198 protein-coding genes, 2 tRNA genes, 24 pseudogenes and 1 riboswitch (1 of these 225 running past the window's edge) are annotated in these 228,557 nt (G+C 49.3%); of the genes and pseudogenes, 171 read left to right on the forward strand and 53 right to left on the reverse strand.

The window, feature by feature from the left end:
* On the forward strand, positions 1–77 hold the 3' end of the coding sequence (gene rplT, locus JCM10914_RS07540) for a 50S ribosomal protein L20 (protein ID WP_023959201.1). Its footprint begins 283 nt before the window's first position; 77 of the gene's 360 nt are visible here — the last part of the coding sequence; its start codon lies off the left edge, out of view; its stop codon occupies positions 75–77.
* 129 nt (positions 78–206) lie between these two features.
* Positions 207–556 (forward strand): annotated as a pseudogene (locus JCM10914_RS07545) (hypothetical protein).
* Here JCM10914_RS07545 and JCM10914_RS07550 read toward each other — a convergent pair.
* Positions 557–1,003, reverse strand: a complete 447-nt coding sequence (locus JCM10914_RS07550) for an N-acetyltransferase (RefSeq protein WP_023959205.1) — start codon at positions 1,001–1,003, stop codon at positions 557–559. It lies immediately after the preceding pseudogene.
* A gap of 613 nt (positions 1,004–1,616) precedes the next feature.
* Here JCM10914_RS07550 and ilvB point away from each other — a divergent pair.
* The 4 genes and pseudogenes from ilvB (at position 1,617) to JCM10914_RS07570 (ending at position 6,657) form a co-directional block, all read left to right on the forward strand.
* A pseudogene (ilvB, locus tag JCM10914_RS07555) lies at positions 1,617–3,358 on the forward strand (biosynthetic-type acetolactate synthase large subunit).
* A gap of 1 nt (position 3,359) precedes the next feature.
* On the forward strand, positions 3,360–3,845 hold the full coding sequence (gene ilvN / locus JCM10914_RS07560; protein WP_023959211.1) for an acetolactate synthase small subunit: 486 nt from the start codon (positions 3,360–3,362) through the stop codon (positions 3,843–3,845).
* Between the two features lie 175 nt (positions 3,846–4,020).
* A complete protein-coding gene (gene ilvC, locus JCM10914_RS07565; RefSeq protein ID WP_023959213.1) occupies positions 4,021–5,013 on the forward strand; it encodes a ketol-acid reductoisomerase in 993 nt (330 codons plus the stop codon).
* 105 nt (positions 5,014–5,118) lie between these two features.
* Entirely contained in the window at positions 5,119–6,657 is a 1,539-nt protein-coding gene (locus tag JCM10914_RS07570) for a 2-isopropylmalate synthase (protein WP_023959215.1), read from the forward strand.
* 88 nt (positions 6,658–6,745) lie between these two features.
* On the opposite strand, the gene JCM10914_RS07575 is transcribed toward JCM10914_RS07570, so the two are convergent.
* Entirely contained in the window at positions 6,746–7,726 is a 981-nt protein-coding gene (locus tag JCM10914_RS07575) for an aldo/keto reductase (RefSeq protein ID WP_023959217.1), read from the reverse strand.
* A gap of 140 nt (positions 7,727–7,866) precedes the next feature.
* Between JCM10914_RS07575 and JCM10914_RS07580 the strand changes: the two genes are divergently transcribed.
* From JCM10914_RS07580 to JCM10914_RS07660, 17 genes and pseudogenes are all read left to right on the forward strand, one after another.
* Positions 7,867–8,610: a hypothetical protein gene (locus tag JCM10914_RS07580; protein WP_036717336.1), complete on the forward strand. Its 744-nt coding sequence runs from the start codon at positions 7,867–7,869 to the stop codon at positions 8,608–8,610.
* 110 nt (positions 8,611–8,720) lie between these two features.
* Positions 8,721–9,572 carry a sugar phosphate isomerase/epimerase gene (locus tag JCM10914_RS07585; protein ID WP_023959223.1) on the forward strand — a complete coding sequence of 284 codons (852 nt, stop codon included), beginning with the start codon at positions 8,721–8,723 and terminating at the stop codon, positions 9,570–9,572.
* Between the two features lie 65 nt (positions 9,573–9,637).
* Positions 9,638–10,525: an AraC family transcriptional regulator gene (locus JCM10914_RS07590; RefSeq protein ID WP_023959225.1), complete on the forward strand. Its 888-nt coding sequence runs from the start codon at positions 9,638–9,640 to the stop codon at positions 10,523–10,525.
* Positions 10,526–10,545: 20 nt separating this feature from the next.
* A complete protein-coding gene (locus JCM10914_RS07595; RefSeq protein ID WP_023959227.1) occupies positions 10,546–11,553 on the forward strand; it encodes a zinc-binding alcohol dehydrogenase in 1,008 nt (335 codons plus the stop codon).
* A gap of 35 nt (positions 11,554–11,588) precedes the next feature.
* Positions 11,589–12,428 (forward strand): sugar phosphate isomerase/epimerase, encoded by an 840-nt coding sequence (locus JCM10914_RS07600; RefSeq protein ID WP_023959229.1) that lies wholly within the window; start codon positions 11,589–11,591, stop codon positions 12,426–12,428.
* A gap of 141 nt (positions 12,429–12,569) precedes the next feature.
* Complete coding sequence (gene leuB / locus JCM10914_RS07605) at positions 12,570–13,646, forward strand: 3-isopropylmalate dehydrogenase (RefSeq protein ID WP_023959231.1); 1,077 nt, start codon at positions 12,570–12,572, stop codon at positions 13,644–13,646.
* A 165-nt stretch (positions 13,647–13,811) separates the two neighbouring features.
* Positions 13,812–14,351 (forward strand): peroxiredoxin, encoded by a 540-nt coding sequence (locus tag JCM10914_RS07610; RefSeq protein ID WP_023959233.1) that lies wholly within the window; start codon positions 13,812–13,814, stop codon positions 14,349–14,351.
* A gap of 279 nt (positions 14,352–14,630) precedes the next feature.
* Positions 14,631–15,037, forward strand: a pseudogene (locus tag JCM10914_RS07615) (hypothetical protein).
* A 293-nt stretch (positions 15,038–15,330) separates the two neighbouring features.
* Positions 15,331–16,455, forward strand: a complete 1,125-nt coding sequence (locus JCM10914_RS07620) for an ATP-binding protein (RefSeq protein WP_023959237.1) — start codon at positions 15,331–15,333, stop codon at positions 16,453–16,455.
* A 182-nt stretch (positions 16,456–16,637) separates the two neighbouring features.
* Complete coding sequence (locus tag JCM10914_RS07625) at positions 16,638–17,603, forward strand: aldolase catalytic domain-containing protein (RefSeq protein WP_023959238.1); 966 nt, start codon at positions 16,638–16,640, stop codon at positions 17,601–17,603.
* A 157-nt stretch (positions 17,604–17,760) separates the two neighbouring features.
* Positions 17,761–17,834, forward strand: a tRNA-Pro gene (locus JCM10914_RS07630).
* Positions 17,835–17,911: 77 nt separating this feature from the next.
* Positions 17,912–17,982: transfer RNA gene (locus JCM10914_RS07635), tRNA-Gly, on the forward strand.
* A gap of 923 nt (positions 17,983–18,905) precedes the next feature.
* Positions 18,906–20,780 (forward strand): ribosomal protection-like ABC-F family protein, encoded by a 1,875-nt coding sequence (abc-f, locus tag JCM10914_RS07645; RefSeq protein ID WP_023959239.1) that lies wholly within the window; start codon positions 18,906–18,908, stop codon positions 20,778–20,780.
* Between the two features lie 426 nt (positions 20,781–21,206).
* Complete coding sequence (gene pheS, locus JCM10914_RS07650) at positions 21,207–22,241, forward strand: phenylalanine--tRNA ligase subunit alpha (protein WP_023959241.1); 1,035 nt, start codon at positions 21,207–21,209, stop codon at positions 22,239–22,241.
* A 31-nt stretch (positions 22,242–22,272) separates the two neighbouring features.
* Positions 22,273–24,720: a phenylalanine--tRNA ligase subunit beta gene (gene pheT, locus JCM10914_RS07655; RefSeq protein WP_023959243.1), complete on the forward strand. Its 2,448-nt coding sequence runs from the start codon at positions 22,273–22,275 to the stop codon at positions 24,718–24,720.
* Between the two features lie 258 nt (positions 24,721–24,978).
* The gene (gene zapA / locus JCM10914_RS29860) at positions 24,979–25,179 is read left to right on the forward strand and encodes a cell division protein ZapA (RefSeq protein WP_023959245.1); all 201 of its coding nucleotides are present in this window, start codon (positions 24,979–24,981) and stop codon (positions 25,177–25,179) included.
* Positions 25,180–25,181: 2 nt separating this feature from the next.
* Entirely contained in the window at positions 25,182–26,843 is a 1,662-nt protein-coding gene (locus tag JCM10914_RS07660; RefSeq protein WP_023959247.1) for a hypothetical protein, read from the forward strand.
* An 83-nt stretch (positions 26,844–26,926) separates the two neighbouring features.
* Here the strand turns inward: JCM10914_RS07660 and JCM10914_RS07665 are convergent, their stop codons facing one another.
* Together JCM10914_RS07665 and JCM10914_RS07670 are read right to left on the reverse strand one after the other, a co-directional pair.
* The gene (locus JCM10914_RS07665) at positions 26,927–27,307 is read right to left on the reverse strand and encodes a hypothetical protein (protein ID WP_023959249.1); all 381 of its coding nucleotides are present in this window, start codon (positions 27,305–27,307) and stop codon (positions 26,927–26,929) included.
* A gap of 172 nt (positions 27,308–27,479) precedes the next feature.
* Positions 27,480–27,842 (reverse strand): phage holin family protein, encoded by a 363-nt coding sequence (locus JCM10914_RS07670; RefSeq protein ID WP_023959251.1) that lies wholly within the window; start codon positions 27,840–27,842, stop codon positions 27,480–27,482.
* A 155-nt stretch (positions 27,843–27,997) separates the two neighbouring features.
* Between JCM10914_RS07670 and JCM10914_RS07675 the strand changes: the two genes are divergently transcribed.
* The 4 genes from JCM10914_RS07675 (at position 27,998) to JCM10914_RS07690 (ending at position 32,975) form a co-directional block, all read left to right on the forward strand.
* On the forward strand, positions 27,998–30,367 hold the full coding sequence (locus JCM10914_RS07675) for an endonuclease MutS2 (RefSeq protein WP_023959253.1): 2,370 nt from the start codon (positions 27,998–28,000) through the stop codon (positions 30,365–30,367).
* Positions 30,368–30,493: 126 nt separating this feature from the next.
* Positions 30,494–30,913 carry a DUF350 domain-containing protein gene (locus JCM10914_RS07680; RefSeq protein WP_023959255.1) on the forward strand — a complete coding sequence of 140 codons (420 nt, stop codon included), beginning with the start codon at positions 30,494–30,496 and terminating at the stop codon, positions 30,911–30,913.
* A 128-nt stretch (positions 30,914–31,041) separates the two neighbouring features.
* Positions 31,042–31,596 (forward strand): hypothetical protein, encoded by a 555-nt coding sequence (locus JCM10914_RS07685; protein ID WP_023959257.1) that lies wholly within the window; start codon positions 31,042–31,044, stop codon positions 31,594–31,596.
* A gap of 143 nt (positions 31,597–31,739) precedes the next feature.
* Positions 31,740–32,975, forward strand: a complete 1,236-nt coding sequence (locus JCM10914_RS07690; protein ID WP_023959259.1) for an MFS transporter — start codon at positions 31,740–31,742, stop codon at positions 32,973–32,975.
* A gap of 45 nt (positions 32,976–33,020) precedes the next feature.
* On the opposite strand, the gene JCM10914_RS07695 is transcribed toward JCM10914_RS07690, so the two are convergent.
* Positions 33,021–34,244 carry an FAD-binding oxidoreductase gene (locus JCM10914_RS07695; protein ID WP_023959260.1) on the reverse strand — a complete coding sequence of 408 codons (1,224 nt, stop codon included), beginning with the start codon at positions 34,242–34,244 and terminating at the stop codon, positions 33,021–33,023.
* A 151-nt stretch (positions 34,245–34,395) separates the two neighbouring features.
* Here JCM10914_RS07695 and JCM10914_RS07700 point away from each other — a divergent pair, with 151 nt between their 5' ends.
* The 13 genes and pseudogenes from JCM10914_RS07700 (at position 34,396) to JCM10914_RS07760 (ending at position 44,148) form a co-directional block, all read left to right on the forward strand.
* Entirely contained in the window at positions 34,396–34,641 is a 246-nt protein-coding gene (locus tag JCM10914_RS07700) for a hypothetical protein (protein ID WP_023959261.1), read from the forward strand.
* A 33-nt stretch (positions 34,642–34,674) separates the two neighbouring features.
* Positions 34,675–35,058: a spore coat protein gene (locus tag JCM10914_RS07705; RefSeq protein WP_023959263.1), complete on the forward strand. Its 384-nt coding sequence runs from the start codon at positions 34,675–34,677 to the stop codon at positions 35,056–35,058.
* Positions 35,059–35,223: 165 nt separating this feature from the next.
* Positions 35,224–35,723: pseudogene (locus tag JCM10914_RS07710) on the forward strand (Lrp/AsnC family transcriptional regulator).
* A 14-nt stretch (positions 35,724–35,737) separates the two neighbouring features.
* Positions 35,738–36,943 carry an aminotransferase class I/II-fold pyridoxal phosphate-dependent enzyme gene (locus tag JCM10914_RS07715; protein WP_023959267.1) on the forward strand — a complete coding sequence of 402 codons (1,206 nt, stop codon included), beginning with the start codon at positions 35,738–35,740 and terminating at the stop codon, positions 36,941–36,943.
* A gap of 115 nt (positions 36,944–37,058) precedes the next feature.
* Positions 37,059–37,322 carry an aspartyl-phosphate phosphatase Spo0E family protein gene (locus tag JCM10914_RS07720; RefSeq protein WP_023959269.1) on the forward strand — a complete coding sequence of 88 codons (264 nt, stop codon included), beginning with the start codon at positions 37,059–37,061 and terminating at the stop codon, positions 37,320–37,322.
* A 182-nt stretch (positions 37,323–37,504) separates the two neighbouring features.
* Positions 37,505–38,065 (forward strand): cob(I)yrinic acid a,c-diamide adenosyltransferase, encoded by a 561-nt coding sequence (locus tag JCM10914_RS07725; RefSeq protein ID WP_023959271.1) that lies wholly within the window; start codon positions 37,505–37,507, stop codon positions 38,063–38,065.
* Positions 38,066–38,068: 3 nt separating this feature from the next.
* Positions 38,069–39,019 (forward strand): RluA family pseudouridine synthase, encoded by a 951-nt coding sequence (locus tag JCM10914_RS07730; RefSeq protein ID WP_023959273.1) that lies wholly within the window; start codon positions 38,069–38,071, stop codon positions 39,017–39,019.
* 33 nt (positions 39,020–39,052) lie between these two features.
* On the forward strand, positions 39,053–39,415 hold the full coding sequence (locus tag JCM10914_RS07735) for an arsenate reductase family protein (protein ID WP_023959275.1): 363 nt from the start codon (positions 39,053–39,055) through the stop codon (positions 39,413–39,415).
* A 110-nt stretch (positions 39,416–39,525) separates the two neighbouring features.
* Entirely contained in the window at positions 39,526–40,458 is a 933-nt protein-coding gene (locus JCM10914_RS07740) for a 5'-3' exonuclease H3TH domain-containing protein (protein WP_370570224.1), read from the forward strand.
* A 3-nt stretch (positions 40,459–40,461) separates the two neighbouring features.
* A complete protein-coding gene (gene modA / locus JCM10914_RS07745; protein WP_023959279.1) occupies positions 40,462–41,304 on the forward strand; it encodes a molybdate ABC transporter substrate-binding protein in 843 nt (280 codons plus the stop codon).
* Between the two features lie 5 nt (positions 41,305–41,309).
* Positions 41,310–41,980: pseudogene (gene modB / locus JCM10914_RS07750) on the forward strand (molybdate ABC transporter permease subunit).
* Between the two features lie 88 nt (positions 41,981–42,068).
* Positions 42,069–42,965 carry an ROK family protein gene (locus JCM10914_RS07755; protein ID WP_023959282.1) on the forward strand — a complete coding sequence of 299 codons (897 nt, stop codon included), beginning with the start codon at positions 42,069–42,071 and terminating at the stop codon, positions 42,963–42,965.
* 169 nt (positions 42,966–43,134) lie between these two features.
* Positions 43,135–44,148 carry an HRDC domain-containing protein gene (locus JCM10914_RS07760; protein ID WP_023959283.1) on the forward strand — a complete coding sequence of 338 codons (1,014 nt, stop codon included), beginning with the start codon at positions 43,135–43,137 and terminating at the stop codon, positions 44,146–44,148.
* Between the two features lie 79 nt (positions 44,149–44,227).
* On the opposite strand, the gene corA is transcribed toward JCM10914_RS07760, so the two are convergent.
* On the reverse strand, positions 44,228–45,163 hold the full coding sequence (gene corA, locus JCM10914_RS07765; protein WP_023959285.1) for a magnesium/cobalt transporter CorA: 936 nt from the start codon (positions 45,161–45,163) through the stop codon (positions 44,228–44,230).
* Positions 45,164–45,590: 427 nt separating this feature from the next.
* Positions 45,591–45,720, forward strand: a riboswitch (SAM riboswitch).
* A 132-nt stretch (positions 45,721–45,852) separates the two neighbouring features.
* Between corA and metA the strand changes: the two genes are divergently transcribed.
* From metA to JCM10914_RS07885, 25 genes and pseudogenes are all read left to right on the forward strand, one after another.
* Positions 45,853–46,770 (forward strand): homoserine O-succinyltransferase, encoded by a 918-nt coding sequence (gene metA, locus JCM10914_RS07770; RefSeq protein WP_023959287.1) that lies wholly within the window; start codon positions 45,853–45,855, stop codon positions 46,768–46,770.
* 26 nt (positions 46,771–46,796) lie between these two features.
* Positions 46,797–47,981: a PLP-dependent transferase gene (locus tag JCM10914_RS07775; RefSeq protein ID WP_023959289.1), complete on the forward strand. Its 1,185-nt coding sequence runs from the start codon at positions 46,797–46,799 to the stop codon at positions 47,979–47,981.
* Positions 47,982–47,998: 17 nt separating this feature from the next.
* Positions 47,999–49,180, forward strand: coding sequence for an aminotransferase class V-fold PLP-dependent enzyme (locus JCM10914_RS07780; RefSeq protein ID WP_036717410.1), 1,182 nt, complete (start codon positions 47,999–48,001; stop codon positions 49,178–49,180).
* Positions 49,181–49,320: 140 nt separating this feature from the next.
* Positions 49,321–50,454, forward strand: coding sequence for a cyclic dehypoxanthinyl futalosine synthase (gene mqnC / locus JCM10914_RS07785; RefSeq protein WP_023959292.1), 1,134 nt, complete (start codon positions 49,321–49,323; stop codon positions 50,452–50,454).
* Between the two features lie 171 nt (positions 50,455–50,625).
* The gene (locus JCM10914_RS07790; protein ID WP_023959294.1) at positions 50,626–51,531 is read left to right on the forward strand and encodes a putative sporulation protein YtxC; all 906 of its coding nucleotides are present in this window, start codon (positions 50,626–50,628) and stop codon (positions 51,529–51,531) included.
* Between the two features lie 409 nt (positions 51,532–51,940).
* The gene (gene thrS / locus JCM10914_RS07795) at positions 51,941–53,878 is read left to right on the forward strand and encodes a threonine--tRNA ligase (protein WP_023959296.1); all 1,938 of its coding nucleotides are present in this window, start codon (positions 51,941–51,943) and stop codon (positions 53,876–53,878) included.
* Positions 53,879–53,976: 98 nt separating this feature from the next.
* Complete coding sequence (locus tag JCM10914_RS07800; RefSeq protein ID WP_023959298.1) at positions 53,977–54,720, forward strand: 3D domain-containing protein; 744 nt, start codon at positions 53,977–53,979, stop codon at positions 54,718–54,720.
* Between the two features lie 99 nt (positions 54,721–54,819).
* Positions 54,820–54,954, forward strand: a complete 135-nt coding sequence (locus JCM10914_RS31280) for a hypothetical protein (RefSeq protein WP_269433865.1) — start codon at positions 54,820–54,822, stop codon at positions 54,952–54,954.
* A 261-nt stretch (positions 54,955–55,215) separates the two neighbouring features.
* On the forward strand, positions 55,216–56,304 hold the full coding sequence (gene liaF, locus JCM10914_RS07805; protein ID WP_036717348.1) for a cell wall-active antibiotics response protein LiaF: 1,089 nt from the start codon (positions 55,216–55,218) through the stop codon (positions 56,302–56,304).
* Positions 56,305–56,309: 5 nt separating this feature from the next.
* A complete protein-coding gene (locus JCM10914_RS07810) occupies positions 56,310–57,392 on the forward strand; it encodes a sensor histidine kinase (protein ID WP_023959302.1) in 1,083 nt (360 codons plus the stop codon).
* Between the two features lie 18 nt (positions 57,393–57,410).
* Positions 57,411–58,067 (forward strand): response regulator transcription factor, encoded by a 657-nt coding sequence (locus JCM10914_RS07815; protein ID WP_023959304.1) that lies wholly within the window; start codon positions 57,411–57,413, stop codon positions 58,065–58,067.
* Positions 58,068–58,220: 153 nt separating this feature from the next.
* Positions 58,221–59,858 carry a S1C family serine protease gene (locus JCM10914_RS07820; protein WP_023959306.1) on the forward strand — a complete coding sequence of 546 codons (1,638 nt, stop codon included), beginning with the start codon at positions 58,221–58,223 and terminating at the stop codon, positions 59,856–59,858.
* 135 nt (positions 59,859–59,993) lie between these two features.
* The gene (locus JCM10914_RS07825; RefSeq protein ID WP_023959308.1) at positions 59,994–60,680 is read left to right on the forward strand and encodes a response regulator transcription factor; all 687 of its coding nucleotides are present in this window, start codon (positions 59,994–59,996) and stop codon (positions 60,678–60,680) included.
* Between the two features lies 1 nt (position 60,681).
* Positions 60,682–62,139 (forward strand): cell wall metabolism sensor histidine kinase WalK, encoded by a 1,458-nt coding sequence (locus JCM10914_RS07830; RefSeq protein ID WP_023959310.1) that lies wholly within the window; start codon positions 60,682–60,684, stop codon positions 62,137–62,139.
* A 52-nt stretch (positions 62,140–62,191) separates the two neighbouring features.
* Positions 62,192–63,141 (forward strand): annotated as a pseudogene (locus JCM10914_RS07835) (4-hydroxy-3-methylbut-2-enyl diphosphate reductase).
* Positions 63,142–63,821: 680 nt separating this feature from the next.
* Positions 63,822–64,778, forward strand: a complete 957-nt coding sequence (locus JCM10914_RS07840; RefSeq protein WP_023959314.1) for a sugar ABC transporter permease — start codon at positions 63,822–63,824, stop codon at positions 64,776–64,778.
* Positions 64,779–64,809: 31 nt separating this feature from the next.
* Positions 64,810–65,706 carry a carbohydrate ABC transporter permease gene (locus JCM10914_RS07845; protein WP_036717351.1) on the forward strand — a complete coding sequence of 299 codons (897 nt, stop codon included), beginning with the start codon at positions 64,810–64,812 and terminating at the stop codon, positions 65,704–65,706.
* Between the two features lie 86 nt (positions 65,707–65,792).
* Complete coding sequence (locus tag JCM10914_RS07850; RefSeq protein WP_023959318.1) at positions 65,793–67,469, forward strand: extracellular solute-binding protein; 1,677 nt, start codon at positions 65,793–65,795, stop codon at positions 67,467–67,469.
* Between the two features lie 76 nt (positions 67,470–67,545).
* A complete protein-coding gene (locus tag JCM10914_RS07855) occupies positions 67,546–69,120 on the forward strand; it encodes a response regulator (RefSeq protein ID WP_036717354.1) in 1,575 nt (524 codons plus the stop codon).
* Between the two features lie 37 nt (positions 69,121–69,157).
* Entirely contained in the window at positions 69,158–70,945 is a 1,788-nt protein-coding gene (locus JCM10914_RS07860; protein WP_036717357.1) for a sensor histidine kinase, read from the forward strand.
* A gap of 189 nt (positions 70,946–71,134) precedes the next feature.
* Positions 71,135–72,190 carry a 3-deoxy-7-phosphoheptulonate synthase gene (aroF, locus tag JCM10914_RS07865; protein ID WP_023959323.1) on the forward strand — a complete coding sequence of 352 codons (1,056 nt, stop codon included), beginning with the start codon at positions 71,135–71,137 and terminating at the stop codon, positions 72,188–72,190.
* A 277-nt stretch (positions 72,191–72,467) separates the two neighbouring features.
* Entirely contained in the window at positions 72,468–73,892 is a 1,425-nt protein-coding gene (gene glnA, locus JCM10914_RS07870; RefSeq protein WP_023959326.1) for a type I glutamate--ammonia ligase, read from the forward strand.
* A 172-nt stretch (positions 73,893–74,064) separates the two neighbouring features.
* Positions 74,065–75,151 (forward strand): annotated as a pseudogene (gene serC / locus JCM10914_RS07875) (3-phosphoserine/phosphohydroxythreonine transaminase).
* Positions 75,152–75,282: 131 nt separating this feature from the next.
* Positions 75,283–75,747 (forward strand): tRNA (uridine(34)/cytosine(34)/5-carboxymethylaminomethyluridine(34)-2'-O)-methyltransferase TrmL, encoded by a 465-nt coding sequence (trmL, locus tag JCM10914_RS07880; RefSeq protein ID WP_023959334.1) that lies wholly within the window; start codon positions 75,283–75,285, stop codon positions 75,745–75,747.
* Between the two features lie 196 nt (positions 75,748–75,943).
* Positions 75,944–76,198: an AbrB/MazE/SpoVT family DNA-binding domain-containing protein gene (locus JCM10914_RS07885; RefSeq protein WP_023959336.1), complete on the forward strand. Its 255-nt coding sequence runs from the start codon at positions 75,944–75,946 to the stop codon at positions 76,196–76,198.
* 291 nt (positions 76,199–76,489) lie between these two features.
* Here JCM10914_RS07885 and JCM10914_RS07890 read toward each other — a convergent pair.
* Positions 76,490–77,526, reverse strand: a pseudogene (locus JCM10914_RS07890) (phosphodiester glycosidase family protein).
* 44 nt (positions 77,527–77,570) lie between these two features.
* Entirely contained in the window at positions 77,571–77,984 is a 414-nt protein-coding gene (locus tag JCM10914_RS07895; protein ID WP_023959342.1) for a hypothetical protein, read from the reverse strand.
* 373 nt (positions 77,985–78,357) lie between these two features.
* Between JCM10914_RS07895 and JCM10914_RS07900 the strand changes: the two genes are divergently transcribed.
* Together JCM10914_RS07900 and JCM10914_RS07905 are read left to right on the forward strand one after the other, a co-directional pair.
* Positions 78,358–79,014: a response regulator transcription factor gene (locus JCM10914_RS07900; protein WP_023959343.1), complete on the forward strand. Its 657-nt coding sequence runs from the start codon at positions 78,358–78,360 to the stop codon at positions 79,012–79,014.
* 114 nt (positions 79,015–79,128) lie between these two features.
* Entirely contained in the window at positions 79,129–80,340 is a 1,212-nt protein-coding gene (locus tag JCM10914_RS07905) for a PLP-dependent aminotransferase family protein (RefSeq protein WP_023959344.1), read from the forward strand.
* A gap of 75 nt (positions 80,341–80,415) precedes the next feature.
* Here JCM10914_RS07905 and JCM10914_RS07910 read toward each other — a convergent pair whose 3' ends face one another.
* Positions 80,416–81,186 (reverse strand): DUF2161 family putative PD-(D/E)XK-type phosphodiesterase, encoded by a 771-nt coding sequence (locus JCM10914_RS07910; protein WP_023959346.1) that lies wholly within the window; start codon positions 81,184–81,186, stop codon positions 80,416–80,418.
* A 266-nt stretch (positions 81,187–81,452) separates the two neighbouring features.
* On the opposite strand from JCM10914_RS07910, the pseudogene JCM10914_RS07915 reads away from it, so the two are divergent.
* Positions 81,453–83,345: pseudogene (locus JCM10914_RS07915) on the forward strand (PrkA family serine protein kinase).
* A 206-nt stretch (positions 83,346–83,551) separates the two neighbouring features.
* Positions 83,552–84,610, forward strand: coding sequence for a globin-coupled sensor protein (locus JCM10914_RS07920; protein ID WP_052019676.1), 1,059 nt, complete (start codon positions 83,552–83,554; stop codon positions 84,608–84,610).
* Between the two features lie 88 nt (positions 84,611–84,698).
* Here JCM10914_RS07920 and JCM10914_RS07925 read toward each other — a convergent pair whose 3' ends face one another.
* Positions 84,699–86,090, reverse strand: a complete 1,392-nt coding sequence (locus JCM10914_RS07925) for a SpoVR family protein (protein WP_023959354.1) — start codon at positions 86,088–86,090, stop codon at positions 84,699–84,701.
* Between the two features lie 219 nt (positions 86,091–86,309).
* Between JCM10914_RS07925 and JCM10914_RS07930 the strand changes: the two genes are divergently transcribed.
* Entirely contained in the window at positions 86,310–88,106 is a 1,797-nt protein-coding gene (locus JCM10914_RS07930; protein ID WP_023959356.1) for a S9 family peptidase, read from the forward strand.
* Between the two features lie 57 nt (positions 88,107–88,163).
* On the opposite strand, the gene JCM10914_RS07935 is transcribed toward JCM10914_RS07930, so the two are convergent.
* The gene (locus JCM10914_RS07935) at positions 88,164–89,138 is read right to left on the reverse strand and encodes a cation diffusion facilitator family transporter (protein WP_023959358.1); all 975 of its coding nucleotides are present in this window, start codon (positions 89,136–89,138) and stop codon (positions 88,164–88,166) included.
* Positions 89,139–89,412: 274 nt separating this feature from the next.
* Between JCM10914_RS07935 and JCM10914_RS07940 the strand changes: the two genes are divergently transcribed.
* The 4 genes from JCM10914_RS07940 (at position 89,413) to glpX (ending at position 92,743) form a co-directional block, all read left to right on the forward strand.
* A complete protein-coding gene (locus JCM10914_RS07940) occupies positions 89,413–89,595 on the forward strand; it encodes a GapA-binding peptide SR1P (RefSeq protein ID WP_023959362.1) in 183 nt (60 codons plus the stop codon).
* A gap of 656 nt (positions 89,596–90,251) precedes the next feature.
* On the forward strand, positions 90,252–90,914 hold the full coding sequence (locus tag JCM10914_RS07945; protein ID WP_023959363.1) for a CBS domain-containing protein: 663 nt from the start codon (positions 90,252–90,254) through the stop codon (positions 90,912–90,914).
* A 13-nt stretch (positions 90,915–90,927) separates the two neighbouring features.
* Entirely contained in the window at positions 90,928–91,734 is an 807-nt protein-coding gene (locus JCM10914_RS07950) for a pyruvate, water dikinase regulatory protein (protein WP_023959365.1), read from the forward strand.
* A gap of 31 nt (positions 91,735–91,765) precedes the next feature.
* Positions 91,766–92,743 (forward strand): class II fructose-bisphosphatase, encoded by a 978-nt coding sequence (gene glpX, locus JCM10914_RS07955; RefSeq protein ID WP_023959367.1) that lies wholly within the window; start codon positions 91,766–91,768, stop codon positions 92,741–92,743.
* 79 nt (positions 92,744–92,822) lie between these two features.
* Here the strand turns inward: glpX and JCM10914_RS07960 are convergent, their stop codons facing one another.
* Both JCM10914_RS07960 and JCM10914_RS07965 read right to left on the reverse strand, forming a co-directional pair.
* On the reverse strand, positions 92,823–93,326 hold the full coding sequence (locus JCM10914_RS07960; RefSeq protein WP_036717361.1) for a hypothetical protein: 504 nt from the start codon (positions 93,324–93,326) through the stop codon (positions 92,823–92,825).
* A 234-nt stretch (positions 93,327–93,560) separates the two neighbouring features.
* A complete protein-coding gene (locus tag JCM10914_RS07965; protein WP_023959371.1) occupies positions 93,561–94,421 on the reverse strand; it encodes a DegV family protein in 861 nt (286 codons plus the stop codon).
* Positions 94,422–94,595: 174 nt separating this feature from the next.
* Here JCM10914_RS07965 and JCM10914_RS07970 point away from each other — a divergent pair, with 174 nt between their 5' ends.
* Positions 94,596–95,480 (forward strand): hypothetical protein, encoded by an 885-nt coding sequence (locus JCM10914_RS07970; RefSeq protein ID WP_023959373.1) that lies wholly within the window; start codon positions 94,596–94,598, stop codon positions 95,478–95,480.
* A 93-nt stretch (positions 95,481–95,573) separates the two neighbouring features.
* Here the strand turns inward: JCM10914_RS07970 and JCM10914_RS29865 are convergent, their stop codons facing one another.
* Complete coding sequence (locus JCM10914_RS29865; protein ID WP_023959375.1) at positions 95,574–95,810, reverse strand: hypothetical protein; 237 nt, start codon at positions 95,808–95,810, stop codon at positions 95,574–95,576.
* Positions 95,792–96,481, reverse strand: a complete 690-nt coding sequence (locus JCM10914_RS07975) for a J domain-containing protein (protein ID WP_023959377.1) — start codon at positions 96,479–96,481, stop codon at positions 95,792–95,794. Before JCM10914_RS07975 ends, JCM10914_RS29865 begins: the two co-directional genes overlap by 19 nt.
* Positions 96,482–96,680: 199 nt before the next feature.
* Here JCM10914_RS07975 and JCM10914_RS31285 point away from each other — a divergent pair, with 199 nt between their 5' ends.
* The 3 genes from JCM10914_RS31285 (at position 96,681) to JCM10914_RS07985 (ending at position 98,267) form a co-directional block, all read left to right on the forward strand.
* On the forward strand, positions 96,681–97,001 hold the full coding sequence (locus JCM10914_RS31285; protein WP_023959379.1) for an MBL fold metallo-hydrolase: 321 nt from the start codon (positions 96,681–96,683) through the stop codon (positions 96,999–97,001).
* 59 nt (positions 97,002–97,060) lie between these two features.
* The gene (locus JCM10914_RS31290) at positions 97,061–97,543 is read left to right on the forward strand and encodes an MBL fold metallo-hydrolase (RefSeq protein ID WP_269433870.1); all 483 of its coding nucleotides are present in this window, start codon (positions 97,061–97,063) and stop codon (positions 97,541–97,543) included.
* 121 nt (positions 97,544–97,664) lie between these two features.
* Positions 97,665–98,267, forward strand: coding sequence for a YitT family protein (locus JCM10914_RS07985; RefSeq protein ID WP_023959383.1), 603 nt, complete (start codon positions 97,665–97,667; stop codon positions 98,265–98,267).
* 66 nt (positions 98,268–98,333) lie between these two features.
* On the opposite strand, the gene JCM10914_RS07990 is transcribed toward JCM10914_RS07985, so the two are convergent.
* From JCM10914_RS07990 to JCM10914_RS08000, 3 genes are all read right to left on the reverse strand, one after another.
* On the reverse strand, positions 98,334–98,996 hold the full coding sequence (locus JCM10914_RS07990) for a bifunctional 2-keto-4-hydroxyglutarate aldolase/2-keto-3-deoxy-6-phosphogluconate aldolase (RefSeq protein ID WP_023959385.1): 663 nt from the start codon (positions 98,994–98,996) through the stop codon (positions 98,334–98,336).
* A 76-nt stretch (positions 98,997–99,072) separates the two neighbouring features.
* Positions 99,073–100,035, reverse strand: a complete 963-nt coding sequence (locus tag JCM10914_RS07995; protein ID WP_023959387.1) for a sugar kinase — start codon at positions 100,033–100,035, stop codon at positions 99,073–99,075.
* Between the two features lie 152 nt (positions 100,036–100,187).
* On the reverse strand, positions 100,188–100,394 hold the full coding sequence (locus JCM10914_RS08000; RefSeq protein WP_023959389.1) for a DUF1657 domain-containing protein: 207 nt from the start codon (positions 100,392–100,394) through the stop codon (positions 100,188–100,190).
* Positions 100,395–100,544: 150 nt separating this feature from the next.
* Here JCM10914_RS08000 and JCM10914_RS08005 point away from each other — a divergent pair, with 150 nt between their 5' ends.
* Entirely contained in the window at positions 100,545–101,405 is an 861-nt protein-coding gene (locus JCM10914_RS08005; RefSeq protein ID WP_023959391.1) for a DUF421 domain-containing protein, read from the forward strand.
* Positions 101,406–101,564: 159 nt separating this feature from the next.
* On the opposite strand, the gene JCM10914_RS31715 is transcribed toward JCM10914_RS08005, so the two are convergent.
* On the reverse strand, positions 101,565–101,648 hold the full coding sequence (locus tag JCM10914_RS31715) for a putative holin-like toxin (protein WP_223260591.1): 84 nt from the start codon (positions 101,646–101,648) through the stop codon (positions 101,565–101,567).
* 372 nt (positions 101,649–102,020) lie between these two features.
* On the opposite strand from JCM10914_RS31715, the gene JCM10914_RS08010 reads away from it, so the two are divergent.
* Both JCM10914_RS08010 and JCM10914_RS08015 read left to right on the forward strand, forming a co-directional pair.
* A complete protein-coding gene (locus JCM10914_RS08010) occupies positions 102,021–102,932 on the forward strand; it encodes a TauD/TfdA family dioxygenase (protein WP_023959393.1) in 912 nt (303 codons plus the stop codon).
* A gap of 57 nt (positions 102,933–102,989) precedes the next feature.
* The gene (locus JCM10914_RS08015; RefSeq protein WP_023959394.1) at positions 102,990–103,997 is read left to right on the forward strand and encodes an aliphatic sulfonate ABC transporter substrate-binding protein; all 1,008 of its coding nucleotides are present in this window, start codon (positions 102,990–102,992) and stop codon (positions 103,995–103,997) included.
* 140 nt (positions 103,998–104,137) lie between these two features.
* Here the strand turns inward: JCM10914_RS08015 and JCM10914_RS08020 are convergent, their stop codons facing one another.
* The 5 genes and pseudogenes from JCM10914_RS08020 to JCM10914_RS08040 all read right to left on the reverse strand — a co-directional run bounded on the left by JCM10914_RS08020 (position 104,138) and on the right by JCM10914_RS08040 (position 108,840).
* Positions 104,138–105,232: a GerAB/ArcD/ProY family transporter gene (locus tag JCM10914_RS08020; RefSeq protein ID WP_023959396.1), complete on the reverse strand. Its 1,095-nt coding sequence runs from the start codon at positions 105,230–105,232 to the stop codon at positions 104,138–104,140.
* Positions 105,233–105,262: 30 nt separating this feature from the next.
* The gene (locus JCM10914_RS08025; RefSeq protein WP_023959398.1) at positions 105,263–105,454 is read right to left on the reverse strand and encodes a hypothetical protein; all 192 of its coding nucleotides are present in this window, start codon (positions 105,452–105,454) and stop codon (positions 105,263–105,265) included.
* Positions 105,455–105,473: 19 nt separating this feature from the next.
* On the reverse strand, positions 105,474–106,640 hold the full coding sequence (locus JCM10914_RS08030; protein WP_023959400.1) for a Ger(x)C family spore germination protein: 1,167 nt from the start codon (positions 106,638–106,640) through the stop codon (positions 105,474–105,476).
* A pseudogene (locus JCM10914_RS08035) lies at positions 106,640–108,012 on the reverse strand (spore germination protein). The gene JCM10914_RS08030 and the pseudogene JCM10914_RS08035 overlap by 1 nt, the downstream one beginning before the upstream one ends.
* Before the next feature lie 303 nt (positions 108,013–108,315).
* Entirely contained in the window at positions 108,316–108,840 is a 525-nt protein-coding gene (locus tag JCM10914_RS08040) for a DUF2062 domain-containing protein (protein WP_023959406.1), read from the reverse strand.
* 311 nt (positions 108,841–109,151) lie between these two features.
* On the opposite strand from JCM10914_RS08040, the gene JCM10914_RS08045 reads away from it, so the two are divergent.
* From JCM10914_RS08045 to JCM10914_RS08125, 18 genes and pseudogenes are all read left to right on the forward strand, one after another.
* Positions 109,152–109,526 carry a PadR family transcriptional regulator gene (locus JCM10914_RS08045; protein ID WP_023959408.1) on the forward strand — a complete coding sequence of 125 codons (375 nt, stop codon included), beginning with the start codon at positions 109,152–109,154 and terminating at the stop codon, positions 109,524–109,526.
* Positions 109,504–110,184 carry a permease prefix domain 1-containing protein gene (locus JCM10914_RS08050; RefSeq protein WP_023959410.1) on the forward strand — a complete coding sequence of 227 codons (681 nt, stop codon included), beginning with the start codon at positions 109,504–109,506 and terminating at the stop codon, positions 110,182–110,184. Before JCM10914_RS08045 ends, JCM10914_RS08050 begins: the two co-directional genes overlap by 23 nt.
* The gene (locus tag JCM10914_RS08055) at positions 110,181–110,792 is read left to right on the forward strand and encodes a DUF4825 domain-containing protein (protein ID WP_023959412.1); all 612 of its coding nucleotides are present in this window, start codon (positions 110,181–110,183) and stop codon (positions 110,790–110,792) included. Before JCM10914_RS08050 ends, JCM10914_RS08055 begins: the two co-directional genes overlap by 4 nt.
* Positions 110,793–111,000: 208 nt before the next feature.
* Positions 111,001–111,980, forward strand: a pseudogene (locus JCM10914_RS08060) (aldo/keto reductase).
* Positions 111,981–112,027: 47 nt separating this feature from the next.
* Positions 112,028–113,368, forward strand: coding sequence for an LLM class flavin-dependent oxidoreductase (locus JCM10914_RS08065; RefSeq protein ID WP_023959416.1), 1,341 nt, complete (start codon positions 112,028–112,030; stop codon positions 113,366–113,368).
* A gap of 7 nt (positions 113,369–113,375) precedes the next feature.
* Positions 113,376–114,152 carry an ABC transporter permease gene (locus JCM10914_RS08070; protein ID WP_023959418.1) on the forward strand — a complete coding sequence of 259 codons (777 nt, stop codon included), beginning with the start codon at positions 113,376–113,378 and terminating at the stop codon, positions 114,150–114,152.
* Positions 114,153–114,193: 41 nt separating this feature from the next.
* Positions 114,194–114,934: an ABC transporter substrate-binding protein gene (locus tag JCM10914_RS08075; protein ID WP_023959420.1), complete on the forward strand. Its 741-nt coding sequence runs from the start codon at positions 114,194–114,196 to the stop codon at positions 114,932–114,934.
* A 74-nt stretch (positions 114,935–115,008) separates the two neighbouring features.
* Positions 115,009–115,203, forward strand: a complete 195-nt coding sequence (locus tag JCM10914_RS29875; RefSeq protein ID WP_023959422.1) for a hypothetical protein — start codon at positions 115,009–115,011, stop codon at positions 115,201–115,203.
* Positions 115,204–115,225: 22 nt separating this feature from the next.
* Positions 115,226–115,999, forward strand: coding sequence for an ABC transporter ATP-binding protein (locus tag JCM10914_RS08080; RefSeq protein WP_023959424.1), 774 nt, complete (start codon positions 115,226–115,228; stop codon positions 115,997–115,999).
* 19 nt (positions 116,000–116,018) lie between these two features.
* On the forward strand, positions 116,019–116,864 hold the full coding sequence (locus JCM10914_RS08085) for a sulfurtransferase (RefSeq protein WP_023959426.1): 846 nt from the start codon (positions 116,019–116,021) through the stop codon (positions 116,862–116,864).
* Positions 116,865–116,997: 133 nt separating this feature from the next.
* The gene (locus tag JCM10914_RS08090; protein WP_023959428.1) at positions 116,998–117,837 is read left to right on the forward strand and encodes an AraC family transcriptional regulator; all 840 of its coding nucleotides are present in this window, start codon (positions 116,998–117,000) and stop codon (positions 117,835–117,837) included.
* A gap of 120 nt (positions 117,838–117,957) precedes the next feature.
* Positions 117,958–118,773 carry a glycoside hydrolase family 16 protein gene (locus JCM10914_RS08095; RefSeq protein ID WP_231638557.1) on the forward strand — a complete coding sequence of 272 codons (816 nt, stop codon included), beginning with the start codon at positions 117,958–117,960 and terminating at the stop codon, positions 118,771–118,773.
* A 210-nt stretch (positions 118,774–118,983) separates the two neighbouring features.
* Complete coding sequence (locus JCM10914_RS08100) at positions 118,984–119,862, forward strand: AraC family transcriptional regulator (protein ID WP_023959432.1); 879 nt, start codon at positions 118,984–118,986, stop codon at positions 119,860–119,862.
* A 135-nt stretch (positions 119,863–119,997) separates the two neighbouring features.
* Positions 119,998–120,949, forward strand: a pseudogene (locus tag JCM10914_RS08105) (ABC transporter permease).
* Positions 120,950–120,973: 24 nt separating this feature from the next.
* Entirely contained in the window at positions 120,974–121,867 is an 894-nt protein-coding gene (locus JCM10914_RS08110; RefSeq protein WP_023959438.1) for a carbohydrate ABC transporter permease, read from the forward strand.
* An 82-nt stretch (positions 121,868–121,949) separates the two neighbouring features.
* Positions 121,950–123,617, forward strand: a complete 1,668-nt coding sequence (locus tag JCM10914_RS08115) for an extracellular solute-binding protein (RefSeq protein WP_023959440.1) — start codon at positions 121,950–121,952, stop codon at positions 123,615–123,617.
* Positions 123,618–123,719: 102 nt separating this feature from the next.
* The gene (locus tag JCM10914_RS08120; RefSeq protein WP_023959442.1) at positions 123,720–124,712 is read left to right on the forward strand and encodes an N-acetylglucosamine kinase; all 993 of its coding nucleotides are present in this window, start codon (positions 123,720–123,722) and stop codon (positions 124,710–124,712) included.
* Entirely contained in the window at positions 124,697–125,998 is a 1,302-nt protein-coding gene (locus tag JCM10914_RS08125) for a 6-phospho-beta-glucosidase (protein WP_023959444.1), read from the forward strand. Before JCM10914_RS08120 ends, JCM10914_RS08125 begins: the two co-directional genes overlap by 16 nt.
* 61 nt (positions 125,999–126,059) lie before the next feature.
* Here the strand turns inward: JCM10914_RS08125 and JCM10914_RS08130 are convergent, their stop codons facing one another.
* Both JCM10914_RS08130 and JCM10914_RS08135 read right to left on the reverse strand, forming a co-directional pair.
* A complete protein-coding gene (locus tag JCM10914_RS08130; protein WP_370570225.1) occupies positions 126,060–127,067 on the reverse strand; it encodes a FecCD family ABC transporter permease in 1,008 nt (335 codons plus the stop codon).
* Positions 127,067–128,106: pseudogene (locus tag JCM10914_RS08135) on the reverse strand (FecCD family ABC transporter permease). Before JCM10914_RS08135 ends, JCM10914_RS08130 begins: the two are co-directional and overlap by 1 nt.
* A 154-nt stretch (positions 128,107–128,260) precedes the next feature.
* On the opposite strand from JCM10914_RS08135, the gene JCM10914_RS08140 reads away from it, so the two are divergent.
* Positions 128,261–129,268 carry an iron-hydroxamate ABC transporter substrate-binding protein gene (locus JCM10914_RS08140; protein ID WP_023959450.1) on the forward strand — a complete coding sequence of 336 codons (1,008 nt, stop codon included), beginning with the start codon at positions 128,261–128,263 and terminating at the stop codon, positions 129,266–129,268.
* Positions 129,269–129,420: 152 nt separating this feature from the next.
* On the opposite strand, the gene JCM10914_RS29200 is transcribed toward JCM10914_RS08140, so the two are convergent.
* On the reverse strand, positions 129,421–129,567 hold the full coding sequence (locus tag JCM10914_RS29200; protein ID WP_162834830.1) for a hypothetical protein: 147 nt from the start codon (positions 129,565–129,567) through the stop codon (positions 129,421–129,423).
* A gap of 238 nt (positions 129,568–129,805) precedes the next feature.
* Between JCM10914_RS29200 and JCM10914_RS08145 the strand changes: the two genes are divergently transcribed.
* Positions 129,806–130,570, forward strand: coding sequence for an exodeoxyribonuclease III (locus JCM10914_RS08145; RefSeq protein ID WP_023959452.1), 765 nt, complete (start codon positions 129,806–129,808; stop codon positions 130,568–130,570).
* 183 nt (positions 130,571–130,753) lie between these two features.
* Positions 130,754–131,944 carry an enoyl-ACP reductase FabV gene (fabV, locus tag JCM10914_RS08150; protein WP_023959454.1) on the forward strand — a complete coding sequence of 397 codons (1,191 nt, stop codon included), beginning with the start codon at positions 130,754–130,756 and terminating at the stop codon, positions 131,942–131,944.
* A 43-nt stretch (positions 131,945–131,987) separates the two neighbouring features.
* Here the strand turns inward: fabV and JCM10914_RS08155 are convergent, their stop codons facing one another.
* On the reverse strand, positions 131,988–132,695 hold the full coding sequence (locus JCM10914_RS08155) for a GyrI-like domain-containing protein (RefSeq protein ID WP_023959456.1): 708 nt from the start codon (positions 132,693–132,695) through the stop codon (positions 131,988–131,990).
* 98 nt (positions 132,696–132,793) lie between these two features.
* On the opposite strand from JCM10914_RS08155, the gene JCM10914_RS08160 reads away from it, so the two are divergent.
* The 6 genes from JCM10914_RS08160 (at position 132,794) to JCM10914_RS08185 (ending at position 139,441) form a co-directional block, all read left to right on the forward strand.
* On the forward strand, positions 132,794–133,288 hold the full coding sequence (locus JCM10914_RS08160; RefSeq protein WP_023959458.1) for a GyrI-like domain-containing protein: 495 nt from the start codon (positions 132,794–132,796) through the stop codon (positions 133,286–133,288).
* Positions 133,289–133,483: 195 nt separating this feature from the next.
* Positions 133,484–134,896, forward strand: a complete 1,413-nt coding sequence (locus JCM10914_RS08165) for a sodium/glutamate symporter (RefSeq protein WP_023959460.1) — start codon at positions 133,484–133,486, stop codon at positions 134,894–134,896.
* A 73-nt stretch (positions 134,897–134,969) separates the two neighbouring features.
* Complete coding sequence (locus JCM10914_RS08170; protein ID WP_023959462.1) at positions 134,970–135,776, forward strand: SDR family NAD(P)-dependent oxidoreductase; 807 nt, start codon at positions 134,970–134,972, stop codon at positions 135,774–135,776.
* Positions 135,777–135,916: 140 nt separating this feature from the next.
* Positions 135,917–136,309, forward strand: a complete 393-nt coding sequence (locus JCM10914_RS08175; protein WP_023959464.1) for a VOC family protein — start codon at positions 135,917–135,919, stop codon at positions 136,307–136,309.
* Between the two features lie 162 nt (positions 136,310–136,471).
* Positions 136,472–137,881: an MBOAT family protein gene (locus JCM10914_RS08180; protein ID WP_023959466.1), complete on the forward strand. Its 1,410-nt coding sequence runs from the start codon at positions 136,472–136,474 to the stop codon at positions 137,879–137,881.
* 18 nt (positions 137,882–137,899) lie between these two features.
* Positions 137,900–139,441 (forward strand): stalk domain-containing protein, encoded by a 1,542-nt coding sequence (locus JCM10914_RS08185; RefSeq protein WP_036717372.1) that lies wholly within the window; start codon positions 137,900–137,902, stop codon positions 139,439–139,441.
* 67 nt (positions 139,442–139,508) lie between these two features.
* On the opposite strand, the gene JCM10914_RS08190 is transcribed toward JCM10914_RS08185, so the two are convergent.
* Entirely contained in the window at positions 139,509–140,345 is an 837-nt protein-coding gene (locus tag JCM10914_RS08190) for a YitT family protein (RefSeq protein WP_023959470.1), read from the reverse strand.
* A gap of 467 nt (positions 140,346–140,812) precedes the next feature.
* Here JCM10914_RS08190 and gdhA point away from each other — a divergent pair, with 467 nt between their 5' ends.
* Positions 140,813–142,180 (forward strand): NADP-specific glutamate dehydrogenase, encoded by a 1,368-nt coding sequence (gene gdhA / locus JCM10914_RS08195; RefSeq protein WP_370570226.1) that lies wholly within the window; start codon positions 140,813–140,815, stop codon positions 142,178–142,180.
* A 76-nt stretch (positions 142,181–142,256) separates the two neighbouring features.
* Here gdhA and JCM10914_RS08200 read toward each other — a convergent pair whose 3' ends face one another.
* Both JCM10914_RS08200 and JCM10914_RS08205 read right to left on the reverse strand, forming a co-directional pair.
* Positions 142,257–143,237: a diaminopimelate dehydrogenase gene (locus JCM10914_RS08200; protein WP_023959474.1), complete on the reverse strand. Its 981-nt coding sequence runs from the start codon at positions 143,235–143,237 to the stop codon at positions 142,257–142,259.
* A gap of 215 nt (positions 143,238–143,452) precedes the next feature.
* The gene (locus JCM10914_RS08205; RefSeq protein WP_023959476.1) at positions 143,453–144,781 is read right to left on the reverse strand and encodes a family 43 glycosylhydrolase; all 1,329 of its coding nucleotides are present in this window, start codon (positions 144,779–144,781) and stop codon (positions 143,453–143,455) included.
* Between the two features lie 39 nt (positions 144,782–144,820).
* Here JCM10914_RS08205 and JCM10914_RS28275 point away from each other — a divergent pair, with 39 nt between their 5' ends.
* The 3 genes from JCM10914_RS28275 (at position 144,821) to JCM10914_RS08215 (ending at position 146,252) form a co-directional block, all read left to right on the forward strand.
* A complete protein-coding gene (locus JCM10914_RS28275; protein WP_081739757.1) occupies positions 144,821–145,063 on the forward strand; it encodes a hypothetical protein in 243 nt (80 codons plus the stop codon).
* A 322-nt stretch (positions 145,064–145,385) separates the two neighbouring features.
* Positions 145,386–146,003: a DUF2975 domain-containing protein gene (locus tag JCM10914_RS08210; protein WP_023959478.1), complete on the forward strand. Its 618-nt coding sequence runs from the start codon at positions 145,386–145,388 to the stop codon at positions 146,001–146,003.
* 18 nt (positions 146,004–146,021) lie between these two features.
* Positions 146,022–146,252 (forward strand): helix-turn-helix transcriptional regulator, encoded by a 231-nt coding sequence (locus JCM10914_RS08215; protein ID WP_023959480.1) that lies wholly within the window; start codon positions 146,022–146,024, stop codon positions 146,250–146,252.
* Between the two features lie 314 nt (positions 146,253–146,566).
* Here JCM10914_RS08215 and JCM10914_RS08220 read toward each other — a convergent pair whose 3' ends face one another.
* From JCM10914_RS08220 to JCM10914_RS08235, 4 genes and pseudogenes are all read right to left on the reverse strand, one after another.
* Positions 146,567–147,403, reverse strand: coding sequence for a sulfurtransferase (locus JCM10914_RS08220; RefSeq protein ID WP_023959482.1), 837 nt, complete (start codon positions 147,401–147,403; stop codon positions 146,567–146,569).
* Positions 147,404–147,563: 160 nt separating this feature from the next.
* Complete coding sequence (locus JCM10914_RS08225) at positions 147,564–149,747, reverse strand: acyltransferase family protein (protein WP_023959484.1); 2,184 nt, start codon at positions 149,745–149,747, stop codon at positions 147,564–147,566.
* Positions 149,748–150,107: 360 nt separating this feature from the next.
* Positions 150,108–151,267 (reverse strand): annotated as a pseudogene (gene yhbH / locus JCM10914_RS08230) (sporulation protein YhbH).
* Positions 151,268–151,436: 169 nt separating this feature from the next.
* Positions 151,437–151,865 carry a hypothetical protein gene (locus tag JCM10914_RS08235; protein ID WP_231638558.1) on the reverse strand — a complete coding sequence of 143 codons (429 nt, stop codon included), beginning with the start codon at positions 151,863–151,865 and terminating at the stop codon, positions 151,437–151,439.
* A 173-nt stretch (positions 151,866–152,038) separates the two neighbouring features.
* Between JCM10914_RS08235 and JCM10914_RS08240 the strand changes: the two genes are divergently transcribed.
* Positions 152,039–152,419 carry a DUF423 domain-containing protein gene (locus tag JCM10914_RS08240; RefSeq protein ID WP_036717376.1) on the forward strand — a complete coding sequence of 127 codons (381 nt, stop codon included), beginning with the start codon at positions 152,039–152,041 and terminating at the stop codon, positions 152,417–152,419.
* 69 nt (positions 152,420–152,488) lie between these two features.
* On the opposite strand, the gene JCM10914_RS08245 is transcribed toward JCM10914_RS08240, so the two are convergent.
* A complete protein-coding gene (locus tag JCM10914_RS08245; protein WP_023959493.1) occupies positions 152,489–153,013 on the reverse strand; it encodes a hypothetical protein in 525 nt (174 codons plus the stop codon).
* 233 nt (positions 153,014–153,246) lie between these two features.
* On the opposite strand from JCM10914_RS08245, the gene JCM10914_RS08250 reads away from it, so the two are divergent.
* The 12 genes from JCM10914_RS08250 to JCM10914_RS08305 all read left to right on the forward strand — a co-directional run bounded on the left by JCM10914_RS08250 (position 153,247) and on the right by JCM10914_RS08305 (position 164,165).
* A complete protein-coding gene (locus tag JCM10914_RS08250; RefSeq protein WP_036717379.1) occupies positions 153,247–153,549 on the forward strand; it encodes a YunC family protein in 303 nt (100 codons plus the stop codon).
* A gap of 283 nt (positions 153,550–153,832) precedes the next feature.
* Positions 153,833–154,447: a cysteine hydrolase family protein gene (locus JCM10914_RS08255; RefSeq protein WP_231638559.1), complete on the forward strand. Its 615-nt coding sequence runs from the start codon at positions 153,833–153,835 to the stop codon at positions 154,445–154,447.
* A gap of 52 nt (positions 154,448–154,499) precedes the next feature.
* A complete protein-coding gene (gene atzF / locus JCM10914_RS08260; protein WP_023959499.1) occupies positions 154,500–156,263 on the forward strand; it encodes an allophanate hydrolase in 1,764 nt (587 codons plus the stop codon).
* Positions 156,264–156,578: 315 nt separating this feature from the next.
* A complete protein-coding gene (locus tag JCM10914_RS31295; protein ID WP_023959501.1) occupies positions 156,579–156,785 on the forward strand; it encodes an ATP-binding cassette domain-containing protein in 207 nt (68 codons plus the stop codon).
* On the forward strand, positions 156,785–158,026 hold the full coding sequence (locus JCM10914_RS31300) for an ATP-binding cassette domain-containing protein (protein ID WP_036717381.1): 1,242 nt from the start codon (positions 156,785–156,787) through the stop codon (positions 158,024–158,026). Before JCM10914_RS31295 ends, JCM10914_RS31300 begins: the two co-directional genes overlap by 1 nt.
* Before the next feature lie 85 nt (positions 158,027–158,111).
* Positions 158,112–159,173, forward strand: a complete 1,062-nt coding sequence (locus JCM10914_RS08275; protein ID WP_023959505.1) for an ABC transporter permease — start codon at positions 158,112–158,114, stop codon at positions 159,171–159,173.
* Complete coding sequence (locus JCM10914_RS08280) at positions 159,170–160,081, forward strand: ABC transporter permease (RefSeq protein WP_023959507.1); 912 nt, start codon at positions 159,170–159,172, stop codon at positions 160,079–160,081. The genes JCM10914_RS08275 and JCM10914_RS08280 overlap by 4 nt, the downstream gene beginning before the upstream one ends.
* Positions 160,082–160,168: 87 nt before the next feature.
* A complete protein-coding gene (locus JCM10914_RS08285; RefSeq protein ID WP_023959509.1) occupies positions 160,169–161,338 on the forward strand; it encodes a BMP family ABC transporter substrate-binding protein in 1,170 nt (389 codons plus the stop codon).
* Between the two features lie 16 nt (positions 161,339–161,354).
* The gene (locus JCM10914_RS08290; RefSeq protein ID WP_023959511.1) at positions 161,355–161,777 is read left to right on the forward strand and encodes a cupin domain-containing protein; all 423 of its coding nucleotides are present in this window, start codon (positions 161,355–161,357) and stop codon (positions 161,775–161,777) included.
* A 7-nt stretch (positions 161,778–161,784) separates the two neighbouring features.
* A complete protein-coding gene (locus JCM10914_RS08295) occupies positions 161,785–162,492 on the forward strand; it encodes a cysteine hydrolase family protein (RefSeq protein ID WP_023959513.1) in 708 nt (235 codons plus the stop codon).
* Between the two features lie 39 nt (positions 162,493–162,531).
* Entirely contained in the window at positions 162,532–163,521 is a 990-nt protein-coding gene (locus JCM10914_RS08300; RefSeq protein ID WP_023959515.1) for a PucR family transcriptional regulator ligand-binding domain-containing protein, read from the forward strand.
* Positions 163,522–163,523: 2 nt separating this feature from the next.
* Positions 163,524–164,165: a CdaR family transcriptional regulator gene (locus JCM10914_RS08305; RefSeq protein WP_023959518.1), complete on the forward strand. Its 642-nt coding sequence runs from the start codon at positions 163,524–163,526 to the stop codon at positions 164,163–164,165.
* Positions 164,166–164,251: 86 nt separating this feature from the next.
* Here JCM10914_RS08305 and mtnA read toward each other — a convergent pair.
* Positions 164,252–165,336 (reverse strand): annotated as a pseudogene (gene mtnA, locus JCM10914_RS08310) (S-methyl-5-thioribose-1-phosphate isomerase).
* Positions 165,333–166,556 carry an S-methyl-5-thioribose kinase gene (gene mtnK / locus JCM10914_RS08315; protein ID WP_023959524.1) on the reverse strand — a complete coding sequence of 408 codons (1,224 nt, stop codon included), beginning with the start codon at positions 166,554–166,556 and terminating at the stop codon, positions 165,333–165,335. Before mtnK ends, mtnA begins: the two are co-directional and overlap by 4 nt.
* Positions 166,557–166,862: 306 nt before the next feature.
* On the opposite strand from mtnK, the gene JCM10914_RS08320 reads away from it, so the two are divergent.
* From JCM10914_RS08320 to sufB, 6 genes and pseudogenes are all read left to right on the forward strand, one after another.
* Positions 166,863–167,339 carry a Dps family protein gene (locus JCM10914_RS08320; protein ID WP_023959526.1) on the forward strand — a complete coding sequence of 159 codons (477 nt, stop codon included), beginning with the start codon at positions 166,863–166,865 and terminating at the stop codon, positions 167,337–167,339.
* A 413-nt stretch (positions 167,340–167,752) separates the two neighbouring features.
* A pseudogene (gene sufC / locus JCM10914_RS08325) lies at positions 167,753–168,534 on the forward strand (Fe-S cluster assembly ATPase SufC).
* Positions 168,535–168,556: 22 nt separating this feature from the next.
* Positions 168,557–169,861: a Fe-S cluster assembly protein SufD gene (gene sufD / locus JCM10914_RS08330; RefSeq protein ID WP_023959532.1), complete on the forward strand. Its 1,305-nt coding sequence runs from the start codon at positions 168,557–168,559 to the stop codon at positions 169,859–169,861.
* Complete coding sequence (locus JCM10914_RS08335; RefSeq protein ID WP_023959534.1) at positions 169,858–171,078, forward strand: cysteine desulfurase; 1,221 nt, start codon at positions 169,858–169,860, stop codon at positions 171,076–171,078. Before sufD ends, JCM10914_RS08335 begins: the two co-directional genes overlap by 4 nt.
* Positions 171,068–171,487 (forward strand): Fe-S cluster assembly sulfur transfer protein SufU, encoded by a 420-nt coding sequence (gene sufU / locus JCM10914_RS08340; protein WP_023959536.1) that lies wholly within the window; start codon positions 171,068–171,070, stop codon positions 171,485–171,487. The genes JCM10914_RS08335 and sufU overlap by 11 nt, the downstream gene beginning before the upstream one ends.
* 33 nt (positions 171,488–171,520) lie before the next feature.
* Positions 171,521–172,918 (forward strand): Fe-S cluster assembly protein SufB, encoded by a 1,398-nt coding sequence (gene sufB, locus JCM10914_RS08345; protein WP_023959538.1) that lies wholly within the window; start codon positions 171,521–171,523, stop codon positions 172,916–172,918.
* A gap of 97 nt (positions 172,919–173,015) precedes the next feature.
* Here the strand turns inward: sufB and JCM10914_RS29890 are convergent, their stop codons facing one another.
* Together JCM10914_RS29890 and JCM10914_RS28810 are read right to left on the reverse strand one after the other, a co-directional pair.
* Positions 173,016–173,225: a tyrosine-type recombinase/integrase gene (locus JCM10914_RS29890; protein WP_231638563.1), complete on the reverse strand. Its 210-nt coding sequence runs from the start codon at positions 173,223–173,225 to the stop codon at positions 173,016–173,018.
* Positions 173,226–174,258: 1,033 nt separating this feature from the next.
* A complete protein-coding gene (locus tag JCM10914_RS28810; RefSeq protein WP_052019681.1) occupies positions 174,259–174,471 on the reverse strand; it encodes a hypothetical protein in 213 nt (70 codons plus the stop codon).
* 127 nt (positions 174,472–174,598) lie between these two features.
* On the opposite strand from JCM10914_RS28810, the pseudogene JCM10914_RS29895 reads away from it, so the two are divergent.
* Positions 174,599–174,679, forward strand: a pseudogene (locus JCM10914_RS29895) (transposase); the annotation flags it as partial.
* A 296-nt stretch (positions 174,680–174,975) separates the two neighbouring features.
* Here JCM10914_RS29895 and JCM10914_RS08360 read toward each other — a convergent pair.
* The gene (locus JCM10914_RS08360; protein ID WP_023959542.1) at positions 174,976–175,998 is read right to left on the reverse strand and encodes a hypothetical protein; all 1,023 of its coding nucleotides are present in this window, start codon (positions 175,996–175,998) and stop codon (positions 174,976–174,978) included.
* A 154-nt stretch (positions 175,999–176,152) separates the two neighbouring features.
* Between JCM10914_RS08360 and JCM10914_RS08365 the strand changes: the two genes are divergently transcribed.
* Both JCM10914_RS08365 and JCM10914_RS28815 read left to right on the forward strand, forming a co-directional pair.
* Entirely contained in the window at positions 176,153–176,671 is a 519-nt protein-coding gene (locus JCM10914_RS08365; protein ID WP_036717387.1) for a hypothetical protein, read from the forward strand.
* Positions 176,672–176,855: 184 nt separating this feature from the next.
* A complete protein-coding gene (locus JCM10914_RS28815) occupies positions 176,856–176,975 on the forward strand; it encodes a hypothetical protein (protein ID WP_231638564.1) in 120 nt (39 codons plus the stop codon).
* A gap of 474 nt (positions 176,976–177,449) precedes the next feature.
* Here JCM10914_RS28815 and JCM10914_RS08370 read toward each other — a convergent pair whose 3' ends face one another.
* Both JCM10914_RS08370 and JCM10914_RS08375 read right to left on the reverse strand, forming a co-directional pair.
* Complete coding sequence (locus JCM10914_RS08370; RefSeq protein WP_036717434.1) at positions 177,450–178,496, reverse strand: HD-GYP domain-containing protein; 1,047 nt, start codon at positions 178,494–178,496, stop codon at positions 177,450–177,452.
* 84 nt (positions 178,497–178,580) lie between these two features.
* Entirely contained in the window at positions 178,581–179,315 is a 735-nt protein-coding gene (locus tag JCM10914_RS08375) for a molybdenum cofactor biosynthesis protein MoaE (RefSeq protein ID WP_023959546.1), read from the reverse strand.
* Between the two features lie 111 nt (positions 179,316–179,426).
* Here JCM10914_RS08375 and JCM10914_RS08380 point away from each other — a divergent pair, with 111 nt between their 5' ends.
* The 11 genes and pseudogenes from JCM10914_RS08380 (at position 179,427) to JCM10914_RS08430 (ending at position 191,196) form a co-directional block, all read left to right on the forward strand.
* The gene (locus tag JCM10914_RS08380) at positions 179,427–180,863 is read left to right on the forward strand and encodes a bifunctional UDP-sugar hydrolase/5'-nucleotidase (RefSeq protein ID WP_023959548.1); all 1,437 of its coding nucleotides are present in this window, start codon (positions 179,427–179,429) and stop codon (positions 180,861–180,863) included.
* A 70-nt stretch (positions 180,864–180,933) separates the two neighbouring features.
* On the forward strand, positions 180,934–181,758 hold the full coding sequence (locus JCM10914_RS08385; RefSeq protein WP_023959550.1) for an undecaprenyl-diphosphate phosphatase: 825 nt from the start codon (positions 180,934–180,936) through the stop codon (positions 181,756–181,758).
* Positions 181,759–181,876: 118 nt separating this feature from the next.
* Positions 181,877–182,961: pseudogene (locus JCM10914_RS08390) on the forward strand (HD-GYP domain-containing protein).
* A 163-nt stretch (positions 182,962–183,124) separates the two neighbouring features.
* A complete protein-coding gene (locus JCM10914_RS08395; RefSeq protein WP_370570227.1) occupies positions 183,125–185,257 on the forward strand; it encodes an MMPL family transporter in 2,133 nt (710 codons plus the stop codon).
* Between the two features lie 157 nt (positions 185,258–185,414).
* On the forward strand, positions 185,415–186,554 hold the full coding sequence (gene yfkAB, locus JCM10914_RS08400; RefSeq protein WP_023959558.1) for a radical SAM/CxCxxxxC motif protein YfkAB: 1,140 nt from the start codon (positions 185,415–185,417) through the stop codon (positions 186,552–186,554).
* A gap of 25 nt (positions 186,555–186,579) precedes the next feature.
* The gene (locus tag JCM10914_RS08405; RefSeq protein WP_023959560.1) at positions 186,580–187,902 is read left to right on the forward strand and encodes a hemolysin family protein; all 1,323 of its coding nucleotides are present in this window, start codon (positions 186,580–186,582) and stop codon (positions 187,900–187,902) included.
* Positions 187,903–187,937: 35 nt separating this feature from the next.
* A complete protein-coding gene (gene ytvI, locus JCM10914_RS08410; RefSeq protein ID WP_023959562.1) occupies positions 187,938–188,969 on the forward strand; it encodes a sporulation integral membrane protein YtvI in 1,032 nt (343 codons plus the stop codon).
* A 147-nt stretch (positions 188,970–189,116) separates the two neighbouring features.
* On the forward strand, positions 189,117–189,338 hold the full coding sequence (locus JCM10914_RS08415; RefSeq protein WP_023959564.1) for a spore coat associated protein CotJA: 222 nt from the start codon (positions 189,117–189,119) through the stop codon (positions 189,336–189,338).
* Between the two features lie 6 nt (positions 189,339–189,344).
* The gene (locus JCM10914_RS08420; RefSeq protein WP_023959566.1) at positions 189,345–189,620 is read left to right on the forward strand and encodes a spore coat protein CotJB; all 276 of its coding nucleotides are present in this window, start codon (positions 189,345–189,347) and stop codon (positions 189,618–189,620) included.
* A 97-nt stretch (positions 189,621–189,717) separates the two neighbouring features.
* A complete protein-coding gene (locus tag JCM10914_RS08425; protein WP_023959568.1) occupies positions 189,718–190,287 on the forward strand; it encodes a manganese catalase family protein in 570 nt (189 codons plus the stop codon).
* 213 nt (positions 190,288–190,500) lie between these two features.
* Positions 190,501–191,196: an HAD family hydrolase gene (locus JCM10914_RS08430; protein WP_036717436.1), complete on the forward strand. Its 696-nt coding sequence runs from the start codon at positions 190,501–190,503 to the stop codon at positions 191,194–191,196.
* A gap of 49 nt (positions 191,197–191,245) precedes the next feature.
* Here JCM10914_RS08430 and JCM10914_RS08435 read toward each other — a convergent pair whose 3' ends face one another.
* The 6 genes and pseudogenes from JCM10914_RS08435 to JCM10914_RS08460 all read right to left on the reverse strand — a co-directional run bounded on the left by JCM10914_RS08435 (position 191,246) and on the right by JCM10914_RS08460 (position 197,961).
* A complete protein-coding gene (locus JCM10914_RS08435; RefSeq protein WP_023959572.1) occupies positions 191,246–192,361 on the reverse strand; it encodes a YheC/YheD family protein in 1,116 nt (371 codons plus the stop codon).
* Positions 192,343–192,876: a GNAT family N-acetyltransferase gene (locus JCM10914_RS08440; protein WP_023959573.1), complete on the reverse strand. Its 534-nt coding sequence runs from the start codon at positions 192,874–192,876 to the stop codon at positions 192,343–192,345. The genes JCM10914_RS08435 and JCM10914_RS08440 overlap by 19 nt, the downstream gene beginning before the upstream one ends.
* A 50-nt stretch (positions 192,877–192,926) precedes the next feature.
* Positions 192,927–194,035 (reverse strand): annotated as a pseudogene (locus tag JCM10914_RS08445) (YheC/YheD family protein).
* A pseudogene (locus tag JCM10914_RS08450) lies at positions 194,032–195,404 on the reverse strand (YheC/YheD family protein). The pseudogenes JCM10914_RS08445 and JCM10914_RS08450 overlap by 4 nt, the downstream one beginning before the upstream one ends.
* Positions 195,401–196,536 (reverse strand): annotated as a pseudogene (locus JCM10914_RS08455) (YheC/YheD family protein). The pseudogenes JCM10914_RS08450 and JCM10914_RS08455 overlap by 4 nt, the downstream one beginning before the upstream one ends.
* Positions 196,537–196,548: 12 nt before the next feature.
* The gene (locus JCM10914_RS08460) at positions 196,549–197,961 is read right to left on the reverse strand and encodes a YheC/YheD family protein (protein WP_023959587.1); all 1,413 of its coding nucleotides are present in this window, start codon (positions 197,959–197,961) and stop codon (positions 196,549–196,551) included.
* Positions 197,962–198,088: 127 nt separating this feature from the next.
* Between JCM10914_RS08460 and JCM10914_RS08465 the strand changes: the two genes are divergently transcribed.
* The 4 genes from JCM10914_RS08465 (at position 198,089) to JCM10914_RS08480 (ending at position 201,588) form a co-directional block, all read left to right on the forward strand.
* Positions 198,089–199,264: a DUF445 domain-containing protein gene (locus JCM10914_RS08465; protein ID WP_231638567.1), complete on the forward strand. Its 1,176-nt coding sequence runs from the start codon at positions 198,089–198,091 to the stop codon at positions 199,262–199,264.
* A 76-nt stretch (positions 199,265–199,340) separates the two neighbouring features.
* Entirely contained in the window at positions 199,341–199,691 is a 351-nt protein-coding gene (locus JCM10914_RS08470; protein WP_023959591.1) for a YlbF family regulator, read from the forward strand.
* A 105-nt stretch (positions 199,692–199,796) separates the two neighbouring features.
* Positions 199,797–200,084 (forward strand): hypothetical protein, encoded by a 288-nt coding sequence (locus JCM10914_RS08475; protein WP_023959593.1) that lies wholly within the window; start codon positions 199,797–199,799, stop codon positions 200,082–200,084.
* Positions 200,085–200,253: 169 nt separating this feature from the next.
* Positions 200,254–201,588, forward strand: coding sequence for a DRTGG domain-containing protein (locus tag JCM10914_RS08480; protein WP_023959595.1), 1,335 nt, complete (start codon positions 200,254–200,256; stop codon positions 201,586–201,588).
* Positions 201,589–201,675: 87 nt separating this feature from the next.
* Here the strand turns inward: JCM10914_RS08480 and JCM10914_RS08485 are convergent, their stop codons facing one another.
* The 3 genes from JCM10914_RS08485 to JCM10914_RS08495 form a co-directional block, all read right to left on the reverse strand.
* Positions 201,676–201,987, reverse strand: a complete 312-nt coding sequence (locus JCM10914_RS08485; protein WP_023959597.1) for a YtpI family protein — start codon at positions 201,985–201,987, stop codon at positions 201,676–201,678.
* Positions 201,988–202,051: 64 nt separating this feature from the next.
* Positions 202,052–202,555 carry a hypothetical protein gene (locus JCM10914_RS08490; RefSeq protein WP_023959599.1) on the reverse strand — a complete coding sequence of 168 codons (504 nt, stop codon included), beginning with the start codon at positions 202,553–202,555 and terminating at the stop codon, positions 202,052–202,054.
* A 3-nt stretch (positions 202,556–202,558) separates the two neighbouring features.
* Positions 202,559–202,885 (reverse strand): YtrH family sporulation protein, encoded by a 327-nt coding sequence (locus JCM10914_RS08495; protein ID WP_023959601.1) that lies wholly within the window; start codon positions 202,883–202,885, stop codon positions 202,559–202,561.
* Positions 202,886–203,069: 184 nt separating this feature from the next.
* On the opposite strand from JCM10914_RS08495, the pseudogene JCM10914_RS08500 reads away from it, so the two are divergent.
* From JCM10914_RS08500 to JCM10914_RS08535, 8 genes and pseudogenes are all read left to right on the forward strand, one after another.
* A pseudogene (locus JCM10914_RS08500) lies at positions 203,070–206,843 on the forward strand (DNA polymerase III subunit alpha).
* A gap of 144 nt (positions 206,844–206,987) precedes the next feature.
* Positions 206,988–207,491 carry a phosphatidylglycerophosphatase A gene (locus JCM10914_RS08505; RefSeq protein WP_023959609.1) on the forward strand — a complete coding sequence of 168 codons (504 nt, stop codon included), beginning with the start codon at positions 206,988–206,990 and terminating at the stop codon, positions 207,489–207,491.
* A gap of 146 nt (positions 207,492–207,637) precedes the next feature.
* Entirely contained in the window at positions 207,638–207,826 is a 189-nt protein-coding gene (locus tag JCM10914_RS08510) for a hypothetical protein (RefSeq protein ID WP_023959611.1), read from the forward strand.
* A gap of 95 nt (positions 207,827–207,921) precedes the next feature.
* Positions 207,922–208,815, forward strand: a complete 894-nt coding sequence (accD, locus tag JCM10914_RS08515) for an acetyl-CoA carboxylase, carboxyltransferase subunit beta (protein ID WP_023959613.1) — start codon at positions 207,922–207,924, stop codon at positions 208,813–208,815.
* Positions 208,815–209,870 carry an acetyl-CoA carboxylase carboxyltransferase subunit alpha gene (locus JCM10914_RS08520; RefSeq protein ID WP_023959615.1) on the forward strand — a complete coding sequence of 352 codons (1,056 nt, stop codon included), beginning with the start codon at positions 208,815–208,817 and terminating at the stop codon, positions 209,868–209,870. Before accD ends, JCM10914_RS08520 begins: the two co-directional genes overlap by 1 nt.
* Positions 209,871–209,999: 129 nt before the next feature.
* Complete coding sequence (pyk, locus tag JCM10914_RS08525; RefSeq protein ID WP_023959617.1) at positions 210,000–211,427, forward strand: pyruvate kinase; 1,428 nt, start codon at positions 210,000–210,002, stop codon at positions 211,425–211,427.
* Between the two features lie 108 nt (positions 211,428–211,535).
* Entirely contained in the window at positions 211,536–212,033 is a 498-nt protein-coding gene (locus JCM10914_RS08530) for a thioesterase family protein (protein ID WP_023959619.1), read from the forward strand.
* 17 nt (positions 212,034–212,050) lie between these two features.
* Positions 212,051–212,443, forward strand: a complete 393-nt coding sequence (locus JCM10914_RS08535; RefSeq protein WP_023959621.1) for an FxsA family protein — start codon at positions 212,051–212,053, stop codon at positions 212,441–212,443.
* On the opposite strand, the gene ytvI (JCM10914_RS08540) is transcribed toward JCM10914_RS08535, so the two are convergent.
* On the reverse strand, positions 212,424–213,539 hold the full coding sequence (gene ytvI, locus JCM10914_RS08540) for a sporulation integral membrane protein YtvI (protein WP_023959623.1): 1,116 nt from the start codon (positions 213,537–213,539) through the stop codon (positions 212,424–212,426). The two genes, JCM10914_RS08535 and ytvI (JCM10914_RS08540), sit on opposite strands and share 20 nt — an antisense overlap.
* A gap of 379 nt (positions 213,540–213,918) precedes the next feature.
* On the opposite strand from ytvI (JCM10914_RS08540), the gene citZ reads away from it, so the two are divergent.
* From citZ to JCM10914_RS08610, 14 genes and pseudogenes are all read left to right on the forward strand, one after another.
* On the forward strand, positions 213,919–215,031 hold the full coding sequence (gene citZ, locus JCM10914_RS08545) for a citrate synthase (RefSeq protein WP_023959625.1): 1,113 nt from the start codon (positions 213,919–213,921) through the stop codon (positions 215,029–215,031).
* 146 nt (positions 215,032–215,177) lie between these two features.
* Positions 215,178–216,470 carry an NADP-dependent isocitrate dehydrogenase gene (gene icd / locus JCM10914_RS08550; protein ID WP_023959627.1) on the forward strand — a complete coding sequence of 431 codons (1,293 nt, stop codon included), beginning with the start codon at positions 215,178–215,180 and terminating at the stop codon, positions 216,468–216,470.
* A 13-nt stretch (positions 216,471–216,483) separates the two neighbouring features.
* The gene (mdh, locus tag JCM10914_RS08555) at positions 216,484–217,425 is read left to right on the forward strand and encodes a malate dehydrogenase (protein WP_023959629.1); all 942 of its coding nucleotides are present in this window, start codon (positions 216,484–216,486) and stop codon (positions 217,423–217,425) included.
* A gap of 154 nt (positions 217,426–217,579) precedes the next feature.
* Complete coding sequence (locus JCM10914_RS08560; protein WP_036717392.1) at positions 217,580–218,005, forward strand: hypothetical protein; 426 nt, start codon at positions 217,580–217,582, stop codon at positions 218,003–218,005.
* Between the two features lie 200 nt (positions 218,006–218,205).
* A complete protein-coding gene (locus JCM10914_RS08565) occupies positions 218,206–219,072 on the forward strand; it encodes an SDR family oxidoreductase (protein WP_023959633.1) in 867 nt (288 codons plus the stop codon).
* A gap of 472 nt (positions 219,073–219,544) precedes the next feature.
* Positions 219,545–221,089: a fumarate hydratase gene (locus tag JCM10914_RS08570; RefSeq protein WP_023959635.1), complete on the forward strand. Its 1,545-nt coding sequence runs from the start codon at positions 219,545–219,547 to the stop codon at positions 221,087–221,089.
* Between the two features lie 139 nt (positions 221,090–221,228).
* Positions 221,229–222,200, forward strand: a complete 972-nt coding sequence (locus tag JCM10914_RS08575; protein WP_023959637.1) for a bile acid:sodium symporter family protein — start codon at positions 221,229–221,231, stop codon at positions 222,198–222,200.
* Between the two features lie 24 nt (positions 222,201–222,224).
* Positions 222,225–224,030 (forward strand): two-component system histidine kinase PnpS, encoded by a 1,806-nt coding sequence (gene pnpS, locus JCM10914_RS08580; RefSeq protein ID WP_023959639.1) that lies wholly within the window; start codon positions 222,225–222,227, stop codon positions 224,028–224,030.
* Positions 224,031–224,105: 75 nt separating this feature from the next.
* Positions 224,106–224,834, forward strand: coding sequence for a response regulator transcription factor (locus JCM10914_RS08585; RefSeq protein ID WP_023959641.1), 729 nt, complete (start codon positions 224,106–224,108; stop codon positions 224,832–224,834).
* Between the two features lie 116 nt (positions 224,835–224,950).
* On the forward strand, positions 224,951–225,247 hold the full coding sequence (locus JCM10914_RS29910) for a hypothetical protein (protein WP_023959643.1): 297 nt from the start codon (positions 224,951–224,953) through the stop codon (positions 225,245–225,247).
* The gene (locus tag JCM10914_RS08595; RefSeq protein ID WP_023959645.1) at positions 225,244–226,059 is read left to right on the forward strand and encodes a methyl-accepting chemotaxis protein; all 816 of its coding nucleotides are present in this window, start codon (positions 225,244–225,246) and stop codon (positions 226,057–226,059) included. Before JCM10914_RS29910 ends, JCM10914_RS08595 begins: the two co-directional genes overlap by 4 nt.
* A gap of 123 nt (positions 226,060–226,182) precedes the next feature.
* Positions 226,183–227,190, forward strand: a complete 1,008-nt coding sequence (locus tag JCM10914_RS08600) for a PstS family phosphate ABC transporter substrate-binding protein (protein WP_023959647.1) — start codon at positions 226,183–226,185, stop codon at positions 227,188–227,190.
* A gap of 39 nt (positions 227,191–227,229) precedes the next feature.
* A pseudogene (gene pstC / locus JCM10914_RS08605) lies at positions 227,230–228,160 on the forward strand (phosphate ABC transporter permease subunit PstC).
* Positions 228,161–228,557: pseudogene (locus JCM10914_RS08610) on the forward strand (phosphate ABC transporter, permease protein PstA); the annotation flags it as partial. It abuts the pseudogene before it with no gap.

A 228,557-nucleotide genomic window follows, 5' to 3' on the forward strand; every position in this document is an offset into this window, starting at 1 on the left:
TGGCTGATCTGGCTGTAAATGATCTGAACGCGTTCAACTCTTTGGCAACTGTAGCTAAAGAAAAAGTGAACGCTTAATTATACGCGTAATCGAAGAAACCGCCGATAACCTCGGCGGTTTTTTTTATATGCTTGCGGGCGATAAAACAAGCAAGGCCATACTCCCGGGAATAGACTAAACGGTACATTACCTGAGGAGGGAAACTTATGCACAAGCCTGTCAGCAAGGCGAAAGTGAAATCATATGTGGGCAAAGAGATTGTGGCGTATAAGAAAGACGGAAGCTCCGTAACAGGCAAATTGATCCGTGTCAGTGGCAACCGACTGTATGTGGAGCCGAAGACTAACAAGAAAGTACAGGTTAAGGCGATTCTGCCGCTTGCCCTGTTTGATCTGCTCGCTATAGGTACGGCACCAAACGCATTTGGTGGCGGCTATGGCGGTTACGGGGGCTATCCAGCGGATACCCTGGCGGTTATGGGCCTGGACCTGGCTATGGTTATGGTGGGTTCGGACCTGGTTATGGTCCGGGCTTCGGAGGCGGATTTTTCTGGTGATTAAGGGTTCCATGCCTTCTCTAATTCGTAGCATTGACTTGGTGAAATGATGCGCGTTATGGTATACCCAAGTTTCTGATAAAAAGCAAGTCCGGTCTGGTTACCGATATCAACCATTACCTTAGCACGTCTACATCCGCGTGATACAGCGAAACGTTCGGCATGTTCCATCAAACGAACGCCCCATCGTTTTCGCTGTGCTGTGGATGCAACCGCAAGCATATCAATATATAATAACTCGCCATGCATCATGAAGTGGATAAAGGCGAGAATTCTCTCGTCTTGTGTAGAAGCGACCAGCGTGACGCCGCGCCGAAGGCGAGCCGGAATATCCTTGCGGATCGCATCGATTTCCTTCTTGGTCATATGGGAAAGCGGGACGAGTTGAGATTCAATCAACTGCTGGATCATCGGGTCATCCTGCCCCGGTTTTCGATAGCGGATCACCGTTGTTATACCTCCCTTCACCGCAAATGGGAAATCGCTCACTCCATCATATGTGATAGGGAGTAAGAGGGTGTTTTGAGGCATGCTGATGGGGGAATTATGGTGATTGTGAATGAAAACCTTTCATCGGAAGTAAAATAAATGTGTTGACTTCTGGAATGAATGAATCATATAATGTTCCTAAACATTTTAACGAACATATCCAATCGGCAATGATGAGGACGAAGTTTAAAGGGCTCTTTTGCTCAGAGAGTGGATGGATCAGCTGAAACCACCACCATTACCCCTTTTATACGAGCTCACCTCGGAGCTGTTTCCCTGAAAAGTGCTAGTCTATGACTTTACCGCATTAAGTCGTAACAGCGTCTATTAGGGGAAATCGTATAAGTCCACGTTACGGACTGCAGATATTGAGGCACGTGTGTTATGTGCAGCGTTCTTCATACCTGCTGAGGCTATATGCTGCGAGGCATATGGCAAACATGGGTGGTACCACGGAAGCTAAACCTTTCGTCCCTCACACGGAGATAATCCGGGTGTGGCGACGGAAGGTTTTTTTGTTGCTTGGATGAATGGTGAACCAGAATGGCAATTTTTGAGAGGAGGATGACTGATGAGCGCGCAAACACCAGAAGTGCGGTCTACAGAACAATTACGAGAGAAATGGATGAAGCCCGAAGTGATTACCGGATCGGAAATCTTACTTCGGAGTCTTCTGCTCGAAGGTGTCGAATGCGTCTTCGGATATCCAGGCGGAGCGTCCTGTATATCTACGATGCGATGTATGGTTTTGAGGACTTTAACCATGTGCTTACCCGACATGAGCAAGGCGCCATCCACGCTGCTGACGGATACGCCCGTGCAAGCGGTAAGGTTGGCGTATGTATCGCGACCTCAGGACCTGGGGCGACGAACCTCGTAACGGGCATAGCGACGGCTTATATGGACTCGGTGCCAATGGTTGTAATTACCGGTAACGTTGCGACAACCTTGATCGGTACGGATGCTTTCCAGGAAGCGGACATCACTGGCATCACGATGCCAATCACGAAACACAGTTACTTGGTAAGAGACGTTAAGGACCTGCCGCGTATCATTCACGAGGCTTTCCATATTGCATCAACAGGACGCAAAGGACCGGTATTGATCGATATTCCGAAGGATGTATCGGCAGCCACCTGCTTGTTCCAACCGGAGGATCGGATTCAGCTTCGCGGCTATAATCCGCGAACGGTGCCCAATAAACTTCAACTGGATAAGCTGGCCCGCGCGATCGAGGATGCAGAGCGTCCGATGATTCTTGCAGGGGGCGGCGTCATCTACTCCGGTGCACATGAAGGACTGCTTGAGTTCGTGAATAAGACGGGAATTCCGATTACGACCACTCTGCTTGGTCTCGGCGCTTTCCCAAGCGGGCATGACTTATGGACCGGGATGCCTGGCATGCACGGAACGTACACATCGAACCACGGCATCCAGCAATCCGATTTGCTGATTAACATCGGAGCCAGATTCGATGATCGAGTGACCGGGAAGCTGAACGGATTTGCCCCGCACGCCAAAATTGTGCATATCGATATCGACCCGGCTGAGATTGGCAAGAACGTACCAACCGATATTCCGATTGTGGGCGACGTGAAGACCGTGTTTGAAATGCTGAATCCGATTGCGCCTTATGCAGCAAAAGCAGATGCGTGGAGAGATCAGGTCAGTCGCTGGAAAGAAGAATACCCATTCCGCTACGTGGATTCGGATACGGTGCTGAAGCCGCAATGGGTTATCGAACATTTGAATGAAACGACGAAGGGCGAAGCGATTGTCACTACAGATGTTGGTCAGCATCAGATGTGGGCAGCCCAGTACTATAAGTTCAATCAACCGCGTTCTTGGATCACTTCAGGGGGGCTCGGTACGATGGGCTTCGGATTCCCGTCAGCGATCGGTGCCCAGATGGCTCATCCGGATCGGCTCGTTATTTCGGTTAACGGAGACGGCGGGATGCAGATGTGTTCACAGGAGCTTGCAATATGCGCGATCAACAACATCCCGGTTAAGATCGTCGTAATCAACAACCAGGTGTTAGGCATGGTTCGTCAATGGCAGGAACTGATCTATGATAACCGTTATAGTCACATCGACCTTGCCGGCAGCCCGGATTTCGTGAAGCTTGCCGAAGCCTACGGCGTTAAGGGCCTTCGGGCCACAACGAAAGAGGAGGCTCGGAGCGCATGGGCGGAAGCGATGGAAACGCCTGGTCCGGTGCTCGTTGAGTTCGTCGTTGAGAAAGGCGAGAACGTGTATCCGATGGTGACGCAGGGGTCGACAATCGATCAAATGCTGATGGGGGATGCATAAGATGAGTACAAGACATAGCATTGCCGTACTAGTGAATGACCAGCCGGGTGTCCTGCAGCGCGTATCCGGATTGTTCGGACGTAGAGGGTTCAACATTGAGAGCATTACGGTGGGTCAATCCGAAGAATTCGGGTTGTCCCGGATGGTCATCGTAACGACCGGAGATGACACAACGCTGGAGCAGATTGAGAAGCAACTCTATAAGCTGATTGACGTCATCAAGGTTATCAATCTCAGTTCCAAACCGATGGTTGCAAGGGAGCTTGCACTGATCAAAGTCAAAGCAGAACCGTCGGCAAGACCGGAAATCATGGGGGTTGTTGATACCTTCCGTGCTTCGGTAGTCGATATCGGCACTAACAATATGATGGTGCAGGCCGTAGGCGATACGGTCAAGATCGACGCGATGATCGAGCTGCTTAAGCCTTACGGCATACAAGAGCTGTCCCGTACCGGAGTCACGGCGATGATTCGCGGGAATGCGTAAATTAGCGTTACGATAATTATACAATTTATCTGAAGATCGAAGCTTCACATCATAAGATCAGACGCCTGCAAAGATGAGCGGGTGTTTCAGCGGATCACCTATGCTTAGGTCAAGGGTCGGTTGAAATACCCGCTCATCATGAAGGGTCTTTAAAATTAAAGGAGGACTTATACAAATGGCAGTTACAACTTATTATGAACAAGATGCAGAGCTCAGCGTGTTGCAAGGAAAGACAATCGCGGTAATCGGTTACGGGAGCCAAGGGCATGCCCAAGCGCAAAACTTGCGCGACAGCGGCCTTCAAGTCGTAATCGGGCTTCGTGAAGGTAAATCCTTCGATAAAGCCAAGAATGATGGATTCGAAGTGCTTCCTGTGGCAGAAGCGGTTAGCCGCGCTGACGTTGTGCAAATTCTGATGCCGGATGAGACGCAAGCGTCCGTATACAAGAACGACATCGAGCCTAACCTGAAAAAAGGCGCAGCCCTGATGTTCTCCCACGGATTCAACGTTCATTTTGGCCAGATCGTGGCTCCTAAAGAGAACGATGTTCTCCTCGTAGCACCTAAATCCCCGGGACACATGGTTCGTCGTACTTATGTGGAAGGCTTCGGCGTACCTGGATTGATTGCGATCGAGAAGGATGCGACTGGACAAGCTAAACAAATCGGTCTCGCTTATGCAAGAGGTATCGGCTGTACGCGTGCAGGCGTTATCGAGACAACCTTCCGCGAAGAAACCGAAACTGACTTGTTCGGTGAGCAGGCTGTATTGTGCGGTGGTGTTTCCGAATTGGTGAAAGCTGGATTTGAAACGTTGACAGAAGCTGGATATGCGCCAGAAATGGCATACTTCGAGTGTCTGCATGAACTGAAGCTGATCGTAGACATGATCTATGAAGGCGGACTTGCAAGCATGCGCGATTCGATCAGTAACACTGCTGAATATGGTGACTATGTAACAGGACCTCGTATCGTTACAGAAGACACGAAGAAAGCAATGAAAGCTGTTCTTACAGATATTCAACAAGGTAAATTCGCACGCGACTTTATTCTGGAGAACCAATCCGGCCGTGCATTCCTGACTGCTACTCGCCGCAATGAGTCCGAGCATCCGATCGAAGTTGTGGGTGCAGAACTTCGTGAAATGATGCATTGGATCAAGAAATAGGAATATATAGAATTCATAAGGATATAAGCAGCCGGCGGCAGGGTTAATCAATGAACCTGCCGCCGGATGTTTACGTCAAGCGATAAACTTCAAGGAGGTGCCGACATGCGAAAGATTTATGTCTTTGATACAACGCTTAGGGACGGGGAACAATCACCTGGCGTTAACTTGAACACTCGGGAAAAGGTGGAGATCGCCCTTCAGCTCGAAAAGCTGAAAATCGACCGCATGGAAGCGGGGTTTCCAGCCGCGTCACCGGGTGACCTTGCTGCTGTAAATGCTGTAGCGCGTGCCGTTAAGGACGTAACGGTTATCGGACTCTCCCGTTCGCGCGAGAATGATATTGATGCGGTACGTGAAGCGCTTCAAGGAGCACAGGATCCGTGCATTCACGTATTTCTTGCTACTTCTCCGATCCACCGTCAGTTCAAGCTGCGAATGGAGAAGCAACAGGTGCTTGAAACCGCACAAGCTTCCATCCGCTATGCGAAGAAGTATTTCTCGAAGGTAGAATTCTCCCTGGAGGATGCGGGCCGGACAGAATTGGATTTCATGGCCGAAGTCGTAGCGATGGCGGTGCGGGAAGGCGCAAGCGTGGTTAATATTCCGGATACGGTCGGATATTTGAATCCGTCTGAGTACGGGGCGATCTTCAAATATTTGAAAGAGAGCGTTCCGGATATCGAGAAGGTCCAGCTCAGTGCTCACTGTCACAACGACCTTGGGATGGCAACGGCGAATACGTTGGCTGCGATTCTGGGCGGTGCCGATCAGATCGAGGGAACCATCAATGGGATCGGCGAACGTGCCGGCAACACCGCAATCGAAGAGATTGCGATGGCACTGGAGACGCGTGCTGAATTCTTCGGTGCGAAGACCGGACTCGTCCTTACAGAAATTGCCCGGACCAGCCGTCTTGTGAGCAAACTGACCGGGATGGTCGTTCCTGGGAATAAGGCCATCGTTGGAGCGAACGCATTCGCCCATGAATCCGGTATTCATCAGGATGGCATGCTGAAGGAGAAGACGACTTACGAGATTATGACGCCGGAGTCCATTGGGCTCAAGGAGAGCAAGCTGGTGCTCGGCAAGCACTCCGGTCGTCATGCGTTCCGTGAGAAGCTGCTTGATCTTGGTTATGAATTGAATGAAGAGCAGGTAAATGAGGCGTTCGCCAAGTTCAAAGTGTTGGCAGACAAGAAGAAGGAAGTCTCCGATGAGGACATTCAGGCAATTCTGGAGGAGAAACTCATCGATACGCCTGAAGTATTTAAGTTGGAGACCATCTTTGTTACTTACGGCAATGAAGCAACGCCTACGGCGCGTGTCCGGATTGCCACTGCCGAACAGACGATTGAGGAAGAAGCCGAGGGGAACGGCTCCGTTGATGCGATCTATAACGCGATTGACAAGGTGACGGGCGAGGACGTGACGTTGGCCGATTATTCGATCAAATCGGTAACGCATGGCAAGGATGCTCAAGGCGAAGTGCACGTCGTGCTGTCACAGAACGATGTGGCTGCACAAGGGCGCGGATTGAGCACGGATATCCTGGAGGCGAGCGCGCGAGCTTACGTTGATGCCGTCAATGTGCTGATCGAGAAGCGCAAGACGTTCAGCCGCCGGGAGCGCGCGACACTGTAGTTTTCCTGATTACAATACGTAAATAACAAACGAGGAGCCACTGTGATCAGTGGCTCCTCGCTTGTTATTAATAGGTGGACCGGATATTCTACCAGGCGTAAGCTTGCGGAGCGACGCCGCCGGGACCTGGAAAGATTTCGTCCAGCCGTTTCATGGCGGACTCGTCCAGTTCTACCTCCAGAGCGCGCAGGGAGCTTTCGAACTGCTCCAAGGTGCGCGGCCCGATAATCGGACCGGTCACAGCCGGATTCTGGAGTACCCATGCCAGCGCTACATTGTCCTGAGGCTCGCCAAGCTCTTGACACAGCGCGGCAAACTGCTCCAATTGAGGGCGCAACTGCTCTACGCGCTTGGCATTGCCGCCGCTGCGTGTGCCTTCGATCTGCTTCAACGCATTGCGTCCAAGCAATCCGCCGTCAAGCGGACTCCACGGAATGACGCCGAGTCCAAGCTTCTGCGAGGCAGGCAGCACTTCGAGTTCGGGCAAGCGGCAGGTTAAGCTGTATTTGTGCTGCTCGGACACCAGGCCGAGAAAATGGCGCTGCTGCGCAGCAGCTTGAGCGACCGCGATCTGCCAGCCTGCGAAGTTGCTGGACCCGACATATCCGATTTTCCCTTGATGCACGGCTACCTCGAATGCTCCCCACAGCTCGTCCCACGTAACGGAGAGATCGCTATGATGCATCTGGTACAGTTCGATATGATCCGTCTGTAAGCGAGCGAGCGATGCCTCAAGATGGCGTCGGAGCTTATAACTGGACAAGCCTGCTTCATTGTTGGGGCCATCCAGCGGATCGCTCATGGAACCGTAGAACTTGGTAGCCAGAACGACTTTTTCCCGCCGGCCCCCGCCTTGCTTGAACCACCGGCCGATGATCGTCTCGGTCAGTCCCGAGTTCTCGCCCCAACCGTAAATGTTAGCCGTATCAAAAAAATTAACGCCAGCGTCGAGCGCGGCATCCATAATGCGGAAAGCTTCTTTCTCATCGGTGGCAGGACCGAAGTTCATTGTCCCTAAGCATAAGCGACTTACTTTCATACCGGATTTACCGAGAGCGGTGTATTGCATAATCCATGATCACTCCTTCGTCGTTAGGTATAAGCCTGGATAAATTCAACCCTATTGTAGCTTAGTTGGAAGAAAAATGTAACCAATCGAATGCGAGAAACGTCAATAATATATAAGACTCTTACATCAAGGAGGATTGCATGAAAAAGAGGAACGATCGTCTTAGAATCATGATGATGTTGGCTCTGACAGCTCTTGTTATGATGCTAAATGCATGCTCAGATACGAAACTTGAATCCGCTAGCGCTACGAATGGCGATATTGCAATACCGAAGGCCATACATTTAACTGAAGAGACTAGGCAATTAATTGACAATACCTTCGAGTCCACCAGGAAGATGCAAGAGCAAATCCGGAACCATGCAGAATCTACTTGGCTTATCCATACTGAGGAAGTACAAATTTCACTCGAGGAATATGTGATGGCCAAGAACAATAAAGCGCTTATTTGGGCTTTGAATGAGCTGGAAGAAAAGCCTTCTGACGATGAGCAATTGCAGGAGATGATCGCTGATCGTTTATTGGCCAGTCATGCGAAGCAGTCAGGAATCGAAGTCACTCCAGATGAAGTGCACGAAGCGCTTGATCAACAGAGAACAATGCTACGCGCTGTTGATGTGACAGATCCGAATCATCAGGCGATTCTTTACATCATGGAGCAGCGGCTTCTCATGACAGGCTTAAGCGAGGAAGAATTTTGGAACAGTGAGGAAGTCTATAATAGCTATGAACAGTCGCTTTATATCACCAAGCTATCGCAACAAATCCGCTCGGATGGGAACCTCAAGGGCATGAATAGCTACGATGAGCTTCGAGATCAACTGCTTACCGACTTCATGAACAGTCGCACGATAGAAGTCCCGGATCTAAGTGAGTTCGTCTAAATACGGTGTTTTAGACAAAAAGTCATGGTTTAAGCTAAAGATTTCATCCGGATACAACCCCTATAATCGGGTTATATCCGGATTTTTTATTTTTTGTGGGGGTGAACTGAATGAACGCATTCAGAGGAAAGGTAGCGGTACATGCCATCACATGGGGCGACAACCATCTGCAAGCACTTGAAGACGCTTCCAGACTCGGTTATCGAGCGATAGAGCCTTGGCCTTCCTTTGCACTTCAATATGAACAGAATGTTACACAATTCAAGGAACTGCTGGCGCAGCATCATTTAGAGCTTTCCGGACTATATGGAGGTGTAGTGGGAGACAGCCGGTTTGCCGATTCGTCCAAGCGCCGGGAGATTGTAGATTACAATGAACGGCTGGCCCGATTGCTTGTGCAATGCGGAGCGAATCATCTGGTGCTTGGCCCGGGAGGGCCTCGTCATAAGCCGACCAGTCTGGAGGAGCTAAAGGTGGCCGCCGTTACGATTGCCGAGACGGCGCAGCGAACGCTTGAACTTGGTGTCAAAGCTTGCCTTCATCCGCATTTATGGACAGAAGTGCAGGATGAGAATGAGCTGGATGCCATTATGGAGCTATGTAATTCCGATGCTGTTTTTCTCGCACCGGATACGGCTCAACTGACTGGAGCAGGGATGAACCCCGCCGAGATAATCAGACGTTACAAGGATAGGGTCGCCTATGTGCATTTGAAGGATATGACGAAGGACGGTGCCGTCGCCGAAGATTTTCCGATGCTTGCGGGTAAAGAGGTCCCTGTATTTTGCGAGCTGGGGTTGGGGAAAATCGAATTCGATCCCATTATCGAAGCGTTGAACGATATGGGATACGAGGGCTGGTTAACCGTCGAGATCGACCAGTCGACACATACCCCGTACCGAAGCTTGGAAATATGCCGGGAGTTTGTGGAGCAGAGGCTTCAAATTCAGGTAAGGAAATAGAGTTGTTGGGCTCGATGCGAGAATGGATTATAGTGAAAGTATAATCTAACGGCTTGGAGGAACGAATGATGGAAGCATGGATGAACACCATTTCTCCCTATGTGAGATTCGTCAAAATCGTGAAATCGCCTTCACTATCCGGCGAGTGGATTGATTTTGATCACGTATTTACCTATATCGAGCAAGGAGAAGCTGAATTTATATTAAATGGGGTAAGGTATGCGGCGAGAGAGGGCGATCTTTTTTTGATGCCCCCTATGCTTCCCCATATCATTCGCACGACTTCAGAGGTCCCATTGATTCAATATATTATACACTTTGATCTTTACTACGATGATATGCGAAGCGGCTGGAAGGAAACAGGCCTAATAGATGAGCAGACCAGACAAATCCCGGAAAGGGAGCAAGCGCTGGCTGATGTATTCCCTGTTGCTCATTTACGTACTTCAGACCGGATGGAAGTAAAGAAGAGATTTTTGCTTATGCAAAAAGTGTTTCTCGACGAAATGCAAAACCGCGATCTTCGGACCAAGGCGATTGCAACGGAACTTCTTTATTTTTTCCACAAGGGACAGGTAGACCGCAACGAGCAGGAAGGCAAACTTACCAAAGGATGGGGTGTGTTGGAGAAAGCGATTAGCTATATCCATGCACATTATGCTGATGCAGGCCTGGATAATACCACGATCAGTCAGCATGCCGGTGTCTCGACGAATCATTTATCGTTCTTGTTCAAGGAGCAATTGCAAATCACCATTCAAAAATATGTAACCCATGTGCGGATCGAGCAGGCCAAAGCGAAGATGATGGATGGACATAAAACGATGACGGTCGTCGCGGAAGAAGTTGGCTTTTCCAGCATCCATTTGTTCAGCCGCTCTTTTAAAGCGACGGTTGGCATTACGCCAAGCCAGTTTTTCGCCGCCAACTCGGCAATCCGCAAGGAAGGGTAAAGAGGAGGATCATCATTTCCATGCAGAATAAACAAATCGTATTTACGGCGCCATGGCAGGTTGAGGTTCAGAATACAAGCTTGTCCGTTTCCACCATCGGTGAACATGACGCGTTAGTGAAAAAGATATATACGTTGATCAGCCCAGGAACGGAACTCGCCTGCCTTTCCGGCAATGAGGGATGGTTCGGAATGCCGGGCGTGCCCGGATATGCTGCGGTGAGTGAAATTATCGAAGTTGGCAACGGCGTCACTGAATTTAACGCGGGCGACATCGTATTCCATTACGGCGATCATTCGGCTTATCAAATCGTTTCTACCGAGGGCATGTTTATGAAAGCGCCACAGAATATTCCGCTTTCCTGGGTTCCGTTTACGCGGATGGCAACGGTAGCCTTCACTTCGACACGGATATCGCAAATCGAATTAGGCGATCACGTTGCTGTTACAGGTCTGGGATTGATCGGCAATATGGCTTCGCAGTTGGCTAAGCTTCAGGGTGCCAATGTCTTCGGAATCGATTTGTCCGAGCAGCGGCTGATCATGGCAGAGAAGACGGCGATTAGCGCGGCCTTGCATGCCGGACACGCCAACGTCCGGGAGGAGATTATGAAGCTGACCGGCGGCGAAGGCGTATCGACCTTGATCGAAGCGACGGGGGTGCCGAAAGCGGCCGTTGATAATCTGCCTCTAATCGCCAAGTTCGGAGAACTGATTTTTTTGGGCAGCCCGCGTGGTGAATACCAGACCAATGTTACCGAAATACTCAATTACGTCCATTTGATGAATTATGGCAGCATTACCTTTAAGGGTGCGCATGAATGGCGTTATCCGGTCGAGAAGAACGGATTTGTAAAGCATTCGCTCGTACGTAATTCGCAGATCGTATTTAGATTGATGGCCGAGAACAAGTTGCTCGTTGAACCGCTGATCAGCCATGTTTTGAAGCCGGAGGAAGCGGGTGCCGCTTACGAAGGATTAAGGAATGACAAAGAGCATTACTACGGCGTGTTATTTGATTGGTCCTAATAACATACTTATTACGCAAGGAGGAGACGAATACGATGCTGAGAGGATTAACACGAGCCGGACTAAACATGGTTGGCGACGATAAGCAGTTGCTGGAGCAGGCTTCGAAGAATGGTTTCCAGGCCGTGGAGCTTGATGCTGCAAGCTTGATCGAAGCTGAAGGACTGGAAGCAGCCAAGGAACTGCTGCGTACCCACAAAATGACGATGGGGGCTATCGACCTGGGCTTGGATTGGAGAAACGGCGAAGAAGAGTTTCAGGAAGGGCTTGCTTCGTTGGAGCGTCGTGCTAAGGCGGCAGCTTTGCTCGGCGGGGATGTCTGCTGCACGTATATATTGCCGTCAACGGACAATTCTCCTGCTGTGCTGGCCGTTCGAGCCGTTGGCCGGTTGCGGCAATGCGCTGATATCGTTGGCGCGCATGGTCTGAAGTTGGCCCTTGAATTCGTTGGTCCGCATCATTGGCGGTCGGCTTTCCGCTACCCGTTCATTCATACGTTGGAGGATACGTTGGCGTTCATTGATGCGATTGATAGAAATAACGTCGGCTTATTGCTGGATTCTTATCACTGGCATACAAACGGTTTGACCACAGCGGATCTGGAACGATTGTCGAGCAATCAAATCGCCTATGTTCATCTTAACGATGCCAAGGAAATGCCGATTGAGGAAGTATTGGACCATGACCGCTTGTATCCAGGAGAGGGCGTTATCGATTTGGGCGGCTTTATGCGCAGTCTGCAAAAAATCGACTATACGGGTATCGTTGCGCAGGAAGTTCTGATGCCACAGGACGATCGGGCTCCGCAATCGTCGGAAGAGGCTTTCCTGCGTTCGAAGACAGGCTTCGACCAGGTCTTTGCGCAGCTTCATTAAAAGCACCTCGTCCGCCGCTTATAGGCAAAACAAATCAAGTTCATAGTTTCTATATCTTGGTCAACCATAGGCATTCTATGTTACAAATGTAACTAGATCAATAAAATGACTAGTGCATTTATAAATAAGGAGTGACGTAGGATGGCAGAAACGAAGAAAATCGCCGTAATCGCCGGTGACGGTATCGGACCAGAGGTCGTAGCTGAGGCGGAGAAGATCATTAAACGTACCGAAGAGGTGTTCGGATATTCTTTTACAACGGAGCACGCGCTCTTCGGCGGCATCGCAATCGATGAGAAGGGCACACCGCTTCCGGAGGAAACACTGAGCGTATGTAAGAGTGCCGATGCTGTACTGCTTGGTGCCGTAGGTGGACCGAAATGGGATAACAACTCTAAAGAGCTTCGCCCCGAAACAGGACTGCTCGGCATTCGTAAAGAGCTCGGCCTGTTCTCCAACCTCCGTCCTGCTGTTATCTTCGACTGCTTGAAAGATGCATCCACACTGAAGCCGGAGGTTCTGGAAGGTACAGACTTGATGGTTGTCCGTGAACTGACAGGCGGTATTTACTTTGGCGAGAAGTTTAGACGCGAAGGCGCCTTTGGCGAAGAAGCGGTGGATACATGCGTGTATAACACGGCGGAAGTAGAGCGCATTGTACACCAAGCGTTCGAAATCGCTCAGAAGCGCCGGAAGAAATTGGCCTCGGTGGATAAAGCCAACGTGCTGGAAACTTCCCGTCTGTGGCGTGAAACGGTGAACCGGATTGCACCGGATTATCCGGATGTAGAGCTGGAGCATGTGCTGGTGGACAACTGTGCGATGCAGCTTCTGCGCCGTCCGTCCAGCTTCGACGTAATCGTTACGGAGAACATGTTCGGCGATATCCTCAGCGACGAAGCAGCTATGCTGACAGGTTCGATCGGTATGTTGGCATCGGCGTCGATGGGGCAAGGGGATTTTGGTCTGTATGAGCCAGTGCACGGTTCCGCACCAGACATTGCTGGTCAAGGCCTGGCGAATCCGATCGCAACGATTCTTTCTGTCGCTTTGATGTATCGCCTGACTTTCGGTTATGCCGATGCAGCGGATGCGATTGAGCGTGCCGTAGCAGAGGTCCTGGATGCCGGACATCGTACAGCGGATATTGCAGTCGACAAGAGCCAAGCGCTAAGTACAACACAAATGGGCGATCTGATTGCGGCGGCAATCCGTTAAGAACCGTTCATAGAATATCCTTATTTATAATCATTATAATAAAATAACCGCTATAATCTTGACTTTGAATTCTCTCGATGATAACATTTCTAGTGAATGTTCATAGGAACATATAATTGTAGAAAATACTCATATTTTTTACATATGTTAAGGAGGAATTCAATCATGGCAGAACGTTTGGTTGGTAAACCAGCTCCTGATTTCACAATGGAAACCGTATCGGGAGACGGTAAAGAATTTGGTAAAGTCAGCCTGTCCGACTACCGCGGCAAATGGCTCGTATTCTTCTTTTATCCTCTCGATTTCACTTTTGTATGCCCAACTGAAATCACAGCGCTCAGTGATGCTGCTGATCAGTTCAAGGCACTCGATACTGAGATTCTGGGTGTTAGCGTTGACTCGATCCACAGCCATAAAGCATGGATCAACACTTCGAAAGAAGCTAACGGGCTGGGCGCATTGAACTTCCCACTCGCTTCCGACATCACGAAGCAAGTGGCAAGCGACTATGGCGTTCTGATCGAAGAAGAAGGCATCGCGCTTCGCGGTCTTTACATCATCGATCCAGAAGGCGAATTGAAGTATCAAGTGGTTAACCACAACGATGTAGGCCGTAGTGTTGAAGAGACACTTCGCGTCCTCCAAGCGCTTCAATCCGGTGGATTGTGCCCGATGAACTGGAAGCCAGGCGACAACAACCTGTAAGCCGCTTCTCACAGTAAACTTTGACAACCCTCACGATCTGACACTTTAGTGCAGATCATGAGGGTTTTTTCAACCGATTGATTTGGTTATAAAATGGGAAGACTATTGTTTAGAGAAGCTAACATTAGTTGATATATAGGTAAGGTGTAGGCAATCATCCTTATATAGGAATTAGGAACCAATTTTTTGTAAAACTCTTTTTTCCTTGAAGGAATTAGAGTGGATGAAAGCGAATACAATAGTCAAACAATGGATGAATGGTGGAGGAGGGTGAACGGTATGAGTTTTTGCTGTGGGGCTAGTATGATGGGCACGAAGGTACGTTGAAGCATTATCGGACTCAGGTACATAATGTTCCCCTGCTGACATGTCCAGTATGCCATCGCGTGGAAGTGCATCACCGGGTTGAAAGCGAGTATGAAATATTAGCCGAGTACGCGCATGGTGATGGTGCTTCTCATGTGGATTTTCAAGAGTATGTGATGGAAGATGAGGAAGCCATCTTTGAGAATGTGGTCAACCGTGAATCGGAAGACCCGATGACCGTCGTCCAAAGTCAGATTGATCTATCGCTTGATCTGTTGGTGGTTGCGAAGTGGATGCAAGATGAGAAGTGGCAATTGGAACTGAAAAGACGTCTTGCGGTGATGAGCCAGCGCCGCCTCCGACTTCAGAGACAACCGTAATCAAATACAGTCAGAGCCTCGTGTGATACCATACCCGGGGCTTTTTAGTATTGAATAAGTGGGTAAATAGGATGTGTACCTATTGTGTTTGGCGGCAATGGAAATGACCATTTTAGTAAGGTTTCCATTATTCGACAGGATTTCTGATTGACGTTTGTTTGCCTTGGTGACTATCATGGAAGGAAGCAGATCGTGAGGCTGCTATTGATTCAAGGCGGACAAGCTCGGAGCACTTGTGTGTATCGTGTCGGTTTGGTGAGTTCAACTTTTCAAGAAAAGGGGGAGCCATCTTGTTGAGTCAAATCCGTGAATCTGAGTTGCAGGTTATTCGTTCGTTTCACACCAGCCAGCTTATTAGGAACAAGTACGAGAATATACTGGAGAATCTCGACAGCGGGATTATCCTCTTTGATAGTGACGGTGTATTGGCCTTTGTTAATGTACAGATGGCGAAATTGCTAGGCGTCCCCCGCAAGTCGTTAACCGGCTGCACGCTGACCCAACTCCTTCGTCATCCTCAGCTCTCCAGGTTTAAAAAGAAGAAGATCGTCCGTATTTATCGCGAGACCGTGTTTCATAAGCGAAGATTTCATGAAATCGTGGATGAATTTGGACGATCTTGGCTGATTACGATGACATATGGTGATCAGATGGAAGGCGATTTTTTAATCAGTGTGAAGGATGTATCCGATTTTAAACGTATAGAACAGAGTGCATACCAGAATGACAAACTCGCCATGCTCGGCAAGATTTCGGCATCCATAGCCCATGAGATCCGTAATCCGCTTACATCGATCCGTGGATTCATCCAATTGCTGCGGCCGCACCTTGTTAGTCTGGGTAAAGACGAGTATGCCCGAATCATTCTCACGGAGATCGACCGGGCGAACGACATCATCTACGAGTTTCTCAATTCGTCTAAGCCATCGGCGCCAGAGACGAAGATCGTATCAGTCTCATCTTTACTTAAAGAGGTAGTTCTGCTAACAGAGAGCGAAGCACTCATGAAAGGCTGTCAGATTGATCTTCATACGGATGATACACTGCCCGCTTACATATCGGTGGACGTGAAACAAATCAAGCAAGTCATTCTGAATATTATCAAAAATGCATTAGACGCTATATTCGAGCAACATGATGAAGATATTACCGGTATGATTCATATTTCAGCCAAGGATAACGGTAAGCATATTAGCATTTGCATTGCCGATAACGGAAAAGGAATGGATCAGAATACGCTAAACCATCTGTTCAATCCCTTTTTCACAACCAAAGAGAGTGGAACAGGGCTCGGTCTCTCCGTGAGCTACAGTATAATCAGGAACCATGGAGGTTCGATCGCCGTTGACAGTCAGGTTGGGGCAGGCACGGAATTTGTCATTACCTTCCCGAAGCTTGATCTGCCGAACGATGAATAGACAATTCCTATTCGATATTTCAGCAACTGAACAATAGCTGTTCCTGCGGAATGGCTTTTTCTTTTTGTGCGGATGCCTGAAGGGCTAATCCATAGTCTTCCCAGCGGGAAATATGCTTTACTTTTAAGACTGCCATCAAGTATGATGAAGAGAAAACCAGCTGAGAGGAGTTTAGCTTAGAAATGATTAAGAGTAGTCAGACCAAGATAGTGGACTGTACCATTCGCGATGGCGGATTGGTAAACAACTGGGATTTTAGCGTGGAATTCGTACAAAATTTATATGCAGGCCTAAATGAGGCTGGCGTGGACTATATGGAAATCGGCTATAAGAACTCACCTAAATTGTTGAAAGGCGCGGATCAAGCAGGACCATGGCGCTTTTTGGATGATGATTTCTTGAAGGAAGTCATTCCACTCAAAGGCAAAACGAAGCTCTCGGCGCTCGTGGATATTGGACGGGTAGATGTGGACGATATTTTGCCGCGTGAAGAAAGCTTGCTGGATTTGATCCGTGTGGCTTGCTACATTAAAGATGTCGATAAGGCGCTCGCTCTCGTTCAGACCTTCCATGATCGGGGATATGAGACTACGTTGAACATCATGGCACTCTCGAACGTAATGGAGAATGAGCTGCAGGAAGCGTTTGAGATGATCAAGGACAGTGTTGTGGATGTGGTCTACATTGTGGATTCATACGGAAGTCTGGATCATAAGGATATGGAGTACCTCGTGAATAAATTCAAGACACATCTGCCGGAGAAGCGTCTTGGCGTTCATACACATAACAATATGCAGCTAGCGTTCTCGAATACGCTGATCGCCGCTGACCTTGGCGTGGAATTGCTGGATGCTTCGGTGTACGGAATGGGCCGAGCGGCCGGTAACTGTCCAACCGAGTTGCTGGTTACGCACCTGAAGGGCACGAAATATGAGATTCGTCCGGTTCTGGATATTATTGAGCGCTTTATGATCCCGCTTCGTGAAAAAGAAGAGTGGGGATACATCATGCCTTATATGATCACTGGCAGTCTGGATGAGCATCCACGTTCGGCAATGGCGCTGCGCGCATCCGACGATAAGGACAAAATCGTAGATTTCTACGACAAACTCACAACGCCGGAAGTTACGTTCGATAATAACAAATAAGCGTGATAAGCACATAACCAGCAGTGTCTTCCGTTAGGAGGATGCTGCTGGTTTTAGTTTAGCGGGCTGTATTACGATTTCCAGAAAATAATGGTTGAAATTATATATTCAGCGTGGTATATTTATTTTTGTCTTCAAAAGACGTCATCAATTATAACGGGACGTAGCTCAGCTTGGTAGAGCACCTGGTTTGGGACCAGGGGGTCGCATGTTCAAATCGTGTCGTCCCGATTCGCTTAAGTATTAGAGCCCCGTATAAGTATTCGGCATAAACCCCGAAGCGTAATTTTACTTTCGTGGGTTGATATGCGGGTGTAGTTCAATGGTAGAACTCCAGCCTTCCAAGCTGGTAGCGTGGGTTCGATTCCCATCACCCGCTTTTGATTAAGTAAGACCTGAAACCCTTGGCCCACAAGGGTTTTTTGTTTGTCCTTTTTTGGCACAATACGGACTCCATCATGATCAAGTGGTTATTGAAGGGGCGAACTTCCCGAAATTATGGATTAAGCATTTCCGAACGCTCTCCAGCTTCGCGGCTTATCACCACTCGACTCAAAAAAGGAGAACCTACTAGCTGTGTGCTAACAGGTTCTTCTTCTGGAGTTGTATTAATCTGCTCACATGCTTTATTTCCTCTAACGGCACCCAGACTGGACCATAAACACTCCGCATCTTTAAGCGATCTGTGCAAGCATCCGGTATACCTTGTAATACTGCGCCATCGATAAGGTATATCATCACGCTTTGCTTCTTCTTGATGGCTATCTTTAGTTCTTTATCCCACATATGATTGATCACGCACCCATGACTAAAGTAATAATGTTAGTATATCAAAGGTGGGTAAAATTTACTATATCGATCATTGATTTTCACAGAAATTTATAGACTAACATGGCTTCCATCGTCCGCGTGCTTTTATTTGTGCCATGTTACAATCGTGTAGTCACAGTTAATTGCCTATTTGACAATCGATGATGATCTGCTATACTAACCGTAATTTGATTCTAAAGAATGCGAGGTACCTCGTCCAATGAAGTAAGACACCCTTTTCTCGATACAACTGCATGTGAAGTTGCAGGCGTTTCTCTACGGTAGTAGAGGAGAGATTAGGTGTGTCTGAATAGGGTGACTGGGTGCCTTTTTTGTGTTATAGCAGGCACTCTGTATGGTGGGTCTTTTTTTTTGCTTTACCCGCTATCTGTCCTTTGTTTCCTCAGAGCCATACCGTGATCATCTCCATATCTGCCGCAGGCCGCCGCCTGCGGTTTTTTGATTTTTCTCAAAGAGAGAGGATGAGGCTGTATGACGATGATTCTAAAGGCTACGAATATAAGTATGGAATTGAATGGAAAAACGCTGCTTGATCAGGTACAACTTGAGGTTGCCGAAGGCGAGCGCATTGCCCTCTACGGTCGTAACGGAGCCGGCAAGTCAACCTTATTATCGATTCTGGCGGGAGAGAGGGTTCCGCAAACGGGCAGGGTTGAAGCCATCCTGTCCAGAGATCGCTGGGGCTGGCTGAGACAGCAGGATGAACCGGAGGAATTCTTGATGTGTGCACTCGATGCGGTTCGCAGCCGCAGTCATGCTGCGCTGTGGGAGTTGAAATCACGGATTGCTGGGGCAGAACGACAGATGAATCGGCTTGCCGATGTGAATGAACCGGAGAAGCTCGTAGAACATTATGGCGATCTGTTAGAGCAATATGAGGCTCAGGGTGGTTTCCCGTGGGAAACCGAAGTAGAGAAGGCTATGAAGATGCTTGGCTTGGGCCAAGAAGTGTGGTCGGTCCCTTACAGGGAGCTTAGCGGAGGCCAGAAGACGAAGGTGATGCTGGCTGCGCTGCTCGTATCTTCGCCGAGGTTTCTGCTGCTCGATGAACCGACGAATCATCTGGACAGCGAGAGTCTCGTTTGGCTAGAGCAATGGCTAGTATCAACGTATAAAGGCACGGTGCTGTTCGTGTCACATGACCGGGAATTTATGGATCGTGTAGCAACGACCGTGTGCGAACTGTCGGATGGAGGGCTAACGCGATACCGCGGTGGTTACTCCGATTACCGGAAGGAGAAGGAGCGGGAGCTGCGCGAACAAGAGGCCCTTTACCGCAAGCAGGAACTGGCCCGCAAAGCGCTGGAGGAATCTATTCGAAGATACCAGGAGTGGTTTCATAAAGCCCACAACGCGGCTGGCGACGTAAATGAGGTCAAGATTACGGCGAGTTTCTACAAAGCCAAGGCAAATAAGAATATCTCGAGGTATCATGCCAAAGAAAAAGCGCTGGAGCGGCTTGAGGCGGAGCGTGTGGATAAACCGCGCAGCGGCCCCAGACTGAATATGGAGCTTGAGGGCGACAGCTTCGGTGGTCGGACGCTGATCCATGTGAGGGATATGAGCTTCGGCTTCGACGGCCATATATTATTTCAACAGATGTCATTTTACTTGAATCGCAGGGATCGCTTGGCGGTCAGAGGCCCCAACGGCAGCGGTAAAACTACGCTCCTGAGGCTGTTACTGGGTGAATTACATCCGGAGGAAGGAGAAGTTATACGGAATCCGGCCGTCAAGGTCGGCTACTTCTCACAAGAGCTGGAAGGGCTGGATCCCGGAACGACCCTGCTCGATAGCTTGTTAGTCATTCCAGGCATGACCGAGAGCCGTGCAAGAACACTGCTGGGCTGCTTCCTCTTCCGGCGGGATGATGTGTTTAAGAAGATGGGGCAGCTCAGTATGGGAGAGAAGTGCCGAACCGCTTTCTTGAAATTGTATTTCAGCGGCGCTCATTTGCTCGTGCTGGATGAGCCCTCCAACTATCTGGATATTGATACGCGAGAAGTCATTGAAGAAGTGTTGGCCAGCTTCCCGGGGGCGATTGCACTGGTATCCCATGATCGGTACCTGGTACGCAAAATTGCGAATCGCCTGCTGACGTTACGTCCGCAAAGCGCCCCCATTTGGTTTGAGGGGAGTGTTGATGAGGAGGAGGAACAGGCGTCTCGCGTCGGTGTCATTAAGGGAGATAGTGCAAAGGACAATCGACGGATGGAATTGGAGTACCGTATCCAGGAACTGCTGGGTTTATCCGGTGCTGGCCTAGATGAGGAGACATCCGAAGCCAACTGGCTGGCCGAGATTAGGGAACTTCGGCAAGAATTAGCCCGGCTTCAGTCCAAGTAAGCAGCCCTGGCAAGGGTTAAATCGGAGCCGATTCGGGTAAAATGGGGAAATGAACCTTGCCATATACCGTGAGGTTGCATATAATAGACCCTATATATTTGTATATGTCCAAATGCGTAGATGGAGAAAAGTAGCTAGTACCTCTTAACAGGGATGAGACACCATGGATTGAGAGTGTCTCTTGAGAAACAGGCTGGTGAAGTTCGCTCCGGAGCGGTTCCCTGAACACGGCATCGGCCGGATCAGTAGGGGATAACGGGTCCGATTCGTTACGTCGGTCAAAGTGAGCATAGTAATGGCCTACAGGTCGGTTATAAATGCTAACAAGGGTGGTACCACGGTCTCTTCGTCCCTTTATGGGAGAAGGGGCCTTTTTTGTTTTCTTCAAGATAAGATGTAGTTTACTAAAGGGGTGTGCGAACAGCGATGAAAGAAAAATTGGAAGCACTCAAGCAGGAAGCTTTGGTGCAACTGCAGGCAGTGAACGATCCGCAGCAGTTAAACGACTTACGGGTGAAATACCTTGGTAAAAAAGGAGCCCTGACCGAGATTCTAAGAGGGATGGGCGCGCTTAGCGCCGAAGAGCGTCCTGTCATTGGACAGGTGGCAAATGATGTCCGCGGTGCAATCGAGGAAGTCATTGCCGGTAAACAGGAGGCTTTCTTGCAGCAGGAGACCGAAGAACGTCTGCGTGCCGAGAAAGTGGATGTGACCCTGCCTGGCCGCAAGCTTACACAAGGTGCCGTCCATCCGTTAAGCAAAGTCATTCAGGATATCGAAGATATTTTCATTGGCATGGGTTATCAGGTGGCTGAAGGACCTGAAGTCGAGACGGATTACTTCAATTTCGAAGCGCTGAACTTGCCGAAGAACCATCCGGCACGTGATATGCAGGATTCCTTCTATCTGACAGAAGACCTGTTAATGCGTACACAGACCTCGCCGGTACAAGCGCGCACGATGCTGTCCAGGCAAGGGAAAGTTCCAGTCAAGATTATCTGTCCTGGCCGCGTATTCCGCCGGGATGATGACGATGCAACCCATTCCTTCCAGTTCCATCAGATCGAGGGACTCGTGATCGGCGAGAACATCCGTATGAGCGATCTAAAAGGGACACTGTTGCAATTCGTAAAGGAAATGTTCGGTGAGGATACACAGATTCGTCTGCGTCCGAGTTTCTTCCCTTTTACGGAGCCGAGTGCTGAAGTGGACGTATCTTGTGTACGTTGTGGCGGCAGCGGATGCCGTGTGTGCAAGCAGACAGGCTGGCTCGAAATTTTAGGCTGCGGCATGGTTCATCCGAAAGTGCTTGAAATGGGGGGCTACGATCCGGATCAATACAGCGGCTTCGCCTTCGGCATGGGGGTTGAACGGATTGCGATGCTGAAGCATGGCGTGGACGATATCCGGCACTTCTTCAACAATGACATGACGTTCTTGAAGCAGTTTACGCGGATCTAATTCTAACGATAAAAAGGGAAGTGAACATACAATGAAAGTATCAACGGATTGGTTGTCCGATTATATATCACTGGAAGGCGTAGACTCGGAAACGCTGGCAAGCAAGATTACTTCGGCCGGAATCGAGATCGATGTCATTGAGAAGCGGAATCAGGGGATCAGCAAAGTCGTTGTTGGATACGTCAAGAGTAAAGAGAAGCATCCGGACGCGGATAAGCTGAATGTATGTATCGTGGATGCCGGGCAAGAGGAAGACCTTCAGATCGTCTGCGGAGCCAAGAATGTAGATGCAGGACAGAAGGTGCCGGTGGCTATGGTCGGCGCGAAGCTGCCAGGGGGACTCGATATTAAAAAGGCCAAACTGCGCGGCGTCCTCTCGCAAGGTATGATCTGCTCGGCTAAGGAGCTTGGCATTAATGACAAGCTGCTGCCTAAAGAGCTGCAGGAGGGAATTCTCGTGCTGCCGCAAGGTATTGAAGTCGGGCAGCCGATTCTGGATGTGCTCGGCTTGAACGACGAGGTATTGGAATTTGACCTTACGCCTAATCGTGCAGATTGTCTGAGCATGTTGGGCGCAGCTTATGAAGTGAGCGCCATTCTCGGACGGGAACTTACACTGCCCCATCCCGAGAAAGAATTGATGGAGTCGGCGGATTCAGCCGCCGGCCATGTGTCAGTAACGATTGGTGCTCTGGAGCAATGCAGTCACTATGCCGCACGTTATATTACTGGCGTGAAGATTGCGCCGTCGCCGCTGTGGATGCAGAATCGCTTGATAGCGGCGGGTGTGCGCCCGATTAATAACATCGTTGACATTACGAATTATGTCATGTTGGAATATGGCCAGCCGCTGCATGCATTTGATGCGGATCAGTTGCAGGATGGATCTGTTCACGTGCGTTTGGCCGAAGCCGGAGAGATTATGGTGACGCTGGACGGACAGGAGCGCAAGTTGGAGCCTCATATGTTGGTTATTACGTCAGGCGGGAAGCCTGTAGCATTGGCGGGAGTTATGGGTGGATTGGATTCCGAAGTAACCGAGGGCACGGTGAATATTTTCCTCGAGTCTGCCAAGTTCGATGGCGGAACCGTTCGCAAAACATCCCGTCAGTTGGGACTTCGTTCAGAAGCGAGTTCTCGCTTCGAGAAGGAAGTCGATCCCGCTCGGGTAATTCCTGCACTGAACCGTGCAGCTGCGCTGATAGCGAAGTATGCCAGCGGCACCGTGCATCAAGGGGTTGTCGAAGCTGGCAGCGAGCAGACCGAAGGCCCGGTTATCACATTATCGCTGGAGAAGCTTAACCGTTATCTCGGCACTGAACTGTCTTTACTCGAAGTAAAGACAATTTTCTCCAGACTGCACTTCCAGAGCGGAGACGCGGCTCAAGGTCTGATCGACGTCCAGGTTCCGACCCGCCGCGGTGACATTGTGCTGGATGTGGATTTAATTGAAGAAGTTGCGCGCATGTACGGTTACGATAATATTCCCACAACACCTATCGAGGGACCGACAACGCCAGGGTCACTGACAAAACCGCAAGCGGTTCGCCGTTCCATTCGCCGCTTGCTTACGCACAGCGGTTTCCAGGAAGTGCTGGGGTATTCGTTCATCCATCCGAAGCAGACGGAAATGTTCACGTCGCTCGCTGAGGGCAAGGCCGTTAAGCTTGCAATGCCGATGAGCGAAGATCGTAGCGTATTGCGTACAAGTCTGCTGCCACAGCTGCTTGATATCGCCGTCTATAACGACAATCGCAAGCAGTCGGATTTAGCGTTGTTCGAGATCGGCAATCTGTTCCACACGCAGGAGGAGACCTTGACCAAGCAGCCGCAGGAGCGCCCCGTGCTAGGGTTGCTGTTGTCTGGCCGCAAAGGAATCAAACAATGGAACATCCAGCCGGTGAAGGTCGATTTCTTCGATCTCAAAGGCGCTTTGGAGACGGTTGTGGCTTATCTGGGTGTAGACGCAGATCAAATCACGTATGAGGCGAACAGTCCGGCAGGATTCCATCCGGGACGATCAGCATCGATATATGCCGGGCAAGGGGAAGACAAAAAGCTGCTCGGGGTTATGGGGCAGATTCATCCGAAACAACAGCAAGAGCTGGATCTGGAAGATACCTACGCTGCCGAGGTGTTGCTGGAGCCGCTCTATGACCTGACCAATGAACGGGTGGTTTATCGCGATTTGCCAAGGTTCCCAGGTATGGAGCGTGACCTTGCGCTCGTAGTGAACGAAGAAGTAGAGGCGGGTTCTCTGATCCGGGTAATCCAGGAACATGCCGGCGAACTGCTGCAACAAGTACAGGTATTTGATGTTTTCACTGGAAGCAAGCTGGGCGAAGGCAAGAAGAGTGTCGCCATCTCGCTTACTTACCGTCATCAGGATCGAACTTTGACAGACGAGGAAGTAGCTGGTGTCACGGAAAAAGCGCTGGCTGCCCTTGAGCAAACTTTTGGCGCAGAATTAAGAAAATAGCAGGAATTGTGAAAGCCCGCATCGAATCCATTACATCAGAGATTCGAACGCGGGCTTTTTTGTTCTAATTGAAACTAGGATTTGCATCAAGGTACCCGCAGAGTCCATAATTATAGTGACTATACTGTGTTATCATATACCAATCTTCGGTCCATTCTCGTTCCATTCGTATAAGAAGGTTTTCTTATATATAATGAAGAGAGATGGAACCCTATCAGACATCATAGAACCTACACATAATAGAAGGAGGGCACGACTGTGACTACACCGGACCGTCAAAGCGTTACCGTAGATATCTACGGAACTTCTTATAAACTATTAGGCAGCAGCAGCAACTATACGAGACAGGTAGCCAGCTATGTGGATGATCGGATGCGAAGTATATCCAAGGCTCATGCCCGACTGGATACCCCCCGCATCGCTGTGCTGGCTGCAGTACATATGGCTGAGGAAGCTTGAAGATGCAGCAGTACCAGAGTGAAGCCAAGCAATTATCTTTCGAGCGTAATGAACTGCACACGGAGCTTTCCCGAATTCAGGCAGCTCAAGTTGAGCAACAGGAGAGAAGCCGGCAGCACAGTGAAGAGTTGGAGCGCAAGCTGTCCGAGCAGACGACTCTTGCGGAGAAATATCGGACCGCTCAAGACAATCTCGTAGCCGAAGCTGAGCGTTCCAAGGAACTGCTTCAGAAGGAGTCTGATCGCGTTGCAGAGCTGTTGAAGGACAAACAGCAGCTGGAGTTACAATTGAAGGAGCAGCGCGAACAACTGGAACGAGGTCACAAGCAGACGCTTGAGGAAACGAAGCGGCGTCATGATGGTCAGATCGGACAGCTTACAGGAAACCACAAGCAGGAGCTGGAGAAGCTGATCCAGGGGCATCAGTTATCCATTAAGCAGGCAGAAGAGAAATCCACTGCACACATCAAGCAATTGGAAGAAACGTATAAGAAAGAGATTCAACTGACAGAGCAGCAGCATGTCGAGACAGCTCAGGAACTGGAGAAACAGCTCTCGGATCAGCGAAGCCGGGGCGGACAGCTGCAATCCAAGCTGTCTCAAGCAGAGAAGGAGTTGGCTACCACGCGCACGGACTCGGCGAAGTTGAAGGAGGAGTTACAACTCTCCAAGCAGGCCGGGGAGACGGCGCGCAATGAATTGAAGTCGCTGCGTGCCCAAGCTGAGAGCCTTACGAATGAGCTTCAGACTCGCAAACAGGATTCCGATAAAGCAGAAGAGGAACGGCGCCGCCTGCAGAAGCTCGTAGTGGATGCGAATCAGAATGCACGTAAACAGCAGGAAGAGCTTCAACGCATCGGGACGGAAATGCAATCCTGGCGAAACCTTGCGGATCAGCGTAAGGAGGAGACGGGTGAGCTTGAGATGAGAATTGTTGAGTTGATGGAGGCCAATGAGAGTCTGGAAGACGGACTTAAGACGCTGCAAGATGAGTTCCATGCATTGAAGGATGAGTCTGATCGTGCAGTTGCCGATCGTAAATCTGCACAACAGGAACTGAAGGAGCTACAATTCCGTTATGACGAGTTGGACCGTGCGGGCAAGGAGGCCAACCTGCGCGAAGAGGAAACCGGCAAGTTGTATGCGATGTTGGAAGAAGAATATGATACTGTTTCGACTCAGCTCGACGAGCTAAGAAAGACAGCGGCAAGCAGTGAAGCACATGCACGTGAACTTGAGGAGCGGCTGCAGGATGCCGAAGAGCGCGCAGCTGAATGGAAGGAACAATACCGTGAATGGATAGCCGAGCGGGAACAGATCGCGGCGGAGAGCCAGAAATTGAAGACTGAGCGCGATGAATGGATCCAGCAGCAAAGCACTTTGGAAGAAGAGTTGCAATCGTGGCAGCAACAGATCGCGTCGGCTCAGGAGGCGCGCGAGCAATTGGAGGATGAGAAGCAAGAGGCATCACAGAAGTACGACGAGCTTGGCGAGCAGTATGAACTGGTCATGCACCAGTATCAGTTGTTGCAGGCAGAGCAAGAGCTGAAGGCCGAGCGTTCTGCCCAGCTTGAAGAGGAACACCGCAAGCTCAAGGATGAATATGCGAAGCTTCAGGTGGAATATAACGAGTGGATTGAACTGATTGAGCAGGACCAGCGCTAAATTCTACCGGCGTAATCGACCTGAAAAAACCTCCGGATCCAGAGGAACTCTGTATCCGGAGGTTTTCATGCTAAGTTAACGTATTATTCTTCGATAATGATCTTCGAGATCATCTGACTGTGTCCGGCTCCGCACATGATGGAGCAAGAAACTTCGAATTCCCCTGCCTTGTCGGGGGTAACCACGGTGGTGTTGTTCTTACGGTCCAACTGCAGTCCGAGTGCAGGAATCATGATGCCGTGATTGCCTTTCTCGTTCTCATATGTGATTTGAACAGGTACACCCTTCTTCAGGTGATATTCCGCTTGGTCGAATTCGAAGTCGGTCCCTTTAATGACTAGCTCCGCTTCAGGTGCGACTCCTGTATCGGTAATGCCGGAATTTCCTTGTGGTTCTTCGCCGCCGCAAGCTGCAAGCACGAAGAGGAGCATACAAGAAATAAGTAGCGCCATGCCTTTTCTCACTATAATCTCTCCTGACTATGAATTAGTTGTGAATGTTAAATATTCCATTTCTATCATAGCTCAGTTGAAGCGGATATGCACACGCCTCATTTGAAAAATTAGTGAACATGGGTACTATCTTCCAACATGAACAGACCCTCTGTTGTTAACAACAGAGGGTCTGAATGAGGGGTTAATCTCTGTGGCGACTTTTTCCTGCTTCAAACGGTGTGGAGATCGGAATAAACAGATCGATAATTCCGATGACCAGCGCAGCGAGCAGAGCCCCTAGAATGGATACGCTAACGCCGCCAACGATGAATTGCGCCAGGTAAATGACAAGCGCACTCACAAGGAAGCCGACGATACCGCGTCCGAACGGAGTAACCTTTTTGCCGAATATCCCCTCTATAGCCCAGCCAAACAGTGCTATGACCAGAGCGAGCAGCAAGGCGCTCCCGAATCCGCCGACGGAGAATTGGGGAACAATCCAACCGACAACCATAAGTACAAGCGCTGCAACGATGAATCGAACAACATGCCCGAGGAATTGCATGGAACCTGCCTCCTTCGTGTATAACTGGAATGTTACGCAGAATTTATTATTTCCTCATGACATCAGGTTATGTGTGGAAGGTTTTTGGATTCCATGGTGATTTGGATCGGGTTTCGTTATAATATAGGCATTGATTGAGAGGAGTTGTGAACTTCTTGAACGACAAGATTTTACAAACTTTAGAATACCGGAAAATATTAAATTCATTGGCACAATATACACAAACCTCGATGGGAAAAGAGCAAGCGGAAGAACTGAAGCCGCAAACGGACTTGGAACCTGTCAAGGATCTGCTTGCTGCAACCGATCAGGCTTATACGGTCGACAGATTGAAGGGGAATCCGTCCTTTCGGGGAGTTACGGATATTAACGATGCGCTGAAGCGAGCACGGATTGGCGGCACGCTTAGTCCGCACGAACTTCTCGCTACCTCCAACACCATTAACGGTTCACGTCGAATTAAGCGATTCATCGCTGGCATCCATGAAGAAGAGAAGATCGATATACTTTTCAATCTGAGCGATCTGATATCCGAGCAGAAGCCGCTTGAAGATGCGATCCGCATATGTATCGATGACGCGGCAGAGGTGCTGGATTCGGCCAGTGCGGAGTTGGCCCAGATCAGAAGAGAGCTGCGGGGCGGAGAAGTGCGAATTCGCGAGAAGCTGGAGTCGATGATCAGATCGCAATCGGTGGCCAAAATGCTTCAGGATCAATTGATTACGATCAGAGGAGACCGTTTCGTGATTCCCGTCAAAGCGGAATACCGTTCGTATTTCGGAGGGATTGTGCATGATCAGTCTGGCTCTGGTGCCACGTTGTTTATCGAGCCCGAATCCATCGTAGCCATGAACAACAAGCTAAAGGAGACGCGGATTCGCGAAGAGCGGGAGATTGAAGTGATTCTGCAGAAGCTGACGGCCAAGGTTGGCGAGGAGGCCGATCTGTTATCGATCGATGTAGATTTGGTTGGACAGCTTGACTTTATGTTTGCCAAAGCGCGTCTGGCTCATGTGATGAAGGCCTCGCTGCCTCGCATGAATGACAGAGGATATATCAAACTGCGCAAAGGGCGACATCCGTTGATTCCTGCTGAACAGGTTGTTCCACTGGATGTGGAGCTTGGCAATTCCTACACGTCGATTATCGTAACGGGCCCTAATACAGGCGGTAAGACGGTAACGCTGAAGACGATTGGCTTACTGAATCTGATGGCAATGTCCGGATTATTCGTGCCGGCCGAAGAAGGCAGCCAGATGTGCGTGTTTGATGCGATTTATGCGGATATTGGCGATGAGCAGAGCATTGAACAGAGTTTGAGTACCTTCTCCAGTCATATGACGAACATTATCCGGATCTTGAATCAGATGACACCGAAAAGTCTCGTCTTGCTCGATGAGGTTGGAGCCGGAACGGACCCGGCGGAAGGCTCTGCACTGGCTATAGCGATCTTGGAGCATATTCATCGCATGGGGTGCCGAATGATTGCAACGACGCATTACTCCGAATTGAAGGCTTATGCGTATGAGCGTAAGGGTGTCATTAATGCGAGCATGGAATTTGATGTGAATACACTGAGTCCTACGTATCGATTGCTTGTCGGGGTTCCGGGGCGAAGCAATGCCTTTGCCATTGCGGAACGCTTGGGCTTGCCTGGCTCGATCCTGGAGTTCGCACGGGGCGAAGTGAAGGAAGAAGATCAGCGAGTTGAGCATATGATTGCTTCACTGGAAGAGAATCGACACACCGCTGAAGTAGAACGCGAGAAGGCTGAGCAGGTCCGCAAGGAGATGGAGCAGCTTAGGGAGCGCCATCAGCAAGAGCTGCAGAAGCTCGAAGAGCAGCGAGACAAGTTGGTCGACAAAGCGAAGAGCGATGCGAAGATCATCGTCGACAAAGCGCGAGGCGAGGCCGAAGAGATCATCTCCGATCTTCGCAAGCTCGCACAAGAGGAAGGCGCATCCGTCAAAGAACATAAACTGATTGCAGCCCGGAAGCGTCTGGATGAAGCTGAACCCCAGCAGAGCAGGAAGACGGCAGCTCAGCGGGCGATCAAGCAGCAGCGCAGTATCGAGCCAGGCGATGAGGTACGCGTCTACAGCTTGAACCAGAAAGGGCATGTCGTTGAGATGGCCGGAAGTAAAGAAGCGGTCGTTCAGCTTGGTATTATGAAGATGAAGGTAGGGCTGAATGATCTGGAGTTGGTGTCCAGTCCAGCCGAGTCGACCAAACCATCGCCTAAACAGCATGCTACCGTCCTTAAACGAACTCGTGATGCCAATGTTCGGAATGAGCTCGATTTAAGAGGGGCTAATCTGGAAGAAGCCTTGATTGAGGTTGATCGCTTTCTGGATGAAGCCTTCTTGGGTAACCTGGGTCAGATTTATATCATTCACGGCAAAGGAACCGGCATTCTTCGAACCGGAATCCAGGACTATCTACGGAAGCATAAGCATGTAAAGAGCCACCGGTTAGGTAATTATGGCGAAGGTGGAAACGGCGTGACGATTGCTGAATTGAAATAAACCATGTTCCATTGAATTTTCAGGAACCGTTCCTTCCGTCTTTCGTATAGAATAACAGCATAGGAATTGAATAAGAGGATGCGCCATCGTGGCGTGTCCTCTTCAGACGGGGAGGAACTTATAGTCATGACGGAAGCCATTGATGACTTATTATCGCATCCGGTGGGCTCATTGGCCGGTTATTTCTCAGTTGCGATTCTGGCGCTTATCGTATATTTGTACTGCTTCGAAATGGTTACGAAATATAACTGCTGGGATGAGATTCGCAAAGGAAACGTGGCGGCAGCCATGGTAACTGGCGGTAAAATATTTGGAATATGTAATGTGATGCGCTATAGTATAACAGCCAATACCTCGGTTTTTGGCATGCTTAAATGGTCATTTTTCGGATTCGTTCTGCTGTTAGCGGCCTACTTGCTGCTTGAATTTCTAACGCCGGTGTTCTCGGTCGACGAAGAGATTGGCAAGGATAACCGGGCTGTAGGATTAATCGTATTGCTGATTACCGTATCTTTATCTTATATCATTGGAGCTAGCATTACTTAGACGTCTGCGGGAGGATAAGACAATGAAGTATTTACCGCGCATTTTGTTTGCGGCCGCTTTGATTTTTTTCGTAGCTGGCATTATATTCATGATGTCGCAATAAGAACGCTTGAAAGGAAGGATAACATATGGAGCCAACGGTCTGTCCATGGTGCCAGAGCGAAATCGTATGGGATGAGGAACTTGGTCCAGAAGAGCATTGCCCGCATTGTGCCAACGAACTCAAGGGGTACCGGACATTAAATATCGATCTGAACGATGATGAGGAATACACAGAACATTCGGATGAAGAAGCCTATGAGGCGTCAGAGGAAGAAGAACAAGAGCTTCACAGCATGTGGGGGTCGGATACCGAATCTCTGGCCGCATTGAGAACGGTGGATAAGTACGGTGAGAGCCATGATCTGTATGCGTTTGAACAGACGGTGGAAGCCATTCTCGACGAACAGGACGAGGTGCCGGAATGTCTGCATTGCAGAGAGTACATGCTTCACGCTGGAAGTCAATCCGTGACGGAGCAAGGATTTCATCCGGTTGCGCCGTCATTGTTAAAGACACCCGTACTGAAACCGCCTTTCGAGGTGAACATCTATGTATGCCCTGGATGTTTCCAAGTGCAATATAATCTGGCAGAGAATGATCGCTTGGCGCTAATCAAGAACCTCATTCGACCTCAAGAGTAATTTGAGTATGGAAGCCCAGTACAAAATTTTGAACTGAAGAAGCTGTGATGCACAGCTTCTTTTTTGCATGCATTCATAAGAATGGGAGAACAGGGCAGAATACCGTGGACTTACTAGCTAAAGGGTGAGGGAGGAATCGTGGAATGCGATGGACGAAGGATCCCCAAGCCGTGCTGCTGCTGTCGGTTCATGGTTTATTTCTACTGGCGAGTGCGCTGTCAGGTACATTTCTTAATGTGTATTTATGGAAAAGCCGTCAGGATTACACGATGCTTGGTTGGTTTACGATCGCACAACAGCTAGCACTCGGACTCACGTTCTGGGGTGCTGGCAAATGGGTCAAAGAGTTCAATAAAATGAACGCACTGCGTCTGGGCATAGCGATGTCAGGCATATTCTACTTATGCGTGCTTTGGGCTGGTAAAGAGGCGGTTAATTTTATCTGGCCGCTAGGCGTGCTCTTCGGGATATCGCTCGGTTTGTTCTGGTTGGCCTTTAACGTCGTATATTTCGAAATATCGAACGCATCCAATCGGGATTGGTTCAATGGCTGGCTGGGGCTACTCGGCTCCTTTACGGGCATCGTCGGTCCGTGGGTCGCAGGCTGGGTAATTACGTGGATGCATGGAGATCAAGGATACCGATTTATCTTCACTGTGTCCTTAATCATATTTGGCGTAAGTGTGGTGTTCAGTTTCTTTCTTCAAAAAAGACCGGTGCAACGGGATTATCGCTGGTTGGAAGCCGTAGAACGTATGAAAAAGGACAGTATCTGGAGACATGCTTCACTTGGACTCGTGTTCCAGGGATTAAGAGAAGGCGTATTCTCGTTTTTGATCTCGGTGCTTGTATTCGTGGCCACCGGTCAGGAATCGAAGCTCGGGCAGTTCGCGCTGATTACTTCGGCGGTGTCCCTTGTCAGCTACTGGCTATGCGGAAAATGGTTCAAGCCGAGCTACCGCAAGCGCGGGATGTTCATCGGTGCACTGCTCGTATTCGTCGTCATTCTGCCGCTGTTGTTATCCGTAAACTACGTTACACTACTCATACTTGGGATTGGAACCGCGTTGTTCATACCACTCTATATGATGCCCGCAACTTCCCTTAGTTTCGATCTGATGGGGATCAACGAGGAGAGTGCTAAGCTGCGTGTGGAATTGGTGGTACTTCGTGAACTGAGCTTGACCATAGGCCGTATATCGGGCTTGCTCATCTTCATTCTTGTCTTATCATTTCGGCAGGATTCGTTAACGGTCACGCTATTGCTGCTCCTGCTCGGTATGGCTCCGATTGGATCATGGATATTCATGCGCAGACTGTTTCACGAAGAGCATCGGACAAGCGGGAAGTCCATGAGGAAAGATGCATCATATAAATAGAAGAGGGCGCGTGCTGTTTGCCCGGCAAGCGCCTTCTTATTGGATTTATAGTTCGACCGAGCGTGTCAACGAGAACCAGCTAAGCTCTTCCGGTTCTTTCCCGGTGATGGTTTGTGCCAGCAAGTCGGCTGCGATCATGCTATAGACGGTTCCGTTGCCGCCATACACTTCGATAAAAAAACTGTGCGGATATTCCGGATGCCGACCAATCAGCGGAATGCCGTCTTTGGTGGATGCGAACATGCCTGCCCAACTGCAGGCGATCTTCAGGCGGTCATTAAGGTTTGGAAACAATCGTCTGATCTCTTCAAGCAATTGCTGCCCTCGGACAGCGGCATACTGTTCAGGTCTGCCGGAAGGTGGAAGAGGTTCATCGAGTCCTCCGGCAATAATCCGTTGGTCCGGGGTTGTTCGAAAATAGAGATAGGGTCTGGCCGTTTCCCATAGTAAGGATTTCTCATACCATGAAGACAGATCGGGTACAGGCTCAGTCAGAATGGCATACGTATTCTTCAATATGGCCTGATTGTCAGGCTTCCACTCCTGTGTAAGGTATCCGGTTGCCCAAATGACCTGTTGAGCCAGGACATAGCTGCTGTTATTTGTATACAAGGTAGCATCATCTTTCGTGTAAAGAATATGATCAACCTCACTGTGCTCATAGATGCGCAATCCGTTCAAGCTCGCTTCATGCAGCAATGCATGACCGAAGCGGTAAGGATCGACATCTGCATCACCATAGGTGTAGATGGCGGCCTCTTTAGAGAATGGAAAGGCAGATTTTATTCGTTGTCGATCCCAGTACTCGACCTCAAAGCCTTTTCGTTTCAGCAGATCGTATTCCTGTCTTATCATACCGGCATCGTCAGGAGAACTGGCGTAATACAGGCTCGCTCTCGGAAAAAATGAGGGATCCGTAGAGAGCTCTCCGGCGATAGTGGCCAGTCTTTTCACAGCGGTACGGCACATTTTATAGAAGGTGGTTCCTCTATGGTCATCAAACTGCTTGATCAGCTCGGTTAACGAGTTGTCATTACTAAATTGCAGCAATCCAGTATTGGCAGAGGTGCTGCCTTCACATACGTTCCTTTTTTCCAACAGCACAGTATCAACACCTGATTTGTTCAACACATAAGCCATTAACGCGCCGCTAATGCCGCCACCGATCACAACGACATCACAACGGATCGATTCCGTTAAAGTGGGGTATGAACGGACCGGTTCCGTATTCAGATATTTCCAGGGGGTAATGCCGCCGGTTAATAGCATGACTTATTTTCCTCCTCATCGAGCTATGGGTCATGGATTTATTGTGTGCGTTCAAGATTTGTTTATGATCTTGATTTTTTAAAACATAGTTAGGGCGCGCTTGAGACATACTAGCTATCGTGCAACTTAAATGGAAAGGGGAACGAATGACATGACACCTAACCACCAACTGGAGCCTCTGTCCTCTAAAGAATTGGACTATATCATGGATTGCATCTCGAATGAGACGATGCTGGCGAAGCATTGTGCCGCAACAGCGGCTGCTACCCAGAACCCGGCGATTCAGCAAGCGCTGCTCGGTTTTGTTAACCGTCATGAGCAACACCTGGACATGCTGGTTAACTCCCTGCAAGCTCATAGCAGCGTTGCTCCGACGCAGCTCAGTAACCACGACTAACCCAAGCCTAATATGATGAAGGAGGACTTCGATATGAATACCAACCAAGGTAGTTCTTTCTTGCCGGAGGAGGATCTTCTTGATCCGATTCTGGGTGAACTGAAACGTTCCGTGCGTGAATACACGACCGCTACTACCGAATCGTCTTGTCCCGATATCCGGAAGATGTTCACGGATCTGACAGCCGATACGCTCAAATTGCAGGGCGAATTTTTTACGATGATGAAACAGAATAATATGTACACGATGGGGCCAACTGCGCTGAAGTATGACGTGGATAAACAGCACAAGCAGGCTCAGCAATCCATTCAGAAAGCACACGATACGATCCAGCAGAAGACCAGCGGGATTGGTGCGATGTCTCGCGGGAATATCAACGCCCATGCTTCAAATGTGACACCTACTTCTTATATGTAACCCGCAGCTTCAATCCAACTCAGCATTCAAAACCGAAAGTCACTCCAGGCTCGCTTCTGGACGTGTTTCGGTTTTTTTCTTTTGCACATCCCGTGTGAGTTATTGTAATATTAGTATTAATCTCGATCCCGAGATGACTCAAAAAACATGCTGGAGGATGCGTATATGGAAGAGCTAAGCGAATTAAAACTGAAGGTGCTTAACCTGCTGAAAGAAGATGCGAGAAGATCGCCGGCTCTGCTCTCTACGCTTCTGGGCGTGGATGAGGAAGAAGTGAAGACCTCCATTGCAGAACTGGAGCGCGACCATGTGATCGTCAAGTATGCCACGGTAGTGAATTGGGGCAAGGTGGAGGACGAGAAGGTAACGGCTTTGATCGAAGTCCAAATAACGCCTGAACGCGGTCGGGGTTTTGAAGGAATCGCCGAAAGAATCTATCTGTTTCCCCAAGTGAAATCGGTCTATCTGATGTCAGGGCATATGACTTACTGGTTGAGGTCGAAGGGGCCAACCTCAGAGAAGTAGCCAATTTTGTATCGGAGAAGCTATCTCCGATTGATTCAGTATTGTCAACCAAAACAAACTTTACCTTAAAAAAATATAAACAAGACGGGATTATCTTTGAAGAGCGTCAAGAAGACAATCGTCTCCTGATCTCGCCGTAAAGGAAGCGTGTGCTATGATTGTAAATGAAGAGCAGCTTGCAGAAAAAAACAGAAAATCCATGAGTTCCTATTTGGCGCCTAGAGTCAGGGACATTCAACCATCCGGTATCCGAAAATTTTTCGATCTTGTTAGTGGTAACAAAGATATCATTACGCTTGGCGTAGGAGAACCGGACTTTGTTACGCCATGGCATGTACGTGAAGCCTGCGTCTATTCGCTAGAACGCGGGTTCACAGGCTATACATCGAATGCAGGCATGCCAGAGCTCCGGGAAGCGATCGCAGAATATTTGGATCACAGCTTTCACGTTCGATACAATCCTGCTAGCGAGATCTTGGTAACAGTCGGAGGAAGCGAAGCTATCGATCTGGCTTTGCGCGCCTTGATTGTACCGGGTGATGAAATCCTGATACCGGAACCGTGCTATATTTCATACTCGCCGATCGCGTCCATTGGCGGCGGTGTTCCTGTCGGAATCGAGACAACAGCCGAACATCAATTCAAGTTAACGGCAGAGGCGCTGGAAGCTCAGATTACGCCGAAATCGAAAATTCTAATCTTGTGTTACCCAAGCAATCCGACAGGTGCAACGATGACCTATGAGGATTGGCTGCCGATTGCGGAGCTTGTGGAGAAGCATGACCTGATCGTGATCTCTGACGAAATCTATGCGGAGCTTACATATGAAGGTCAGCACGTGAGTTTTGCCGCGATGCCAGGTATGCTGGATCGAACGATTCTGGTGAGCGGGTTTTCCAAAGCTTTTGCGATGACAGGCTGGCGCATGGGATATGTATGTGCTCACTCCGATCTGATCAGCGCGATGCTCAAGATTCATCAATACACCGTGATGTGTGCGCCGGCAATGGGCCAGGTAGCCGCATTAGAGGCACTGCGCAACGGTATGGGGGAGAAAGACCGAATGGTGGAATCCTACAACCAGCGCAGACGTCTCGTTGTTCAGGGACTGCGTGACATCGGATTGGATTGCCACGAACCACAAGGAGCCTTCTATGCCTTCCCAAGCATTAAACGAACAGGGCTGTCGTCGGATGATTTCGCACAGCGTTTATTGACAGAAGCCAAGGTCGCAGCCGTACCCGGGACCGCTTTTGGGCAGGGGGGAGAAGGATTCATACGTTGTTCTTATGCCACGTCCATCTCACAGCTGAACGAAGCGCTGGAAAGAATGGGCAGATTTGTGGAAAAATTAATGTAAGGATAAAGACTGCTTCTTTTCCTTGAATTAACAAAAAATTTACTTTTATTCGGTGAAAAACATGTTATAATTTTATTTTGGGAGCAGATTTTAACTTTCCAAGGAGGGATCACCAGTGTTTTGTGATTACGAATTGTCAAACTATCGTGGTGACTATGCGGCTGAAGACAACAATCACGGTAAATGGTCAATTGAATCAGCGAAAGCCAACCCTCAAGAGTTAACCTTGGAAGACGAAATTCACATGCTTCGCCGCAAGATGGAACAAATCTTCTTGGAAGAACAATCTTTCACTTCTGAGATCGTCATTGAGATCAGCAGCCTGCTTGATCTGAAGATCAACGAGTACATGAGGGCCAATCCGAAGAAGAAGCTGTAATTTAACGTTATCTTTTTTTGAGTTCATATATGAGACATTCATGGCAGGGCTATCCTTTGAGAACGACTCAAGGGTAGCCCTGCTTGTTATGAGATCGTACTTCTGAAATATGATATAGTGAAACATAATGAGATGTAATACGCTTCATAAAGACGTGAAGCATGCATGGAGGAGGAGATAAGATGAAAGTATACACGCGAACGGGAGATGCGGGTCAGACGTCCATTATCGGGGGACGAGTCTCGAAAGATGATCCGCGAATCGAGGCTTACGGTACGATTGACGAACTAAACAGCTTCGTTGGGCAAGCGGTATATCTGGCTGAACAACAAGAGTGGGAAGCGATGCAGCTGCAGCTAATTCGTATCCAACACGAGCTGTTTGATTGTGGGTCTGATCTTGCGTATGCAAGACCAAGCGACGACAAGCTGAAGGTTCACGCAGAACTGGTAGACAATCTCGAAGCATGGCTGGATGCATGGGAAGAGCATAACCCTGAGCTGCAACGATTTATTTTGCCTGGCGGCAGTGCCCTATCATCAGCGCTGCACGTATGCCGTACGATCTGTCGGCGAGCTGAACGGTTAACGGTTACCTTGGAGCGGAGCATTGAGATTAATCCGGAGGTGCGCCGTTATTTAAACCGCCTGTCCGATTATTTCTTTGTGGCAGCTCGTGCAGCAAATGTGCACGCCGGCGTACCGGACGTAGAGTATGAGCGGAGCGGGAAGGTGTTCCGTTAATTCATGAGTTTGTACTATCCGCCAATTACTTATAATGTAACGACACAAGATGAAGGCATGCTATTAAAGACCGTGCTTCAGAGGAGAATGGGCGTATCGCGCAAACTAATGTCCCGTCTCAAACTGACGGAGCGGGGAATTATGTTGAACGGCACCCGTGTATTCATTAGCGTAAAGGTACATGCCGATGATCGGATCGAACTCCATATGGAACAGGAACGCTCGGATGACATCATGCCGCAGCCAATGGAGCTCTCGATCCTGTACGAAGATGAAGCTTTGCTTGTGCTGAACAAACCGGCTGGAATCGTCGTGCATCCAACACATGGACACTATACGGGCACTCTGGCAAACGGAGTTGTCCATTATTGGAACGAGCAAGGCTGGAATTATCGCTTCAGAGCCGTGCATCGCTTGGACCAGGATACGTCAGGCGTACTGGTTGTGGCGAAGAATCCCTATATCCATCAGCATATTTCGGAGCAGATGATCGCAGGGAGCGTGGACAAAAAATATATCGCTTTTGTGCATGGGCAGCTTGATTGCGCTGAGGGCGATATAACGGGCCCTATTGACAGGGACCCGCTGGAACCGCATCGCCGCATCGTCACTCCTGCCGGATATCCGTCATTAACACGCTACAAGGTTTGCCGCACGTTCCCGCATGCTTCTCTGGTAGAGCTGAAGCTGGAAACCGGCAGAACCCATCAGATTCGAGTCCATATGCTGAGCATCGGTTATCCGCTGATAGGCGACCCGATGTATCATCACCCTGAGCATGAGCAGTCTGAAGCTGATAGGAACTTGAACGAACGCATAGGGAGGCAGGCGTTGCATGCTGCAAGTCTTTCCCTATACCACCCAATGCTAGGAAAGCGGATGACGTTTACCGCTCCTCTCCCTCAGGATCTCTTGACGCTTCAAGCTATACTCGAAGATCAAGGCCTGTCTTAATTTCATAACAACTAGCGAAGGAGACATCCATCTATGCACCAACTGAAAGTGTATCAATATCCAAAATGCGGTACTTGCCGTAATGCAGTGAAGTGGCTTCAGAACGAGGGGTATGAGCTGAGCCTCCAGAATATTTTTGAACAAGCACCGACAACGGACGAGTTAGAAGATCTGATCGCTAAAAGTGGACTGGAACTGAAAAAGTTCTTTAATACGAGCGGAGAAGTCTACAAGGAAATGAATTTGAAGGACAAGCTGGCTGGTCTAACGGATAAGGAAAAAATCGAGCTGTTATCCTCGAATGGCCGCTTGATCAAACGTCCGATTGTAACGGACGGCAGCCAAGTTACGGTTGGATTTAAGGCCGAACAATATCAGGCATCATGGGGAAAGTAACGAACAGCTAATGCTGTGTATTCGTGATTGCAAATATGCACCATGCCATAAGGATATGAGCGCTTGTCCAATCGTCGCGTCGGCTGTGGTATAATGACGAAGTATATTATATGGCGTACGAAGTTTTTAACCAGTTAGGAGCGATTTATAACGTGATACCGAATCAGCAACCATCCTTGCTGCTTGTAGACGGGATGGCTTTATTATTTAGAGCTTATTATGCAACAGCTTCCAGCGGCTACATCCGCCGAACGAAATCCGGCGTGCCGACGAATGCGATTTACGGATTCCTGCGCTACATGTGGGATGCAATTGACAAGTTTCAGCCGACGCATGTAGCCTGCTGCTGGGATATGGGCTCCAAGACCTTCCGCACGGAACAGTTCGCTTCATACAAGGGAAACCGCCCGGAGGCACCGGATGATCTCATCCCGCAATTTTCTCTTGTACGTGATGTAACAGAGTGTCTTGGCATACCGAACCTGGGAGTTGTAGGATATGAAGCGGATGATTGCATTGGAACTTTAGCCAGACGGTTCGGTGAGAATATGAACGTCATGGTTTTGTCCGGTGATCATGATCTACTGCAATTGGTTAGTCCGACAACGTCTGTCATCATTATGAAAAAAGGCCATGGCAACTATATGGTCTATACTCCTGAATCTTTGTATGCAGAGAAAGGACTGCTCCCTCATCAGGTTATTGATGTTAAGGGACTTATGGGAGACACGAGTGATAACTACCCTGGCGTGCGTGGGATCGGGGAGAAGACTGCGATGAAGCTGATTCAGGAATATGAATCCATCGATGGTATTCTGAGCAATCTTGATGCACTTGCGAAGGGAGTTCGAGCCAAGATCGAAGCCGATATGGAAATGCTGCATTTATCGCGCACACTAGCTGCTATCCATTGTGAGGTGCCGATGGATTGCGAATTGGATATATGTGTCCTCTCTGTCGATCACGAGCGTGCGTTAACGAAGCTGGAGGAACTTGAAATGAAGAGCCTCGGGCATCTCTTTGGGCTGGCGGTGAATTCCTGAGTCATGTTTAGTCCATCAACTAGAGGAAGAGGATTTGTAGCCGGTGTATTAGTTGTCATTGTATTTATCTTGTCTGCTTGTGGTGCTGCAGAATCGCCAGCAGATTCTAACGCAACTGAATCCGAGTCCAATCCACAACCGATACAATTGACCATTTCAGCGGCAGCGAGCCTTAAAAGCGCATTAGATGAAGCAGGCGAGCTCTTCGAGACACAGTATCCGCACATTACGCTGCGGTATAATTACGGTGGATCAGGGGCGCTTGCACAGCAGCTTGAGCAAGGGGCACCCGTAGATTTATTCATCTCTGCTGCGAATGCGCCGATGGATCGCCTGATCGACAAAGGGATCGTAGATGCGGACGCGGTTCAATTAATGCTGCGTAATTCCTTGGTCTTGATTGAGTCAGCCGCTAGCAATGATTTAAGCCAACTGCAGGATCTGTTGAAACCGAACGTGCGCATTGTGGCGATTGGTGAAGTGGATACGGTACCAGCAGGCGAATATGCGAAGGAAGCACTTCAGAATGAAGGGCTATGGGAAGAAGTGGAGACAAAGGCGGTATACGGGAAGGATGTGACGCAAGTGCTGGCTTATGTGGAGTCTGGCAATGCGGATGCAGGATTCGTCTATAGCACGGATATTCAGCATTCGACCAAGGTAAGACAGGTGATAACGATTGACCCTGACAAGCATCGACCTATCGAATATCCCGCTGCCGTACCGAATCAAGCCAGTCATCCCGATGAAGCAAGTCGATTTCTGGAGTTCATGAATATGCCGGAAGTGGAGCAAATCTTTAGCCAAGCTGGATTTATCATCGTGGAGGAATCGGGGTCACAGTGAACGGGATGGACATGTTCTGGATGCCCGTCTGGCTCTCTCTTAAAACTTCACTATTAGCCAGCATCCTGGCATTTATACTCGGATCTGCCGCGGAAGGTGGATGTCCAGACGTTCGTTTGCAGGTAAATCGATCGTAGAGACTGTATTGATGCTTCCGCTTGTACTTCCCCCGACGGTTGTCGGTTTCCTGCTGCTAGTTCTTCTAGGCAGGAACAGCTGGATCGGAGCAGCGGTTGAATGGTTGTTTAACAAACCGGTCATATTCAGTTGGGGAGCTGCCGTTATTGCGGCTATCGTCGTGTCCTTTCCGCTGGTATACCAGAGCATGAGGGTCGGCTTCGAATCCATTGACGCGGAGCTTGAGGATTCAGCCCGTTCGGCTGGGGCAGGCGAGTGGCAGGTGTTTCGCTGGATTACGTTCCCACTGGTACGCAGAGCCGCACTTTCAGCGTATATCTTGGCATTTGCGAGGGGGCTTGGCGAATTTGGGGCGACATGGATGGTGGCCGGTAATATTCCCGGCGTAACCCAGACTTTGCCCATTGCTATATACATAGCCGTCGGAAATGGAGATTCGCGCCTGGCATGGGCATGGACCGGGTTCATGATCCTGTTCTCATGGCTGCTGCTAGCGGCTTCCGGCATAGGCAGGAAGAGCGAACAGAAGCGGAAATAAAGAGGCCTGGGGTCTTGTATTGCCTGTTAGAATAAATGATATATTGCAAGAATCTATAGAACAGCATTGTGGAGAGGATGAAAACAGAATGGCTTTACTTGGAGCAATTGAAGCTGGTGGAACCAAATTTGTATGCGGTGTGGGAACAGAGGACGGCACGGTCGTCGAGCGTGTTAGCTTTCCCACGACAACGCCTGAGGAAACGATGGCCCTGGTCTTTGAATTTTTTGCGAGTAAGGAGCTGACAGCGATCGGTGTGGGTTCGTTTGGTCCGATCGATCCTGTGAAAGGCAGTCCTACATATGGTTGTATTACTACGACGCCCAAGCCGCACTGGAGCAATTATAATATCGTAAAGGCGTTGGAAGAGCGGTTCGGTGTTCCTGTCGGGTTCGACACCGATGTGAACGGCGCTGCGCTTGGAGAATATACGTGGGGAGCGGCACAGGGGCTGGATAGCTGCTTGTACATAACGATCGGAACAGGAGTCGGCGCCGGCGCTGTTGTGTCTGGACAACTGATCCACGGCTTGTCTCATCCGGAGATGGGACACATTATAGTACGTCGCCATCCGGATGATTCGTATGAAGGGACATGTCCATATCATGGAGATTGCCTGGAAGGGCTGGCTGCAGGACCTTCGTTAAGTAAACGTTGGGGCGTGCCAGGGATTGAGCTGACACCGGACCATCCGGCATGGGAGATGGAGGCATATTATCTCGCGCAAGCTCTCATGAACTACGTCTTGGTGCTGTCTCCGCAGCGAATCGTTATGGGCGGGGGTGTCATGAAGCAGCAGCATCTGTTCGGACTCATCCAGCAGAAACTCCAGGAACTGCTGGCAGGGTATGTGCCGCATGCTAGTCTGAATGAGGAGATCGGTCAATACATCGTGCCGCCTGGGCTCGGTGACAATGCCGGAATCTGCGGTGCGCTGGCGCTGGCTAAACTTGCCTTGGACGAAACTGACACCGTTCTGGCATAAGATGAATTCGCATCGCGAATCTGCTCTTGATTACATGACCATTTATGGTATTATATAGATAACAGTATAATTTTCGGGAACGGGAAGCACCTTTTCTACGCTGCGGCGGGAAAGGGTGCTTTTTTGGCGTTGTAAAGAATTATGCTGTAATGAATGAGGAGGTAATGGGATGCAAATTGTGTTCATGAATCAGATGAGCCGTACGGATGAGGCGGGCCATCTCTGCTTGGCACAGGTGTGGATCGGTGAAGAGGAAGGAGTATGGCAACTGGGCTGGCGTGATTTGGAGCCGGATGGCGAAGAGTCGGATGATGATTGGTATGAAGGAAATTCATGGAATGAGCTGTTATATGTATACCGTCATCAACTGGCCAGAAAACTCGGGGAAGGCTACCGGCCGATGATCGAGGGAGTCTTTAACGAGCCTGATGAGGGTGGTGCGCGGAATATAAACTCGCAGAAGCTGTATTGTTACAGCGAGTTGTACGGATCTGAGGAGTTATATACGGAACTATGTGCGTGGCGACGTCGAAAGGCCGCTTCAGGCAGAAAGGCACCTTATTTTATAGCAAGCAATCGTGTACTTAGGTTAATTAGCGCATTTATGCCGCTGACCGAGAATGAGCTGCTGCAGCTTCCGGGAATTGGCACAACCAAAGTTTCCGAATATGGCGTGGAGTGGCTGGAGATGACGGCCAAGGCAGAGCGGAAGCAAGGATTTCCTTTGGATTGGGTTTATGAGCAGTTATCCGAGGATGCGTTTCATTCCTGGCTCTACAAGCAGAAGGAACTGCGATACAAGCAGGAGCTGGACCGTTTCCGGATCCGCAGAACGATGTTGCTGGCGATCGCTGAAGGAGCTTCATTATCCGAGCTAGAGCAGCGGACTTCACTATCGAGGCGCGATCTGGTGGAGCAATTGGAAGAATTGGAGAAGGACGGATATGATACCGAGCGTCTTATTCAGTTCGAATTGAGCGAGATGAGCCATCAAGAGCAGGCAGAGATATGGAAGGCATTTGAGGAACTTGGAGATACGTTCTTGAAGCCGGTGCTGCAGCGAGTGTATGGTCAAGAGCGCGAGAATGAAGAAGCTGCGGGAACGGAGACCTTATATGAGCGGCTACGCCTGATTCGGATTCGGTTCAGAAGGGATATCTCGATGAAGGCAAGCGTCAGCTGACAAGTTCTCGTTAACTGGGGGAAATAGCACAAAGGCGCCACCAGTTGTATTCCTGGTAACGCCTTTGTCTGCATAATCATCAAATCCAGTCCTTTTTGCGGAACAGGTAGAACATGAGTAAACCGGCGGACACCATAATGCCGATTACGAAGTAATACGAGTATTTCCAGTGCAACTCCGGCATGTTATCAAAGTTCATTCCATATATACCGGTAATGAGCGTCAACGGAATGAAGATCGTCGTAATGGCGGTAAACACACGCATGATTTCATTCGCGCGATTGGCGATGCTGGACTGGTAAGCTTCTCGAAGGTTACCCATCAAGTCCCGGTACGTCTCGAAAGTCTCGGAGATCTTGACCGCATTCTCATAGATGTCACTAAAGTATTTCTGGAGCTGATCGTCGATCAGCCGCAGGTCTTTTTTGTTCAAAGTATTGATTACTTCTTTCTGTGGTCCAAGCACTTTCTTGAGCCATAGTATTTCACTACGCAGACCGATAATCTCGCTCAGGTGCGTCTTCTTGGTATGAATGAGAATGTCTTCTTCAAGCTTCTCGATTCTCGCTTCAATGCGGTCCCCTACCGTAAAATAATTGTCGGTTACCAAGTCGATCAGAATATAGAGGAAGCGGTCTGGTGTGCTGACCTCATCTTCCCACAACAGCGGTTTTACCGAGCGCAGTTCGTGAATCTTCTGTTTGGTAACCGTAATAATGAAATGACGACCAAGAAATATGTTAAGGGCACGAAGGAAGATTTCTTCGTCATCAAAGCGAATACTGTTCACGACAATAAAATAGTGGTTCTCATATATTTCGATTTTTGGACGCTGCTCCTCTTCACTGAGGCAGTCCTCGACAGCAAGATCGTGAAGCGAGAATAAAGGCTGCAGTTCAGCTAAATCGTCCACGTCGCAATCCAGCCAGTAGAAGCCGCTGGCTGGAGCTGTCAGCGTCATTTCAATGTCATCAATAGGGGTAAATATACCCGAATCAACCAACCGGATTTTCATCTGATATCACTCCTTTTTCGTATAACAAGCCTGACTTAAGAGCAGGCATAAAGATATCAGCGAACCGGTAAACGGGCATGAGTTCAGGGAAGATACACGTTTAATAAAAGTGCATGAAAAATAACGCTCCCCTTTGCCGGTAAGCTGATCTTTATCCTATGCGGCCCAGCATCCTGGGTATCTGTTAACTGGCTCGGGTCACCGTCCATTTTCCATGTCACCTCTTTTTTTCAGGTTGTTGTAGCACTTGTCTAGTATAACGCCGAGGATTGGACCTTTCAAGGCTGAAAACCGGCATCAACTCTGCCATAGCACAGGGTATGGTAACGATGAGCAAAATGTGACGATAGCAAGAAAAGCATCTTGACGAAGCATCCCGGATGATTTAAAGTAAGTATCAATCAAGAAGACAATTAAATACAGCGAAATCTTATCAAGAGCAGGTGGAGGGACTAGCCCTATGAAACCCGGCAACCGGCGGCAACATCGCACGGTGCTAATTCTTGCAGGATATACGCTCGCTTATCATGAGCCGCGTATAGTCTGACAGATGAGAGAGGCGCATGGTGATACGTATATGTCGACCTTTCTCTACTGAGAAGGGTCTTCTTTGCGTTTGCACAGTCTAACGCTCTTTCTCACAGCTGAATGATGTACATTTCATAATTTATTGAAGGAGTGAATCACGAATGCCAATCAAAATTCCAGACGCTTTGCCGGCCAAGGAGGTTCTATCAGGGGAGAATATCTTTGTTATGGATGAGACGCAAGCGTTCCAACAAGATATTCGTCCGCTGCGGATCGCGATCTTGAACTTAATGCCGACGAAGGAGACAACCGAGACTCAATTGTTGCGGTTGATCGGGAACTCGCCGCTCCAGGTCGATGTCGTTCTGCTTCATCCAAGCTCTCACGTGTCGAAGAATACATCGGCAGAGCATCTTAAATCGTTCTATAAAACGTTTGAAGAAGTAAAGAATCGACGCTTTGACGGTATGATTATCACCGGAGCTCCCGTGGAGCAGTTCGAGTTCGAGGATGTGAATTACTGGGAGGAGCTTAAGGAAATATTCGAATGGACCAAGAGCCATGTCACATCAACACTGCATATTTGCTGGGCGTCACAGGCGGGGCTCTATTATCATTATGGTGTACCTAAATATGCCTTGGACCAAAAATGCTTTGGCGTATTCTCCCATACGATTAATGAACCCTGTACCAAGCTGCTGCGCGGTTTTGATGAGATGTTCTTCGTGCCCCATTCCCGCCATACAGAAGTTCGACGTGAAGACATTACGGGAATCGATGATCTAGTTATTCTCTCGGAATCCGAAGAAGCAGGCATCTACTTAGTAGCAACCAAGGACGGCAAACAGATTTTTGCAACTGGACATTCGGAGTATGACTCCGATTCCCTGAAGTGGGAGTATGACCGGGACGCTGCCAAAGGGATGGATATTGATCTGCCGCGTCATTATTATCCGAATGATGATCCGACCCGGAATCCTCCATCCACATGGCGCGCTCATGCCAACTTATTATTTACAAACTGGCTCAATTACTATGTATATCAAGAAACGCCATACGATATTGGTCCACAAATATAGCAAATTTCCGATTGGAGGATATGTACATGGAGAAGGAGCCTTTAAAAATAGAGAGCCGGTTGGCTCAGATTGGATCGGTGCAAGAACCGGTCACGGGTGCAGTCACGTATCCGATTTATCAGGCGACGGCCTATCGCCATCCCAAGCTTGGCCAGAGTACAGGCTTTGATTATATTCGTACGAAGAATCCAACCCGGCAAGTGCTGGAGGATGCGTGCGCACAGCTCGAATCCGGTGACGCCGGATTCGCCTGCAGTTCCGGCATGGCCGCATTGCAAACCATATTTGCGATGTTCGGGCAAGGAGATCATCTCATCGTATCCCTCGACCTTTACGGGGGGACTTACCGATTGTTGGAGCGAATCATGTCCAAGTTTGGTGTTACAGCAACTTATGTCGACACCAATGATCTTGATGCGCTGGAACAATCCAGACAAGCCAACACGAAAGCCCTTTTCATTGAAACACCGACCAATCCGCTTATGATGATTACCGATATTGAAGCTGTCTGTACATGGGCTTCTCATCACGGCTTGATCAGCATCGTCGATAATACACTCCTGACACCGTTCTTCCAAAGACCGCTGGAGCTCGGAGCAGATATCGTGATACATAGTGCCACGAAATATCTAGGTGGGCATAACGATGTGCTGGCAGGAATTATCGTCACGAAAGGCAAAGCGCTGTCCGAAGAGATGGCATTCCTGCATAACTCGATCGGTGCCGTGTTAAGCCCGTCCGATTCGTATCAGCTTATGAGAGGTATGAAGACGCTGGCACTACGCATGGAACGGCATGAGAGCAATGCCACTGCGGTAGCCACCTTTTTGACGACGCATGCGGCGATCGAACAGGTTTATTATCCTGCACTCCCCGATCATCCGGGCCATGAGATTCAGAATCGCCAATCCAGCGGCAATACGGGCATCTTCTCCTTTAAAGTCAAGGATGCGCGTTACGTTGAACCAGTGTTAAGGCATATCCAGTTGATCGCATTCGCGGAGAGTCTTGGTGGTGTCGAATCGTTGATGACGTACCCGGCGGTTCAAACCCATGCTGATATTCCTTTGGAGATTCGGGAAGCAATCGGAGTCGATGATCGTCTCCTTCGGTTCTCGGTGGGCATCGAGCATGCAGGAGATTTGATAGCTGATCTGGATGCAGCACTGAATGCAGCTATGGCTGAAGTAGAGGGAGGTAAACAGCAGTGAGTTTGAAACCAACAACCATCGGCACCCGATCCCAGAAGCAGTCTAACAAGGAACAAGAACCGTTGCGATTTGAGACCAAGCTTCTTCATTTCGGCGGTGAGATTGATCGGGCTACGGGCGCATCAAGCGTTCCGATTTATCAGGCTTCAACGTTTCATCACGATGATGTCTTCAATCCGCCACTGCATGACTATAGCCGTTCCGGTAATCCGACAAGGCAAGCGCTGGAAGACTACATCGCGATACTAGAGGGCGGTGCACGCGGGTTTGCCTACTCTTCCGGCATGGCGGCTATTTCAAGCTCATTCATGTTGCTGTCCGCAGGCGATCACATGATTGTCACGGAGGATGTGTACGGTGGAACCTACCGATTATTAACGAGTATTCTAAACCGGATGGGCATCGAAACCACGTTCGTGGATATGACGGACTTAAATGAAGTAAAAGCGGCATGGAAGCCTAATACGAAGGCGGTTTACATCGAGACTCCTTCCAATCCCACACTGAAAATAACCGATGTTGCTGCAGTGACGGAATGGGCCAAAGAACACGAATTGCTCACGCTGCTGGACAATACGTTCATGACGCCATATTATCAGCGTCCGATTGAATTCGGCGTGGACATCGTCATTCACAGTGCAACGAAATTTCTGGGCGGTCACAGCGATGTGCTTGCCGGCCTTGCAGTGGCCAGAACGCATGAGCTGGGCGAACGGCTGAAGGCGCTGCAGAATGGTTTAGGTACCGTGCTTGGCGTTCAGGATTCCTGGCTGCTGATGCGTGGAATGAAGACGCTGAGCGCTCGGATGGCGCATTCTGAGCAGAGCGCTGCCAAGCTCGCAGCCTGGCTGCAGGGACGTAGCGACATCGAGCGCGTGTACTACCCAGGGCTGCTGAATCATCCCGGGCGTGAGGTGCACGAGAAACAAGCCAGTGGTTATGGCGCCGTTGTCTCCTTCGATGTTGGCTCAGGCGAACGGGCCAAACAAGTATTAAACAAGGTACAGCTTCCGCTTGTTGCAGTAAGTTTGGGTGCCGTGGAGAGCATTCTCTCGTACCCGGCGATGATGTCGCATGCAGCGATGGGGGAGACGGTGCGGCATGAGCGCGGAATCACCGACGGCTTGCTGCGTTTCTCGGTGGGGCTCGAAGATATAGACGATTTGATAGCTGATCTGGATCAGGCTTTACGAGCTTAAATTCAGCAAAATTCCAAATTTTGTATTCGGCATCTTGTCATAGACAGGATGTCGTTTTTGTTGCAAGAATGTGGTAGGATGGGGAAGACGAGGTTTAATTATTTTTTATTTTGTGTGAAGTAAGGGAGGCTACTGCAATTATGAGTGCGGTAAACCGTATATTGGATAAAGCTTTGCGCGGCGAGCGCTTGAACCTGGAAGATACCGTAACGCTGTTCGAGAGTGACGAGATCGAGAAGATTGGACATGCGGCAAACGTCATGACGAAGCGCTTGCATCCAGATCCGATCACAACATTTGTTATTGGCCGGAATATTAACTATACGAATATATGTGATGTCTACTGCCGTTTCTGCGCGTTCTATCGCAGACCAGGATCTTCAGAGGGCTATGTACTGCCAGATGAGACCATCTTCCAGAAAATTCAGGAAACCGAAGATGTGAACGGTACCGAAATATTGATGCAGGGCGGGGTAAATCCAGATCTGCCGTTCACGTATTACACAGACCTCCTGCGTAACATTAAGAAACGTTTCCCTAACATCACGATGCATTCCTTCTCTCCAGCCGAAATTATGAAAATGGTGAAGATTTCCGGGCTTACATTGGAAGAGGTTATGCGTGAGTTGCATACAGCGGGATTGGATTCCTTGCCAGGAGGTGGCGCTGAAATTCTGGACGACCGGATTCGTTCGAAAGTCAGCCGTCTCAAGGGCACATGGCGTCAGTGGATGGATGTAATGCAGACCGCTCATAAAGTTGGCATGAATACGACGGCTACGATGGTTATCGGTCTTGGCGAGACGATGGAGGAACGCGCGCTGCACCTGCATCGCGTACGGGATGCTCAGGATGAATGTATCCAGAACGGATACGATTCCAAAGGCTTCCTCGCGTTTATTCCGTTCACGTTCCAGCCGGACAACACGAACCTGAAACGGGAGCGTGAGACGCCTGAAGCGTACCTGAAGACGGTTGCTATCGGGCGGCTGGCGATTGATAACGTTCCAAACCTTCAATCGTCCTGGGTGACGATGGGGCCTGAAGTAGGCAAGCTCTCGCTCAGCTACGGCTGTAACGATTTTGGCAGCACAATGATGGAAGAGAATGTTGTATCCTCAGCAGGTGCTGTGTATAAGGTGAATATCGAGTCGATTATTCAATTGATTCGCGAGAGCGGCAATATTCCTGCCCAGCGCAACACCCGTTATGATATTCTTCGCGTGTTCGAAGACAACAGTACCATTGAACGTGATTTTGTCATGCAGAACTAATTCAATTATCGATTCAAACCTTGAGGGAATGCAAAGTCCGGCCTGATTCAGGCCTGGCCAGCAGTCCCTTTTTGGTTATTGTTGGACTTGCTTGTTTTTCCATTGCACAGTTTCGTATATCCCCGAGCAGCTCCCCATATACTGAAAGGGGAACTCGAAAGGAGTGATTCCATGGAACTGTTCAGCATTTCTGTCAGTACGCGGACCGAGGATGAGAAAAAGGCGTTTCGCCGAATATTATCAGACAAGCAAAGAGTGCTACATAAACAATGCAAGCAGCTGAAATTTTCATTCAGTGCTTCGGCAGATCGTGTCTATTGGACATGTAGCGGCAAATTGCCGCTGTCGAGCTGGACCATAACCGCTGAAACGCTGCGGCAACTCGTCTCCGAAGCGGTCACTGCTTATATTACGGAAGAAAAAGAGCAGGAGATTGCTACGCGGTTAATGTTCTCTGAATTCGAGTTTGATGATGCGGAAGAAGCACAGCGCATATTGCAATGGTTCCTCACCCTGCTAAGCAAGGAAGAAGGCACCTCCGGTGATTTCTGGCAGAGTCGAAGACGCAAGCTGACCGAAGGGATTTACCAGTGCTTAACGGAAGCTCCCGATCTGAATCTGGATGGTTTCCTGACCTTTCGGCTTCAGGCTTACGAACAGGAACTGCGGGAGATGGCCGAATATGCGGTGGACGAATTCATGCTGGATCAGCAATATGAAGAGTTTGTAAGTTTGCTGAAATATTTTGTGTATTTTCAAGAACCCAAAATGCCTCTGGTCCACGTCATTCACAAAGGCGATGAGGAGTTCCTGTTGCTGGATGGCAATTTGCGTCCGGTGGATCGGCCGAAGGAAGAAGGATTGGTGATGGAACGACTTGATCAAGAGATGGAGATCGAAGATATGGTGGTCAGCACGCTGATTTCCGTCTCCCCTGCCCGCATGATCATTCATACGAGACAGCCGAAATTACCGGTGATTGAGACGTTGACCCACATATTCGACGCTCGTGCCGAAGTGTGCTGCAGTTGTCCGGAATGCAGTGCATTTCTCGGAAGCGGCCGGATGACGACTTGACGTTTCCAAGGAGTCGGGCTTATAATTACTGATAAATTCACGTTCAAGCAAAAGCACTGACCAAAGACATGAATCAACGGGTACGACCGTTCAGAGAGAGGAAACTTCGGCTGCAATTTCCTTCGGTAACGCCATTGATTTACCCCTTTATAGCTGTGTTGTCGAACCCCGTCCCGCCTTCGGAACGGATCAAGTAGGCTACACCGGTCCATGACCGTTATCTCATGCTGATGAAGGATCTTACCGGATGCGATAGACATCCCATGCTGGTGAGATCGAATTAGGGTGGAACCACGGGTATAACACTCGTCCCTTTTCCGGGACGGGTGTTTTTTGCGTTGTTTAGTCGTCCGCAACAAAGTTGGAGTTAGAACACGTGAAGAAATTAGTATTTCAGGAGGAATGCAGGGTGGCAATCAGCATTAAATTACCAGATGGATCACTTCGCGAGTATGAGGCGGGCAGCAGCATCGAGGATGTTGCCGCTTCGATCAGCAGCGGATTGAGAAAGAACGCAGTGGCAGGCAAATTGAATGGTGTCGTTGTGGACTTGGCAACACCGCTTGAGGATGGAGCAGCGATTGAGATTGTGACTCAGGATTCGCCGGAAGGCCTTGAAGTGATGCGTCACAGCACAGCCCATTTGCTTGCCCAAGCGACTAAACGCCTATATGGTGCCAAGGAAGTCAAACTCGGCGTTGGTCCTGTGATTGAGGACGGGTTCTATTATGACATGGATCTTGAGGAGCCTCTGAATCCCGAGGATTTGCAAAAAATCGAAAAAGAGATGGAGCGTATTATCGGCGAGAACCTGCCGATCGTTCGCAAGGAAGTGAGCCGTGCCGAAGCGCTGCGCATATTCGGTGAGTTGGGCGATCCGTATAAGCTGGAGCTGATCAACGCGCTTCCGGAAGATAGCGTCATTACGATTTATGAGCAAGGGGAATTCTTCGATCTTTGTCGTGGCCCTCATGTGCCTTCAACCTCTAAGATTAAAGTCTTTAAGTTAATGAATGTGGCGGGCGCTTACTGGCGCGGTGACAGCAAGAATAAGATGCTGCAGCGTGTATACGGTACGGCTTTTGTGAAAAAAGCACAGCTTGAAGAGCATCTTCACCTGCTCGAAGAAGCAAAGAAGCGGGATCATCGGAAGCTGGGCAAGGAGCTGCAGATGTTCACGTTCTCCCAGCTTGTTGGACAAGGCTTGCCGATCTGGTTGCCTAACGGTGCGAAGCTTCGTCGTACCTTGGAGCGTTATATTGTAGATATGGAAGAGCGTCTCGGTTACCAGCACGTATACACGCCGGTACTCGGAAATGTCGAGCTTTACAAGACATCCGGTCACTGGGAGCACTATCAAGAGGACATGTTCCCTAAGATGGAGATGGACAATGAAGAATTGGTGCTCCGTCCGATGAACTGTCCGCACCATATGATGGTATACAAGAGCGACATGCACAGCTATCGGGATTTGCCGATTCGGATTGCTGAACTGGGCATGCAGCATCGGTACGAAATGTCCGGCGCTTTGACAGGACTGCATCGCGTGCGTGCGATGACCTTGAACGACTCGCATATTTTCTGCCGTCCCGATCAGATTAAGGAAGAGTTTGCACGAGTGATCCAACTGATCATGACGGTCTATAAGGATTTTGGTATTCATGATTACCGTTTCCGCCTGTCCTATCGTGATCCTCAGGATACCGAGAAGTACTTCCAGAACGACGAGATGTGGGAGATGTCCCAGCGCATGCTGCGCGAGGTTGTGGAAAGCCTGGATATGCCATTCTATGAAGCGGAAGGCGAAGCGGCTTTCTATGGACCGAAACTTGACGTACAGATCCGTACCGCACTGGGTAAGGAAGAGACGTTGTCCACCGTTCAGCTCGACTTCCTGCTGCCTGAGCGGTTTGAGTTAGAGTACATCGGAGATGACGGTCAGAAGCACCGTCCTGTTGTTATTCACCGCGGTATTCTCGGCACGATGGAACGCTTCACGGCGTTCTTGCTGGAGAATTTCGCAGGTGCACTGCCGCTGTGGCTGTCTCCTGTACAGGTGAAAGTCATCCCTGTATCGAACGCCTTCGAGGGTTACGCGAAGGAAGTAGCAGAGAAGCTGCAATTCGCTGGCATATCGGTCGAGCCGGATCTGCGCAACGAGAAGCTCGGCTACAAAATTCGCGAAGCACAGCTTGAGAAAATCCCGTACATGTTTATCGTAGGAGAGAATGAAATGAATGCCGGGGCCGTCTCGGTGAGAAAGCGCGGAGAAGGCGACATCGGAGCGCAGCCGCTTGAAGGCATCATTGCACAGCTGCGCGAAGAGATTAACACCCATGTAGTTTAAGCGCCTATCGCCAATACTGTAGCATGATCAGGGCCTCTGCCATGACGTATATTCCATAGAAGAAGTGGGAACCTCGCTAGTAAGGGGGAGGTATTCTCATGAATCAATGGAAAACATGGCAGAGGTTTTTGTGCTGCCTCTTTATTGTAGCGGTGAGCTCACAAGCGATGGTTTATACAGCGGACGCCTACAATATCATACTCAGTGAATCCCATGTGACGACGGATATCAGCCGTAACGAGTATGTGGAGACAATTGAACGCTCGGGCTCCGATTATGTGGAAATGTCGAAGTATTATGCGTTCTCGGTCGTAGGATTTAGTGATATGCACCGCTATCTGAACGTTCCTGATCCAGAGGAACAGGGGAAGCGAAGAGTTTCTTCATCCATGGCCGTATTGGCACCTCGAGATGATCAGGTTCTGAATACCGTCAAAGTAACGGCAACGGGTTATACCGCGGGTTATGAATCAACCGGAAAAAAACCGGGCCATCCGCAATATGGCATCACCTACTCCGGTGTGAAGGTTAAGCGTGATCGCAATACGTTATCAACGATTGCCGCAGATCCAAAGGTTTTTCCACTTGGGAGTATTCTCTATATTCCAGACTATGGTTACGGAATCGTAGCGGATATCGGCTCGGCCATTAAAGGTCAGAAGATCGACTTGTATTTTGCCACCACCAAGCAAGTATTTAAGGAGTGGGGCAAGAAGGATGTGGAAGTTCAAGTCATTAAGACCGGCAGCGGCAAATGTACAGAAGAGATGCTGCAGATGCTGGGAGAAGCCATCGAAACCTATCATTTTCTGCCACCGTCTGTGCTCGATGAATCGATCTAGCTCAGAATAATGCCCCCCTGTTCATCGCATACTATTTTTCGGAGACCCAAGTCTCTGAAGAGGATGATGGTATGGCTGATGGATAGGGAGGTGAATACTGTGGCTAAAAAGAATAAAGTCAATGAGAACTTCAAAACACCAAACGAGAAGTTTAACGCTGAGTTTGCAGAGGAACAAAATGTAGCTGGCGCTAAAAAATCTTCGAAGAAGCAAAATAATAATGCCAATCAGTAAGCAATAGTTGCCACGGAGCTTGATTTCAACCGGAATCAACAACCGTGCCTAATGAAGGGCTTTTTATTGGCACATCACATGTACATCGGCCTTCGCGTTCTCGCGAAGGCCTTTATGTCTTCATAAGGTGATGGTTATCCCCATATTTATCCACCGACTCGGTCTAGAGACGGAGATCATTTTCATTCTGACGCCGCTAACTGCGTCCATCATATATGTTGTACACTGTAGTTAAGATAAAAGACATAGAAAGGCAAGGGGATGAACATGAGTAGAAAAGGATGGAGTCAGTTTAGTACAGGACTGCTGCTTATCGGCATCGGGGCATTGTTTCTTCTCAACCAGCTTGGTGTCATTGACATCAGTATCGGTTATATATTCTCGACCTTTTGGCCGGTAATTCTCATATATTTCGGGCTGCAGAGCTTAATTTATGCCCGAGGAGGAGCATTATGGGGTTCCATTGTCCCGATTGTTATCGGCTCGTATTTCTTGGCGAATAATCTGGGCGTGGTCCATTTCTCTTTCGGTGACTTGATTAAATATGCGATTCCTATTATTTTAATCGGTTTTGGACTGCAGGTCATTCTTAGACCTAAGGACCATACGCCTCCGCCGTCACCGCCAAGTCCAGACGACTTCGGCCCGCAACGTCGTGAAGAAATGAAATTCCCCGAGCCACCGGAAGCGCGTCCGCTCGATTCATCATTCGATGAAGAATTTGAACGGAGATTTGGCAAGGCTGACAAGACCCCTATTGATTCAGAGCCGACATCCGAGCATGACACAGCAGGCCGCAGTCGTGGTTATCGCTGGCAGGAACAAGGGACGGAGCGTCATCGTCAGGAGGGTCGTGATCGCAGCCGCTTCCGAGTCGAGATCGACTTGGATGACGATCATCATAATAATGGGCACAAGCATAACCATGAAGAATACCATGAACATGATAATTACTCCTGGCATGGTCATGACACCGTAAATAAATCTTCATTTATCGGCGATGTTCATATGGGCAAAGATTATTTCCAATTGAAGCCGACCAATATTTCGCAATTCATTGGGGACACGGTACTGGATTTAACGAAGGCTCAAATCCCTTACGGGGAGACGAAGATTAACATATCCGCTTTTATCGGCGACGTGAAGGTGTTCGTACCGAATGATACCGATGTGGGAATCCAGGTGAACACGAACTCGTTCATTGGGGATATGAAGGTGTTAGAGGAGAGCCGGAGCGGATTTATGAGCAATGCCGGACTGGAGAGCCCGTATTACAGGGAAGCGGGTAAGAAAATCCGAATTACGGTCAGCGTATTCATCGGTGATGTCAAAGTGAATAAGGTAGGTTAGAGTTCATGATGGTATTTTTGAAAAATACAAAATGGGTGATCATGTTTTACTTCCTGTTGATTGGGGCCGGAGTCGCTGTCTTCCTGTATACAGCAGACCAATCCGGCTACATACATATCGAGGATAACCGGCTGTGGTTTTATTATGCAGTCGGTGTACTTCTGTTTACCGGGATCGCCGGCTATATTGCCGGGCAGCGTATCCAGCGTCCCCTGGATTTATTGCATTTGAATATGCTGCAAGTTGCCAAGGGCAATCTGAATGTACGCCTGCCGGCGATGGAAGATGGCTCTTTTGCCAGAGTATATGATGAGTTCAACGGCATGACAGAGGCGCTGCAAAAAAAGATGAAGCTGCTGCAGCGGCTCGGCGAGCAGGATGTCATTGAGAAAGAAATCGCGGCGGAGGCTGCCGTGCTTGAGGAACGCCGCCGCATGGCTCGTGACCTGCACGACACGGTTAGTCAGCAGCTCTTCGCCATTCATATGTCTGCTTCGTCACTGCCTGCGGTGCTGCAGCGGAATCCTGAACACGGTGAGAAGGTGTTGAGCCAGCTCATCGAGATGTCTCACGTAGCGCAGAAGCAGATGCGGGCGCTGATTGCCCAGTTGCGGCCCGTGGAGCTGGAAGGTCGTACACTCGAAGAAGCGCTCGAACGTTGGTTCCCGGACTATTGCCGGCAGAATGGGCTGAAGGGCATGAAGGATGTGGAGGTCTATGGCGGTATTTCTGACGCCATTGAGCATCAATTGTTCCTGATCATTCAGGAGGCGATTGCGAACGTGGTCAAGCATGCAGGTGCAAGCATGATCAGCATGTCGCTGCATGAAGATCAGAAGCGCGTTATACTAAGCATTAGTGATGACGGCATCGGATTTGATGAGATTGCCGGCAAGCAGGGCTCATATGGGTTATCCACGATGCGTGAGCGGGCAGAGAAACTTGGCGGACAAGTCGAGATTATCAGTAAGAAAGGTGCTGGAACGACAGTCCGCGTGAATATACCGTTATTCGACGAAGATGACAACAAGGGTCAAGCACAAGAGGAACAGGCAGAAGAGGAAGTGCCGGCTGTACCGGCGGAATAGGAAGGGGACGAAGGAAACATGGGGACGATTCGGATACTGCTGGCAGATGATCATGATATGGTTCGGATGGGCTTAAAAACGTATTTATCGCTTGACCCAGGATTTGAAGTTATTGGTGAAGCTGCTAACGGGCAAGAGGTGGTAGATTATCTGCGGGAAGGGGATGAGGCGTCAAGGCCCGATCTGATTCTGATGGATTTAATGATGCCCGTTATGAACGGAGCGGAAACGACACGTGCGGTCATCTCCGAATTCCCCGACCAGAAGATCGTCATTCTCACTAGCTTCCTGGAAGATGATCTTGTAGTGGAATGCATTGAAGCCGGAGCCGTTAGTTATGTGTTAAAAACCGTATCGGCAGATGAATTGATATATGCCCTGCAAGGGGCGTTTCGTGGCATGCCGGTCATGACGAAGGACGTATCGGAGGCGTTGACGCGCGGGATACGCCGTCATATGGTCAATGAGGATGAGTCCGGTTTGACCGAACGGGAGAAGGAAGTGCTGCTTCTTATTGCCGAAGGCAAGAGCAACAAGGATATCGGGGAGGAGCTCCATATCAGCATCAAGACGGTGAAGACACACGTCAGCAATCTGCTGATGAAGTGTGAGCTGGAGGACCGAACGCAACTCGCGATTTTTGCACATCGTAAGGGTTGGGTGAAAACGACCTGATTTTATGCTTATCAGGATCTTTAGCGCTAAAGATTGTTCTTTTTATCTGCCTTTTAATTGTTTTTAAGGTACGGTTAAGGTTTATAGTACACAATAAAGACAATTAATATATTAAACCACTTGAACCAAGTGATTTTAATAGGAGGTAAATATATGGACGATCAAAGAAAACGTTACGGCTATCCGGATGATGAGGGGAATCATGAGGCGAATCATAAGGAAGAACCTGAACGACTAGATTCAGATTCTGGCAAGTCTTCATACTACTATTCATACGGACCCTTTCAGTCCATATCGAGCGATGAGGAAGACATGTCCAACAGAGCAAATCCGACCAGGGAGTCACAGGAAGTAAAGGTCACCACCCCCCAACCTGTGAAACCGATACCGTCCTCAAGTTTCTCTCAATCGCAATCTGCTGGAGGCAGCCAAGGTGGCGGTGGCGGGCCGCTCGATTCGATGAGCAGGAGCAAACAATGGAACTACAGCCAGAATCCTAAAAATTCCGTGAAGACGGTGCTATTGTCATTCCTGGCAGGTGTTATCGTGATCTCAAGCCTGATGTTTGCCGCAGACCGTACGAATCTGTTTACTCCTGATGAGGCGTACTCCTCTGAGCCGGCTCAAGAAACTTCGGCTAACGTGGATGATAACGGCGGAGCTACTACGACATCAGCTTTGATTCCTTCGGGTCAGGGCGATGTAGCAACCGTGGTTGATCAGGCCAGTCCTGCCGTCGTCTTGATTGAGACGCTGGTTAAGAGCGGGAATCGCCAGAACTCTGGCGGTAACCTGAATGACCCGTTCTGGTATTTCTTTGGCGGTGGCAGTCAGGGTGGCAACGGTGGTAATAATGGAAATGGTGGCAATAGCGGTGACGGCGGCCAAGATTCGCAACAATTGCAGCCGTCCGGAATTGGGTCCGGCTTCATCTTCGACAAGTCCGGTTATATCCTGACGAACGAACATGTTATCCATGGTGCGGATGTCATTCAGGTGACGGTGCAGGGCAACAAGAAGCCTTATGAAGCGAAGCTGCTCGGCTCCAGTTATGAGCTCGACTTGGCGGTACTGAAGATTGAAGGGGATGACTTCCCAAGCGTCCAGTTGGGCGATTCTGATTCGCTCAAGGTCGGGGAATGGCTGGTAGCGATCGGTAACCCGCACGGTTTCGATCATACGGTAACTGCCGGCGTACTTAGCTCCAAAGAGCGTGCAATCGACATTCAAGGTACCAATGGAGAAGCAGCACGTAACTATGAGCACTTACTGCAAACCGATGCTTCCATTAACCCGGGTAACTCCGGCGGACCGCTGCTTAACCTTCAAGGAGAAGTAATCGGCATGAACGTGGCCGTAAGCGCAGAGGCGCAGGGCATCGGATTTGCGATTCCAGCCAGTACGATTCAGGAAGTGCTGGAATACTTGAAGAATAACGAGGAAGTACCGAAAGAACCGGTACCGTTCATCGGAGCTAATCTGGGAACCGTCACGCCTCAGATCTCGGAGACGCTTGGAACCGATGTTACGGAAGGTTCTTATGTGGACAGTGTTGTATTCCGATCACCAGCGTACGAAGCTGATCTGCGCCAATACGATATCATTGTGGGGGCAGATGGGGAGAAGCAACCGACTTCTCAGGATTTGGTGGATTTTATTAAATCGAAGAATGTCGGGGATCAAATTACGCTCAATGTCGTGCGTAACGGGAAGACAATTGACCTGCCGCTGACGATCGGCGACAAGAACGAGTATGATCTTTCCCAGCAACAGCAGCAACAACAGCCGTAACCCTGAAGATAAGCAAGGACAACAAGCGGAAGGGACCGATCCCTTCCGCTTGTCTTGTGCTTGGACTGACCGATATAATGGGATTGTTACAGTCATATTAGTTGAAACGTTAGAAGATAGAGGAGATGCCGCTATATGCGATCCCGGATATTAATTGTGGATGATGATGAGAAGATTATCTCGATGCTGCGCAGAGGTCTTGCGTTCGAGGGCTATGACGTACTGACCGCGTCGAATGGAGCGGAAGGTTTGAAAGTTATATTAAGCGAGGAGCCGGATGTGGTCGTTCTGGATGTAATGATGCCGCAGGTGGATGGATTTGAAGCTTTGCGAAGATTGCGGGAGGGCGGGAGTACAGTCCCGGTCCTGATGCTCACCGCTAAAGACGAAGTCGAGAACCGGGTAAAGGGACTCGATACGGGTGCCGATGATTACTTGGTGAAGCCGTTTGCGCTGGAGGAACTGCTTGCCCGCGTTCGTGCTTTGCTCCGCCGCAAAACAGGCGACGATTCTTCTAACCACAGGCTGACCTTCGAGGAGCTCGTGATGGATACGGACGCAAGAGAAGTTATTCGTGGCGGACAGAGGCTAGAGCTGACGGCCAAGGAATTCGAACTATTGCATTTGTTTATGCAGAATCCGAAGCGGGTGTTATCCCGCGACCTGATCATGGATAAAATATGGGGTTATGACTACAGCGGGGAATCCAACGTGCTGGAAGTGTATATCGCCATGCTCCGGCAGAAGACCGAGGAACATGGAGGGAAGCGGCTGATCCAGACGATCCGCGGAGCTGGTTATATTCTAAGAGGAGACAATTAGCATGTCCATTCGGTTAAGATTGACAGCTTGGTATACAGGGATCTTGTTCGTAACGCTGGTCATGTTCAGCTCAGCGGTTTATGGGTTTGTGCATTTGTATACGTACGAGGAGTTAAAGCAGCGGCTGGAGCAGGAAGCCAATAAAATTGGATACACATCTTCGTCGGTAGCGCTTTTACCTGATCGTTCCTCAGAGAAAAATTTGGCGGCAGCGGATCTGTATGTACAGCTGTATACATTCTATAACGGATCTATTTGGAAATCCGGTAATATGGAATTCAGTGGTTTGCAATTTGATAAACCATCCATTGAGAAAGCATTAAATATGACGAAACCTGGAGAGTATAAGCAGTTCTCATTTAATGGGGCATCTTTCCTTGTGTACCAGTCCCCTGTTGTTGAAACGAATTCGGGTAAATTATTCGGATGGCTTCAAGTAGGGGTGAACACACGCACCATCGATCAAACACTCGATCGCCTCCAGTCCATCCTCATCATGGGTACAGCCGCGACGCTTGCCATAGCCTCCACTCTCGGCTTGTTCCTAGCTCGCAAATCGATGAAGCCGATCGGCAAAGTCACGCAAGCAGCGGAGCAGATCCAGAAGGGAACCGACCTTAGCGTCCGCATTGAATACGATGGCCCACAGGACGAGATTGGGCAGTTAATCGGTACGTTTAATGGGATGCTCGAGCGGACCGAGGGTTTTTATAAAGAGCTGGAAGATGCGTATGCCGCGCAGCGGCGCTTCGTCTCGGATGCCTCCCATGAACTGCGTACGCCGCTAACGACGATTCGCGGAAACGTGGATCTGTTGCAGAAGATGTGGAAGGTAGAGCCTGGCGAAAGAGAAGATCTGGATGAAGAGACAATCAAGAATATCTCCTTTGATGCGGTCGGGGATATCTCCGATGAAGCGAAGCGGATGAGCCGACTTGTCAACGACATGCTGTCCTTGGCACGGGCGGATACAGGACAGACGTTTGAGCTTGATCCCATTGCGCTGCAGCCGCTGGTCGAGGAAGTTGCCAGACGTGCTCATTTCCTGGAAAAATCGGCGGAGTGGCATGTGGGCAGTCTGTCCGTCCTGAACGGAATCTACGTCAACGGCAACAAGGATTATCTGCAGCAAATGCTGTTCATCTTTATCGAGAATGCGTTCAAGTATACACCGGAAGGTGAAGTCAGTCTCGATGTCGTGCTGTTCAAGGGGCAGATCGGACTTCGGATTGCCGATACCGGTATCGGTATGGATAAGAGCGAGGTTCCATTTATCTTCGAGCGCTTCTATCGCGCCGATCAATCCAGAGGCATTACGAGTGGCACAGGGCTTGGATTGTCCATTGCCAAGTGGATTATTGACGAACATCAAGGGTCTGTCGAGGTTGTGACTCGCAGTGGAGAGGGCAGCACCTTTATCGTCTGGCTGCCCATCGTCTTTGCTCCCCCACTGGAATAGGGTTATAATAGACTAGATCACGAAGGAATTCTTCTGAAAGCAGGTGACGATCATCGAAGTCCTAAAAATTTCGCCGAGAGGTTATTGTTACGGAGTTGTAGACGCATGGTGCTTGCAAGGCAGGCGGCGCAGAATCTGGATCTTCCCCGGCCTATATATATTCTCGGCATGATTGTTCATAACAGTCATGTCACCGAATCATTTGAAGACGAAGGCATCATTACATTAGACGGTCCGAATCGGTTAGAGATTCTGAATCAGGTGGAGAGTGGCACCGTTATATTCACGGCACACGGTGTATCCCCGGAGGTGCGCAAACTTGCCAGGGATAAAGGTTTAACGACACTGGATGCTACATGTCCGGATGTGACCAAGACCCATGACTTGATTCGCGAAAAGTCGGCTGAGGGTTATCAAATTATCTACATCGGGAAGAAAGGCCACCCTGAACCGGAAGGTGCGATTGGGATCGCACCTGAGCATGTGCACTTGATTGAGCGCGAAGAAGAGATTGAGCTATTGGAGTTTGATTCATCGCGCATCATCATTACGAATCAGACGACGATGAGCCAATGGGATATTAAGCATATTATGAAGAGCTTGCTGGAGAGGTTTCCGGGGGCTGAGATTCATAACGAGATCTGCCTGGCAACCCAGGTTCGTCAGGAAGCGGTGGCCGAGCAAGCCGGTCAAGCGGATTTGGTCATCGTTGTAGGAGACCCGCGCAGCAATAACTCCAATCGACTCGCCCAAGTATCCGAAGAGATTGCAGGCGTTCGAGCTTACCGGATCGGCGACGTTACGGAACTGAAGCGCGAATGGCTTGAGGGCGTTGAGAAAGTTGGCGTTACTTCTGGGGCATCGACACCTACACCGATCACGAAAGAAGTCATTGCTTATTTGGAACAGTATGAGAAGGATAAGCCTGAGACGTGGGAGATCAAGCGGACGCTAAACAAGAACAAGCTGCTGCCGCCGGTTAGGGTTAAGAGCAAATCATAAAACATTTTCATGAAGACCTGTTGCGATGATACATCGTGATGGGTCTTTTTTAGGAATAACAAGGACAGGAGGCATGTACATACTGCATCAAGACACATCCGAAAAATTTTAAAATAATATAATTAATGTTTGAACTTGGATTATATGATCCATTGACCATACACAAGATGACTGTTACAGTATCTAATGAAGATAGCGCTGTCATTCGTATACCGGAGCAGAATCGACCGAGTTAGATATCCAGCGATAGAAGCGCTGAACTGTGTGCTTTATTATACTATGCAACGATAATTACTTTAACTACGTTTATGGGAAGCTTGCAGATTTAGATGCATGCTTCACAACATTGAATCTCATCATGAAGCTTCCCTTAAATTGCATGCTTATGAAAGAGAGCGAACCTGCACCCCCCCTTCAATGTTGACCAGGCTTCCCGTAGTGTCACGGGCTTGGCCTATCTAATAAACTCCCTTATTAGAGAACGTAGACGATGTGCTACACCTCTAGTATGAGGGGTTTTTTGTGCAACTTATATATATACCACTATGTGTAAGCGTTTAAACATTCGATTGAATATTATCATTTTTCGTTGAATAGGCAAATATTTATTCGCGCTAATATATTTTACAATGACAACATTAGAGAAACTTCATGGCACACTTCAACACGGGGGGTTCGTTATGGCACAAATATCCGTTGAACAGGAACCTGTTCCTGAGCGGAAGAGAGACAGTAAGCTCATACGCTTTTTCAAGCAGTGGGACATACAGTTAATGGTTCTGCCTGCACTCGCACTTATCTTTGTATTCAGTTATGTCCCAATGTACGGAATTCTGATGGCCTTTCAGGATTACAACATATTCAAAGGGATGGGAGAAAGTCCTTGGGTTGGAATGAAGCACTTCCGGATGTTCTTTGAAGCACCGGAATTCGCGAACGTTATGCGCAACACGATTGTGATCAGTTTGCTGAAATTCTTAATCGGCTTCCCAGCACCTGTCATCCTGGCACTCATGCTGAATGAAGTCCGGCATATGTTCTTCAAGAGACTGGTTCAGACGGTCAGTTATTTGCCTCACTTTCTATCTTGGGTTATCGTTTCGGGATTTGCAGTATCTTTGCTCGCAACCGATAACGGAAGCATCAACATCCTGTTAGAGAAGTTGAATCTGATTGATGAACCGATTAACTTCCTATCGATTCCGGAGTATTTCTGGACGATTCTCGTAACGACCAATGTCTGGAAAGAGATCGGGTTCTCGTCTATCGTTTATCTGGCGGCTGTAGCAGGGGTTGACCCGCACATGTACGAAGCAGCAGATATGGACGGTGCAAGTAAATTCCGTCAAGTCTTCTTCATTACGTTGCCTTCGATTATGCCGGTTGTCATTATCTTCATGATTCTCAATATCGGTAACTTGATGACGGCAGGATTTGAAGATATCTTGCTCTTGGCGAAGAATCCCGTATTAAGAGAAGTATCAGATGTCATTGATACCTACGTTTACCGGATAGGTATTGAAAACTCCCGGTTCTCCTATGCAACGGCTGTCGGCTTGTTCAAAGCGGTAATAAGTGTGATGCTTCTGACGATCGCCAATCTTATTGCACGCAGATCAGGTAACAGTCTATGGTAAAAGCACATTGTGATGAAGGGAGCGGGTAGACTTGGTACGTTTAGGATTTGGTGATCGCCTTATGGTGATCATAATATATATCTTTCTGGCACTTCTGGCGTTTGTGACCTTTTATCCGTTTTGGAACGCGCTGGTCGTATCCTTTAACTCAGGAGCTGATACATCGCTCGGGGGAGTCACATTCTGGCCTAGAGATTTCACACTAGAGAATTACAGCATAGTTTTTCAGGATCAACGATTGTTAACGGGCTTTGGTATATCGGTTGCTCGTACAATCGTAGGTACGATTGGCTCCGTATTGGTTACATCGATCTTGGCTTATGGTATGACCAAGCGAGAACTGATTGGCCGTAAGTATTATATGATTATGTGTATCATTACGATGTATTTCGCCGGCGGTTTGATTCCAAGCTTTATGCTCATTCGTGGCTTGGGCTTGATGGACTCGTTCTGGGTATATATTATTCCAGGATTGGTAAGCGTGTGGAATATGATTATCTTCCGTACTTTCTTCCAGGGATTGCCGAATGGTCTGGAGGAGTCAGCCAAAATTGACGGTGCAGGCAACTGGGGTATCTTCTTCAAGATTATTTTGCCTTTATCCGGTCCAGTTATTGCAACCTTGTCTTTGTTCACGGCGGTTTCTCACTGGAATGAGTGGTTCTTGCCAAGCATTTATATCAACAAAGAGGAACTTCTTCCGATTCAGACGATATTGCGCCAGATTCTGAATTCGAACATTATGTCAGAACAAATGGCGAACCTTGATCCTGCTTCGCAAGCAGTTCTGTCTAAGATGCAAAGCGTAACTACCAAATCGCTATCGATGGCAACCATGATCGTTGCAACTGTACCTATCATTATGGTATATCCATTCGTTCAGAAGCACTTTGTTAAGGGTGTATTGGTAGGTTCTTTGAAAGAGTAGTCCCCCGGACTGCTAACCCAATATGTTGTTTGAAGCTAAGCTTTAGACATAAATATCAAGTGGAATACGAAAGGGGAAATTAGAGAATGATGCTTAGAAAAAAATCTCTGACCACATCGGTTACAGCTCTTCTCACAGCGGCGGCATTAATGCTATCGGCATGTAGCGGCGGTGGGGGTGGCCAGGCAGATCCGGCTCCTAATACGGGAGATTCAGGTACAAGCAATCCACCAACAGAAGCAGCATCCGACAAGTATGTACTGGGCGAAGAGCCGCTTGATTTTAGCTTCTATGGCCATTATGACTGGTATACGATGCCAACTTGGGGTGCCGACCCAGCTTCTGAATGGATTAAAGAGAACAAAAAAGTTAACGTAACGGCTATTAACTCTCAAGGCAACGCTGCTCAGAAATATAACACGATGATCGCTTCGAACGATCTGCCGGATGTGTTGTGGTTGGAGCGCGGTGCAGACGTTGAGAAATTGAGAGAAAACGATATGCTCGTACCGTTTGACGATTATCTTGATAAATATCCGAACCTGAAGGAATGGATGGGCGATGCGGGTCTTAACATGCTTCGTTCCTCTGACGGCAAGCTGTATCAATTCCCGAACTGGTACACGAGCCAGCCAAATGGTAATGCCGGATATGTAGTGAACAAGAAGATTTACACAGAGCTTGGCGAGCCTAAACTCGAAACTACAGATGATTTGGCTAAATATCTGGAAGCTGTTAAAGCGAAGTATGGCAACCAGGTTGTACCGTTCGAGCCAGGTATTGAAGGACAAGGCGTTGACGTATTGTATTCTGCTTTCAAAGAGGATGCAAGCACACGTTGGGTTACCATCCGTGGTGTACCTAACGGTGATGAATTGACTTCGATCTTCACAGATCCAACGTATCGCGAATCGATGGTCTATGCGGCGAAGTTGTTCCGTGATAAACTTATCTCGCAAGATGCTTTGACTCAAACTTCTGATCAAATTAAAGAAAAAGTTATGACAGGGCGCGTGGCTGTATATGCAGCGGCTAGTCCGACTGAGAATGCGATGAACGCTCATGGTGAGCTTATTGCTAAAGATCCAGATGCCGGCTATTTCATGATCTGGCCAATCCACAAGGAAGGTCTGGATAAGAATAAAATCTTCCCAGGTACTTACAACCAATTGGGTTGGAACGTAAGCGTAATCACGAAAGCAGCTAAAGATCCAGAAGCGATCTTTGCATTCCTTGACTGGTACACTGGACCTGAAGGTCAAACACTGCTCATGTGGGGACCTGAGGGCGGATACTGGGATGGACTTGAAGATGACGGAGTTACACCGAAGTTCACAGACAAGTATGTAAGCGATGCTGCTGGGCTTGGTAAGTTGCAAGCTGATACAACAAATATCCAATGGAACGGTAACACCGTATTTATTGATACAGCCAAAGCGAAGTTCGAGAGTACATTGCCAGAAGATCAGCGTAACTGGTCAACTCGATGGCAGTATGAAGTTACTTGGAAAACACAAAGCAATGCAACCGAATATGTTAATCTTGATCCAGCTCCAGAAAGCGAAGAAGGAATTATCCGTCAGCGTGTAGAAGATATCTATACAGAAGCTAGAGCGAAAGCTTTGTTCGCGAAGGACGAAGCTGAAGTAATCGCCGTGCTTGATAAGGCAGAAGCTGATGCTCAATCAGCTGGGTATGCTAAACTTCTCGCATACAAAACCGAGAAATGGCAAGCTAACCTGGCTCAAATGAGAGGTCAATAATAATAATATGAAGTCCGAAAGGGTATGCTGCGTATGCAGCATACCCTTATCGGAATTTAGGGGGGAAATGATACCCGTGTATAAAGTGCTTCTGGCGGACGATGAAATATTGGATCTAGAGGGTATGAAAAGCTTTATTCCATGGGAAAGTCTCGGAATGACGGTGGTGGATTCCGTTAATAACGGCTTTGCGGCTTGGGAGGTATTACAGCAAGAGGAAATCAATATCCTTGTGACCGATGTCAGAATGCCTAATATGACGGGAATTGAGTTAGCACAAAAGGCGTTGAAGGTACAGGATGATCTACAGGTTATTTTCGTAAGCGGTTACCAGGATTTCAGTTACGTTAAGCAAGCGATTGCTCTGAATGCTTGTAATTATGTGTTGAAACCGATGGAGGATGAAGAACTGATTGAAGCATTAATGAAGGCGAAGCTCGATCTGGACAAGCTCCAAGAGCGAAAGGAGACTGAGCGCGCTTATCAAGAGATGATTCCCATACTAAAGAATCAGTATTTGCTACAGATCTTACAGAAGCCCTATGACGGTGCGATGCTCGGCATCATTAAGCGTGAATATCATTTAAATGAAATGGAATGGCCAGTACGGGTGATATTGCTGGAACTGGATGACGTAAGCACATGGCGTATGCATGCTCAAGATACGGGTGATCAGAAAGTGCAACATGATCAATATTTTACGCAGTTGCATAAGCTGCTAGAGCAGAGTGGGTTTCGTCATTTTTGCAAAGTAACAGATCAGCGCATGGCGGTATTAATGGACGTAATGAAAGGTAAGTCTGATATTCAAGCTGCACTTGAACGGTTGAGTGAGTTTTTTTCTCTAACTGTAACTGTCGGAGAAGGTGGAGCAGCACACCGTCTGGAGGAACTTCATGCTTCTTATCTTATGGCGGAAGGTGCTCTGGAACAGAAGATGTTCCGTGGTAAAGGAAAGTGGATCTTGTACAATGAAGTTCCAACAGAGGATCGGGAGGACGCCAAAAGTCTCGACATTCGGTTAGATGCGTTATTCACCGCTATGACCAACTATGATATCGTTGGCATTCATGATGAAGTGGAAGCGATCCAACTGCTTGCTTCCAATATCCGTTCGAAATTTACAATCCGCAATCTTGGGGTTTATATTATATTGAAATTGGATGCCCATCTGAATACGATGCATGAGGATTTATTTCAGATGCTCGGTATTGAATTGAAGAATCTGGATGTATTGCTGCAGTTTGAAACGATGGATGATATATTCTCTTGGCTGCGAATGAAAGTGTTCGAGATTTCGGAAAAACTGAATTTTCGCAAGTCCAGCAAGAATGGACGACTGGTAGAGGAGATCATCGAGAATATTCGTGAGCGGGTACACGAGAATATTACGCTGCGTGACATGGCTAATCGATTCTCTTTCTCCCCCAACTATCTCGGTGTTCTGTTCAAAGAGGAAACAGGGTATAATTTTAGCGACTACGTCATCAAGCTTCGAATGGAGCGTGCCCGAGATTTGTTAATCAGCACAAAGCTGAAGATCTATGAAGTCGCTTCACAGACCGGGTATCAGTATTTACCTTACTTCAGCAGGCAATTCAAAGATATTTATGGCATGACACCGCTGGAATATCGTCGTAAACATTCTTAATTGGCAATATATTAGGAAGATGATGGGATTGTGATGGATGGCAAGAAAATTTGAGCGGATACGAGTGAGAATACCATTCGGTTATAAATTAATGGTGTCTTACTGCGTGTTCATTATTATACCGGTGCTGCTGGTAGGCAATATCGCGAATCAAGTCTTTGTAAAATCGATTCGGGATCAGACCTACAATAATATTCAGGGTACACTATACCAGATGAGTGATAATATTTCTTACAAGATGGAGGATATTACCCGCATCTCGGACATGCTTTATTTCGATTCCAACTTCAACAATCGAATAAGTTACACCGGCAGCCCATGGGTGTCTTACGATACGACGGTAAAAGTGCTGATTCCGAAGCTGGAAACCGCAGTCAGTACGGCGAATCGAAGAATATGGCTGTCTTTATATCTTCGAAACGAAGAAATCGGCGAGATTTACGATACGTATGCCTATTCTGATCCCCTTGATTCTAATAAACGCTTGTTTGATATTTACAAGTACGATCGGTTGGAGGATAAGACTTGGTACAAGCTGTACCCTGAAAGCGAGAGTTATGGATCTACTCTCCAGTGGAGTCAAATCGAAGATGATGCCAGTCACCAGCGGATCTCCTTGCTTCGCAGACTGATCAGCATTACTTCGATCAAGCCAGATGAAATCGGGTTCATGCGAATCAATGTTAGTCTGAATGACTTGTTTGAGAGCATGGACTACAATAAGATTGGCGATGGCACTGCACTCTACTTAACTGATGCCCAAGGAAGAATCGTTCTTTCCTCCGGCGGCAACGGTGAAACGGTGTTTAAGGAGAATGAGCTGCGGAACAATGGCGATCTGCTCATCAGCAAACCGATTCCGATGCTGGACTGGAGCATAAATGCGGTAATTCCTTCTGCGCTTGTAGAGAAGGATACGGTGAAGATCCGGAACATCACGTTGTTAATCTGTCTAATATGTATCGTGATTTTTTCGATTGCAAGTATGGTGATCTCAAGATATTTTAGTCTGCGAGTATCCAAGATTGTATCGGTGCTGGATTCGTTCCAGGAAGGGGAATTTCACAAGCGGGCGCACTTTAAAGGAAATGATGAATTCTCCCATATCGCCTCGGCTTTGAATGACATGGGCAGTAATATCGGGCAGCTGATTAACGAAGTGTACTTGGCTGATCTTCAGAAGAAGGAAGCGGAGCTGGAGTCTCTACACGCTCAGATTAACCCGCACTTCCTATATAACACGCTATCGTCTATTAGCAGACTCGCACGGTTTGGCATGCTGGATAAACTTCAGCGGATGGTAATGGATCTGGCCAAGTTCTATCGTTTGTCCTTGAACGATGGTCGCAATATTATCTCCGTGAAGAATGAACTAGAGCAGGCGCAGGCGTACATTGATATTCAGAAGATCAAATACGACGATCGTATGCGCGTAACCTATGATTACGCTCCTGAAGTCGTTCGTTATGAGACGGTGAAGCTTGTACTGCAGCCGTTCATTGAAAATGTACTGGAACATGCCTGGACGGGGGAATCGATCGATATCCGAATTACGGCCAGAGCGCTTGCGGATGTGCTCGAATTTAAGATTATTGATAATGGGGTTGGTTTCCCTCCAGGAAGAAGTCTTGACCACACTGGTGGATCAGATCTGATGAACGCAGGCTATGGTATCCGTAATGTCGATCAGCGTATTAAACTGCATTATGGTAATGAATACGGGGTCACTTTATTTAGTCGGGCTGGAATCGGAACGACGGTTCGCATCATTATTCCGTTAGAGAAACGGAATGTGTCTGAAATACGTAAGAAGAAAGGAATGTAAGCAGCATTCGGAATCTCCCCGCGCTGGTCTATGTCAACTTTGTAGATTGGGCTTGACGCAGGGAGATTTTTTCGGTATATTTACTTTATCCAATAAAAGCATAAAAGCATAAAAGCGAACAAGCGCGAAAGCGATAATGGAATAGCTAATTTATGTTGGAATATCTATGGTAGAAAGAGGGTTAGTGATATGATCGTAATTACTTCCAATCAAATCGTTGAGGAACAGATACAACTGATAGTGAGTGAAATAGAAAAGGAAGGGCTGCAAGCTCATGTATCCCGTGGAGCCGATCGTACTGTTATTGGGCTGATCGGTAGTGTTAATCCTAAGCTGGCCGAACATCTTCGTCAGATGAAGGGCGTGGAGAACGTTATCAAGATCTCCAAATCCTATAAGCTTGCCAGTCGCGACTTTCATCCGGATGACACAATCATCGATATTAAAGGAACCAAGATCGGCGGAGGCAACTTGGTTGTGATGGGCGGTCCTTGCGCCGTAGAATCGGCCCAGCAGATCGATGACATCGCCAAGCTGGTTAAAGCGGCCGGCGGGCAGGTGCTTCGCGGTGGGGCGTTTAAACCTCGCACAGGCCCTTATAGCTTCCAGGGCGTCGGCGTTGAAGGTTTGATCATGATGGCTGAGGCTGGACAGCGTCACGGGCTCTTGACGATCACAGAAGTGATGACACCGGAGTATGTGGATATTTGTGCGGAGTATGCAGACATTCTGCAGGTCGGTACACGCAACATGCAGAACTTCGATCTATTGCGCAAGCTTGGAACATGCGGCAAGCCCGTCCTGCTGAAGCGAGGTTTCAGCGCAACTTATGATGAACTGCTGAATGCAGCTGAATATATTCTGGCTGGCGGCAACCCTGATGTTATGCTCTGCGAGCGTGGAATCCGAACATTCGAGTCGTATACTCGCAACACGTTGGATTTATCTGCTATCCCGGTGCTGCAGCAGCTTAGCCACTTGCCCGTGATCTCGGATCCGAGTCATGGTACCGGACGCAGAGAACTGGTTGAGCCGATGTCGAAGGCTTCTGTAGCCGCTGGTGCAGATGGGCTTATCATCGAAATGCACACCGACCCTGATAATTCCATGACGGGTGATGGCGTACAGTCATTGTTCCCGGATCAATTCGCTGCGCTCCTGAAGGATCTTGAACAACTGGCTCCACTAGTTGGCAAGAGCTTTAATACAGCTAAAGCACCGGCTTCGGAATTCGCGCGCGTATAGACTTGAGAGACAGAAATTCATTGTAGTGATCGCCATACATTTAGATAAATAATAGTCTATCTAAAGACACTTGCATCGGCATCGCAGGTGTCTTTTTGCTGGAGTTACAATTACTGGTTTTTCATGTCAATATATATAACATCAATTTCAAAAATACCTGACATAACTATTGACGTAAGGTTATCTCCCGGCATATAATGACGAAAAGAAAATCGAAAGATTATGAACATTGTTAAGTCATTAGTGTCATAATGTTCGGAAATTGGGAGGAAGAGACATGTCCGTAGAGAAAGTATTGCAAACAATTCAAGAAAACAACATTGAGTGGGTCGATTTTCGTTTTGTAGATTTGTCAGGCCGGGTACATCACATTACCTTGCCGGCTGCAGAAGTAGATGAAGAAACATTCGTGAATGGGGTAGCTTTTGACGGGTCTTCTATTCCAGGTTTCCGTGGCATTGAAGAATCCGATATGGTTATGATGCCTGATCCAGGTTCTTGCTATATCGATCCGTTTACAGCGCATTCCACACTTAATATTATGAGTAACATTTATACACCGGAAGGCGAGGCATATGAGCGTGACCCACGCGGTATCGCAGCTCGTGCGGAACAATATCTTCAGGAAACAGGCGTTGGTACTGCAGCGTTCTTCGCGCCGGAGTCCGAGTTCTTCCTGTTCGATGATGTTCGCTATGAAACTACGATGAACGGCTCCAGCTACCAAGTCGATTCCGAAGAAGCGGCTTGGAACACAAACCGCAAGGAAGAAGGCGGTAACCTCGGCTTTAAAGTTGGCGTCAAAGGTGGCTATGTTCCAGTAGCTCCAGTGGATACACAGCAAGATATCCGTAGCGAAATGTGCCGTTTGCTTGGGGAAGCCGGCCTTCGCGTTGAGCGTCATCATCATGAAGTGGCTACTGCTGGCCAAGCAGAAATCAACTTCCGATTCGATACATTGAAGAAAACAGCCGACAATCTGTTGATCTATAAATATATTGTGCATAACACGGCTCGCCAATACGGCAAGACAGCAACCTTTATGCCGAAGCCATTGTTCGGTGACAACGGTAGCGGCATGCACGTTCACCAATCGATCTTCGACGGCGATACGCCTAAGTTCTACGAAAAAGGCGCATATGCGAACTTGAGTGAGATGGCACTTCATTATATCGGTGGTATCTTGTATCATGCACCAGCATTGATCGCTTTGACGAATCCGAGCACGAACTCCTTCAAACGTCTGGTACCAGGCTATGAAGCTCCAGTCAACCTCGTATTCTCCAAAGGTAACCGTTCTGCAGCTGTGCGGATTCCTGTTGCTGCTGTAACACCTAAGGGCTGTCGTATCGAGTTCCGTACGCCAGACTCCACGGCTAACCCTTACCTTGCTTTCTCAGCTATGCTGATGGCAGGTCTGGACGGAATCAAGCGCAAAATCGATCCAACGGCTCTCGGATATGGACCATACGACAAGAACATCTACGAATTGTCCGACGCTGAGAAAAAGGAAATCCGCAGCGTGCCAGGTTCCCTGGATGAGGCACTTGATGCATTGCAAGCTGATTCCGAGTTCTTGACAGAGGGCGGCGTATTTACACAAGAATTCCTGGATAACTTCATTGAGTTCAAACGTGCTGAAGCTAAAGCGATCAACATCCGCGTTCATCCGCATGAGTACTCCCTGTACTACGATATCTAATTTTAATATGATGGAAGACGCCGAGGGCCACGTGCCCTTAGGCGTCTTTTTCGGTGTAGATCCCCGCTGCAAATCGAGAATAAATACACTTGATGGAGCATCAGATTGTTGCTATGATTAGCTTTAAATCTATAAAGCGATAAAGGGAACGAAAGAAAGGGTGGAGAGTCATATGAGCAAGAGAGCTTACAATTTTAATGCCGGTCCTGCTGCATTGCCGCTAGAGGTGCTGGAACGCGCGCAGGCTGAGTTTGTGGATTACGGGGGTACCGGCATGTCCATCATGGAGATGTCCCATCGAGGGGCTGTATACGAGGCTGTACATAATGAGGCACAGGAGCGTTTATTGTCTCTGCTCGGCAATCCCTCCGGATATAAGGTGTTATTCATTCAGGGTGGGCCAGTACACAGTTCGCGATGATTCCGATGAATTTCCTTGGAGAAGGCCAGGTTGCCGATTATGTCATGACAGGCAGTTGGGCTGACAAAGCGATTAAGGAAGCGAAGTTGATCGGAAATACTCAGGTTGTAGCTTCTTCCGAAGCCAGCGGGTACATGAGCTTGCCATCACTGCAAGATATACAACCATCCGATAATGCTGCATACCTTCATTTGACGTCCAATGAGACGATTGAAGGCACGCAGTTCAAGTCATTCCCTGATACCGGATCCGTGCCGCTCATTGTGGATATGTCGAGCGACATCCTGAGCCGTCCGTTTGATCTGAATCAATTCGCGATGGTGTATGCGGGTGCCCAGAAGAATCTTGGACCTTCAGGTGTGGCGGTCGTCATTGTCAGAGAGGATTTGATTACCGATCTCCGAAGCATCTTCCGACTATGCTGCGTTACAACACGTACTTGAAGAACAATTCACTCTATAATACGCCGCCATCTTTTGGTATCTATATGATTAATGAAGTTTTGAAATGGATTGAGGAAAAAGGCGGCCTCCAAGGTGTAGAGGCTATGAATCGCAAGAAAGCCTCATTGATTTATGATGCCATCGATCAGAGCGGCGGCTTCTATCGCGGCTGTGTGAGTCCAGAGTTCCGCTCGGATATGAACATTACGTTCAGGCTCGGCTCTGAGGAGCTGGAGAAGGAGTTTGTGAAGGCTTCTGAACAGGCAGGCTTCGTTGGTTTGAAAGGCCATCGCAGCGTGGGAGGCTTGCGTGCGTCCGTGTATAACGCGATCCCCTACGAGAACTGCCAGGCGCTTGTTGAGTTTATGCAGAATTTCCAAGCCAGCCACGAATAGTCATAGAGGAATGAGCGACCCTCTGCCTGTTTAGGCGGGGGGTTGTTTCATGGATTTTCCTCCAAGGTTTATTTCTACGAATAGGTTATAATAGAAGAAATATTAAGTTGCAAAGGTGGATAAGAACAACCATGGCTCTACACATCGTACTGGTCGAACCCGAAATCCCTGCCAATACGGGGAATATCGCAAGAACTTGCGCCGCTACCGGCACCCATTTGCATTTGGTTCGTCCGCTCGGCTTCAATACAGACGACAAGACGTTAAAACGTGCAGGATTGGATTACTGGTATGCTGTACATATCGAATATCACGATTCATTTGAGGAGTTGCAAGCGTTGTACCCGCATAGCCGATATTTCTTCGCGACAACCAAAGCGAACAAACGCTATGCGGATATACAATTTCAAGATGAGGATTTTCTCGTATTCGGAAAAGAGACGAAGGGGCTGCCGCCGGAACTGCTTCAGGCAAACCTGGATACTTGTATCCGCATGCCCATGACCGACAAAGTTCGCTCGCTTAATCTCTCCAATTCTGCAGCGATCGTTGTTTTTGAGGCGTTACGTCAGTTGGACTTCCCCGGTATGGAATAAGTTTCATATGAAATAAGATTCAATAGGGAAAATTCATCCAGTATACCTATAAAGTCATGAAAAAAACTAAGAAATTCATAATGTGTAGCAGGATTCGACAGCTTTTTATCGAACTATTATACTAGGTCATTATTATCAGTTCTGAACAGTGGTATCAGAAATCACTTGTTGAAGATGAAAGAGGTGTACAATCATTATGAAACCTGCTGGCGTTGTTCGTAAGGTCGATCAGCTGGGAAGAATCGTTCTTCCTAAATCTCTTCGTAAGAGATATCAGATGAACGAAGGGGATCCCGTGGAAATACTTGTACAGGGGGACCATATTATATTGGAGCGCTACCGTCCGAAATGTGTCTTCTGTGGTTCTATGGATGGTGTAAGCGAGTTCAAAGAACGTTATATCTGTACGCAATGCATGTCCGAGATGCAACAACTCCCGAAACATGCTTAGTTGCCTCTAATATGAGCTTTCCTGATGAGCATCGCTGATAGCGGTGCTTTTTTTGTACATATTAATGTAACATAATAAAAAACCCCCTCGAAATATCGAGGGAGTTATGCCTTACAGGCCTTTGGTTTTGTCATCATTGTAAGACGAAGTCCAAATACCGACCATATAAAGGGCCAGTACGATCATGACGATCCAAAAGGTTAATGAAAAAGACATCATTGCCACCTCCTGCTAAGCTATTCTTTATTATAACCATCTTAGGCGAAAAAATAAATGACAATATGATGTCTCTCATTCGAAGAACAGGAAATGCGTAGGTACAGGCCTTAGACTTCCGTCGGATGGCTTGTTAACCACGCGGCCATTCAATATGAGCGAGGATGAGCCGCCGCCATCCAGATTGTAGGCGTCTATGACGCCGAGCTGGTTAAGTTTGTTCTGGAGCTCCTGTAACGTCGCTCCGGATGTCCCTTTCTCATCATACCCATCGGTAACCAAAATTAATAGCTGGTCATCCTTGTAGTTGCCGATAACGGTACGAGGAGCCCGCTTGGGTGAAGTTCGCCATTTCTCAGGTAGATAGGCTTTATTACCACCCTTAAGCAGAACGGGCACGAAGGTTGCCCCGAAGAGCGGATCCAGCCGGTCAAGCTGACTTTGGCTATGGAATCTGCCACCGATCAGCTGGCCTGATTTATTCATGCCAACGAAAGACAAATCTTTGAAGCTGGGTTGGAAGCCGGATACGTATTTGCCGTCTATAAAGGTTGTGCTCAGTGGATGTCTGCCGCCATTTCCGTCGGCGTAACCGCCGGCGTTGATACCGGCAACCGCACCATGTCGGCTCACGGCCCGCATGGTGGTTTCCACGGACCGGGTCTGCCGCCCTCAGCACCGAGTGACATCATCATAGCGGATGGGTCTTTCAGTTTGATTTTCATAGCGTAACCATGGTAGGTACCTGGGTTGATCTTATACAGTTCGATTCGGATGAGGTCGCTGTTTACCGTCTCAATGGGCCGCCCGAGCTTGGCTGTAATGCGTCGATTATAGATTTGCTCCGGACGCGAAACCTGCGACTGTGCCGATTGCAGAATGACACCCACCGATGCGGTGGTTTGTTGATACAGCTTGGCTGTTTTTTCAATGGAAGATATCGTCTGCTTGGCGGATACGGCAGCTTGATCAAGATCATCTTTAATGAGCGCGGACTGCTCGGATATGCTGTTCGTAGGTATGTACTCCGAGGCATCGTGTGCAATGCGCGGAGGGGCTGCTAATAACCACATACATAACAGAATACCGACAAAAGGAGCGATGACAAGCATGAACAGCCGATTGACCTGTTTCGGTCTGACTTGGCTTAGCTTGCTCACTTCAAAAGCTCCATCTTACGTTCTAGCTCCTTAAGCTGCTTCTCCACTTGACTTAACTGGCTGTACAACTTGTTGCTGTCGTCCGTTGTGCCGCTTGCTTGATCCTTGGTAAAGGTCAGCAGTTCATTAAAGGATTGAACCTTGCTCTGCATCTCGTTCATCTCTTCGACCAACTCATTAAACTTCTGGTCGTATTCGGCTTTGAACGAAGCCATTTCATGACGTGTATCCTCCTGTAGCTGTACAATGACCTGTTCCTTCAATTGGTTGCTATATAGGTAGGCTGCGGTAGTACCGAGTCCGATCAACACAATCCAAAATACCCAGAACCATGTGGCAGATGGTCCCTTGCGATGCACTTCCTCACGGCTTTCATGGGGGATATCCTGCTCCGAGTCTGACAATTTCATCTCAACACCCCTCAGAATCTATCATTTTTTCCAGCTATCATTCTAACATGCCAGAAATACTTTCGCAAAGACGAACTCTAAACGGCCGTTTTTATCAAAAATAGATTGCCTAGAAACATAGAGTTAGGATACAATCTGTATAGATTTGATTCATGAAGAAGATACATATAAGACATTTGCCATACTTCATGCAGCATGGATCTGCGCCTATTGGATTAACAAGCTTGCTTTCGATTCTTCATTTCCTGGGATTAATCGGTTTTGCCCATAGCGGCAAACAACGAAGGCACGCACCTATGGCGTTGATTTAGTTATGACTGCGCTTACTTTAATAGAGATTCGAGTTTTCGAGAAACAGGGGGTCTATTGAATAATGAAACAGGTTTGGCGGGTAGTGATTGTCGGCAGTCAGCCTACGAGTATGCTCGGCACAAAATTAATCTTGGAAGAGGAGCGTGATCTGCATGTTGAAGGCATGACCTCCTCGGATACGGAAGGCCTTCGAATGGTCAGCGAGTTGCTGCCCGACTTGGTGTTACTGGATTATTCCTTGCAGGATCATACTTCGGAAACGGTGCTAGAGCAGATGAAGCAGCTCTCGCCCAAGACCCATATCGTTATCATGACAGATAATGATGGTCTCCCGTTGTTGCAATCCTTGATCAGCCGCGGTGCAAGTGGGATATTGTCGAAACAAGCATCCACTTTTCAACTCATACATATGATCACGGGCTTGCGCGAGGGTGTGGCCTCCTTGCCGCTGGACTGGGTACGACAAGGAATATGGCCGCTGACAGCCTCCGGCATGAATGAAGGGGGACTGCAGCTCTCCGAGACGGAAGCATTTATAATGGAACGGATTGTACAAGGGATTACATACGATAAGATTGCCGTCGAGATTCAGGTGAGTCGCCGTTCCATCGATAATTATCTGCGCAAGATTTATGTCAAACTGGGCGTATCCACCAGAGCGCAAGCCATTGAGAAGTACGCGCTATATACGCGTCAAGGCAGACAAATATATGCGTGAATTGGTACATAAGGTATAATATATAATGATCGTGAATACCATTTAGATGTTGTTACGATAGCCTGAATACAAATAAAACCGAGGTTTTGATAAACGGTTAGAGGAGGGACTTCCATGCAGTTTTCCTTTGCTTCCCGTGCACAGACCCTGTTGTCATCCCCGCTGCGCGATATTAGGGAACTTGCGAAGCGGGATTCTTTTATTTCCCTGGCAGAAGAATTGCCAGCGGAGGAATTGTTCCCGTTACATTCATTGGCTGAGTCGGCAACAACGGTTCTGTCTGAAGATCCGCTAGCGCTTCAATATGGCGAGGCCCAGGGATATGGCCCACTTCGCTCATGGCTGAGCCAGGATCTGGCTAGACGGAAGGAGCTGTCCGTTGGGCCGGAACAAATCTTGTTGACTACTGGTACGCAGCAAGCTATTGATTTGCTGGTCAGAGTCTATGTCGATCCTGGAGATCCGGTATTGGTGGAGAACCCTACCTCCCCGGGATTGCTTCAGGTACTAAGGCTTCAAGGGGCAGTGATTATCCCTGTGGAAGGGGATCAGGAAGGGATGCTTCCCGGGAAGCTGAAAGAACTGATCGACAAGCATAAACCGAAGCTGCTCATGGCAGCTCCGAACTTCACGAACCCGACGGGTGTGATGTGGAGCTTGGCGCGGCGCAAGCAGGTGCTGGAATTATGCGTGAACCATCACACGCTGATCGTTGAAGACGACTCCTACGGTGATTTGTATTTTGGAGATACGCATGGACAGAAGCGAATTCCCTCTATGTACTCATTAGAAGAGAAGCAAGGCGGGCATGTGTTATATGTCGGTTCCTTCAGTAAAATCGTAGCTCCTGCTCTCAGGACGGGGTGGGCGGCAGGCAACCGCCAGGTTATCCAGATGATGACGGCCGTGAAGCAGATGGCCGATTGGCAGTCCAGCATGCTGAATCAGCACATTCTGCATAATCTGCTTGAATCCAAGCATTTTCAGTTGGATGAGCATATTGCGATGCTAAACCGTGAATATACGATCAGACTCAAGCTGATGGTGGAGCTACTGAAGCGCAATGCATGGAAGGATGCCGAGTACGTCGTTCCTCCGGGAGGGATGTTCGTATGGGTGAAGCTGCCACCCGGGCTTGACGGTGATGCGCTGTTACGGGGTTCGTTATTGAAGGGAGCGGCGTTCTTGCCGGGTTCCATGTGCTCGGATGGAAATGATAGCAGGGAATGTATCCGGCTTAATTTTACGCATCCTGGCCGCGATGAATTGCTGCTCGGTATGAATCTCATCAGCGAGGCTTTACTAGAATTTACCGCACGCAATTAGATTAGAGAAGGGCTGCGGAGTTAGACCTTGTCAGAGGCCTTGCTTCGCAGCCTTTGTTTGGGTGTTGGTAAGAGGTTACGTCAACACCGAAGCATAGTCGGTAAGAGCCTGGACCCCGGCAGGTGTCAGACTGTAACGGCCGCGGCTGATACGTCGAAACCAGCCATAATAGTTATGCTGGAGAATGGCCGCAGTGCTGCCGATGCCACTCTGATCCTTGATCTTCGCCGGTGATATGCCAGCCCACGGAACGAGGCCGGGTTCAATTCCCTCCGGCGGATCAGCCTGGACTTGCGCCGCCTGATAAGCAAGCTCCGCTGCGTTCATTACAGCGGCCACCTTCAGCGCTTTTTCGCGGTAGGCCGTAACCAGCTTGGCCCGAGTTACCCCGCCGGTGTTGTAGTCACCGCTGCGTTCCCGAAACTCATAGAGCAGCCGTTCCTTGCGCCGAACCGCGGTACGACCACGCTGTACGGCTTGCTCCGGTTCACAAAGCACCTCGACAAAGGGTGCTTTGGTCTTATAGAAGGTCACGGTCATGAGTCCCAGACCGAGTTGTTTGCATAAACCGCTCAATTCGCCCCAGCGCTGATTGACGGCCCCTTTCTTCGCCCGGCTCTTCTCCACCGCGAGGTAGACATAAGGAGTCAGCTTCAACCTCTCTATACCTTGCAGCAGAAGCGCCAAATTGAAGGTTTTCTTCATCTCTACGATAAGGGGCTCATCCTCTCCAGCTTTCAGTCCAACCAGATCGCAATGACGCACCTCTCCCTTGACCTCATAACCATTGATTTCAAAAAAAGCTTTTAACGGAGCGTACAGCTCGGCTTCATGTTTAATCGCCATGGTAACTCTCCTTTATTGAAAAACGTGCGTTATGTTAAGTTAATGTAATTTCAGTATAGCATGGGGATCGCAATTGTGGCGTATCCCGCTGTTGGGTGCGAGGCGAGCAAGACAAAAAAGCAAGGCATTGACTTCGAAAATAAGGTCAACTATTCCAAGTAAGCCGCATAGGTATGTAATACACTTTTTCGAAAATGGAATGTTTCTAATGACGCTGTGGAATGGAAGCCAATCCCCATAAACAGACTCAGAGGAGGTAGCGCGGTATGGATATTTTCGAACGCATAGCATCGTATAGGGCAGAGAATGACGGTTTGGCGTGGAACGGCACATTCAGGGATTATATAGAATTGTTGAAGAAGGACCCACCCAGCGATGACAGCCCACGCCCGTGTCTATGACATGATTGAATCCTATGGTGTTGAAGAAAGCGGGGGTCGGAAGAAATATAAATTTTTCGAACAGGAGATTTTCGGGCTCGATCGGGCCGTTGAAAAATTGGTGGAGGAGTATTTCCATTCGGCTGCCCGCCGGCTGGATGTGCGTAAGCGGATTTTGCTGCTCATGGGGCCGGTCAGCGGAGGGAAATCGACGCTCGTGACGCTGTTAAAGCGAGGTCTTGAGAAGCACTCCCGGACGGATCGCGGAGCCATCTATGCCATCGCTGGCTGCCCGATGCAAGAGGAGCCCTTGCATCTGATTCCGCTGGAGCTTCGTCCTGAAGTGGAGAGGGAGCTCGGCGTACGAATTGAGGGGAACCTATGCCCTGCATGCCAGCAGAGATTAAAGAGCGAGTATGACGGCGATATTGAGCGTATGGAAGTAGAACGCGTACTCATATCGGAGGATAGCCGGGTAGGGATCGGTACGTTCAGTCCCTCGGATCCGAAATCACAGGATATAGCTGATTTGACCGGCAGCATCGATTTCTCGACCATTACGGAATACGGATCGGAATCCGACCCGCGTGCCTACCGCTTTGACGGTGAATTGAACAAAGCCAACCGCGGCTTGATGGAGTTTCAGGAGATGTTGAAATGCGATGAGAAATTTTTGTGGAACTTGCTCTCGCTGACGCAAGAAGGGAATTTTAAGGCTGGACGGTTTGCCTGATCAGCGCGGACGAATTGATCGTTGCTCATACCAATGAATCGGAGTACAAAGCCTTTATCGCCAATAAGAAGAATGAAGCACTGCAATCTCGGATGATTGTGATGCCAATCCCATACAATCTGCGCGTTACGGATGAGGAGAAGATCTACTCCAAACTCATTGGCCAGAGCGATATGAAGCATATACACGTAGCTCCGCATGCCCTGAAGTCGGCGGCGATCTTCTCCGTGTTAACCCGTTTGAAAGAAACGAAGAAGCAGGGCATGGACCTGATCAAGAAGATGCGGATGTACGATGGCGAGGAAGTCGAAGGATACAAGGAAGCCGATCTGAAGGAGATGCAAAGCGAATATTTGGAAGAAGGGATGTCCGGCGTTGATCCACGGTACGTGATCAACCGCATATCCAGTGCTTTGATTAAGCAGGATCTGCAGTGCATTAACGCGCTGGATATGCTGCGGGCGATTAAGGATGGACTGGATCAACACGCATCCATTACCAAAGAAGAGCGAGAGCGTTACCTGAACTTCATTGCCGCTGCTCGCAAGGAGTATGACGATCTGGCGAAGAAAGAAGTGCAGAAAGCGTTCGTGTATTCTTTCGAGGAGTCAGCTAAGACGTTGTTCGAGAACTACTTGGACAATATCGAGGCGTTCTGCAATTGGATCAAGATTCGTGATCCGTTAACAGACGAAGAGATGGATCCGGATGAGAGATTAATGCGTTCGATCGAGGAACAGATTGGTGTGTCCGAGAACGCCAAGAAGGCATTCCGAGAAGAGATTATGATTCGTATTTCGGCTTATTCCCGTAAAGGGAAGAAGTTCGAGTACCATAACCATGAGCGTCTTCGCGAAGCGATTGAGAAGAAGCTGTTCGCCGATCTGAAGGATATCGTAAAAATCACAACCTCGACAAAGACACCAGATGCGGTGCAGTTGAAACGGATTAATGAGGTTAGCTCCCGCTTGATCGAGGAGCACGGCTATTGCCCGGTATGCGCGAATGAATTACTCCGATATGTAGGGAGCTTGCTTAACCGGTAAGAAAGGCGAGATATGGTCAGATAAACGCGTTATGTTTTGTATGAGAAGGGGCTTCCTGCCACGGTCTGTTCAAGGACTCGTCGGGAAGTCTCTTGTCGATTTAGGACTTTCGAATTATGCCGGTGTGGTAAATATAGGCTATAATGGACCCTAAGAACTTGAGCCTGTATGAGCAGGTGCTCGTGATAGGAGTGAAATTGGCGAAAATGATCGAAGTTTCCCCGGAAAGACTAAGACAATTGGAGTATATCGGACTCGATGAGAGTGAGCTGTCACTGCTGGCCAGTCATCGTGATGTGTTTGCTAAAGTGGTGGATGAAGTCGTTGATCGTTTTTATGCCCGCATTGGAGAGCAGCCACATCTTATGCAGATTATTGGACGTGTATCCAACATGGAGCGTTTGAAAGAAACACAAAGAGTGTACTGGATGTCCCTTGCGGATGGAACAGTGGATGAACTCTACATTGCGAATCGCATTAAGATTGGACAAGTTCATTCCCGTATCGGACTGACAACGGATTATTATCTCGGTAGTTATATGATTTATCTTGATATTGCAGCAGACCTCCTGCAGCAAATCGTGCCGGATCGGTGGACTCAGGTCGTGCATGTTCTCAGCAAGATGTTTAACCTGGATTCGCAGCTTGTGCTTGAGGCATATGAGATGAAGGAGAAAGAGAAGATCAATAACCTCGTTGCCGACCAGCAAAGAATGCTCGAGGCCATTACATCGGCTGTACAGGAACTGACGGCCATGATCGTTGAACTGGATCAAAGCGCGGCTCTCATGGCGGACAATGCGATGAAGACTGCAGAAGCACAGGAGAAAGCTCATACGTTAACGGGTGAGCTCGGCGAGGAGATTCTGCATATCGAGCAGATGGGCAGCTTGATTAGGGAGATCTCGGATCAGAGTCATCTACTTGGCCTGAATGCCGCTATTGAAGCAGCGCATGCAGGTGAACTTGGAAGAGGCTTTGAGGTGGTGGCCGGCGAAGTTCGGAAGCTCGCAACCAATTCCAAGAAAGCAATGGACGAAATTCAGGACAAGGTGAGTGGCATTACGCGCAAGCTTGGGCTCGTTGAACAGGAGTCGGAGCAAACCTCGATCAACGCTCGCAACCAGGCAGCTAGCTCGCAGGAGTTGGCAGCCTTCGTGAAGATGATGGAGAAGCTGGCCGACGACCTGGAATCCTTGCAGCATGATTACGATATACAGCAGCAGAGTCAGCACAATGTACCAGCGATAAATCGGAGAAGGTGACCGTCTAGGTCTGTATTAGTCCTAATGCCAAACAGCACCTGCAATCAGGAGAGATTCCTGCAGGTGCTGTTTTTTATATATGATGACGCTACATAAATCGCCGGTGCAGCTTCTTACCATCATAAGAGAACAGGATCGGCTTGCCTTCAATCATGCTGTGCAAATGCACGGGTTTGCCCCATAGTCTGTAGACGTATGGAATCGTACGTTCCATATATTTAAGATCAAGTTCTACCCCTTCATACAGATGTTTGATCATCAATTCACCTGAACGCAGATGGTCACCATCCGTTATTACGAGAAACGGCGAGCCGCCGTTCACACGGGTGAGGACGAGTTGATCTCTTATGTTCTCCCAGGCCTTATCGGTGATCTTCCACTCCGGTCCCTTCTTCTCAAACACGTATAAGTCCAGGTCCTCCACTAATTCCTTGGTCAAATAATTGCGCAGGAAGGAAATATCGGAGTCGTATTCACGCACATCAAACATTCTCTCTCGATCCCAGCGCCGCTCAATATCTTCAAAGATTTTGAGACCGAGGTAATACGGATTGAGGCTATGCCGTGACGGTTGGACAACCGAGGCATTGAGCTTCGCGAATTCGACTGTTTCCTCGCTCGTCAGGTCCATCTCCCGTAAGATGCGTTGATGCCAATACGAAGCCCAGCCCTCGTTCATGATCTTCGTCTCCATCTGCGGCCAGAAGTACAGCATCTCCTCGCGCAGCATGCTCATAATATCCCGCTGCCAATCCTCCAGTATATCGGAGTGCTCCTGGATGAACCACATGATATCTTTTTCCGGTTCGGGCGGGAATCGCTTAGGAAGTGCTGCAGCTTGGTCTTCCGATTCGTCTGGCACTTTATCCATATCCCATAAGTCGTCATATCTGCCGACGAACTTCTGCTTCTTCGCTTCCTCCTTACGTTCGAGTACCCGGCGCGCGTTGTAACGCTGTTTATCGAGTTTATCCGGTCTGACGATTTGCGGATCGACGTGCTCTTGAATAGCCAGGACAGCATCAATGAACTGCTCAACGGCTTCCGTGCCATGCTCGATCTCATAGCGTGATATCCGCTCGGCTGTGGCGGACATGCTCTCGACCATATTCCGGTTGGATACGGAGAACCTGGCGTTATTCTTGAAGAAATCGCAGTGTGCGAGCACGTGGGCGACGATAAGTTTGTTCTGGATCAAAGAGTTCCCGTCCAGGAGGAAGGCATAACAAGGATTCGAGTTGATGACGAGCTCGTATATTTTGCTGAGTCCAAAATCGTATTGCATCTTCATTTTGTTGAAGGTTTTGCCAAAGCTCCAATGACTGAAGCGGGTAGGCATACCGTAAGCACCGAAGGTGTATATAATATCCGCCGGACAGATTTCATATCGCATCGGGTAAAAATCGAGGCCAAATCCGGTAGCAATCTCAGTAATTTCCGCAATGGAACGTTCCAGTTCTGCGATCTCGTCTTGGTGCACGAGGATCCCTCCTTCGTCAAATAGAAAAGAAATGGTTCTTATCATTTATATGGGATATTACTGCAGATATGCGGGCTTTGGGCAAGGAATGTAACGGGATGAACCGGATGTCATCGGTCCCTGGAAGGAGAATGTAATCCTTCTGTAAAAGGATGCTCTTGGAGGCATGATCTTTTATAATGGAAAAAGATGATAACACTAGATCTAGGAGGGGAAAATATGATTGAATTTCCTAAACCCGATGTGGAACGATTCTTTCAAACGTACTACATTCGTTCATTTGGGGTAAACGCAGATGAGTCCAGGCTCATCTTCAGCAGCACCATGAACGGAAAATTCAACTTGTGGGCGATGGAGTTGGAAGGAGAAACGTCTTATCCTTATCCGCTTACATATAATGATCAATTCGGCAGCTTCGTCAAAATGGATCCGGAAGGGCGCCACATCCTAACCGCATTTGATCGTGATGGCAACGAGAACTATCAGTTGCATGCACTGCCATGGCATGGCGGTGATCCATTACCGCTATTCGAAGGGTCGGATCCGGAGGATAAGCACTATTTCGTCCATTTGTCCGAGGATGGTCAGCGTCTGTATTATGTGACATCCAAGGATAACCCGTCTTTCCAGAATTCCAGGGTTTACAATCTGGAGACGCAGGAAGACAAACTGCTTCTTGAAGGTACGGTTACCTCGACCCAGATGGGGGCCGTCAGTCCGGATGAGCAGACCATTGCCTTCACCAAGATGTACGCGAATACGTACTATGTCAGCTACGTCATGCGTATCGGCGAAGAGCCGATTTGTTTGACTCCAGCGCCAGAGAAGGTCCATGTCTCTGATGAAGTGGTGTTCGTGGACAACGACCGTGTTCTGTTTGCAACCGATTATGAATCCGATTATACGTATGTGGCCAGCTATGATATCCCCACGCGCAAGTTTGAGCCGTTATGTCAAATCGAGGGGGAGAGTGTGCAATATCTCCGATATCATAAGGACTCGCGGACGCTCTATATCGTCACGGAAAAAGGCGTAGAAGAACAGCTGTATGCTTATTCACTGGATCGTGGCGAGTTAGTGCGCATTCCCTTGCCGACCGATGTTGTCGAGCAGATTCATGTGACGAAGTCCGGTAATATCTATCTGCTAGGGCGCGGGGCCGTCAAACCACTCAACATTTATCGATATGCGAGTGGAACGTGGAACGCGCTGACCAAGAATGTGTTGACCGGCCTGAGCGAAGAGGATCTGGTATATCCTGAAACCATTACTTATACCTCCTTTGATGGGATGGAGATCGAATCGCTGTTATATCGAGCGAAGGAGGATGTTGCCAACGGATATACTATATTCTGGCCGCATGGCGGTCCCCAAGCTGCTGAACGCAAGCAGTTCCGCTCGATGTTCCAGTACGCTCTATCCAAGGGATATCATATCTTCTGTCCGAATTTCCGCGGCAGCGCGGGGTATGGAAGCGCGTTCTTGAAAATGGTGGAGCAGGATTGGGGCGAGGGTCCGCGCAAGGATTGTCTTGCAGGCATGGACTGGTTGTTCGAACAAGGTCTATCGAGTCCGAAGAAGCTCTTTGTCATGGGAGGCAGTTATGGCGGTTATATGACACTCCTGCTGGCAGGTCGCAACCCGGAATATTTCAAGGCCGCAATTGATATTGTCGGGGTCAGCAATCTCTTCACGTTCTATCATTCTGTGCCAGATCACTGGAAGCCGATCATGGAGCGTTGGCTTGGTGATCCTGAGCGGGATAAGGAGAGATTCATCAAGGATTCACCGATTACGTATCTGGATCACATGGTCAATCCGATGCTCATCATTCAAGGGGCTAACGATCCACGTGTCGTAAAGGAGGAGTCGGATCAGATCGTCGAGGCATTGCGAGAGCGGGGGCGCGACGTGGAATACTTGGTGTTCGATGATGAAGGACATGGCATTACGAAGAAGGCCAATGAAAAAATCGCCTATGCCCACATGATTCAATTCCTTGAGCGCAATCATTAATGTATATATCTAAAGAGGCAGCCGATCGGGTCGTTTACCCGGGGCTGCCTCTTCCGTTTATTTCATCAATTCTTCCGTTGGCTTCCAGATCTTCACGCCGTCATCTTCCAGAATGCCCAAGGTAACATCGGAAATGTTCGGATCGTTAAGCAGCAGCGTATTGATCCGCAGTTTGGTGCTGCCGGCATCGGCCAGGGACATTCCTTTCTTGAGCTCGATGTATGCTTCTACATGATAGTTGCGACCTTCCTGTAGTATTCGAAGGCGATTGATATCACGTACGTCCGGATCACGAAGGATCATCTCGGAAATCTTGTCCTCGACATCCTTCGGTGCAGCGACCCCAATCAAACCAACCATGTTGTCATAGCCAACTTTGAAGGCTACGAATACCATCAGACATCCGATCAGGATCGTGGCGATTCCATCGAGCACCAGGAAGCCGAAGAAGTTGGCCACAATAATCGCGATCAGAGCGAAAAGGGCGCCGAGCGTAGCCACGATGTCCTCATAGAATACAAGGCGAGTAGGAGGTGCTGCCCGTCCTGCATTCTTGAATGCTGCAGGAAAGAGCCCCAGCCCTTTGGCTGTCGATTGCGTCTCTTTCATAATCTCTTTCATCGCTTTGATGAGAATAGACCCATCAATGATGACCGCAATCATGAGAACGATAAAATTAAGCCAGAAATTGGTGGATTCTTCCGGATGCTTCAGCAGCTTGAATCCTTTGAGTATCGTTTCGTATGCCATGATGGTGACAACGATAACGGCAACCATACAGACCAGATTGATGACCCTGCCGAAGCCGGTCGGGAATTTCCTGGTCGGCTTTCGTTCGGCAAGCACGCTGCCGATAAAGACAAAACCTTGGTTTACAGCATCAGCCACGGAATGCATGGCGGAGGCAAACATGGTGCCGCTGCCGCTGATGGACGCTGCGAACGCCTTAATGATTGCTAAACCGGTATTCCCCAGCGCCGCTATGGCGGATGAGGTGTTGCCTTTTTTGATAAGCTGCCATGTGTTCTTCAATCCGAACCCTCCGTCTACTCGTCTCATATTCATTAAAATTGAACTATATATTAACATATCATGCCAAATTCTCGGAGAATTATTGTATGTTTTTTACATGGAAGGAATGAAACTTATCATTTGCATGACAATCGCAGGAATGACTCATAACTTGATTACGTGCCCATACATTAGAAGTATAGCGGCAAAACAAAAGAACATGATGAAGCTACCCATTGGAGCCATTGCGCACTCTGCCTTGTAGCACATGAAATGAGCAGAAGGAGGAAGTGTTATGAAAGCGTTAACAAGTCCAGAGGCGGGAAAGCATGCAGCAAGTCAGGAAATGGGGCTCATTATATGCTCCGAATGTGAACACATCGTGGATACGATTCCGACGAACGGTGTGAAAATTATTCACGGTTATTGCGGTAACGGTAAATGCGAGCAAACGCAGTCTCAAGAAATGCAGATATAGCTCAAGGTATGTTCGCGATGATTATATTTGTAAATACAAAGAGACTGCTTTTCAAGTGTGAGTAGGTATGGACAATGGCTTTGGTGAGAGCGTGAGCGACTCGGCTATCCTTTTTCAAGGGAAAGCTCGCTCCGAAAGTGTTGCTGTGCCCCCACATGTAGTCCGATATCAACGCTGCATCGGTCCGTGTTACGTAAAAAGATGCAATTGTGCAGGTATTTTCGTCGAAATTCCTCTCTTCAATAGAAAAAGATGCAAATATGCAGGTTCTCATCACCATTCGTCCGACTAAGCCCTAATTTGAGCTAAAAGCCTGCACATTTGCAGGTTTTTGCTAAATATCGCATCTTAGATCCACTAATTCCTGCATATTTGCAGGAATTTCTTTCGCTGATGATCGACCAGGCAGCCACCACGAACAAAGGAACGATTCATACACGATAGGCGGCCTCTAATAATCGCACAAAGCATGAAGCAAAGGGCTGTCTTGTAAGATCACAGATCTTGTGGGACGTCCTTTTTTGTGTGCTTAGATGTCTGTATAAGTAATCTTAATAGGTCTTTAAGAAATTATTGATACCTAATTTCATGCTGATTAGGCGATAATATGTTGCATATATATTATATATGACGTATTATATCGTCATGAAGAGTAATTGGTTGCAGGAGGGATCATTATCGAACTGACGACAAGGCAACAGGAGATCGTCGATATCGTGAAGAAGCACGCCCCGATTACAGGGGATCAGATCGCTGAAATGTTGAATGTCAGCAGAGCGACACTCCGCACAGATCTATCCAAGCTGGTCGTGCTTGATTATATTGATGCTAAGCCGAAGGTCGGGTATTTCCTCGGCAAGCGGGGGACGGCCCATCATGATGAGAAATTTCGCTTACTCAAGATGAAGGTGGGTGACCTGCATGGAGCTCCGGTTATCATCAGAGAAACGACGACGATTCAGGAAGCGGTGGTATCCTTGTTCCTGGAGAATGTCGGGAATCTGATCGTGACGGATGCTGACGGACATCTGGCTGGCATTGTATCTCGCAAGGATTTATTGAAGGTTACGCTCGGAAATCCTTCGGCTTCTTCGATGCCCGTGAGTCTAATTATGACACGGCGTGCCAATGTGACGATTATACAGCCCGAAGATACGGTGCTTGAGGCCGCTCGCAAGATTATTACGTATCAAATCGACAGCCTGCCGGTTGTTGTTCCGTCAACCACCGGCACGCCCGGAGAGCACTGGAAAGTGGTAGGACGTATCACGAAGACAAATATCATCAAAATGCTGCTTGACATGGTAGCCGAGGAATAATGGGAGGAATCGGATGAATCAGGCATCGACTCATTTTATAGCGATCTGTTCGGACTCCATAGGGGAAACAGCAGAAGCAGTTGTGCAAGCTACATTACGTCAATTCGATTTACCGAACACGGAGGTTAAACGGTATATGAATGTACGTGATGAAGACGAATTGACAGAATTGATGGAAGAGGTTGCGGCGCGGGGGGGATTTGTTGCTTATACCCTGGTACAGCCGGAATTGAGAGAGGTGATGCGGGAAGAAGCGGTTCGCCTCAACATCAGGGCCGTAGATATCATGGGCCCGATGATGCAAGCATTCGCGGATACTTTTAACGACTTCCCCAAACGGCTGCCCGGCCTGCTGCATCGACTGGATGACAGCTATTTCCGCCGTGTGGAAGCGATGGAATTCGCGGTGCAGTACGATGATGGCAAGGATGTGAGCGCCATTATGAAGGCCGATATCATTCTGCTTGGCGTATCCCGAATATCGAAGACACCCCTCTCGATGTTTCTCGCCCATAAAGGTTATAAAACGGTCAATTATCCGATCGTTCCTGAGCTGTCACCGCCGTCGCAGCTACGGGATGCGAAGAACGGAACCATTATCGGCCTGACGATCGAGCCGGAACATTTACTGAAGATCCGGAGTGAACGGCTGAAGGTCATGGGACTGCCCAATCAGGTTCAATATGCGGCACTTGAACGAATTCGAGAAGAACTTGACCATGCCATGTCCCTGTATGAAGAATTGGGCTGTCCGGTCATTGACGTTACGGATAAGGCAATTGAGGAATCCGCTGGATTGATCATGAATTTTCTTAAATAAACACTAGCGCAAGAAGAAGGAGGTTGTCGTTATGGAGAGCTCATTAGCATTGGAGCTTGTAAGAGTAACAGAGGAAGCGGCATTGCAATCCGCCCGGTGGACAGGAAGAGGAGACAAGAACAGTGCTGATGAAGCCGCTACGGTAGCGATGCGCAAAAGTTTTGACTCTGCTGCGATGGACGGGGTCGTTGTCATCGGGGAAGGCGAGATGGACGAAGCACCGATGCTCTACATCGGAGAACGTGTAGGAAATCGCCGCGGACCGAAGATGGATGTGGCCGTTGATCCGTTGGAAGGGACGGAGACGGTAGCCAACGGGCTGAACAACGCATTGTCCGTGATCGCGGCGGCTCCCCATGGAAGCCTTCTGCACGCCCCGGATATTTATATGCATAAGCTTGCGGTTGGACCCGAGCTTGCCGGGCGTCTGAGTCTGGATGATTCGATCGAAGTCACGCTGGAGAAGGCTTCGATTATACTGGCAAAGCCATTGTCAGATATGACGGTGTCGATTCTGGATCGCGAGCGGCACCGCGAGATGATCAGAGCCTTGCGTGACTCCGGCGTGCGAATCAAGCTCTTGAGCCACGGGGATGTCATGGGTGCGATCGAGACCTGCACCGATAGCGAAGTGGATTTGTATGTCGGCTCCGGTGGTGCTCCGGAAGGCGTACTGGCTGCAGCGGCGCTGAAATGTCTCGGAGGCGAGATTCAAGGCCGTCTCATACCCGAGACACCTGAAGACTACACCCGCTGCCAGGGGATGGGACTTCAGCATCCTGAGCAGCTGCTGACTATGGACGATATGGTCGGCCAGGAAGGCGTATTATTCGTTGCTACCGGTGTCACCGCAGGCGATTTCCTCCGCGGCGTTAAATACATGCCGGGACAGCGAGCGGAGACACACTCGGTCATGATGTATTCAGGTACTAGGACGGTGCGGTATATTCGCAGCGTTCATCATATCTTAAATAGCAACAATTCATTAGCGGCAGCGGCATCTTCATAAATGTTCGTTCATCAGACGATAATGGCCCCTACAAGGTTCAACCAACCTTGTAGGGGCCATTTGTTGTGAACACGCCGTATTAGGATTGTTTCTTCTGCCCAAGGATCAGCCATGCCCCTCCGAGGACGAGCAGCACCGCAATCACAGGCTGGACTACGGAAAGATGATTGAGCACAGGACCGATCGAGAAAACAACGAAGAAGAGCAATGACAATACCGTAAGAATGTTAATCGGGATGAGCAACCACTTGTTACGTGAACCGAACCAATAGAATTCGAACAATCCTGCAGCAACGGCAAGAATGAAGCCCGGCCACATTTTATCCCAGGAATCGAATAAGGTTGCGATTTGGCTGACAACACCGGCAACGAAAAGGATGCCGCCCGGAATCAGCAGGCCGATCCCCTTCCTTCCAACGAGGGAGAAATACATCCAGTGGAAAAATAGCCCTAGAGGGATAACGAACATAGTTGGCCAAAACGTGGCAAAGATAGAGCCTGCTCCGACCGATCCTCCCTGATTCAACAAAAGATATACACCGAGTAGTATAAGCAGCGGTGCAAGAATAGCGCGCTTTGTCATTCGATACTCGTTCCTTCCTATTTTAAAATGATTAATCCAAGAATACCATGTACTGGATCAGGATGTCCTCGGTCCGCTGGGGAAGTTGCAACCTGGACTTTAGTCTAGGATGAGTGAGTGACGTGTTTGAAAGGAGAGAATCCGGTTTAATACTGTCACAACAAGGCCATGACAACAAAAGACAGTCCTGCAGGAAGAACGAATAGCAGAACTGTCTTTTCATTTGCTGCAGGATTAGATTGACGGTGTCTTGGTGTACATCAGGCCGACCGTATGCGGGCCACAATGACTGCAAATGACACAGCCAGCAGTTGAGATGCTGACTTGCCGTGCATTCGTCTTCTCCTGCAATTCCTTCTGGAGATAGCGAGCTTCATCTTCAGCCATGGTATGTACAACGATGATCAGATCGTTATCCATGTTATCCACCTGGGCGATTGCGTTCTGAACCATCTGGTCAAGCGCTTTCTCTTTCTTCCCGCGCACTTTATAAGCAGGGGTCATGCCACCGTCAACGACTTTGATGACCGGACGAATCTTGAGCAGACTGCCGATAATGTTCTGCATGCCGGAGCAGCGACCGCCTTTGTGTAGATATTCGAGCGTATCAATCACAAATTCGCACTCTACTTCGTTTACGGTACGGCTTAACAAATCTACGATTTGTGGTATCGAGGCACCTTCTTCTGCGGCATGAACAGCTTTCATCACCAGCAAGCCGATGCCGCTGGAGAGGTTGCGGGAGTCAAATACGGTAACTCGGCCTTCGGGCAGCTCATCGGCGGCGATACGTGCATTTTGATAGGTGGAGGACAAGTCGGAGGATATGCTGAGGAACAGGATGTCCTCTCCTTGCTCTATAGAAGGTGAAAAGGCGGCAACGAAGTCAGATGGAGAAGGCGCTGCTGTTTTGGGCAGGCTGCCGATCTGATCCACCTTAGCATAAAGTTGCTCGGGCGTAATATCTATGCCGTCGCGAAGGGATTCCTCTCCGAACACGACGTAAAGCGGAATGATTCCGATGTTGTATTGTTCAATCCATGATGATGGTAGGTCGCAAGTGCTATCAGCAAATATTTTTACTTTTCCAGCCATGAACATCTCCCTTTATCAACTATTTGAGTCTGTACTACTAGGATAACCTGTTTGATGCTAAAAGGGAATGCTCTTATGGGGGTGTAAGCGAATGGAAACCCATGCCTTGGGATTTATGGAAATTTGCAACCTTTATTGCGTTAGTCTCGTTTATTACGATATGGAGGTGGTTTTATGGCAAAGCGTAAGCAGATGAACAAACTGATCGCCATTACAGCCACAGCAGCGTTGCTGATGGCAATCACAGCATGTGGAGACGAAGGACAAACGTCTCCGCCCCCGACCGATCCGAATCCGATAGAGGATCCGGTTACAGAACCGACTGATCCGGTGGAAGAGCCCGGTGATGAATCAATGCAAGGAACAGGAACCTATGTGGGTCAGATTGATAATAATTCGATAGAAATAGAAACCGAAGAAGGTCCAACCGCATTCCGTTTGGGTGAAGGGATGGACGCCGTGGTTGCGGAGCTGCAAGGCAATGAATCGGTAACGTTTACTTACACAGAAGAGCCGCTGGAAGGTACCGATGGCCTGGTACATCTGATCTTGACTGATCTGAAGGTGGAAGACGGCAACAGTGGGTCGGGTGAGACCGGAAATTTGCCTCCTACCAAGGAGATTGAGCTGGAACTGGAAGGCATGACGGAGACAAAGACAGCGGAACTTGTTGAGGCAGAGGGTTATGCCTTCTACATGTTCGATATCTATTCCTTTGATGCTGAGAACAATAGGCTGACGATGGATGTAGATAGCGATTACTACGCTGAGATTACGAAATTACCATCAGATTATAATCTCGAGGACTTGAAGACGGAAGCAGAACAGGAGCTTGCTGAAGCCGGAAACGCCCGCGAGGCTGATGAGAATGAGCGGAAAGACTTTGAAGGTGCAGAACTTTTCATGGTGGCTCAAGGTGACGGCCTGACGAAGAAGTACATCGTGAACGAGGTTGACGGCCAGGGCTACGTGTTCCATATCAACATCCCGCAGGGAGAGCCAACAGAAGGGTTTGTACCGCATACGAATGCTTCCCTGAACTCGATTGTTAATAAATAATCATGAAGACAATAAACCGCCCCTTGCGGGAATGGATGAGACTACATCTCCATTTACCATGAGGGGCGGTTTATGATCGATTCGGATCTCTAATTACTGCGCTGCCTGAAGGTACTGCCGAATGAAATGAAGCGCCTTGTCATCGCGCTCGGTGCCTTCGCGTATCCCGGCGAACATCTCCCTCTTATACAACGTGATATCCTCGCTGAGCGTGCTGTCCATAATGTCAACGGCATACACATGCTCCGCACCTTCCTCGGTCATGCCCTTGATGAGTTTGTCTTGCGTCAGGAGGTCCTTGAACTCACCTTCTATCTCCGCATCCAGCAACGCACCATTCCTTGATTGCCTATCCAGTCATACGCGGTCTGATCCATGATATAGAGGTCCGGCCGTTCCGTGGCTAGGACAAGCATGGCTTTTTGCAGCATGGCCGCGTCCTGTGGATTGTTCGAATCCAGTGGCGGTACATAGTTAATGCTAACGGTTACACGATTCCACTCCGGAAATTGCGCCAGGATGGCATCTTCTATGGGCGTAAGGTCAGGATCGTTGTCCTGATTCATATAAGTTCCGAGGAACATGACCTCCAAATCAACGGGTGGCAGATTCGCCAGACGTTCCTTCTCCGCTTGGTTGTTCACGATGCTGATGCCGATATAGATGAGTAGGCCAATGAGTGCGATTCCGCCCAGTACATGAAATTTATAATAACGGAAGAAATGATCGGTTTTCTCCGCTGTGCCAGCAAATCTCTTGTACTTGCCATAACGCTTCTGATTCATTTCTTCGAGGGATTGACGGGTTTCTTCTTCGAGAATGAATTTGTAGGCTCGCGTGATTTCGCTAAATTGTAATTCAAGTTCTTCCGTTCGATCCGGTTCCCGTCTCTGATGGGAACGGTGCTGGCGCATGAGCAAGGTGTACCGGTCATCCAATTGCGTTCTTGTTGCATCTTCCGGCAATCCTAATCGCTCATAGGCTTCTTTCATTTGGTCCATTCATGTCACCTCTTCTATACTGTGAGAGTTTCCTAGTTACCAGTATATAGTGAACAGGTGCTTGGTTACAAACCTTTATGCCGGGTTATGTTGGAAAGGGCTGAAATTATAGACTACATTGGGTAAAGTATGAGTAGGGCCGTTTGTTTCGTAAGTATATTATGGGCAGCAAACTTAAATATAAAGGAGAGGGTAAGGGATGAATCAATCCGTAGGAATGAGTAGAGACACCGAATCAGAGTCTCGAAGATTGCTGGAGGAGATCAACAAAACGTCTACAACGTACGGGATGAGTGCGGTCTGGTTTCTTGGACAAGAGAGCGTTGTCATAAAAGGCGGGGAGCACGTGCTCTACGTTGATCCTTACATGTCAGGAGAATTGGAGCGCAAAGCCGGCTTTCAACGTGCATTTCCGGCACCGCTTCATCCCGAGCATATCGATAATGCCGACATCGTACTGATCACACATGAGCATGATGATCATATGGATCTCGGAACGATCTCGCGATTGCCAAGCTGAATCCGCAGACGCTGTTTATCGCACCGGCCCATTGTCATGAGGCAATGTTGGGGGCTGGTGTGTCCGCTCAGCGACTGAGAGCCGCATCATGCGATCAGTGGCAGGATTTAGACGGGGTTAAGGTGATGGCTATTCCAGCTGCGCATGAGGTGCTGGACGAGCATGAGGAGCTTGGACATCGATATGTTGGATATCTGATCGAAATTGAAGGCGTCCTGCTCTATCATGCGGGGGACACGGTAGTGTACCCAGGACTGGTTGAGCGTTTGCAGGCTTATGCCATTGATATTGGCATGGTTCCGATCAATGGAGGAGATGCATTCCGCCGCAAGGACGGCATCGTTGGTAACATGGGATTTCGCGAGGCGGCCGAGCTTGCCGCGGCAGCTGGCTTCGATTTGACGATCCCGATGCACTATGACATTTTCCCATGGAACGGGGAGAAGCCGGGGTATTTTATTGATTATTGTTATGAGAACTATCCGTACATGAGAACCAAGGTCATGGCCCGAACGGAGCGGCTGATTTACGTGAAAGATTAACCGTTTCTCATCATATTGTTGGTGAGTGGAATTTTTTTGAAATTAATGGTAGAGAGACCGCAATTTTTCGGTATGACAAGCATATGAATTAGACATGCCTTTATAAATGGAGATGTCGTACATGCTGTCATTTCGAAAACATGTCATTATCGTGATCGGCAGTTTCCTGATTGCGATGGGGACCAATTTTTTTCTTGTCCCGCAGAAAGTGCTGGACGGCGGTGTTATCGGCATAGCGCTTATTGCCAATTACGTATTGGACCTACATATCGGGTTTGTCATCATTCTGTGCAGTATTCCGATGTTCATCGCAGCTTGGATTCTGAACCGTGAAATATTCTATAACAGCTTGTCGGGTATGATCATCTCTTCCTTTGCGATCGATCTATTGTCTCCCTATCAAGCAGCATTTCTGCACATCTATGCACCGGAACCGATCCCGAGCGCGATCATGGGCGGCGCTTTGATTGGGACAGGACTTGGTCTGATGCTGCGAAATGATGCCAGCACGGGGGGGACGGATCTATTGGCGCATTTTATTACCCGTTATATCCCTCTTAATGTAGGAGTAATCATCCTGCTGATGGATGCGGTCATTATCGGAATCGGCAGCGCCATTTTGTCAGGCAATACGTTTGTCCATTCCATATTCACGATTCTCTCAGGCGGCGTCACTACGGGGCTGTGTACGATGAAGCATCGATCTCGATCTGTCAAAACATAATAATCAAACTGTAAAAAGGCTGTCACCCGAATGTCGGGTGACAGCCTTAGTGTGCAGCGGTAATTCTTAAACCTTCGCCTGCTGGTACGCCTCAATATAAGCAGCGGCTTTCTCGCTGATTAGATCGAAATTTCCGGTCTTCAGTGCTTCCTTGGTTAGGTCGGAGCCGATCCCGACCGCAAAGGCGCCAGCCTTGATCCATTCGTGAAGGTTGTCCAGATTCACGCCGCCTGTTGGCATAATGTTGGCTTGCGGCAGGGGACCTTTCAGCGATGGAATGACGGAAGGGGAGTACAGGTTCCCCGGGAACAGCTTGACAACATCGACTCCGAGTTCAAGGGACGCCACAATATCATGGACGGTTACGGCACCTGGCATAATCGGTACACGATAGCGATTGCACAACATAATCGTATCCTTGTCGAATCCAGGAGAGACCACGAATTCAGCTCCAGCCAGAATCGTAATTCGGGCTGTCTCGGGATCAAGCACGGTACCGGCACCGATGATGGCATAATTATCTGCCGCCGGGTCCTTGGAAGAGTACATTTTGGACAGGGCCGTCATCGCTTCCGTCGCAAATGGCACCGTCATCGTAATCTCGATGACCTTAATTCCGCCTGCAATGGCACGCTTCGCAATCTCAACGACCTCCTCGGGAGAATCTCCGCGCAGAACGGCGACTACACCTGCTTGATGGATCTGTTCGATCAATTTGAGTTTGTTCATATCTATGTACACTCCTTGTCATGGTTAAAATGAAAATATGAGAATAAATGAGATCGCTAATTTAATTTACGCCATGTTAACGTTCGACATGTTGGGTAATCCCGCGGTGCTGCTGCACTTCATCCCAGGTAGGAAGCGCTTCCCAATCACCGAGAGCTTGAATCACCATCGACCCGGTTAGCCCGCCAAGGGATAGTGCATCTTCTACCGACCAGCCCTTTGCGATACCGGCCAGGAAACCTGCACAAAAGCCATCTCCAGCCCCTACCGTATCCACGACGTGATTTACACGTTCAAAAGGCAGGGAGTAGGTCTTATCCTGTTGGACAATGACGTTGCTCTCGCCCATGCTTTTGACAATACTGATCCCAGGCAGCTGACGCAACTGATCCATAATAACTTGTTCATCTTCAGTCTGGAACAGCAGTTTGCACTCGTCATATCCAGGAAGGAAATAATCGCTGGCTGCGGCTAGCTCAAGCAAGACAGGGCGAGCTTCTTCGATTGTCCACAATTTAAGTCTTAGATTCGGATCGAAGCTGATCAGGACTCCGTGTTCCTTGCACAGTGATATGGCGCGGCGAATTGTCTCCAGACAGTTGCTGCCCAGAGCAGCCGTAATGCCTGTGAAATGAAGAATGCGAGCGCTCGCAATGTACTCAGGATCGAGGTGATCCGGCGTCATCAGGCTTGCAGCAGAGCCTTTACGGTAATAATAAACGGAGGATTGCCCGCGCACGTTCTGCCGAAGCATAAGTCCGGTGGGCGCCTCGTCCGTCTGAGCAGCGTGACTTACATCGACCCCTTCGCCGCGAAGAGTTTTTAATATACCGGTTCCCAGCGGATCATTGCCGAGACGGCCAAACCATCCGGACTTACAGCCAAGCCGTGCCAGTCCGATGGCCAGATTGCTCTCTGCACCGCCGAAAGATTGTGCCATGCTTCCGCCCTGGCCGATGCCTTTTGTCCCTTCAGGGTAGAGTAATCCCATCGATTCACCGAATGTAATGACATCGATTGGTAAAGCATGTTTGTTCATTGCAGCTGCCCCCTCTTAATCTGTTATTTAACACTTTACCTTGCCGGGGAGTATAACTCAATAACGAAATAAGATAGCCTTTGGGCAATTTAATCACCCAGAAGCTATCTTTATTTCGTGCTATTAATAACCGACTAAAGGGACAAGCTATATCAGAACCCTTTATACTGCGGTTCTTCCTGCTCTAATTGCTGCACTCTCTGTGCAACTTGGTCGACGACCTGCTGGGTTTGTTGTGCAGCAGATGTGAACATATCCTTGGCTTGCTGGTTCTCCGTGGAGAGAGCGAATTGCTCGAGGCTGGCCTGCGCGCTTTTTAATGACGAGAGACAGGTTTTGACATCAGAAGCTACGGTCATTGGTTATATCACTCCTTTCGCGTAATTAATGTACGCATTTCACAGGAGATCATGCTCTGTATCATCAGGAAAATAATGGTGTAATTTCAAACCAGGTTTTTGACCATAATTTATAGAGTGAGATTTAGTGAGACATAAGGGGGTTTTCTAGTGCCGCAATGGCTGGAGATCGTGTTCAGAACGCTATGCGCTGTTGTCGTGTTGTTTCTTATGACCAAAATTTTGGGTAAGCGTCAGCTCACTCAGCTATCTTTCTTTGAATACTTAACGGGGATTAGTATCGGTAACTTGGCTGCTTACATTTCGCTCGATTTGGATGCGACTTGGTTCCTGGGTCTCATCGCGCTCTCCGTATGGGTGATCTGTTCCTTAATCATCGAATTTCTGCAACTGAAAAGTAAGAAGGCGCGAGATTTCATTGATTTCAAAGCGACAGTCCTCATCAAAGACGGAAAGATACTAGAAGATAATATGAAAAAAGAACGACTCTCGACCGATGAGTTGATGCAGCAGCTTCGTATGAAAGACGTATTCAAACTGGCGGATGTCGAGTTTGCTATTATGGAATCCAGCGGGGAGATCAATGTCTTGCAGTCACGGGAGAATCTTCCCTTAACCCCAAAGGACCTTGGCATACAAGTTGCACCTGAGAAAGTTCCTCAGGTGGTGATCATGGACGGCGATATTTTGGACGAACCGTTACGGACCATGGGCTTTACGCAGAACTGGCTCTACGCCGAGCTTGATAAATTGGGAGCGAAGGTAGAAGACGTGTATTTTGCTCAGGTGGATACATACGGAGAGCTCACCGTCGACCTGTTAGATGACCAGATTCAGGTACCGCAGAACGAGGAACGCAAGCTGCTGTACGCGAACCTGAAGAAATGTCAGGCGGACCTGGAATTGTTCAGTCTGAGCACGAAGAGCAAGAAAGCCAAGAAGATGTATGAGTCGACCTCGCAGCAACTGGATCAAGTAATAACGGATATCGCTGCGCTGTTGAAGACTTAGATTAAGTAGTCATAATTCGAAGGCTGATCGAATAGGATATTCCTGTGTATCAATTAGGAGCCGGTTGCCGCCGGCCCCTGTGCACAGCAGATCGCCAACAGGCGATTAATGGCTTGCTCCAACCAAACGTAAGAAATAGATTCATCTTCGGAGAGGGGTCTATTTCTTATTATGGAAAGCAAGGATTGAAACGACCAGCGTAGCGAACGAAATCATCAATGCCAATGCTTCATTCACACCCATGCTTATCACCTCCGCATACCTGGAGGACTGGTCTGCTGTACTATATAATATGCCAATTGCTTACAATAAAAGAACCTTTTAGAGGAAGCGCTTTCACAAAATATTCATAATCATGGGTTATTTCATTGAAATAACAAGTTGTTCTTAATATGGAAATAATGGTTGACATTTATTGGTTCCGCCCTTATCATCGATAAACAAGACAACATGACGGCAGCGTGGTAACGAATAGTTGGTTGAAGGAATCGACTGGGTCACCGGAGATTCAGTGGACTTAGCAGTAGCTAAGCCCACTGAATCTTTTTTGTTGATCTAATACCAACTATTCGCATAAGTATAATTAACTCAAACGATGAGAAGGAGTGATGTCTAGTGAGTACAAAAGTTACGCAAGGTACAGGAATCATCGAGGTATTGCCGATCGGAGGACGTGTAGGAGCTACGGTGCAAGGGGTCAAGTTGGGCGGTGAATTGGATGCAGAGGTCATTCAGTCTATTCGGGAAGCGTTGCTGAAACACAAAGTGTTGTTCTTTCGCGATCAACAGCATCTGGATGATGCCAAGCAAGAAGACTTCGCAGATTTGCTTGGTGAACCTTTTGCTCACCCTACGGTTAAGATCAGAGAAGGCAGCCGCTATATTCTGGAGCTGGATTCCCATCAAGGCGGTCGAGCCAATGCCTGGCATACCGATATTACGTTCATCGATGCCTACCCGAGTATTTCCGTGCTGCGTTCGGTCGTTGTGCCTGCTTCAGGCGGGGACACGGTCTGGTCTAACACGGCAGCGGCATATGACAGTCTGCCACAAGAATTAAAGGACCTTGCGGAGAAGCTGTGGGCTGTACACACCAATTTATACGATTATGCGGCCAGACGACCGGAGGCAAGCGAAGAGCGAGTCAAAGAGTATCAGCGTACATTTGCATCGACGGTGTATGAGACGGAGCACCCGCTTGTCCGTGTTCATCCGGAGACCGGCGAGAAATCACTGTTGTTAGGGAGCTTTGTCAAACGGCTGCTCGGCGTCTCTGCAGCCGAGTCGGCACGGCTGTATGAACTGTTCCAGCAGCATGTGACCAGCCTTGAGAACACGGTCCGCTGGCATTGGGCAGCCGGAGATGTAGCCATCTGGGATAATCGCTCCACTCAACATATTGCCGTCAATGATTACGGCGATCAGCACCGGATCGTGCGAAGAGTCACGCTGGCAGGTGAAGTTCCAGTCAGTGTGGATGGACGACAAAGCACGACCTATCTGAAAACCCCGAACGTGAATGTTTGAGTAGATAAATCATTTTAGTAGTTTAACATATAGCAAGCTCAAGGAGAGGAGCCGCATATGTCCCAATCGAAGAAGAAACATGTCCCGCTCATGGCTGCGCTCCTGGTTTCAGCAGCATGCCTGCTTGCCGCATGCAGCAGCGATACGTCCTCTGCGAGTAGCGGTAACGAGGGAACAGAGCCGGTAGTGGTCAGGCTCGCGATTAATGGAGGCACGAACCTGTTTACGATTATCCGAGAGAAGGGGTGGCTGACAGAACGTTTCAAGGAACATCACGCGATAGTGGAATGGAGCGAATTCCAGAGCGGTCCCCCATTATTAGAGTCCCTTGCCGCCAAGCGGGTAGATCTATCGCTTCTGGGTGATGGGGCTGCGTTACAGGGACAGTCGGCGGGCCTTCCTTTTGTCAATGTTGGGTTGATCAGCAGTGGTTCCAATCTGAACTCTATCCTGGTGCCAGCGGATTCTGCTATCCAGCAGGTAGAGGAACTTCGCGGGAAGAAAATTGCACTGGCGAAGGGGACCACTTCGCACGTGTACCTGTTAAAAAAACTGGCGAATCACGGATTAACTGAGCAGGACGTGGAAATTGTTAATTTGCAATTTAGCGATGCACTACCCGCTTTTTCCACGGGGTCAGTAGATGCATGGGTCAGTATTGACCCCTTTACAACCCAATTGACACAGGAGAGTAAAGCAAGGATCGTCGCTGGGAAAGATGAGACGATTCTGGCACCTGTCGCCTTAATCGCCCGTACGGATTTTGCCAAAGAGCACCCCGAACTTGTAACGGAATTCCTCAAGGTTTACAAGGAAGCGATTCAATGGCAGAACACTCATCTGGACGAAGTTGCCCAATTGTTTGCTGCTGATAAGAAAATTCCGGTCGAGATTCTGAAGCAAGTCCTGAGCAATCAGAACGCAGAGTTGACGCCCATTACAGAAGATGTGATCGCAACACAGCAGGCGTCCGCAGAAATCTTGCAGACCAGCGGGTTTCTGAAAAAGCCGATCGAGTATAAAGAGTATGTCGATAACTCTTATTTGGAGCGGCTTAATCCATAAGGAAACATTGTGAAATAAAAAAATGGCGGTGCTCAGGTTGTCCTGCACGGCCATTTTTTTTGGCTCTTGATTGATCGCTGCGGGATAGGAATCGATTTCGGGCAAGCATATGTGGTCGTCGTTGTGCCCGGGTGTTATGGTCACGCATGCTTCTGTTTCTTCTTCCTTTTGCGGCGAAAGAGCGTAGCTACCCAGTACAGAATCGGTATGCACTCAATCAGAATAAAGAACACGGCGATGGAGAACGAGTTGTATTCTTTCATGAACAAGACAGGATTTCGCGAGTATTGGTAAGCTAACACAACGCCGATACCGCCGATCAGAGCGATTAGCGGAGCATCCATCTGCTTCAGGCGCAGCAGCTTGGCCAGGCATCGTACGCTGATATGGACCAGAAAGGCGCTGTGCAAGAACATGGAGCTGCTCCATAAGCCGATCATCAGCGGGTCTGAATTGCCGAGGAACCCGCTGGCTGCGCGCATGAGCTCTACCAGGGGGTATTGAAGTTCACGTCCGAAGTAAATACCGAAGTTCAGCAGTGCCGATGCCCATTGCAGTAATACGGCGATCGTTACTAGTAATCCGGCAGCAGCCAGACTGCGAAACGATTTGCGATCTAACTGGATATAGGGCGCAACGAACAGAAATACGAGCCACTCCGCAAAAAAAGATAGGCAGAATATAGCATCCTTGACCACAGAACCGTAATTATGATGCCTTGTCATGGCGATGACCATATCAAAATTAGCTTCCTTGAAGAAGAACATATTCATGAAGATGATGGATAGCACAATGATGATGAACAAACCATCGGATATGTATATCATCGTTTCCAGACCCCAGCGTGCGGTAATGGTTATGACAAGGCCAACGATGAGAATGACGAACCATTGCGGCGTCTCACGCATGTAGTTGGTATCGAAGAACAAGGCAAATCCTTCAATATCCATGCCGAGATAATTGATCGCCCAGAACAAGACTAGGACCACGACTGGAATATGAATCCAGGGGCCGACCAGCTTGCTGCCGAAATCGATCCATGGCCGATGTGGATCCCACATCCCCACCTTGACCGTGAACCACAGTAAGATCAGGCTTAATGCATATCCGCCCATGATCGCAGCCCATCCCAGATAAGCTGATCCCCACAGCAAAGGACTGATCAGAAAGCCGGTCGGTATGGCGTTAAGATATACAAATCCCAGACGAAACAGTTGCCCCGGGGTTCTAGTCATAATGGATGTGTCCCGTCCTTTCCTCGTATTCTAATTCAGCCAGCCGAGCAGAAGCAGGATGACTTGATTGGGCGTGGGCCAATTCTGACCGTACATTGCACATATATTCCATACGCTAACCACGATAATCAGCGTGAGCACCGTCCACTTCTCGCGCGGTGTCTTACGTTTGACGATAAACCATTCCACAAGGGTGTAGACTAAAAAGACAAGCGCTAACATGGGGGCGTTGCCTCCTCCGTTACTCGGGTTTCATCTTGAGCGTAGTGCCGAAATTGCGGATGGAAATATCCGTGACTACGTCAATCTCAACATGGTCTTTGTAATAACTGGGCCAATCCGCTTGAACGTTCTCCCAGTGATCGGGATAGTTCCAGTCCAGTACCATCCCGAGTTGGAGAATGTCAGCTCCATTGTTTTGTGAAACGGCCAAGGCTTTTTTCATATGTCCCTGGATTTGTTCATTGAGTTTGGTTTGAATGATGTTTCTAGTGTCTAGTGAGTCGGATTGGTCTCGATTCTTCTTGTATATGACATCACCAACACCTTCCAGCTTAATGGTATACACCGGATGACCACCCTTGATGCGGACGGACTTCTTGGCTTTGTTGCTGATGATGTATACACTAGCTTTGCCGTTGTTCCCCCATGAAATGGTATAGAGCGGCCCCTTGAGTTCATTCTCTGCCCAGCTAACGGCGAGCGATTCCTTCATCGGCAGGGTTGCCCGGAGCTTGTGATTTTGGAACAACGCGGTTCCTTGAACACCGGCCCATGGCTCCAAGTTGTTTTTTTCCGAGATCATCTTCTGAACGCCGGCACTTAAATAAGTTAGGGCATACCCTTGATTGGCCGATGCTGCGTATAGACAGTCCTTCAGCGTTGTGCTGATCATATTGTGCTGACTACCAAAACGAATCAGAACCTCGGAAGGCATCTGCTCGAACACAGGCGACATTGAGGCGATATCTTTGGCGTCCCCTGGTGCAACCATGAGGAATGTACTTAAATCGGTGGTTGGTTCGCGCTGCAGCCAATCCATCAGATCTTCGATGCCGGCTTCGGCATAACTTTTACCGATAACGACAACTTTCGTATGGCTAAAGTCAAACCGCCGGGACAGATCTCGCTGAATTAAATGAAGTGCATCCTGGACGGTGGAAGATGTCTTGGTGACCATGGCGTAGGGGCTGCCCGCCCCTTCTCCACCTGCTTGTTTACCTGTTGTTAGACGGTTAGGAAGCGGGGCGCTGATCGTCACTTCGACGGTATCGGGCTCTTGTCCTTGATTGATATACAGAGTAAATACAAACGTCTGTTCATTGATCTCGATTCGGGTCATGTTAAATCCACAGCCGGTCAGGAGCAGGAACGGCAGCAGGATGCGTAACCATCTGAATAACAGCATTACGGTTTCTGTCTCCTTAAATGATTAGGTGCGGCGTACGACTTTGGCCGTTTCTTCATCAGCATGGATGGTGCTCTAAGAAATGTATCTTTCCATTCGGATAGAACAAACGGTGCCACCGGCTGCAAATAAGGCGTGCCAAAAGACCTTAAAGACGCCATGTGGCCAAAGACGAGGAAGGATGCGGCAAACACGCCGATAAGTCCCAATGTCCCGCCTAGTATTAGAATAGGAAAGCGGAGCAATCGAAACGCAAGCCCGAGCTCGAAATGGGGTACGATGTATGAGGCAATACCCGTTATGGAGACAACGATAACCATCGGGTTGGATACGATGCCAGCCTCTACGGCGGCCTGCCCGATGACGATCGCGCCAATGATCGAAATGGTCTGTCCGACGGGCTTTGGAATACGCGTTCCGGCTTCTCGCAGTGCTTCAAACGTCAGCTCCATAATCATCGCCTCCGCTAACGCAGAGAAGGGGATGTTCTCGCGGGAAGCGCGATGGTGATCAGAAGATCTGTAGGGATGATGGAGGGTTGAAATGTGGTTATGGCTACATATAAGGACGGCATTAACAACGAGAGCACGGCAAACAGGAAGCGGATCATGCGCATCCAGCTTGAGGAGAAGAAGCTATGGTAATAGTCCTCTGATGATTGGAGCAGCGACATTAACGTTACGGGAACTAAGAGTGCTGAGGGAGTGCCGTCTTGTATGATACCCACTCGTCCTTCAAGCAATGAGGCAGCAACCGAATCGGGACGCTCCGTATATTGAAACTGAGGAAAGGGAGATTTGACGCCTTCTTTCATATGTTCAGACAACGTGCTGATTCCGAATGTACCGTCAATGGCAATATTCTTCAATTGCTGATCCAGTTGGTCGACAATCTCTGGTTTGCATAGACCTTCAACGTATAACAGATAGACTTCCGTTTTGGTGTAACTTCCAATCTGATAACGAACGGTCTTGAAATCGGTGTGCTTAATCTTATGACGAAGCAAGGAGAGGTTGGTACTAATGTCTTCGATAAAGGCCTCTTGCGGGCCGTTAACGACGAGCTCATTCTGTGATTCGCTGACAGCTCTCTTCTGATAGAGAACGATATCAAAGAGATAGGCTTCTGGAACAGAAGGGACTATGAATACAGCGCGGCCTTCAACGATCATATTCGCGATCGCCTCCGCATCCGAAGAGCGTTTGAACGGGATTGATAACAGATCTCCACGATCCATTCGGTCAACAAAATCAATGAGATGATGCTGGACCAATGCGGTTTCTTTAATTAATGGAGAGATAATATGTTCGTGCAGAACGATAAGATCCACGATCGACTCGATGTAGATTAACTCGCACTTGGCTCCGTGCATTCGCAAGGATTGATATACGATATCTTCACAGTTTGCAAGTCGTGCTTTAATCTGTTCGACCAAGACATGCTGAGTTTTGGATTTCACGTTGTTATCCCTCCTCTTTGTCACAGCCTGGATATCTCTTCTTGTTTAGAATGCCGTAGTTATAACAAGTTATACCGAATTTTCCAGAAAAAACGACTGTGATGGAGGAGGAGCCATACAATGGGAATGAAATAAAATAACCCCCTTCCCTAATGTCTTGCCGGATTTCGGCAAACGAATCGAGAAGGAGGCGATGGCCTTGTCGCTACAACTTGGTTAATTTGGAATCGCTGCGTTTAATGGATTTCTTGATACTGTCAAGCCAAGGTTTACGGTACTTGGACAATATAATGCGAAGGATGGCATAGAGAATGAGCGTAGAGAGGAAGCTGTTGATGACGGCCCCCACGAGGAAATTGATCCCCATATCCCCCATATGCCGAAATGATCGGTCTCAATGATATAATCGGTCTCAGGAATCGGGGCCGTAATCGCGTCCTCAATCTCAAATGACCTGGGGTATGTGGTAAGCAGATGCACCATGACTCCAACTTTATAATTCCAATAGAATAATCCTGGCCAGAGCACGGATCCGGTGGTAGCCGCTAGGAATGCGGATGGAATGTTCCCTTTAACAAGCCGTGCCAGTAGTGGTGCCAACAGCAAATCGATGCCGAAGGTGGGGAACCAACATGGAAAGAAGCCCACGGCAAAGCCCAGGGCGATCCGATGATCGCTATTTTGCATGCGGAGGGTTCTGAGCAAGTAGTATTTGAATTTTCGAATGTATTTATGGAGCAAACATTTTCTCCTCCTGCGTGTACTGATGCGATGATTCGTTTCGTCTATTCTAAACGGAATCTATATGATAAGGATATGAAATTACATATATACTTAGGAAGAACTTTCAAAATTATATAGTAGTCGTTCCTTACCGTCAATGAATATTGCTAATTGCTGCCAGTTGGGCGGGGGAGAAACAAAAAGTCGACAAATTAACGTTTCGTCTGTCTGAAGACATGTCATATTAAATTTATGTTTAACATATTACTTTGACACACATAGTAGTGTGTGTTATGTTACACGTATCCCATTTGGGGGAGGTGAATCGGTTGTCTGATTTATTACATAATAGTGATCTCATTAGGGGGAACATCGATACCTTTATTTTGCGGGTCCTTAAGGAACGGGACAATTATGGCTATCAGATTATTAAAGAAATCTCCATTCGCAGTCATCATCGGTTCGAGCTGAAGGAACCTACCTTGTATTCCAGCCTCAGGAGATTGGAGAAGCAAGGATATATACGTTCATACTGGGGAGAAGAAACCCAGGGAGGTAGAAGAAAATATTATACTCTGACATCGACTGGACATGAACGCCTCCAATTGAACTTGGAGGAATGGAAGGCAGCCAAAGAAATTATCGACATCCTGATCGGAGAGGAAGGGGGACGCTGCAATCATGACGAAAGAAACGGATCTTGAAATCTTCGTCGATCGCTTATTTGCCAACCAGCGTAATACGAAGCAGGCCAGAGAGCTTAAGCAAGAGGTGCTTGGTAACTTGGAAGCCCGGGTCAGCGACTATATGGAGAATGGGATGGATTATCAATCCGCGGTCAGCCGTGCGATCGAAACCATCGAGAACATTGAGGAGTTCATTGATGACCATCATGAGGTGTATATATATCCTTTCCGGCACGATCTTCTGCAGAGTGCGCTGATTTATGCGCTGCTGGCTTGGATAATAAGTATGCCTGCCCGGTTCTTCCTTAACGGCAGTCTGATCAATACGCTTTTGCTATGTCTAGTTGTGATACTGGCGGTCATCTATTTCGGGACGTCAAGGAACACGGAGCGTTACAAGAAGCGGAAAGCGACCGTGAATGCAAACCTGCTATCCACTTGGAATCGGCTGTCGTGGCTGTTATGGGGCGTATTTATCGCTGTGATTACTGCATATACGTTCGTCATGCATTTCGGTAGCGATGTGTGGTTTGGGCGCGCATTATCCATTGATGGGCCTTATGCTTTCTACGTTCTGTTTCTTCAGTTGGCCTTGCCGTTCACGTCCATCATCATTCCGCTGGTGTTGCGAAGAGCCGGCAAGTTAACGCTCAAGCACGAGGTGAGTGAAGAATGAAGAAGAGAAACGGATTGATTATATTACTGTTGATCCTTGGCATCGTCGGCATGATTTATGTGGAGGGCTACTTAAAACCGAAGGCGCATGAAGAAACTCTTCAGTATGAGTTGGAACAGAATGACCCAGCCACGCACGATATTAGGCGTTCTCTGAAGTATGCGAACCAGTATATGGGAAACGCCGGTAATTTAAGCAATCTGAACATCTCTTTGCCGTGGCACGATCTTCGTCGTACCTTCCAACTCTATCCGGATGAGCTGACGGCTGAGATTCGCTATCAGGCGGTGGCATATGAGCAGGATCGTCAGAAGCTGAAGCAGTTCCTTGCCTATAATTCAACGGCGAATTTTGTCATGATCGATAATCTGGAATTGCTGGTATTGGAATTTGAAGATCTGTCATTTACGATTCAGAGGAAGGATGTAGCGGCATGGTTTATCGACCAAAGCGGACATAATCTGATCGATTTACAACATCCAGAGACATGGCATTCAGAGGTGCAGACTCGGGTACAACAAGAAGAGTACGCACAGCAATTTGTTGAGCGGCTGGTGGAACAGCAAGGCGGCGGTCCCGTAAAGAGAAGCATTAATTTAATGCGCTAAATATCGAAAAGATAATTGACGACAAAATTAGACGATGCTATAATCCTACTTAACTTATCGGAAATATTATATTTAATATTCATCTACCGGACAACCGGAGATGCATCCTGGGACATTGTAATGCCCGAGGTGTGTCTTCGGTTGTTTTGTTGTACATGATGTTGACCGGTCGGTGTATGGGCACGAGTTACGTAGGGGAGGCGACAACATGCAATACAGAGCACTCGGAAGAACCGGAATCAAGGTGTCGGAGGTAAGCTAGGCACGATGGCTTTCGGCCATTGGATTGATGAGCGGGCATCGGCTGCGGTTCTTGAACAGGCGCTGGATCGCGGGATCAATCTGGTAGATACCGCAGACGTGTATGGAACCGGAATGGACAACGGTGAGATTGCCCAATTGGGAGAGTCCGAGAATATACTCGGCAACCTGCTCCAGGGGAGACGACATGATATTCTGTTGGCCACCAAGCTTCATAATCGAATGGGAGCGGGCATTAATGATCAGGGTCAAAGCCGTTATCATATCTACCGTGCGCTGGAGAATAGCTTGAAGCGTCTTCGAACCGATTACATTGATCTATATCAGGTGCATCGCTTTGATGAGTCAACACCGCTTGAAGAGACACTTGAAACTCTGACCGATCTCGTCAAGGCTGGCAAAATTCGATATATTGGCTGTTCGAATTACGCGGCTTGGCAGCTTGCCAAAGCGCATGGTGTTAGCGCCTTGCACGGGCTGCGCAGATTCGAAACCGTGCAGCCGGAATACAGCCTCATTACGAGAGATATTGAGCGCGAACTGATTCCTTATACTCAGTCCGAACAGGTGGGCGTTATCGTCTATAGCCCGCTGGGGCGCGGAATATTGTCTGGGAAGTATCGGCCAGGTGAAGCACCTCCGTCCGATTCACGACTTGCCGCGGGGGAGCAGCGATTGCAATTGCTGTTGAACCAGCGACATGCGCTAGGCATGGTTGAAGGTATCCGGCCATTGGCAGCGGCGCGGGGATGGAGTCTTCCGCAATTTGCACTGAATTGGGTGCTTAGCCGACCTGGTATTACTTCGGCCATACTAGGTGCTTCGAAGCCGGAGCATATAACCGAGACGTTGGCATATGCCGGCGAACGTTTAACGGAAGTGGAACTGCAAGAGATCGATCGTCTTGCCCTAGAGTTACAACAATAACAACAACATCAACGAAAAGTTAACCAACCAGGAAGGTGACAGAGGCCATGAGTGTAGAACAACGTCAATTGCATTTAGGATTATTTCTATTTGGGACAGGCTATCATCCCGCAGGCTGGAGACTGCCGGAAGGCAAGAGTGATGGAGCATATGATCCCCAATTTCTCGGAGAGGTTGCGAAGAAACTGGAGGCAGCGAAGTTCGATTTCTTTTTTCTCGGGGATCGATTGGCAACGAGTGCCGATATGCAGTATTTGTTCCCTTCCCAAATGACGCGGCTGGAGCCGTTCACGATGCTATCCTATCTGGCAGCGGTCACGGATAGGATCGGTTTGATCGGTACAATTAATACGACGTATGCTGAGCCTTATAATGTGGCTCGGTTTACAGCTTCACTGGATCATTTAAGCCAAGGACGTGCATCTTGGAACGTTGTCACGGGTTCCGATACGCGGGCGGCACTGAATTTCAGCCGAGAGAAGCATTGGGATAATGCCAAACGCTACGATTACGCCGAGGAATTCATTGAAATCGTCAGCGGACTTTGGGATACGTGGGAAGATGATTCTCTGCCACGGGATAAAGCAAGCGGCGTGTTTGCAGACGGTAGCAAGGTGCATAACTTGGATCACGTCGGGGAGAACTTTTCCGTTGCCGGTCCACTGAACATCCTGCGCCCGATTCAAGGGCAGCTTCCGCTGATCACGGCTGGAACTTCGCTTCGCAGCCAGATATTGGCCGCTACATATTCCGATATGGTATTTACCGGCACGAATGTCAAGGAAGTCGCTGTGGATTTTTATAAGGCAGTAAAAGGCCGCTTGCCTGAATACGGGAGAGAGGCATCGGATTTGAAGGTACTGCCTGGTCTTGTACCCATCGTTGGCCGCACAGAGGAAGAAGCGCGAGCTAAATATGCCGAGCTGAATGCCTTGGTTGTGACCGATTACGATCTAGGTCCTTTGTCGGAGAAGATCGGCATTGATCTTAGGGGATATTCACTGGATGATCCTTTGCCGGATCTGTCCGCTTCTGAGAGCGCATTGCACTGGGCAGAGCTGGCAAGAAGAGCTAACGGGCGTGATGACATTACGATTCTGGATCTATTCTATTTTTTCACCGTGACAGTGCGAGGTCATCTGCTTGTCGTCGGTAGTGCAGAACAGATCGCGGATATTATAGAAGAATGGTTCGTGGAAGAGGCCGCGGACGGATTCAACGTATGTCCTCCGTATATGCCGGGCGGCCTGGATCTCTTCCTGGAATTGGTTGTACCGGAGCTTCAGCGCCGGGGGTTATTCCGGAAGGAGTATGAAGGTAGCACGTTCCGTGACCACCTCGGACTTCGCCGCCCCGGAAACCGTTACGAGTTGATAGCGAAAGGGTGAAGAGCCGATGGGAACGCACCATACCAAGAAATATAAGGGAATATGGGGGTGGCAGATCGCTCTGCTGCTCGTCATTCTCGGTATTTGTGAGGTGCTGGTACGCACGGATACCGTGAGCAGCCTTTATCTTCCGGCTCCTTCGCAAGTATTCAAAGAGCTGTTCGCACTATTTGTAGAAGGCGAGATCTGGCGGCACTTATATGTTACATTAACCGAGTTTATCGTGGGATACGGCATATCGGCCGTGGGAGGTCTGGCGATCGGCATGGCCCTTGTATTGATTCCATGGGCTGAACAGTTCTTTCGTCCATATCTGTCGGCACTGATGGCGATCCCGAAGGTGACGGTAGTTCCGCTTCTTGCGCTCTGGCTTGGGATCGGCATGACGCATAAAATATCGATTGTGTTCCTGTTCTGTTTCTTCACCATAACCGTCAATACAATGGCTGGGATCAAACAGACGGCGGACAACCATCTCAAGGTTGCCAGAGTATTTGAAGCTACGCGCGCCCAGACGATCATGAAGGTTATTTTGCCGTCGGCAGCGCCTACGATCTTCGCCGCCTTGCGCATTACCGCAGCAACCGGTCTCGTCGGTGCTCTGTTCGGGGAAATGCTAGCCTCAAAGGATGGATTGGGCAATATTCTCGTCAAGGCAACATCTTTATACAATACGGCTCAAGCCTTTGCGATTGTAGCGTTGGTCACCGTGGTTTCGGTACTTATTATTTCACTCATCGATATATTAGAGCGGAACGTGTTCTTGAAATGGAAATCGTCTTAGGAGTAATCGTAGAGAGCAGTGCATAACGGGGAGAGATCTAAATGACATTAAGAAAATTTCAGCCATTCGTAGCAGTTTTAGTTGCCGTCACGCTGACCGCCATTATTGCGGGTTGCGGGAGTACGGACAGCACGGAGAAAGCTTCGCCAGCCAGCAATGGGGAGGGGAATACGAACAGCAAACTAGAGAAGATCAGATATGCTCCGCTTAGCGGTGTGAGCGGCCTGGCTGTTTCATTCGGCGCCGAGAAGGGGTTCTTCGAAGAGGAGGGTCTTGACGTAGAGTTTATTACGACGACCGATCCGATCGCCGGCCTGACCAGCAGAGATATTGATGTTGTGGACGTAGCTACGACAACGGCTATCGTTGCGGCAGGTAAAGGGGCGCCGGTCAAGATCGTATCCTCTATGTTCCGGACGAAGGGGCCGTTCTATCTCATAGCTTCCCCGGACATTAAGAATGTCGAGGATTTAAAAGGCAAGAAGGTTGGGATCGCCGTATTCGGCAGCGGACTTGAAATCTACACGCGAGTCATTCTAAAGGAGCATGGATTGAATCCGGAGGATGTCACGTTCATTGCCAACAGTACCCATCAAGCGGCTTTTGCCAGCTTGGAGACGGGGCAAGTGGATGCAACCATTATCCATGAACCGTTCGCCTCACTGGCCGAGAAAGAGGGCAAAGGTAACATTATTGCTACAGGTTGGGATTATTTGCCGACGTTCCATACCGGAGTGCTTGCGGCCCGCGAGGTATTCTGGAAGATAAGCCGGAAGCGGTAGAGAAACTGCTGCGAGCGTACTTTAAGTCGCAAGAATATGCGAAGAGCCACCCTGAAGAATATAAGGCCTATTATTTGAAGAAGATTGAGATTGATCCGGAAGTGCTGGATTTGGCGCTGGAGCGGGAAGAGGTGCTGTGGGAGAACAATCCGGATGTGGATATCAGTGCTTTGAACGATACGCAGCAGATTCAGAAGGAGCTTGGCTTCCAAGATGAAATATACGAGGTGGAGGATATTATCGATTTGCGATTCATCCCTAAACCATAGATAAGAACAGGAGGTGTTCCGTATGTCAGGATTTACGGTGCAAAATGTATCAAAGATCTATGATGGAGACCTTCCCACGACCACGCTCCAGAACATCAATTTACAGGTCCGTGACGGCGAGTTCCTCTGCATTCTTGGTCCGAGCGGATGCGGCAAAAGTACACTGCTTGAACTGCTTGCAGGTCTTCAAGCGCCGACGGAAGGCGAGATTCTGCTTGATGATGTACCTGTGAAAGGCCCAACGCGACAATCGGGTGTCGTGTTCCAAGATGCTTCCTTATATCCTTGGCGCAACATTGCGCAGAATGTCGGACTTGGGTTGGAGATCGGGGGGATGAATAAGGCAGAGCGGCAGGAACTCGTTCATAAATATTTGAATATGGTCGGTTTGGAGGGGTTCGGTTCCAAATATCCACACCATCTGTCTGGCGGGATGCGCCAGCGTGCCGGCATTGCAAGGGCGCTGGTCGGTAGCCCTAAGATTCTGCTCATGGACGAGCCGTTCGGGGCGGTCGATCATCTTACAAGACTTCAGCTTCAGCAAGATCTGCTTCGCATATGGCAGGAAGAGCAGAAGACGGTTGTGTTTGTGACACACGATGTATCGGAGGCCGTGTTCTTAGCGGATCGGATCGTCTTGCTCTCACCACGTCCGGGACGGATTCATCATATATTCGAGGTGAGGGAGGAACGACCGCGCAAGCGTGAAGATGCAGGCCTGCTTAAGATTCAGAATGACATCTATTCTGCGATATACGATGTGAAGACGGAAGAGGATTTAGAGTTTACGATCTGATCGGAAAGGATGTGATCTCGTGTCGAATCTCGTGAGTAAGGAATGGCTATTGGAACAGATGCAGTCCGAAGCCAGTAAGATCTCGATTGTGGACGTGCGCTTTCGAACGGGGACGGAGGAACAAGGCATAGAGGCCTATAAGCGTGGACATCTTCCCGGCGCGGTATTCATCGACTTGAAAAATGATCTGGCTGATTCGCCCGGGAAGCATGGCGGACGCAGTCCTCTGCCTTCACCAGAACGATTGGCCGAACGCTTCGGTAAACTCGGCATGACCAGAGATGTGCCGGTCATCGTCTATGACGATGACTTAAGGCCCGAAGCAGCAAGGTTGTGGTGGATACTGAGATATTTAGGACATCAGCATGTCTATATATTGGACGGTGGTTATGCCGGGTGGAAAGCAGCGGGATATCCGCAATCATCTGATATAACCGAAGCAACGTCTCGGAAATTCGAAGTGGATATCCAGCACAATTGGTTGGCGGACGTGAACGAGGTGGGACAGAAGCTGAACCAAGCCGGTGTGATCTTACTTGACTCCCGCGATTGGCAGCAATACGCAGGGAAGACGGCACCGCTTGACCCGGTTGCAGGTCATATTCCCGGCGCGCTGCACGCTTTTTGGAAGGATGGCCTTCATGAAGACGGAAGGTTAAAGGATTCATTGGAGCAACAGAAGCGGTTTGGCTACATTTCACCGGACGATGAAGTCATTGTCTATTGTGGTTCAGGGCTCTCCGCCTGCCCGAATGTGCTGGCCTTGCAAGAAGCCGGATTTCATAAGGTGAAATTGTATGCTGGCAGCTGGAGTGATTGGATCTCATATGAGGGTAACCCGATCGCAACGAGTGAAACGAGCTGAGTATTACTGGCTAATAAGAACGTATCTGATGGTCGACCAGATGACTGGAGGCACTGCTCAAGAGCTGTGCCTTTTTTTGTGCGAATTTGGGAGTGTTGATGAACTTATATATGTGTGATGGGAGGCCAATGATGTGAAGGACATCGGCGTACAGGGGAATGGGAAATATAATATCCCTTCAGATATAGAGCGAAAGAGCGGCTTATGGATTTTGCGAGCGGGCCATAATCGGATGAACGTCCGCTATCATGAGGGACCGAGAATATCAGAGAACTTCACGCTTTACTATGTAGAGCAGGGAAGCGTTGTACTTGCCTACGATCAGAGGGAGCTCATCTTCTCCGAAGGGGATGTCTTCTGCCTGTTTCCTCATATCCGGTATCGATTGTATGAGACGAATCCATATCAGCATGAGAGAGCATCGCTGCATATGTCATGGATTACCTTTGATGGCGAACTCGCAACGGCTGCATTAGATCAGGTCGGCATCCATCGCGATACGCCGTTCGTTCGTCGCGTGATGAAGCCGGCGCTTATCAGCTTGCTTCATCACATCTACGAGGCGATGAATTCGAATGAACCGGGCAGCGAGTTTATTCGCCAGAAATGGATCTATCAGATGTTCGAGCTGTTGGCTGCCGACCCCTCCAAGTCCAAACATCGAGCAAATTGGCTGCAGCAAAGCCTGCATTATATGGATGCCCACTATATGGAGGGAATAACTGTGACCGACGTAGTAGAACAGGCTGGCGTGCATCGGACCCACCTGTATTGCGAGTTCATTCGGGTCTACGGAATAAGCCCGAGCCATTATCTGATGAAGCTGCGAATGGAACGCGCGGCCACCTTGCTCACAGAGACTGAAGTCTCCGTAACCGAGGCCGCTTATTCTCTTGGTTACTCCAATCTGCATACGTTCTCCAGGGCATTCGCCAAATACCACCGGACATCTCCGACCGCTTACCGAAGATAAAATGCAAAGTGTGAATCCACCTTAGATGCTGCTTCAGATCGTGAACTGTAGGGAAAGACCGTCAAATAGTGCAGGTATATCATTGAAATGGCTGAGATTTGGCATTCTTCTGGATGTAGGATGAAATGGAACGATCCTATCCTGTATGAAAGAAGAGGTGTTATTCATGTACACAATGAAGTTGATGAAAAGGAAGTGGACGGCTGTTCTTGCCGGAACCGCGCTGCTATGCAGCATTCTGCTGCCCATCCAGCTTCAGCCGCGGACGTTGCATTCAACGAGCCGCTGAACGGCGTGAATTCAAGTCTATTCTACACGTCCGATGGTTGGGCGAACGGTCCTGATTTCGGTGTTGGCTGGAAAGCGGCCAATCAGGAATTTTCCAACGGAATAATGGCGCTCAGGCTCGATAATGCAGGATGTCCCGCTGGTTGCTCAGGCAAAAGCTATGCTTCTGCCGAATATGCTACTCAGCTGAAGTATGGCTACGGCCGGGTCGAGGCGCGTATGAAGGCGGCCAAAGGGACGGGACTCGTAACCAGCCTGTTTACGTACTCCGGTCAGGCGGCAGGAACCTCTAATGATGAGATTGATATCGAAATCCTTGGCAAGGACACAACGAAGATGGAGACGAATTATTTTACCAATGGCGTTGGCCAGCATAGTACGATCATCAATCTTGGATTCGATGCTTCGTTAGACTTTCACAATTATGCGTTTGAATGGTCGCCTACATTCATAAAGTGGTATGTCGATGGGAGGCTGGTCCATACCGAGAACGGTTCGCGCGGGGCACTTCCCACAAGTCCAGGACATATTATGGTTAACCTGTGGTCAGGTTCAGGGCCGGCTCAAGTGTGGACGGGAACCTTCAACTATCCTGGAGCACCGGTACGGGCATACTACGACTGGATCAAATTTACCCCGGCTAACTAAATCAGCTTCCACTGTAAGCTGATAAAGAACAAGGCAAACTCCGTAGTCTGTTTCTACGTAGAGAAGAGCTGTCCAAGTTCAGGTCCGTAAGGATTCTGCACGGACAGCTTTTTTTATTTACAACGATGGAATATAGATGATAGAGTCTTTGACATAATGATGTATGTGTTAAACGCTTTCAATCATTTCCGATGGAGGAGGTGCTTACAATTGCCGTCAATTATGCGTGAAGAAGCAATTCCGAAGGAGAAAGTAATATTAGCCAAGCAATATCCAGTTTTCGTGGCGGATACGATCGGCGTCACGAGCCACTATCAGAAGCTGCATTGGCATAACGTACTTGAGATCAACTATATCAAAGCGGGGACCGGCTATTACATGATTAACGGTCAGCGATACGACTTTCGGCAGGGGGATATGCTGCTTATCAATTCCAATGATCTGCATTGCGCGCATGAGACCGAGGATCTGATCATGACGGTCATCACGTTTGATCCGACTTGGTTTATTCATAATCTTCGATTTGATGCGGAGTTGTTCAGTCCTTTTAGAGAAATGGGCACACACTTTACCAATCTGATCTGCCGCGATCATCCGGCAATGGACAAGCTGCGGAGGCTGGTATTAGAGCTGCAGGAGGAGAATGAGCAGGGGCGCAGATCCCATGCAACAACGGTGTATGCACTGCTGCTGCAAGTGATGGCCACGGTTAACCGGGAGTGCCGGATTACCGGAGGACGGGGTAATGAACCGGGCATCGGCGAGCGACAGTTAGAGAAGATGCGCCAGGTCATTCTGGTCATGGAGCAGAATTATGCCCATCCCTGGACGCTTGAAGAACTGGCCTCGCTCGTGTATCTCAGCCCATCGCGCTTTAGCGAAATATTCAAGCGTGCCGTTGGCATGCCGCCGCTGTTATATTTGATCCATATTCGACTTGAACAGGCGGTCATGATGCTGGACGGCGGTCAGATGAAAGTGATGGATGTCGCGCTGGAATGCGGGTTCCGCACATTAACCAATTTTAATAGGCTCTTCAAGAAGCACATCGGCATGACACCGAAAGCCTCACAGAAGCAGCAAACGTAAAAACCAGTGAAATAGTGCTGGTTTTTACTCGTTTTAGCAGAGAAATGGATCAGAGACAAGCGCTACAATGAAAGGGCAATAACCTCGGGATCATGTTATTAAATCTAACGCAAGACAAAAAAGAGGGGGATGCCGATGGCGCAAGTGGAGTTAGAAGGAAAGACAGAGCCGCTGAGCAGGAGAGGGCCGCTTCGCCGCTTTCTGAAGCAGTGGGACATTCAGCTGATGGTGCTACCGGCCATGATGTTCATCCTTGTATTCAGTTATGTTCCGATGTATGGGGTTTTGATGGCTTTTCAGGATTACAGTTTGTTTAAGGGGTTCATGAATAGTCCTTGGGTCGGACTAAAGCATTTCGAGATGTTCTTCCAAGCACCTGAATTCTGGACGGTCATTCGCAACACGCTCGTAATCAGCGCGCTGAAACTGTGCATCGGATTCCCGGCACCGATCCTGCTCGCGCTAATGCTCAATGAGGTGGGCAGACGTTCTTTCAAGCGATTGATCCAGACGATCAGCTACCTGCCGCATTTCTTGTCCTGGGTTATCGTATCGGGCTTCGTCATTTCGATTCTGTCCACGGATAACGGCAGTCTGAACATCTTGCTGCAGAAGTTGAATCTGATTGAAGATCCCGTCAATTTTCTGTCAGAGCAAGTATTTCTGGAGCATTCTCACCCTGACCAATGTATGGAAGGAGATCGGCTTCTCCTCGATCGTATATCTGGCGGCCATTGCCGGAATTAATCCGCAATTGTACGAGGCGGCTTCGATCGACGGTGCAAGTCGAATGAAACAGATCTTCACCATCACGGTTCCCTCGATCATGCCTGTAGTGGTCGTATTCTTCATACTCGCCATCGGCAACTTCCTGAATGCGGGCTTCGAGGATATTTTGCTGCTGGCCGGCAACCCGGTTCTCCGGGATGTCAGCGACGTGATCGATACCTATGTTTATCGAATCGGCATTCAGAATAGCAGGTATTCTTATGCAACGGCAGCCGGTTTATTCAAATCAATCATTAGTGTCGTTCTATTAACCGGAGCCAACTACCTGGCCCGTAAATCGGGGAACAGCCTATGGTAAGGAACGAGAGGGGGAACTTATGCCATGAAGCTGTCTAAAGCAGACCGCTGGTTTGTCAGCACGATATACGCGCTACTCGCTTTACTCGGGTTCATAGCATTATATCCGTTCTGGAATGCCGCCGTGATCTCCTTCAATGCGGGAAGCGATACGATGCTAGGCGGCATTACGTTCTGGCCGCGTGAATTTACACTCGAAAATTATAGGGTGGTATTCAAGGATGAGCGATTGATCGACGGCTTCGTAATTTCCGTGATGCGTACGATTGTGGGCACAATCTTATCGATCATTGCTACGGCCATATTGGCCTACGGTATATCGAAGCGGGAGTTGATGGGGCGCAATCTGTATATGGTGGTCTGCATCGTGACGATGTACTTCAGCGGCGGATTGATTCCGACGTATTTGTTGATACGGGAACTCGGGCTGATGAATTCGTTCTGGGTGATGGTCATTCCAGGCATCATCAGTGTGTGGAATATGATTATATTCCGAACTTTCTTCAAGGGCATTCCGGCGGGACTCGAAGAGTCTGCGCATATCGACGGTTCATCGAATTGGGGGGTATTCTTCCGCATCGTACTTCCGTTGTCGGGCCCCGTAATTGCTACCTTGTCCCTATTCACCGCCGTCTATCACTGGAATGATTGGTTTGCACCGAGTATCTATATCTCGAATGCGGAGTTGTTGCCGATCCAGACGAAGCTGCAGCAGATTCTGAACGCTAACATCATGCTGGAGCAGATGCAGAATATGGACGCGGCAGCACAGGGAAGGATGAGCGCGATGAAGGCCGTTACCACCAAGTCTTTGTCGATGGCAACGATGATGGTGGCAACCGTTCCGATTTTGTGCGTGTATCCTTTCGTACAGAAGTATTTTGTAAAAGGCGTGTTAATCGGTTCGCTCAAAGAATAGTTTCGGGCTCGGCTTATAGCAAGGCAAGGGTTCACAGCGTTCGCTTTGACCATAGATGAACATAGAGAAGGGAGCTCGTGCAATGAAGAGAGGGAAACAGGGGTTTCTGTCCGCATTGTCAGTCACACTTGTCATCGTAATGGCTTTAATGGGATGTACGAATTCAGGGAACAGCACGAAGGAGGCAGAGAACAAGGAGCCATCCACGCCACAGAATCAGGGAGAGAAGACCAGTGATGGGTTCGTACTGGGAGAACAGCCGCTTGAATTCTCCTTCTACGGCCACTATGACTGGTACACGATGCCGGAGTGGGGGGCGGATCTGGCGACCCAATGGATCAAAGAAAATAAGTCCGTCAACGTCGTCCCGGTCAGCTCGGGCGGTGCCGCGAAGAACAAGATGAGCACGATGATCGTATCCGGCGAACTGCCAGACGTGATCTGGATGGAGCGCGGTGCCGAGGTGGAGAAGCTGCGTTCCGAGGGAATGCTGGTTCCATTCGACGATTATCTTGATCAATATCCCAATCTGAAAAAATGGGCCGGTGAATCGACGCTGGATATGCTGCGCTCACCTGACGGCAAGCTGTACCAGTTCCCCAATTGGTATACGACGCAGCCTAACGGAAATGCAGGTTATCTTGTGAACAAGAAGATCTATAATGAGCTCGGCTCACCGAGCCTGGAGACGACGGAAGATTTATATGCCTACTTGAAGCAAGTCAAGCAGAACTACCCTGATGTCGTTCCACTGGAGGTAGGACAAGCGGCTGCCGGAGTGGATATTATGGTATCCGCCTTCGCGGAGAATCGTCCCTATACCTTCAACAGCATGATGGCTGTACCGCAAGGCGATCAGTTGGTGTCGCTGTTCACCGACCCTGTGTATCGCGAGTTGATGCAATATGTTAGCCGAATGTATCGGGAGAAGCTGATGACGCAGGATGCCTTCACGCAGAAGCTGGAGCAGGTCGAGCAGAAGATTATTACGGGCAAAGTTGCAGTATACGCAGCGTCAAGTCCGACGGAATTCGGCTCCAAGGGCAACAACATTCTGTCAGCCGAGGACCCGGATGCCGGATACATCATGATCTGGCCTGTGCACAAAGAAGGTTTGGATGCAAATCAAATCTTCCCAGGTGATTACAAACAGCTTGGCTGGAACGTGAGCGTCATTACCAAGTCGGCCAAGGATCCAGAAGCGATCTTCGCCTTCCTGGACTGGTTCACCGGCCCTGAAGGCCAGCGTACGATCATGTGGGGGCCAGAAGGTCTGTACTGGGACGGGACGGACGAGGATGAAGCACCGCTGTTCACGGATAAATTCACCAGTGAAGCGAAGGCTCGCGATGAATTAATGGGTGCTACGGTGAATTTTCAGTGGAACGGAAATACCGTATATGTTGACCAGTCGAAGATGAAATTTGAATCAACCCTCCCGGCTGAGAAGCGGAATTGGGAGACCTACTGGCAGTCTGAAGTAACCTGGAAAACGCAGATGAATACGACAGAGTATGTAAACCTCGACCCGGCTGGCGACTCGGAAGAGGGCATTATCGCTCAGCGCGTATTCGAGATTTATGAACAGACGAGAGCTAAAGCGATCAGCATGGCAACCTCTGACGAGGAGGTGCTGGCGATACTGGATAAAGCCGAGGCTGACGCACAACAAGCGGGTTATGACAAGCTGTTGAAGTACAAGACAGCGAAATGGCAAGAGAACATCGAGAAGCTGCAAGCATCGAAATAATCGTCATGGCGGGAAGCGGCCTTGGTTATAGCCTGGCGCGATAACACGTGCGGCATGACGGAGGTCGGCTTTATGTCTTTGGCAGCATAGGAGAGATCATACTTGAATTATTATTTAGGAGTCGACGGTGGGGGCAGCAAGACACTCGCCGTCGTAGCGGATAGTACGGGGAGAATTAGAGGCAGAGGCACAGGGGGCTGCGGGAATCATCAGCTTGGAGCCGAGCTGGCCGAGCAGAGCATTCAGCAGGCTGTCAGCGATGCACTTGCTCAAGCGGGCTTGATGCATACCGATATCGCGCATGCCTCATTCGGCCTCGCAGGCGCTGACCGTGAGCCCGATTTTGCCATCCTAAGACCATTGGTGAGCGCGCTTGGACTCAGCAGATATCACATCGTGTGCGACACCGTGATTGCGATGCGCGCGGGAACAAGACAGCGGGATGGGGTTGTCCTCATCTGCGGCAGTGGAACGAATTGTTATGGCGTCAACACGGCAGGCCGCGAGCTTCAGATCGGCGGCTTCGGTTATGCCTTCGGCGACTTTGGCGGCGGAAGCGAGCTTGCCATCGAAGTGTTCCGTTCGGTCATCAGGGCCTGGGAAGGACGGGAGGAGCCGACCGCATTGACGGAATTAACACTTGCAGCTCTGGGTTGCGGCAGTGTGGAGGAGATGTTCCACCGCTATCTGGATGAAGGGAAGCGAGTCCCCCATACGCTCGCGAAGTTGTTGTTCCAGGCGGGTCCTGAGGATGCTGTTGCCAGAACGATATTGGAGCGGCAGGGTTTGGAGCTCGGCAAGGCGGCCAGCGCGGTCATCCGCAGGCTTGGAATGGAACGGGATACGTTCGATGTCGTTCTGGCAGGTAGTGTCTTGACACGCGGTGCTGGAGCAGAATTGATCCGCCGAGTTCATGAGGAGGTCAAGCGGGCCGCACCAGCATGCCGATTGCAGCGATTAGAGATGGAGCCGGTCGCGGGAGCGATTCTGCTGGCTATGGATGATGCCGGCGAGATGCCCGGACCCGAAGTGTACGAACAGTTACAACGAGAACTTGCAGTGAAGGAGAGGGATATAGCATGGGGGATCGATTGAAAGTCGTCGTGATTGGAGGCGGATCATCGTATACTCCGGAATTGATTGAAGGTTTCATTACCCATTACGATGCCTTTCCGGTAACGGACATCGTGCTGGTCGATATTCCGGAAGGACGACATAAACTGGAGATTGTTGGAGCCCTGGCCCAGCGTATGGTGCAGCGGAGTACACTGCCGATATCCATTACGCTGACCCTGGATCGCAAGGAAGCGCTTAGTGGGGCGCATTTTGTCTCAACTCAGATGCGTGTGGGGCTGCTGGAGGCCAGGGGGTGGGACGAATCGATTCCGCTCAGATACGGCATGCTCGGACAGGAGACGACGGGAGCAGGGGGGATGATGAAGGCGCTGCGTACGATTCCGGTCCTGCTCGATATATGCCGAGACATGGAGGCGTTATGCCCCGACGCCTGGTTGCTGAACTTCACGAATCCGGCGGGGATGGTAACGGAAGCAATCATGAAGCATACCCGCATCCGCTCGATCGGTCTATGTAATTCACCGATTGCTGCTTACAAATGGCTGTCAGGACTCTATCAGGTGCCAACAACGCGCATCTATTGCGAGTTTGTCGGTCTGAATCACTTGCACTGGATTAGTCGCATCGAGATCGATGGAACATCGAAACTGGAGGAACTCCTGGCAGTGGGAGGCAGTTATTCGGCGAGCAATGTTCCTCAACTCGCGTGGAACGATACATTGATTCGCTCATTGGGAGCCATTCCGTCGTATTACCTGAAATATTATTATCTTCACCGTGAGATGCTGGAGGAGCAGCAATCGGCAGCGGTTAAGGGCGAGACGAGAGCGGAGACAGTGAAACGGCTTGAAGATGAGCTGTTTGATATTTATAAGCAGCCTGAACTCGCCGAGAAGCCGAAGCAGCTGGAACTGCGCGGTGGCGCGTATTATTCCGAGGCCGCCGTTCATCTGATGAAGGCCATTCATACGGACAGCTTTGAAGTTCAGACGTTGAACGTCATGAACGGAGATACGCTGGCATTTCTGCCGTCCGATGCGTGCATCGAGGTGAACTGTGTTGTGACGAAGAACGGTGCGGTACCTATACCGATCGAGCGAGTACCGGATGGTACGATTGGCTTGATCCAAGCCGTCAAAACCTATGAATCTCTTGCCATTGAAGCAGCGGTTACGGGAAGCAGGGAAAAGGCGCTTCTGGCACTCAGTGCCCATCCGCTTACGGACTCTGTTACCTCCGCCGAATCGATGCTGAGCGAGATGCTGGAGCGAAACCGGAAGTATGTCCCGCAATTTTTTGGCTAATGAAACGGCGATTTCTTCCGAATGCTTGGAAGAAATCGCCGTTTTTCCTTTGCCAAGTGAACTAATCCCTAATCAATAAGTAGATAAAATATGGTGCGCCGAGGCAAGAGACGACCAGACCCACGGGAATTTCCGATGGTGCCATCAGATTCTTGCCGATCATGTCGGATACGAGCAGTACAAGTGAGCCAAGCAGCGCGGAGACGGGCAGCATGCTCTGGTGACGCGGGCCGACCAGCTTGCGCGCTAGATGCGGCGCCACAAGTCCGAGAAACGCAATTCCGCCGCCAACGGCAACACAAGCGCCGGCTAAGGCAACCGAGATGAGCAACAGCGTTCTGCGCTTGCGCTCGACCTTGAGCCCTAGCCCTGTTGCGGTGTGATCACCTAAGTTCAGCACGTTTAGACTCTGTGATTGATACAGCGCATACGGGACAAGGAGCACAATCCAAGGCAGGATCGCATAGACATACTCCCAACTTGCTCCCCAGATGCTGCCGGACAGCCAGATCGTCGCCTGCATGAAGTTATTAGGGTCCATCATGAGCTGGAATACGATGATCAGCGCCGCGAAGGCGGCATTGATCCCGATCCCCACCAGCACGAGCCGGATCGGTGTCACGCCCTGCTTCCAGGCCAGCGTGTAGATGAGAAATGCGGCGACAAAGGCGCCGAGCAATGCGGCAAAAGGCATGATGTAGACGGACCAGATCCCGGCACTGAACGAGCTGCCCTGGAAGTAGAAGATATAGAGTACAACAGCCAATCCTGCACCGGAATTAATGCCGAGTATGCCCGGGTCTGCCAGCCCGTTTCGTGAAATGCTCTGCAGAATGGCTCCTGATACGGCGATTCCGGCACCGATCAGAATGGCGATGACCATCCGTGGTAACCGAAAGTGCACGAGCACGGTATAGTTTTGCTCTGATCCCGTGCCGTTGAATGCTTTGATGACCTCCGCGAGCGGGATCTTCATGGTTCCCATATTTAAGCTGACGATGAACACGGCTGCAATTGCCAACAGCAGGATCATTGATATGGACATAACTTTTCGAGTCGTATTCATGATCACAGCCCCCTCCCTTCACGCCGTGCGAGATAGAGGAAGAAGGGAACGCCGATGATCGCCGTTATGGCACCAACAGGCGTCTCGAACGGTGGTTGATCATTCGTGCGGCTACGTCAGCGAACACCAGCAATAGTGCCCCCACAACAGCAGAGCAGGGGATTATCAGCCGATAATCAGGACCAACGATGAAACGAACGATATGAGGGATGACGAGTCCAACAAAACCGATCGTGCCGCCAACAGCTACCGCAGCCCCCGTCAAGAGCAGTACCACTAGCGTTCCGAGAAACTTGACGATGCCTGTTCGTTGACCAAGTCCGGTTGCTACTTCTTCGCCCAGACTCATTACGGTAATCGATCTGCTGAGCGCTATCGCGAGCAGCAATCCGATGATGGACACGGGAACCAGCAGCTGTACGTTCACCCACTGCACGCCCGATACACCACCGGCATACCAGAAGCTGATGTCCTTGGCTACGTTAAAGTGAATCGCAATGGCCGAGGATATGGAACTTAACAGCGCGGTAACGGCAGAACCGGCCAGTGCCAGCTTGACCGGCGTGAGCCCTCGTCTCGATAACGAGCCGATCAGTAGCACCAGTCCCGCACCCAGTCCCGCACCTGCGAACGAGAGTAACATCAGCGTTATATTGGATGGAGAATTCATAAAGGCAAACCCGATCGACATCATAAAAGTAGCGCCGGCCGTGACCCCCATAATGGATGGAGAGGCAAGCGCATTCCGGGTCATCCCTTGCATAATGGCACCAGAGACAGCTAGAGCTCCTCCAATTAATGCAGCCGCCAAGGCTCTGGGCATTCGCAGGCGCTGGATGATCTGGTGGGCGGTCGAATTGGCATCGAAGCGGACGAGTGCTTCCCATACCGTAGCCAGTTTAATGTTCGCGGCTCCGTAGATGATGGAGGATGCAATCGCAGCAGCTAAAAGACATAGTCCCGCAATGATGACAATCGCAGCTGTTTTGGGTCGATAAATCGATTTTACGTGTTGTTTGGAGTTGGCATGATTTGCTTGCATGTTCACCTAAACCTTCATATTGATAAAAAAATTAAAATAACGTATTGTAAATGAGAATGAATTTCATTATCATGGTAATATTATTATATCACTTGATTCGTAGAATACGCTAGTGATTATATCAAAAGAATATAGTAGGGGGAAATGGAACATCATGAATCGTTTCAAGAATAAAATATGGATTATCGCAGGGTTGTTGATTGCCTTTACTCTTCTGGTAGCTTGCGGAAATAACAAAGATGCTGCTGAACCGGAAGCACAAACGCCAAGTGAGCAGAACAGCGGTACCGATGCTCAGCCAGAGGAAGGAAATACAGAAGCCAAAACAGAACGTACGCTAACAGATGCTATGGGTCATGAAGTAAAGATTCCGGCAGAACCGAAGCGGGTCATTGCTTCTTACCTGGAGGATAACTTGGTTGCCTTGGGCATTACACCAGTAGCCCAGTGGTCGGTCAAAGGCGGAAACGTTCAGGACTATCTGCAAGAAGCATTAAAAGATGTGCCGATCGTTGAACATGATCTTCCTTTTGAGGCAGTAGCCAGTTTCCAGCCGGATCTGTTGATTATGGATTCCGCTTCTATGGTTGAAGGTAATAAATACAGTCAATACGACAAGATCGCTCCTACTTATGTCATCGGTAATGAAGTGAACAACGATTGGCGTGAGGAACTGAAGCAAATAGGCGAAATCTTCGGTATGGAAGAGCAAGCGCAAGCTGCGCTGGATCAGTATGAGCTGAAGGCCACAGATGCTAACGAGCAGATCCAAGCTGCTATTGGCGGTGAATCCGCTGCTGCGATCTGGCTGGTGGGCGGCAAATTGTTTGTTGTTAGCGAAACGTTGTCCAGCGGCGCCGTGATGTATGGTGATTTGGGTCTCACAGTACCGAGTGTGGTGAAGGAAATTTCGGCATCGGCTACCGGCAACTGGTCTTCCATTTCCCTGGAGAAATTAGCTGAACTCGACGCTGATCATTTGTTCTTTATTAACAGTGACGGGGATGGGGCTGAGGTGCTTCAAGATCCGCTCTGGGCGAATATTCCTGCGGTTAAGAATGGAAACATCTATGAGTATGGGAAAGAGACAAGCTGGTTGTATACCGGTACGATTGCCAACAGCCAGATCATTGATGATGTATTGGAGAGTTTGGTGAAGTAATTATTATTTTGCTGGATGTGCAGCCGTCTTCTCGGCGATAAACGGGAAGACGGCTGTTTTATAGTTATATGGATGGACATATCGATAATAACGGTCACACCCCAAACACCCATCACATATTGAATGGGTGTTTGGGGTGTGACCTGTCTATCTTACGACTCCTGATCTCGGCAATGCTCCTCGGCTGCCGAAGTGAATTCTTCTTCATTCTCGTCGGCCAGCTTGTCACCGTATTGATCCAGACGTTCAGGATTGCTGGAGGGGCCGTCGTTTTTGGGTTTGCTGTTTCTGCCTGTCATGTGCTACACCTCCTGATATGAGTAAATTCATCGATGCGTGAGGACACGCACGTCTAAATACCTTTATGTTGTTCCAGATAGGCTGGTGGATTATGCACGCAGCTTCCATTTTCATGATGAAGTTATGATGAAACAAGGAAGAGATCCCCGGAGCGGCCTTGTTCGTTCCCGCCGACACATGATACCATTATAGAATTTAGAAGATTTATAGAAATGGATATGATGGGGGTTACAATAGATGAAGCTAGTATCTTGGAATGTTAATGGATTACGAGCCTGCGTTACGAAAGGTTTTATCGATTATTTTCAACAGGCGGATGCCGATATATTTTGCGTACAGGAAACGAAGCTGCAAGCCGGGCAAATTGAGCTCGATCTGGGACCTGAATATCAGCAATATTGGAACTACGCAGAGAAGAAGGGATACTCAGGAACGGCAGTATTTACGAAAAAGGCCCCGCTGTCCGTTCGCTATGGGCTGGAGGAGGACAGCGAGCCGGAGGGCAGAGTGATCACGCTGGAGTTTGAAGACTTCTATCTCGTGAATGTGTATACGCCGAATGCCAAGCGAGACCTGAGCCGCCTGCCTTATCGACTGGAGTGGGAGGAGCGTTTCCGAGAATATCTGCTTCAGCTTGATGCACGCAAACCGGTCATCGTCTGCGGCGATTTGAACGTGGCTCATCAAGAAATTGACTTGAAGAATGCTAAGTCCAACCATGGCAACTCGGGATTTACGCTTGAAGAGCGCGGCAAAATGACGGACCTGCTGGCAGCGGGCTTTATCGATTCTTTCCGCTTCTTTTACCCGGACCGGACAGACGTGTATAGCTGGTGGTCATATATGGCCAAGGTCAGGGAGCGGAATATCGGCTGGCGCATCGATTACTTCCTCGCGTCGAAACGATTGGCTGAGAAGTTAAACGATGCCGAGATCGATTGCCATGTGATGGGAAGCGACCATTGTCCGGTAAGTCTAACGCTGAGCGATCACCTGGCTTAACAGCGATGGCCGGCTGCATGACATCAAAAAAGATGCGGGTGTTCGCATCTTTTTTGTTATTTCCCGGGAGCTGCTTATTGAAACATTTCCTCTCTACGCGAAAAACAGTTAAAATAGAAAAGAAATTCATAAGACCATACATATGGTGTCAGACGATGAATACTGGAAGAGAGGTATATAAATATGATCATTAAACCAAGAACGCGTGGATTTATTTGTACGACATCCCATCCGGTGGGCTGTGAAGCCCAGGTGCAGGAGCAGATTGATTATGTATTGCAGCAGCCAGGAATTGAAGGCCCGCGGAATGTGCTAGTAATAGGCGCTTCAACGGGCTACGGCTTGTCGGCAAGAATAGCGGCTGCGTTTGGCGCTAAAGCCAATACCGTTGGCGTATACCGTCCGAGCCAGGCCACGGAGAAGCGTACGGCATCGGCGGGCTGGTATAATTCCGTTGCCTTCGAGAAGGCAGCCGATGCTGCGGGTTTGAAATCGTTCAGCGTGACCGGCGATGCCTTCACGCAAGAGACGAAAGCCAAAACCGTTGAACTGATTCGCCAAGAGTTGGGACAGGTCGATCTCGTTGTGTACAGCGTAGCTTCCGCACGTCGTACGCTGCCAGACACCGGTGAGACGGTTAACTCGGTATTGAAGCCGATCGGACCGGCTTACACGAACAAGACCGTGAACTTCCATACCGGTGAAGTAACGGAGGTTACGATTGAGCCTGCAACCGAAGCGGAAGTGAAGAACACCGTTGAGGTCATGGGCGGTGATGATTGGGAACTGTGGATGAATGAGCTGGCAGTGGGCGGCGTATTGACGGAGAACGTCACGACAATCGCCTTCTCATATATTGGTTCCGAGATAACCAAAGCAATCTATCGGGATGGTTCGATTGGACAAGCGAAGGATCACCTGGAGGCTACGGCCCTGAAATTGAACGGGAAGTTTGCTGCCGGAGGGGGACGTGCTTTCGTAACGGTCAGCAAAGCGTTAGTGACCCAATCCAGTTCGGCGATTCCAGTCGTTCCGCTGTACGTATCGGCACTGTACAAGGTGATGAAGGAGAAGGGGCTGCATGAGGGCTGCATCGAGCAGATTTATCGACTGTTTGCAGACAGGCTCTATTACGGTGCACAGGTGCCGGTGGACGAGCAAGGACGCATCCGCATAGACGACTGGGAGCTTCGCGAGGACGTGCAGGCCGAGGTTGCAGAACTGTGGAGCAAGGTGACCAGCGATAATATCGAAGAGCTGACAGATCTTGCAGGTTATCGTCGTGAATTCTTCCAACTGTTCGGCTTCGAAACGGACGGCGTGGATTATGATGCGGACGTGAATCCCATCGTAGACAATCCGAAGGCAATATAACTTAGACAAAGCGAGCCCCGAGCAATGAGCGGAGCTCGCTTTTTTAGTTGGCGTTGTTGGATAAGGGAATATAGATTTGCACTAACGGGGCATGGATAGAACTTCTTAATTCCAGGCTGTGAAGGGTCGGATTCGGCGCGAGCCCGCGCTGCTTCAATTGCTGAAGTACAAACGTATAGGATTGGTCGGTATCCTCCCGATCGGAATGCCCTACATGGGTATACGCGGCATATTCCTGTGTTGGTAGAGTTAGGCTTATCATACGCTCAGGTGTATTCCGAACCGTAGTGACTTCAACTCCGGCCACGTAGTGATAGATTTCTTGGCGGTTCAACACCGCGGCAATATACGGATGTCCCGTCTGCGAAGTTCTGCGGATATTCGGAATTTCAGCCATGCGTGCTTCAAGTTCCTGCCATAGCCTGGGTTTTAGGGTGTGGGACATATAATAGGCCGTGAAAGGAATCTTCATCTCCAGACCGACAATGAAGGTCTGAGGTTTAATAATCCGCTGTATCGACTCCTTGGTTTGCGCTGAGCGTTCTTGCTGCTGTCGAGTAGTCAGAATGGAATAACCACCGTGCTTGCCTTCGGTGGCATACAGAGGTACGCCAAGATGCGAGAGTTCATGGAGATAGCGCAGCATCGTACGATACGAGACCGAGAATTCGTCGGCTAACTGGCCAACCGTGAAGTGCTGCCTTTCGTATACTCGCTGCATTACCTTGAGGATTCGTTCGGTTTTTGGCATGAACCTGCTCCTTCAATTATTTTATTTATACTGTGACAATTTCTGACATAGTTCAAGTATATAATGAAATTAATTAGTTGGAAAAGGAGTAGATATCGATGACGATTGAGCAGCGAAATGAAGGAACGGTTACGAGCAAGGCAGCTTTTCAAGCGGTCGGCTTGAAGTGGGAAGGGACTTACGCCGAGGCAGGCGCCGGAGGAATACGCGCGGTTCACCGAGCGTTGCAGGAGCGTCTTACCGAGATTCCGCATGCCATACATACCGATACGCTGCTGGGGCTGTCGTATCATGCCTTTCCAGGCGGAGATGGCTTTACCCATTATGCCGTCGTCGAAGTGGAGCGGATCGATGATGTTCCTACGGGTATGGTAACGTTATCCGTCCCTACTTTGCGTTATGCCGTCTGTAGTCATCGTAAGGAGCAAAGCATTGATCAGTCTTACAATAATATCTATGCTTGGATCAATGACCAAGGCTATTCGGCATATAGCCCGGATCATTTAACCCATTTCGAGAAGTATCCGATGAGTCAGGATCCTTATTCGGATCACCCGGAGTTCATTATCATGATTCCTGTTCAACAAAGGTAGAATCATACCGAATTATTGTATATAGAAGCCGTAGCCCTTGTCGTAAGGGTTACGGCTTTCTTAGGTTTATTTGCTGCTCTGGCTACACAAGCATAGAAAATTGTTTACCTCTTAGCCCAGAGCGTTAATCAGTAATAAAAGTGGAACCACAGTTTCAGTGACAAATTGACAACGAGATGAGGAGGAATGGCTTGGATGTCCCCTGAACAGATTGGCATGAGTATATTGATCATTGGTTTTGCGCTGCTGGTTGGTAAATGGATTCGAACATGGGTCAAGCCTTTTCAGAAATGGTTTATTCCAACGTCGATCATTACCGGTCTGTTATTGTTGCTGCTTGGCGAGGAAGTGCTGGGTGCCATTGTCCGTAACGTTGGCTCAGAGGAAGCGTTGCTCGCTAATGGCTTATTTCCTGAATTTATGCTGGAGGTATGGGGGACCTTACCCGGGCTGTTGATTACCGTGATCTTTGCAAGTCTCTTTCTTGGTAAAGAAATTCCTGGTGTCAAGAAAATATGGGAGATTGCTGGGCCGCAGCTGACCTTCGGCCAGATGATGGCCTGGGGACAATACGTTCTGGGCATTTTGCTCGCTGTGCTGGTGCTGGTGCCGCTGTTCGATATGCCGCCCGAAGTGGGCGCCTTGATTGAAATCGCTTTCGAAGGCGGGCATGGGACCGCAGCAGGGTTATCGGGAACATTCGAGCAAGTGGGATTTGAAGAGGGGACTGACCTGGCGCTCGGCTTGGCGACCGTAAGCATGCTAAGCGGTGTCTTGATCTGCATCTTTCTGATCAATTGGGGAGCAAGGAACAAGCGTGCAGAGCAGATTCAGATGCCGGATGACATGTCGTCGGAAGAATTAACGGGCATTGTGCCTGCGAAAGAACAGGAATCAGCGGGCAAGCTGACGACCAGACCGGAATCAATCGAGACGTTATCGCTTCATATCGGCTTCGTTGCACTCTCGATTCTGATCGGCTATTTGGTGCTGGAAGGCTTCGTATGGCTGGAGCAGGCTACATGGGGACAAGTCTCCGAGATGGAATTCATGTCATTCGTGCCTCTGTTTACGTTTGCCATGCTGGGCAGCGTGCTTGTTCAGGTCGTGCTTGCCCGTCTTGGCAAAAGCTCGCTCATCAACCGCGGCCTTATCCTTCGCATTCAAGGCCTCGCCTTGGATTTTCTGATCATTAGCGCACTCGGTACACTCTCGCTGTCCGTAATCGGGGACAATCTCATCCCGTTTCTAATGATTGCGGCAGTGGGACTCGCTTGGAGTGTGTTCACTTTCATGGTACTTGCCCCGCGCATGATTCCCAAACATTGGTTCGAGCGAGGAATGGCTGATCTCGGGCAATCGCTCGGGATGACAGCCACGGGCTTGCTCATGCTGAGAATCGTGGATGGTGACAACCGAACCGGTTCTGTTGAGAGCTTCGGTTATAAGCAATTGCTGTTCGAGCCGATACTTGGAGGCGGTCTGTTTACGGCCCTCTCGGTGCCGTTGATCTTTCAATTCGGTCCGTATGCGGTGCTGATCGGGACATCGTTGTTGACAGTAGGCTGGTTAGCCCTGGGCTTGTTCTATTTCGGTAGAAAAAAATAACGGGTAGACGCAAGTTTCCATAAAAAGTTGAATGGTGAATCTTTGATTGCTGCTGACAGGGTGTCATGATTTAATGGAACTACATGAAGAACATGAAGGGATGGAGATCATACACATGCAGCAGCCTAATTTCAGCATTCAGGGTAAAATCGCAATCGTAACCGGAGCAAGTAAAGGCATCGGTTATGGATTGGCTCAAGCGTTGGCAGCGGCAGGGGCAAAGGTGGCTGTCATGGCCCGGAGCAAGGATGCGTTGAATCAACTCGTCGCTGAAATATCCGAGGCTGGGGGAGAAGCCAAAGCGTACGAACTGGATGTTCGCAATGTCGAGCAAATCGGAGCGGTCTTTCGCCAGGTAGCCGCGGATTTTGGCCGATTGGATATCGTGGTCAACAACGCCGGTTTAGGCGAAGGAATGCTGGCCGAAGACATTACGGAAGATTATTGGGACGAGATGATGGATGTAAACTTGAAGGGTGTGTTCTTCTGTTGTCAGGCGGCGGGAAGGATCATGCTTGAACAAGGTTATGGGAAAATTGTAAACGTCAGCTCCCAGGTGAGTGTAGTGGGAATCACCGAAGGTGCAGCATATTGTGCCTCCAAAGGCGGCGTGAATCAGTTAACGAAGGTACTGGCGCTAGAATGGTCCAGTCGTGGCGTGAACATTAATGCCGTCGGACCTACCTTCATTCATACGCCAGGGACGGCCGAGCGATTGGATTCACCCGATTTCAGGGATGGGGTATTAGCCCGAATTCCGGCCGGACGAATTGGAAGCATTGGAGATGTGGCAGGGGCCGTCATTTATCTGGCATCGCCAGCCGCGGACCTCGTAACGGGTACATTGCTGCTTGTGGATGGCGGCTGGACGGCACACTAAGGTTCGGCTTACGACATTTGAAAGGGGGGACCGCATGGATAGCGGTCTCTTTTCTTTTAGAACGTAGCAATTCAGAAGAAAGATAACTCGTCGGCATAAGTTATACTGAATCATAAAGATACTAAAAGGAGGATCACACGATGATTACATCAGCCATTCAAGTTACGCTATTCGTTAAAGACATGGAAGCCTCCAAAACCTACTATACGGAGAAATTGGGGTTTGATGTTGTTGCAGAGGAGGAGTTCGCACCAGGCTGGCGTTATCTAACCGTTGCACCGCACCGGAATAACGAGACGGTACTTGAGTTAGTTCAAGCGGATACACCTAATACGGAAGCCTTAATTGGCAAGCAAGCTGCCGATCAAGTGCTTATTATGTTTGCGTCGAATGATATCGACAACGATTATCGGGAGCTAAAAGCAAGAGGGGTCGTATTTCACGGAGAACCGAAGTCGGTTCCAGGCGGCAAAGGTGTTGGATTTGAGGATTTAGATGGGAATCAGTTCGATTTATATCAGGCGATACGATAAATGCCCAGGTACCATCCGACTTCAGAACAAGCTTAAGATCAAGCTAAAAAAAGCATAAATCAGCGGTGTGTTGTATGGTATTATCTAGAAATCGCCACTGCAAAAAGTGACATATACCGAAGCATAGCGACAGTATAGAAAGTCGGGGGTGCCTACTTAGGCATGTTGTTTAATTCCTATCCTTTTATTTTTGTATTTCTACCGATTACAATCATCGTTTACTTCGCACTGAATAAATTCCGTTATGGGCTGGCGGCGAAATGTTGGCTTGCATTGTCCTCGCTCTTCTTCTATAGCTGGTGGAACATCAGCTACCTTCCACTTCTCTTAGGTTCCATCGCCTTTAACTATTCGATCGGAAGATTGCTCCAAGCACGTCGGAACCCGCCAGGACAGGAGGCTAACCAAGGTAGACAAGGTGCCAAGAGCATCTTGATGCTAGGGATATCCGGGAATGTGCTGCTGCTCATTTATTATAAATACGCCGACTTCCTCCTCGTAAATATCGGCGAGGCTGTCGGCTTCGAAGTGACGCTGCTTAATCTGGTGCTGCCGCTGGGGATCAGCTTTTTTACGTTTACCCAGATCGCGTATTTAGTTGATGCTTATAAGGGAAAAGCGCGTGAATACAACATCATCAATTACGTGCTGTTCGTTACCTTTTATCCGCACCTCATCGCCGGCCCGATACTGCATCATGGGGAGATGATGCCGCAGTTCGACCGAATACGCTCCAAGCTATGGGATTGGGGGAATGCAGCCAGTGGCGTCTTTATTTTCTGCATCGGATTATTCAAAAAAGTGGTGATCGCCGATTCGGTTGCCATTTATGCCAACGCCGGATTTGATACAGCCAGCGGGTTTGTGGATTCATGGATTGCCGCATTATCCTACACGTTCCAGCTCTATTTCGATTTCAGCGGGTACACGGATATGGCGATCGGGGCTGCGCTGCTATTCAATATTCGACTGCCGCAAAATTTCAACTCACCCTATAAGGCACTCAATATCCAGGATTTCTGGCGACGGTGGCATATGACGCTGAGCCGTTTCTTACGTGATTATATCTATATTCCGCTTGGCGGCAACCGCCGTGGCGAAATGATCATGCTGCGCAATCTGATGCTGACGTTTCTGATTGGTGGATTATGGCATGGGGCGGGATGGACCTTCTTGTTCTGGGGACTGCTGCACGGAGTGGGGCAAGTGATACATCGTTTATGGGGCAGGCTTGGCGTACGGATGCCGCGTGCGCTGGCCTGGTTCATTACCTTTGTCTTCATCACGGTCACCTGGGTATTCTTCCGGGCGGAGAATTGGGCGCAGGCCATGCGTCTGTTGAAGGGAATGGCCGGGATGTCGGGCCTGCAACTGCACCTGAATGGGGCCATGGTAGAGTCGATAGCCTGGATTCTACTGTTGATGCCGATCGTGCTGTTCTCCCGCAATTCCTCGGAGCTTACCGTATCCTTCCGTCCGAATATGAGACAAGCCGCCCTATGCGCAGTCCTGTTCGTGGTCTCGCTCATGTATATCACGCGAATTAGTGAGTTTCTCTATTTCAATTTTTAGGAAAGGCGGCATCATGCCATGTCTATGACCTCACCTTCCACCAAGTCGACACCCACGGCCAACTCTCTTGGGGTATCCTCAAGTCCGGCCCGTAACAAACGACGTTCCGGACGTAGAATGATTCTGCAATTTTTCATTCTGTCTGTAGTATTTGCCGTGTTGGTTGGCGGACTGACTTATGTGCTTGATCCGCTTCAATATTACCGTAAGTCTACCTGGTACTCTCCCGTGTTTACGAGCGAGCAGCGGTATCAGAATCCGGGTCTGGTTCGTAATTACTCGTATGATACGATTATTTTGGGAACCTCCATGACCGAGAATTTTCTGCCGTCAGTCGTAGGCGAGGCGCTTGGCGGACAAGCGATCAAGCTGTCGATGCGGGGCTCGACCGCGGATGAACAATACAAGATTGCTTCATTGGCCTTGGAAACCGGCAAGGTGAAGAAGGTATTGTGGGGACTGGATTATTTTGCGTTGAAGGACCCTGATGAGGGAGCAGATGCTTTTTTTCCTGCATATTTGTATGACGATAAATGGTGGAATGACTATCCGTATTGGTTCAGTTACTCGGCTTATGAGAATTTTGCCAAGGGCATGCTGAAGCAGCTCAGTGGACAGCCAGGGCAAGATATCGAGCATTTGTATAGCTGGCATTATGGAACCAAGTATGGGAGTAAGGAAGTGCTCCAGGCCTATGATCGTGCTCGAAATACGGAGTATTACTTCGGGGTGAACGAGGAGCCGATGGAGCGGGTACAGGATCATTTCAATACGTATGTCTTGTCATTAGTCGAGCGTTACCCTGACGTTGAGTTCATAGTCTATTACCCGCCGTACAGCATCCTGCGCCAGAAGTTGTGGCTTGATACGAATCCAGCTCGTTATCATAATCAGTTGGAGATGAAGACTTGGATGTTCGAGCAGTTTAACCGGTATGAGAATACGCAGGTGTATGATTTTCAAGCGGAGTCTGATTGGACATATGACTTTACGCAGTTCAAGGATCTGTCGCATCATTCGCAGGACATCAATTCGAGAATTGCCCGCGCTATCGGTGAAGAAGATGAACGTTACAAGGTAACGGTCGATAACGTTGCGGCGCTGACTGAGCGCTTGGCGAAGCAAGTGAACACGGTGATGATTGCAGGGGATGAAGCACGAAGCGTGGAGGTATTGCTCGGTGAGGGCGGGAATCCTCAAGTCTTCAGCAGCGTAACATTACCGGATAAGGAAGAACTGATGGTTCCTGTTAAAGAATTCGCTTCTCTAACGGGGATCACAACCGCTGTAGATCGGGGGAAGCTCATTCTGTCTGGCAAGGGGCCAGTTGTGGAGATGGTCGTCGATTCCAAGCGTATCATGGTGTCAAAGAGCAAAGAAGACCGGATACATGGCATCGCCAAGTCCGAAATGACGCTTGCACATCACCCTTATATTGCGGGTGGAAAGACGATGATTCCATTAGTGGCTACAGCCGGCATCCTCGGATATGAGATCCAGATTCGAAATCCAGCTCCGTACACCTATCAGTACGTGTTGTCTCTTCCGCTACGCCAGTAATACATGGGTAAAACAAAAAGATCGAGATCAGGCGAGTGTCGCGGATCTCGATCTTTTTTTGCTGCACTTACTTGGATATATCAATGAATCCTTCCCCAAACACGTCACGCACATCATGAATGGTGACAAAGGCATGCTTGTCCTCGGCACGAACGATCTTCTTCAGCATCGATACTTCCTGCTTGCTAATGACGATGTATAGCACATCCTTGGTCTGACCCGTGTAGTAGCCGTAACCGCGAAGCACGGTTACCCCACGGTCCATAATCTCCGTCACGCGGATGGCGATTCGGTCATGATGGGTGGAGATAATCGTGACCGCCTTCTTGGGATTGAGGCCTTCGATAATAAATTCCATCGCTTTCGTTCCGATGTACAGAATGACGATGGTGAACATCAGATTCTCAATTCCGATGACAAAGATCGAGAATCCGGCCACGATGAGGTCGAAGAATAGCAGAGCATAACTGATATTCCAGTCCCAGAATTTATGGGCCAGTTTCGCGAGGATGGTCGTGCCCGCAGTCGTACCGCCAACTCTGACAATCAAACCGATGCCGCCGCCGGCCAAGAGCCCGGCAAAGATCGCATTAATTACCGGCTCACTGGAGGTGATCTCCCAGTTCTCGGTCAAGTGGAGGAAGAGCGCGTTGAACGCGACGGCGATGATCGTATAGACCGTCGTTTTTCTATCCAGCAGTCTGTAGCCAATAATAAGTAATATCCCATTGATAATGACACTGACTAATGCGGGTGACCACTTGAATAAATAAAAAAGAATGATAGAGATACCGGTAACGCCGCCCTCCCCGAAGTCATTTGGGATGACAAACAGATTGACCGCGAGTGCGAACAGAAAGGCACCGATCAACAGCATCATCATGTCGTATAGTCTTTTTCTCATGCATATTCCTCCAAAACGCGCGTGCAAGCTCACAAAAAAAGCGATTAAAGGAAAAATGCATCCTTTAATCGCTATATGCAAACGTGGGTTGCTCAGCTCTTTTAATATCCCTATTATAAATGACCGTAACCGATTCTGTAAATGATTTAAAATGATTGGGAATAACCGCCATAAGGGGAGGAGTGAATTTCCTCCTGCATCCACGCCGAAAGGGCAGCAATAACGGGGAATCTTACACGTCTTGAGAGATATATCAAATTATTTAATGGGAACGCAAAAAACTTTTTATTGGCAATCGGAGGCAATCCTTTATAAAATACTTTTTAAATCATTCAAGCGTACAAATTTTTATCAGATTTATGCAAATCAAATATGAAGTTGAGTCTATGTTTTATGTGAATTTATCCATTCGCACATCATAAGACTTTAACGATTTGAAGGAGTGCATCGAGAAAGTGAGTGTTCCCATTTCAGAATCATCAGCCGCGTTGGCCGCACAAAATTACGTAGAATCCATCTATGGGCAAGTGGTGTCAAGAAATCCGAATGAACCGGAATTCCATCAAGCGGTCCAAGAATTTCTACATTCCCTCGTTCCGGTATTGACGGAACATCCCAAGTATCAGGAGCATGGCATCCTGGAGAGACTGGTTGAGCCGGAACGCATGGTTTCCTTCCGGGTACCTTGGGTGGACGATCGAGGACAAGTGCAGGTCAATCGCGGCTTCCGCGTCCAGTTCAACAGTACGCTCGGTCCTTATAAGGGCGGCATTCGATTCCATCCGTCAGTGTACGGCGGTATCGTCAAATTTCTGGGTTTTGAGCAAATTTTCAAAAATTCTTTGACAGGCTTGCCGATCGGCGGCGGCAAGGGAGGATCCGACTTTGATCCCAAGGGTCGGTCCGAACAAGAAGTGATGCGCTTTACGCAGAGCTTCATGACGGAGTTGTACCGGCATATCGGACCCGATGCTGATGTCCCTGCCGGAGACATTGGCGTTGGCGCCAGGGAGATCGGCTACATGTTCGGTCAATATAAGCGAATCCGGGGCGGCCACGAGGCCGGCATCCTGACCGGCAAAGGCGTACTGTACGGCGGTAGTCTGGGACGGACGGAAGCGACCGGTTATGGCTGCGTATACTTCGTGCAGGAGATGTTGGCGGCTAAAGGATCGTCATTCGACGGGAAGCGGGTAATCGTATCGGGTTCCGGGAACGTGTCCGTTTATGCGATGGAGAAAGCTCAGCAGCTAGGCGCCCATGTTATTGCCTGCAGCGATTCCAACGGATACATTTACGATCCGGACGGCATATCGGTTGAAATCGTCAAGCAGTTGAAGGAACGGGATCGTCTGCGCATCAGCGAGTACGTGAAGTTTCGTCCAGGCGCGATCTACCAGGAAGGCTGCTCGGGGATTTGGCAACTGCCGTGCGACATTGCGCTCCCTTGCGCCACGCAGAACGAACTGGATCTGGAAGCTGCGCAAACGTTGCTGCGTAACGGCGTTCAGGCGATCGGGGAAGGCGCCAACATGCCATGCACGTTGGAGGCAATGGAATTCTTCGTCGAACGCGGCGTCTCATTCGGTCCTGCCAAAGCCGCTAATGCCGGTGGGGTAGCTGTCTCGGCGCTCGAGATGAGCCAGAACAGCATGCGTTTGTCCTGGACGTTCGAAGAGGTGGATGCGAAACTGCAGGAAATCATGAAGAACATCTATACAAGGAGCGTTCAAGCTGCGGATGAGTACGGTGTCAGTGGCAATCTGGTCGCCGGAGCCAATATTGCGGGGTTCCTGAAAGTTGCCGACGCGATGATCGCCCAAGGCATCGTTTAATAAGCATAACGAAGAGGCTGTCCGATAACGGACAGCCTCTGGCGTTTAGAGCATATTGGATGAGGAGAGGGAAGCTTTACAGCAGCTCCCGCCGAAGTTCTTCCGCCGATTTGGGCGAAAGGTACCCCAGTGGAATATCGAACACGGTCTTTGCGCCTTGATGCCCTTCGCTGCTGAGTCGGTGTGCGGCTCTGGCGTAGGCAACGAGAACGCTGGCTGTGAATTCGGGATTGCTGTCGAGCTTCAGGCCGAATTCGACGATTTGCTGATTTCCGCTTCCGGTCTTTCCGCTGCGGATAACGAAACCGCCGTGCGGCATGCCGGCATGTCCGCTCTCGAGCTCTTCCTGCGTAATGAAAGTGACCGTGGTGTCGTAATCAGCGAAGTAGTTCGGCATTTCGACGATCGTCTTCCGGATTTGCTCCCGGTCCGCGCTTTCTTCGGCGACAACGAAGCAATCCCTGCGATGCTTCTCGCGTGTGGCGAGCTCCGGCGTCTCGCCGGAACGAATGCGGTTGATGACCTCATCGACGGGAACGGTGTACTGCACGCCCGCCTTCACGCCAGGTACGCGGCGTATAGCGTCGGAATGGCCCTGGCTGACGCCTTTGCCCCAGAACGTGTAGTCGCGGCCCTCAGGCAGAATCGCTTCGGCGAGCAGCCGGTTCATCGAGAACAGACCTGGATCCCAGCCGGTCGAAATCACGCTGACGTGTCCGCTGCCCGTCGCCGCTTTGTTCACGGTTTGGAAAAACTCAGGGATTTTGGCGTGAGTGTCAAAGCTGTCCACCGTATTGAACAGGCTAGCGATCTGCGGGGTTTGCTCCGGCAGATCCGTCGCCGAGCCGCCGCACAGGATCATGACGTCGATCTTGCCGATATATTGCTCAGCTGCGGATATATGCTCGAACTTCGTGTCGGAGCTCGGCATTTGCTGCGGATCGCGGCGCGTAAAGATCGCTACGAGCTCCGTGTCGGGATTTTGTGCAATGGCTTTCTGGACACCCTTGCCCAGGTTGCCGTAACCTACGATTCCTACTTTGATGGATGTGTTCATTGTAATCCTCCTTCTGCCAGACCATGCTGTCGGCAATCAAATATGTAGTGCGGTTGCTATAAGGTATAAGTATATATACATTACACTAAGTGTAAACTAGTTTTGTTTGCAATGCTAGGCAAGAGTGTGCGGGAAACCGAAAAAAACCGTTTCAAACCCGGTGCTGCCAAGGTTTGAAGCGGTTTGGCTTACGAGTCTTGTAGGCTGAGAGAGGCCTACGGTTTCAAAGAAACGATGACGCGCGACACATTGGCGCCACCCATGCCGCCGGAGAGGCGGATCGTGTTCTGGCTGCCTGGATTCAAGTCGATTAGACGGCTGGTCCGGCCGGTTTGGTTCCCCCAGCCGCCCGTCCCAGGGAGTGAGAGGAAATAACCGTCGCCGGCGGTATCGCCGCTGGCGTCTACCTTAAACGCCGCGCCGCTGTCGCCTGATCCATAAAGCACCGTGACGAGCGCTTTACCGCCACTGCCGCCGTTGATGCCGCTCAACTCGATGAACGAACCGGAATGATGCATGTTCTCGATCACGCCGCCCGAGCGGGTGGCTCCGCCGCCGATGGTGACGTTGTTACCGTCCATGGCATATTCCGTCTGCTGCGTGTATTCGTCGTAGTTTTCGTTAATCAAATCATAGTACTTGATTTCCGTAGCGTGCGAGCGGGGACCCACCGCCGGTACACCATCGACGGTCTGCGTGACCTTCTGGATGCTGCCGTCTGCATTGAAATACAAGCGATCCACGTTGACCGAGCGCAGCGTGCCGTTGCCTGACATTTCGGCATTGTGGTAGAACATGTACCAGTTCCCCTTGAATTCCACGATGGAGCCGTGCGTCGTCTCGCTGTCCTTGACGGGATCCAGAATGATGCCGCGGTTGACCCAAGGTCCCAGCGGATTGGTGCTGGTCGCGTACCGCATCCGGTTCGCACCGGGATGGTTGTCGGAATACATGAGGTAGTAAAGACCGTTGCGCTTGAAGACCCATGAGGCTTCGTGGAAATCCTCCAGCTCGTTAAATTGCTGGAGCGGCCCGCCAAGCGACATCATGTCGGTAGCCAGTTTGGCGCCGTAGCTTCTTCCACCGCCGCCTCCGTAGAGGTAGTAGGATCCGTCGTCATCGCGAAAGACGGCCGGATCGATAAAGCTGTTGCCGGGCAACCCTTCAATATAACCTTGGACCGTGAAATCCGCTGCAGGCTGATCGCTGGTGGCTACCCCGATCTTCCAAGTCTCGTTCCAGTTCGATCCGCTAGGATGAGGGAAATAGAAGTAATAAGTGCCGTCCTTGTAAGCCGCGTCCGGCGCCCACATGAAGCCGCCTTCCGCCCGGCCCCACGGCACGTCATCCGCACGCAAGATCTCGCCTTCGTCCACCCAGTCCACCATGTTGTCCGAAGAGAAGACGTGATATTTATCCATTAAATCGCTGCCTCTGGAAGGAAAGATATCGTGCGAGGCATAGACGTAGATGCGTCCGTCCTCCCACACGTGCGCCGAAGGATCGGCGGTGAAGATACTGGTGAAGATCGGATTGCCCGACATGGTGACGTCGGCCGAAGCCTGAGAAGGGGGATGCTTCCGATGGACAACAGCAACAGGCCTGACAAGGCCATTCCTAACCACTTTTTTTTCATTAACGTACCTCCTCAAAATTATAAATCTAGCGAATGGATTGCGTTTCGCTTGAGCCTGTCTGTCCGAGAACTTGACTCACCTCCTGAAGTTAGAATGGGAAAAATAGGAATAGTAGTATTCGTTTTTAGTCTAGCTGCATGTAAGCGCTTTTATAATAAGGTATTCTTAATTTATGCATTGCATTTATAGCTCAACGCCGCCATAGTCCCAACAACAAGAACCCACGTTCCAACGCTGCCCTACCTTTTCCCGTCTTTGATCAAATTGCTGCGTACGTGATCCAGTGGCTTCGCATGTCCTCGTCTAACTTCACAGTTAGCGATGACGGATTAACGAGCGACAGCTCCGGTGCCATGCGATCCGTGTACACCTTCCCATCCTAAAAGCAACTCATTTTGACAGATCTATCACTAATGGTTATTATTTAATGTTTATCATTAAATAATTATTGCTTTTCGTGAATTAATTACTTAATATATAGTTATAAGTTCTCAAGAAAAGGAGATCGCGCATGAACGGAATCGAATTCAAAGCCAAACCTGGCTTCAACAGAATGCACACTGCGCTTCTGATCGGATACTGGGGAGGAATCGGGTTGCTTGTTGCTCTCATCTGCTTCAATTTATGGATCGGAATGAAGCCCCAGGAGTTGTTCTCTGCAGTGAAGGGAATCGCGCACTGGTCCTTTTCGGTACCGTTATCGGATACGGTGACAAAGAGCGTCATGGTTCCTTTCACTTATTTTCAGCCGATCAATCCCGACATGTTCGATGCCAAGAACGCGTATCTGGTCGTCAGCTTGACCAACACCGTGCTTGCCTTCTGTGCCTACATCTACTCGATCGGCCAGATTCGCTATATAATAGGAAGCATACTTAGTGGAAACAGTCCGTTTAGCCTGGCGAATGCCGCCCGTCTGAGAAGGCTGGGAATCGTCGTTATCCTGTATTCTTTACTGGCGAAGCTCATTCTCAATATTCTGATCTGCCTGTTCGTTACTCGCATCTTCTCAATCAATTTGGGCGGTATCTCTTTAATCGGAATTATCATCGGCATACTAGTTCTGTTCGTCTCCGAGATTTTCAAGTACGGCGCTCTTCTGCAGGAAGAGCATGATTCGACTTTATGAGAATGGAGACTGATGATAGTGCCGATTATTATACGTCTGGACCGGGTTCTGGCCGACAAAAAAATGAAATTGAATGACCTGGCCGACAAGGTAGGGATCTCGAACGTCAATCTGTCCAATCTGAAGACGGGGAAAGTAAAGGCGATCCGGTTCTCCACCTTGGAAGCGATCTGCGAAATTCTGGACTGTCAGCCGGGAGACATTCTGGAATTTGTTCCCGCCGATAGTGACAGCTGTGAAAACGATTGAAGGGGGCCTATCCTCCCTTCAATCGTTTTTATGGCATGCTTATCTTAGGACTACTTGATACTTGATTCACGGCAAGCCGGGGATGCCGATGCCATTCAGCACCCCCTGTCCCGATTGTCCGCATGTGGTTGGCTCCAGGGTTTCTACAACTGCTTTCCTCCCAGCATCTCGCCAGAAGACCGCCAGTGAAAATATTTTCGTGCTCCGAGTGTTAGGCGAGTGTTGAGTTTTCGGCCCTTCGAGAGGTTCTGATGTAGGGTACACCGACATAGCCCCAACAATAAGAACCCGCGCTGGACGCGGGCTCTCGGTTTTTACTCTTCCCCTATTGCAATCGGATTCTCGCTGTACGAGATCCAATCGCTCCAACTGCCCGCATACAGTCTCACATGGCGATAACCGGCTTCTCCCAGCGCTAGTACATTGGGACAGGCGGAGACCCCGGAGCCGCAATACACAACGATGTCGGCATCGTGCGGAATAGCGGTGAAATGCGCGAGCAGGGCATCCGCTTGCTTCCAGTGACCTGACGCATCGTGAACGCCTTTCCAGAAGTAGTTGACGGCGCCTGGAACATGCCCGGCCTTCTTGTCAAGCGGCTCCTCGATGCCGGCGTAACGCCGTGGTTCACGTGAATCGATGAGTACGGAGGAACCCTCCGCCGAAGCTTTTTGCACATCCTCCATATGGACCACCATATCGGATTTAAGCTGCAATTCATAGGATACCGGAATAACGACAGGCTGTTCATTCGTAACGGGATAAGAAGCGTTCTCCCAAGCCGTAAAGCCTTCGTCCATCACGTACACCTGTTCATGACCCGCGTATTTCAGCAGCCACCACAATCTGCTGGCCATGGCGCCGCCTTGATCATCATAGACGACCACGCGCGAGTCATTGGCAATACCAGAGCGGCCGAGACGCTGGACAAGTTGCTTCATGTCAGGTAGCGGATGTCTGCCGCCATGGGTGGTGACAGTAGAGGAGAGATCCTGTTCCAGATCAAGATAGACCGCACGAGGAATATGAGCTTCCTCGTAAGCGGCTCTGCCGCTGTCAGGCTGCCCGAGGATGAAACGGCAATCCACGATGATAAGATCCGGCTCGTAGAGTCTCGCGAGCAGCCATTTCATACTAACGATATGTTTCATATAAAGAGGACACCGCCTTTTATGATTAGTGTAAGGTCTGTATTTGAATACTCGAATTATATCATATTGCTATGCTTGATTACGTATATAAGTAAAGAGCCGTCCCTCTCATAATGGAGAGAGGACGGCATGGGAATGAAGTCTTATGAGTACATGCAATCTATTTTTTCATGGCTTGGATTAGCAATGACGTATAGGCTTTTGCACCCTCTGGCTCCAGATGAACTCGATCCGCCCTGAAAAATTCCGGATGCCCTTTACTGGCAGAGTACCAGTCCACGAGCGTGACCTTGGGATGGGCGCTGGCTGCCTTCGCCAGCAATTCGTTTACGCTCTGCTCCCAGTCGCGGGGAACGCGGCTGTTCACTAACAAGATCTGATCCGCGCCTTCCAATGTATTCAGGAGGGAGTCCAGGTCTTTGGACAAGAAAGTTCCATTTGTGCCTAAGGCAATGATAACCACTCCACCGTCGATTCGGTTCTGCTGCTTCAATGCAGGCATAAGTTCTGCGGCTTGCCGCATTTGGCGGCCAATCACCGCATCGATATGAATACCGGGCAGTGCTGTCTCCAGAAACGGCGTGACGCCGAGCATCACTGAGTCACCAATTGCAGTTATATTTGAGCCGCTATGAGTATCCGCCGCTGGTGGATGCTTGGAATCGGAAGACGGGGGATGTTCCGTCTGTGCTGGCCGATCGCTCTCAGGCTTGTGTAACTCGGAGCTAGCCCCATCAACGGGTGGCAGGTCGTCTTTCTCTACCTCTGACGCGATGGGCTCTGTATCCTCGATCGGATGGGATGAGGTGTTGTCAGCGGACGTTTCCTGAGAAGGTGAAGGATTACCTTCTACCGTTTCAATGCCGGTGTCATTCGTTGGTATCGATTCATCATCCGGGTTAGGCTTATCTACAGCTGGATCCTTGGCGTTGATGGGCGGGACATCAACGGTTACATTAGCGGCCGCGTCCCCATTCCGATTCGCCTCACTTGGCGATGTCGCATGGTCATGTTCATTCAGATCTGGAGGTTTCACCTCGGAGACAACTGAGTTCTCCCCAAGATCCTCAAGCGTCACAGGCTCATCAATATTCAATATGGCCGCCAAGCTTCCGACTGTCTTAGCATCGGACACGCTGCTCATCATCCCCGTACAGAAGATGCCGATCATCATAAGCGAGCTTAGGGATATTAACCATCCTCTGATCGAGATCGTGGCTGGCTGGTGTCGTCCGCGATGAAGTTTGGCCCGCAGTTTGTTTAATCCCCCATGTCTGATCGGTTCCTCGACGAAGGTCCAGGACAGTGATGCGAGCAGCAGGCTAAGTCCAATTTGCCAAACGACGAGCAGCCAACCTGTCTGCGCGGTAGGTGAAGAAGACGCGGTTAGAATCATGACCGGATAATGCCACAGATAAATTCCATAGGAACGAACGCCGAGCCATAATAACGGCTTCCAGCTTAACAGCCGATTGATCGGCGCGGCCGGGTGAGCCAGAACGGCGACCAAGACTGCGGCGACAATGGAGAAGAGCAGCATGCCGCCTTGATACAGAAACGGATCATAACGATCGGTCTGCCACATCATGAAGAGAATGATGGCTAGTGCGGTGATCCCGGCTATGGACAAGCCGCGCTTTGCCGCGGGCGATACATTCACAGAAAGCTTGCGGCTGGGCCAGACGATGGCAAGCGCGGCGCCGATAAGTAAGCCGAATGCCCGGGTATCCGTACCGTAATAGACTCGGCTTGGATCTCCTCCAGGCTGGTACAACAAGCCCATGGCGAGCGCAGATGCAAGCGCTCCTAGCATGATGACGATGAACAGCGAGCCACGGCGCGGAAATAGCTTGAGACCGATCATCATGATCAGCGGCCACAACAGGTAGAATTGTTCTTCTACTGCGAGAGACCAGAAGTGCCCGAGTGGAGAAGGGGGACCGAAAGCCTCGAAATACGACTTCTGCTCATAAATAAACTGCCAATTGCTTATGTAAGTAATAGCCCCCAGTACCTCGCCCCGAAGGGAAACAAGCCGTGAACGATCAAACAACGTAACCCAGACGACAACAAGGAGCAGCATGACCAGCATCGCCGGGAGCAATCGCCGAAACCTTCGTATCCAGAAATCTTTTAGATCGATTCGGCGCTCGTGCTGCCATTGTGCAGCCAGAATATCGGTTATCAGATAACCCGATAATACGAAAAACAAGCTGACCCCGAGAAACCCGCCGCCGGCAAAACCGAAATTCCAGTGGTATCCCATCACACCGATTAAAGCCAGTGCACGCAACCCGTCAAGGCCGGGCATGTAACGAGATTGAGGTTTATCCGATACAGGCATCGGTTATTCCCCCTCTCGGATGAGCGCTTGGAATATCTCCTTGTGATAATCGATGCCACGACGTGTAGTGCATATTCTCAAACGTCTGGGTGTCGTATGTACGATGCGTCATTTGGAACATGTGGTTACCTTCCCTTTCCCTATCGAGAGAAACCGTGCATATGAGTGTCGATTCCTGCAAGTTTCTGCATCAAGATGTCATAGCTAAATACTAGCATCGCGAGAAAATCAGAAGGTGACAAAAAAATGAACCCGAGGCTACATTGTGATGTCAATAAAAAGACAGATTTTTCACTTGAAATCGCAACAAAGAGGAGGGCAAGGCCTCCTCTGTGATCTTGGCGTTACGTTAGACGGCATTTAGGCAGGCGCACCCTCGCGTTTACGGAAAAAGGTTTTGAGTGCTTCGTATACCTCGCCCTTGTCCTTGATGATATGGTACATGAAATGATCGAGCTTGATGTTCTTGTAAGCGGACATTAAGGTGCTGCTGCGATTGTATTGGTTCACTTCGCCATAGCCGAACATATTGCTCACTTTGAGCAATTCTCCGATTAGCTTGACGCAGCGGTCGTTGTCTGAGGTCAGATTATCACCGTCCGAGAAGTGGAACGGGTAGATATTATATTTGGCAGGAGGGTAACGGTGGTTGATAATGTCCAGCGCCTTCTGATATGCGGACGAGCAGATCGTGCCGCCGCTTTCGCCACGCGTGAAGAACTCCTCTTCGGTCACTTCCTTGGCCTCGGTATGATGGGCTATGAACACGATGTCAACCTTCTCGTATTGTCTGCGCAGAAAGCGCGTCATCCAGAAGAAAAAACTGCGTGCGCAATATTTTTCAAATGAACCCATACTCCCCGAAGTATCCATCATCGCAATAATAACGGCATTGGATTCAGGAATAACCGTCTCATCCCAGGTCTTGTAGCGCAGATCATCCGGCTGATACCATGTATACCGGGATTCCCGTCCCTGGCATTGCGCCGCAGATTTTCAAGGATCGTCCGCTTCTTGTCGATATTGGACATGATCCCTTTCTTGCGGATGTCGTTGAATACGATGGACTGCGTTTCGATCTGTTCCTTATCCTTGGGCTGCAGCAGCGGAAGCTCAAGTTCCTCGAACAGCATATTCTCCAATTCATCCATGCTGACTTCGGTCTCCACGATATCTTGGCCGGCCTGATCGCCTGCGGACTCTCCCTTACCTGGTTTGGCTGAAGCGGGATCGCGTCCGAGAACGTCGCCAACCTGGCTGTCGCCGTCTCCTTGGCCGACATGCTTCTGTTTCTGATAGTTGTAGATGAATCGATATTCGTCTAAACTTCGGATCGGGACTTTGATGATCTGCTTGCCATCGGATAGAATGATATTCTCCTCGGTAATGAGGTCGGGCAGGTTGCGCTTGATCACTTCACGGATTTTATGCTGATGACGTACCTGATCCTGATAGCCTTTACGGTGCAGCGACCAGTCTTCACGGGATACGACAAACGACAGGTTATCTTGATTTTGCATGGACAGTCACCTCCCAAGTGCAGCCTTGACACGGATGCCGTCTTTTTTCGGCTGTAGTATATCATTATATTCGGGAGAAAGTGTGATATGTGAGTGCGAATTCATCTATGGAATGAAAAAGACGCCTCACCCGCGAGTGTCGCAGGCAAAGCGTCGTTTCATACGAAGATCACCCCGTCAATACGAAGAGGAACATCGCACCGATCATGACGAGCACGATCCCATTGGCAATCGTCGCGATGACAGACATCGCGCGTTTACGCAGCTTGGAGAAGCATCCGGCGATACCCAGAATCAGTCCGGTAACATTAATGATCATTACGAGGAAAAATACGGCCGCGAGCGTTGTCATCGCTTCGAGGGTCTGCTGATCCGGATTGAAGATGGGACCGTCCTCTGTCATATACGGCTCGATCATCGTGGTACCCATGGCGCCAAGCAGAATGTAGCCAATCAATGTGACTAGCGATAGAATGAAGGAAGCGATGCCTAATCGGGAATGCTTGCGATCTTCGGGCGGGATGAAGGTAGTCGCAGGTTTACTCTTCGGTACTGCAGGTTGATCCTCGGAAGAGGATGAAGTTGATTGTTGATCCATGTACATTAATCGCTCCTAACTTGGATTCGTCTCTATTTATTCTTCACAAAACCGTCGCAAAAATCAAGTCTGTAGCGGTTTCCTGCGAGTGGAAAAGCAGCGTCCGTTCCGGTACACTAACATGTAGGAAGGCATGCGGACCGTTGTGTCCATTGATAAAGGGGTTGAGGGCTTTGAGTCGTACGTTTATAGCATGGGGTTCTATTTTAATGGCACTGTCTGTAGCGATTGGTGCTTTCGGGGCTCATATGCTCGAAGGCAAAATCACGGCACACGAGTTAACGATTTATGAGACAGGAGTCCAATACCATATGATTCACGGGATCGCGGTGTTGGTTGCCGGCATTCTCGCCAAGGTATACGGTGACTCTCGCAAGCTGTTTTGGGCGGGAACCTTATTCATCGCAGGAACGCTTATCTTCTCGGGAAGTCTTTACATCCTAAGCGTGTCCGGAATCAAGTGGCTAGGTGCTATCACTCCGATCGGCGGTGTCGCTTTTATCGTGGGTTGGCTGATGCTGTTGTCCACGGCCTTATCTAAGAAGACTGTTTAAAAGAGAAACGGCTCCGCTGATCCCTGTAGCGCAAGGGAGGCGGAGCTGTTTTTGTAGTTGATCCTGAAATCAGCTGACGCTGAATTCGTCGATCTCGTTGAGTCTAAAGGTATACACTTGTTTCTCGTCTACATGGTAAACATTAACGAGAAAGTTATTCTCGTCGTAGTTCAGGATACGGCATGGCAAGCTGGTCTGCTTGCCATGACGGTTGGTGGTAAGGCGCACAAGACGGTTATCTTGGCTGTATAGTTTAATCCATTCAAAGGGGTCGTTCCCGGCAGTAATGGTGTTATTAACGTGCTTCTTCTCTTCTGTTTGAAGGACGGCAGGTAATGGTGCTGCCTTCTCCTTCAGGGAGGCTGACATCTTTTGAGAAGCTTTGTTAATAACAGATTTCTTCTTGGCTTGAATCAAAGTGTTAATGATCTCCCCAAGTTCCATTCCGGATTTCACCCGAAAATCGATCACTTCGGCCTTGTCGTTCAACATTTCCAGCAGGTATTGCAAAGCCAGTGCGTTGGAGGAACTCTTAACCAGAATATCAACGTTGAATAAAAAGCCGTTATCGTTGGTGACGGGAATTGTGTTCATAGCTTTTATCTTTCACCAGCTTTCACATTTGTTTCTATAGACTCAAATATACCATATTTTTCAGATTTTCATAGTCCTAATGTCATGTATATTTCATGAATCCGCGAGGATTCTCACGACGTTGGCCCCATAATCATCCCAGCGTGGTCTTGTTGAATCAGCGACATTCGCACCATGTTAGCGCTCAGGGAATACATATAATCTTAAAGAACAGAAGAGGAGGTTGTGTACGATTGGTTAATTTACTGCCTATCGAAATCGGGGGTCACACCGTTATGGGGGTTGAGGTTAAACTTCCGAAAACTACGCTGTTGGCCGTATATACCTCAAGAGGATATATCATGTGCGGCGCGCTGGATGTTGGATTATTGAATGAGCAGCTTGCAGATCGAAAGATCATCGCAGGCAGAGCCGTCGGTGTGCGTACATGGGAGCAACTTCTGGAGGCCCCGCTGGAATCCGTTACACTCGAGGCCGAGAAATGGGGCATTCATCCCGGTCTTGCAGGCAAGGACGCAATCATACGGATGTTATAATGACGATCAAGTCAAAGGCAATCCACCCGGATTGTCTTTTTTACATATAGAACGTGTATACCCAGTGGTTATGTTCGTGGCACAATCCGGAACTGGTTTTTTTGTGAGGGTAACACAATGACTTCCTTTCTATCGATGTTATATAATGTTACAAAGTAATTCGAAATGGTAACATATAGCTGACATAAGAGGAGTGGGAGATGATGTTGATACAAGCCAGTCCATATGCATTCCCATATGACGGTGATTTGCGCGTTGATAATACAGCTTGATGATCATTGACATGCAGACTGATTTTTGTGGGAGCGGCGGTTATGTTGACCGCATGGGATATGATCTGTCCTTAACCCGTAGGACGATTGAGCCGATTAAACGGCTGCTTGATACGGTTCGTGCCTTGAATGGCTTTACGATCATTCACACTCGCGAAGGTCATAAGCCTGATCTGTCGGATCTTCCGGATAACAAACGTTGGCGCAGCAAACAGATCGGCGCTGAGATTGGCTCGGAGGGTCCTAACGGCAAGATCCTCGTTCGCGGTGAAGCGGGCTGGAACATAATTGAAGAGCTGGCGCCGCAGCCGGGAGAGATCATCGTCGATAAGCCAGGGAAAGGGAGCTTTTATGCAACCGACCTTGACTTGATTCTGCGCAACCGGGGCATCCGCAACATTATTTTGACAGGGATCACGACGGACGTATGCGTGCATACCACGATGCGTGAGGCGAACGACCGCGGATACGAATGCTTGATCTTGGAGGATTGTACCGGAGCAACGGATCATGGCAATCACTTGGCCGCATTGAATATGGTGAAGATGCAGGGCGGCGTGTTCGGAAGCGTATCGGATTCCAACCATGTCATTGCTGCTCTGCGTTCGATGGCAGCTGACGCATAATAATATCAATCTTGTTGCATAGGCAGCGGCAAGTCGCGAGGAGGATGCAAGGATGGGCAGTAGAATACCCGAGAAGCTTACGGTGCCATGGATCAGAAAGGCATATCTGAGCGGTGAGGTTACGCCGGAAGATATCATTCGTACGATCATTGATCGCGCCGATCACTCGGCAGAGATGAACATCTGGATTACCCCGCCTAGAATGGAGAGAATTCGCCCCTATCTGGAACGCCTAGCTCATATGAATCCTGATACGTGCGAATTGTGGGGTGTCCCGTTCGCCATTAAAGACAATATCGATCTGGCTGGAGTCCCTACAACGGCAGGCTGTCCGGATTATCAATACGTACCGAAGGAGCATGCCGCCGTAGTGGCGAAGCTGCTGGAAGCCGGTGCGATTCCGGTAGGGAAAACGAATTTGGATCAGTTCGCCACCGGCTTGGTAGGAACGCGCAGTCCGTATGGGGAGACGCATAACGCCTTGAACAGCGATCTGATCAGCGGAGGGTCCAGTTCCGGCTCTGCGGTGGCAGTGGCTATGGGACAAGCCGTATTCGCATTAGGTACCGATACCGCAGGATCGGGCCGAGTACCTGCTGCGCTGAACGGTATCGTGGGTTATAAGCCGCGTGTTGGAGCATGGTCCACTGTCGGGGTTGTGCCTGCATGTGCAAGCCTGGATTGCGTGACGGTATTTACCCATGAACTGCTAGAAGCGAGGATCGTTGATCGGATCGTGCGAGGGTATGATGACCTGGATCCCTGGTCCATTCCGACCATCCCTGATGATTGCATATCGCCAGGAAGCGTATGTCTTCCTTCGGAGCCGCCAAGCTTCTTCGGACCGTACCAAGCGTCTTACGAGCTTGCCTGGCAGGAGACGGTGCGGAGGATCGAAAGCTCAGGCCTCAATGTACGATATGTGGATACCAACTTGTTCATGCAGGCTGCATCGCTGCTATACGATGGTCCGTTTGTCGAGGAGCGCTGGGCAGGGCTGGGGGCGTTCATCGAGTCGAATCCGGGGCGACTGCATCCGGTAACGGAATCGGTTCTCCGTTCTGGCTCCGCCGCCAATTATAATGGCGCTTCCGTGTTTCGGGCGATGCATACCCTCCAGTCCTTGAAGAGGGAGGCGCGAAAACTGCTCGGAGATTCGGTGTTAATTCTTCCGACAACAGGCGGGACGTGGAGTCGAGACGAAATTAGGCAGAGTCCGATTGCACGTAATAGCGACCTTGGCCAATACACGAATCATTGCAACCTACTGGATATGAGTGCAGTGGCTGTCCCGGCGGTGGAAGCAGAAGCAGGGCTCCCGTTCGGCATTTCCTTGTTTGCTCTGGCCGAGTATGAGGGGATAGAGCTTGCAACGGCAGACTTCCTGCGGCAGAGCCTGATCAGCCCTGCGCCTGCCGGAAGGGAAGAAATGGTGCAAGTTGCTGTATGCGGCCTTCACATGAGAGGTTATCCGCTGGAACGGCAGATGCATGAGCACGATGCAACATTCGTGAGAGAGGACCGTACGGCGGCCCAGTATCAATTGTTGAAATTAGCTACAGAACCAGCAAAACCCGGCCTCATTCGCGTTGAACATGGGGGGACTTCATTAGAACTTGAAGTATGGGAGATGCCAAGCAAGCTATTTGGCCAATTTGTCTCTCTAGTCCCAGCACCGCTTGCCATTGGGAAAGTAGAATTGCAGGACGGATCGCTGGTCACCGGCTTTATCTGTGAAGCGTATGTTCGTGCGGATGAAGCGAATGAGGATATTACAGCATTAGGCGGATGGCGTGCGTTACCTATTCTGTCATAGACTCTTGACATGAATTGATAGCAGCAGGTTCCGATGAATTAAGGATCGATTAAGAAGGATAAGCATTCCTGAATCATGATCTGAAGGATCGTGTGTGGGAATGCTTTTCTTTTTTACATACTGATACATAACGTTATGGTGTAATGCATGTGTAATTCATGTGTTGGAAATACAAAAAAATAGTCTGATTTATATAAATATTTGCTAAAGAAATAGTCCAATTCATGTATTATACTTAGAAAGTAAATATAAATGATCTAATGTGTAAGATTATCTTACATTGATTCACATTATACAAAAAGGAGGCGGGTCGTAATGAACACAACACAGGAAGAACATCCACCCTATCTCCTGCGAGCGAGCGGTTTAACGAAGCGGTTTGGATCGCTGACAGCGAATGAAGGCATCAACCTTGAGGTTAGGCCAGGACAGATTCATGCCATTCTCGGGGAGAACGGAGCAGGCAAGAGCACATTGATGAAGATGCTGTATGGTGTGTATGAGCCGGATGAAGGCAGGTGATGATGGACGGAGAGCCCGTCATCCTTCACCCGCCGAGTAAAGCGCGAGCCAGAGGGATCGGGATGGTGTTTCAGGATTTTCGATTAATACCGGCAATGACGGTGCTTGATAACATAGCGCTTGCTGTCGAATCGGGGTTTCGTCTTCGGCGTAAACAACTGCGCAAACGAATTTTAGAAGTATCAGAAAAATACGGATTGTCCGTCGATCCGGATACTTATGTATGGCAGCTCGACCTCGGGCAGCGGCAGCGGCTCGAGATCGTGAAGGTGCTCCTCGCACCTAGCACACGGATCATCATATTCGATGAACCGACAAGCGTACTCGTTCCACAGGAGGTCGAGGCGTTCCTTAAGATGCTGGATATGCTCCGCCAAGATCAATACGGCATTCTGCTGATCACGCATAAGATCAACGAAGTGCTGGCATGCGCGAACCAGGTCTCGGTCCTGCGGGCAGGCCGAATCGTCCACAGCGACAATCAGGTCAGCTCAGACGACGGAGGCAAGTTGATTACGGCCATGATGGGCGATAAGCAGCTACAGCCGGTTATTAAATCCGATCTAGCTCGGAGCGGAAACCAAGAGGTTGTCCTGTCGGTAGAGTCAGGGAGGGTGCTTGGCGATCACGGAGAGCCTATTCTTGAGAACCTGCAACTTACGCTTACGAAGGGTGAAATTACCGGAGTCGCCGGTATTTCCGGCAGTGGACAGCATGAGTTGGCTGAGGTGTTGTTCGGTCTACGTAAGCTGGCCGAGGGACAGCTACGCATAGCAGGTGTATCCCTGAACGATATGAAGGTTAAGGATTTCATGAGAGCCGGAGTTACTTTTGTATCGGAGGACCCGATTAAGGAATCGGTTATTCCGGGATTCAGCATTCTGGAACATATGGTGCTGGACGGGTTCACCGCTCCCGAGAAGGGGATGGATATCGACTGGGGCAAGACGAAGGACATGCTGGAGGGAAGCGAGGAAGCCAAGGCGTTGTCGCTTGCGGACGGCAACCGCAGAGTGGATCAATTGTCCGGAGGCAATGTTCAGCGGATGGTGCTCTCCAGAGCGCTTATACGTAGGCCTGAAATACTGATTATCAGTTATCCCAGCCGTGGGCTTGATATCGGTACGACCCGGACGATCCAACAGCAGCTGATTGAGCTAGCCAAGCAAGGCACCGCGTTCTGTTGTTCTCTGAGGATCTGGACGAGCTGTTCAAGCTTTCGGACCGATTGGTTGTGTTAAGCGGGAACAAGCTGCTAGGGCCGTATTCGCCGCATGACACGGATGCAACCCAGATTGGGCATCGCATGCTGAAAGGAGAGTCTGCATGAAACCACAAGCCGGAACGCTCAGCATGGCAGCAGGCGATATGACGGGACGCAGTCGGTTGAAGCCCATCGGGCTAGGCATTGCCATCCTGTTGGCTCCATTCGTACTATTCGGACTTTTTCTATTATTCCATGAGGTTAATCCTCTTGCATTATATGGCTCCATGATCAAATCCACGTTCGGTGATCCTTACGGCTTCGGTGAAGTATTGCTAAAGGCAACTCCGTTCATCCTGACAGGACTCGCTGCTGCATTGCCAGCGAAGGCAGGGCTGGTGAACGTTGGCGGTGAGGGACAGCTGGCCGTTGGCGCGCTGTTCTCCACCTGGTTCGCCGTATTCTATCTTAACACGATGCCGGCTTGGCTCGGCATTCCGTTGATGCTGCTCGCCGGGGCACTGGGCGGCGCTGTATGGGCTGCTCTAACCGCGGTACTGAAGGTGAAGGGTGGTCTAAACGAGACAATTACGAGTTTGCTGCTTAATTACGTAGCTGCATTTACCGTTGGTTTCTTTGTTCATGGGCTGTTGAAAGACCCGGAGTCCTTCAATTGGCCGTTCTCTCCAGAGATCTCCGCCGCCTTGCGACTGCCGATCGTCAACGGTACTCGATTGCATGTAGGTATCGTTATCGCGCTTGTTCTGGCTGCGATTACCTGGTTTGTCCTTGCCAAGACGAGACTCGGCTTCCGGATTCGTGTCATTGGCAGCAATCGGTTTGCTGCAGAGCGAGCCGGATTCAGCATCAACAAGACGTATTTCTGGGTTTTGATCGCTGGCGGTATGCTGGCCGGCATTGCGGGCATGATCGAGATCGCGGGAATCGAGGGTCGCCTTCGGGCATCGACAGGTGTCAATTACGGGTACCTTGGATTTCTGGCGGCAATGATGGCCTGGAATCACCCGCTGCGCATCGTACTGACCGGGTTTGTGCTTGGAATGATCAGCGTGGCTGGGAACACGCTGGAGATTAGCTCCGGCTTGCCGGCTTCATCGGTGCATATCTTAATGGGACTCGTCTTATTCTTCATACTGGGTAGCGGAAGGAGGCTGAAGCGATGATTGCAGATATTCTAACAGGAGCGATTCGATCAGGAACTTCCGTCATGCTGGCTTCACAGGGAGAGTTAATCTCGGAACGGGCCGGCGTCATCAATCTCGGAACCGAAGGATCGATGTTATGCGGTGCGCTTGGCGGATTCGCCTTTACGGTGTGGACAGGCAATCCGTGGATCGGCGTACTGGCCGGCGGCGTCGCCGGCATGCTCATCTCTGCGATTCATGCCTTTCTGGTTCTGACGTGCGGAGCGAATCAATTGGCAACCGGCCTGACAATCATGTTCTTCGGGATGGGGGTGACGTCCTTCCTCGGGCGCGGATTTGTCAGTGAACAGATTGTAGGCTTCAACCCGGTACCGATTCCGGTGCTATCGGACATTCCGTTTATTGGCGGGATTCTGTTCAACCACGACCCGTTAACGTACTTATCCATTCTGCTCGTGCCGTGTCTGTGGTATGTCCTGTTCCGCACACGGCTTGGCATTATTCTAAGAGCGACCGGTGAACGTCAGGAAGTGCTGTTCGCGAGCGGCATCAATCCGAAGGTCGTACGTTACCTGGCGGTCATGGCCGGAGGCTTTCTCGCTGGCGTCGGCGGCGTACAGTTGTCGGTGGCGTTTACGCACAGCTGGATCGAGAATATGACGCAAGGCCGTGGCGTTGTTGCCGTCGCCCTTGTCATCTTCGCCGCATGGAAGCCTGCAAGAGCGATGCTTGGTGCTTATCTGTTCGGCGCGGCTCAGGCGCTGCAATTAACGGTACAGCAGCAGGGACTGCCGATATCTCCGTTCTTCCTGTTCATGGTTCCTTACCTGCTTACACTGGCGGCACTGCTAATCGTAGAGCGAAGGAAGCACAGTCTGATGCCGGAATCGCTTGGTAAGGTGTTTGCCGGAGATGGGGCTCGATAGACAGTCATCATTGCCGTCATATTGCTCGTGCTTCACCGAGTATTGGTATTCTATAACATGCGTTTCGATTAGAAGGGGGACCAGAAGATGAATAACAACAGAAAAGCATTGTCCAAAGGAATTCTATTATGCTTCTTGACCATATCCATGCTCCTTAGTGCCTGCAGTCAGCCGGGAGCAGCGCCTGCGTCTTCGGGCGGCGCGGCAGCAGCTAATGGAACAGAGGTCGTCGTTCCGGGCAAGGATGGATCTGCAATCGGATTTATATTTGTCGGAACCAAGGACGATCATGGCTATAATCAGGCGGCTTATATCGGTAGCGAGGCGGTTGCGGAAGCATACCCGGATATGAAGGTGCTGCGCGCCGAGAACGTACCTGAAACGGCTGAAGCCGAACGGGTGATGGAACAGATGATTAAGGACGGTGCCAAGATTATCTTCCCGACTTCCTATGGTCATTTGGAACCAAGTCTGAATGTGGCCAAGCGTCACCCGGATGTGGCTTTTTTCCATCAGGGTGGTCTCAAGACAGCTGAGAATCTCGGTACTTATTTCGGAACCATCTGGGAGCCGAACTATCTGGCTGGCGTTACGGCCGGCAAAATGTCGGAGAGCGGCAAACTCGGCTTCATCGTATCCGTACCGATTCCGCAGGTATTGCTGAATGTGAATGCGTTCCAACTCGGCGCAAGATCCGTGAACCCGGAAGCTACGACCTCTGTTGTATTCACTGGCAGCTGGTGTGACCCGGGACAACAGGCCAATGCAGCGAACTCTCTGATCGACAGCGGCGTCGACGTTCTTGGACAACATCAGGATTGCACCAAGACCGTGATCGAGACCGCGGAGCGCCGCGGCATGATGTCCGTTGGATATCACACAGATGCATCGTCGCTCGCACCACAAGGCTGGTTGACTGGCTCCATGTGGAACTGGTCGGACCTGTTCGTCGATATGGCGAAGACAGCGATCGAGGGTAACTTCAAAGGCAGCATGTACGATGGCAAGTACCGCGGTATGCTGAAGGATAACGTCGTACAGCTGACCGATTTTGGAGCGAATGTACCGGACGAGGTGCAGCAATATGTCTTGGAACAGAAACAAGCGATGATGGATGGAACCCTGCATCCCTTTGCCGGCCCGATTAAGGACCAGAGCGGAACGATCCAGATTGAAGAAGGTACAACACCGGATGCAGACACGCTCGAAGCAACGGACTATCTCGTTGAAGGCGTGGTTGGTAGCATTCCGAAATGAGGAGAGGGGACAGGTTATGAGTATAGAAGCACATACGAAGGTTCGAACAGCGGAAGAGATGGCATGGTCGCTCATGCCCAGTCATGTATCTCTCTACCACCGAGAGATTCTGTCAGCTCAAGAGGCGGATGGATTGGGCATTCGCATGAACTCGATTCTATGGGAGAAGATCGGTGTCGGTGGCGCCGTTCTTCCTCACAATCACAATGTCGCAGAGATTATTCATATTACCGTAGGCAAGGTTCGTCTCTTGTGTAATGGGGAATGGAAGTCCTATCAAGCAGGCGATACGTTCCATGTGCCGGCAGGTGTTGTGCATTCCGTGGCGAATGATGACGTTCAGCCGACAGAGCAGATCAGTATCTTCGTTCCAGTGGAGAAGCAGGTTCCGACGAACAGGTTCTTCGAAACGACGCTGGTCACCATGGAGAGAGGGTGAGCACCGGATGTCAGAGGTCGTGCATGTGAACGTAGGAGAGGCCAGGCCTTACTCTTTTTCGTTCGAGCTTCACCATACGGCATTGATCATTATCGATATGCAGAATGATTTCTGCTCTCCGGGCGGCTTTGGTGAGCTGCTCGGCAACGATATTGAACCCGCCCGTGCGATTATTCCCGCTGTGTCGAGCATATTGGGTGCAGCACGGGATTCGGGCATGTTGGTACTGCATACAAGAGAAGGGCATCTGCCCGATCTCTCGGATTGCCCGCCTGCCAAACTGGAACGAAGCAAGAAGCAGGGGGCGGGAATTGGTGATCCGGGTCCGATGGGACGCCTCTTGATACGTGGGGAGCCTGGACAAGACATCGTTCCGGAACTATATCCGGCAGAAGGGGAAGTGGTCATTGATAAACCCGGCAAAGGCGCCTTTTATGCTACGGAATTGGAAGCCATCTTGCAGTTAAATGGTATCGAGAGCCTGATCTTGTGTGGCGTAACTACGCATGTATGCGTGCACACCACATTACGAGAAGCGAATGATCGCGGCTACCGCTGTCTCGTCGTGGAAGATGCAACGGCCGCATTTGATGAGCGCGATCATGAGGCTGCTCTTCATATGGTAAGACAGCAGGGGGGCATATTCGGTTGGACGGTTCCATCCGAATCATTACTATCCTCGATAGCTGATAGTTTGAAGAATAACGCAGGGTAAAGAGACTTCGTCTTTTGGACGCGAAAGAGGTGAGCAAGCATGCTGGATAACAACGTACGCGATGCATTTATCGTCAAGGATTTATTTGATGTACCGCATTTTGGAGACGCCGTGCTGCTTGGCGGCGCCAGCGGTCTGGAGGGAACGATCAGCCGCGTCAATGTGATGGAAGTTCCCGACGTGGTGGACTGGGTGAGGCCTGGCGAATTTCTGATGACTACGGGTTATCCGTTCAAGGAGGACCCCGGCCGGTTAACGACATTGATTGCTCAGCTCGCTCAGAAAGGCGTCGTGGCTCTGGGGATCAAAACAAAGCGTTTTCTGGATGAGGTTCCCGAGGCGGCGATTCGTGCTGCGGACCATTATGGCGTTCCGTTGATCGAATTGCCACCGGTTACGACCTTCTCCGATGTAGTCCGGGAAGTGATGGAGCGGGTACTTGTATCCGAGTCCAAAGATTTATCCATATTGCAAGGTCGCGTTCAACGCCTGTCCCATGTGCTGCTGCATGGGGACGGGCTTCCTGCTTTTTTGAATCATCTGCAATTGATGATTCAACATCCTGTCGTCTTGCTTGATCCCGATAATCAATGGATTGCCTCTCCGGCAGCAGAAGAGTGGTGTGCTCAGATTGAACCCCGCCAGTGGAATCAGTTAAGAATCGAGCCTATGGCAGAGACGCAGTTCCTTCAAGCGAACGAGCGGAACGTCCGGATCCATGTGTCGACGGTTTCTGACGATCATGCCCGTTCCTTTTTATTGCTCATACTGGAGGGTACACATGATTATGGACCTGCCGATGCGTTGACTGTGACTTGGGCTGGCCGCCTGCTTGGTTTTGAAATAAGCAATATGCAAGCCCGGAGAACGATCGAGGCGAAATACTTCGATCAGTTCTTGCAGGATTGGATCAGCGGGCGCGTCGTATCATCTGTCGATGTTAGCTGCGGGCGGAAGCCTGTGGATGGCCCTTGCCCAGGGGAGCAGCTTATGTCACGGGCATCGTGTCCTTCAAAAGCGAGGGCTTGAGCATGAAGCAGTTGCAAGCCTATGCCAAGCGTCTGAACTGGGAGAGTGCTTCATTTAAGCAAGCTACCAAATGGACGGTGCTGGAGGGTGAACTGGTTGTGCTGTTGATGTCAATGCCTGAGGGAGAGGAGGCAGTCATATCGGATGACCAGATTCAGCAGTCTTGGGAACTGCTGCAGGCGACGATGGGCACGTACGATCTTCAAGCGCTATGTTTAGGGAGAGAAGCCGTAGGAACGAGTGCGGTACCTAGCAGTTACCGGGATGCGAAGCGGGCTGTCGATGTGAGGAAGGTATGCCATATGCGGAAGGATATCGTTCGTTTCGGCGATCTGGGCATCTACCTGCTGCTGTATCGTCTGCAAGGCACGGATGAGTTGAACGTGTATAAACGGATGTATCTCAAGCCCCTGCTTGAGCTCGATACCCGCCAGAATGGATCATTGTTAAGCACGCTGCGTACTTATTTCCAGTGCAATTGCAATGCGAAAGAGACCGCTGAGAAGATGTTCGTACACTATAATACCGTCAATTATCGTTTGGAACGTATCCGCAGTGAACTTGGACTGCGGCTGGATGATCCGGAGACGAAGCTGCTGCTGCAGTTGGCGATGAAAATGGAAGAGATTCGCGAGTTGAATTAATCGAGGAGGCCTCACAAAAAAAGATGACTCTCAAGACGTAATCATATAATCACGCAGAGAGTCATCTTTTGTCTACTGATGAAAATCTATTGGAACAAAGCTTTCAGATTTTCGTTATATGGAGCTTGTACGACACCCTTCTCGGTAATGATGGCTGTGACGTATTCGCTCGGCGTAATATCAAAAGCAGGGTTGTACACCTTCACGCCTTTCGGTGCGGTGCGCTTGCCGAAGCTCTCGGTAATCTCTTCGGCGGCCCGTTCCTCGATCGGAATATCGGCGCCTGTCGGCGTGTTCAGATCGATCGTGGATAATGGACATGCAACATAGAACGGAATGCCGTGCGCCTTGGCAAGGACGGCAACGCCGTACGTACCGATCTTGTTGGCAACATCGCCGTTGGCTGCTACACGGTCCGTGCCAACGATAACCGCTTGAATCCAGCCTTTGGACATTACCATGGCTGCCATATTATCCGCTAGCAGTGTTACATCGATCCCGGCTTGCTGCAGCTCGAACGCCGTTAAACGTGCGCCTTGTAATACAGGTCTTGTCTCATCGGCGAACACCTTGATCTTCATGCCTTGCTCATGCGCCAGATACATGGGCGCCAGTGCCGTTCCGTACTTGGCCGTTGCCAATCCGCCAGCGTTGCAGTGAGTCAAGACCCCCATCCCGTCTTGGAAAAATGGAAGGGCGTTCTCGCCGATCCGGCGGCATACCTCCTCATCTTCTGCACGAATGGCTTCGGCTTCTGCCAGCAGCGCAGCGTTCAGACCTGCCGTATCCAGCCCGTCCGCGAACAACTTCTCTGCGACCAGCTTCATTCGATCCAGTGCCCAGAACAGATTCACCGCCGTAGGCCTCGAAGTGGCAAGATATGAACAGGTGCCGATTACTTTCTCCAGCCATTCTTCACGGGATGTTCCTTCATCTTGCATTCCGCCCAGCACCGCACCGAAGGCGGCTGCAATGCCAATCGCAGGTGCGCCGCGAACTTTCATGGCATGAATGCGTCCCACACTTCCTCGGGCGTGAACAGCTTGAGGAATACGATCTCTTCCGGAAGGAGACGCTGGTCGAGTAAGACGAGATGGTCCCCTCCCCAAAATACCGAGCTTAGCGGTTCATGGATGTCAAGACTGCCAGCTGTGTTTGTTGTACCGCTCATTGTGATACCTCATTTCTTATGGATGATTCTTTAACTAGTGACAAGATCTCTTCGAAGGATTGAATATGACGGTGATGACGAACCAAATTTTTACCGATGGCGAGCGCCCTGCGCTGTGCGTTTTCTCTGGCGCTGTCACTATCGATCGTGTCGATATCGGCCACATGGGACAAGCCGACGATTCGGCGGATCATTTTGCATCCCGCGAATCCGGCGGCGTCCTTCAGAATTTGGGCTACGTAATGGTCCTGATAGCCAGGGGTGCGAGCCATTTCATCGAGCAGGTCATCATTCCAGAACATTCGGAAATTGCGTTCGAAGTGAGTCCATACATCGGCAGCCATTTGCAGCAGGCGGGACTCTCTTTCGGCCAAAGTCTGCGCGTCCTTGCTCCATCCGGGCTGGGCGGCATAGTTCAGCAGCAGGTTTCCGATGACTGCACCAACATCGAAGCCCATCGGACCGAAAAAGGCGAACTCGGGATCAATGACCTTGGTCGACTCCGGTGTAACGAAAATACTGCCTGTATGAAGATCACCGTGCAGCAATGCTTGTCCGTGGGTTAAAAATTGATGACGAAGCAACGCGACTTCAAAGTGAAGCGCAGCATCGGAACGAAGCGCCTCTGCTTCATCTTCGATGTTATCCGGGTAATTGTTGTTCGCCGATTGACGGTACGGATCCTCGAAGATCAGATCCTCCGTGATTTTGCATAGGTCCGGGTTTACAAATCGTCCGGCGAGGACTTTTTTCTCCTGTTGGTTCATGCCCAGATCCGATGTATAAAATAATGTTCTCGCCATAAACTCACCGATATGTGCAGCAAATTCAGGGTAGGCATTTCCTTCGATTAGACCTTTGCGCATAATGGTGTACTCACTCAGATCTTCCATCACGGTATAGGCGAGCTCGTCGGAATAGCTGTATACCTTCGGTACCAGATTCGGGCAGAGGGAATGCTGCGTTTCCAGGGCGACACGCTCAATGCGGGCGCGGTCCAGCGACAATGGCCACGATTCCCCGACGACTTTTGCATAAGGAACGGCCTGCTTGATAATGATACTATCAGCCGTATTCGTGGCGGTAACATGAAATACTAAATTCAGATTGCCGTCACCGATTTCACGGCATTGTAATTCAGCATGGTCCGGGAAACGGCCAGGCAGGCTTTTTGCTAATTGTATCGCTTCTTCCGCGGTTAACGGATGATATGCAGACATGGATGGTCACCCCCAAATATAATAGAAGAAAAACAAAAGCCAACGTATTTGCTTGGTATTACTTAGTATAACGTTTTTTCGCGGGATTTGTATAATTTTTTGACAGGCGCAGATGTTGCTTAATTTGATTCGCTCCTAGGCTTACAGGGTAAACTACAAATAGACGCCCAAAACGCAGGTATGCTCCATATTATAATGAAGGAACAGCATAAGCTGATATTCCCTGTAGTATGGAAACCCGATCTGCAGCGTTATGATTAGACGCAGTGCAGGGTGCATTTCACATAGAAAAGGAAGGGATTAACCATGGCAAAAACTACATCAGGTAAAGCAGCAGGCAAAACCAAAAACTCCAGTCTCGAGCAGTTGTTGAACCAACAGGTTGCGAACTTCAACGTTCTTTACGTTAAATTGCATAATTATCATTGGTATGTAACGGGAGAGCAGTTCTACTCCTTGCATGTTAAATTCGAGGAACTCTACGATGAGGTTACTCTGAAAATGGATGAGGTTGCGGAGCGTTTGCTGTCCATTAAAGGTAAGCCTGCAGCAACCATGAAGGAATATCTGGAACTGGCGACTGTACAGGAAGCTTCCGGCAACGAAGATACGCGCAGCATGGTACAAGCTCTGATCGAGGACTTTGCCACGGTATCTGAAGAACTGGCGGAAGGCATCGAGATGGCAGAGGAAGCAGGAGATGCGCCAACAGCCGATATGTTCACAGGTTTCAAAGCAGACCTTGAAAAACATATGTGGATGCTCCGCGCGTATCTTGGATAATTCATAATGTAAATGTACCATCATGACTGTATCCGTGATCATCCGATGTTGAACGAACACCGTCTGGCAATGCGTGGAATGCCGCCGTTGCGAAGATGCCGTGACTGACAACTCAGACCATCGGCTGAAATTCACGAACAGTGCTAACCATTACAGGCTTGGCCGTATTCGCGGTCAGGCTTGTTTTTTTTCGTTGCGATCCTTGTCACAATGTTGTCTACTGAAAGCCTGTCCGGTTGAAAAACGACATCTTTTATTATAAAATGGCTTGAGAATCATTGATAATCAGTTTAGAATGATTATAAATAAAGAATTACTTTGTTTTAAAGCTTCTTCTTATGAAATCAGGGCGAGCAATCCTGTTATCATATAGCCTAATCATCACACTACCTATTCAACGGAGGGAATCTAATATGTCAACAAAGTTTGTCATTGAGGGATTGAAAGCAACAATCGAAGGCAAGGAGATTCTGAAAGGAATCAACCTTGAAATGAACGGCGGAGAAATTCATGCATCATGGGACCGAACGGTACTGGTAAGAGTACGCTGGCGTCTGCTCTGATGGGACATCCTAAATATGAAGTAACGGACGGCAAGGTTTGGTTGAACGGTGAAGATGTGCTGGAGATGGAAGTGGATGAGCGTGCGCTTGCAGGCCTGTTCCTCGCAATGCAATATCCGAGCGAAATCGCCGGTGTATCGAACTCCGACTTCTTGCGTAGTGCAATCAATGCACGCCGCGGCGAAGGCAATGAAATTTCGTTGATCAAGTTCATTCGCCAGATGGAGAGCAAGATGAAAGAGCTTGAGATGAACCCTGAGTTCGCTCACCGTTATCTGAACGAAGGCTTCTCCGGTGGTGAGAAGAAGCGTAATGAGATTTTGCAGATGTTGATGCTGGATCCGAAGATTGTCGTACTGGATGAAATCGACTCCGGTCTTGACATCGATGCTTTGAGAATTGTGGCGAACGGCGTAAATGCCATGAAATCGGAAGATCGCGGTTTCTTGATCATTACCCATTATCAACGTTTGCTTAACTATATTACCCCTGACTATGTGCACGTTATGATGCAAGGACGCATCGTGAAATCCGGCGGTCCTGAACTGGCTGAGCGTCTGGAAGCAGAAGGTTACGATTGGATTAAGGAAGAGCTGGGCATTACGGATGAAACTGTAGGTCAAGACGCGTAAATAGACGGGAGGAGGAAACGATATGACTACACAAACCATTCTTCCGGTCAACGCTGAGGCTTTGAAGGCTTTGTCCGTAAGTAAACAAGAACCGGCATGGCTGACAGACAGCCGCCTTTCTTCACTCGAGTTGGCTGGCAAGCTGGAGCTGCCAAAGCTGGAGAAGCAACGCATCGAGCGCTGGAACATTCAGAGTTACGGTGAATATAAAGAGAGCAAGAAGCTGGCAGGACTTGATGAATTGCCCGAAGAGGTAGCGAAGCTTGTTGAGGGTTCGAGAGAAGGCGGGCTCGTAATCCAGCAGAATTCGGGTAATGTATATGTAAGCCTCGCTCCTGAACTGGCTGCCAAAGGCGTGATCTTCACCGATCTCGAAACAGCTGCTAGGGAGCATGCGGATTTGGTTAAGCCTTATCTGCATCAAGCGATTAAGCCGGATGAACATTCGATGGCTGCTCTGCATGCGGCTGTATGGAACGGCGGCGTATTCCTCTATGTACCTAAAAACGTAGAAGTGGATATTCCCATGCAATCGGTGCTGCTGGTTGACGATGCTGAAGCTACGTTTGCTCCGCACATCCTCGTGGTTGCTGAAGCGAATAGTGCGGTCACTTATGTCGATAACTATGTGACAGGCTCGCTGTCAGCGCCAGTGACTCATAACGGTGCGATCGAGGTATTCGCGAAGAACGGTGCGAAAGTACGTTATGCTTCTGTGCATCAGTTGACAGGAGAAGTAACGGATGTCACATATCGCCGCGCTGTACTTGAGAACGATGCTACGATCGAATGGATCGTGGGCGAGATGAACGACGGGGATACGGCGAGCGACACGATGACGATTCTGAAAGGCAGCGGCTCAACCTCGGATGCCAAGATTATCGCAGTTGGATCAGGATCGCAGAAGATTAACTATACAACGCAGGCGAAGCATTTCGGCAAGAGCTCCGCATCCCAGATGATCACGCGTGCTGTAATGCGTGAAGAAGCTCAGGCAATCATCAACGGGATCACCAAGATCGAGAAGGGCGCAACGAAGGCAGACGGTCAACAAACCGAGCGCGTTCTGATGTTAAGCCCGAAAGCTCGCGGCGACGCGAATCCGATTCTGTTGATCGATGAGGATGATGTAACGGCAGGTCACGCAGCATCCGTGGGTCAAGTGAATCAGGAGCAAATCTACTATCTGATGTCCCGTGGTATCTCGCGTACCGTTGCCGAATCGTTGATCATTTACGGTTTCCTGGCACCGGTTGTCAGCGAAATCCCGCTGGAGGGTCTGCGTGATCAGCTTCAGGGACTCGTTGAAAGGAAGCTGGGACAATGATTGCTTCCGTCCGTGAGCAATTTCCGATCCTTCATCAGGAGATCAACGGACATCCGCTTGTATATCTCGACAATGCCGCGACGTCCCAGAAACCCCAGGCGGTCATAGATGCTGTCAAGCACTATTACGAATGGGAGAACTCCAATGTGCATCGTGGAGTGCATACGCTGGGAAGCCGCGCGACGGATGCCTATGAGGGAGCCCGGGAGAAGGTCGCCCGTTTCATTAATGCCGAGAGTTCTGAGCAAATTATTTTCACCCGCGGTACGACGACGGCTCTGAATTTGGTGGCTTCGTCCTACGCGCGTTCTGTCTGTGGTCCTGGCGACGAGATCGTCTTGACGGAGATGGAACATCACAGCAATCTCATTCCGTGGCAGCAGGTAGCACTGGCTGTAGGTGCCACGCTCAAATATATACCGCTGCAACCCGACGGTTCGATCAGCGTCCAGGACGTAGAGAACATCGTTACGGAACGAACGAGGGTTGTGGCTATCGCTTACGTTTCCAACGTTATGGGCGTTGTGCATCCCGTGAAACAGATCGCGGAGATTGCTCATCGTCACGGTGCCGTCATTGTGGTTGACGGTGCGCAAAGCACGCCGCACATGAAAGTGGATGTTCAGGATCTGGATTGCGATTTCTACGCGTTGTCCGGTCACAAGATGTGTGCTCCAACAGGCATCGGCGCATTATACGGCAAGAAGGCGCTGCTGGAATCAATGGAGCCGATCGAGTTCGGCGGTGAGATGATTAACGACGTTGGATTGTACGAATCGAATTGGAAAGAGCTGCCTTGGAAGTTTGAGGGTGGCACACCGATCATCGCGGGAGCTGTTGGACTTGGTGCAGCGATCGATTTCTTGCAGGATATTGGTATGGATGCGATTGAGCAGCATGAGTCGCAGCTTGCAGCCTACGCCATGAACCGCATGTCCGAGATTGACGGCATGACCATCTATGGCCCGCGCGAGCGTAAGGTGGGTCTGGTAACCTTTAATCTGGGCGATGTTCACCCGCATGATGTAGCGACCGTACTCGATGCACAAGGGATCGCGATTCGTGCAGGCCATCATTGTTGTCAACCGCTGATGCGTTGGTTAAAAGTTTCGTCCACGGCACGTGCAAGCTTTTATCTGTATAATACAGAAGAGGACGTTGATCGGTTAGTTAGCGCCTTAATCCAGACAAAGGAGTATTTTGGCGATGCAACTTGACGATTTGTATAGACGTGTCATCATGGATCATTATAAGAATCCTCGCAACCGCGGAAAGTTCGAAGACGATAGTGTAACCATCGACTTGAACAATCCAACTTGCGGAGACCGCATTTCCTTGCAACTGAAAGTAGAGAACGACGTCGTAACCGACGCTAAATATACAGGTGAAGGCTGCTCGATCAGTATGTCGTCCGCTTCGATGATGACCGATGCCGTGAAGGGCAGGTCGCTGAATGAAGCGATAAGCCTCGCCGACCGGTTCTCTTCCCTCATGAAAGGCGAGGACGTAGAATTTGAAGAGTACGAGGATATTGAAGCCCTATCCGGTGTCAACAAGTTTCCTGCCCGCATCAAGTGTGCAACACTTGCGTGGAACGCACTCCGAAAAGGAATAGACGCGAAGTAAGCGAATGATAATTTCGATAGGGAGGTAATTGAAATGGCTAAAAAAGCACCAGAAATGGAAGAGTATAAATATGGTTTCCGCGACGAACATAAGTCCATTTTCCAAACCGGTAAGGGTCTGACACGTGAAGTGGTGACCGAAATCTCCAAGATTAAGAATGAACCTGAATGGATGCTCGAATTCCGTCTGAAATCACTTGAGCAGTTCGAGAAAATGCCAATGCCACGTTGGGGCGGCGATCTCGATGAGCTGGATTTCAACGATATTCAGTATTACGTAAGACCTTCGGAAAGACAAGGGAAGACGTGGGAAGAAGTACCGACTGAAATCAAGGAAACTTTCGATAAACTCGGTATTCCGGAAGCGGAACAGAAGTTCCTTGCGGGCGTATCCGCGCAGTATGAATCCGAGGTCGTATATCACAATATGCAGAAGGAACTGGAAGATCAAGGCGTTATCTTCATGGATACCGATACGGCGCTTCGAGAGCATCCGGAAATTCTGAAGGAATACTTTGCTACCGTTGTTCCTCCTACGGACAATAAATTTGCAGCACTGAACAGTGCGGTATGGTCAGGCGGAAGCTTTATCTATGTTCCGAAAGGCGTGAAATGCGAAGTTCCACTGCAAGCGTACTTCCGGATCAACTCCGAGAACATGGGTCAATTCGAGCGTACGTTGATCATTGCGGACGAAGACAGCTTTGTGCATTACGTAGAAGGTTGTACGGCTCCAATCTACAGCACCAACTCGCTTCATAGTGCCGTGGTTGAGATCATCTGTAAGAAGAACGCCCGTGTGCGTTATACAACGATTCAGAACTGGGCGCCGAACATCTACAACCTGGTAACCAAGCGTGCGGTGGCTGAAGAGAACGCAACCATGGAATGGGTCGATGGCAACATCGGTTCCAAGCTGACCATGAAATATCCAGCCGTTATCCTCAAAGGTCGCGGAGCAAGAGGGATGGTCTTGTCCATCGCCGTTGCAGGCAAAGGCCAGCATCAGGATGCCGGAGCCAAAATGATTCACTTGGCGCCAGATACTACATCAACGATCGTATCCAAATCGATCAGTAAGCATGGCGGTAAGGTAACGTATCGTGGTCTTGCTTCCTTCGGTAAAAATGCTGAAGGCGCGAAATCCAACATTAAGTGTGACACGCTTATCCTGGATAACGAGTCCACATCCGATACGATTCCTTACAATGAGATCAAGAACGATAACATCGTGCTGGAGCATGAAGCTACCGTATCCAAGGTTTCCGAGGATCAATTGTTCTACCTCATGAGCCGTGGCCTCAGCGAAGCAGAAGCGACGCAAATGATCGTTATGGGCTTCATCGAACCGTTCACGAAGGAACTCCCAATGGAATATGCCGTTGAGATGAACCGTCTGATCAAGTTCGAGATGGAAGGTAGTATCGGTTAACCCTTATTTATCAAGGGTTCGAGACTATGATTTGTGGGTTTGCCCGTTTTTTGTCCGGTTAGTTTACGTATTGCTCATACAGAGCTAGTGCGTGATCTTAAATTTTATCAGTAACATGTAAATACGTGTCCGCTGTGACTTTCACGCTTGCGTGCCCTAGTCGCTCGGACACGTATTTTTTATTTGCCCCAGCTTCCAGTAAATGAACGGCATGAGAATGCCTTAAAGCATGGGGAGAGAGTATCGGCAACTTGGACCGTTTACAGACTTCTTTAAATATTCGCGGACCACATTTGTTCTTAACCATCTGTCATCATGCTGATGAAAGACGATGTTATCCTTTGTAGTTTTGTAATTGGAGTACATAAGTACAACTTCTTTTTGGTTTGTTCGGTGCCTTTTGAGTAATTTCACGGTAACTTCATCCATTTTTATGACGCGTCCACTAGTCTTAGATTTAGGAGTTGAAATATAGGGGTGGAATTCAATGGGTATACCAACGTCTTACTGACAAACAACTTCGCTTCATCTAAATTCAAATCTTCCCATGTGAGGGCCAGAGCTTCGTCGATTCGGGCTAGGCCACGCAATTCGGCTTGAACTATACCGCGCAGGTATGAAGTGGATTGAGTCTCGCCAACTCAGGTCAAAAAGTTTGCAACCGGCAAGGGGACAACCAAGAAAGAAAACATGATTCTACCGATTATGAGACATTGGAAGTTTGAACATGAATCTAACAACGTGTGAGATGCGTTTGTACTGGCTCAGGTGGCGCGTTCGGTACATACCGGGGCAAAACTCTGTGACTGAATACCAGAAAGACGTCATAGAAGCTATTAAAGCACCTGTAGAAAAGAAGAAAAAGAAAGCATAGGGGAAAACAAGTGATTATTCCGTACCCCGTCACACCCTATAAATCAAACTGGTGTTCTGGTGAATGCAAATTATGGAGGTGAATATACATGAAAACTATTAACGTATTGACACATGAAGCACATTATTAGAACGCAGTGGCTAAAGGTTGGTGGGACGAGGATCGGAGCTTCGGGGAAATCATCGCTCTGCTCCACTCGGAAGCATCGGAGGCGCTAGAGGATTATCGGAATGGTCGGGCTATTACCGAGGTCTGGTATGAAAATAAAGAATTGAAAACAAGACTGCATTATCCTCTTACCCCAAATTGCAAACCATGCGGCATCCCGTCAGAGTTGGCTGACATCGTAATCCGTGTCTTTGATGCATGCGAACGATGCGGCATTGACTTGAGCAAGCAATCACAGAAAAGATGGCATACAACGCAACACGTCCTCAGCGTCACGGTGGTAGGTCCTATAAACCGTTTAGAAGAAAACGGTTAAGCCCATCAAGACCAATATAAAGGCAAGAATTCCGCCTATAATAGCCCGAAATCGGATTTTAGATAAATCATAGTCGCTCTGCTCTTTGTTTGAAGGTATTCTGTTGGCCCATCGTATCCAATCATTATCAGGATTTTTATAAATAAAGAAGGCAAGCGTCATTAAACCAATTCCACCTATTATCATCAAAAACATAAGATCAACCCCTTACTGATAAATACGCAATTATGAATTATAAGTTCCAGCGAATGTAAAGGAGAGATAACGGATGGAAGATTTTGTATTTATACGAAATATTTTACCCTGATTATTTTGAGGATTTCTCTCCAATAATGTAACAAAACAAGCAGTTAAAGATGCATGCGACGCCTATAATAAGTTTTTCAAGGGGCTGGCTGATAAATGAATTTGCTGAATTTGTATTTGATATACTGAATTTGGATAAACATGGTTTTAGGAGCCAAGAACAGGACATGGCCATGATTCATTTTCTTGAAATTGAAACTGTTGAATATGATGGGCACACCGAAATTTTGGAGGAAACTGTAAATATAAAGTAAGTCTCGTTAACAATACTTACCACCCATCACTAACTATACCAAAAAGTATAATCAGTTGAGAGGTGGTTATTTGTGTTTATTAATGAAACAACAAGAGGAGGTCCGAAAATAGGATCTCCTCTTGTTCATCAAAAAAATATTAAGGGAACAGCTCAAGTGGACCACTTGCATAATACGGGAAGGTTGTTAATGCATCTCTACCATCCTCGTCTGTATAAACAAGTGCTCTGACTGGGTCTCTAAGAACCGTATTGCCTTCAGAAACTGCTAGAGTCTCAATTTGATCGTATAAGTCGCCCCAGGCATAATTCTTCTTATAAACAATCTCGGTTTGAAGGCTGTTGTTTTTGTAACCTCTTGTTACGTGAGTTTCATCAGATTGGACATTGTTCGAATGAGCCTTTAACTGCCAGACTGTTCCGTTTTTAACCCAAACATATTTCATCTTTGATGCTGTTGATAGTAGTAAGTCGTAGGTCTGAAAACTAGTATACCCTTGTATACTTGGCCAGAAGTAATCATAAAAGGTCCAATTCGCATACTTCACTCTGCCAACTGCTCTTTGAAGCAAGAAGTCAAAAACCTTAGTTCTTGCCTTAGAGAACTCAAAAGGTGCTTTAATTAGCTTTACTGAGTTGTGATGTTTTACTAATGGACCTCCTCCACCTTCTCTTGGAACTGCGTAATTAATCCATATTGTATAACTTCTACCGTTTACAGTAATAGTCTTCTCTCCATAAGTAAGCATATCGACATTAGGATATGGACCCCAAGTTGGTGGTCCAGCCAATGGGGTAATACCTCCCTCTAGATCTTCTGTATAAGAAGATTCATTCATTTTAGTGCGTTCTTCTTCTGTTATCGGACGAACACCTTCCTCTATTAGTTGATTTTCTAAATCTTTCTCTTTCTGGCTAAGTTCCTCCGTAGATGAAGAGGATGAACTATGTACTGAATTATTGCGCGTCAGGATTTCTTTTTCTAGTCTTACGGCAACAAGTTCATCAATTAGTGATTCTACTATTAATTGATGTTCTTTGTTGAATTCAGGGGCTTCTTGATTAACGCTGGTAGGTATTGCTTCAGCAGAGGCAATGCCTGAAAAACAAGAGAAGGCAGTTGTTAACGCGAGAAGAATTGGAATTAATTTCTTTTTATTCAAAATAACACCTCTTTATGTTTGATAACATTAATATATCAGTAATATATTGGTATTACAAGAATAATATTATATATTTGAAAAAAATATCTAAATATTATATCATATAGATAAACTGATTTATCTGGCTAAAATTACTGGAGGTGCATTTGCAATCATGAGTAAGAAAAGATCAAAGTTAATAATTGTTGTAGTCCTTATTGGGATGGTAATTTTATATTTATCTGTTCAATTCTATAAAAGCTACATACCATCAGGGATATTGTGGAACAATGGAATATCAAGCAGTGACGTGATGTTAGTATCAAAAGAGAATAGCCAATTTCATCATTATTTATATGAAAAAAATAATGAACTAAAAGGTGTTATTACACTTCAGAAAAAAGGTTCATTCTGGTCGTTATACTATCATGGGACTGGATTTTATCTACAAGAAGAGTCTCCTGATGTAGAACTTGTTAAAACTTTCTATGGATCATATAAAGATAACAGTCCTACTCATATTCCTGTTTGGGGCGGTCTCGTTAATATAGGTGATGAAAATTCGTTTAGCATACGTTCAAAGAATAAAGTTCACTCACCAAATCTGGCTGCTGAAGTAGATGGGAAGATATATTTTTTCTTTAGTTCACCGGAAATCACAGGTGAAGACACAATTGAAGTGACTAAACCGTGAGGAGATAGAGCCTCAGAGGTACTATTTATATAAACACCTAGGATCAATAATAGTTTGATATTTATTTTTCTGTTTTTTTGTAGCACGCCTGCCACCTAGTAGATATACGGGGGTAAAAAGGGATATCTAGATAACTATAGGAGGGGCGCAAAGATAAGCCGGTCCTTGACAGCAGGAAATTGAATTGATCGAACAGGCATTGGACGAGTCTTTTTATGAGCATCGCAAAATTAAACTACGTCTGTTTGATGAGTACGAGGATCAGGAACTGACCGGGACAGTCGTAGTCGTACACACCTATTGACGCGAGATCAAACTGTCCACTGGCGCAGACATCAAGATCAATGACATTATTACAGCTAACTGAACACAAAAGCCCACCGGAGTTGATCCCCTGGCAGGCTTTTTAGATCGGAAATTATTATTCCGTTACTTCTAAATGAATTTTCGAGTTGTGCCTTATATTTCGCATAATCTTCGAGACATGTCATCCAATTTGTTAATATGAAAAACTAGTCATAATTCAGAGTAGATGTCCCGAAGTTTTGATGTCTTCACTGTTGTCCGTTTTAACAAAAAATAATACGAAGAATGAATATACGTAAAACGGACAAACCCACGGTATTTCGAAATTTTCCTTCTATTATACATGCCTAAAAAGCACTAAATAATCAAGTTCGAGATGGAAGGTTCCATCGGTTAACTCTTAAACTTTAGCCAAAAGAGGTTCCCACGAAATGATGTTAACGCATCATTCTGGGGAACCTCTTTTCTTTATCTACAATAAAATTTCGGCAATCGCGACATCGACTTCTTTGGAAAGGTCGACGAAACGCGGACCAACCTGAACGAGAGGACGGAAATAGTCGGAGGGGTGGTTCATGACGATGATCCCGGATTCCCCATTCGTTAATTCTACCTTCTTGCCAATAAAGTTCGGCAGCATTTGTTGAATGAAGGCATGCGTTGGTTTGCCGTTCAACTTCCCGAAGCTAAGGCCGTATAACTCACGCAGTACGGTGAGCAACTGCTGCTTCGATTGGTACACCCGATTTGTGGTCATGGCGCTATATACGTCGGCAACGGCACAGATGTGAGCATAGGGGTGAATCTGCTCTTCGCGCAGTGCTCTCGGATATCCGCTGCCGTCGTCCCGTTCATGGTGCTGCAGGGCGACGGTGGCCGAGATCTTGTCATCCATCGATTCGGAGATGATTTCATAGCCATAAATCGTATGAAGCTTTACCGCCTCGAATTCTTCCGGCAAGAGTTTGCCGGGTTTATTCAGGATATCGCTTGGAATTTTACATTTTCCGATATCATGCAGATAACCGGCAGTTCCAATGTGGTAAGCTTCGTCTGATGCATAGCCCATCCAATTCGCGATGTAGTAGCACAGCATGCCAACTTGAATAGAATGCCGATATGTATAGTCGTCTTTACCGTTAAACAGAAGCAGCAGGGATACGACGTCGGAATGCTCATTCAAGGAGTTGATCAACGGCTGAAAGGAATCATCGACCACAGAGGAATTGAACCGGCCGGTTTCGGCTGCTTCAGAGAATAAGGTCGAACAGCCGTCAAACGCCAACTGGAAATGGGGCAGTAAATTGTGATAAGCATCAGATAGGTCCGATTGTGGATCCGTTGTAATTGCAACCTCGCGCTGCACGATTTCGATATAATCGATACCGTGTTGTTTCAACTTCGATATATCTTCGCTTCGAATGCTCGTCCCCTTCTTGAGGACATGAAGGCCGCTCTGGTTGTAAGCATCTTGCTGCATTTGATCGCCGGGTATCAGGTCTGTGACATGTACTCTCAAAATCATTGCACCTCTTGCCCATAATTAAAAGTTTAAAACTATCTTAGCAAGAAAATACTGGATTGACAATGACGGAATACAGACTTATTGCCTAGTCACAGGGTCCCAAGGTCCGGTCTGATGACCTTTCCATTCCGAACCATCGTCCCATATCTCTTTTTTCCAGATGGGAACGGTGCGCTTCAACTGCTCGATTGCATACCGGCTGGCATGATAACAGTCATCGCGATGCGGTGAGGAGACAGCAATGACGACACTCGTATCACCAATACCAACGGTGCCGAGGCGGTGAGAGATGGCACACAAGGCTCCATTCCAGCGAGCAGTAATCTCGGTGCAGATTTGATTCATTTCTTTCAAAGCCATCGGGATATATGCTTCATAGTCCAAGGTTATCGTACGCTGCGCGCCCGTCATTTCCCGGGTCGTTCCGACAAAAGCAAGCGTTGCGCCATGGTTTGCATGATGAACCTTGGCCATCGTCTGCTCAACCGATAACACATCATGCGTAATTAGACATTGACCATCTTCCGATAAGGCCTGTCTCTGTTCCTCACCTAATCCATCTCCTCCGGAAACCGGCGGTATGAGTGCAACTTCATCACCGGGTTGAATAAGCTGGTCAGCCAAGGCATATTCTTGATTGACTGCCACAAAAGCCATTTCAAATTGGGATTGCGCATCAGGATAAGCTTCTGATAGAAGCAACTTCAAATCGCCAGCTGCTAGAGGCAGCGTGGGAACGTTAAATGTAAGGAAAGAGGTGCCGATACGATCGGCAAGCCCGGCAAACAGTAGTATAGAAACAGTTGTCGACATGAACATCACCTCGTAATTCTTCTGGGCTACAATATACCATATTCTTCGCTAAAATGTTATGCTTGAAAGACCGGTAAAATATCTAGGTAATCCTTGGGAGGGAGCCGCCAGATGCAGATTAATAGCAGCAATAAGAAGCTTACCATCTTGTATACGAATGATATTCACAGCCATTTCGATAGGATGAGCAGTGTGGCGGCACTTATTTCCCGGGAAAAGAAGGCAGCTGAAGGTGAAGTCCTCGTATTGGACATAGGTGATCATATGGATCGAGCGGCCGTTGCAACTGAAGGTTCCATGGGACAGGCCAACGTGGATGTCATCAATCTGACAGGATACGACGCCATCACGATTGGCAATAACGAAGGTTTGACCCTTCCCTATGATATTCTTGAGACTGTGTATGCCGGGCTTCAATGTCCGGTGGTTTGCTGCAACATTAAGGAAACCGAATCGGCTCGCCCGCCCTCATGGATGAAGGAACGTGTTATTTTGGAGAAGAGCGGGTTGCGGATCGGGCTTACGGGTGCTACCGCTGCGTTCTCGGGGTTCTATCATTTGTTAGGCTGGGAAGCTGAAGAGCCCTTATCGGCAATCCAGGAGCAGGTGCTAAGTCTTCAGGACAGCCGTTGTGATCTCATCATCGTCTTGTCTCATTTAGGTTTAAAGACGGATAAATTAATGGCGGAGCAGATCAACGGAATCGATATTATTCTGGGCGGTCATACCCATCATGTACTAGAGCAGCCTTTGACAATCGGCGATACAACTGTATGTGGTGCAGGTAAGTTCGGTCAATATGTCGGGCGGCTCGTTATGGAGCGTCCTGATTCAGAAGAACCCTTCACCTGTATCGACGGGAGACTGCTCGCTGTTGATACGAGCCAAATGGAGCCAATTGTTGAGCAAGCAATCATGAAGCACCATGAACTGGCAACGGAAAGATTAACAGAAGCGGTTGCAATTATTGATCGCGATCTGCCGATTCACTATGAACAGGAGTCGCCATTTGCCAATCTGCTCGCGCAAGCGGTGCTGCACCATACGGGTGCTGAGCTTGCTATCGTCAACTCCGGCCAACTGCTTGGTCCATTGCCGGCAGGCGAGATTAGCACGGGGATGCTGCATGCGCTTTGTCCCTCCCCTATCAATCCCTGCCACGTAAGGTTAAGCGGGGAACATATATATCATGCACTCGAAGAGAGCCTGCTGCAGGAGTTTAATAATAAGAAGATTCTAGGGTTTGGTTTCCGGGGATATATATTAGGCGCGCTCGCTGTGTCTGGCATTCATGTTCACTACAATCCGGAAGGAACTTCCTATCATAAAATTTCCCGAATCGATATTCAGGGAAAGCCGATGGATCGGCAGCAAGAATATGTCGTAGGAACACTCGACATGTTCACATTCAAGATTGGCTATGAAACGCTGGCACAAGGCAAGGATACGGTATATATGCTGCCCGATTTCATAAGGGATTTGCTTCGCAATGAATTATCACGTCCAGGGTCGCTTGAGGAGACAATGATCCCACGCTGGATATCTTGATACCCCCTACTATCTTCCTTTGTCCGAGCATACATATGAGGAGGACAAAGGTTAAGGAAGGGGATGCAAGATGGACTTTATAACATCCATTATTTTAGGAATCGTAGAGGGGCTCACGGAGTTCATTCCCGTATCTTCTACCGGGCATATGATTCTGACAGCGAAAGTGCTCGGATATGAGGATCAGTCACCCATTATGAAAACTTTCGAGATTGTGATTCAGTTGGGAGCTATTCTTGCCATTGCTATCGTTTATTGGAATCGCATATTAACGCTGCTTGGCTGGAGCCGCAGCGAACCGCTGTCCCGGGAACCTGCTCGCAGACGCTTAAACTTGCTGCACGTGTTTTTGGGGATTGCGCCGGCGCTGATCGTCGCTTTTTTTGCAAGGGATTTTATCAAAGGTCTGTTTAATGCCCATACGGTTCTATATGCCCTTGTAGCGGGCGGGATTTTTATGATATTTGCGGAATGGTACAATAAGCATAAGGTGAAGGTAACTTCACATGATTTGGATGATTTGACATATAGACAGGCGTTATTGATCGGCGTCTATCAGATTATCTCCGTACTATGGCCGGGCTTTTCCCGTTCAGGGTCTACGATTTCTGGAGGGATGCTCAGCGGCGTTAGTTATAAGGCATCGGCTGATTTTTCCTTTTTAATCGCGATTCCTATCATGTGCGCTGCTTCCGGCTATGAGTTGCTTGATTCATACCGAAATTTTACTTCAGATACGATTGGCGTATTTTTGGCCGGATTTATCGTTTCGTTTGTCGTTGCTTATTTTGTCGTCCTGGCCTTCATGAAGCTCATACAGAAGATACGACTTACTCATTTTGCCATTTACCGGTTTGTTCTTGCCGCTATATTTTGGCTGTTTATCATGCACTAGAGAGTGCAGGTAACGCCTTAAAACAACGAACCGGGCTTCTTCGTATAGCCTCTATGAATAAGGGGCGCTTTAAACATCCCACACAACATGTATGATGAATAGCAGAGGAAGTGACGGATTGCGTCTTATACCTACTAAAGCGTTGAAGCCGGGAATGGTTCTGGGTAAAAAAATATACAACAGTGACGGTTTGATCCTGCTTGCTGATGGCGTGAAATTAACGGATGCCCTAATTCGTCGCCTCGGGGGACTTGAGCTCGGTTATGTATATATCGAAGATGCATTGACGGATGATATCAACGTCCCTGAATTGTTGTCCGAAGAGACAAGGCTGGGCGCGATTCGTTCGATTCGAACCAGCTTCAAGAATCTGGAGAGCAAGCCGGAACTCAGGGGAAGCTTCCATCATCTAGGCAAAACCTTTTCCGGGATGATGGAGTCTATCATCGATGAAATCTCGGATCACGAACAGACGATGGTTCTGTTAACAGATATGAACACCAACGATTATAATTTATATCGGCATTCTCTGAACGTTTGCTTGTACTCCATCGTGCTTGGCGTGTCCTACGGTTATAATCGGGAGGAATTGCGACATTTAGGGCTTGGAGCCTTGCTGCATGATATTGGCAAGACTCGAATATCGCAGAAGCTGCTGCATTATCCTGGACGGTTGACGGATGAAGAGTTTCGAGAGATTCAGAAGCATGCGGAATATGGATTCCAGATCTTGAAGGACGAGCCCAATATCCCGTTATTATCCGCCCATTGCGCACTATCACACCATGAGCGTCTGGATGGAAGCGGGTATCCAAGAGGCTTAAAGGGCCGGAAATACCTGAGTACGCCAAGTGGATCGCGATTACGGACTCGTATGACGCAATGACCACACAGCGGGTATACAAGCCTGCCTTGCTGCCACATGAAGCCGTAGAAGTTATGTATACCGGATCGGGCACGTTATATGAGCAGAGATATCTTGCTTTATTTCGGGATCGGGTTGCTATCTACCCGCCCGGCATATCGGTGAAATTGCATACAGGCGAGAGTGGTGTGGTGTCGAGGATTCATGCCCATGTTCCTCATCGTCCGGTTATTCGAGTGTTAATGGACGCAGAGGGTACTGAGCTGACAACACCGTACGAGCTGGATTTGTCCGAATCCTTAACGATCATGATTGCAGCCATCGCACAAAATACGTAGCTTGACATGTAATTCCTAAGGAGGTTGACCCGTGAAACATCAAGGCCATTCAACATCGCTGCGAGCATGGGGGCGGCAAATTTTCCGCTACCGTAAAGCCATCGTTGTTGTTTGGCTTATTTTGTTCTGTACCTTGCTGCCATTTGCCTTCAAGCTCCCTGGTATGCTGCAGCACAACGGGTTTACGCCTCAGTATAGTCCTGCTCAAGTCGGTATCGACAAGCTTGAAGAGGGATTGGGATTGTCTGCTACCTCACTGGAAATTGTAGTTGTGAGTCAAGAGGGGGAGAACCTGACGACGGGCACAGCTCAAAGACGGATTTTAACCGAACTGGAGCCTTTGCGATCAAGCCCTTACATTAGAGATATTTACATGAACATGTCGACACATCGAGCAGGAATGGATCATATCGTGTCCGTGACCGCGCTGCTGGAGCTAGATGCATCGGATGCACTGAAGCAGTTCGACCAGATACGGGAAACCGTGCCGGACATGGCGGGCTTAGATACATACATCACGGGAAATACGGCTGTCTTCGCCGATATGAACCAAGCTGTAAAAAGCGATATTATTCGCGCCGAGCTGATTGGCATTCCTGCCGCATTGCTCATCCTGCTTGCGGTGTTCGGCACACTGACAGCGGCCATACTTCCGCTGATCTCGGGAATCGTTAGCGTAATCGTGACCATGGGAGCTCTTTATTTTGTAGCCCTGATCGACGGTTCGATCAGCAATTTTCTGCCCAATGTCGTTACGATGCTCGGGCTGGCTTTGGGTATTGACTATGCCTTGATGATCGTAAGCCGCTATAAAGAAGAACTGCACGCGCATCAAGGAGACGTTGAGAAGGCGCTGGCGGTAACCTGTGCTACGGCGGGCAAGGCCGTGATGTTTTCCGGTGCGGCGGTGCTGATCGGATTCGTTGCCATGAGATTTATCGATCTGCCCATCCTTCATTCCTTCAGCCTGGGCGGGATCACGGTGGTTCTGTTGTCTGTACTGGCGGGGAATACGCTGCTGCCGGCGCTACTGGCGCTGCTTGGACCACGAATTCATGCACTGCCCGTGTTGCCGGCTAAATATCGGATGCTCCGTACCCGAACGTCTTCGGGTTTCTGGCGGAAGATTTCCAGATTCGTCATGGCCCGTCCCGTTACGATATCAATCATTGTTATCGGGCTGCTGCTCATGGCCCTTCTACCGGTTCGGAACATGAATATAGCCATACCGGCCGCGGAAGTGCTGCCTCCTGCATATGAATCCCGTTATGGCAACGATCTGCTCTTGCAGGCTTACGATGAACGTGAGCTGAACGCGATCGTTATTGCAGTTGAGCTGCCGGCCTCCTATGAAGATCGACACTCCATTGAGCAGATGAAAGAGTACACCGATGAAATCCGATTAATGCCGGGGGTACGACGTGTGGAGAGTTATCTCAGCATCGGACGGAGCTCTGTAGAGGAGGTATCAAGGCAGCTGTCTCGTGAGGATATTCGGCAGCAATTGGAGCAGCATCGTTTTGTGAAAGACAACATGGCGGCTGTGGCGGTCATCCCAGAGTTTCATGAATCTCATTCTATGACAACACAACTCGTAAGAGAACTGAGAACGATGGATACCGGCGATCTGACGACTTATGTAACAGGCAGTCCGGCTTATAAGCTCGACATCATCGAGATCATTCATGAAAATCTACCCTTTGTGCTCGTGTTTGTGTTTGCTGTAACATATGTCATCCTGCTGGTGGCCTTTCGTTCGATTGTGCTTCCGCTCAAAGCGAGCTTCATGAATCTGCTCAGTCTTGGTGCGGGGTTAGGTATTGTGGTCTGGGTATTCCAGGAAGGGTATGGCGCGGATTGGATTGGAGTCTCTTCGACGGGTTCGGTCTTTGCACTGTTGCCGATCTTGATTTTTTGCGTCGTGTTCGGCATATCGATGGATTATGAGGTGATGTTACTTTCGCGCGTCATGGAAAATTACGAACGAACAGGGGATAACGAAGCCAGTACTGCCGAAGGACTTGAGAGTACCGGTGGGCTGATCACAAGTGCTGCTCTGATCCTCGCGGTCGTTGTAGGGGCGTTCATCTTTACGGACAACGAAGTAATGAAAGCGATCGGACTAGGCTTGACCACAGCCATATTGCTTGACGCAACGGTCATTCGCATACTGCTCGTACCAGCCTTTATGAAATTATTAGGTAAGGCGAATTGGTGGACGCCAGCTTGGATGTTCGCTGGACATAAACGTTCAGTGAAGAACAGGAGTCGTGGAAGAGACTCGGATCGGGAATAGATTGGAAGCTGCTTCATTCACACGGAGGTCGTCCATCTGGTGTGATATAATATTAGAATGACATTTATACATGACATCAAATTCAAAACCGTAGAATAGATCCAAGGAGTAACCCAGTCTTTCCATCGGTAAATAAAAGAAATAAGGTGAGTGAACCATGAGTAATACAGCACAGCCATTTTCATCTGCCCTAAGGCCCATTTCTCCAAGTTATGATCCGTGGGATCCCATAACATCGCTGCGAGAGCATGGCATGCATAAGCTTACGAGCGTGGAAATGACGGTGACACATTTATGCAATATGCGCTGTGAGCATTGTGCTGTCGGCGATATGCTGGTGATGAAGGAAGCCCCTATGCTTCCGCTGGATATGATGCTGAAACGACTCGATGAAGTTGAACATCTCCAGACGATCAGCCTGACAGGCGGGGAACCGGCTTTTCTTGGCAAAACAGTGGATCATGTGATCGTGCCGCTGCTGCAATATGCGAAGGAACGCGGGATTCGGACGCAGATCAATTCGAATCTGACGCTGGACATCAGCCGATACGAGAAGATGCTGCCTTATCTCGATGTTATGCACATCTCCTTCAATTATTTGAACGGAGATGATTTCTATGAGGTGGGATTCGCTAACAGCGCGCGCCCGGTCTCCAGAGAAACGGCTCATAAAATGTACGATACGATGCTTGAGAATGCGAAGAAGCTGAGTGACGCAGGCATGTATATATCGGCGGAATCGATGATCAATTATCGTACGCATCAGAAGTTGGACGGCATTCACAGATTGATTAAGGAGATGGGCTGCAAGCGGCATGAAGTGCATCCGATGTATGCTTCCAATTTTGCCGAGGGGCTGCCCGTTCTGTCATTAGCTGAAACCAAGAAGGCGATTGAGCTGCTGCTGGACGCTCGTGATCCGGATATGTGGATGCTGTTTGGAACCCTGCCTTTCTATGCGTGCAGCGACAACGAACATGACCTGGAAATCATACGTCGTCTCCGTCAGGAACCGAATGTGACGGTGCGCAACGATCCCGATGGACGCAATCGGGTCAACGTCAATTTATTTACTGGCGATGTTTACGTAACGGATTTTGCTGATATTCCGGCTTTTGGTAATATTAAGGAACAGAAGCTGGATGATATATTTGAAAGCTGGTCGACAGGGCATCCTTTGAATCAGACGGTAAACTGTTTCTGCGATGCTGCCAATTGTTGCGGACCTAATCTGTTAGTGGCAGATATGTATTATCCTGGTGTAGACTTCAAGTCAAGAAAAGCCAAAACATTCTAGAATTATAGAAAGAAGGCGTGTCCTCATGGAGGAATTTGAGGTCGGGAGACTGATTTTGAATTTACTCTTGGTGTTACTGCTTGTATTGCTTAATGGGGTATTCGTTGCCGCAGAGTTCTCGCTCGTCAAAATGCGTCACTCCCGGCTGACCCAACTGGTCAGCGAAGGGAATCGACTGGCGGGTTCCGCACTAAAGGTCAATCAAAGGCTGGATGCTTACCTATCGGCAACCCAGCTTGGGATTACCTTAACGTCATTGGGCCTTGGATGGATCGGGGAGCCAGCCATATCCGAACTGCTGGTCGCGCCGGTTATGCATAGTATCGGGTTTACGGATGAACGCTTGATCAGCACGATTTCGGTTGCGGTGGGCTTCTGTATCATTACCTTTCTGCATATTGTATTAGGGGAGCTCGCACCCAAGTCAATCGCAATTCAGCGAACCGAAGGGACGGCTTTAATTCTGTCAGCCCCTTTGCTATGGTTCTATCGACTGTTTCTGCCTGTAATCTGGGTGTTGAACGCATCCGCCAATCGAATTCTAAAGTGGGTTGGCATTGAGCCTGCCAGCGAGGCGGAAGCGGCACATTCGGAGGAAGAAATTCGAATTCTCATGACCGAAAGCGCAAAAAGCGGAGTTATCGATGAGAACGAGATGAAGCTGATGGACAACCTGTTTGACTTTTCCGATCTTAGAGCTAGAGAGGTTATGCTGCCAAGAACCGATATGAATGTGCTGTTCACGGATGCTACACTGGAAGACAATCTGCGTGTCGTTAATGACACCAAGCACTCCCGCTATCCGGTAGCGACGGATAACAAGGACCGTATCATCGGCTTTATTCATATTACCGATCTGCTGCTGGCAGAGCCGGAGCAACAGCATGATTTGAAATCCCTCGTAAGACCGATTCTGGACGTGTCGGAGTCGATGGAGATTAGTCAGGTGCTGCGACTCATGCAGGATCGGCACGAGCAACTGGCGCTGGTCGTGGATGAGTACGGTGGGACTGCCGGCATGTTGACGGCCGAGAAGATCTTGGAAGAGATCGTGGGCGATCTGTATGACGAATTTGAGGACGAGCGTCCAGAGTTGGAAGTGTTCGATCAATACGTATCGGTAGATGGTCGAATGTTGATCGAAGAGGTGAATGATTTAACGGGTCTGCAAATCGAGGAGCATGATGTGGATTCCATCGGAGGCTGGCTGTTCAAGGAACTTGAAGGCAGCCCTGCTGCGGGGCAGCGTAAAGACTATGGTGGCGTCGTCTTTGAAGTAGAAGAGGCAACAACGTTTCGCGTAACACGTGTCATTATCCACCTATCGCTCGATAGCGGCTCCATCTAGAAAAGCCTGGATTCTAATCGGATAGGAAGTGTATTATGTCGATTAAGCAGTTGATCTTTATCGGCTTGGGGCTCTTGTTACTGTACGGAATGTTTACAGTCGGAGCCCCTTTTTTACTCGCTATTGTCATCGCGATTGCACTGGAGCCGTTGAATCAGGTCCTGATCAGAAGGTTGCGGCTGAACCGGATTGCTGCGGCTACGATCACAAGCACCTTTTTCTTGCTACTCTTGCTGCTGCTGGTTTATTTGATCGGGCTGCAAGCCTTTAATCAACTGGTGGAGTATTGGAGTCGGGCGCCGCAATATTTCGAAGGGGCCAACGAATTCTTGCAGCATACCATTCTGCAGACACAGGACGTGCTGAACGGCATATCCCCGGGACTCGCGGATAGTCTGACCCAGTTCATGTCGAATATATCGTCTTATGTACAGTCACTCGTCAATACAGTTTCCTCCACATTTCTATCGTTTGCCAAAACTTTGCCGAATCTGTTTGTCACCTCGATTGTGTTCTTTGTGGCCGTCTATCTGTTTGCGTTCAGTCTGGATACGATGCGTGATAAAGCCCTCGCTTGGTTTGACGAATCGTCGCACGGACAGGTGAGCGAGGTGCTGCTGAGCTTGAAGAATTCGATATTCGGATTTTTAAGAGCGCAACTGATCCTCAGCCTGTTTACATATGTGATTACGCTGCTTGGCATGCTTGTGCTCGGCGTGAATTACCCGATTGCGATCGCGCTTCTCGTTACCCTTGTTGATATTCTACCTATCTTGGGGGTCGGCTCGGTGCTCGTGCCGTGGTCCATTTATCTGTTGGCCGTGGGTGATATCTTTACGGGACTCGGTTTAATCTTCCTGTTTATCCTTATCACCGTGATTCGGCGGGTGCTGGAACCGAAGGTCATTGGAGACGCGGTCGGAATTGGCGCTCTACCGGCTCTGGTCAGCATGTATGTCGGATTTAAACTGGTTGGCGTGATCGGTTTCTTCATTGGTCCGTTTGTGGTCATTATCTACTCGGCGATGCGTAAAGCCGGTTTGTTTCAGATCAAGATCAAGTTTTAAGGACAAATCGTCACAACCCTGGTCCTCGGGATGATTTACGAGGATGAGGGTTTTTTTGTCATTTTTATGTTCATTTTCTGGGCTGGTGACATATGTTAATTACAAGGAAACCGTGATTAAACGGAACGTGTATAAGGAGGAATACCGTTGAAAGATAATCCAGAGGTGCGCGTATATGAAGTGTTCCATTCCCCGTTCGATCCTTGCCCGCCGAAACCTTTCCGGTCGTATGTTGTGCCGATCAACCAGTATATTGTGTTTCAGCCGACCGGATTACCGCAATTCAGTCCGCAAGAAGCGTTGAGATATGGAACATTATGGCCGTCTTTATACAGCCCCTATACCTCACGCAAATTTAAAGGAGAGTGATCGCCTGTGAATGAAACGAGACCGCAGGCCGGAGATCTGAAGTACTATGAACTGCTAGAACAGCTGCAGGCGTTGGATTTCGTGCTGGTGGAGTTGAATCTGTATTTGGATACACATCCGGATGATCTGAAGAGCATTGAGCAGTTTAACAAACTGACGCAGGAGCGGACGGTACTGGCGAAGCAATTCCAGGAGCTGTTCGGACCGCTGCAAAATTTCGGGCGGGCGTACTCAAAATATCCGTTTGAATGGTCTCAAGGACCGTGGCCTTGGCAGGTATAGAGATATGCATGGGCTCGGGCTGTGCCGGTTGGCACCTTGTTGCAGGCGCAGCCGGTTTGCGCGAAGATCAAAATGATTGAGGAGGCGAAAAGGTGACATGTGGGTATATGAGAAAAAGCTTCAATATCCGGTTCGCGTAAGCAAATGCGATCCCAGAATGGCCAAATTTCTGGTTGAACAATACGGCGGTGCTGACGGTGAACTCGCCGCGGCGCTCCGCTATTTAAATCAGCGGTATACCATTCCTGACAAGGTCATTGGGTTGCTGAATGATATTGGGACAGAAGAATTCGCACACTTAGAGATGATTGCGACGATGGTATACAAATTGACCAAAGACGCCACCGTTGATCAATTGGAGGCCGCAGGGCTCGGTGCCCACTATGTCAATCATGATCATGCGCTGTATTACGAGAATGCAGGCGGCGTGCCGTTTACGGCTGCTTACATTCAAGCCAAGGGTGATCCGATTGCGGATTTGTATGAGGATATCGCTGCGGAAGAGAAAGCCCGCGCTACATACCAGTGGTTGATCGACATGACGGATGATGTCGATCTGCAGGACAGTTTGAAATTTCTGAGGGAACGCGAAATCATCCATGCGATCCGATTCCGGGAAGCGGTAGAGATCATCAAGGACGATCGCGGCACGAAGAAAATATTCTGATGGCACATGAAAGAAGAGGTTAAGATCCGAAGTGCGGATCTTGACCTCTTCTTCGTTCAATCATAGGGTAATCGAATCGTAAAGGTAGTTCCTTCCCCGTGCGTGCTTGTCGCCTCCATTAAGGAAAGTTGAAGTATGAACATGGTTCCGATAAGATGGGGAAAGACTAGGCATGAATTAAGAAGATAGATAGTGAAGGGATGGAAAAGCAACTTGGAGAACGCAGCAACTTTGACGAAGCCTGACGCTATGATATTTGATATGGACGGGACGCTGTTCCAAACGGAGACTTTATTGTTACCCGCTTATCATCGGTTATTTGATGTTCTGCGGGAAGAAGGTCATTATCATGGAGATACGCCAGATGAAGGGATTATTCTGTCCTGCCTGGGGATGCTGCTGGAGGATATTTGGTTGAAGGTTATTCCTGATGCCACCCCCCAAGCCCGCCAACGTGCAGACGAACTGCTGTTACAGCTGGAGCTTGAGGGGCTGAGAGATGAATCTGCTGTGTTATATCCGCAAGTGAGGGAAACACTGGCAGATCTTCATCAACGGGGAGTCCGACTGTTCGTGGCCAGCAACGGATTAGAGCAGTATGTCAAGGGTATTGCCGAGGCCAGGGGGATCATGCAGTATTTCGAGGGAGTGTACAGCGCGGGCGAGTACGAGACCGCCTCCAAGGTTGATCTCGTACGGCTGCTGCTAAAGCGCCATAACCTTAAACATGCTTGGATGGTCGGGGATCGCTCATCTGATGTCGAGGCAGGTAAAGAGAACGGTCAGACCGTGGTAGGCTGTAGTTATGCCGGATTCGGTCTGGATCAGGAACTGACGGGTGCAGATCAGATCATCACGTCTTTTGAGCAGCTGTTGAAACTTCATGACGACACCCGAATAGCAACATAATAAAGGCTGTTCCCGGAAGACGTGCATCCCGGGAACAGCCTTAATCGTGTTATGCATTCTTTACGGCTTTGCGCTGACTGTATACCCACATCGCATATTCAAGCGGGCGAACCATCGACTCGCGGTAGGCCGCCATGTCGCCGACCTGCGAGAACACCTCGCGCGAAGGTTTCGGATTAACCTCAAGCAGGAGCACCCGACCCGATTTATCGACGGCAATGTCAAGCGCGAGTTCGCATAAACCGCCATATTGACCGTCGAGAAACTGGGCGACGTCCACGCCGAGCGAATCGGCTTCCTCGCGAATCTGGGCCCTTTTGGCTTGATCGGGTATCCATTTGCTGAGCAATTCCTCCATCATCGTGGCGCGCCCACCCCCATGGAGGTTGGAGGTCACGCTGTTTTGTGCGCCTACGCGTCCCACGCAGCCGGTCACTCTCCAGAGGCCTGCGCCGTTCTTCTGCACTAACATACGGTAGTCGTGAACTCTGCCATCCGGCAGCTCAAGTTCAATGCCTTCCTGCACCAAATAGCGGTCTTTACTCCCCCAGCCGGAGAGATACTGGCCCAGATAACCGGAGGGAATTCGCTTGGGCTTAATTATGCTGCGATTGGCATTGCGCCCTCGTAATTCGAGCGTGCCAGCTACGCCTTGAACCTTCGATATTCGGAGGATTCCGCGTCCGCCGGTGCCATTAATCGGCTTGAAGTAGACCGTAGAATGGGTTTGCAGCATTTGATTTATATCTTTGGTGCTGTTCACAATTCGTGTATCCGGAAGATGCGACCTGAAGCGTTTTTTGGTGGATAGCACCTGGTGGATCGTCCACTTGTTACGCAAGGGCCGGTTCAGGAACAGCATATGACGGTATCGCGAGCGAAACCGCAGCAGTTGTTGGAATCGGGCGCTTTTTTGAATACGGCATCGGTCGAAGATCATGTTCGGGAAGGACCGCCACCGTCTGCTCCATTTTCGTTCGCTATCATCGTATTCCATCGCGTTTATAAGACCTTTGGCTTCGCTGACATCTGCAGGCGTAAATACAAAGACATCCAGCCCGATCGATTTACCTTCCTTGATCATATGCTCGTAAATATGCCGCTCTTCCAGTTTTTTGCGATCATCCAAGTAAAGCGTCATGATGCCTAAGACGGGTTTTGACACAGAAGTTCACCTTCTTGAATAGTATCAGCGTTAGGTGCTGAGGGACTAGGGAATAAGGGCAGCTCCCCACTCATAATCAGCGAGGGTTTACCGGCAGGATCGTTCTCCAGGGCGATGGCCTGCAAGCCTGCACGAAAGCATGTTTGCAGGCTTGCAAGATGATGGATGGCCACTTTGCACTTTAGTCGCCCCACAGCGGATAGCTGCGCAGCGATAAGGGAGGATCCGATCTGACGTTTACGGTACAGAGGATGCACTGCGATCATGCAGGCTCCTGCTCCATATTCCGCCACAAAACAGATGCCGACAGGCACGCTCCCCACATCGGCTCTTACCGTTGCTGTAATGATGGAGTTTCCTGGCTCTTTCAGTTCCGCAGCAGTGAGTGACAACAGGCGCTGGTATCCTTCGCGCGCTAGGTGTCTATGACTGTAGCGCCTGAAGAAATCCACGCATTGCCGCTGAATGTAAGGCCATTGCTCCTGATCTGAGAGAGTAAGTCTTGAGATTTCCACATGATCCCCTCCTCTAACCGAGTATGCGGTAGTTGTTTGGCTGACCCGACCTAACGCTGTTGTTTAATCAGATAGTCGGAATAATGGAAAATTCGTTCCAGTGATTTTTTGCGAATCAACGGTTCATCGAATTTCATCGGCCGGGAGTTGGCCTCGAAGAACCACAATACGCCTTCACTATCAATGCCCAGATCCATGGACATCTCTCCATGAACTTGACCAGAGCTCTTCTCAATTTGACGTGCGATATGAACAGCTGCCTTCCGAACCTCGCTCAAGATGGCATCCGTCCGTTCCTGACCGAAAACGACGGGAAGCAGTTTCTCCGGGTCTTCGATGCTGCCGCCTCGCGGTACGTGCGTCGTAATGCTCTTGACACCGGCCATTCGTGCACCGACACCGGTTACGGCCCATTGGCAGATTCGTTCTTCTGTACAAGGATACGAAGATCAAAGGATCTCCCGTGAACCTGGGCTAATTCAATCCCCTGTTGAATGAGGTAAGAGCTTCCCTTCGTCTCCTGATGCACCCGATTCCATAACCGTTCCAATGAGGCTGCCTTGTAGGTGGTGCTGTTCTTGTCGTTCTGGATTTGAATCCGGTATGGCAGTGATTTGTGCTTCTGATACCTTACCCTCATAATGCCTTGACCGGCTTTTCCTTCCTCGGGCTTCAAGTATAAATATGGTTTCTGTCTAATCATGACCGCCAAGGTGGAGAAACCTTTCATACGCTTCGTGAGCGGTGCCCACTTCTTGGTAAGCTTCGATTGGCTCAGCCATGCGAACAGCTGTCGTTTATTAAAAAAATGCGGATTATAGATATCGATCCGGGGATGTCGCTGAACCTCTTTGATCTTTCGGCGAACCCAGGGCAGCGCTTCGTCTTCTCGATAAGGAATCCGGTTATAAATAACCTGGGGCAATGGACAAGTCCGCTGCTCCCAGGATTGATCTTGATTCAAAAAGTAGCCTTTCACGGTAGGGCTGTTCAGTTTCAAATCTCGCACGGTAACAACATAAACCATAAAGCCCATATCTTTGCCTGCCTTGATAATTTCCTGGAAATTCTGGCGGTTGCCTCTGAACGTATGCTCAGTATCATGCATCGTCAGAATGGCTACGATCGGTCTGCCATCATGCTCCACTCGGCTAATCACGAGTCATTCCCCCTGTGGAAGCCGCTCAAATACATGCTGTGGTCAAATATATGCTCAACGGAACTTCGGCCCTCCACCCGCAGTGATGGATGGCTAAAGATCGATCTGCCCGGTTTGGAGTTCGCCTCGAACATCCAGATTCGTTCATTATCATCAATGCCGATATCGAAGCCGATTTCTCCCAGCAGATGAGGATGATGGTTCTCAATCGCTTCAGACATTGCAATGGAAGCTTCCTTCGCTCGTTCAAGTACCTCGCGGGATTTGGAGCCGAATGCACGGGAGAGCGCCTGCTCCGGCGTCATCAACGATCCGCCATTCTTAATATGCGTCGTTACGCTGCCCCGCCCGGCCTTCTTGGCACCGATGCCGACAACCGACCAGCGGTTTTTGCTGTTCTTATGCATATGAAACCGGAAATCAATCGGGCATCCATCTATCTCGATAAGGCGAATGCCTTGCTGTACGACATAATTCTTCAGTTTGGCACCGTGCTTGGCTTGGAGCATTCGCATCAGACTATTAAAATTCGGGAATTTCAATAGCGTATTGCCGCCATTGCATGATAGCGTGCGAAATATCCTTTTTTGGGCAGATACGTTAAGCGGTAGATCCCCAGTCCTAAACTCCCCGCAGAAGGTTTGTAATACACGAAGCTGTGACGCTCCATCATATCCTTGATTCGTTCCGGATTCGGATTGTTATAGGTCTCGGGTAGATACCTTCCAGCCTGGAGATCACCGTCCAGTTGAGTATATACATCCGATTTATTAAAGAAGGCCCAGTTGAAAAACTTGATGTTTCGTTTGCCGAAACGGTCGCGCAATTGGTTCGTAAAGGGAGAAAAGTCGGTTTTTCTGCTGGGCAGACGATTATATACGACATCGGGTAGCGGTACGGTTTTTCGAACAAATCCCCCACCTGAACCGAGGATGTAGGCCTGCACGGTATTTCTCTGCCAGTTAATATCTTTTGGTGTAAAGGCGTACACAAACATCTTCTTGTTACCTTCGCGCAGCAACTGCTTGATATAAGAGGTTCTGGATCCGAAGGGACTGGAGGGGTTATGCGGTCCATCGGACAGAACGCCTACCACAGGCCCAAGCTCAATCTCGCCTTCGCGCGGCGAATGAATGTAGAGCGGGCCTTGCCTTGGAACATTAATGTTGTTGCGAACCCCTGCGCTGAGGTAAATATGTTTGCCCGCTCGATCGATAGATTTTACAGCAGCCGATACTTTATCCGTGCCCATGCGAAGCAGTACGGATTTCCTGCTTGAAATCCCAAGGCTTTTCATAAGCGTTCCGGACAAAAAGACGACTTTTTCGGGCTGCTGCGAGAAATGAATGTTTCCGAAATTCAAACTCATGTATTTACCCTCCTAAGTTGTCGAAGCAATAAATAACGGGCGTATCGTATCGGATGCTCGATGGCCAGGCGGGCTGCGCGTGTATCGCCAGCCAACGCGAATGCCTGTCGTCCCGGCTTGGAATTAACCTCCAATAGCCATACCCTTCCGGTGGGATCTACACCGAAATCGATTCCGAGCTCACCCAAGCGGCCGAAGCTTTCTTCCAATAGGGATGGCAGCAGGGCAGACACATCATAAACGGTCTTTATGATCTTCATGGCCGTTTCTTCACCGTATTGGGCAGACAAATATGGCTGAGCGGGATATGCCGTTCCGCCACCATGAAGATTGGAAGTCAAGCTTGATTCGAACCTTGACGAACTGCAAGCCCGGTGATTGACCATGTGCCCCGTTCGTCTTTTTGGACCAAAGACCGAATGTCAAAGGGACTTCCATCTTGACTTACGAGCTTCAGAAAGGGCTGAATAATGAAAGAGCGCTTGTTCGTGAAGGTTTGGACCCAGCCATAGATCTCTGTGGCCGGAAGGGTAAGCTGAAACATCTGATTGCTCCGATCTCTTCCTTGCAGTGAAACCGTATGATGATCAAGGGATTGGATCTGAAGTGTATGACGACCATGCGAGCCGCCGCTCGGCTTCATAAAGATGCTGCCACGAAATGCAAGCAGTGCCTTGCGCAGTGATTCGTCCCCTGAGTAATGCAGAGTAGCTGGAAGATAGGCCCGCATGATCGGTGAACGTTTGAGGACGTGGTGAACCCTCTGTTTGCCGGGCAGTCCTCGTGCCCACAGTATCGTGCCATGCTGCTTCCACCGATGAAGAAGATTGGCTGCATTCGCCGATGCTTTGCTGTTCAGATGCAAACAGCGGTCGTAGACCATGTCAGGCACAGCGTATTCCCCAGCGATCCAGCCGTTTGCTTTGGTGTAATGATAACCTTGAACGGTGGTAGAGGAACTTCCGTTATTGCTTTCATCAGCAGAATTCTCAGGGCTAAAGACAAATACGTGTATACCAAGTTTTCGCGCAGTTGTACTCAGCTTGCCAAGAAACTCTTTCTCGGCAATCGGTGGTGTGCCTAGCGCCCGGCAGACCATGACACCCATCGTACCTATTCTGTTTGTAGACATAACAATCTCCTTCTATAAGCCGGTCAAGTATTGACAGTATTGGATAAGGCGTACGGCAGACGGTCTTATTTTGGAGGCAGCATTCAGCGGTGCGTTCTCACTCTTGGATGGCTTGGAATTCACTTCAAGCAGCCAGATTCGTCCATTCGTATCAATCGCCAGATCGATGCCGAGCTCGCCGAAATGATAAGGGATTGCTGTTTCCAATCCATGGGCGATCTCGAGCGCGGCCTTATTCATCTTTGCCGGAAGTGCCTGCTTGGCGGATGTCGGGATACCGCTCATCGCCAGCGCGTCCTTAACCGGCGAAAGAGTGCCGCCTCTGGCAAGGTTGGAGACGTAATGATTACCGCCTGCAATTCGGGCAACAACTGAAGTAACGGCCCAACTTCCATTCTTGTCTTTATGCACAAGCGCACGGAAGTCGACGTTCCGCCGATTGATTCGAATCAAATTCAAGCCCTGCTGGATTTGGTAGCGCGTCTTTTTGATTTTGCTGGATAAGCTGCTAAACAGCTTGGGAAGTGAAGAGTAGGTATTTTTCCTGATCCCTTCAAGAGATGTTGTCATGGTTTGATATGTTCCGTTTTCTTGGTGAGAAATTCGAATTATACCTTTGCCTAAGCTTCCCCTTACCGGTTTGAGGAACACGGTTGAGTAAGCAGCGCACATTTTTTTGAGTGTAGGATAACCGCTGAGCAAGTAGGATTCCGGCAAGTACTTTTGCAGCTTCACATCCGGCCCAAGAGCTTCAAATACATCGGATTTATCGAGAAATTTCTCATTGAAGATATGGGTACCGAACCGTGATTTTACTTCTTTCATAAAATGCTGTACGCTAGGACTATTCTCTAATTTGCGGGTGGACAGCCGATTGTTGATGACGTCTGGTGCAGGCAGGTTGATCTTCTTCCATCCCCCGTCATAGGCAATTGCGTCAAGTCTTGACGGGTTCGAATCGATCATATCAGGGGTAAAGAAGTATACATAGGCACCTTGTTTCCTGGACGCGTTGATCATTTCCAGACAAAAAGCCGAGATGGATCCAAACGGTTTGTCGGGTTCATCCGGATGGTACCGGCTGACCATAACACCAATTAGCGGACCAAGCCTCAGTGTTCTCTCCGATGGAGAATACTTGATATTCATGTGCGTTCGAGCAATAAGTCCTGTTTTGCTGCATAGGGATGAATGGAGAAGCAACGCGTTTGATTTTCCTCCTGAGGCAACGCTAATTTCTTGCTTGAAGGAGCCAAAGGCAAGCTGTATCGGCGTATCCGTGGGGATACGGAGCTGTCTTATCAGCCGGTCACCAAGCTTGATATCATGATCTGTTAGCCCTGAGGAAGGGATTAATTGAACCGTTATTCTAGGTTTGGGTTTGGATTTGGGTTTGGTCCTGGTTCTGATCTTGGCATTGGGCATGATGGATCTCCTTCCGACAACAACTGGATGGTAAAGTGAACAGACCAAGATTTCATCTGATCATTGCATGTAATGCATCATATGAGGACATATATCCCTTGGTGATTGTACCGCTCGGGAAAAAGGAGTGCATAAATTGCAGAACTGGCTGTTTATTTTGGTAAATATTTGTGTAGCTGGATTTGTTGGCGGTATTACCAATCACTTTGCGATAAAAATGTTGTTTCATCCTCGGGAAGAAAAAAGAATATTTGGGCGCAAGGTTCCTTTTACACCCGGTTTGATTCCGAAGCGTAAAGAAGAGATTGCCGATTCCCTGGGACATGTGGTTTCAGATTATCTGGTGACGAGTGATGGCTTGCAGGAGCTTATCCGAAAGCCGAAATTTCGGCAGAAGATGGAAGCTGGGTTGCGGGACAAGCTGGAGGACTGGAGCCGGTCAGAACGTACAATTGAGGAACTAGCGCTGCGCGTGTGGAGTGAGGATGACTGGAAGGGCGTGAAGGTCAAGATCGAGCACTCTGCTCGGCGACTGACATCGCAAACAGCTTCGATGATCTGGAATCAGTATGGTCTGGACCATAAACCCGTCAAGGAATTCATTCCCGGCTGGTCCGAGGAAAAGGTTCTGAACTGGAGTTCCAAGGCAACTGACATTGTACTGAAGGAGCTCGCCGATGGGTTGATGTCGGCTGAGGGGCAGCGCATGCTGACGAAGATGGCTTCATCGATGATGGATAAGGCGGGTGGATTCTTCGGGACGATGGCAGCGATCTTCGTGGATGAGGATAAGATGGTGCAGAAGATGACGCCGATGCTCATTCAGCAGCTTGAAGGGGATAAGATCCGTGCGACCGTGACAAAGGTGATCGCTGGCAAGCTTGAGGAGTACGGAGATATGCCACTGCATGACCTCATCGAGAGTATGAGCCGCGAGCCGGGTCTGGATTGGGTTCAGCGGATCCTGGAAGAGCGCATCCCATGGTCCCAATGGCTTCATCAATTAACCGACCTGCGGCTGTCCGAGATCCTGGCACCGAGAATGCCCGCCATCGAGGCGGCACTGCCGCGATATCTGGATCAGGGCTTGCGTCTTCTGGAGCGGACCATCCCGGCCACGCTTCAAGCGGTTAATCTACCCGAGCTTGTTCAGGAACAGGTAAGTAAATTTCCAGTAGAGCGGCTGGAACAGGTAATCCTGAGTGTGTCTGGCCGTGAGTTCCGGGCCATCACGTGGCTTGGCGTTCTGCTAGGAGGCATGATCGGTTTGTTCCAATCTTTATTGACGATGTTTATGCGATAAGATGATTGCGGGCATGCCGACATGAACGAAACGAATAAGAATGCGGCGCAGCGCCGCTTATGGGAGGACATAACATATGAATATTTATGATAAGGCGCACGATTTGGCAAAAGCGATGAAGGAAAGTCAAGAAGTCCAGGAGATTACGGCAGCGATGAAGCTCGTCGATGCAGACCCCGAAAGCAAGCGCATGTTGGAAGATTTCCGCCAACGTCAAATGGAGATTCAGCAGCGGATGATGTCCGGCGATATGCCGCCGCAAGACGAGATGGAGAAGATGGAGAAGCAGTTTGAAGTGTTGAGCCTCAACCTGAATATTCGCCGATTGTTTGATGCCGAGCGTCGCTTGAGTGTCATTATCGAGGATGTGAATAAAATCATCTCTGATAGCCTGCAGCATTTGTACGGTGGTGCTGATCCATCGTAAAGCTCGGCGGCCTTTGTTAATTTTTTTGAAACTTGTCTCATATTATGTGTGCACTCCTCATAGAGTAGGAATATAGATTTCAGAGAGTGAGGAGCTGCATTTATAATGAAGAAGAAAAAAAACAAATGGAAACACACCGCTTATCTATTAATCGCGCTCGGTATGCTGGTGTACGCACTGCCTAGCATTTCCTTCAGCGGCGGATTTTCATGGGTATCATTGTTTGGCGCCGTATGGGCAGGGTTCGCCCTGCTGATTATCGCCTCCCATCTCTATTATTTGATTGGGGTAGATGAAGCGAAACAGAAAGCGCTGGATGAAATTCGTAAAGAGAAAATCGCCCAGTGGGAATTGAAATGGCCTGAGGAGAAGAAGAGCCAAGAAGCTAACTAATGTCAAGATATTACCCTCCTATATCGAATACGATGTTGCTGCATTCGTGTTTGACGAACTCGGGAGGGTTTATTTGTGTTCATTGCGTCATTCACAGCAGGTTATTTTTGCTCCTGCGCGTGTTATAATAGATACAGCATAGTACAGATAAAGAGTCGGGGTGTAACAGATGGATGTGCGGGATGATACGATTACCAAACATGAGCAATTGGTTCAACATATTGAAAGTCTGAAGGTCGGGAGCAAAATCTCGGTTCGTCGACTGGCGAAGGAAATGGGTGTCAGTGAAGGGACGGCTTACCGTGCCGTGAAGGAAGCGGAGAGCCTCGGGATCGTAATTACCAAAGAGCGGATCGGGACCGTTCGCGTCGAACGTAAGCCGCGGAATATCTCGGAGCAGCTTACGTTTGCCGATGTGGTAGGTATCGTCGAGGGCCACGTGCTCGGCGGCTCGGAAGGGCTGAATAAGAACCTGCATAAGTATGTGATCGGTGCGATGAAGGTAGAAGCGATGATGCGCTACATCGATGCGGGCAGCCTGCTGATTGTCGGTAACCGTGAAGACGCGCACTCCCTGGCGCTGGAACAAGGGGCGGGCGTACTCATAACAGGAGGATTTGGTACGAGCCGAGAGGTAAAGCAGCAGGCGGATCAACTGCATTTGCCTATCATCTCGTCTCGGCATGATACGTTTACCGTGGCATCCATGATTAACCGCGCGATTTTTGACCGTTTAATCAAGAAGAAGATTATGCTGGTTGAAGATATTGCGCACGATAAACCGAGGAATCATCAACTGAAGAACTCGGTGACGGTGCAAGAATTTAAAAGAATTACGCAGGAGACCGGGGAGGTGCGTTATCCGGTCACGGATGAATGGAATCGGGTTATCGGCATTGTCGGGGTTCGCGACGTGGACGGTATGGCGGATTCGCAGCCGATCGAGAAGGCGATGACCCGCAATCCGGTTACGGCAAGCCTAAAGACGTCGCTGGCGTCGGCGGCGCAGATTATGATGTGGGAAGGCATCGATTTTCTCCCGATCGTGGACCGCAATCGAAAGCTGATTGCTACGGTGACTCGCAAGGAAGTGCTCGGAGCGCTTCGGGATGCGCGTAATCAGCCGCAGCTAGGTGAGACGTTTGATCAGTTGATCTGGAACGGCATTGCCGAGGAGCGTAATGAGCATGGGAGCCTGTTCTTTCATGGATTTATTACGCCGCAGATGGCATCGGATATCGGTACCATCTCACAAGGGGTACTAACGACAGTGATGAGTCAGGCGGCTGTTAAGGCTGCCAAAGATATCAGCGGTTGGGATCATGTACTAGATCAACTAACCACTTATTTTATCCGGCCTGTACAGATCGAAGATTCGATCGTCATTATACCGACGCTGCTTGAACTTAGCCGGCGAACATGTAAGATGGAGGTCGAGATTCAGCACCAGTCGAACCTGATCGCCAAGGCGATCATGACGATGCAAGCCATCGATCACGGATGAATAATGCACAAAAAAAGGGATGTCCTACAGGTTGCGGAAGAACCGAACCAACAGGGATATCCCTTCTTCATTTCTATATATGAGGCTTCAGCCTTCGCTATTAGCCTGGTTCAACTTGCTGTAATACACGCGGCTTCGAATGCCAGCGAATATATTGAATAAACCGAGAACCATAAATGCCGCTTCCACAATGATGGCGGGTGTAGAGCCTCTGAACAAGAACATACAGACAAGGGACAGCGACACCAGCATGCATCCCATGCATATATTCATCATCGCCATCAGACTTCCGCGCTTGGCCGGGTCGGATACTCGCCGGGCTTTAATGCTATATAGAGCGGCGGCAACGACAGATAGGACAAGGATAATGTACAGAATGTAGTGAATGACAGTTATCATGGAATAGCTCCTTCAGATCCGTTAGTAACGAATGTTATCGATCGTACACAATAACGGTATTGTATCATGAACCGCTTGACTTTGCATCCACGGGGTTAGCGCTCATCCAGATTTGCAGAACACCTTCCATGACGAGCATCGTTCTGATCTGGATTTTGTAATCTTTATCGCGAGCTGTGTAAATCTTATCGCTAAGCAAAGAACGGGTCAATTTACTGTCGGTATCGATATCAAAGACGTCTCGGCCGCGAAGGGCTGCCAGATCATCGCTCATGAGCCTAATGAGTTCCTTGACGATCAACGGATCTAAAGTATCTTTTGCCCCCTGCTCATGTCGAATCTTGATTTCTTTGATCACCGTCTGCTGGTTGTTGTATTTCTTCAACGTATTGATGTCTTCTTTATATTGTACGATCTGCAGCTGTTGGCCTTGATTCGTCTCCCACAGTTTATTGTAGCTCTCATGATAGACGGCGTTATAGACGATACTGCCAACAACCATTCCCAGCACGAAGATGGAAGCGATCTGATAGAAGGGACGAAAGCGGTCAGTTGGGGGTACACGCATCGGCTAGCTCCTGCTGGAGCAGACCCATTTGACGAGTTCGCTGCCCATATGCGCTCCGAGAAATGCGAAGCCTAGATACAAGATTTGTTTGATTGCCGGAGAGAGGTTGCCGCCTATCATGTTGCTCTCAATGACGCGCATCGGATCGATTGTGCCGCCGATGGCTGCAGCCAGAGCCCATATTTTGATTCGATCGGCAACTTCAAGCATGGTTGTAGTTGGGGGCTGAAGGGATAGCACGGCACCAACACCTCCAACCATGGCACCGCCCAGAACGATGCCGAACGCGATAAAGAAATCCAGAATCGCTCTGGAAAGAAAAATACTCATTATATCTCTGCTCCTCTCTGTGTTTATAAATGTCGCGGCAAGCGCCTGTCCACATGCCTCCTGCTTTCATTCTATGGGCGGCCCTGGCGGGATTATGATAAAATGATATAAAGATGTTTCGATATATTTCAAAAGAAAGCGATTAACGATAGATCATACGATACAAAGAAAGGATGGCGTTATGATGAGCTCTTTCGTGCATCTGCACGTTCACAGTGAATACAGTTTGCTCGATGGAGCGGCACGTATCAGCGACTTGGTGCGGGAAGCGGCAGCGCATGGAATGAAATCGCTGGCGCTGACGGATCATGGCGTTATGTACGGGGCCGTTCCGTTCTATAAAGCATGCCAAGCTCATGGCATTAAACCGATCATAGGATGCGAGGCCTATATAACGGCTGGTTCCCGTAAAGAACGCGGCAGCCGTAAGGATCAACCGATCTATCATTTGATTTTATTGGCAAAGAATGAGACCGGATATCGTAACCTGATGAGACTATGCTCGATTGGGCACCTTGAAGGCTACCACTACAGGCCTCGTATCGATATGGAGGTGCTCGCTGCTCATCATGAAGGAATCATCTGTCTTAGTGCATGCCTTGGCGGCGAAGTACCACAGCATTTGCTTCATGGACGAGTGGCGGAAGCGAAAGCAGCTGCGCTCCGTTACCAGCATATATTTGGCAGTGACTTTTATCTCGAGCTTCAAGATCACGGCATGACGGAGCAGAAGCGGGTTAATCCGCTGCTCATAGCGCTTAGCGAGGAAACAGGGATACCCTTAGTAGCCACCAACGACGTGCATTATCTATCGGAAGATGATGCAGAGGTACAGGATGTGTTGATCTGTATCGGGACGGGCAAGACCATCGAGGACGAGGATCGGCTCCAGATCCCGACCACGCAGCTCTATCTTAAGAGCGGTGCGGAGATGGAGCGTTTGTATCCGCACGTGCCTGAGGCAATTGCCAACACCGCGATAATTGCAAAGCAATGCAATCTGGAGTTGGAATTTGGCAAATCGATTCTGCCGGCATATCGTACTTTGCCCGAGGGCATGGGTGCCGCAGCTTATTTACGCGATTTATGCGTAGCAGGCTTGCAGGAGAGGTATGGGGAAAGCGAACGCTGGAATGACAAGACGCGCAGGCATGAACTGGAGCAGCGGCTGAATTATGAGCTCGGCGTTATCGAGAGTATGGGCTTTAGCGATTATTTTCTGATCGTGTGGGACTTTATCGCCTACGCGCATCGGCAAGGCATTGCAGTTGGTCCAGGCCGGGGTTCGTCTGCGGGAAGTCTTGTGGCCTACACCCTTCATATTACGAACGTCGATCCGATGAAATATAAGCTGTTGTTCGAGCGGTTTTTGAATCCTGAGCGAATATCGATGCCGGATATCGATATCGATTTTAGCGACGAGCGCCGGGATGAAGTGATTGATTATGTCGTCGAAAAATACGGTAAAGAGCATGTCGCGCAGATTATTACCTTCGGGACGATGGCCGCCCGTGCCGCCGTTCGCGACGTTGGCCGTGCATTGAACGTGCCGTTCGGGGATGTGGACAAGGCAGCTAAACTGATACCTAATTATCTGGGAGTCAGCATTGCCAAGGCGATGGAGCAGAGTCCGCAGCTTAAGGAGCTATATGAGAGCAAGCAGAAAGTTCGCGAATTGATGGACATGGCGATGAAGGTGGAGGGCATGCCGCGACACGCCTCTACCCATGCGGCCGGCGTTGTCATTTCACGTGATCCCCTGACCGATGCGGTCCCTTTGCAGGAAGGGAGCGAGAAGACGGCGCTAACGCAATACTCCATGGAGAATCTGGAGAGTGTCGGCCTGCTGAAGATGGACTTTCTTGGTCTGCGGACGCTGTCGATCATTGAGCGCACCCGAAGATGGATTCAGGAATTGACCGGGAGAGAACTTGATTTCGAACATGTGCCCGACAATGATCCAATAACCTATGAAATGCTTAGCCGCGGTGAGACGACAGGGGTGTTTCAACTGGAGTCTGCGGGAATACGACGTGTGCTTAAAGATCTGAAACCTACGGTGTTCGAGGATATCATATCTGTGAATGCCCTGTACCGTCCGGGTCCAATGGATTTTATTCCGAAGTTCATTCAAGTCAAGCGAGGCCTGGTTGATCCCGAATACCCGCACCCGGATTTGATTCCGATCCTTGGTGACACGTACGGCATCATCGTCTATCAGGAGCAGATCATGCAGATCGCTGCGACGATGGCCGGCTTCTCACTGGGGGAAGCGGACTTGCTGCGCAGAGCGGTATCGAAGAAGAAGCGTGAAGTATTGGACCGCGAACGGAGTCATTTTGTTTCCGGCAGTCTGAAGCTCGGTTATACCGAGGATGAGGCCAATCGGGTGTATGACATGATCGTCCGGTTTGCGAACTATGGATTTCCTCGTGCACACGCGGCGGCATACGGCGTGCTGGCATTTCAGACGGCCTATCTTAAAGCGCATCATCCAGTGGAATTTATCGCCTCCATGTTGACAGCGGTAATGGGAAGTCACCGGAAGGTGGCGGAATACGTATTGGAAGCACGGCGCATCGGAATCGATGTGATGCCGCCGGATGTTAATGAAAGCGGGACATATTTCACGCCGGTCATGTCAACGAATGCTCTTGATGCAGAGGAACTCGAAGAGGGCAAGCATGCCACGGGCGGGATACGTTTTGGGCTTGGCGCCATTAAGAACGTCGGTACACAGGCGGTTGAGAACATCGTTGCCATTCGCCAAGGACAACCTTTCGAGAGTCTGCTGGATTTCTGCCGGCGCGTGGACTTGCGGGTATGTAATAAACGTGTCATTGAATCATTGATCCAGGCCGGGGCCTTCGATTCCTTGCCAGGGCATCGCTCACAGTTGGTGGCAATGCTCGATGAAACGGTGGATGCCGCCGTGAAGTGGAGAAAGGAACGAGATGATCTGCAGATTCAGCTGTTTGATTTCGTGGAAACGGTGAACTGGGACATTGAATATCCTGATATCCCCCCGTATTCGACCGGGCAGAAGCTGGAATTTGAGCGGGACTTACTCGGGATGTATTTATCCGGACACCCGTTGGACGGGTTTGAAGACGTGCTTGTTCAGACAGGCGCAGATCGTCTCATGGAACTGCAGGAAGCAGAAGATGAGTCGCTGGCTACGGTAGCGGGATGGTTGTGTCACTGAAGACGATTACGACTAAGCAAGGCAAAGCGATGGCATTTATGGAATATGAGGACCAGATTGAACGCTGTGAGGTCGTTCTGTTTCCAGAAGTGTGGCGGCGCAGTTCGCACTTGATCGAGAAAGGGGCACTGCTTGCGGTCCGGGCGAAGGTTCAACTGCAAGATGAAGGTTTCAAACTCCTGGCTGAGGAGGTCGCTCCGCTTGAAGCCCAGACGCTTCGTCAGTTGGTTCAGCGCAGTAAGGTACGGGGTGGCGTTGGCAAGGGTAAAGCTCCAGCTACGGGAAGTCAAGCAGGAGGCAGGAATGCGGGCATGACTGAGACTTTGGCTGTTCCAATATCGGCGGCAAGCGGATGATCCGGACGCGGCAACTGCTCTGGAGCCGAGCGAGCTATTCGATAACCAGCCGATTGAACCGAATACTTCGCATTCCTCGCCGATGAAGCCTGTACGAGCGGAGCGATCTTCGTCTAGACAACTTGACAGGCCAAGCAACCGTCGAAGCCCGGGCGGCGATGCCAAATCCGAGCAGCGAGTGTTTGTCAAGATTCGTGCCGAGTCCGAGCAGCCTGCGCTGCTGGCGAAGCTGAAGGCTCTGCTGCAGCAGCATCCAGGTCCGCTCGCGACCGTGCTGTTCTATGAGCAAGGCCAGAAGGTGCTCGCGCTCAGCGACGCATACCGTATCAAGCCGTCCCGCGAGCTTTTTGCCGAGATGGAGGACATGCTGGGCCAAGATACCGTCAGAGTGAAGTGAATACAAAATGTATGAACGTTTCCTTCCCTTCCCGCATACAATTAGGACACCACAGGAAACTGTGGCCGAGTATTCGCCAATTCGGAAATCTTTACGCGGTCCATGTTGTGAAGATTTTGGTCTAAGACGCGGGGGGGATTTGTTATGTCATCAGATTTGGCAGAGAACATGCTCAGCCGCAGGGGGGTTAGCGTAAGCTCCATCGCGGACATTGTGTTTCGGCTTCAGCAGCGATATCATCCGAAGCTGACGATGGACCAGTGCGAAGAAAGCGTTCGAGCCGTGCTTGGCAAACGAGAAGTGCAGTATACCTTGTTCACCGGCATTGCGCTGGACGAATTAGCGGAGAAAAAGCTGCTGCCGCAGCCGCTTCAGTCGATCATGGAACAGGATGAACCGCTCTATGGGGTGGACGAGACGATGGCGCTTGGCGTGACAAGTATCTACGGTATGATCGGGTTAACCAGCTTTGGCTATCTTGATAAAGAAAAAATAGGTATTATTGATACGTTGAACGAACAGAAGGATGGCATACATGTGTTTTTGGACGATCTTGTTGCAGGCATTGCGGCGGCAGCCTCATCGCGGATTGCGCATCGGAATCCTGATGCGGCCCACTATGCTGCGGATTCTGAAGGAAAAGCATGAACTTCGTCGAATAGATGCACAACCAAGTATTTTGCCGCAGAGCCCCCTGCTCTCTTTGTTGAGGTAAAAACTGAAGTATGTTATCATTATCCATTATATCGGCTCAGGATGTGCCTGTGGGACGAGATTAGGGGGATCTGAAAGGCATGTGGACGGTAATTTATATTGCGCCAACCGCGAAGGTGGCGGAAATGATCAAGACCAGGCTAACGGAAGAAGGTTTTTTGGTTAAAAGCCGTCCCGTGAATCTTTCCAAGCAGCAATTTGAGATTTTGGTACCCTCCGGAGAGCTAGAGGAAGTACAGGAAGTGTTAAATTCGATATTGCACCCCTAGTTTTCATTTATACGGGTTACATAGCGAAGCTATTGTACGATCGGCGAAGAGCTATTGCGGCGGCCATTCAAATTTACGGCTGAAGAGGTGTAGTTGTGTTTAAAGACTTGTTTCAGAAGAAAAGGAAATACGCAACGATCCCATCGGAACGAATAGGGACGGCAGGGCAACCTCAGGAAGGTGAGCGCCCGAAACGGGAGATTCCCGAAGGTCTAATGAATAAGTGTGCCAAGTGCGGCACGATTCAATACAGTAAAGAGCTTGAGAAGAATCTCAAGGTTTGTCATGAATGCGGCCATCATATGCGTTTAACCGCGATAGAGCGGATTCATATGACGCTTGATGAGTCCGATTTCGAAGAATTTGACGCCGATATGATCTCTGTGGATCCGTTGACGTTTCCTGGTTATGCAGCCAAATTGGAACAACAGAAGATGAAGTCCGGACTGCACGACGCCGTGATCACCGGACAAGGCTCCATTCTTGGACAGCCCGTCGTTGTTTGTGTGATGAGTTTTGATTTCTTCACGGGCAGTATGGGATCCGTTGTAGGTGAGAAGATTACCCGCGCGATCGAGATTGCAACGGACAAGCGTCTGCCGCTGATTATCTTCTCCACGTCCGGCGGTGCCCGGATGCAGGAAAGTATTCTCAGCTTGATGCAGATGGCAAAGACAAGCGCAGCGCTTGCACGGTTCAACGAGCTCGGTGGATTGTATATTTCGGTCATTACGGACCCAACGACAGGCGGAGTATCCGCCAGCTTTGCTACGCTCGGTGATATCAATATGGCCGAGCCGGGAGCCGTGTTCGGCTTTGCAGGCCGTATCGTCATAGAACAGACCATTCGCCAGAAGCTGCCGGATGATTTCCAGACGGCGGAATTTAACTTGGCACATGGTCAGCTTGACATGGTTATTCATCGGAAAGATATGCGTTCCATGCTCGGCAAACTGCTGGAAATGCATTCCGTGAAAGGAGGATTCTGATGTCAGGCGAATTACCTTTTGAAATACCGCTGGTAGAAATGCGGAAGAAGATAGATGAACTGAAGCAATTCGGACAGGAGAAAGGGATTGATTTCACAGATGAAATCGCCCGCCTGGAAGAGCGTTATACCCGATTGGAAGAGGAAGTGTACTCACAGATTTCTCCTTCCCAGAAGATGCATCTTGCCCGTCATCAGCAGAGACCGACATCGCTTGATCTCATTCAACTGATCTTTACCGATTTCATTGAGCTCCACGGTGATCGATTGTATGGTGATGATTTAGCGGTTGTGGGTGGATTAGCGAAGTTAAACGGTGTTCCTGTTACGGTTATCGGACAGCAGCGGGGCAAGGATACGAAGGATAACATCGCCCGGTTCTTCGGGAGCCCGCATCCGGAAGGCTTCCGTAAAGCACTTCGCTTGATGCAGCAAGCGAACAAATTCAAACGCCCAATCATCACCTTCATTGATACGAAGGGGGCGTATCCGGGAAATACAGCTGAAGAGCGAGGTCAGTCCGAGGCGATTGCCCGCAATTTGCGGGAGATGTCCGTGCTTGGAGTGCCTGTAGTATGTGTAATCATCGGCGAAGGCGGTAGCGGCGGTGCTCTTGCGATGGCTGTCGGCAACCGTGTGCTGATGCTGGAACACGCGATCTATTCGGTTATATCGCCTAACGGGGCAGCGTCTATCCTTTGGAAGGATGCTTCCAAAGCGGACCAGGCAGCCGAAGCCATGAAGATTACGTCCAAGGACTTGCTGGCGATGGAAGTCATCGAGGAGATCATTCCCGAGCCTAAGGGCGGGGCGCATCGCAGTTACGAGGAGACGGCAGCAAATATCCAGGCTGCGTTGGTTCGTCACTTGACCGAATTGTCGGTGATGGACTCATGTGAGTTGAAAGAAGACCGTTATCGTAAATTCCGCAAGATCGGTGAGTTTGACTTTGCTCAACCGGAGCCGCCGGAGCCGGTGCAAGAAGAGACGTCAGCACCTGCCGAACAAGCTCCGCAGGCAGCTCAGCCATCTGTCCAGGAAGATGTTACCCTCTGATCAGAGGATCAAGCCGGGCCAGAAGTATGTCGATATGACGAAGTTCCTATACAAATGAATCTTTTTGTAGTAAATTTAGTTGTTGGATAAAGAGATAGAGAACCCTTGAATAAACGGAGGAAACCCAAAATGCGCAAAACAAAAATTGTATGTACCATCGGTCCTTCCAGTGAATCGTTGGAAAACACCAAGAAGCTCATTATGGCCGGCATGAACGTGGCTCGTCTGAACTTCTCCCATGGCGACTTTGAAGAGCATGGCAACCGCATCAAAAATATTCGTCAAGGCTGCGAAGAGCTGAACAAAACGGTAGCGATCCTGCTTGATACCAAAGGACCAGAGATCCGTACCGGTAAACTTGAAGTGGAGCCGATTGAGCTTGTACAAGATGAGTACATCACACTTACGACTGAGGAAATTCTCGGTGATAAGAATCGACTCTCCATCACTTACAAGGATTTGCCGCAGGATGTTCAAGTTGGATCGACGATCTTGATTGATGACGGTTTGATCGGTCTGACGGTTGTGGAGATTCAGGGCACCGAAATCAGATGCCGCATCGTGAATGGCGGAACCATCAAGAGCAAAAAAGGTGTTAACGTTCCAGGAGTAGCGATCTCTCTCCCGGGTATTACAGAGAAAGACGCTGGCGATATTATTTTCGGGATCGAACAGGGCATCGATTTTATTGCCGCTTCCTTCGTTCGTAAAGCAAGTGATGTGCTCGAAATTCGCGAACTGCTCAAGAGTCACAATGGGGAGCACATTCAAATTATTTCCAAGATCGAGAACCAACAAGGTGTCGACAATCTTGATGAAATTCTTGAAGTTTCGGACGGATTGATGGTTGCCCGCGGTGACCTCGGTGTGGAAATTCCAGCTGAAGAAGTGCCTTTGGTTCAAAAACGCATGATTGAAAAATGTAATGTAGCTGGAAAGCCGGTCATTACTGCAACGCAAATGCTGGATTCCATGCAGCGCAACCCGCGTCCTACTCGCGCGGAAGCAAGTGACGTAGCGAACGCGATCTTTGACGGCACGGATGCGATCATGTTGTCCGGCGAGACAGCGGCTGGTAAATATCCGGTTGAGTCGGTATTGACGATGTCCCGTATTGCCGAAAAAGCGGAATCCGCTTTGAACCATCGTGAAATGTTCCTGAAACAACGCATTGCGCAAGAGACCAGCGTTACAGAAGCGATCAGCCAGTCGGTAGCGATTTCGGCATTGGATCTGAATGCCAAAGCGATTATCTCGTCCACGGAGTCGGGCCAAACGGCACGCATGGTATCCAAATACCGTCCAGAGGCTCCTATCGTCGCTGTAACGACGCAGGATAGAACGCTTAGACGCCTGGCCCTTACTTGGGGTGTAACGCCGGTTAGAGGCGAACAGGCTTCCTCTACGGACGAGATGTTTGATTATGCTCTGCAAGGCGGCGTGAAATCCGGGCTGGTTAAGGAAGGCGATCTGGTTGTCATTACAGCCGGCGTACCGCTTGGACGATCCGGTTCGACGAACCTGTTGAAAGTGGATCAAATCCCAGCACAAGACTAAGAATATAACCAGGGAATCCGTACGGATTCTAATCATAAATGCTCACAAGCAATGGACGATCCATTAATCGTCCATTGCTTTTTGCATGAAATGGGAGTGAAGTCGCGTATGTCCAATTCATCGACACCTAAGCTGAGCCGCTGGTTTCATACGACCTTTCGTGTACGCTACCAGGAGACCGACCGGATGGGCGTTGTCTATCATGCCAATTATCTAAACTGGTTCGAGATCGGTCGAACCGAAATGATCCGGGAAATTGGCTTTACTTACCGGGGCATGGAGGAGCAAGGCTTGTTGCTGCCTGTCGTTGATCTTGATATCAAGTATCGCCAGCCCGCGAAGTATGATGATTCGGTTACCGTATTTACAAGGATGACTGCATTCTCACCTCTTCGAATACAATATGAATATGAGATAAGGATCCTGTCGCCCGAGGAACAGGATACCCTGGCAGCAAATAATCAATCCGTGGAATGGGAGCTCCCGGGCATCGTCTTAACCACAGGCGTAACGCGTCATGTGTGGTTGAATCAGGACTGGAAGCCGGCCAGACTGGATAAATGTGCTCCAAACCTGTATGATGCTTTGAAGGACACCCTTTTTTAGGAGGAAGGAGTAACTTCATGTTCAAATGGTTGTTGGCAGCGATTATATTTGTCCCTGCTATTGAAGTATTTGGCTTTCAATTTGTTGCGAACCATGTCGGTGGCATGAATACATTTCTTCTGACGTTGCTGACCTCCGCCGTTGGTGTGGCTATGATGAGGTTTGAAGGACGCAAAGCGATGGAAGATGCGAAGCGAAATATGAATGCAGGAATGGTGCCAGGTCTTTCCATGGCCGATGGTTTGTGCATATTTATAGGCGGGATACTGCTTATTCTGCCTGGATTTGTAACGGATATTATCGGATTTACGTTAGTATTTCCACTGACTCGTCCGCTGTACCGTTTTCTACTGCTGAAATGGATGCGGAAGAACATGAAGAATGGCAAAATCACCTTCTTCCGCCGATAATATAGTTCCGAAGGTCCTTGAACACGTTGGCTCGGTGGATGGCGTCCAGAATGACGAGGGATACCGGGCCAATGATGAGCCCCAGGATACCAAAGAGCTTCAAGCCGACAAACATGCCTAGCAGAGCGAGAAGCGGGTCCAGACCGACGCTACTGGCTAGCACTTTAGGCTCCATCACTTGTCGTACGATCAGAATGAGGGTGTAAAGAACGGCTAACCCGATCCCAAGCGTGAGGTCTTGTGTCATGAACGCATACAAAGACCATGGAATCAAGACGATGCCTACACCCAGATAAGGCAGCAGATCGACCAGACCAATCAGCAGGCCGATAGATAAGGCCGACTTCACCCCAAGCGCATACAGGGTGATTGTCACGATCAAGGCAGTTATCGAGATTAATATGAGTTGAGCCCTGGCAAAGCCGAACAGGGCTTTTTTGAGATCCTGGGTAACGTATGCCATGGGCTTGCGGATGAAGCTCGGTATAATGCGGATGAGTGCACGATTATGGCGCTCCCAACTGTTGCTGAGGAAGAAGGTCGCCAGCAGGACAACGATTAGTATCGTACCTAAATTCGGAAGGGAATAAATAATTTGCAGAATTCCGTTAAAAATACCGGTAACCAGATCCGTCACGGCTGAACCGATGGTTTGCGTCGTACGTGTAATATTTTGATTGATGGTGTCGTGATAATCTGGATTGTTCTGATAGAATCGGCTAATCTCGTTGATGATGTTCTGGAAGCTGTCGTTTTTCATCCAAGTGGACAGCCACGCTACCCATGCATCCATGTGCAGGTTGAAAGATTGGGACAAGTTGATCAGTTCTTTGACCATTCGGGTGACAGCAGCGGTTAGGATTAGGATCGCTGCCCCGAAATACAACAGGAGTGACAAGGTAACGGCAACCCAGCGCGGCAGGCGAATGGTGCGCTGCAACAGAATTACACACGGATTCATGGCGTAAGCGATCAACCAGGCCAGCAGGAAGGGGTAGAATAAAGGGAGCAGTACATAGACGAGGTAGGCCATGATGAATATGGAGGCTATGACCCATACTCCCCGACCTATACGTTTGAGCAATAAACGTTCCAAGACATCACGCTCCTCTCAGCTTCTTCGGGACGAGTTGCAGCAGCTTATCTATTCCTATGCAGAAAGAGCCGAGAACAGGATAGTAATCCCGTATTTTGATAAGGTCCCGTGATTCGACAATGATAAATATCATAGGTATAATGGGATTGAAAGTGATTTCAAAAGATTATGTTTATGGTGTCGATAAAACATTTTGATGCGACGAATGTCGCCGCTCATGTTCACATATCAGACAAAATCCAGTATGATATGAGAAGGTTTTGTGACCAAGGACCATGCCTATTTTTTGCGCGTTTCTTTTTTATCTGACTTCATGAAAATGTTTTCATGAACGTCAAAATACTGAAGTAACATCCCAAACATAAAGGAGAGATGAAGCATGACAGCTACCAAGGGTTTGGAAGGCATTGTAGCTACCACCTCCTCGATTAGTTCGATCGTCGATGGCGTTCTGACATATCGTGGATATGATATTGATGATCTTGCAGAGCATGCGAGCTTTGAAGAAGTTGCTTATTTGCTCTGGTTCGGCAAGCTTCCGAATGCAGAGGAATTGAAGGCGCTTGAGCAAGATCTGAGCGACTATGCAGCAATTCCTGCCGAGTTGATCGAGCAGATCAAGCTGTATCCGAAGGACGGCAATTCCATGGCCGCGCTCCGTTCCGCTGTATCGGCACTCGCCCTGTACGATGAGGCTGGTGACGATATGAGTCGTGAGGCGAACGAGAAGAAGGCCGTGAAGCTTCAGGCCCAGCTTCCGACAATCATTGCTGCAATTGCACGTGTTCGTCAAGGCAAAGAGCCTGTTGCTCCGAAATCAGGCGTATCGATCTCCGAGAATTTCCTGTACATGCTCAGAGGAGAAGACCCTGACCAGACTTCGATCAAAGCGCTGGACCAAGCACTGGTACTGCACGCTGACCATGAGCTTAACGCTTCGACCTTTGCCGCTCGTGTGACGGTAGCAACATTGTCTGATATATATTCTGGTGTAACTTCCGCGATCGGTGCTCTGAAAGGTCCACTTCACGGTGGTGCTAACGAAGCCGTTATGAAGATGCTGAACGAAGTCGGATCGATCGACCGCGCGAAGAGCTATATTCAAGAGAAGCTTGACAATCGCGAGAAAATCATGGGCTTCGGACATCGCGTTTACAAGAATGGTGATCCTCGTGCGAAGCACTTGCAGAAAATGTCCCGCGAACTAGGCGAGATGAAGGGCGACACGACATTGTACGACATGTCCGTTCTGATCGACGAGACGGTAACGAACCAAAAAGGCTTGAAGCCTAACGTTGATTTCTATTCGGCTTCTGTGTATACACAGCTTGGCATCGAACAAGAGCTGTTCACGCCGATTTTCGCGATCAGTCGCGTATCCGGATGGACCGCACATATCCTTGAGCAATACGATGGCAATCGGATTATTCGCCCTCGTGCGGAATATACAGGCTTGACTGATCAGAAATATGTGCCGCTAGAACTTCGCTAAGTGACTCACTATGATGTACAATAGGCAAGAGAACCGCACGATTGTGGTTTATCACAGGTGTGGCGGGCTTCTCTGTGCCTATTCTATGTTGTGTTGACCATAACTAGATCAATCAGTAACCATATTCGAAGGAGGAACTCATACACATGAAATTGGAAAAATTCGCACTACCAACCGAAGGCGAGAAAATCACGATCGATAACGGCGCACTGCAGGTGCCAAATAATCCGGTTATCCCTTTTATTGAAGGTGACGGAACAGGCCGCGACATCTGGAAAGCTTCCAAGCGCGTACTCGATGCAGCTGTAGAGAAAGCTTACGACGGTTCCAAGAAGATTGCTTGGTACGAAGTGTTTGCTGGCGAGAAGGCATACAATACATACGGTGAGTGGCTCCCGAACGATACGCTCGAAGCGATTCGCGAGTACATCGTAGCGATTAAAGGACCATTGACCACACCGATCGGTGGCGGTATCCGCTCCCTGAACGTAGCGCTTCGCCAAGAGCTCGACCTGTACACTTGCTTGCGTCCGGTTCGTTATTTCGACGGCGTACCATCGCCTGTTAAGCGTCCTGAATTGGTGGACATGGTTATCTTCCGCGAGAATACAGAAGATATCTATGCAGGTATCGAGTACAAAGAAGGTTCCGAAGAAGTTAAGAAGATGATCAAGTTCCTGCAAGACGAAATGGGAGCGAACAAGATCCGTTTCCCTGAAACTTCCGGTATCGGTATCAAGCCAGTATCCTCCGAAGGATCCAAGCGTCTGGTTCGTGCCGCCGTGGAATATGCAATCAAGCACAACCGCAAATCCGTAACACTCGTTCACAAAGGCAACATCATGAAGTTCACCGAAGGTGCATTTAAGAACTGGGGCTACGAAGTGGCTGAAGCTGAATTCGGCGATAAAGTGTTCACTTGGGCTCAATACGATATCATCAAGGAGCAAGAAGGTGTAGATGCAGCGAATGCGGCTCAAAAAGCAGCTGAAGACGCTGGCAAAATCATCGTGAAAGATGCGATTGCCGATATCGCGCTGCAACAAGTATTGACGCGTCCAACGGACTTTGACGTTATCGCAACCTTGAACCTGAACGGGGACTACCTGTCCGACGCACTGGCTGCACAAGTCGGGGGTATCGGTATCGCACCAGGAGCTAATATTAACTATGTTACTGGACATGCGATCTTCGAAGCGACTCATGGTACAGCTCCGAAGTATGCAGATAAAGACGTAGTAAACCCTGGTTCCGTTATCTTGTCCGGCGTTATGCTGCTTGAGCATCTGGGATGGCAGGAAGCTGCTGACCTGATCTACAAGGGTATGGAAGCATCTATTAACAATAAGACGGTTACGTATGACTTCGCTCGCCTGATGGAAGGCGCTACAGAAGTCAAGTGCTCTGAGTTCGCAGACGAAATCATTAAAAACCTGTAAGGGAGATGACATCGTGGCTATTACTCGCAATAAGATTACGGTAGTCGGTGCTGGCTTCACTGGTGCGACAACCGCGTTGATGCTTGCTCAAAAAGAACTTGGTGATGTCGTGTTGCTGGATATTCCACAGCTTGAGAACCCCACCAAAGGAAAAGCACTGGACATGCTGGAAGCAAGTCCGGTTCAAGGATTTGACAGCAACATTGTCGGTACATCCAACTATGAGGATGCAGCGAACTCCGATATCGTGATCATTACAGCTGGTGTAGCTCGTAAACCGGGTATGAGCCGCGATGATCTCGTAAATACCAATGCAGGCATTGTGAAATCCGTGTGTGAGAATGTAAAGACTCACGCACCTAATTCTACGGTCATTATCTTGAGTAATCCGGTGGATGCGATGACGTACGTGGCATATCATTCGCTCGGGTTCCCTAAGAACCGTGTCATCGGTCAGTCCGGCGTACTGGATACAGCACGTTATTGTACTTTCATCGCACAGGAGCTAAACGTATCCGTTGAAGATGTGCGCGGGTTCGTACTTGGCGGACATGGCGATGACATGGTTCCACTCGTTCGCTACTCCAGCGTCGGCGGTATTCCGATCGACACGCTGATACCAGCTGAGCGGATTGAAGCCATCGTGCAACGCACACGCGTTGGCGGCGGTGAAATCGTGAACCTGCTGGGTAACGGCAGTGCATACTATGCACCGGCTGCTTCCCTCGTGCAAATGACGGAAGCGATCCTGAAGGACAAGAAACGGATTATTCCGGTGATCGCTCTTCTGGAAGGTGAGTATGGTTACGACAACCTGTTCATGGGTGTACCAGCCATTCTTGGCGGCGATGGCATCGAGAAGATATTCCAGCTTGATTTGACAGCGGAAGAGAAAGCGGCTCTGGACAAATCGGCGGAATCCGTACGGAATGTGATGTCGGTAGTTAAGCTGTAACTTGAATCAGGATTCACAAAATCGTCTCAAAATTCAGTCCCGTCCCGACCATTCGGGGCGGGATTGCTTTTCTTTGGATGATCTGTCCAGTATAATAAAGAGCGATGGCGTATAGGCAAACCATAATTAACTAACGATTTTGGAGGAATTGATGATGTGGAACGTGACATTTTTTCTGCATATGGTCGGCACGGCGGCACTAGGATTTTATTTAATCCTTCCGTTCATTGTTGGCGGTATTCAGAAGCTGTCTCTTGGTGCTCAAGAAGGAGCAGTCAATACGATCCGGGTGGCAAACCGGTTTGCACAGTATGGGCTTGTGGTCCAATTGCTGACAGGTGGATACATGATGACCCTGGGTGACTATAGTCACGTATGGATGGCAATTGTGATGGTCCTGTTGCTCGCTATGTTTGCCATTGGCGGCATCATGGGCAAGCCGCTGAAGACAGCGCTTGCAGGTATCCGAGAGAAGCGCGAAGTAAAGGAAGAAACGAGCAAGCTGGGAACATTGAGCGCGGTGCTGTCGCTGCTGCTGTTGATCATGATTTTCTTCATGGTGTTCAACGATATCATCTAAGAATAGCTACATAAAGAAAGGAGTCATCTCTTCTAAGGGATGGCTCCTTTCTTTATGTAAGAGTTATGCGGAAGTTTGATCACGTTTCATACGGGTAAATAAGGTTACAAAGTACTGTTCTGTTGTATAAGTTGCCCAATTGGACACATCCTAAGAATGACTAGCGATCGCAGATATTGTCCTGAAAGGAGACTATTCATATGACATCAAACCAAGAGAAGCAGACGTTGCCGCCTCAGCATCAGGATCATCGGCCAGGGACGGAATCGGAGATGCATCCAAAGCCGGAATTTGAGAGCAATGAGTATAAAGCCGCCGGTAAACTTCAAGGCAAAGTCGCCCTCATAACTGGAGGAGACAGCGGTATTGGCCGTGCTGTAGCCGTTCATTATGCGAAGGAAGGTGCGGACGTCTCCATTGTCTACTTGAGCGAGCATCAGGACGCGGAGGAAACGAAGCGGCAGGTGGAGCAGGAGGGACATAAGTGTCTGCTCATTGCCGGGGATATCGGCAACGACGCTTTCTGCCGTGATGCAGTGACGGAAACCGTGGAGAAGCTGGGCAAGCTGGACATCCTCGTCAACAATGCGGCTGAACAGCATACGCAGAAGAAGATTGAAGACATCTCGAAGGAGCAATTGGAACGAACGTTCAGAACGAATATATTCGGCATGTTCTATCTGACTCAGGCTGCGATGCCGCACCTATCCAAGGGCAGCTCGATCATTAACACCACTTCGATCACGGCTTACAGAGGCAGTCCGGAGCTGCTGGATTACTCGTCCACGAAGGGAGCGATTGTTGCTTTTACTCGCTCGCTCTCCATGAATGTCGTAGGGCAAGGAATTCGCGTGAATGCCGTGGCACCGGGGCCGATCTGGACGCCGCTTATTCCTTCCACGTTCTCCGAAGATCATGTGGCAAATTTCGGGGCGAGCCAGCCTATGAAACGTCCGGGTCAACCAGAGGAATTAGCACCGGCTTACGTCTATTTGGCCTCGACGGACTCCTCTTATGTAAGCGGTCAGGTGATCCATATTAATGGCGGTGAGGTTATCAACGGATAAGTAGGATGACTAGTGTAAACAGCGTAAACAGCGTAAACAGCGTAAACAGCGGATATTCCGGGCAAGCACCGGGATATCCGCTGTTTTGTTCTCATTTGTTACACTTAGATACTTCTAAATCCCGAACGCAGAATACCTGTATTCCGGATACGTCTAATTTCTGTGAGCGTTAGGCGCCGATTGGAGCTTATGATGGATTCCGAAGCGGCGACCTCTGTAGTGCTCGTCTCGGAACAAGGCGAGATCTGTGCTTTTAACATCTTATCCTCTCCTTTCTCTATTAAAATATGCGAGACTCATAGAGATGGAATGGATGGTATGACCTGAATCAAGCACACAATTTACAACCCGTTTTTAAGTAACCCCTTTCATGTCCTTCATGTTGTGATATGATAGGAATAATGGTCAGTTTATAATGATTCTTGTTTACTATCATGCGTGGCTTATGTGAGAGAGGAGTTTATCAACCGTTATGAAGTTATTTGAAGAGAGTATGTATCGATTGATCGTGGAAACCTCCACTAATCTGCCTGGAGACGTGCGCAGGGCGGTTAACCGCGGCCGTGCGTCCGAGGATGCGGCAACACGCGCAGGGCTTGCTCTAGCAACGATTGCGCAGAATATTGAAATGGCTGAACAAGAGGTTTCGCCGATCTGTCAGGATACCGGCATGCCGACCTTTATCGTACATACGCCTGTAGGCGCCAATCATATTGAGATGAAAAAAGCGATATACGCGGCGGTCGTCCGTGCAACGAAAGAGGGCAAACTTCGCCCCAACTCTGTCGACTCCTTAACCGGTGCCAACAGCGGCGATAACTTGGGTCCGGGGACGCCTGTGGTTCATTTTGAGCAGTGGGAGCAGGAGCAGGTCGACGTACGTCTTATTCTCAAGGGCGGCGGTTGTGAGAACAAGAACATTCAATACAGTCTCCCGGCGGAGCTCGAGGGTGTAGGCAAAGCAGGACGTGATCTGGACGGCATCCGCAAATGTATCATGCATGCGGTATATCAGGCTCAGGGTCAAGGCTGCAGCGCAGGATTTATTGGCGTTGGCATCGGCGGGGACCGGACGAGTGGTTATGAGCTTGCGAAGCATCAACTGTTCCGCCACGTCGAAGATGTGAATCCGGTAGAGGATCTGGCGAAGCTTGAGGATTATGTGTTGGAGAATGCCAACAAGCTAGGCATCGGCACGATGGGCTTCGGCGGTGAAGTGACGCTGCTCGGCTGCAAGATCGGCGTGATGAACCGTCTGCCGGCCAGCTTCTTTGTGTCGGTTGCCTATAATTGCTGGGCCTTCCGTCGTCAAGGAGTTCTGATCGAGCCGTCTTCCGGCGAGATTAAGGATTGGCTCTACGAATCCGGAAGCGAGGTGCAGATGAGTGCCGAGACGGCAGCTTCGGCAGCCGCATCGTCCGAGTCGGCCCCGGCGGGACGGGAGATTGTGCTGCAGACTCCGATTAGCGAAGAGCAGATTCGCAGCCTTCGCGTTGGAGACGTTGTCGTGATTCGTGGAGAGATGCATACCGGACGCGATGCGTTGCATAAATATCTGATGGATCACGATGCGCCGATTGATCTGGATGGTGCCGTTATCTATCATTGCGGGCCGGTGATGCTGAAAGATGAAGCGGGCTGGCACGTCAAAGCGGCCGGGCCGACCACCAGTATTCGCGAGGAGCCATACCAAGGCGATATTCTGAAGAAATTCGGCATTCGCGCGGTGATTGGCAAAGGCGGTATGGGACCCAAAACGCTGGCAGCTCTACAGGAACATGGCGGCGTGTATCTGAATGCCATCGGCGGGGCGGCGCAGTATTATGCGGAATGCATCAAGAATGTAAACGGCGTGGATTTCATGGAGTTTGGTATCCCGGAGGCTATGTGGCATCTGGAAGTAGACGGCTTTGCCGCGATCGTGACCATGGATTCCCACGGAAACAGTCTTCACGCGGACGTAAGCAAGGACTCGGCTGCAAAGCTGGCGATGTTCAGAGAGCCGGTATTCAAATAAACAAGAAATACTTAAGCATCGATTGGCGCAACGCCAATCGATGCTTTTTGCGCTTCAAGAAGATTTCTCGTTGCGGATCGCCGCTTGAAGGGTTTATGATGGGATTCATATACGTCGCAGCGATCACAGGAGGAACGAAGTGCGAAGTTTCGGATTGGCATTTGCATCGTGGTTTGAAAAATATACGTTTCTACTGATTCCCGGTTCGCTTGTACTCGGTTGGCTGTTATCCGATTATCTTCTGGATTATGTGGAGTGGATTCCGTACCTGTTCGGCTATATTACGCTGATTATGGCGCTTGGCTGCGGTGTACGGCACCTGTTCGGTGTTCTTAAGCGCCCTTATGTTGTCATCCTCACCTTGTTGCTGGCACATGCGGCAGCACCTTTACTTGCCTATGGGCTCGGTGTGACTGTGTTTGGTCCGGGATCCGATTATACGATCGGGTTGCTGTTGTTCGCGATCATCCCCCTTGGCATCTCTTCGGTGATGTGGGTGGGAAGTTCCGGAGGCAGCATTCCATTTATTCTGGCCGTCGTTGTGCTGGATACGATCCTGAGTCCGATTGTTGTGCCTGCTCTTATGGGAATGTTCATCGGTGATGCATCGGTTACCTGGAATTCAGGCGAATTGATTCTCGATTTGCTGACCATGGTCGTATTGCCTACCTTGATCGGGGTGATGCTGTATGAGATATCCAAGGGACGGGTAAAGACATGGTCGGCTCCGGTTACGCAGCCCATATCCAAGCTGTTCTTCATGCTGGTCGTCATGCTGAATGCCGCGGCCATCGCGCCGCATGCAGCGGGTGTAGGACGTGAGATGCTGGTCGTAGTTCCGGTCGTTATTACCTTGATCGTGATCTGTTATGTTCTTGGTTATTTCGGTTCGTATGCTATGCTAAAGCCGACAAAGGAATTACAAATCACCTTGACCTATGCGTCAGGGATGAGGAATATATCACTTGGTATGGTTCTGGCCACTTCCTATTTTTCTCCTCAGGCCTCGATCCCGGTCGTGCTGGGCATTATGTTTCAGCAGCCGGCCGCAACGATCATCCATGCGCTGTTTCACCGTAGACGAACCCAGGCGCTCATGCATACGGAATAATCATTCTAGAAAGAGGAGTGGACCATGAAGCAGTATCGCAATCGTTTGACGATGATTATGCTGACCTTGATCGGGCTGTCCATGTTGGCTGCCGGTGTGGCGATGGTAACGGTATTTAAGCAATCCCATATAAAACTGTTGGAGGATAACATGGTCCGGGAAATCCGGCTCTTGCAAACGTTGATGGATTTTCCAGACACCCAGGGTGAAGACGCGGTGTCGTATTATACTGACAGAGCCATTCAGCTAGAGCAGCTATCCGATGCTAGAGTCACTTTTATATTAAAAGATGGAGCCGTTATCGGAGATTCGGAAGGGGATCCACTGACGATGGACAACCATGCCTATCGCGAGGAGATGGTGGAAGCAAGGACCGAAGGTTCCGGAAGTACCATTCGTCGAAGCGATACCCTGTCACAGGACATGCTGTATGTTGCACTACCCGTTCAGTCCGGGAATGAATTTGATGGGTATGTGCGCCTATCCGTTAGTCTGAAAGAGGTGGATGAAGGGGTCAGGCAAGGTTGGACCGTGATGGGAATCGGGCTGCTCGTTCTCTTTCTGATTGCGGCCGTTGTCAGCTATCGCGTGGCGAAGGGACTGACCTCGCCTCTGGAGAAAATAACCCGGGTGGCGAGGCGCATTTCGCGTCTTGAATATGATGCCAGGGTGAACATCCACAGGAAAGATGAAATCGGACAGTTGGCCGAGGCCATCAACGGCATGGCCGACAGCCTGCAGACCCAGTTAAGAACGATACGCGACAATGAGAACCTGCTGCAGAGCGTATTGAATAATATGACAGGCGGCATTGTCATGGTGCACCATTCGGGGCATATTATTCTGGTGAACCGTGCAGCCGAGAAGATGCTCGGAATTGACGCCGAAGTGGTGATTGGCAAATCGTTTCGCGAGTTGAAGCAGCATTATGAGATCATGAAACTTATGGAAGAAGGACTTGCGAACAAGGAAGGCTTCCATGAGGAGCGGAATATCTACTATCCGGTGGAGTCGGTCGTTCAATTGGACGGCGTGGCCATGGTGCAGGAGGATGACGCTTATCGGGGGATGTTATTCCTCTTGCAGGATGTGAGCGACATCCGCAGATTGGAGCGCATGCGCAGTGAATTCGTAGCGAACGTATCGCATGAACTGAAGACGCCACTGGCCGCTGTGAAGGGGTTCGCTGAGACGCTGCTGGGCGGAGGGGTGACGGATGAGAAGACCTCCCGCTCGTTCTTGCAGATCATATATGATGAATCCGAGCGCCTTAACCGCTTGATCGGCGACATCCTGGAATTGTCCAAGATTGAATCCAAACGAATTCAAATGGATTATTCGCCGATTCATTTGACGACTTTCTTCGAGACCATATCCGAAATGATGCGCACCGTTGCTGAGAAGAAGCGTATCAGCCTGGAACTGGTTGTTCCCGAGGAGTTGTTCATGGAAGGTGACGAGGACAAGCTGCGTCAGATCTTTATGAATTTGATTTCCAACGCCATCAACTATACGCAGGAAGGCGGACGCGTCAAATTAACGGTACGGGAAAAACATGACGTTCAAGGTGAAGAGCTGGTTGAGTTTGTGATCAACGATTCCGGAATTGGCATTCCGAAGAAGGATCTGCCGCGGATATTCGAACGCTTCTATCGGGTGGACAAAGCACGTTCGCGCGGGTCAGGCGGTACTGGTCTTGGCCTTTCCATCGTCAAGCACCTCGTGGATCTGCACCATGGCAGCATCAAAGTCCAAAGTGAGCTTGGCATCGGCAGTTCCTTCACGATTGAGCTTCCGATCCTGCAGGAGTCAGAGGATCCGGGAACATAAGATTTAACACAGGGATAACATTTCGTTGATATACTTGGTGAGGACAATCTAATTTGATATAAGGCGGGGGTAGCATTGACTCAACGTTTGCTTGTTATTGAAGATGAGCCGACACTTTCACGGCTTCTGTCTTACAATTTGACCCAAGAGGGCTTCCAGGTTGATGTGGAGGAACATGGAACAGCAGGTTATGAGAAGGCATCCCATGAGGAATATGATCTGATTCTGCTGGATGTCATGTTGCCAGGGATGAACGGGTTTCAGATTTTGGAGAAACTAAGAACCAAGGGCTTAACCACCCCTATTATCATTCTGACCGCCAAGAATGCAGAGGAAGAGGTCGTACAGGGCCTCAAGATGGGGGCGGATGATTATATCACCAAACCATTCGGAGTCTCTGAACTGCTGGCCCGTGTATCGGCGGTCATGCGGCGGGTTTCTGGTCATGGAGAGGAAGTGAAGGGCCCGGAAGATCGCGGAAATGTCATCTCGCTGGGTGCGCTTGAGATTTTTCCGGAGAAATACGAGGTGCGTCTTGGCGCGCAGAACATAAACCTGAGGCCTAAGGAATTCGAAGTGCTGTTATATTTGGCTAAGAAACCAGGAGTCGTGTTAACTCGGGACGATCTGATGAACGTAGTCTGGGGATTTGATTATATCGGTGGACAACGAACGGTGGATGTCCATGTCAGTTCCCTCCGCAAAAAGCTTGAGCTCGATCCGGAATCCGTGCACATCGATTCCATACGCGGTGTTGGTTATAAGTTAGTCGTTAATCCTAATAAAGGCTCCCATCATTCCTAGACGATGATGAGGGGTCTTTATTTGCGTTTACGCTCCGTTAACACTTCAAGTGTACTCCTCTAATATTGGTTCGATAAGATGCGTCTTGAGAACTAGATTCGTAGGAGGGAAGACACATGCAACAGCTTCAATTGGAACAGCAGCTCGCTCGGGAGCAGAATGTAGACGAGGGTTCGATGATGGGGGACTTTGTCCGTAAAGTTCCCGTCATCGGGAAGACGGAGTCTTGTCACGATGTGTTGAACCTCTTTTTAAGAGACTCGCGCATACCTTGCGTGATCTTGTGTGATGATAAGAATATGCCCCACGGATTGATTATGAGAGATCGTTTTTATACACAGATGATGGTAGATTCGCTGTCGATTTATTTTATAGCAGGCCAGCCTATCGTTATGCAGATCGCGCTCCTATGATCATTGAAGTGTCCGAACAGATTGTACGTCTGCTGCAGATGGCGCTGGATCGCCCAGACCCCCATTTCTACGATGCAGTTGTAGTGACCGCCGGGGGAGCGCTGTCGGGCGTCCTTACGGTCAGGGACTTACTCGGTCTGTCACGTTCACTCCAGATGAACGCGGATGGGAAGCGGGAGCTCATTTTATTTGAAAGTGATCGACTCACGAGCAACATTGAGTCTTCCCTGAATGAAGTGCGAACCGCGGCCGCCAGAACGCAAGAGGAATGTAAAAAGATGAAAGAGTCGGCGCAGCTCGGAAAGGGACAGTTAAAGCTCGTAGAATCTTCGTACCAATCCGTAGTTACGGATTTGAGAAAGCATCAGGACCAAGCGACCACGCTGTTAGAGCATACGAATCGTATATCCTCCATCAGCGGCATGATCACGGAGCTGGCGAATCGCAGCAATCTGCTGGCCATGAATGCTTCGATTGAAGCTGCTCATGCCGGAGAACATGGAAGAGGCTTTCAAGTGGTAGCCGGCGAAGTGCAGTCTTTAGCACAACAGACGCGTGCATTATCGGCAGACATTGCTCAATTGCTCGAATACATACAACAACTTGGTCAAGACACAACGGCTTCATCTGCTGCTTCGCTGCATGAAATTCAACTAAGCGAGCGGCATGTTCGCGAAGGCAGTCACATGTTTTATGAGATGGAGAATGCCGTTCACGAGGTGGAACTCTCAGGTGATCAAGTGCTTCAGTTGGCAGAGCACACGGTTCACCGCGTCCAGCTCATCAAATACGAACTGGCCGGCATGAGATGATCGTTCAGATTTTACATTGCGTTAACATTTCTACGAAACTGTTATTACATTACGAGTCTAATATCAATATTGTGAGACGAAGAAGTAGAAGAAACAACAACCATTTTGAAGGAGTGGATTACTTTGTTTAAAGTAAGGGGTCGTAAACCAGCGGGACTGCTCGTGCTGGTACTGATACTGAGCACGCTTCTGGCGGCATGTGGCGGAGGAACTTCCGGCAGTGCAACAGGAGAAAATACAAATAACGGCTCAGGTCAACAAAGCGAAGGCAATACAACGGGAAATACGGAATTGTCAGGAACGATTGAGATTGACGGATCAAGTACGGTTCATCCAATGACAGAAGCGATTGCAGAAGAGTTCGGTGCTGTTCATAAAGATGTGCGCGTTCCAATCGGAACTGGTGGTACAGGCGCAGGTTTCAAACGTTTTGCTACGGGAGAGACTGTGATTACGAACGCTTCCCGTCCGATTAAAGACAGCGAAGCTGAAGATGCTAAGGCTAACGGCGTGGAATTCTTAGAAGTGTTGGTTGCCTATGACGGATTGTCCGTCGTTGTTAACCCAGCGAATGATTTCGTTGACAAGCTGACGGTAGATGAACTCAAGAAGATTTACGAGCCGAACAGCACGGTGAAAACATGGGCTGACGTTCGTGAAGGATGGCCTGCAGAAGAGATTAAAATCTATTCCCCAGGTACAGATCACGGAACGTTCGACTACTTCACAGAAGCGATCAACGGTGAAGCACAAGTGAGCAGAAATGATAGCCAGATTACATTCAGTGCAGACACGAATGCTGTTGTTCAAGGTGTTGCAGGTGACAAAGCTTCGATCGGTTACTTCGGCTTCTCCTTCTACGAAGAGAACCAAGATAAACTGAAACTTGTCCCAATCGACAACGGGACGGCTACGGTATCACCAAGCACCGAGACAATTAAAGATAACAGCTACTCTCCATTGTCACGCCCACTGTTCATCTATGTGAGCAAAAAAGAAATGGAACGTCCCGAAGTATCAGCATTCCTTGACTTCTACCTTGACAATGCAGGAAGCTTAGCGGGCGAAGTTGGCTTCGTTCCTCTGCAAGATGAGCAATATGAGGAAGAGAAAGCCAAGTTGGCTCAATAAGAAATCAGTCCAGGTTAAGCATAGAAAGGGAAGAGGAGAATGAATAAAACATCAACCGTGGCGGGTGCACCAGCGAAAATGACGTTCCGTCGCAGCAAAACACGGATCTCTGATAAGATCATCCCGGTTCTGCTCGGCATGTGCGCACTACTCTCGGTGATTACCACCATCGGCATTGTATATACACTTCTACAGGAATCCATCATCTTCTTCAGAGAAGTACCAGTCTGGTCCTTCTTGACAGGAACGACATGGAGCCCGATTCTCCCTCCAAAAGAATTCGGCGTGCTGCCCTTACTGGGCGGCACTCTGCTGATTACAGGCATTGCGATTATATTCGCAGTGCCTATCGGCTTGGCATGCGCTATTTATTTGAATGAATACGCGCCGGCCCGGGTTCGGGGGATTGTCAAACCGGTGCTTGAAGTCTTGGCGGGAGTTCCTACGATTGTATATGGATATTTTGCACTTGAAACAGTAACCCCATTCCTTCAAAAGATTTTCCCGAATATGTATATTCAATGCGCTTAGTGCCGGTATCGTAGTAGGTATCATGGTTCTTCCGATGATCTCCTCACTGAGTGAGGATGCGATGCGGGCGGTACCAAAAAGCTTGCGTCATGGTGCGTATGCACTCGGGGCGACCCGGTTTGAAGTGGCACTGAAAATCGTGCTGCCTGCCGCGTTGTCCGGCGTTATCGCTTCCTTCGTACTGGCGTTCTCGCGCGCGATCGGGGAGACGATGATCGTGACGGTTGCGGCCGGTGCAACGCCGCAGCTGACGCTGAATCCGCTGGACAGCATCCAGACGATGACGTCTTATATCGTTCAGGTGAGCATGGGCGACGTTCCGCGCGGAACGATCGAATACGGAACGATTTTTGCCGTCGGTTTGACGTTGTTCGTCATCACGTTCTTGCTTAATATATTGGCGCAGTGGGTCGCTCGCCGCTTCAGGGAGGAATACTAGATGTCACAATTGAATCTGGGCGACAGCAAGGGGATCAACCGGAGACGACGGAGTGACCATACGCTGCATATCATCTTCTTGGCGTGTACCAGTATTGGTATATTGGCGCTGATGGCGTTGCTCGTCACGATTGTAATGGATGGCGTGCACCGCCTTTCACCGGAATTATTCACTAACTATCCGTCGCGTATTGCGGACCGCGCGGGACTGAAATCGCCGATCGTCGGCACGATTTACTTGCTGCTGCTGATGGCGCCGTTGTCTTTTGTTCTGGGCGTAGGTGCCGCTATTTTCCTGGAGGAATATGCAGGGAAAAGCCGTTGGGTGCGGTTGATCCAGCTCAATATCAGTACGCTTGCAGGCGTTCCTTCTATTATATACGGTATTTGGGTCGTCG

Source organism: Paenibacillus sp. JCM 10914 (genome assembly GCF_001315105.1).
GTDB lineage: Bacteria > Bacillota > Bacilli > Paenibacillales > Paenibacillaceae > Paenibacillus_AQ.

Excerpts from the sequence above, each read along its gene's own strand:
- ilvN (WP_023959211.1), top strand. The coding sequence starts at position 3,360 with ATGAGTACAAGACATAGCATTGCCGTACTAGTGAATGACCAGCCGGGT.
- ilvC (WP_023959213.1), top strand. The coding sequence starts at position 4,021 with ATGGCAGTTACAACTTATTATGAACAAGATGCAGAGCTCAGCGTGTTG.
- JCM10914_RS07570 (WP_023959215.1), top strand. The coding sequence starts at position 5,119 with ATGCGAAAGATTTATGTCTTTGATACAACGCTTAGGGACGGGGAACAA.
- JCM10914_RS07575 (WP_023959217.1), bottom strand. The coding sequence starts at position 7,726 with ATGCAATACACCGCTCTCGGTAAATCCGGTATGAAAGTAAGTCGCTTA.
- JCM10914_RS07580 (WP_036717336.1), top strand. The coding sequence starts at position 7,867 with ATGAAAAAGAGGAACGATCGTCTTAGAATCATGATGATGTTGGCTCTG.
- JCM10914_RS07585 (WP_023959223.1), top strand. The coding sequence starts at position 8,721 with ATGAACGCATTCAGAGGAAAGGTAGCGGTACATGCCATCACATGGGGC.
- JCM10914_RS07590 (WP_023959225.1), top strand. The coding sequence starts at position 9,638 with ATGATGGAAGCATGGATGAACACCATTTCTCCCTATGTGAGATTCGTC.
- JCM10914_RS07595 (WP_023959227.1), top strand. The coding sequence starts at position 10,546 with ATGCAGAATAAACAAATCGTATTTACGGCGCCATGGCAGGTTGAGGTT.
- JCM10914_RS07600 (WP_023959229.1), top strand. The coding sequence starts at position 11,589 with ATGCTGAGAGGATTAACACGAGCCGGACTAAACATGGTTGGCGACGAT.
- leuB (WP_023959231.1), top strand. The coding sequence starts at position 12,570 with ATGGCAGAAACGAAGAAAATCGCCGTAATCGCCGGTGACGGTATCGGA.
- JCM10914_RS07610 (WP_023959233.1), top strand. The coding sequence starts at position 13,812 with ATGGCAGAACGTTTGGTTGGTAAACCAGCTCCTGATTTCACAATGGAA.
- JCM10914_RS07625 (WP_023959238.1), top strand. The coding sequence starts at position 16,638 with ATGATTAAGAGTAGTCAGACCAAGATAGTGGACTGTACCATTCGCGAT.
- abc-f (WP_023959239.1), top strand. The coding sequence starts at position 18,906 with ATGACGATGATTCTAAAGGCTACGAATATAAGTATGGAATTGAATGGA.
- pheS (WP_023959241.1), top strand. The coding sequence starts at position 21,207 with ATGAAAGAAAAATTGGAAGCACTCAAGCAGGAAGCTTTGGTGCAACTG.
- pheT (WP_023959243.1), top strand. The coding sequence starts at position 22,273 with ATGAAAGTATCAACGGATTGGTTGTCCGATTATATATCACTGGAAGGC.
- JCM10914_RS07660 (WP_023959247.1), top strand. The coding sequence starts at position 25,182 with ATGCAGCAGTACCAGAGTGAAGCCAAGCAATTATCTTTCGAGCGTAAT.
- JCM10914_RS07670 (WP_023959251.1), bottom strand. The coding sequence starts at position 27,842 with ATGCAATTCCTCGGGCATGTTGTTCGATTCATCGTTGCAGCGCTTGTA.
- JCM10914_RS07680 (WP_023959255.1), top strand. The coding sequence starts at position 30,494 with ATGACGGAAGCCATTGATGACTTATTATCGCATCCGGTGGGCTCATTG.
- JCM10914_RS07685 (WP_023959257.1), top strand. The coding sequence starts at position 31,042 with ATGGAGCCAACGGTCTGTCCATGGTGCCAGAGCGAAATCGTATGGGAT.
- JCM10914_RS07690 (WP_023959259.1), top strand. The coding sequence starts at position 31,740 with ATGCGATGGACGAAGGATCCCCAAGCCGTGCTGCTGCTGTCGGTTCAT.
- JCM10914_RS07695 (WP_023959260.1), bottom strand. The coding sequence starts at position 34,244 with ATGCTATTAACCGGCGGCATTACCCCCTGGAAATATCTGAATACGGAA.
- JCM10914_RS07700 (WP_023959261.1), top strand. The coding sequence starts at position 34,396 with ATGACACCTAACCACCAACTGGAGCCTCTGTCCTCTAAAGAATTGGAC.
- JCM10914_RS07705 (WP_023959263.1), top strand. The coding sequence starts at position 34,675 with ATGAATACCAACCAAGGTAGTTCTTTCTTGCCGGAGGAGGATCTTCTT.
- JCM10914_RS07715 (WP_023959267.1), top strand. The coding sequence starts at position 35,738 with ATGATTGTAAATGAAGAGCAGCTTGCAGAAAAAAACAGAAAATCCATG.
- JCM10914_RS07725 (WP_023959271.1), top strand. The coding sequence starts at position 37,505 with ATGAAAGTATACACGCGAACGGGAGATGCGGGTCAGACGTCCATTATC.
- JCM10914_RS07730 (WP_023959273.1), top strand. The coding sequence starts at position 38,069 with ATGAGTTTGTACTATCCGCCAATTACTTATAATGTAACGACACAAGAT.
- JCM10914_RS07735 (WP_023959275.1), top strand. The coding sequence starts at position 39,053 with ATGCACCAACTGAAAGTGTATCAATATCCAAAATGCGGTACTTGCCGT.
- JCM10914_RS07740 (WP_370570224.1), top strand. The coding sequence starts at position 39,526 with ATGGCGTACGAAGTTTTTAACCAGTTAGGAGCGATTTATAACGTGATA.
- modA (WP_023959279.1), top strand. The coding sequence starts at position 40,462 with ATGTTTAGTCCATCAACTAGAGGAAGAGGATTTGTAGCCGGTGTATTA.
- JCM10914_RS07755 (WP_023959282.1), top strand. The coding sequence starts at position 42,069 with ATGGCTTTACTTGGAGCAATTGAAGCTGGTGGAACCAAATTTGTATGC.
- JCM10914_RS07760 (WP_023959283.1), top strand. The coding sequence starts at position 43,135 with ATGCAAATTGTGTTCATGAATCAGATGAGCCGTACGGATGAGGCGGGC.
- corA (WP_023959285.1), bottom strand. The coding sequence starts at position 45,163 with ATGAAAATCCGGTTGGTTGATTCGGGTATATTTACCCCTATTGATGAC.
- metA (WP_023959287.1), top strand. The coding sequence starts at position 45,853 with ATGCCAATCAAAATTCCAGACGCTTTGCCGGCCAAGGAGGTTCTATCA.
- JCM10914_RS07775 (WP_023959289.1), top strand. The coding sequence starts at position 46,797 with ATGGAGAAGGAGCCTTTAAAAATAGAGAGCCGGTTGGCTCAGATTGGA.
- mqnC (WP_023959292.1), top strand. The coding sequence starts at position 49,321 with ATGAGTGCGGTAAACCGTATATTGGATAAAGCTTTGCGCGGCGAGCGC.
- JCM10914_RS07790 (WP_023959294.1), top strand. The coding sequence starts at position 50,626 with ATGGAACTGTTCAGCATTTCTGTCAGTACGCGGACCGAGGATGAGAAA.
- JCM10914_RS07800 (WP_023959298.1), top strand. The coding sequence starts at position 53,977 with ATGAATCAATGGAAAACATGGCAGAGGTTTTTGTGCTGCCTCTTTATT.
- liaF (WP_036717348.1), top strand. The coding sequence starts at position 55,216 with ATGAACATGAGTAGAAAAGGATGGAGTCAGTTTAGTACAGGACTGCTG.
- JCM10914_RS07810 (WP_023959302.1), top strand. The coding sequence starts at position 56,310 with ATGATGGTATTTTTGAAAAATACAAAATGGGTGATCATGTTTTACTTC.
- JCM10914_RS07815 (WP_023959304.1), top strand. The coding sequence starts at position 57,411 with ATGGGGACGATTCGGATACTGCTGGCAGATGATCATGATATGGTTCGG.
- JCM10914_RS07820 (WP_023959306.1), top strand. The coding sequence starts at position 58,221 with ATGGACGATCAAAGAAAACGTTACGGCTATCCGGATGATGAGGGGAAT.
- JCM10914_RS07825 (WP_023959308.1), top strand. The coding sequence starts at position 59,994 with ATGCGATCCCGGATATTAATTGTGGATGATGATGAGAAGATTATCTCG.
- JCM10914_RS07830 (WP_023959310.1), top strand. The coding sequence starts at position 60,682 with ATGTCCATTCGGTTAAGATTGACAGCTTGGTATACAGGGATCTTGTTC.
- JCM10914_RS07840 (WP_023959314.1), top strand. The coding sequence starts at position 63,822 with ATGGCACAAATATCCGTTGAACAGGAACCTGTTCCTGAGCGGAAGAGA.
- JCM10914_RS07850 (WP_023959318.1), top strand. The coding sequence starts at position 65,793 with ATGATGCTTAGAAAAAAATCTCTGACCACATCGGTTACAGCTCTTCTC.
- JCM10914_RS07860 (WP_036717357.1), top strand. The coding sequence starts at position 69,158 with ATGGCAAGAAAATTTGAGCGGATACGAGTGAGAATACCATTCGGTTAT.
- aroF (WP_023959323.1), top strand. The coding sequence starts at position 71,135 with ATGATCGTAATTACTTCCAATCAAATCGTTGAGGAACAGATACAACTG.
- glnA (WP_023959326.1), top strand. The coding sequence starts at position 72,468 with ATGTCCGTAGAGAAAGTATTGCAAACAATTCAAGAAAACAACATTGAG.
- trmL (WP_023959334.1), top strand. The coding sequence starts at position 75,283 with ATGGCTCTACACATCGTACTGGTCGAACCCGAAATCCCTGCCAATACG.
- JCM10914_RS07885 (WP_023959336.1), top strand. The coding sequence starts at position 75,944 with ATGAAACCTGCTGGCGTTGTTCGTAAGGTCGATCAGCTGGGAAGAATC.
- JCM10914_RS07895 (WP_023959342.1), bottom strand. The coding sequence starts at position 77,984 with ATGAAATTGTCAGACTCGGAGCAGGATATCCCCCATGAAAGCCGTGAG.
- JCM10914_RS07900 (WP_023959343.1), top strand. The coding sequence starts at position 78,358 with ATGAAACAGGTTTGGCGGGTAGTGATTGTCGGCAGTCAGCCTACGAGT.
- JCM10914_RS07905 (WP_023959344.1), top strand. The coding sequence starts at position 79,129 with ATGCAGTTTTCCTTTGCTTCCCGTGCACAGACCCTGTTGTCATCCCCG.
- JCM10914_RS07910 (WP_023959346.1), bottom strand. The coding sequence starts at position 81,186 with ATGGCGATTAAACATGAAGCCGAGCTGTACGCTCCGTTAAAAGCTTTT.
- JCM10914_RS07920 (WP_052019676.1), top strand. The coding sequence starts at position 83,552 with ATGATCGAAGTTTCCCCGGAAAGACTAAGACAATTGGAGTATATCGGA.
- JCM10914_RS07930 (WP_023959356.1), top strand. The coding sequence starts at position 86,310 with ATGATTGAATTTCCTAAACCCGATGTGGAACGATTCTTTCAAACGTAC.
- JCM10914_RS07940 (WP_023959362.1), top strand. The coding sequence starts at position 89,413 with ATGAAAGCGTTAACAAGTCCAGAGGCGGGAAAGCATGCAGCAAGTCAG.
- JCM10914_RS07950 (WP_023959365.1), top strand. The coding sequence starts at position 90,928 with ATGAATCAGGCATCGACTCATTTTATAGCGATCTGTTCGGACTCCATA.
- glpX (WP_023959367.1), top strand. The coding sequence starts at position 91,766 with ATGGAGAGCTCATTAGCATTGGAGCTTGTAAGAGTAACAGAGGAAGCG.
- JCM10914_RS07960 (WP_036717361.1), bottom strand. The coding sequence starts at position 93,326 with ATGACAAAGCGCGCTATTCTTGCACCGCTGCTTATACTACTCGGTGTA.
- JCM10914_RS07965 (WP_023959371.1), bottom strand. The coding sequence starts at position 94,421 with ATGGCTGGAAAAGTAAAAATATTTGCTGATAGCACTTGCGACCTACCA.
- JCM10914_RS07970 (WP_023959373.1), top strand. The coding sequence starts at position 94,596 with ATGGCAAAGCGTAAGCAGATGAACAAACTGATCGCCATTACAGCCACA.
- JCM10914_RS07975 (WP_023959377.1), bottom strand. The coding sequence starts at position 96,481 with ATGGACCAAATGAAAGAAGCCTATGAGCGATTAGGATTGCCGGAAGAT.
- JCM10914_RS31285 (WP_023959379.1), top strand. The coding sequence starts at position 96,681 with ATGAATCAATCCGTAGGAATGAGTAGAGACACCGAATCAGAGTCTCGA.
- JCM10914_RS07985 (WP_023959383.1), top strand. The coding sequence starts at position 97,665 with ATGCTGTCATTTCGAAAACATGTCATTATCGTGATCGGCAGTTTCCTG.
- JCM10914_RS07990 (WP_023959385.1), bottom strand. The coding sequence starts at position 98,996 with ATGAACAAACTCAAATTGATCGAACAGATCCATCAAGCAGGTGTAGTC.
- JCM10914_RS07995 (WP_023959387.1), bottom strand. The coding sequence starts at position 100,035 with ATGAACAAACATGCTTTACCAATCGATGTCATTACATTCGGTGAATCG.
- JCM10914_RS08000 (WP_023959389.1), bottom strand. The coding sequence starts at position 100,394 with ATGACCGTAGCTTCTGATGTCAAAACCTGTCTCTCGTCATTAAAAAGC.
- JCM10914_RS31715 (WP_223260591.1), bottom strand. The coding sequence starts at position 101,648 with ATGGGTGTGAATGAAGCATTGGCATTGATGATTTCGTTCGCTACGCTG.
- JCM10914_RS08015 (WP_023959394.1), top strand. The coding sequence starts at position 102,990 with ATGTCCCAATCGAAGAAGAAACATGTCCCGCTCATGGCTGCGCTCCTG.
- JCM10914_RS08020 (WP_023959396.1), bottom strand. The coding sequence starts at position 105,232 with ATGACTAGAACCCCGGGGCAACTGTTTCGTCTGGGATTTGTATATCTT.
- JCM10914_RS08025 (WP_023959398.1), bottom strand. The coding sequence starts at position 105,454 with ATGTTAGCGCTTGTCTTTTTAGTCTACACCCTTGTGGAATGGTTTATC.
- JCM10914_RS08030 (WP_023959400.1), bottom strand. The coding sequence starts at position 106,640 with ATGCTGTTATTCAGATGGTTACGCATCCTGCTGCCGTTCCTGCTCCTG.
- JCM10914_RS08050 (WP_023959410.1), top strand. The coding sequence starts at position 109,504 with ATGACGAAAGAAACGGATCTTGAAATCTTCGTCGATCGCTTATTTGCC.
- JCM10914_RS08055 (WP_023959412.1), top strand. The coding sequence starts at position 110,181 with ATGAAGAAGAGAAACGGATTGATTATATTACTGTTGATCCTTGGCATC.
- JCM10914_RS08065 (WP_023959416.1), top strand. The coding sequence starts at position 112,028 with ATGAGTGTAGAACAACGTCAATTGCATTTAGGATTATTTCTATTTGGG.
- JCM10914_RS08070 (WP_023959418.1), top strand. The coding sequence starts at position 113,376 with ATGGGAACGCACCATACCAAGAAATATAAGGGAATATGGGGGTGGCAG.
- JCM10914_RS08075 (WP_023959420.1), top strand. The coding sequence starts at position 114,194 with ATGACATTAAGAAAATTTCAGCCATTCGTAGCAGTTTTAGTTGCCGTC.
- JCM10914_RS08080 (WP_023959424.1), top strand. The coding sequence starts at position 115,226 with ATGTCAGGATTTACGGTGCAAAATGTATCAAAGATCTATGATGGAGAC.
- JCM10914_RS08095 (WP_231638557.1), top strand. The coding sequence starts at position 117,958 with ATGAAATGGAACGATCCTATCCTGTATGAAAGAAGAGGTGTTATTCAT.
- JCM10914_RS08110 (WP_023959438.1), top strand. The coding sequence starts at position 120,974 with ATGAAGCTGTCTAAAGCAGACCGCTGGTTTGTCAGCACGATATACGCG.
- JCM10914_RS08115 (WP_023959440.1), top strand. The coding sequence starts at position 121,950 with ATGAAGAGAGGGAAACAGGGGTTTCTGTCCGCATTGTCAGTCACACTT.
- JCM10914_RS08125 (WP_023959444.1), top strand. The coding sequence starts at position 124,697 with ATGGGGGATCGATTGAAAGTCGTCGTGATTGGAGGCGGATCATCGTAT.
- JCM10914_RS08140 (WP_023959450.1), top strand. The coding sequence starts at position 128,261 with ATGAATCGTTTCAAGAATAAAATATGGATTATCGCAGGGTTGTTGATT.
- JCM10914_RS29200 (WP_162834830.1), bottom strand. The coding sequence starts at position 129,567 with ATGACAGGCAGAAACAGCAAACCCAAAAACGACGGCCCCTCCAGCAAT.
- JCM10914_RS08145 (WP_023959452.1), top strand. The coding sequence starts at position 129,806 with ATGAAGCTAGTATCTTGGAATGTTAATGGATTACGAGCCTGCGTTACG.
- fabV (WP_023959454.1), top strand. The coding sequence starts at position 130,754 with ATGATCATTAAACCAAGAACGCGTGGATTTATTTGTACGACATCCCAT.
- JCM10914_RS08155 (WP_023959456.1), bottom strand. The coding sequence starts at position 132,695 with ATGCCAAAAACCGAACGAATCCTCAAGGTAATGCAGCGAGTATACGAA.
- JCM10914_RS08160 (WP_023959458.1), top strand. The coding sequence starts at position 132,794 with ATGACGATTGAGCAGCGAAATGAAGGAACGGTTACGAGCAAGGCAGCT.
- JCM10914_RS08165 (WP_023959460.1), top strand. The coding sequence starts at position 133,484 with ATGTCCCCTGAACAGATTGGCATGAGTATATTGATCATTGGTTTTGCG.
- JCM10914_RS08170 (WP_023959462.1), top strand. The coding sequence starts at position 134,970 with ATGGAACTACATGAAGAACATGAAGGGATGGAGATCATACACATGCAG.
- JCM10914_RS08175 (WP_023959464.1), top strand. The coding sequence starts at position 135,917 with ATGATTACATCAGCCATTCAAGTTACGCTATTCGTTAAAGACATGGAA.
- JCM10914_RS08180 (WP_023959466.1), top strand. The coding sequence starts at position 136,472 with ATGTTGTTTAATTCCTATCCTTTTATTTTTGTATTTCTACCGATTACA.
- JCM10914_RS08185 (WP_036717372.1), top strand. The coding sequence starts at position 137,900 with ATGTCTATGACCTCACCTTCCACCAAGTCGACACCCACGGCCAACTCT.
- JCM10914_RS08190 (WP_023959470.1), bottom strand. The coding sequence starts at position 140,345 with ATGAGAAAAAGACTATACGACATGATGATGCTGTTGATCGGTGCCTTT.
- JCM10914_RS08200 (WP_023959474.1), bottom strand. The coding sequence starts at position 143,237 with ATGAACACATCCATCAAAGTAGGAATCGTAGGTTACGGCAACCTGGGC.
- JCM10914_RS08205 (WP_023959476.1), bottom strand. The coding sequence starts at position 144,781 with ATGTCGGGCAATCCGATCTTCACCAGTATCTTCACCGCCGATCCTTCG.
- JCM10914_RS28275 (WP_081739757.1), top strand. The coding sequence starts at position 144,821 with ATGGACAACAGCAACAGGCCTGACAAGGCCATTCCTAACCACTTTTTT.
- JCM10914_RS08210 (WP_023959478.1), top strand. The coding sequence starts at position 145,386 with ATGAACGGAATCGAATTCAAAGCCAAACCTGGCTTCAACAGAATGCAC.
- JCM10914_RS08220 (WP_023959482.1), bottom strand. The coding sequence starts at position 147,403 with ATGAAACATATCGTTAGTATGAAATGGCTGCTCGCGAGACTCTACGAG.
- JCM10914_RS08225 (WP_023959484.1), bottom strand. The coding sequence starts at position 149,747 with ATGCCTGTATCGGATAAACCTCAATCTCGTTACATGCCCGGCCTTGAC.
- JCM10914_RS08235 (WP_231638558.1), bottom strand. The coding sequence starts at position 151,865 with ATGGATCAACAATCAACTTCATCCTCTTCCGAGGATCAACCTGCAGTA.
- JCM10914_RS08245 (WP_023959493.1), bottom strand. The coding sequence starts at position 153,013 with ATGAACACAATTCCCGTCACCAACGATAACGGCTTTTTATTCAACGTT.
- JCM10914_RS08255 (WP_231638559.1), top strand. The coding sequence starts at position 153,833 with ATGCAGACTGATTTTTGTGGGAGCGGCGGTTATGTTGACCGCATGGGA.
- atzF (WP_023959499.1), top strand. The coding sequence starts at position 154,500 with ATGGGCAGTAGAATACCCGAGAAGCTTACGGTGCCATGGATCAGAAAG.
- JCM10914_RS31295 (WP_023959501.1), top strand. The coding sequence starts at position 156,579 with ATGAACACAACACAGGAAGAACATCCACCCTATCTCCTGCGAGCGAGC.
- JCM10914_RS31300 (WP_036717381.1), top strand. The coding sequence starts at position 156,785 with ATGATGGACGGAGAGCCCGTCATCCTTCACCCGCCGAGTAAAGCGCGA.
- JCM10914_RS08275 (WP_023959505.1), top strand. The coding sequence starts at position 158,112 with ATGAAACCACAAGCCGGAACGCTCAGCATGGCAGCAGGCGATATGACG.
- JCM10914_RS08280 (WP_023959507.1), top strand. The coding sequence starts at position 159,170 with ATGATTGCAGATATTCTAACAGGAGCGATTCGATCAGGAACTTCCGTC.
- JCM10914_RS08285 (WP_023959509.1), top strand. The coding sequence starts at position 160,169 with ATGAATAACAACAGAAAAGCATTGTCCAAAGGAATTCTATTATGCTTC.
- JCM10914_RS08290 (WP_023959511.1), top strand. The coding sequence starts at position 161,355 with ATGAGTATAGAAGCACATACGAAGGTTCGAACAGCGGAAGAGATGGCA.
- JCM10914_RS08295 (WP_023959513.1), top strand. The coding sequence starts at position 161,785 with ATGTCAGAGGTCGTGCATGTGAACGTAGGAGAGGCCAGGCCTTACTCT.
- JCM10914_RS08300 (WP_023959515.1), top strand. The coding sequence starts at position 162,532 with ATGCTGGATAACAACGTACGCGATGCATTTATCGTCAAGGATTTATTT.
- JCM10914_RS08305 (WP_023959518.1), top strand. The coding sequence starts at position 163,524 with ATGAAGCAGTTGCAAGCCTATGCCAAGCGTCTGAACTGGGAGAGTGCT.
- mtnK (WP_023959524.1), bottom strand. The coding sequence starts at position 166,556 with ATGTCTGCATATCATCCGTTAACCGCGGAAGAAGCGATACAATTAGCA.
- JCM10914_RS08320 (WP_023959526.1), top strand. The coding sequence starts at position 166,863 with ATGGCAAAAACTACATCAGGTAAAGCAGCAGGCAAAACCAAAAACTCC.
- sufD (WP_023959532.1), top strand. The coding sequence starts at position 168,557 with ATGACTACACAAACCATTCTTCCGGTCAACGCTGAGGCTTTGAAGGCT.
- JCM10914_RS08335 (WP_023959534.1), top strand. The coding sequence starts at position 169,858 with ATGATTGCTTCCGTCCGTGAGCAATTTCCGATCCTTCATCAGGAGATC.
- sufU (WP_023959536.1), top strand. The coding sequence starts at position 171,068 with ATGCAACTTGACGATTTGTATAGACGTGTCATCATGGATCATTATAAG.
- sufB (WP_023959538.1), top strand. The coding sequence starts at position 171,521 with ATGGCTAAAAAAGCACCAGAAATGGAAGAGTATAAATATGGTTTCCGC.
- JCM10914_RS29890 (WP_231638563.1), bottom strand. The coding sequence starts at position 173,225 with ATGGTTAAGAACAAATGTGGTCCGCGAATATTTAAAGAAGTCTGTAAA.
- JCM10914_RS28810 (WP_052019681.1), bottom strand. The coding sequence starts at position 174,471 with ATGTTTTTGATGATAATAGGTGGAATTGGTTTAATGACGCTTGCCTTC.
- JCM10914_RS08365 (WP_036717387.1), top strand. The coding sequence starts at position 176,153 with ATGAGTAAGAAAAGATCAAAGTTAATAATTGTTGTAGTCCTTATTGGG.
- JCM10914_RS08375 (WP_023959546.1), bottom strand. The coding sequence starts at position 179,315 with ATGTCGACAACTGTTTCTATACTACTGTTTGCCGGGCTTGCCGATCGT.
- JCM10914_RS08380 (WP_023959548.1), top strand. The coding sequence starts at position 179,427 with ATGCAGATTAATAGCAGCAATAAGAAGCTTACCATCTTGTATACGAAT.
- JCM10914_RS08385 (WP_023959550.1), top strand. The coding sequence starts at position 180,934 with ATGGACTTTATAACATCCATTATTTTAGGAATCGTAGAGGGGCTCACG.
- JCM10914_RS08395 (WP_370570227.1), top strand. The coding sequence starts at position 183,125 with ATGCTGCAGCACAACGGGTTTACGCCTCAGTATAGTCCTGCTCAAGTC.
- yfkAB (WP_023959558.1), top strand. The coding sequence starts at position 185,415 with ATGAGTAATACAGCACAGCCATTTTCATCTGCCCTAAGGCCCATTTCT.
- JCM10914_RS08405 (WP_023959560.1), top strand. The coding sequence starts at position 186,580 with ATGGAGGAATTTGAGGTCGGGAGACTGATTTTGAATTTACTCTTGGTG.
- ytvI (WP_023959562.1), top strand. The coding sequence starts at position 187,938 with ATGTCGATTAAGCAGTTGATCTTTATCGGCTTGGGGCTCTTGTTACTG.
- JCM10914_RS08425 (WP_023959568.1), top strand. The coding sequence starts at position 189,718 with ATGTGGGTATATGAGAAAAAGCTTCAATATCCGGTTCGCGTAAGCAAA.
- JCM10914_RS08460 (WP_023959587.1), bottom strand. The coding sequence starts at position 197,961 with ATGCCCAATGCCAAGATCAGAACCAGGACCAAACCCAAATCCAAACCC.
- JCM10914_RS08470 (WP_023959591.1), top strand. The coding sequence starts at position 199,341 with ATGAATATTTATGATAAGGCGCACGATTTGGCAAAAGCGATGAAGGAA.
- JCM10914_RS08475 (WP_023959593.1), top strand. The coding sequence starts at position 199,797 with ATGAAGAAGAAAAAAAACAAATGGAAACACACCGCTTATCTATTAATC.
- JCM10914_RS08480 (WP_023959595.1), top strand. The coding sequence starts at position 200,254 with ATGGATGTGCGGGATGATACGATTACCAAACATGAGCAATTGGTTCAA.
- JCM10914_RS08485 (WP_023959597.1), bottom strand. The coding sequence starts at position 201,987 with ATGATAACTGTCATTCACTACATTCTGTACATTATCCTTGTCCTATCT.
- JCM10914_RS08490 (WP_023959599.1), bottom strand. The coding sequence starts at position 202,555 with ATGCGTGTACCCCCAACTGACCGCTTTCGTCCCTTCTATCAGATCGCT.
- JCM10914_RS08495 (WP_023959601.1), bottom strand. The coding sequence starts at position 202,885 with ATGAGTATTTTTCTTTCCAGAGCGATTCTGGATTTCTTTATCGCGTTC.
- JCM10914_RS08505 (WP_023959609.1), top strand. The coding sequence starts at position 206,988 with ATGTCATCAGATTTGGCAGAGAACATGCTCAGCCGCAGGGGGGTTAGC.
- JCM10914_RS08510 (WP_023959611.1), top strand. The coding sequence starts at position 207,638 with ATGTGGACGGTAATTTATATTGCGCCAACCGCGAAGGTGGCGGAAATG.
- JCM10914_RS08520 (WP_023959615.1), top strand. The coding sequence starts at position 208,815 with ATGTCAGGCGAATTACCTTTTGAAATACCGCTGGTAGAAATGCGGAAG.
- pyk (WP_023959617.1), top strand. The coding sequence starts at position 210,000 with ATGCGCAAAACAAAAATTGTATGTACCATCGGTCCTTCCAGTGAATCG.
- JCM10914_RS08530 (WP_023959619.1), top strand. The coding sequence starts at position 211,536 with ATGTCCAATTCATCGACACCTAAGCTGAGCCGCTGGTTTCATACGACC.
- JCM10914_RS08535 (WP_023959621.1), top strand. The coding sequence starts at position 212,051 with ATGTTCAAATGGTTGTTGGCAGCGATTATATTTGTCCCTGCTATTGAA.
- citZ (WP_023959625.1), top strand. The coding sequence starts at position 213,919 with ATGACAGCTACCAAGGGTTTGGAAGGCATTGTAGCTACCACCTCCTCG.
- icd (WP_023959627.1), top strand. The coding sequence starts at position 215,178 with ATGAAATTGGAAAAATTCGCACTACCAACCGAAGGCGAGAAAATCACG.
- JCM10914_RS08560 (WP_036717392.1), top strand. The coding sequence starts at position 217,580 with ATGTGGAACGTGACATTTTTTCTGCATATGGTCGGCACGGCGGCACTA.
- JCM10914_RS08565 (WP_023959633.1), top strand. The coding sequence starts at position 218,206 with ATGACATCAAACCAAGAGAAGCAGACGTTGCCGCCTCAGCATCAGGAT.
- JCM10914_RS08570 (WP_023959635.1), top strand. The coding sequence starts at position 219,545 with ATGAAGTTATTTGAAGAGAGTATGTATCGATTGATCGTGGAAACCTCC.
- pnpS (WP_023959639.1), top strand. The coding sequence starts at position 222,225 with ATGAAGCAGTATCGCAATCGTTTGACGATGATTATGCTGACCTTGATC.
- JCM10914_RS29910 (WP_023959643.1), top strand. The coding sequence starts at position 224,951 with ATGCAACAGCTTCAATTGGAACAGCAGCTCGCTCGGGAGCAGAATGTA.
- JCM10914_RS08595 (WP_023959645.1), top strand. The coding sequence starts at position 225,244 with ATGATCATTGAAGTGTCCGAACAGATTGTACGTCTGCTGCAGATGGCG.